Annotated in this window: 225 protein-coding genes, 2 tRNA genes and 1 riboswitch (2 of these 228 running past the window's edge); of the genes, 85 read left to right on the forward strand and 142 right to left on the reverse strand. The window is 67.4% G+C overall.

What is annotated here, in order from left to right:
• The 3 genes in view from cysD to OVA31_RS01610 are tightly spaced (at most 22 nt apart) and all read left to right on the forward strand, a layout consistent with a single transcriptional unit that may run on beyond the window.
• Window positions 1-479, forward strand: partial view of a sulfate adenylyltransferase subunit CysD gene (cysD, locus tag OVA31_RS01600; protein WP_388000593.1) — the end only. It extends 487 nt beyond the left edge of the window; the window shows 479 of its 966 coding nt (coding positions 488-966); its start codon lies beyond the left edge, outside the window; the stop codon is at window positions 477-479.
• Window positions 479-1,783: a sulfate adenylyltransferase subunit 1 gene (locus OVA31_RS01605; protein ID WP_267629398.1), complete on the forward strand. Its 1,305-nt coding sequence runs from the start codon at window positions 479-481 to the stop codon at window positions 1,781-1,783. The genes cysD and OVA31_RS01605 overlap by 1 nt, the downstream gene beginning before the upstream one ends.
• Before the next feature lie 22 nt (window positions 1,784-1,805).
• The gene (locus tag OVA31_RS01610; protein WP_267629399.1) at window positions 1,806-2,594 is read left to right on the forward strand and encodes a sirohydrochlorin chelatase; all 789 of its coding nucleotides are present in this window, start codon (window positions 1,806-1,808) and stop codon (window positions 2,592-2,594) included.
• Here the strand turns inward: OVA31_RS01610 and OVA31_RS01615 are convergent.
• The 5 genes from OVA31_RS01615 to OVA31_RS01635 form a co-directional block, all read right to left on the reverse strand.
• Complete coding sequence (locus OVA31_RS01615) at window positions 2,552-3,547, reverse strand: sulfate/molybdate ABC transporter ATP-binding protein (RefSeq protein WP_164309133.1); 996 nt, start codon at window positions 3,545-3,547, stop codon at window positions 2,552-2,554. The genes OVA31_RS01610 and OVA31_RS01615 overlap by 43 nt on opposite strands.
• Before the next feature lies 1 nt (window position 3,548).
• Window positions 3,549-4,478: a sulfate ABC transporter permease subunit CysW gene (gene cysW, locus OVA31_RS01620; RefSeq protein ID WP_267629400.1), complete on the reverse strand. Its 930-nt coding sequence runs from the start codon at window positions 4,476-4,478 to the stop codon at window positions 3,549-3,551.
• A complete protein-coding gene (cysT, locus tag OVA31_RS01625; protein WP_267629401.1) occupies window positions 4,475-5,326 on the reverse strand; it encodes a sulfate ABC transporter permease subunit CysT in 852 nt (283 codons plus the stop codon). The genes cysW and cysT overlap by 4 nt, the downstream gene beginning before the upstream one ends.
• The gene (locus OVA31_RS01630) at window positions 5,323-6,381 is read right to left on the reverse strand and encodes a sulfate ABC transporter substrate-binding protein (RefSeq protein WP_267631365.1); all 1,059 of its coding nucleotides are present in this window, start codon (window positions 6,379-6,381) and stop codon (window positions 5,323-5,325) included. The genes cysT and OVA31_RS01630 overlap by 4 nt, the downstream gene beginning before the upstream one ends.
• A gap of 292 nt (window positions 6,382-6,673) precedes the next feature.
• Window positions 6,674-6,874, reverse strand: a complete 201-nt coding sequence (locus OVA31_RS01635) for a hypothetical protein (RefSeq protein WP_267629402.1) — start codon at window positions 6,872-6,874, stop codon at window positions 6,674-6,676.
• A 130-nt stretch (window positions 6,875-7,004) separates the two neighbouring features.
• Between OVA31_RS01635 and OVA31_RS01640 the strand changes: the two genes are divergently transcribed.
• On the forward strand, window positions 7,005-9,014 hold the full coding sequence (locus OVA31_RS01640) for a glycoside hydrolase family 15 protein (protein ID WP_267629403.1): 2,010 nt from the start codon (window positions 7,005-7,007) through the stop codon (window positions 9,012-9,014).
• A 38-nt stretch (window positions 9,015-9,052) separates the two neighbouring features.
• On the opposite strand, the gene OVA31_RS01645 is transcribed toward OVA31_RS01640, so the two are convergent.
• From OVA31_RS01645 to lepA, 3 genes are read right to left on the reverse strand one after another with little or no spacing between them, the layout of a single operon-like run.
• A complete protein-coding gene (locus tag OVA31_RS01645) occupies window positions 9,053-10,342 on the reverse strand; it encodes a M20 metallopeptidase family protein (protein ID WP_267629404.1) in 1,290 nt (429 codons plus the stop codon).
• A gap of 44 nt (window positions 10,343-10,386) precedes the next feature.
• Complete coding sequence (locus tag OVA31_RS01650; protein WP_267629405.1) at window positions 10,387-12,432, reverse strand: M3 family metallopeptidase; 2,046 nt, start codon at window positions 12,430-12,432, stop codon at window positions 10,387-10,389.
• A gap of 4 nt (window positions 12,433-12,436) precedes the next feature.
• Window positions 12,437-14,368: a translation elongation factor 4 gene (gene lepA / locus OVA31_RS01655; protein WP_267629406.1), complete on the reverse strand. Its 1,932-nt coding sequence runs from the start codon at window positions 14,366-14,368 to the stop codon at window positions 12,437-12,439.
• Between the two features lie 47 nt (window positions 14,369-14,415).
• On the opposite strand from lepA, the gene OVA31_RS01660 reads away from it, so the two are divergent.
• Together OVA31_RS01660 and OVA31_RS01665 are read left to right on the forward strand one after the other, a co-directional pair.
• The gene (locus OVA31_RS01660) at window positions 14,416-15,081 is read left to right on the forward strand and encodes an alpha/beta fold hydrolase (protein ID WP_267629407.1); all 666 of its coding nucleotides are present in this window, start codon (window positions 14,416-14,418) and stop codon (window positions 15,079-15,081) included.
• Entirely contained in the window at window positions 15,078-15,524 is a 447-nt protein-coding gene (locus OVA31_RS01665) for a type II toxin-antitoxin system PemK/MazF family toxin (RefSeq protein ID WP_267629408.1), read from the forward strand. Before OVA31_RS01660 ends, OVA31_RS01665 begins: the two co-directional genes overlap by 4 nt.
• A gap of 37 nt (window positions 15,525-15,561) precedes the next feature.
• Here the strand turns inward: OVA31_RS01665 and OVA31_RS01670 are convergent, their stop codons facing one another.
• From OVA31_RS01670 to OVA31_RS01685, 4 genes are read right to left on the reverse strand one after another with little or no spacing between them, the layout of a single operon-like run.
• A complete protein-coding gene (locus tag OVA31_RS01670; RefSeq protein WP_267629409.1) occupies window positions 15,562-16,404 on the reverse strand; it encodes a transglutaminase family protein in 843 nt (280 codons plus the stop codon).
• On the reverse strand, window positions 16,401-17,384 hold the full coding sequence (locus OVA31_RS01675) for an alpha-E domain-containing protein (protein ID WP_267629410.1): 984 nt from the start codon (window positions 17,382-17,384) through the stop codon (window positions 16,401-16,403). The genes OVA31_RS01670 and OVA31_RS01675 overlap by 4 nt, the downstream gene beginning before the upstream one ends.
• The gene (locus OVA31_RS01680; protein WP_267629411.1) at window positions 17,381-19,216 is read right to left on the reverse strand and encodes a circularly permuted type 2 ATP-grasp protein; all 1,836 of its coding nucleotides are present in this window, start codon (window positions 19,214-19,216) and stop codon (window positions 17,381-17,383) included. The genes OVA31_RS01675 and OVA31_RS01680 overlap by 4 nt, the downstream gene beginning before the upstream one ends.
• Before the next feature lie 57 nt (window positions 19,217-19,273).
• Window positions 19,274-20,413 (reverse strand): sulfotransferase family protein, encoded by a 1,140-nt coding sequence (locus OVA31_RS01685; protein WP_267629412.1) that lies wholly within the window; start codon window positions 20,411-20,413, stop codon window positions 19,274-19,276.
• Between the two features lie 233 nt (window positions 20,414-20,646).
• On the opposite strand from OVA31_RS01685, the gene rpsT reads away from it, so the two are divergent.
• Entirely contained in the window at window positions 20,647-20,907 is a 261-nt protein-coding gene (gene rpsT, locus OVA31_RS01690) for a 30S ribosomal protein S20 (RefSeq protein ID WP_161058634.1), read from the forward strand.
• 81 nt (window positions 20,908-20,988) lie between these two features.
• Here rpsT and holA read toward each other — a convergent pair whose 3' ends face one another.
• The 12 genes from holA to OVA31_RS01750 form a co-directional block, all read right to left on the reverse strand.
• A complete protein-coding gene (gene holA / locus OVA31_RS01695) occupies window positions 20,989-21,972 on the reverse strand; it encodes a DNA polymerase III subunit delta (protein WP_267629413.1) in 984 nt (327 codons plus the stop codon).
• A complete protein-coding gene (locus tag OVA31_RS01700; protein ID WP_267629414.1) occupies window positions 21,926-23,539 on the reverse strand; it encodes a ComEC/Rec2 family competence protein in 1,614 nt (537 codons plus the stop codon). Before OVA31_RS01700 ends, holA begins: the two co-directional genes overlap by 47 nt.
• On the reverse strand, window positions 23,536-24,654 hold the full coding sequence (locus tag OVA31_RS01705) for a ComEA family DNA-binding protein (RefSeq protein ID WP_324290167.1): 1,119 nt from the start codon (window positions 24,652-24,654) through the stop codon (window positions 23,536-23,538). Before OVA31_RS01705 ends, OVA31_RS01700 begins: the two co-directional genes overlap by 4 nt.
• A gap of 109 nt (window positions 24,655-24,763) precedes the next feature.
• Window positions 24,764-25,612, reverse strand: a complete 849-nt coding sequence (locus tag OVA31_RS01710; protein ID WP_267629415.1) for a DegV family protein — start codon at window positions 25,610-25,612, stop codon at window positions 24,764-24,766.
• Window positions 25,613-25,621: 9 nt separating this feature from the next.
• Window positions 25,622-26,407, reverse strand: coding sequence for a diglucosylglycerate octanoyltransferase (gene octT / locus OVA31_RS01715; protein ID WP_267629416.1), 786 nt, complete (start codon window positions 26,405-26,407; stop codon window positions 25,622-25,624).
• Window positions 26,404-27,117, reverse strand: coding sequence for a histidine phosphatase family protein (locus OVA31_RS01720; protein ID WP_267629417.1), 714 nt, complete (start codon window positions 27,115-27,117; stop codon window positions 26,404-26,406). Before OVA31_RS01720 ends, octT begins: the two co-directional genes overlap by 4 nt.
• Window positions 27,114-27,476: a ribosome silencing factor gene (rsfS, locus tag OVA31_RS01725; RefSeq protein ID WP_164309112.1), complete on the reverse strand. Its 363-nt coding sequence runs from the start codon at window positions 27,474-27,476 to the stop codon at window positions 27,114-27,116. Before rsfS ends, OVA31_RS01720 begins: the two co-directional genes overlap by 4 nt.
• Before the next feature lie 60 nt (window positions 27,477-27,536).
• Window positions 27,537-28,244 (reverse strand): nicotinate-nucleotide adenylyltransferase, encoded by a 708-nt coding sequence (gene nadD / locus OVA31_RS01730; RefSeq protein ID WP_267629418.1) that lies wholly within the window; start codon window positions 28,242-28,244, stop codon window positions 27,537-27,539.
• A 52-nt stretch (window positions 28,245-28,296) separates the two neighbouring features.
• Window positions 28,297-29,748 carry a vWA domain-containing protein gene (locus OVA31_RS01735; protein WP_267629419.1) on the reverse strand — a complete coding sequence of 484 codons (1,452 nt, stop codon included), beginning with the start codon at window positions 29,746-29,748 and terminating at the stop codon, window positions 28,297-28,299.
• Complete coding sequence (locus tag OVA31_RS01740) at window positions 29,748-30,674, reverse strand: AAA family ATPase (protein ID WP_267631367.1); 927 nt, start codon at window positions 30,672-30,674, stop codon at window positions 29,748-29,750. Before OVA31_RS01740 ends, OVA31_RS01735 begins: the two co-directional genes overlap by 1 nt.
• Window positions 30,674-31,951 (reverse strand): glutamate-5-semialdehyde dehydrogenase, encoded by a 1,278-nt coding sequence (locus tag OVA31_RS01745; RefSeq protein ID WP_267629420.1) that lies wholly within the window; start codon window positions 31,949-31,951, stop codon window positions 30,674-30,676. Before OVA31_RS01745 ends, OVA31_RS01740 begins: the two co-directional genes overlap by 1 nt.
• A gap of 331 nt (window positions 31,952-32,282) precedes the next feature.
• Window positions 32,283-32,990, reverse strand: coding sequence for an HNH endonuclease family protein (locus OVA31_RS01750; protein ID WP_267629421.1), 708 nt, complete (start codon window positions 32,988-32,990; stop codon window positions 32,283-32,285).
• A gap of 113 nt (window positions 32,991-33,103) precedes the next feature.
• Between OVA31_RS01750 and OVA31_RS01755 the strand changes: the two genes are divergently transcribed.
• Window positions 33,104-33,502, forward strand: a complete 399-nt coding sequence (locus OVA31_RS01755) for a VOC family protein (protein ID WP_267629422.1) — start codon at window positions 33,104-33,106, stop codon at window positions 33,500-33,502.
• Between the two features lie 34 nt (window positions 33,503-33,536).
• On the opposite strand, the gene recG is transcribed toward OVA31_RS01755, so the two are convergent.
• Together recG and OVA31_RS01765 are read right to left on the reverse strand one after the other, a co-directional pair.
• On the reverse strand, window positions 33,537-35,774 hold the full coding sequence (gene recG, locus OVA31_RS01760; protein WP_267629423.1) for an ATP-dependent DNA helicase RecG: 2,238 nt from the start codon (window positions 35,772-35,774) through the stop codon (window positions 33,537-33,539).
• 8 nt (window positions 35,775-35,782) lie between these two features.
• Window positions 35,783-37,453: a DAK2 domain-containing protein gene (locus tag OVA31_RS01765; protein ID WP_267629424.1), complete on the reverse strand. Its 1,671-nt coding sequence runs from the start codon at window positions 37,451-37,453 to the stop codon at window positions 35,783-35,785.
• Between the two features lie 260 nt (window positions 37,454-37,713).
• Here OVA31_RS01765 and rpmB point away from each other — a divergent pair, with 260 nt between their 5' ends.
• Both rpmB and OVA31_RS01775 read left to right on the forward strand, forming a co-directional pair.
• Window positions 37,714-37,905 carry a 50S ribosomal protein L28 gene (rpmB, locus tag OVA31_RS01770; RefSeq protein ID WP_124706538.1) on the forward strand — a complete coding sequence of 64 codons (192 nt, stop codon included), beginning with the start codon at window positions 37,714-37,716 and terminating at the stop codon, window positions 37,903-37,905.
• 120 nt (window positions 37,906-38,025) lie between these two features.
• Window positions 38,026-38,841 (forward strand): enoyl-CoA hydratase/isomerase family protein, encoded by an 816-nt coding sequence (locus OVA31_RS01775; protein ID WP_267629425.1) that lies wholly within the window; start codon window positions 38,026-38,028, stop codon window positions 38,839-38,841.
• 8 nt (window positions 38,842-38,849) lie between these two features.
• Here OVA31_RS01775 and OVA31_RS01780 read toward each other — a convergent pair whose 3' ends face one another.
• Genes OVA31_RS01780 through thiL form a run of 3 tightly spaced genes read right to left on the reverse strand, consistent with a single transcriptional unit; the run spans window position 38,850 to window position 41,146 of the window.
• Window positions 38,850-39,554, reverse strand: a complete 705-nt coding sequence (locus tag OVA31_RS01780; protein WP_267629426.1) for a uracil-DNA glycosylase — start codon at window positions 39,552-39,554, stop codon at window positions 38,850-38,852.
• Window positions 39,551-40,072 (reverse strand): gamma carbonic anhydrase family protein, encoded by a 522-nt coding sequence (locus OVA31_RS01785; protein WP_267629427.1) that lies wholly within the window; start codon window positions 40,070-40,072, stop codon window positions 39,551-39,553. Before OVA31_RS01785 ends, OVA31_RS01780 begins: the two co-directional genes overlap by 4 nt.
• Before the next feature lie 48 nt (window positions 40,073-40,120).
• Window positions 40,121-41,146, reverse strand: a complete 1,026-nt coding sequence (thiL, locus tag OVA31_RS01790) for a thiamine-phosphate kinase (RefSeq protein WP_267629428.1) — start codon at window positions 41,144-41,146, stop codon at window positions 40,121-40,123.
• A gap of 174 nt (window positions 41,147-41,320) precedes the next feature.
• On the opposite strand from thiL, the gene OVA31_RS01795 reads away from it, so the two are divergent.
• Both OVA31_RS01795 and OVA31_RS01800 read left to right on the forward strand, forming a co-directional pair.
• The gene (locus OVA31_RS01795; RefSeq protein ID WP_164309102.1) at window positions 41,321-41,566 is read left to right on the forward strand and encodes an Lrp/AsnC ligand binding domain-containing protein; all 246 of its coding nucleotides are present in this window, start codon (window positions 41,321-41,323) and stop codon (window positions 41,564-41,566) included.
• 61 nt (window positions 41,567-41,627) lie between these two features.
• On the forward strand, window positions 41,628-42,215 hold the full coding sequence (locus OVA31_RS01800) for a DUF3515 domain-containing protein (RefSeq protein WP_420714187.1): 588 nt from the start codon (window positions 41,628-41,630) through the stop codon (window positions 42,213-42,215).
• A gap of 19 nt (window positions 42,216-42,234) precedes the next feature.
• Here the strand turns inward: OVA31_RS01800 and OVA31_RS01805 are convergent, their stop codons facing one another.
• Window positions 42,235-43,239 carry an NAD(P)H-dependent glycerol-3-phosphate dehydrogenase gene (locus OVA31_RS01805; RefSeq protein ID WP_267629429.1) on the reverse strand — a complete coding sequence of 335 codons (1,005 nt, stop codon included), beginning with the start codon at window positions 43,237-43,239 and terminating at the stop codon, window positions 42,235-42,237.
• Window positions 43,240-43,363: 124 nt separating this feature from the next.
• Here OVA31_RS01805 and cofC point away from each other — a divergent pair, with 124 nt between their 5' ends.
• The 3 genes from cofC (at window position 43,364) to OVA31_RS01820 (ending at window position 47,320) form a co-directional block, all read left to right on the forward strand.
• Entirely contained in the window at window positions 43,364-44,104 is a 741-nt protein-coding gene (cofC, locus tag OVA31_RS01810) for a 2-phospho-L-lactate guanylyltransferase (protein WP_267629430.1), read from the forward strand.
• Window positions 44,105-44,172: 68 nt separating this feature from the next.
• The gene (locus tag OVA31_RS01815) at window positions 44,173-46,359 is read left to right on the forward strand and encodes an RNA degradosome polyphosphate kinase (RefSeq protein ID WP_267629431.1); all 2,187 of its coding nucleotides are present in this window, start codon (window positions 44,173-44,175) and stop codon (window positions 46,357-46,359) included.
• Between the two features lie 37 nt (window positions 46,360-46,396).
• The gene (locus OVA31_RS01820; protein ID WP_267629432.1) at window positions 46,397-47,320 is read left to right on the forward strand and encodes an NUDIX hydrolase; all 924 of its coding nucleotides are present in this window, start codon (window positions 46,397-46,399) and stop codon (window positions 47,318-47,320) included.
• A 69-nt stretch (window positions 47,321-47,389) separates the two neighbouring features.
• Here OVA31_RS01820 and OVA31_RS01825 read toward each other — a convergent pair whose 3' ends face one another.
• The 3 genes from OVA31_RS01825 to leuC form a co-directional block, all read right to left on the reverse strand.
• Window positions 47,390-47,989 carry an HU family DNA-binding protein gene (locus tag OVA31_RS01825; protein ID WP_164309096.1) on the reverse strand — a complete coding sequence of 200 codons (600 nt, stop codon included), beginning with the start codon at window positions 47,987-47,989 and terminating at the stop codon, window positions 47,390-47,392.
• A 164-nt stretch (window positions 47,990-48,153) separates the two neighbouring features.
• The gene (leuD, locus tag OVA31_RS01830; protein WP_267629433.1) at window positions 48,154-48,747 is read right to left on the reverse strand and encodes a 3-isopropylmalate dehydratase small subunit; all 594 of its coding nucleotides are present in this window, start codon (window positions 48,745-48,747) and stop codon (window positions 48,154-48,156) included.
• Between the two features lie 30 nt (window positions 48,748-48,777).
• A complete protein-coding gene (gene leuC / locus OVA31_RS01835) occupies window positions 48,778-50,214 on the reverse strand; it encodes a 3-isopropylmalate dehydratase large subunit (RefSeq protein WP_267629434.1) in 1,437 nt (478 codons plus the stop codon).
• Window positions 50,215-50,306: 92 nt separating this feature from the next.
• On the opposite strand from leuC, the gene OVA31_RS01840 reads away from it, so the two are divergent.
• Together OVA31_RS01840 and OVA31_RS01845 are read left to right on the forward strand one after the other, a co-directional pair.
• On the forward strand, window positions 50,307-51,041 hold the full coding sequence (locus tag OVA31_RS01840; protein ID WP_267629435.1) for an IclR family transcriptional regulator: 735 nt from the start codon (window positions 50,307-50,309) through the stop codon (window positions 51,039-51,041).
• 70 nt (window positions 51,042-51,111) lie between these two features.
• Complete coding sequence (locus OVA31_RS01845) at window positions 51,112-51,609, forward strand: PPOX class F420-dependent oxidoreductase (RefSeq protein ID WP_267629436.1); 498 nt, start codon at window positions 51,112-51,114, stop codon at window positions 51,607-51,609.
• Window positions 51,610-51,709: 100 nt separating this feature from the next.
• Here OVA31_RS01845 and OVA31_RS01850 read toward each other — a convergent pair.
• From OVA31_RS01850 to OVA31_RS01870, 5 genes are all read right to left on the reverse strand, one after another.
• Window positions 51,710-51,782, reverse strand: a tRNA-Glu gene (locus OVA31_RS01850).
• A gap of 83 nt (window positions 51,783-51,865) precedes the next feature.
• Window positions 51,866-51,937 (reverse strand) — tRNA-Gln (locus OVA31_RS01855).
• Window positions 51,938-52,046: 109 nt separating this feature from the next.
• Window positions 52,047-53,522: a glutamate--tRNA ligase gene (gltX, locus tag OVA31_RS01860; RefSeq protein WP_267629437.1), complete on the reverse strand. Its 1,476-nt coding sequence runs from the start codon at window positions 53,520-53,522 to the stop codon at window positions 52,047-52,049.
• Window positions 53,523-53,583: 61 nt separating this feature from the next.
• Entirely contained in the window at window positions 53,584-54,405 is an 822-nt protein-coding gene (locus tag OVA31_RS01865) for an alpha/beta fold hydrolase (RefSeq protein WP_267629438.1), read from the reverse strand.
• On the reverse strand, window positions 54,402-55,175 hold the full coding sequence (locus tag OVA31_RS01870) for a fumarylacetoacetate hydrolase family protein (RefSeq protein WP_164309089.1): 774 nt from the start codon (window positions 55,173-55,175) through the stop codon (window positions 54,402-54,404). The genes OVA31_RS01865 and OVA31_RS01870 overlap by 4 nt, the downstream gene beginning before the upstream one ends.
• Before the next feature lie 215 nt (window positions 55,176-55,390).
• Here OVA31_RS01870 and OVA31_RS01875 point away from each other — a divergent pair, with 215 nt between their 5' ends.
• Window positions 55,391-56,524 carry an MFS transporter gene (locus tag OVA31_RS01875; RefSeq protein WP_324290169.1) on the forward strand — a complete coding sequence of 378 codons (1,134 nt, stop codon included), beginning with the start codon at window positions 55,391-55,393 and terminating at the stop codon, window positions 56,522-56,524.
• Here the strand turns inward: OVA31_RS01875 and OVA31_RS01880 are convergent.
• The 4 genes from OVA31_RS01880 to serA form a co-directional block, all read right to left on the reverse strand.
• A complete protein-coding gene (locus tag OVA31_RS01880; RefSeq protein WP_267629439.1) occupies window positions 56,463-57,506 on the reverse strand; it encodes a hypothetical protein in 1,044 nt (347 codons plus the stop codon). The two genes, OVA31_RS01875 and OVA31_RS01880, sit on opposite strands and share 62 nt — an antisense overlap.
• Window positions 57,503-57,856 (reverse strand): GntR family transcriptional regulator, encoded by a 354-nt coding sequence (locus tag OVA31_RS01885; RefSeq protein ID WP_267629440.1) that lies wholly within the window; start codon window positions 57,854-57,856, stop codon window positions 57,503-57,505. Before OVA31_RS01885 ends, OVA31_RS01880 begins: the two co-directional genes overlap by 4 nt.
• A 104-nt stretch (window positions 57,857-57,960) precedes the next feature.
• Window positions 57,961-58,971 (reverse strand): 3-isopropylmalate dehydrogenase, encoded by a 1,011-nt coding sequence (locus tag OVA31_RS01890; RefSeq protein WP_267629441.1) that lies wholly within the window; start codon window positions 58,969-58,971, stop codon window positions 57,961-57,963.
• On the reverse strand, window positions 58,968-60,563 hold the full coding sequence (gene serA, locus OVA31_RS01895) for a phosphoglycerate dehydrogenase (RefSeq protein WP_267629442.1): 1,596 nt from the start codon (window positions 60,561-60,563) through the stop codon (window positions 58,968-58,970). Before serA ends, OVA31_RS01890 begins: the two co-directional genes overlap by 4 nt.
• A 311-nt stretch (window positions 60,564-60,874) precedes the next feature.
• Here serA and OVA31_RS01900 point away from each other — a divergent pair, with 311 nt between their 5' ends.
• Window positions 60,875-61,540, forward strand: coding sequence for a serine protease (locus tag OVA31_RS01900; protein ID WP_267629443.1), 666 nt, complete (start codon window positions 60,875-60,877; stop codon window positions 61,538-61,540).
• Window positions 61,541-61,623: 83 nt separating this feature from the next.
• Here OVA31_RS01900 and OVA31_RS01905 read toward each other — a convergent pair whose 3' ends face one another.
• The 7 genes from OVA31_RS01905 to OVA31_RS01935 all read right to left on the reverse strand — a co-directional run bounded on the left by OVA31_RS01905 (window position 61,624) and on the right by OVA31_RS01935 (window position 68,118).
• Window positions 61,624-62,019, reverse strand: coding sequence for a hypothetical protein (locus tag OVA31_RS01905; protein WP_267629444.1), 396 nt, complete (start codon window positions 62,017-62,019; stop codon window positions 61,624-61,626).
• A complete protein-coding gene (locus OVA31_RS01910) occupies window positions 62,012-62,692 on the reverse strand; it encodes a hypothetical protein (RefSeq protein ID WP_267629445.1) in 681 nt (226 codons plus the stop codon). The genes OVA31_RS01905 and OVA31_RS01910 overlap by 8 nt, the downstream gene beginning before the upstream one ends.
• A 125-nt stretch (window positions 62,693-62,817) precedes the next feature.
• Window positions 62,818-64,110: a hypothetical protein gene (locus tag OVA31_RS01915; protein ID WP_267629446.1), complete on the reverse strand. Its 1,293-nt coding sequence runs from the start codon at window positions 64,108-64,110 to the stop codon at window positions 62,818-62,820.
• Window positions 64,107-64,409, reverse strand: a complete 303-nt coding sequence (locus tag OVA31_RS01920) for a hypothetical protein (RefSeq protein ID WP_267629447.1) — start codon at window positions 64,407-64,409, stop codon at window positions 64,107-64,109. The genes OVA31_RS01915 and OVA31_RS01920 overlap by 4 nt, the downstream gene beginning before the upstream one ends.
• A 147-nt stretch (window positions 64,410-64,556) precedes the next feature.
• Entirely contained in the window at window positions 64,557-65,570 is a 1,014-nt protein-coding gene (gene ilvC / locus OVA31_RS01925) for a ketol-acid reductoisomerase (protein ID WP_267629448.1), read from the reverse strand.
• Between the two features lie 89 nt (window positions 65,571-65,659).
• Complete coding sequence (gene ilvN / locus OVA31_RS01930) at window positions 65,660-66,163, reverse strand: acetolactate synthase small subunit (protein ID WP_267629449.1); 504 nt, start codon at window positions 66,161-66,163, stop codon at window positions 65,660-65,662.
• Complete coding sequence (locus OVA31_RS01935) at window positions 66,160-68,118, reverse strand: acetolactate synthase large subunit (protein WP_267629450.1); 1,959 nt, start codon at window positions 68,116-68,118, stop codon at window positions 66,160-66,162. Before OVA31_RS01935 ends, ilvN begins: the two co-directional genes overlap by 4 nt.
• Before the next feature lie 273 nt (window positions 68,119-68,391).
• Here OVA31_RS01935 and OVA31_RS01940 point away from each other — a divergent pair, with 273 nt between their 5' ends.
• Window positions 68,392-68,832, forward strand: a complete 441-nt coding sequence (locus OVA31_RS01940) for a PH domain-containing protein (RefSeq protein WP_267629451.1) — start codon at window positions 68,392-68,394, stop codon at window positions 68,830-68,832.
• A gap of 182 nt (window positions 68,833-69,014) precedes the next feature.
• The gene (gene ilvD, locus OVA31_RS01945) at window positions 69,015-70,859 is read left to right on the forward strand and encodes a dihydroxy-acid dehydratase (protein WP_267629452.1); all 1,845 of its coding nucleotides are present in this window, start codon (window positions 69,015-69,017) and stop codon (window positions 70,857-70,859) included.
• 30 nt (window positions 70,860-70,889) lie between these two features.
• Here the strand turns inward: ilvD and OVA31_RS01950 are convergent, their stop codons facing one another.
• Window positions 70,890-72,014: a DoxX family protein gene (locus OVA31_RS01950; protein WP_267629453.1), complete on the reverse strand. Its 1,125-nt coding sequence runs from the start codon at window positions 72,012-72,014 to the stop codon at window positions 70,890-70,892.
• A gap of 193 nt (window positions 72,015-72,207) precedes the next feature.
• Here OVA31_RS01950 and OVA31_RS01955 point away from each other — a divergent pair, with 193 nt between their 5' ends.
• The 3 genes from OVA31_RS01955 to OVA31_RS01965 all read left to right on the forward strand — a co-directional run bounded on the left by OVA31_RS01955 (window position 72,208) and on the right by OVA31_RS01965 (window position 74,594).
• Window positions 72,208-73,275, forward strand: a complete 1,068-nt coding sequence (locus OVA31_RS01955; RefSeq protein WP_267631370.1) for a PQQ-dependent sugar dehydrogenase — start codon at window positions 72,208-72,210, stop codon at window positions 73,273-73,275.
• Window positions 73,276-73,398: 123 nt separating this feature from the next.
• Window positions 73,399-74,136, forward strand: coding sequence for a TNT domain-containing protein (locus OVA31_RS01960; RefSeq protein WP_267629454.1), 738 nt, complete (start codon window positions 73,399-73,401; stop codon window positions 74,134-74,136).
• A complete protein-coding gene (locus tag OVA31_RS01965) occupies window positions 74,136-74,594 on the forward strand; it encodes an Imm63 family immunity protein (RefSeq protein WP_267629455.1) in 459 nt (152 codons plus the stop codon). Before OVA31_RS01960 ends, OVA31_RS01965 begins: the two co-directional genes overlap by 1 nt.
• Window positions 74,595-74,619: 25 nt before the next feature.
• On the opposite strand, the gene gatB is transcribed toward OVA31_RS01965, so the two are convergent.
• Window positions 74,620-76,122 (reverse strand): Asp-tRNA(Asn)/Glu-tRNA(Gln) amidotransferase subunit GatB, encoded by a 1,503-nt coding sequence (gene gatB, locus OVA31_RS01970; protein ID WP_267629456.1) that lies wholly within the window; start codon window positions 76,120-76,122, stop codon window positions 74,620-74,622.
• A 145-nt stretch (window positions 76,123-76,267) separates the two neighbouring features.
• Between gatB and OVA31_RS01975 the strand changes: the two genes are divergently transcribed.
• Entirely contained in the window at window positions 76,268-76,525 is a 258-nt protein-coding gene (locus OVA31_RS01975) for a PspC domain-containing protein (protein ID WP_267629457.1), read from the forward strand.
• Between the two features lie 4 nt (window positions 76,526-76,529).
• Here the strand turns inward: OVA31_RS01975 and OVA31_RS01980 are convergent, their stop codons facing one another.
• From OVA31_RS01980 to OVA31_RS01990, 3 genes are all read right to left on the reverse strand, one after another.
• Window positions 76,530-77,564, reverse strand: a complete 1,035-nt coding sequence (locus OVA31_RS01980) for a 6-phosphofructokinase (protein ID WP_164309069.1) — start codon at window positions 77,562-77,564, stop codon at window positions 76,530-76,532.
• 117 nt (window positions 77,565-77,681) lie between these two features.
• Window positions 77,682-78,344 carry a response regulator gene (locus OVA31_RS01985; protein WP_267629458.1) on the reverse strand — a complete coding sequence of 221 codons (663 nt, stop codon included), beginning with the start codon at window positions 78,342-78,344 and terminating at the stop codon, window positions 77,682-77,684.
• 10 nt (window positions 78,345-78,354) lie between these two features.
• Window positions 78,355-79,620 (reverse strand): sensor histidine kinase, encoded by a 1,266-nt coding sequence (locus OVA31_RS01990; protein WP_267629459.1) that lies wholly within the window; start codon window positions 79,618-79,620, stop codon window positions 78,355-78,357.
• A gap of 223 nt (window positions 79,621-79,843) precedes the next feature.
• Here OVA31_RS01990 and OVA31_RS01995 point away from each other — a divergent pair, with 223 nt between their 5' ends.
• Window positions 79,844-80,467: a hypothetical protein gene (locus OVA31_RS01995; RefSeq protein ID WP_267629460.1), complete on the forward strand. Its 624-nt coding sequence runs from the start codon at window positions 79,844-79,846 to the stop codon at window positions 80,465-80,467.
• Window positions 80,464-81,702: an alpha/beta-hydrolase family protein gene (locus OVA31_RS02000; protein ID WP_267629461.1), complete on the forward strand. Its 1,239-nt coding sequence runs from the start codon at window positions 80,464-80,466 to the stop codon at window positions 81,700-81,702. The genes OVA31_RS01995 and OVA31_RS02000 overlap by 4 nt, the downstream gene beginning before the upstream one ends.
• Before the next feature lie 4 nt (window positions 81,703-81,706).
• Here OVA31_RS02000 and gatA read toward each other — a convergent pair whose 3' ends face one another.
• From gatA to OVA31_RS02015, 3 genes are all read right to left on the reverse strand, one after another.
• Entirely contained in the window at window positions 81,707-83,197 is a 1,491-nt protein-coding gene (gene gatA, locus OVA31_RS02005) for an Asp-tRNA(Asn)/Glu-tRNA(Gln) amidotransferase subunit GatA (RefSeq protein WP_267629462.1), read from the reverse strand.
• On the reverse strand, window positions 83,194-83,508 hold the full coding sequence (gene gatC, locus OVA31_RS02010; protein ID WP_267629463.1) for an Asp-tRNA(Asn)/Glu-tRNA(Gln) amidotransferase subunit GatC: 315 nt from the start codon (window positions 83,506-83,508) through the stop codon (window positions 83,194-83,196). Before gatC ends, gatA begins: the two co-directional genes overlap by 4 nt.
• 78 nt (window positions 83,509-83,586) lie before the next feature.
• Window positions 83,587-84,180: an antibiotic biosynthesis monooxygenase gene (locus OVA31_RS02015; RefSeq protein WP_267629464.1), complete on the reverse strand. Its 594-nt coding sequence runs from the start codon at window positions 84,178-84,180 to the stop codon at window positions 83,587-83,589.
• A gap of 89 nt (window positions 84,181-84,269) precedes the next feature.
• Here OVA31_RS02015 and OVA31_RS02020 point away from each other — a divergent pair, with 89 nt between their 5' ends.
• Window positions 84,270-84,938, forward strand: a complete 669-nt coding sequence (locus OVA31_RS02020; protein WP_267629465.1) for an amino acid-binding protein — start codon at window positions 84,270-84,272, stop codon at window positions 84,936-84,938.
• 35 nt (window positions 84,939-84,973) lie between these two features.
• Here OVA31_RS02020 and ligA read toward each other — a convergent pair whose 3' ends face one another.
• Window positions 84,974-87,049, reverse strand: coding sequence for an NAD-dependent DNA ligase LigA (gene ligA / locus OVA31_RS02025; protein ID WP_267629466.1), 2,076 nt, complete (start codon window positions 87,047-87,049; stop codon window positions 84,974-84,976).
• 62 nt (window positions 87,050-87,111) lie between these two features.
• Between ligA and OVA31_RS02030 the strand changes: the two genes are divergently transcribed.
• Both OVA31_RS02030 and OVA31_RS02035 read left to right on the forward strand, forming a co-directional pair.
• Window positions 87,112-87,501, forward strand: a complete 390-nt coding sequence (locus OVA31_RS02030; RefSeq protein WP_267629467.1) for an MmcQ/YjbR family DNA-binding protein — start codon at window positions 87,112-87,114, stop codon at window positions 87,499-87,501.
• Window positions 87,502-87,632: 131 nt separating this feature from the next.
• Complete coding sequence (locus tag OVA31_RS02035; RefSeq protein ID WP_267629468.1) at window positions 87,633-88,922, forward strand: MFS transporter; 1,290 nt, start codon at window positions 87,633-87,635, stop codon at window positions 88,920-88,922.
• 40 nt (window positions 88,923-88,962) lie between these two features.
• On the opposite strand, the gene OVA31_RS02040 is transcribed toward OVA31_RS02035, so the two are convergent.
• The 10 genes from OVA31_RS02040 to sfnG all read right to left on the reverse strand — a co-directional run bounded on the left by OVA31_RS02040 (window position 88,963) and on the right by sfnG (window position 99,098).
• On the reverse strand, window positions 88,963-89,985 hold the full coding sequence (locus OVA31_RS02040; protein ID WP_267629469.1) for a vitamin-B12 independent methionine synthase: 1,023 nt from the start codon (window positions 89,983-89,985) through the stop codon (window positions 88,963-88,965).
• On the reverse strand, window positions 89,982-91,127 hold the full coding sequence (gene mnmA / locus OVA31_RS02045) for a tRNA 2-thiouridine(34) synthase MnmA (RefSeq protein WP_267629470.1): 1,146 nt from the start codon (window positions 91,125-91,127) through the stop codon (window positions 89,982-89,984). Before mnmA ends, OVA31_RS02040 begins: the two co-directional genes overlap by 4 nt.
• The gene (locus OVA31_RS02050; protein WP_267631371.1) at window positions 91,127-92,329 is read right to left on the reverse strand and encodes a cysteine desulfurase family protein; all 1,203 of its coding nucleotides are present in this window, start codon (window positions 92,327-92,329) and stop codon (window positions 91,127-91,129) included. The genes mnmA and OVA31_RS02050 overlap by 1 nt, the downstream gene beginning before the upstream one ends.
• A 99-nt stretch (window positions 92,330-92,428) precedes the next feature.
• Complete coding sequence (locus OVA31_RS02055; protein ID WP_267629471.1) at window positions 92,429-93,514, reverse strand: NAD(P)-dependent alcohol dehydrogenase; 1,086 nt, start codon at window positions 93,512-93,514, stop codon at window positions 92,429-92,431.
• 3 nt (window positions 93,515-93,517) lie between these two features.
• Complete coding sequence (locus OVA31_RS02060; protein WP_267629472.1) at window positions 93,518-94,003, reverse strand: DUF4334 domain-containing protein; 486 nt, start codon at window positions 94,001-94,003, stop codon at window positions 93,518-93,520.
• Window positions 94,004-94,105: 102 nt separating this feature from the next.
• A complete protein-coding gene (locus tag OVA31_RS02065) occupies window positions 94,106-94,987 on the reverse strand; it encodes a lysophospholipid acyltransferase family protein (RefSeq protein WP_267629473.1) in 882 nt (293 codons plus the stop codon).
• Window positions 94,984-95,805, reverse strand: coding sequence for a GNAT family N-acetyltransferase (locus OVA31_RS02070; RefSeq protein ID WP_267629474.1), 822 nt, complete (start codon window positions 95,803-95,805; stop codon window positions 94,984-94,986). The genes OVA31_RS02065 and OVA31_RS02070 overlap by 4 nt, the downstream gene beginning before the upstream one ends.
• 167 nt (window positions 95,806-95,972) lie before the next feature.
• Entirely contained in the window at window positions 95,973-96,929 is a 957-nt protein-coding gene (locus tag OVA31_RS02075) for an electron transfer flavoprotein subunit alpha/FixB family protein (protein ID WP_267629475.1), read from the reverse strand.
• Window positions 96,930-96,986: 57 nt separating this feature from the next.
• Complete coding sequence (locus OVA31_RS02080) at window positions 96,987-97,772, reverse strand: electron transfer flavoprotein subunit beta/FixA family protein (protein WP_267629476.1); 786 nt, start codon at window positions 97,770-97,772, stop codon at window positions 96,987-96,989.
• A gap of 201 nt (window positions 97,773-97,973) precedes the next feature.
• Window positions 97,974-99,098 (reverse strand): dimethylsulfone monooxygenase SfnG, encoded by a 1,125-nt coding sequence (gene sfnG / locus OVA31_RS02085; RefSeq protein ID WP_267629477.1) that lies wholly within the window; start codon window positions 99,096-99,098, stop codon window positions 97,974-97,976.
• A 259-nt stretch (window positions 99,099-99,357) separates the two neighbouring features.
• On the opposite strand from sfnG, the gene OVA31_RS02090 reads away from it, so the two are divergent.
• Genes OVA31_RS02090 through OVA31_RS02105 form a run of 4 tightly spaced genes read left to right on the forward strand, consistent with a single transcriptional unit; the run spans window position 99,358 to window position 103,729 of the window.
• The gene (locus OVA31_RS02090; protein WP_267629478.1) at window positions 99,358-100,125 is read left to right on the forward strand and encodes a class I SAM-dependent methyltransferase; all 768 of its coding nucleotides are present in this window, start codon (window positions 99,358-99,360) and stop codon (window positions 100,123-100,125) included.
• Window positions 100,126-100,140: 15 nt separating this feature from the next.
• The gene (locus tag OVA31_RS02095) at window positions 100,141-101,715 is read left to right on the forward strand and encodes a glycoside hydrolase family 57 protein (protein ID WP_267629479.1); all 1,575 of its coding nucleotides are present in this window, start codon (window positions 100,141-100,143) and stop codon (window positions 101,713-101,715) included.
• 19 nt (window positions 101,716-101,734) lie between these two features.
• Window positions 101,735-103,009 (forward strand): glycosyltransferase family 4 protein, encoded by a 1,275-nt coding sequence (locus OVA31_RS02100; protein WP_267629480.1) that lies wholly within the window; start codon window positions 101,735-101,737, stop codon window positions 103,007-103,009.
• Window positions 103,010-103,060: 51 nt separating this feature from the next.
• Entirely contained in the window at window positions 103,061-103,729 is a 669-nt protein-coding gene (locus tag OVA31_RS02105; protein WP_267629481.1) for an AIM24 family protein, read from the forward strand.
• Between the two features lie 6 nt (window positions 103,730-103,735).
• Here the strand turns inward: OVA31_RS02105 and OVA31_RS02110 are convergent, their stop codons facing one another.
• Window positions 103,736-104,485, reverse strand: a complete 750-nt coding sequence (locus tag OVA31_RS02110) for an acyltransferase (RefSeq protein ID WP_267629482.1) — start codon at window positions 104,483-104,485, stop codon at window positions 103,736-103,738.
• Window positions 104,486-104,581: 96 nt separating this feature from the next.
• Here OVA31_RS02110 and OVA31_RS02115 point away from each other — a divergent pair, with 96 nt between their 5' ends.
• Complete coding sequence (locus OVA31_RS02115; protein ID WP_267629483.1) at window positions 104,582-105,916, forward strand: PQQ-binding-like beta-propeller repeat protein; 1,335 nt, start codon at window positions 104,582-104,584, stop codon at window positions 105,914-105,916.
• Between the two features lie 42 nt (window positions 105,917-105,958).
• Here OVA31_RS02115 and OVA31_RS02120 read toward each other — a convergent pair whose 3' ends face one another.
• From OVA31_RS02120 to OVA31_RS02130, 3 genes are all read right to left on the reverse strand, one after another.
• Window positions 105,959-107,170 (reverse strand): THUMP-like domain-containing protein, encoded by a 1,212-nt coding sequence (locus OVA31_RS02120; RefSeq protein ID WP_267629484.1) that lies wholly within the window; start codon window positions 107,168-107,170, stop codon window positions 105,959-105,961.
• Window positions 107,171-107,215: 45 nt separating this feature from the next.
• Entirely contained in the window at window positions 107,216-108,187 is a 972-nt protein-coding gene (locus OVA31_RS02125) for a class I SAM-dependent methyltransferase (RefSeq protein WP_267629485.1), read from the reverse strand.
• Window positions 108,188-108,263: 76 nt separating this feature from the next.
• A complete protein-coding gene (locus tag OVA31_RS02130) occupies window positions 108,264-109,052 on the reverse strand; it encodes an enoyl-CoA hydratase/isomerase family protein (RefSeq protein WP_267629486.1) in 789 nt (262 codons plus the stop codon).
• A gap of 69 nt (window positions 109,053-109,121) precedes the next feature.
• On the opposite strand from OVA31_RS02130, the gene ligD reads away from it, so the two are divergent.
• Complete coding sequence (gene ligD / locus OVA31_RS02135; RefSeq protein ID WP_267629487.1) at window positions 109,122-110,105, forward strand: non-homologous end-joining DNA ligase; 984 nt, start codon at window positions 109,122-109,124, stop codon at window positions 110,103-110,105.
• 11 nt (window positions 110,106-110,116) lie between these two features.
• Here ligD and OVA31_RS02140 read toward each other — a convergent pair whose 3' ends face one another.
• A complete protein-coding gene (locus OVA31_RS02140) occupies window positions 110,117-110,944 on the reverse strand; it encodes an NUDIX hydrolase (protein WP_267629488.1) in 828 nt (275 codons plus the stop codon).
• A gap of 49 nt (window positions 110,945-110,993) precedes the next feature.
• The gene (locus tag OVA31_RS02145; protein ID WP_267631372.1) at window positions 110,994-111,824 is read right to left on the reverse strand and encodes an ABC transporter ATP-binding protein; all 831 of its coding nucleotides are present in this window, start codon (window positions 111,822-111,824) and stop codon (window positions 110,994-110,996) included.
• 142 nt (window positions 111,825-111,966) lie between these two features.
• On the opposite strand from OVA31_RS02145, the gene OVA31_RS02150 reads away from it, so the two are divergent.
• Entirely contained in the window at window positions 111,967-112,959 is a 993-nt protein-coding gene (locus tag OVA31_RS02150) for an LLM class flavin-dependent oxidoreductase (RefSeq protein WP_267629489.1), read from the forward strand.
• Window positions 112,960-112,986: 27 nt separating this feature from the next.
• Here the strand turns inward: OVA31_RS02150 and OVA31_RS02155 are convergent, their stop codons facing one another.
• The 5 genes from OVA31_RS02155 to ctaD form a co-directional block, all read right to left on the reverse strand.
• Entirely contained in the window at window positions 112,987-113,451 is a 465-nt protein-coding gene (locus tag OVA31_RS02155; RefSeq protein WP_267629490.1) for a cupin domain-containing protein, read from the reverse strand.
• A complete protein-coding gene (locus tag OVA31_RS02160; protein ID WP_267629491.1) occupies window positions 113,448-114,206 on the reverse strand; it encodes a peptidyl-tRNA hydrolase in 759 nt (252 codons plus the stop codon). Before OVA31_RS02160 ends, OVA31_RS02155 begins: the two co-directional genes overlap by 4 nt.
• 7 nt (window positions 114,207-114,213) lie before the next feature.
• Window positions 114,214-114,594: a VOC family protein gene (locus OVA31_RS02165; protein WP_267629492.1), complete on the reverse strand. Its 381-nt coding sequence runs from the start codon at window positions 114,592-114,594 to the stop codon at window positions 114,214-114,216.
• Window positions 114,595-114,681: 87 nt separating this feature from the next.
• Window positions 114,682-115,911 (reverse strand): phosphoserine phosphatase SerB, encoded by a 1,230-nt coding sequence (gene serB / locus OVA31_RS02170; protein ID WP_267629493.1) that lies wholly within the window; start codon window positions 115,909-115,911, stop codon window positions 114,682-114,684.
• A gap of 22 nt (window positions 115,912-115,933) precedes the next feature.
• Window positions 115,934-117,733, reverse strand: a complete 1,800-nt coding sequence (gene ctaD / locus OVA31_RS02175) for a cytochrome c oxidase subunit I (protein WP_267629494.1) — start codon at window positions 117,731-117,733, stop codon at window positions 115,934-115,936.
• A 360-nt stretch (window positions 117,734-118,093) separates the two neighbouring features.
• On the opposite strand from ctaD, the gene OVA31_RS02180 reads away from it, so the two are divergent.
• The 6 genes from OVA31_RS02180 to OVA31_RS02205 all read left to right on the forward strand — a co-directional run bounded on the left by OVA31_RS02180 (window position 118,094) and on the right by OVA31_RS02205 (window position 124,543).
• Window positions 118,094-119,044: an ABC transporter substrate-binding protein gene (locus tag OVA31_RS02180; protein WP_267631373.1), complete on the forward strand. Its 951-nt coding sequence runs from the start codon at window positions 118,094-118,096 to the stop codon at window positions 119,042-119,044.
• Window positions 119,031-119,789 carry an isocitrate lyase/PEP mutase family protein gene (locus OVA31_RS02185; RefSeq protein WP_267629495.1) on the forward strand — a complete coding sequence of 253 codons (759 nt, stop codon included), beginning with the start codon at window positions 119,031-119,033 and terminating at the stop codon, window positions 119,787-119,789. Before OVA31_RS02180 ends, OVA31_RS02185 begins: the two co-directional genes overlap by 14 nt.
• An 85-nt stretch (window positions 119,790-119,874) precedes the next feature.
• Window positions 119,875-120,366 (forward strand): beta-class carbonic anhydrase, encoded by a 492-nt coding sequence (locus tag OVA31_RS02190; RefSeq protein ID WP_267629496.1) that lies wholly within the window; start codon window positions 119,875-119,877, stop codon window positions 120,364-120,366.
• Window positions 120,367-120,439: 73 nt separating this feature from the next.
• Window positions 120,440-120,832, forward strand: a complete 393-nt coding sequence (locus OVA31_RS02195; protein ID WP_267629497.1) for a pyridoxamine 5'-phosphate oxidase family protein — start codon at window positions 120,440-120,442, stop codon at window positions 120,830-120,832.
• Window positions 120,807-123,749 carry a DEAD/DEAH box helicase gene (locus tag OVA31_RS02200; RefSeq protein WP_267629498.1) on the forward strand — a complete coding sequence of 981 codons (2,943 nt, stop codon included), beginning with the start codon at window positions 120,807-120,809 and terminating at the stop codon, window positions 123,747-123,749. Before OVA31_RS02195 ends, OVA31_RS02200 begins: the two co-directional genes overlap by 26 nt.
• Window positions 123,746-124,543: a hypothetical protein gene (locus OVA31_RS02205; RefSeq protein WP_267629499.1), complete on the forward strand. Its 798-nt coding sequence runs from the start codon at window positions 123,746-123,748 to the stop codon at window positions 124,541-124,543. The genes OVA31_RS02200 and OVA31_RS02205 overlap by 4 nt, the downstream gene beginning before the upstream one ends.
• 49 nt (window positions 124,544-124,592) lie before the next feature.
• Here OVA31_RS02205 and nrdF read toward each other — a convergent pair whose 3' ends face one another.
• From nrdF to OVA31_RS02230, 5 genes are all read right to left on the reverse strand, one after another.
• Complete coding sequence (gene nrdF / locus OVA31_RS02210; protein WP_164309025.1) at window positions 124,593-125,597, reverse strand: class 1b ribonucleoside-diphosphate reductase subunit beta; 1,005 nt, start codon at window positions 125,595-125,597, stop codon at window positions 124,593-124,595.
• 58 nt (window positions 125,598-125,655) lie between these two features.
• Window positions 125,656-127,851: a class 1b ribonucleoside-diphosphate reductase subunit alpha gene (nrdE, locus tag OVA31_RS02215; RefSeq protein WP_267629500.1), complete on the reverse strand. Its 2,196-nt coding sequence runs from the start codon at window positions 127,849-127,851 to the stop codon at window positions 125,656-125,658.
• A gap of 61 nt (window positions 127,852-127,912) precedes the next feature.
• Entirely contained in the window at window positions 127,913-128,413 is a 501-nt protein-coding gene (gene nrdI, locus OVA31_RS02220; protein WP_267629501.1) for a class Ib ribonucleoside-diphosphate reductase assembly flavoprotein NrdI, read from the reverse strand.
• A 108-nt stretch (window positions 128,414-128,521) separates the two neighbouring features.
• The gene (gene nrdH / locus OVA31_RS02225; RefSeq protein ID WP_267629502.1) at window positions 128,522-128,755 is read right to left on the reverse strand and encodes a glutaredoxin-like protein NrdH; all 234 of its coding nucleotides are present in this window, start codon (window positions 128,753-128,755) and stop codon (window positions 128,522-128,524) included.
• 596 nt (window positions 128,756-129,351) lie between these two features.
• Window positions 129,352-129,921, reverse strand: coding sequence for an NAD(P)H-dependent oxidoreductase (locus tag OVA31_RS02230; RefSeq protein ID WP_267629503.1), 570 nt, complete (start codon window positions 129,919-129,921; stop codon window positions 129,352-129,354).
• 91 nt (window positions 129,922-130,012) lie between these two features.
• Between OVA31_RS02230 and OVA31_RS02235 the strand changes: the two genes are divergently transcribed.
• Together OVA31_RS02235 and hpxO are read left to right on the forward strand one after the other, a co-directional pair.
• Complete coding sequence (locus tag OVA31_RS02235) at window positions 130,013-130,642, forward strand: TetR/AcrR family transcriptional regulator (protein WP_267629504.1); 630 nt, start codon at window positions 130,013-130,015, stop codon at window positions 130,640-130,642.
• A 94-nt stretch (window positions 130,643-130,736) separates the two neighbouring features.
• On the forward strand, window positions 130,737-131,897 hold the full coding sequence (hpxO, locus tag OVA31_RS02240) for an FAD-dependent urate hydroxylase HpxO (RefSeq protein ID WP_267629505.1): 1,161 nt from the start codon (window positions 130,737-130,739) through the stop codon (window positions 131,895-131,897).
• A gap of 54 nt (window positions 131,898-131,951) precedes the next feature.
• Here hpxO and eccB read toward each other — a convergent pair whose 3' ends face one another.
• Window positions 131,952-133,445, reverse strand: a complete 1,494-nt coding sequence (eccB, locus tag OVA31_RS02245) for a type VII secretion protein EccB (protein WP_267629506.1) — start codon at window positions 133,443-133,445, stop codon at window positions 131,952-131,954.
• Window positions 133,446-133,582: 137 nt separating this feature from the next.
• Here eccB and eccE point away from each other — a divergent pair, with 137 nt between their 5' ends.
• On the forward strand, window positions 133,583-135,388 hold the full coding sequence (gene eccE / locus OVA31_RS02250) for a type VII secretion protein EccE (protein ID WP_267629507.1): 1,806 nt from the start codon (window positions 133,583-133,585) through the stop codon (window positions 135,386-135,388).
• A 30-nt stretch (window positions 135,389-135,418) separates the two neighbouring features.
• On the opposite strand, the gene manA is transcribed toward eccE, so the two are convergent.
• From manA to OVA31_RS02265, 3 genes are all read right to left on the reverse strand, one after another.
• Entirely contained in the window at window positions 135,419-136,672 is a 1,254-nt protein-coding gene (gene manA, locus OVA31_RS02255) for a mannose-6-phosphate isomerase, class I (RefSeq protein WP_267629508.1), read from the reverse strand.
• 4 nt (window positions 136,673-136,676) lie between these two features.
• The gene (locus OVA31_RS02260; RefSeq protein WP_267629509.1) at window positions 136,677-137,810 is read right to left on the reverse strand and encodes a hypothetical protein; all 1,134 of its coding nucleotides are present in this window, start codon (window positions 137,808-137,810) and stop codon (window positions 136,677-136,679) included.
• A 105-nt stretch (window positions 137,811-137,915) separates the two neighbouring features.
• Window positions 137,916-138,386 carry a DUF3499 domain-containing protein gene (locus OVA31_RS02265; protein WP_267629510.1) on the reverse strand — a complete coding sequence of 157 codons (471 nt, stop codon included), beginning with the start codon at window positions 138,384-138,386 and terminating at the stop codon, window positions 137,916-137,918.
• Between the two features lie 109 nt (window positions 138,387-138,495).
• Here OVA31_RS02265 and OVA31_RS02270 point away from each other — a divergent pair, with 109 nt between their 5' ends.
• Entirely contained in the window at window positions 138,496-139,101 is a 606-nt protein-coding gene (locus OVA31_RS02270; RefSeq protein WP_420714130.1) for a metallopeptidase family protein, read from the forward strand.
• A 36-nt stretch (window positions 139,102-139,137) separates the two neighbouring features.
• On the opposite strand, the gene OVA31_RS02275 is transcribed toward OVA31_RS02270, so the two are convergent.
• On the reverse strand, window positions 139,138-139,395 hold the full coding sequence (locus OVA31_RS02275) for a WhiB family transcriptional regulator (protein ID WP_223309227.1): 258 nt from the start codon (window positions 139,393-139,395) through the stop codon (window positions 139,138-139,140).
• 695 nt (window positions 139,396-140,090) lie between these two features.
• Here OVA31_RS02275 and cofD point away from each other — a divergent pair.
• From cofD to OVA31_RS02290, 3 genes are read left to right on the forward strand one after another with little or no spacing between them, the layout of a single operon-like run.
• The gene (gene cofD / locus OVA31_RS02280; RefSeq protein WP_267629511.1) at window positions 140,091-141,158 is read left to right on the forward strand and encodes a 2-phospho-L-lactate transferase; all 1,068 of its coding nucleotides are present in this window, start codon (window positions 140,091-140,093) and stop codon (window positions 141,156-141,158) included.
• Complete coding sequence (locus tag OVA31_RS02285; RefSeq protein WP_267629512.1) at window positions 141,155-142,513, forward strand: coenzyme F420-0:L-glutamate ligase; 1,359 nt, start codon at window positions 141,155-141,157, stop codon at window positions 142,511-142,513. Before cofD ends, OVA31_RS02285 begins: the two co-directional genes overlap by 4 nt.
• A complete protein-coding gene (locus OVA31_RS02290) occupies window positions 142,510-143,094 on the forward strand; it encodes an NUDIX hydrolase (RefSeq protein WP_267629513.1) in 585 nt (194 codons plus the stop codon). The genes OVA31_RS02285 and OVA31_RS02290 overlap by 4 nt, the downstream gene beginning before the upstream one ends.
• Window positions 143,095-143,295: 201 nt before the next feature.
• Here OVA31_RS02290 and glgC read toward each other — a convergent pair whose 3' ends face one another.
• A complete protein-coding gene (gene glgC, locus OVA31_RS02295) occupies window positions 143,296-144,510 on the reverse strand; it encodes a glucose-1-phosphate adenylyltransferase (RefSeq protein ID WP_267629514.1) in 1,215 nt (404 codons plus the stop codon).
• Between the two features lie 113 nt (window positions 144,511-144,623).
• Here glgC and glgA point away from each other — a divergent pair, with 113 nt between their 5' ends.
• On the forward strand, window positions 144,624-145,790 hold the full coding sequence (gene glgA / locus OVA31_RS02300) for a glycogen synthase (protein ID WP_267629515.1): 1,167 nt from the start codon (window positions 144,624-144,626) through the stop codon (window positions 145,788-145,790).
• A gap of 9 nt (window positions 145,791-145,799) precedes the next feature.
• On the opposite strand, the gene OVA31_RS02305 is transcribed toward glgA, so the two are convergent.
• From OVA31_RS02305 to OVA31_RS02350, 10 genes are all read right to left on the reverse strand, one after another.
• Window positions 145,800-146,690, reverse strand: coding sequence for a putative RNA methyltransferase (locus OVA31_RS02305; protein WP_267629516.1), 891 nt, complete (start codon window positions 146,688-146,690; stop codon window positions 145,800-145,802).
• A 14-nt stretch (window positions 146,691-146,704) separates the two neighbouring features.
• Entirely contained in the window at window positions 146,705-146,872 is a 168-nt protein-coding gene (locus OVA31_RS02310) for a DUF3117 domain-containing protein (RefSeq protein ID WP_004019232.1), read from the reverse strand.
• A 134-nt stretch (window positions 146,873-147,006) separates the two neighbouring features.
• Window positions 147,007-147,354, reverse strand: a complete 348-nt coding sequence (locus OVA31_RS02315; protein WP_267629517.1) for a DivIVA domain-containing protein — start codon at window positions 147,352-147,354, stop codon at window positions 147,007-147,009.
• A gap of 50 nt (window positions 147,355-147,404) precedes the next feature.
• Entirely contained in the window at window positions 147,405-148,448 is a 1,044-nt protein-coding gene (locus OVA31_RS02320) for a glucosyl-3-phosphoglycerate synthase (protein WP_267629518.1), read from the reverse strand.
• Entirely contained in the window at window positions 148,445-149,308 is an 864-nt protein-coding gene (folP, locus tag OVA31_RS02325; RefSeq protein ID WP_267629519.1) for a dihydropteroate synthase, read from the reverse strand. The genes OVA31_RS02320 and folP overlap by 4 nt, the downstream gene beginning before the upstream one ends.
• A gap of 129 nt (window positions 149,309-149,437) precedes the next feature.
• Window positions 149,438-151,216: a long-chain-acyl-CoA synthetase gene (locus OVA31_RS02330; protein ID WP_267629520.1), complete on the reverse strand. Its 1,779-nt coding sequence runs from the start codon at window positions 151,214-151,216 to the stop codon at window positions 149,438-149,440.
• An 85-nt stretch (window positions 151,217-151,301) separates the two neighbouring features.
• Window positions 151,302-151,838, reverse strand: a complete 537-nt coding sequence (locus OVA31_RS02335; RefSeq protein ID WP_267629521.1) for a TIGR00730 family Rossman fold protein — start codon at window positions 151,836-151,838, stop codon at window positions 151,302-151,304.
• Window positions 151,835-152,659, reverse strand: a complete 825-nt coding sequence (locus OVA31_RS02340; protein ID WP_267629522.1) for a TIGR00730 family Rossman fold protein — start codon at window positions 152,657-152,659, stop codon at window positions 151,835-151,837. Before OVA31_RS02340 ends, OVA31_RS02335 begins: the two co-directional genes overlap by 4 nt.
• Window positions 152,660-152,676: 17 nt before the next feature.
• Window positions 152,677-153,780 carry a succinyl-diaminopimelate desuccinylase gene (gene dapE / locus OVA31_RS02345; protein ID WP_267629523.1) on the reverse strand — a complete coding sequence of 368 codons (1,104 nt, stop codon included), beginning with the start codon at window positions 153,778-153,780 and terminating at the stop codon, window positions 152,677-152,679.
• A gap of 58 nt (window positions 153,781-153,838) precedes the next feature.
• Complete coding sequence (locus OVA31_RS02350) at window positions 153,839-154,279, reverse strand: VOC family protein (RefSeq protein ID WP_267629524.1); 441 nt, start codon at window positions 154,277-154,279, stop codon at window positions 153,839-153,841.
• A gap of 111 nt (window positions 154,280-154,390) precedes the next feature.
• On the opposite strand from OVA31_RS02350, the gene OVA31_RS02355 reads away from it, so the two are divergent.
• Both OVA31_RS02355 and OVA31_RS02360 read left to right on the forward strand, forming a co-directional pair.
• Entirely contained in the window at window positions 154,391-154,678 is a 288-nt protein-coding gene (locus OVA31_RS02355; RefSeq protein ID WP_267629525.1) for a zinc-ribbon domain-containing protein, read from the forward strand.
• An 85-nt stretch (window positions 154,679-154,763) separates the two neighbouring features.
• On the forward strand, window positions 154,764-155,171 hold the full coding sequence (locus tag OVA31_RS02360) for a VOC family protein (RefSeq protein WP_267629526.1): 408 nt from the start codon (window positions 154,764-154,766) through the stop codon (window positions 155,169-155,171).
• A 1-nt stretch (window position 155,172) separates the two neighbouring features.
• Here OVA31_RS02360 and OVA31_RS02365 read toward each other — a convergent pair whose 3' ends face one another.
• Window positions 155,173-155,874, reverse strand: a complete 702-nt coding sequence (locus OVA31_RS02365; protein WP_267629527.1) for a helix-turn-helix transcriptional regulator — start codon at window positions 155,872-155,874, stop codon at window positions 155,173-155,175.
• A gap of 38 nt (window positions 155,875-155,912) precedes the next feature.
• Here OVA31_RS02365 and dapD point away from each other — a divergent pair, with 38 nt between their 5' ends.
• Window positions 155,913-156,878, forward strand: coding sequence for a 2,3,4,5-tetrahydropyridine-2,6-dicarboxylate N-succinyltransferase (gene dapD / locus OVA31_RS02370; protein ID WP_267629528.1), 966 nt, complete (start codon window positions 155,913-155,915; stop codon window positions 156,876-156,878).
• 34 nt (window positions 156,879-156,912) lie between these two features.
• Here dapD and dapC read toward each other — a convergent pair whose 3' ends face one another.
• Window positions 156,913-158,034 carry a succinyldiaminopimelate transaminase gene (gene dapC, locus OVA31_RS02375; RefSeq protein WP_267629529.1) on the reverse strand — a complete coding sequence of 374 codons (1,122 nt, stop codon included), beginning with the start codon at window positions 158,032-158,034 and terminating at the stop codon, window positions 156,913-156,915.
• A gap of 9 nt (window positions 158,035-158,043) precedes the next feature.
• On the reverse strand, window positions 158,044-158,370 hold the full coding sequence (fdxA, locus tag OVA31_RS02380; RefSeq protein ID WP_164308994.1) for a ferredoxin: 327 nt from the start codon (window positions 158,368-158,370) through the stop codon (window positions 158,044-158,046).
• Window positions 158,371-158,758: 388 nt separating this feature from the next.
• On the opposite strand from fdxA, the gene OVA31_RS02385 reads away from it, so the two are divergent.
• On the forward strand, window positions 158,759-159,346 hold the full coding sequence (locus tag OVA31_RS02385; protein ID WP_267629530.1) for a cysteine dioxygenase: 588 nt from the start codon (window positions 158,759-158,761) through the stop codon (window positions 159,344-159,346).
• Between the two features lie 5 nt (window positions 159,347-159,351).
• Entirely contained in the window at window positions 159,352-159,729 is a 378-nt protein-coding gene (locus OVA31_RS02390) for a rhodanese-like domain-containing protein (RefSeq protein WP_267629531.1), read from the forward strand.
• A 257-nt stretch (window positions 159,730-159,986) separates the two neighbouring features.
• On the opposite strand, the gene cofG is transcribed toward OVA31_RS02390, so the two are convergent.
• The 7 genes from cofG to typA all read right to left on the reverse strand — a co-directional run bounded on the left by cofG (window position 159,987) and on the right by typA (window position 169,063).
• Window positions 159,987-161,231 carry a 7,8-didemethyl-8-hydroxy-5-deazariboflavin synthase CofG gene (gene cofG, locus OVA31_RS02395; protein ID WP_267629532.1) on the reverse strand — a complete coding sequence of 415 codons (1,245 nt, stop codon included), beginning with the start codon at window positions 161,229-161,231 and terminating at the stop codon, window positions 159,987-159,989.
• On the reverse strand, window positions 161,228-162,733 hold the full coding sequence (locus OVA31_RS02400; protein ID WP_267629533.1) for a flavin-containing monooxygenase: 1,506 nt from the start codon (window positions 162,731-162,733) through the stop codon (window positions 161,228-161,230). The genes cofG and OVA31_RS02400 overlap by 4 nt, the downstream gene beginning before the upstream one ends.
• A complete protein-coding gene (locus OVA31_RS02405; RefSeq protein ID WP_267629534.1) occupies window positions 162,730-163,854 on the reverse strand; it encodes an FO synthase in 1,125 nt (374 codons plus the stop codon). The genes OVA31_RS02400 and OVA31_RS02405 overlap by 4 nt, the downstream gene beginning before the upstream one ends.
• A 76-nt stretch (window positions 163,855-163,930) precedes the next feature.
• Entirely contained in the window at window positions 163,931-164,305 is a 375-nt protein-coding gene (locus tag OVA31_RS02410) for a facilitated glucose transporter (RefSeq protein WP_267629535.1), read from the reverse strand.
• Entirely contained in the window at window positions 164,305-165,192 is an 888-nt protein-coding gene (gene mshB / locus OVA31_RS02415) for an N-acetyl-1-D-myo-inositol-2-amino-2-deoxy-alpha-D-glucopyranoside deacetylase (RefSeq protein ID WP_267629536.1), read from the reverse strand. Before mshB ends, OVA31_RS02410 begins: the two co-directional genes overlap by 1 nt.
• Window positions 165,189-167,066 carry an ABC transporter family substrate-binding protein gene (locus tag OVA31_RS02420; protein WP_420714188.1) on the reverse strand — a complete coding sequence of 626 codons (1,878 nt, stop codon included), beginning with the start codon at window positions 167,064-167,066 and terminating at the stop codon, window positions 165,189-165,191. The genes mshB and OVA31_RS02420 overlap by 4 nt, the downstream gene beginning before the upstream one ends.
• Window positions 167,067-167,152: 86 nt before the next feature.
• A complete protein-coding gene (gene typA, locus OVA31_RS02425) occupies window positions 167,153-169,063 on the reverse strand; it encodes a translational GTPase TypA (RefSeq protein WP_267629537.1) in 1,911 nt (636 codons plus the stop codon).
• Between the two features lie 230 nt (window positions 169,064-169,293).
• On the opposite strand from typA, the gene OVA31_RS02430 reads away from it, so the two are divergent.
• Window positions 169,294-169,470, forward strand: a complete 177-nt coding sequence (locus OVA31_RS02430; protein WP_203588625.1) for a hypothetical protein — start codon at window positions 169,294-169,296, stop codon at window positions 169,468-169,470.
• 18 nt (window positions 169,471-169,488) lie between these two features.
• On the opposite strand, the gene OVA31_RS02435 is transcribed toward OVA31_RS02430, so the two are convergent.
• From OVA31_RS02435 to OVA31_RS02455, 5 genes are read right to left on the reverse strand one after another with little or no spacing between them, the layout of a single operon-like run.
• Entirely contained in the window at window positions 169,489-170,355 is an 867-nt protein-coding gene (locus OVA31_RS02435; protein ID WP_267631376.1) for an EamA family transporter, read from the reverse strand.
• Window positions 170,355-170,777 carry a (deoxy)nucleoside triphosphate pyrophosphohydrolase gene (locus OVA31_RS02440; RefSeq protein WP_267629538.1) on the reverse strand — a complete coding sequence of 141 codons (423 nt, stop codon included), beginning with the start codon at window positions 170,775-170,777 and terminating at the stop codon, window positions 170,355-170,357. The genes OVA31_RS02435 and OVA31_RS02440 overlap by 1 nt, the downstream gene beginning before the upstream one ends.
• Window positions 170,774-171,790: an ABC transporter ATP-binding protein gene (locus tag OVA31_RS02445; protein WP_267629539.1), complete on the reverse strand. Its 1,017-nt coding sequence runs from the start codon at window positions 171,788-171,790 to the stop codon at window positions 170,774-170,776. The genes OVA31_RS02440 and OVA31_RS02445 overlap by 4 nt, the downstream gene beginning before the upstream one ends.
• Window position 171,791: 1 nt before the next feature.
• A complete protein-coding gene (locus OVA31_RS02450; RefSeq protein ID WP_267629540.1) occupies window positions 171,792-173,432 on the reverse strand; it encodes an ABC transporter permease in 1,641 nt (546 codons plus the stop codon).
• Complete coding sequence (locus OVA31_RS02455; RefSeq protein WP_267631377.1) at window positions 173,396-174,364, reverse strand: thiamine ABC transporter substrate-binding protein; 969 nt, start codon at window positions 174,362-174,364, stop codon at window positions 173,396-173,398. Before OVA31_RS02455 ends, OVA31_RS02450 begins: the two co-directional genes overlap by 37 nt.
• Window positions 174,365-174,751: 387 nt before the next feature.
• Between OVA31_RS02455 and OVA31_RS02460 the strand changes: the two genes are divergently transcribed.
• The 4 genes from OVA31_RS02460 to OVA31_RS02475 all read left to right on the forward strand — a co-directional run bounded on the left by OVA31_RS02460 (window position 174,752) and on the right by OVA31_RS02475 (window position 178,663).
• Window positions 174,752-175,576, forward strand: a complete 825-nt coding sequence (locus OVA31_RS02460; protein WP_267629541.1) for a hypothetical protein — start codon at window positions 174,752-174,754, stop codon at window positions 175,574-175,576.
• Window positions 175,577-175,851: 275 nt separating this feature from the next.
• Entirely contained in the window at window positions 175,852-176,709 is an 858-nt protein-coding gene (locus tag OVA31_RS02465; protein ID WP_267629542.1) for a hypothetical protein, read from the forward strand.
• Window positions 176,710-176,750: 41 nt separating this feature from the next.
• On the forward strand, window positions 176,751-177,965 hold the full coding sequence (locus OVA31_RS02470; protein WP_267629543.1) for a lipase family protein: 1,215 nt from the start codon (window positions 176,751-176,753) through the stop codon (window positions 177,963-177,965).
• 38 nt (window positions 177,966-178,003) lie between these two features.
• Window positions 178,004-178,663, forward strand: a complete 660-nt coding sequence (locus tag OVA31_RS02475; protein ID WP_267629544.1) for a lysoplasmalogenase — start codon at window positions 178,004-178,006, stop codon at window positions 178,661-178,663.
• Window positions 178,664-178,679: 16 nt separating this feature from the next.
• On the opposite strand, the gene OVA31_RS02480 is transcribed toward OVA31_RS02475, so the two are convergent.
• Entirely contained in the window at window positions 178,680-180,170 is a 1,491-nt protein-coding gene (locus OVA31_RS02480; protein WP_267629545.1) for a sugar porter family MFS transporter, read from the reverse strand.
• A gap of 148 nt (window positions 180,171-180,318) precedes the next feature.
• A complete protein-coding gene (locus OVA31_RS02485; RefSeq protein WP_267629546.1) occupies window positions 180,319-180,840 on the reverse strand; it encodes a hypothetical protein in 522 nt (173 codons plus the stop codon).
• A 32-nt stretch (window positions 180,841-180,872) separates the two neighbouring features.
• Here OVA31_RS02485 and OVA31_RS02490 point away from each other — a divergent pair, with 32 nt between their 5' ends.
• Both OVA31_RS02490 and OVA31_RS02495 read left to right on the forward strand, forming a co-directional pair.
• Window positions 180,873-181,445, forward strand: a complete 573-nt coding sequence (locus OVA31_RS02490) for an HhH-GPD-type base excision DNA repair protein (RefSeq protein ID WP_164308978.1) — start codon at window positions 180,873-180,875, stop codon at window positions 181,443-181,445.
• 92 nt (window positions 181,446-181,537) lie between these two features.
• A complete protein-coding gene (locus OVA31_RS02495; protein ID WP_267629547.1) occupies window positions 181,538-182,485 on the forward strand; it encodes a hypothetical protein in 948 nt (315 codons plus the stop codon).
• Here OVA31_RS02495 and OVA31_RS02500 read toward each other — a convergent pair.
• From OVA31_RS02500 to OVA31_RS02530, 7 genes are read right to left on the reverse strand one after another with little or no spacing between them, the layout of a single operon-like run.
• Window positions 182,434-183,780: a WS/DGAT domain-containing protein gene (locus OVA31_RS02500; RefSeq protein ID WP_324290228.1), complete on the reverse strand. Its 1,347-nt coding sequence runs from the start codon at window positions 183,778-183,780 to the stop codon at window positions 182,434-182,436. The genes OVA31_RS02495 and OVA31_RS02500 overlap by 52 nt on opposite strands.
• A gap of 44 nt (window positions 183,781-183,824) precedes the next feature.
• Window positions 183,825-184,382, reverse strand: coding sequence for a hypothetical protein (locus OVA31_RS02505; RefSeq protein ID WP_267629549.1), 558 nt, complete (start codon window positions 184,380-184,382; stop codon window positions 183,825-183,827).
• The gene (locus OVA31_RS02510) at window positions 184,379-184,975 is read right to left on the reverse strand and encodes a DUF6286 domain-containing protein (RefSeq protein ID WP_267629550.1); all 597 of its coding nucleotides are present in this window, start codon (window positions 184,973-184,975) and stop codon (window positions 184,379-184,381) included. The genes OVA31_RS02505 and OVA31_RS02510 overlap by 4 nt, the downstream gene beginning before the upstream one ends.
• Entirely contained in the window at window positions 184,972-185,427 is a 456-nt protein-coding gene (locus tag OVA31_RS02515) for an Asp23/Gls24 family envelope stress response protein (protein ID WP_267629551.1), read from the reverse strand. Before OVA31_RS02515 ends, OVA31_RS02510 begins: the two co-directional genes overlap by 4 nt.
• The gene (locus OVA31_RS02520) at window positions 185,420-185,602 is read right to left on the reverse strand and encodes a DUF2273 domain-containing protein (protein ID WP_267629552.1); all 183 of its coding nucleotides are present in this window, start codon (window positions 185,600-185,602) and stop codon (window positions 185,420-185,422) included. The genes OVA31_RS02515 and OVA31_RS02520 overlap by 8 nt, the downstream gene beginning before the upstream one ends.
• Window positions 185,603-185,615: 13 nt before the next feature.
• Window positions 185,616-185,954 (reverse strand): hypothetical protein, encoded by a 339-nt coding sequence (locus OVA31_RS02525; RefSeq protein ID WP_267629553.1) that lies wholly within the window; start codon window positions 185,952-185,954, stop codon window positions 185,616-185,618.
• Entirely contained in the window at window positions 185,954-186,457 is a 504-nt protein-coding gene (locus OVA31_RS02530; protein WP_267629554.1) for an Asp23/Gls24 family envelope stress response protein, read from the reverse strand. Before OVA31_RS02530 ends, OVA31_RS02525 begins: the two co-directional genes overlap by 1 nt.
• Window positions 186,458-186,653: 196 nt before the next feature.
• Here OVA31_RS02530 and OVA31_RS02535 point away from each other — a divergent pair, with 196 nt between their 5' ends.
• Window positions 186,654-187,268: an RNA polymerase sigma factor gene (locus OVA31_RS02535; RefSeq protein WP_267631378.1), complete on the forward strand. Its 615-nt coding sequence runs from the start codon at window positions 186,654-186,656 to the stop codon at window positions 187,266-187,268.
• Complete coding sequence (locus OVA31_RS02540) at window positions 187,265-187,732, forward strand: hypothetical protein (protein WP_267629555.1); 468 nt, start codon at window positions 187,265-187,267, stop codon at window positions 187,730-187,732. The genes OVA31_RS02535 and OVA31_RS02540 overlap by 4 nt, the downstream gene beginning before the upstream one ends.
• Window positions 187,733-187,751: 19 nt before the next feature.
• Here the strand turns inward: OVA31_RS02540 and OVA31_RS02545 are convergent, their stop codons facing one another.
• The 3 genes from OVA31_RS02545 to OVA31_RS02555 all read right to left on the reverse strand — a co-directional run bounded on the left by OVA31_RS02545 (window position 187,752) and on the right by OVA31_RS02555 (window position 190,054).
• Entirely contained in the window at window positions 187,752-188,966 is a 1,215-nt protein-coding gene (locus tag OVA31_RS02545; RefSeq protein WP_267629556.1) for an acyl-CoA dehydrogenase family protein, read from the reverse strand.
• 165 nt (window positions 188,967-189,131) lie between these two features.
• Window positions 189,132-189,425 carry a hypothetical protein gene (locus OVA31_RS02550; protein WP_267629557.1) on the reverse strand — a complete coding sequence of 98 codons (294 nt, stop codon included), beginning with the start codon at window positions 189,423-189,425 and terminating at the stop codon, window positions 189,132-189,134.
• Window positions 189,426-189,535: 110 nt separating this feature from the next.
• On the reverse strand, window positions 189,536-190,054 hold the full coding sequence (locus OVA31_RS02555; RefSeq protein WP_267629558.1) for a hypothetical protein: 519 nt from the start codon (window positions 190,052-190,054) through the stop codon (window positions 189,536-189,538).
• A gap of 206 nt (window positions 190,055-190,260) precedes the next feature.
• Here OVA31_RS02555 and OVA31_RS02560 point away from each other — a divergent pair, with 206 nt between their 5' ends.
• The 5 genes from OVA31_RS02560 (at window position 190,261) to OVA31_RS02580 (ending at window position 196,849) form a co-directional block, all read left to right on the forward strand.
• Complete coding sequence (locus OVA31_RS02560; RefSeq protein WP_267629559.1) at window positions 190,261-192,648, forward strand: acetyl-CoA acetyltransferase; 2,388 nt, start codon at window positions 190,261-190,263, stop codon at window positions 192,646-192,648.
• A 69-nt stretch (window positions 192,649-192,717) separates the two neighbouring features.
• Window positions 192,718-193,926 carry an AI-2E family transporter gene (locus OVA31_RS02565; protein ID WP_267629560.1) on the forward strand — a complete coding sequence of 403 codons (1,209 nt, stop codon included), beginning with the start codon at window positions 192,718-192,720 and terminating at the stop codon, window positions 193,924-193,926.
• 48 nt (window positions 193,927-193,974) lie between these two features.
• On the forward strand, window positions 193,975-194,271 hold the full coding sequence (locus OVA31_RS02570) for a YiaA/YiaB family inner membrane protein (protein ID WP_164308965.1): 297 nt from the start codon (window positions 193,975-193,977) through the stop codon (window positions 194,269-194,271).
• A gap of 170 nt (window positions 194,272-194,441) precedes the next feature.
• Window positions 194,442-195,677 carry an acyl-CoA dehydrogenase family protein gene (locus tag OVA31_RS02575; protein WP_267629561.1) on the forward strand — a complete coding sequence of 412 codons (1,236 nt, stop codon included), beginning with the start codon at window positions 194,442-194,444 and terminating at the stop codon, window positions 195,675-195,677.
• Window positions 195,678-195,700: 23 nt separating this feature from the next.
• Window positions 195,701-196,849, forward strand: coding sequence for an acyl-CoA dehydrogenase family protein (locus OVA31_RS02580; RefSeq protein ID WP_267629562.1), 1,149 nt, complete (start codon window positions 195,701-195,703; stop codon window positions 196,847-196,849).
• A gap of 25 nt (window positions 196,850-196,874) precedes the next feature.
• Here the strand turns inward: OVA31_RS02580 and OVA31_RS02585 are convergent, their stop codons facing one another.
• The gene (locus OVA31_RS02585; RefSeq protein WP_267629563.1) at window positions 196,875-197,642 is read right to left on the reverse strand and encodes an enoyl-CoA hydratase; all 768 of its coding nucleotides are present in this window, start codon (window positions 197,640-197,642) and stop codon (window positions 196,875-196,877) included.
• Window positions 197,643-197,766: 124 nt separating this feature from the next.
• Between OVA31_RS02585 and OVA31_RS02590 the strand changes: the two genes are divergently transcribed.
• Entirely contained in the window at window positions 197,767-198,855 is a 1,089-nt protein-coding gene (locus OVA31_RS02590; RefSeq protein WP_267629564.1) for an NADH:flavin oxidoreductase/NADH oxidase, read from the forward strand.
• 3 nt (window positions 198,856-198,858) lie between these two features.
• On the opposite strand, the gene OVA31_RS02595 is transcribed toward OVA31_RS02590, so the two are convergent.
• From OVA31_RS02595 to OVA31_RS02610, 4 genes are all read right to left on the reverse strand, one after another.
• Complete coding sequence (locus tag OVA31_RS02595) at window positions 198,859-200,586, reverse strand: class I adenylate-forming enzyme family protein (RefSeq protein ID WP_267629565.1); 1,728 nt, start codon at window positions 200,584-200,586, stop codon at window positions 198,859-198,861.
• A gap of 8 nt (window positions 200,587-200,594) precedes the next feature.
• Window positions 200,595-201,815, reverse strand: coding sequence for an amidohydrolase family protein (locus OVA31_RS02600; RefSeq protein ID WP_267629566.1), 1,221 nt, complete (start codon window positions 201,813-201,815; stop codon window positions 200,595-200,597).
• Between the two features lie 151 nt (window positions 201,816-201,966).
• Window positions 201,967-202,743 carry an SDR family NAD(P)-dependent oxidoreductase gene (locus OVA31_RS02605; protein ID WP_267629567.1) on the reverse strand — a complete coding sequence of 259 codons (777 nt, stop codon included), beginning with the start codon at window positions 202,741-202,743 and terminating at the stop codon, window positions 201,967-201,969.
• A 33-nt stretch (window positions 202,744-202,776) separates the two neighbouring features.
• Window positions 202,777-203,433 (reverse strand): TetR/AcrR family transcriptional regulator, encoded by a 657-nt coding sequence (locus tag OVA31_RS02610; RefSeq protein WP_267629568.1) that lies wholly within the window; start codon window positions 203,431-203,433, stop codon window positions 202,777-202,779.
• A gap of 116 nt (window positions 203,434-203,549) precedes the next feature.
• Here OVA31_RS02610 and OVA31_RS02615 point away from each other — a divergent pair, with 116 nt between their 5' ends.
• Window positions 203,550-204,908 carry a cytochrome P450 gene (locus OVA31_RS02615; protein WP_267629569.1) on the forward strand — a complete coding sequence of 453 codons (1,359 nt, stop codon included), beginning with the start codon at window positions 203,550-203,552 and terminating at the stop codon, window positions 204,906-204,908.
• Here the strand turns inward: OVA31_RS02615 and OVA31_RS02620 are convergent.
• Window positions 204,905-207,184, reverse strand: coding sequence for a glycoside hydrolase family 3 C-terminal domain-containing protein (locus tag OVA31_RS02620; protein WP_267629570.1), 2,280 nt, complete (start codon window positions 207,182-207,184; stop codon window positions 204,905-204,907). The two genes, OVA31_RS02615 and OVA31_RS02620, sit on opposite strands and share 4 nt — an antisense overlap.
• A gap of 110 nt (window positions 207,185-207,294) precedes the next feature.
• Here OVA31_RS02620 and OVA31_RS02625 point away from each other — a divergent pair, with 110 nt between their 5' ends.
• The 5 genes from OVA31_RS02625 to OVA31_RS02645 all read left to right on the forward strand — a co-directional run bounded on the left by OVA31_RS02625 (window position 207,295) and on the right by OVA31_RS02645 (window position 212,233).
• A complete protein-coding gene (locus OVA31_RS02625) occupies window positions 207,295-209,610 on the forward strand; it encodes a carbon starvation CstA family protein (protein WP_267629571.1) in 2,316 nt (771 codons plus the stop codon).
• Window positions 209,607-209,801 (forward strand): YbdD/YjiX family protein, encoded by a 195-nt coding sequence (locus tag OVA31_RS02630; RefSeq protein WP_267629572.1) that lies wholly within the window; start codon window positions 209,607-209,609, stop codon window positions 209,799-209,801. The genes OVA31_RS02625 and OVA31_RS02630 overlap by 4 nt, the downstream gene beginning before the upstream one ends.
• Window positions 209,802-209,867: 66 nt before the next feature.
• Window positions 209,868-210,986: a hypothetical protein gene (locus OVA31_RS02635; RefSeq protein ID WP_267629573.1), complete on the forward strand. Its 1,119-nt coding sequence runs from the start codon at window positions 209,868-209,870 to the stop codon at window positions 210,984-210,986.
• A 9-nt stretch (window positions 210,987-210,995) separates the two neighbouring features.
• Entirely contained in the window at window positions 210,996-211,634 is a 639-nt protein-coding gene (locus tag OVA31_RS02640; RefSeq protein WP_267629574.1) for an endonuclease, read from the forward strand.
• 275 nt (window positions 211,635-211,909) lie between these two features.
• On the forward strand, window positions 211,910-212,233 hold the full coding sequence (locus OVA31_RS02645) for a transglycosylase family protein (RefSeq protein ID WP_267629575.1): 324 nt from the start codon (window positions 211,910-211,912) through the stop codon (window positions 212,231-212,233).
• Window positions 212,234-212,307: 74 nt separating this feature from the next.
• On the opposite strand, the gene OVA31_RS02650 is transcribed toward OVA31_RS02645, so the two are convergent.
• Window positions 212,308-213,522: a cation:proton antiporter gene (locus OVA31_RS02650; RefSeq protein WP_267631379.1), complete on the reverse strand. Its 1,215-nt coding sequence runs from the start codon at window positions 213,520-213,522 to the stop codon at window positions 212,308-212,310.
• Between the two features lie 147 nt (window positions 213,523-213,669).
• On the opposite strand from OVA31_RS02650, the gene OVA31_RS02655 reads away from it, so the two are divergent.
• Both OVA31_RS02655 and OVA31_RS02660 read left to right on the forward strand, forming a co-directional pair.
• Window positions 213,670-214,527: a hypothetical protein gene (locus OVA31_RS02655; protein WP_267629576.1), complete on the forward strand. Its 858-nt coding sequence runs from the start codon at window positions 213,670-213,672 to the stop codon at window positions 214,525-214,527.
• A gap of 109 nt (window positions 214,528-214,636) precedes the next feature.
• Window positions 214,637-215,131, forward strand: coding sequence for an acyl-CoA thioesterase (locus OVA31_RS02660; RefSeq protein ID WP_267629577.1), 495 nt, complete (start codon window positions 214,637-214,639; stop codon window positions 215,129-215,131).
• Window positions 215,132-215,135: 4 nt separating this feature from the next.
• Here OVA31_RS02660 and OVA31_RS02665 read toward each other — a convergent pair whose 3' ends face one another.
• The 4 genes from OVA31_RS02665 to OVA31_RS02680 form a co-directional block, all read right to left on the reverse strand.
• Window positions 215,136-215,450: a DMT family transporter gene (locus OVA31_RS02665; RefSeq protein ID WP_267629578.1), complete on the reverse strand. Its 315-nt coding sequence runs from the start codon at window positions 215,448-215,450 to the stop codon at window positions 215,136-215,138.
• Between the two features lie 14 nt (window positions 215,451-215,464).
• Window positions 215,465-215,527, reverse strand: a riboswitch (guanidine-III (ykkC-III) riboswitch).
• Window positions 215,528-215,582: 55 nt separating this feature from the next.
• Window positions 215,583-215,966 (reverse strand): hypothetical protein, encoded by a 384-nt coding sequence (locus OVA31_RS02670; RefSeq protein ID WP_267629579.1) that lies wholly within the window; start codon window positions 215,964-215,966, stop codon window positions 215,583-215,585.
• A 101-nt stretch (window positions 215,967-216,067) separates the two neighbouring features.
• A complete protein-coding gene (locus OVA31_RS02675; RefSeq protein WP_267629580.1) occupies window positions 216,068-216,724 on the reverse strand; it encodes a response regulator in 657 nt (218 codons plus the stop codon).
• Complete coding sequence (locus OVA31_RS02680) at window positions 216,721-217,887, reverse strand: sensor histidine kinase (RefSeq protein WP_267629581.1); 1,167 nt, start codon at window positions 217,885-217,887, stop codon at window positions 216,721-216,723. Before OVA31_RS02680 ends, OVA31_RS02675 begins: the two co-directional genes overlap by 4 nt.
• Window positions 217,888-218,020: 133 nt before the next feature.
• On the opposite strand from OVA31_RS02680, the gene OVA31_RS02685 reads away from it, so the two are divergent.
• Window positions 218,021-218,935, forward strand: a complete 915-nt coding sequence (locus OVA31_RS02685; RefSeq protein ID WP_267629582.1) for an ABC transporter ATP-binding protein — start codon at window positions 218,021-218,023, stop codon at window positions 218,933-218,935.
• Complete coding sequence (locus OVA31_RS02690; RefSeq protein WP_267629583.1) at window positions 218,932-219,744, forward strand: ABC transporter permease subunit; 813 nt, start codon at window positions 218,932-218,934, stop codon at window positions 219,742-219,744. Before OVA31_RS02685 ends, OVA31_RS02690 begins: the two co-directional genes overlap by 4 nt.
• Window positions 219,745-219,821: 77 nt before the next feature.
• On the opposite strand, the gene OVA31_RS02695 is transcribed toward OVA31_RS02690, so the two are convergent.
• Window positions 219,822-220,934: an esterase/lipase family protein gene (locus OVA31_RS02695; protein ID WP_267629584.1), complete on the reverse strand. Its 1,113-nt coding sequence runs from the start codon at window positions 220,932-220,934 to the stop codon at window positions 219,822-219,824.
• Window positions 220,935-221,396: 462 nt separating this feature from the next.
• On the opposite strand from OVA31_RS02695, the gene OVA31_RS02700 reads away from it, so the two are divergent.
• A complete protein-coding gene (locus OVA31_RS02700; RefSeq protein WP_267629585.1) occupies window positions 221,397-221,990 on the forward strand; it encodes a YdcF family protein in 594 nt (197 codons plus the stop codon).
• A 3-nt stretch (window positions 221,991-221,993) separates the two neighbouring features.
• Here the strand turns inward: OVA31_RS02700 and OVA31_RS02705 are convergent, their stop codons facing one another.
• Window positions 221,994-223,058 (reverse strand): PHP domain-containing protein, encoded by a 1,065-nt coding sequence (locus OVA31_RS02705; protein ID WP_267629586.1) that lies wholly within the window; start codon window positions 223,056-223,058, stop codon window positions 221,994-221,996.
• Complete coding sequence (locus tag OVA31_RS02710; protein ID WP_267629587.1) at window positions 223,055-223,240, reverse strand: hypothetical protein; 186 nt, start codon at window positions 223,238-223,240, stop codon at window positions 223,055-223,057. Before OVA31_RS02710 ends, OVA31_RS02705 begins: the two co-directional genes overlap by 4 nt.
• A 35-nt stretch (window positions 223,241-223,275) precedes the next feature.
• Here OVA31_RS02710 and OVA31_RS02715 point away from each other — a divergent pair, with 35 nt between their 5' ends.
• A complete protein-coding gene (locus OVA31_RS02715) occupies window positions 223,276-223,986 on the forward strand; it encodes a guanylate cyclase (protein ID WP_267629588.1) in 711 nt (236 codons plus the stop codon).
• A 47-nt stretch (window positions 223,987-224,033) separates the two neighbouring features.
• Here the strand turns inward: OVA31_RS02715 and OVA31_RS02720 are convergent, their stop codons facing one another.
• Complete coding sequence (locus OVA31_RS02720; RefSeq protein ID WP_267629589.1) at window positions 224,034-225,056, reverse strand: oxygenase MpaB family protein; 1,023 nt, start codon at window positions 225,054-225,056, stop codon at window positions 224,034-224,036.
• A 109-nt stretch (window positions 225,057-225,165) separates the two neighbouring features.
• On the opposite strand from OVA31_RS02720, the gene OVA31_RS02725 reads away from it, so the two are divergent.
• On the forward strand, window positions 225,166-225,762 hold the full coding sequence (locus tag OVA31_RS02725) for a TetR/AcrR family transcriptional regulator (protein ID WP_267629590.1): 597 nt from the start codon (window positions 225,166-225,168) through the stop codon (window positions 225,760-225,762).
• A 138-nt stretch (window positions 225,763-225,900) separates the two neighbouring features.
• A protein-coding gene (locus OVA31_RS02730) for a S1C family serine protease (protein WP_267629591.1) crosses the window boundary here: on the forward strand, window positions 225,901-225,955 show its start. The gene runs 1,340 nt beyond the window's last position; only the first 55 of its 1,395 coding nucleotides appear in the window; it begins with the start codon at window positions 225,901-225,903; its stop codon lies off the right edge, out of view.

Here is a 225,955-nt window from a genome sequence, read left to right on the forward strand (position 1 = left end):
CCAAGGAGCGGATCTTCTCCCTGCGCAACGCCTTCGGTCAATGGGATCCGAAGCGTCAGCGCCCCGAACTGTGGAACCTCTACAACGGTCGCCACGCGCCGGGTGAGCATGTCCGCGTGTTCCCGCTGTCGAACTGGACCGAACTCGACATCTGGCGCTACATCGCCCGCGAGCAGGTGCTGCTTCCGCAGATCTACTACGCGCACGAGCGCGACGTGTTCCTGCGCGACGGTATGTGGATGACCTCCGGTTCGTGGGGCGGTCCGCGCGAGGGCGAAACCGTCGAGCGTCGCTGGGTCCGCTACCGGACCGTCGGTGACGGGTCGTCCACCGGCGCCGTGCTCTCCGACGCCGCCGACAACGACGCGGTGCTGGCCGAGGTGGCTGCCTCCCGACTCACCGAGCGCGGGGCGACCCGCGGCGACGACCGGGTCTCCGAGGCCGCGATGGAAGACCGCAAACGCGAAGGATACTTCTGATGTCACATGCTCCCGACCTTCTCCGCATCGCCACCGCGGGCAGCGTCGACGACGGCAAGTCGACGCTCGTCGGCCGGCTGCTCTACGACACCAAATCGGTCCTCGTCGACCAGATCGACGCCGTCACCAAGGCATCGGTCGACCGCGGCCTCGAGGGTCCCGACCTCTCGCTGCTCGTCGACGGTCTGCGCGCCGAGCGCGAGCAGGGCATCACGATCGATGTCGCCTACCGCTACTTCGCCACGCCGGCACGGTCGTTCGTGCTCGCCGACACCCCTGGCCATGTGCAGTACACCCGGAACACGGTGTCCGGCGCGTCGACCGCCCAGCTGGTGATCCTGCTCGTCGACGCGCGCAGCGGTGTGGTCGCCCAGACCCGCCGTCATACCGCGGTGATGGCACTCCTCGGGGTGCCCCAGCTCGTGTTGGCGGTCAACAAGATCGACCTGGTCGACGACCAGGAGACGGCCTTCGCGGAGATCTCCGCCGAGTTCGGCGAACTCACCCGGTCGCTGGGGTGGTCGCCGGAACAGGTGACCGCCATCCCGGTGTCGGCACTGCACGGCGACAACGTCGCCACGCGCTCCGAGAACACCCCGTACTACGAGGGCCCCGCGCTGATCGAACACCTCGAGACGGTCCCGAACGTCACCGATCCCCGGCCGGTCGGGTTGCGCTTCCCCGTCCAGTACGTGATCCGTCCGCGTACCCCCGAGTATCCCGACTACCGGGGCTACGCCGGGCAGATCGCGGCCGGTCGCGTCTCGGTCGGCGACGAGGTCGTGATCCTGCCCTCCGGTGTCCGCAGTACGATCCGCCAGATCGACACGGCCGACGGCGAACTCACCACCGCGCACACCGGGCGCAGCGTGACGCTGCTGCTCGACGATGACGTCGACGTATCGCGCGGCGACCTGATCGCGGCTGTCACGGACGCACCGGAACCGGCTCAGCAGTTCACCGCCACGGTCTGCTGGTTGGCCGAGAAGCCACTGCGGCCGGGTGCCCGGTTGCTGCTCAAGCACGGCACCAGGACCACCCAGGCGATCGTCGGTGGACTCGAGGTGCTGTTCGACGAGCAGACCCTCGCGCTGATCGATGCACCGGACACGGTGGAGCTGAACCAGATCGGCCGGATCGCGATCCAGACCGCCGAACCGATCGCGCCGGACGACTACCAGGTCAACCGCGAGTCGGGCAGCTTCCTGCTCATCGATCCGCAGGGCGGGAACACCCTCGGCGCCGGTCTCGTCGGCGATGCCCTCGCGAATCTCCATCTGTCGGCGACACCCGAACTCGTCTGAGACCGTTGAGGATTCGGTTACGTTGACCCCTACCCTGCTGCTGGTCGCACACGGCAGTCGTGACGCGCGTTTCCCGGCGACTGCCGGCCGCGTGCGCGACGCCGTCGCGGCCACGCTTCCGGGTGTCGGGGTACGCCTGGCGTACCTCGATCTCAACGCCCCCCTGGTCGGCGATGCCCTCGACGAGATCGCCGGTGATTGTGTGGTGGTGCCGCTGCTCTTCGCGGCCGGTTATCACCAGAAGATCGACCTGCCCGCGATCATCGCCGAGCACGACCGCCCGGGTCGGGTGGTGATCCGATCCGAGGTGATCGGAACGTTCCCGCTGGCGAATGCGCTGGCCGAGCGGCTGTGCGAAGCCGGCTTGGGCGAACCCGCCTGTCGGCGTGCAGGCATCATCCTGAGCGCTGTCGGATCATCGGACCCGGCAGCCGATCGCCACGTCCGACGCCGGGCCATCGAACTGTCGACCTTGCTGAACCGTCCGGTGGAAGTGGTGTTCGCCACCAAGCTCGGACCACGGGAGCACCAGCTGCGCAGCGCGGTTCGCCGACTGCGCGCCGCCGGAGCGGACCGCATCGCGATGAGTCCCTACTTCCTGTCCGCCGGACTGCTCACCGAACGGGTCGAGGCCGCGCTCGATGTCCACGCACCCGGCGCCCTGGTCGCCGGACCGCTTGGCGCCCATCGCGACATCATCGACGCGGTGTGCCACCACTATTGGACTGCGGCCTCCACCCGTACGGCGTTCGCGCAGGATGCTCCCACTCAGGAGTCGGTCAGCGCGGCCACCTTCGTCGCACGCGCGTAGATCGCCTCTCCCGCCTGCAGGTTGAGCGCGTTGGCATCGCCTCGCGTGATCTGCGCCTGGAACTCGTCACCGGTGGTGGCCGCGATCAGCTCGACCCGGGTCTCGAATCCGAGATGGACCACCCGCTGCACCGTCGCCTTGATCACCCCGGTGTCGAGGGACGCATCCGCGGCCGGCAAGGCCATTTCCGGATTGCGGCCGATCCGGATGTCGTGCGGACGCACCAGCTCACCGTTGAGGCGCACGGTGGATCCGAGGAACGACGCCACGAACTCGTTGGCCGGACGGTCGTAGAGGTCATCCGGCGCGCCGACCTGCTCGATCCGCCCCTTGTTGAGCACGGCGATCCGGTCGCTCACGTCGAGCGCTTCCTGCTGATCGTGCGTGACCAGGACGGTGGTGACGTTGACATCTTCATGTAAGCGCCGCAACCACTTTCGCAGATCCTCGCGGACCTTCGCATCCAGGGCACCGAACGGCTCGTCGAGCAGCAGGACCTGCGGGTCCACCGCCAGCGCGCGGGCCAATGCCATGCGCTGACGCTGGCCTCCCGACAGCTGGGACGGGAAGCGCCGCTGGAACACGGTGAGTCCCACGATGTCGAGTAGCTCGTCGACCTTGGCATCGATCTGTGCCTTGGGCCGCTTGCGGATCTTGAGTCCGAACGCGATGTTGTCGCGCACGGTCAGGTGTTTGAAGGCCGCGTAGTGCTGGAACACGAATCCGATGTCACGCTTCTGCGGCGCCGCGCCCGACACGTCGTTACCACTGATGATGACGGTGCCCGAGTCGAGACTGTCCAAACCCGCGATGGCCCGCAGGAGGGTGGATTTGCCTGAGCCCGACGGTCCGAGCAACGAGGTCAACGACCCTTCCGGAATGTCGATCGACACATCGTCGAGCGCCGCGAAATCCCCGTACCGTTTGTTCGCGCCGATAACCGAGATGGACATGTCACACGCCTTCCTTGTGCTGCACGACTTGCTGGGCATCGATGGATGCGGGTCCGTGGGGGACGGTGAGATCGGGTTCGACCTCGGTCTCGGTACTGCCGGTGTAGGTTTCGCTCGCGACGGCGTACCGGCCCTTTGCCCGCCGTTCGATGAGCGTCATCGCCACCAGGACGAGGATCGCCACCAGCATCAGCAGCGTCGCCGCGGCGTACGCACCGAACTCGTTGTAGTCATCGGTGTACCGCGAGTTCACCAGGAGTGTCAGGGTCTGCGAGATGCCCGGGAAATTCGACGACACCATCGTCACCGCGCCGTATTCGCCGAGAGCGCGGGCGATCGTCAGCACGATGCCGTAGGTGAGTCCCCAGCGGATGGCGGGCAACGTGATCCGGCTGAAGGTCTGCCACCCGTTGGCGCCAAGGGTCGCCGCCGCCTGCTCCTGCTCGGTGCCGATCTCACGCAGCACCGGCTCCACCTCGCGCACCACGAACGGCAGGGTGACGAACAAGGTTGCCAGCACCAGCCCGGGGAATCCGAAGATGACGCGGAATCCGGTGCTCTCGATCCCGCCGAACCATCCGCCGTAACCCCACAGCAGGATCAGCGCGACACCCGCCACCACTGGTGAGACCGCGAACGGCAGGTCCACCACGGACTGGAGGAAGCCCTTCCCCGGGAACCGGCCGCGGACGAGGGCCAGGGCGGTCACGATGCCGAAGATCACGTTGAGCGGCACCACGATTACCACGATCAGCAAGCTCAGTTGCAGGGCGGCGATGGCCGCCGGGGTGGTGATCCACTCCCAGAACTGCCCGAGGCCGTGCTCGAACGACCGCCAGAAGATCAGCCCCACCGGCACGACGAGAAGGATGAACAGGTAGAGAAGCGCGATGGCGCGCAACGTATATCGCGTGGTTCTGGAGACCTTCACCGATCCTGCTCCTCTCGCATGGACTGACGGCGGCCGACGATCCGCAGGATGAGCAGGGCGACGAAGGCGATCACCAGGAGCATCACCGACACGGCCGCGGCGTTGACCGGCTCGTCGACCTCGATCTGCTGCTGGATGTACTGCGACGCCACCTGGGTGTCGCCGGGGATGTTGCCGCCGATCAGGACCACCGAGCCGAACTCACCGATCGCACGGGTGAAGGCCAGGCCTGCGCCGGTCAGGATGGCGGGCAACAGCGCGGGCATGATGATCTTGGTCCAGATGATCCAGTTGCCCGCACCCAGAACCGCCGCGGCCTCCTCGACGTCGGTGTCGAGTTCGATGAGCACCGGCTGCACCTGCCGCACCACGAACGGCAGAGTGACGAAGGTCAGCGCGATCACCAGTGCCGGCTTCGTCGCATTGAGCTGGATGTCGATCGGACTGTTCGGACCGTAGAGAGAGAGCAGCACCAGGCTGGCCACGATCGTCGGCAACGCAAAGGGCAGATCGATGATCGCATTGACGAATCCCTTGCCCGGGAAGTCGTCGCGGACCAGCACCCAGGCGATCAACGTGCCGAACACGACATTGATGAGCGCCACGACCACGGAGACCAGGACCGTGATCCACAGCGCGTCGAGTGCGTTCGGGTCGGTGACCGCATCCCAGAAGCCGCCCCAACCGTCGGTGAAGGCCTGCGCCGTGATCGCGGCGAGCGGGAGCAGGACGATCACGCTGAGCCACAGCCAGGCGACACCGACCCCGGCAGGCGATACCCCGCTGAACGTCCGGTTTCGCCCGAGGAACCCTCCCGGTGGGGTGGAGTCCACCGTCTGCGTACTCATTGCCGGCCTCCCGCGTTGTAGATCTCGGTGATGGCGCCCTTCGACCCGAACAGGGCCGAGTCGACGGCCTTCCATCCGGTCAGGTCCTTGCCGTCGTTCTCCGCTGCCGTGCCCTCACCGAGCACCGCGCCGAGCTCCTTGATCGTCCAGAGCTTCGCGATGTCGCCGGGGAACAGGCCGTGGGTCCGTGCGATCACGTCCGGCAGCACCGGACGGAAACCCTCCTGCGCCCACAGTTGTTGGGCCGCGGGGGTGAAGAGGTAGTCGACGAACGACCTGGCGCCTTCCTTGTCCGTCGAGGTGTTCACGACGGCGACCGGGTTCTCGATCTTGAAGGTCTGCGATGGGAGGAGGTAGTCGACCTGCTCGTCGGCAGGCACCGACGAGTTGGCCCGGTTGAGCATGATCGCCTCGTTCTCGTAACTGATCAGGACATCGCCCTGCCCTTGCTCGAACGCGGTTGTCGCCTCACGGCCGGACTTGGGCACCACCTTGATGTGATCCCGGACGAGTTCGCTCACGTAGTCGAGGCCCGCCTGGGAATTGCGGCCACCATCGCTCTTCGCGGCGTACGGCGCGAGGAGGTTCCACTTCGCCGATCCCGAACTGCCCGGATTGGGTGTGACGACCTGCACTCCAGGCTTGAGGAGGTCGTCCCAATCCCGGATGTTCTTCGGGTTGCCCTTGCGCACCACGAGGGCCACCACAGAGCCGAACGGAGTGCTGTTATTGGGTGCCTGCTTCTTCCAGTCCTCGTCGACGACGCCCTCTTTCACCAGACGCGTGATGTCGGGCTCCACCGAGAAGTTGACGACGTCGGCCGGGACCCGCCGGGCAACCTTGCGCGACTGATCACCCGAGGCGCCATAGGACTGGGAGAAACCGATGTCATGACCTTGCTCGGTGTCCCGGAACGCGGGGATGATGGAGTCGAAACCGGGCTTCGGCACGGCGTACGCGACGAGATTCAGGTGCCGACTGCCACTCGAGATGTCGACCCCCCCGGGTTCGTCGGTCGAACCGGCTCCACACGCCGTCACACTGGTGATGGCCATGAGTGCGACAGCCGCCACCACGGCGGTTCGCCACCTCCGCACAACCACGGATCTCGCCACGCAATCCTCCCGGACTCACACGCCTGGACCGGGGTGACCGAGCACCTGCCCGTCCGCCCCCGGCACAACCTCGGACGCGTAAACGCTAGCAATGCCGTTTCGGTGTCCTGCGCATGTCAGATGCATGATTTGGGGTGCGCAGTGCGCTGTGCTAGCGGGTGAGCACCCACGCGAGGACCACCAGCACGATCAGGGCGATCAGGGCGAGGGTCACGCGGGAACGGATCATGGCCTAGAGCCCCTTCCCGTCGTCATCGGCGAAGCGTCTGCGATCGAGGACGTCGGAGACCGTATCGACCAGCAGATTGAGGACGGCGGCGATCAGGACCGCCAACGGGATGACGACGATCAGGGTCACCAGGAGCTGCGGGACGAAGGACAGTCCGGTCAGCCACTCCTCGACGCTGTCCCACCAGGCACTCACCGATGTCATCGTTCACCTCTTCCCGCAGTTCGCCCGAATCGGACACCGATCGAGAGTTTCGCTCAGTCTGAATAAAACACCCGACAGTCCGGTCGCCGGTCGAGTGGCGACAACAGGGGCCGATCGCAATGATATAGCCATGACCGTCCCGGAAGACGCCGCCGTCACCGCACTGCCGACCGCGACCGCGTCGCACGGGCCGGATTCGACCGTCACCGAGCCCGAGGCCAAGGCGTTCTCGCCGGCCACGGCGGTGCACAATGCCTTCCCACCCATCGGTGACTACGCCTTTCTCTCCGACACCGAGACCAACTGCCTGATCGCCCGCAACGGGTCCATCGAGTGGATGTGCGTGCCCCGGCCGGACTCGCCGAGCGTGTTCGGCGCCATCCTCGGTCGCAGCGCCGGTCATTTCCGACTGGCGCCGTACGGCGTGAACGTCCCCGTCGACCGTCGCTACCTCCCCGGCAGTCTGATGGTGGAGACCACCTGGCAGACCGAGACGGGTTGGATCGTGGTGCGCGACGCCCTCGTGATGGGTCCGTGGCACGACAACGAGCGTCGCTCGACCACCCACCGGCGCACACCGACCGACTGGGATGCCGAGCACATCCTGTTGCGCACGGTGCGCTGCGTGTCGGGGACCGTCGAACTGTCGATGAGTTGCGAGCCGGCGTTCGACTATCACCGCGGCAACACCGTGTGGGAGTACACGGGACCGGCCTACGGCGAGGCGATCGCGACGGGCACCAACACCACCTCGCCGAGCCCCACCCTGAAGCTCACGACCGACCTGAGGCTGGGACTCGAGGGCCGGGAGGCACGCGCGCGTACGAGGCTCGTCGAGGGCGACGACCGCTTCGTCGCCCTGTCGTGGTCGCGCCAGCCTGCCCCGCAGAACTTCGAGGAGGCGGCCCAGAAGATGTGGTCGACCTCGGAATGCTGGCGCCAGTGGATCAACGCCGGGACCTTCCCCGACCACCCGTGGCGTACCCATCTGCAACGTTCGGCCCTCACGTTGAAGGGGCTCACCTACTCCCCGACCGGCGCCCTGCTCGCGGCCGCCACCACATCGCTCCCGGAAACCCCTGGCGGCGAACGCAACTGGGACTATCGCTACGCGTGGGTGCGCGACTCGACGTTCGCGCTGTGGGGTCTCTACACACTCGGGCTCGACCGTGAGGCAGACGACTTCTTCTCGTTCATCGCCGACGTGTCCGGCGTGACCAACTCCGAACATCACCCGCTGCAGGTGATGTACGGGGTCGGCGGCGAACGCACCCTCGAGGAAGCAGAACTCCACCACCTGTCCGGCTACGACGGCGCGCGACCGGTCCGCATCGGCAACGGCGCGTACAACCAAGCGCAACATGATATCTGGGGAACAATGCTCGACTCGGTGTATCTCAACACCAAGTCCAACGAGGCGGTTCCCGAGACGTTGTGGCCGGTACTGAAGGCACAGGTCGAGGAGGCGGTGAAGAACTGGCGCAAGCCGGACCGCGGGATCTGGGAGGTGCGTGGTGAGCCCAAGCACTTCACCTCGTCGAAGGTCATGTGCTGGGTGGCACTCGACCGCGGTTCGCGGCTGGCCGCACTGCACGGCGAGAAGTCCTACGCCAGGCAATGGGCCGAGATCGCCGACGAGATCCGCGACGACATCCTCGCCAACGGTGTCAACACCCGTGGCGTCTTCACCCAGCGTTATGGCGACGACGCGCTCGACGCCTCCCTGCTCCTCGTGCCGCTGCTGCGCTTCTTGCCCTCCGACGACCACCGGGTCCGCAACACCGTACTGGCCATTGCCGACGAACTGACCGAGAACGGACTGGTCCTGAGATACCGCGTCGAGGAGACCGACGACGGTCTGTCCGGCGAAGAGGGCACCTTCACCATCTGTTCGTTCTGGTTGGTGTCGGCACTCGTGGAGATCGGCGAACTCCCGCGAGCGAAGGCGCTCTGCGAACGCCTGCTCTCCTACTCCAGCCCGTTGAAGCTCTACGCCGAGGAGATCGACGCGAAGACCGGGCAGCATCTCGGCAACTTCCCGCAGGCATTCACCCATCTCGCGCTCATCAACGCGGTCATGCATGTGATCCGGGCCGAGGAGGCCGCGAGTCACGGGACCTTCCAGCCCGCCCACCACTGACAGCAGCGGCGGCGCAATCGAATCCGAGAGTCAGCGGATCACGCCGGGACTTCGCCCACGAGATGGTCGAAAGCCACCTGGACGTGGATGCGCAAACTGTCCACGAGGCAGTCGTCGTCGGCGTAGAAGGCCGGACTGTGATTCATCGCCATACCTCGCCCGCCCTCGACCGGCGCGAGCGATGCGCCGGCGAACTGCGTGTCCTGGGTACCGAAGTTGAGGTACGCACCACCGAAGGCACGCGTGAACTCCGACATGTCGTCATAGCCGAGCATCCCGGGCATCTCCACCAGACGGTCGGGACCGATGACCCGTTTCACCGTCGGCAGGATCGCGTCGATCCACTCTTCGGTGTTGGCCAACGGCGGCACGTACTGCAGATATTCGACCGTGGCACTCGCCCCGTAGGCCGCGGCGTGATGCTCGGCCATTCGGCGGAGGTTGTCCTGCACGGTGCCCATGGAGGTCTCGTCGAGGCAGCGGATGGTGCCCCATAGCGTGACCCGCTCACCGATGATGTTGAACCGGCCGACGTCCTCGACATGACCGATCGAGACCGTCACCGCGTCGGTGGCCGGTACCTGGCGGTACAACTGGCCGGTACCGGAGATGATGTCGGCGACCGCCGGCATCGGATCGATGCCGTACCAGGGCATCGAGCCATGTACCTGCTTGCCCACCACCTCGATCCTCACCAGGCACGACGCCGCGTACTGGTTGCCGATGCCATAGCCCACAACGCCTTTGGGCAATGGGGCGACATGCATGCCGAACATCATCGTCGGGCGCAGGTCGGCGAACGCACCGGCGTCGATCATGGCCTTGGCACCGCCGGCCTCGTCGATCGGCGGCCCTTCTTCGGCGGGCTGGAACACGAACATCACCGTCCCGGGCAGGTCTTCCCGAACCGACGCGAGCACGTCCGCCGCACCCAGCACGGTCGACGTGTGGCAGTCGTGTCCGCATGCGTGGGCCACCGGGAACGGACCGCCCGGATACTCCGAGTCGACGACCGTGGACGCGAACTCGACACCGGAGGCCTCGGCGACCGGCAGAGCATCCATGTCGGCGCGCAGACCCGCGACGCGATCTCCCGCGCGGCCGCCGCGCAGGACGCCGACCACGCCGTGCCCGGCGATGCCGGTGTGAACCTCGTCGAGGCCTGCCCGGCGCAGCCGCTCCGCCACCAGCGCCGAGGTGTTGACCTCGCGGTTCGACAGTTCGGGATGGGAATGGAGGTGGTGGCGCGTCTGGATCAGTTCGCCCAGCGCATCCCGCGCCCTCTCGTCCAGCAGATTTCTCGTGGCGGCAACATCATCGGCACCCATCGCCCCATTGTCGCCGATCAACTGCCGAGACGTCATCGAACACGCTATCCGGTGGCCGCTCCCAGTCCCCGGCGCACCAGCAGCGGACCGATCTCGGGTCGGCGACCGATCAGTTTCTCGTGTGCGACAAGCGGATCGACGCTGTCGCCTCGGGAGAGGGTGGCCTCGGCGAACTTCTGCCCATTGGTGCGTTGCAGACCGCCTTCGGCGAGAAACCACTGCTCGGTCTCGGCGTCGAGAACCTCGGACCAGATGTAGGAGTAATAGCCGGCCGAGTACCCACCGCCGAAGATGTGGTTGAAGTAGGCGCTGCGATATCGCGGCGGGATGAGATCGCCGACGAACCCGGCCGACCGTAGTGCCGCGCGTTCGAACGCCTCGACGTCGTCGACGGTGTCGTCGACGGTGATGCGGTGCCAGGCGAGGTCGAGGACGGCGGCGGCCAGATATTCGATCGTGGCGTGAGCGGTCTCGGTGTTCGCCGACTCGCGCGCCGCCTCGGCCAGCTCGGCCGGGATCGGTTCCCCGGTCTCGTGATGACGTGCGTAGTGCGACAACACGTCCGGGTGCAGCGCCCACATCTCGTTGACCTGCGACGGAAACTCGACGAAGTCGCGCGGCACCGACGTTCCCGACAGCGACGGATAGTCGACCGCCGACAACAGCCCGTGCAGAGCGTGACCGAATTCGTGGAACAGCGTGGTGAGCTGATCCATCGTGAGCAGGCACGGCTTGCCGTCGTCGGGCTTGGTCAGATTGAGGACGTTCACGACGACCGGCTGGGTGGAAAGCACCGTCGACTGGTCGACGATGTTGTTCATCCACGCCCCGCCCCGCTTCGAGGGTCGCGCGAAATAGTCGCCGAGGAACAACCCGACGCTTCGACCACTCTCGCCGAAGACCTCCCAGATCCGGACGTCGGGGTGGTAGCCGGCCAGGTCACCCCGCTCGGTGAATCGCAGTCCGTACAGCTTGCCCGCGGCATGGAACACGCCCCGCTCCAGGACCTTGTCCAGCTCGCAGTAGTTCGCGAAGTCGTCCAGTGGTACAGCGGAGTTCGATCGTCGATCCCGTTCCAGCCAGAAGGTGAGATCGGCGGGTCCGATGTCGTGGTTTGCCAGCTGCGTCAGCCTCGTCAGCTCCCGGCCACCGGCCCGCATCGCGGATTCGGTCAGCTCACCGAGCAACGCGGTCACCGATGCCGGGTCCGGCGCGGTCTGCTCTGCGATCACGTATTCGGCGTGATCGGTGTACCCGAGCAGCCGAGCGCGCCGGGCACGCAGACCGACGATCTCCAGGATCAGTTCGCGGGTGTCATGGTCGTTGCCGCGGGAACAACGGTTGACCGAGGCATCGAAGACCCGTTGCCGCACCGTGGGATCGGTCAGCGAGGTGAGCACTGACTGACTCGTCGGCAATTCCAGCGTGATCAGGTATCCGGAGTCGTGCCCGGCGTCCGCGGCTGCGCGACGTGCCGCACGGATCTCCCCGTCCGACAACCCGTCGAGATCGGCCTCGTTGTCGACCAACACCGCCGAGGCATTGGTGTCGTCCAGGATCCGCTGCGAGAACGTCGTGGTCAGGAAGGCCAGCCGCGACGAGATCTGTCGCATCTGCTCCTGATCGTCGGGCCCGAGGCCTGCGCCGGCGCGGACCGATTCGCGGAACCGCTTGGCCAACAGTCGTTCCTGCGCCTCGGTCAGTGCCAGGTCGGCCCGGCGCTCATGGAGATCGGCGATCCGCGAGAACAGGCGGCCGTCCATCGCGATGGTGTTGGCGTGGTCGGTGAGCAGTGTGGAGAGCTTCTGGGAGATCTCGTTACGAACCGGATTCGTGTCCGGCCCGACCAGATTGAAGAACACCCCACTCGCCCGCGCGAGGTCGCGACCGGAGAGTTCGAGTGCCTCGACCGTGTTGTGGAAGGTGGCCGGGCGCGGGTCGGTCGCGATCGCCTCCACCTCGGCGATCTGGGTCGCCATCGCCTCGGTGAAGGCGGGCAGGAAATCATCGTCGGTGATCGCCGCGAAGTCGGGCAGTCCATGCGGCAGCGTGCTCTCGGCGAGAACCGGGTTGACCTCAGGACGATTCATCAGACTATTTCCCCTTCGGTTTGTCGCCGCCTGCATCGGTGGACAGGGCTGCGACGAAGGCCTCCTGCGGGACATCGACACGGCCGATCGTCTTCATCCGCTTCTTGCCTTCCTTCTGCTTCTCGAGCAGTTTGCGCTTACGGCTGATGTCACCGCCGTAGCACTTCGCCAGCACATCCTTGCGGATCGCGCGGATGTTCTCGCGCGCAATGATCTTCGATCCGATCGCGGCCTGGATGGGCACCTCGTACTGCTGGCGGGGGATGAGTTCCTTCAGCTTGGTCGCCATCTTGTTGCCGTAGGTGTAGGCGCCGTCCCGGTGCACGATGGCGCTGAAGGCGTCGACGGCCTCGCCCTGCAGCAGGATGTCGACCTTCACCAGGTCGGCCTCCTGCTCCCCCGACTCCTCATAATCGAGGCTCGCGTACCCACGGGTCCGCGACTTGAGGGCATCGAAGAAGTCGAAGATGATCTCCGCCATCGGCAACGTGTAGCGCAACTCGACGCGGCTCTCGGACAGGTAGTCCATCCCGCCGAGTTCACCCCGCCGCGTCTGGCACAGTTCCATGATGGTGCCGACGAACTCGCTGGGCGCGATGATCGTCATCTTCACGATGGGCTCGTAGATGTGCTTGGCCTTGCCCGCAGGCCAGTCCGACGGGTTGGTGACGGTGATCTCCGCACCGTCCTCCATGATCACGCGGTACACGACGTTCGGTGCCGTCGAGATCAGATCGAGGTCGAACTCCCGCTCGAGCCGTTCGCGGGTGATCTCCATGTGCAGCAGGCCGAGGAATCCGCAGCGGAAACCGAAGCCGAGCGCCACCGACGTCTCCGGCTCGAATGTGAGTGCGGCATCGTTGAGCTGCAACTTCTCGAGGGCCTCGCGTAGCACCGGGTAATCCGATCCATCCACCGGGTAGAGCCCCGAATAGACCATCGGCCGCGGCTCCCGGTATCCGGTCAGTGCCTGCTCGGCACCGTTGCGCGCGGTGGTCACCGTGTCGCCGACCTTCGACTGACGCACGTCCTTCACGCCGGTGATCAGGTAGCCGACCTCACCGACGCCGAGGCCCTTCGACGGTTTCGGCTCCGGGGACACGATGCCGACCTCGAGGAGTTCGTGTGTCGCTCCGGTCGACATCATCAGGACCTTCTCGCGCGGGACGACGCGACCGTCGACGACGCGCACGTAGGTGACCACGCCGCGATAGGTGTCATAGACAGAGTCGAAGATCATCGCGCGCGCCGGCGCGTCTGCGTCACCGGTCGGCGCCGGGATCTCGTCGATCACCTTGTCGAGGAGAGCACCGACTCCCTCACCGGTCTTGCCGGAGACGCGCAGCACGTCGTCGGCCTCGCAGCCGATGATGTGGGCGATCTCGGCGGCATAGCGGTCGGGATCGGCGGCCGGGAGATCGATCTTGTTCAGCACCGGGATGATGGTGAGGTCGTTCTCCATCGCGAGGTAGAGGTTCGCGAGGGTCTGGGCCTCGATGCCCTGGGCCGCGTCGACCAGCAGGACCGCCCCTTCGCAGGCCTCCAGGGCGCGTGACACCTCGTAGGTGAAGTCGACGTGCCCAGGAGTGTCGATCAGGTGCAGCACGTAGTCGGTGGACGAGCCGTCGGCATCGGTGACGGTCCACGGAAGACGCACGTTCTGCGCCTTGATGGTGATGCCCCGCTCCCGCTCGATGTCCATCCGGTCGAGATATTGGGCGCGCATCGCTCGTTCCTCGACCACGCCGGTGAGCTGCAGCATCCGGTCGGCCAGGGTGGATTTTCCGTGGTCGATGTGGGCGATGATGCAGAAGTTCCGGATCCGCGCAGGGTCGGTGAAGGTGGTGTCGGCGAAGTTGGGAATCGAACTGCTCCTCGGAACGTGCGTGGCATGGTTCGCGGTCGGTGCGGCCGCATGTCCAGACCAGTTTCTCATGCCTGAGCGTGGTGTCGACGTGGACGCTCGCCGCTACCGTGAGTGACATGGCCTCGAGCACCCCTGAGACGACCTCCCACGACACCGGCGGCGTGGTCGCCGAGGTGTCTCGTCCGCCCGGCCAGAACCGCGGCGTGGCCGTTCTCGCGCACGGCGCAGGCGGCAATCGCCACGCGGTGATCCTGCGTGCCATCGCCGCCGAACTCTGCGCGCACGGGCTCGTCGTCGCCCGCATCGACCTCCCGTACCGGCAGCGGCGACCCAAGGGGCCGCCGAGTCCGTCCACGGCTGCTGCCGATCGCGACGGCATCGTCGCAGCCTGCGCAACCTTTCGCGACGAGTCCACCGGCCCCCTCATCGTCGGCGGTCACTCGTATGGCGGCCGACAGGCATCGATGGCGGTAGCCGAGAATCCCGACCTCGCCGACGGCCTGTTGCTCACCTCCTACCCGCTGCACCCACCGGGCAAGCCCGAGCGCCTCCGGACCGAGCACCTCCCCTCGATCTCCGTGCCCACCGTGATCGTCCACGGGAGTACCGATCCGTTCGCGACCCCGGACGAACTCACCGCGGCCGTCGCACTGATTCCGGCACCGGTGCGCGTCGTCGAGATCGAGAAGGTCGGACACAATCTGAACCCTGACCGGAAGCCGACCGCCGCCCTCACGGCCGAAGCGGTCACGGAGACCTTCTTCACTTCGGAGCCGACGTGACCGCCGACCGCGAGACCGGCGGGGTGCAGAGCCCGCCGCCCGGGCATCCGACACACGAGTTGGCCCGGCAGATCCTCTACTCGCCCGACCTCGACGGCGCGGCCGATCCGGGTGAGATCGTCTGGACGTGGGTCCCCTACGAAGACCGCGCGGACAAGGGCAAGGACCGGCCCGTACTGGTCGTCGGACGCGATATCGATGACGCCGACCGTTCCCACCTGCTCGGCCTCATGCTCTCCAGCAAGGACTGGCACCGCGAGGATCCGGATTGGATCTCGCTCGGGACCGGGGTGTGGGATTCCTGGCACCGCGAGAGCTTCGTCCGCCTCGACCGTGTTCTGATGGTCGCCGAACACGGCATCCGGCGCGAAGGGGCGATCCTCGACCAGAATCGTTTCGAGGTCGTCGCCACGCGGCTACGCACCGATTTCGGCTGGCGCTGAGCCCTCGCGCGCACCCTCCGCAGGCCGCGGCCGGTACTCAGGCGAGTCGCGTGATCTCCACGACGACGTCGAGATCCGTTGCGCCGCCGCCGGTGTAGATGCCCTTCAGCGGTGACACGTCGGAGTAGTCACGACCGACGCCGACCGAGACATGCTGTTCGCTGATGCCGGTGTTGTTGGTCGGGTCGTATCCCCACCAGCCGCCGGTCCACGCCTCGATCCAGGCGTGGCTCTGTCCCTCGACAGTCGCGTCGATCTCGGCGTTCGGCTTCGGGTGCAGATATCCCGACACGTAGCGGGCCGGAATCCCCAGACTGCGCAGCATCAACAAGGTCAGGTGCGCGTAGTCCTGACACACGCCCTTGCGTTCGTTCCAGGCATCGACGGCCGTGGTGTGCACGCCGGTGGTACCCGGGACGTACTCCATCTCCTCGTGCACGTACCGGCACACCGCCTCCACGGCATCTTCGGGATCGAGCCCTTTCGCCAGTCGGGTTGCCGCAGAGGACAGTTGGCGGTTCTTGCACACGTATGTGGTGTACGAGAGCATCTCGTCATAGCGATCGGCGACATACCCGCCGCGGATCTCGTCCCATGTGACCTTCTCCGAGGGACGTTCTCCCGCTTCGGTTTCCACCACCGACATGCCCGACACCTCGAGCTCCTCGTGTGGAGCATGCAGATCGAACGCGGTCACCGCGCTGCCCCAGTAGTCGGTGTATCGATAGGACCGGGTGGCGGGCACCGTCTCCACACGGTTCACGATGACGTTCTGCCGATTGTCGCTGCGCGGGGTGAGGCGCGCCTCGTTGTAGGACGACGTGACCGGGCTCTTGTAGGCGAATCCGGTGGAATGGACGACGCGCAGACGCCAGCTCACAGCTCACTCTCCTCGATGACATGATCTTCGGCATCGCTGACCCGGGCGTCCGCCCACGACACGTAGGGCGACACGTGGAAATACTGTGCGGTGACCGCCTCGTTCACCTCACGACAGGTGTCCTGGAGGTCGATCAGACGATCTTGCAGGTCGTCGAGGAGCTTGCCCGGCTCGAGGAACTCGAGCGAACTGCGCGCGCGCCCGAGCAGCAGGAGGGCCTCCACCTGGGCTCCAACCCGGCTCGGACGTTTCTCCAACTCGACCAGATTGCTCTCGGCCACACGAAGGGCATGGAACACCGACCGCGGGAAGAGCCGGTCGACCAACATGAACTCGACGATGTTCTCCGCGTTGAGCACGCCGCGGTAGGTACGCAGGAACGTGTCGTGGGCGCCTGCCGACACCAGGACGCTCACCCATGCCGGCGAGCTGACCCGGTCTCCCGCACGCGACAACAGCATTCGGATGGTCATGTCGACCCGTTCCACCGACCGCCCGAGGAGCAGATAGCGGTAGCCGTCATCGTGGCTGAGGGTCGCGTCGGCGAGGCCTGCGAACATCGCGGCCCGATTCTTCACGTATGACAGGAACTCGTGCGGCCCGAGGCGTCGGGCACGTCGTTCGGCATCCCCGAGTCCGTTGTAGGTGGTGTTGAGACACTCCCACATCTCGCTCGAGGTCACTTCTCTTGCACCGCGGGCGTTCTCGCGTGCCGAGCGGATCAGGTCGATGATGGACCCGACCGAATCCTTGTCGTACGCGACGCGTTCGGTGAGGGTCCACACGTCGAGCGGATCGTCGGTGTCGGGTGTTTCCAGACCCAGCACCTGGATGACCAGGCGTGCCTGACGATCCACGTCCACCGTCGCGTCCTCGAGGAGCTGGTGGATCGCGACGTCCAGGATGCGGGCCATGTCGTCGGCGCGTTCGACGTACCGGCCGATCCAGTACAGGGATTCGGCGTTGCGGGCCAACATCATTTGCGGCCACCTCGCTCGGTGCCCGTGCCCTGCTGCGGCAACGCGGATTCTTGTCCCTGCTGCTGTTGCTGGGATTGGGTGTGCAATGGGTCCGGCGCACTCTCGGCCGGCCGCGCGGCGGCAACACCGCTGGCGTCGACGACCTTCGCGCCAGAGAGTTCCCGTTCCGCCGACGACCGTGACGACGCGAGCACCCACGTGTCCTTGGAGCCGCCACCCTGGCTGGAGTTGACCACCAGTGAGCCTTCCGGCAGGGCGACGCGGGTGAGTCCGCCGGGCAGCACCCAGACCGATTCACCGTCGTTGACCGCGAACGGCCGCAGGTCGACGTGTCGGGGCCGGACGTCGCCATCGATCTTGGTCGGCACGGTCGAGAGCTGCACCACCGGCTGGGCGATCCAGCCGCGGGGATCGTTGCGGACCTTGCGCGCCAAGGTGTCGAGCTCCGCCTTGGTGGCGTCCGGACCGAACACGATCCCGTAGCCGCCGGAACCCTCGACCGGCTTGATCACCAGTTCGTCGATGCGGTCGAGGACCTCCTCGCGTTCGTCGTCGAGCCAGCACCGCAGAGTGTCGACGTTCATCAGCGACGGCTTCTCGCCGAGGTAGTACTCGATGATCTCCGGTACGTAGGTGTAGATCAGCTTGTCGTCGCCGACCCCGTTGCCGACCGCGCTCGAGATCACCACGTTGCCGGCCCGCGCGGCGTTCAGGAGCCCTGCGACGCCGAGCATGGAATCCGGGCGGAACTGCATCGGGTCGAGGAAGTCGTCGTCGATGCGACGGTAGATGACATCGACCCGCTGCTCGCCCTCGGTGGTCCGCATGTAGACGATGTTGTCGCGGCAGAACAGATCTCGTCCCTCGACGAGTTCCACCCCCATCAGGCGGGCCAACAGCGAATGCTCGAAGTAGGCGGAGTTCGCGACGCCGGGCGTGAGCACCACGATGTTGGGGTCGGCCTCGTTGAAGGCCGCCGAGGCACGGAGCGCTCGCAGGAGGTGACTCGGGTAGTCGGCCACCGCGCGGACGCGGTGTGACGAGAACAGATCCGGGAACACCCGCGCCATGGTTCGTCGGTTCTCCATGACATAGGAGACGCCGGACGGCGAACGGAGATTGTCCTCGAGGACCCGGAAGTCGCCGTTCTCGTCGCGGATCAGGTCGATACCCGCGACGTGGATACGAACTCCGTTGGGTGGCCGGATGTTTGCGGCCTGCCGATGAAAGTGCTCGCACGAGTGGACCAGACGTTTGGGCAGGACGCCGTCCCGAAGGATCTCCTGCTCACCATAGATGTCGTCGAGGAAGAGTTCGAGCGCCTGCACCCGCTGGGTGATCCCCGCCTCCAGCTTGGTCCATTCGGTCGCCGAAATGACCCGTGGCACAACGTCGAGCGGGAACGGTCGTTCTTTTCCCGACAGCGAGAACGTGACGCCCTGGTCGATGAAGGCGCGCCCGAGCGCGTCCACGCGCACGTCGAGATCGGCGCGGTCGTACTCGGCCATCGCCTTGTAGATGCCCCGGAACGGGGCACGAACCTCGCCGTCGGCATCGAACATCTCGTCGAAAGCCTTGCCGTACGGGCCTTTCGAGTAGCCGGCGAAGATCGTGTCATCGATCGCCTTCGGTTCCCGCACAACGGTCTTCGCTCGTTTGGCGGGAGCACTCGAGTCACGCGCCCGCCCCTTGGCTGCCGGGGCCGCCTTGGCGTCACCACGGGCGCCGCCGGACTTGGCACCCTTGGTCGTTCCGGTTGCGTTCGACTTGCCGGAGGCGGCCTTGGTGGCGGCTCGCTTGGTGGACGCTGAGGACGTCGACGCGGGACTCATAACTTGACATGGTGCTACAAAAACGCGGATTCGGCATGACGGTTCGGCATGCCTGACTCACAGCGAGCGGCGAACTCCCAGTGCACGCCGCCGGATCCGACGCACGATGTTCATCGCGCGGGTCTTCCATCTCGGGCCGACCGCAGGCAACGGCGCCACCTTGACCATCTCGGACATCGTGTCGAGGGCGACGTCGAGGACGTCCTGGACCGTCGGCGGCAACGCGTCACCAGCCGCCAGCCGACTCACGGCCAGGTCACCGAGGTCTCCGGATACGCGGTAGCCGGCCGAGCGCACCTCGCCGATCATCTCGTCGGCGGTGTGGGCGATCCAGGTCCGCTGGTCCGACGTCAGGCCACGTGGGGCCCCGTTGGGCGCCTCGAAGAGGATCTCGCCGATCAGTTGCCCTTTGATGACGCGCTCGTAGCGCTGCCATGCCACCTCGGTGGGTTGCAAACGGTGGTTGAGCTGACGCAGGAACTCCGCCTGGGCGGCCGACAACGACGAGTTGAGACTGGGCACCGGGATGGTGAGGGCGGCCGGGTCGACGTCGAGCACCCGCAGGAATCTCTCCCACAGATTGTCGCCGGGCGTGTCGCGGCGCGTGGGCACGGTCACGACGTGCACCCGCTCCGGCCCCACTGCCTGAGCCCAATCGGCGAGGATCCGGATGTAGTCCTGGAACTCCCAGAACGGTTCCTCGACGGCGCCGTCGGTCGGCGCGACGAATCCCGGGAGGGCCGGACCGCAGGTGTGCACGGAGGCCAGGAACTCGTCGAAGGTCGCTTCTCGCTGGTTCTTGATGTTCTCCTGCCACACCGACGGGAGTTGTCGCGCCAGGTCTCGCACCGTGGCGATCACGTGCACCTCGTCGGCGAAGGAGAGGTCGTCCATCAGTGTCGCGATGTGCTCCGGAGTTGCCGTGGCGTAGAGCTCGTGCGAGAGCAGGGAGGTCTGCGGCCACGCCTTGATCTGCGCGAGCAGTGTCGGCCACTTGCGCGCGAAGGCCGGGTCGACCCAGTCGAGGTAGCGCTCGGGCTGGAGATGGACCGCGGCGTGGAAGTGATCGGAGATGACGTCACCCGGATACAGGAGACCCGACGACCGCATGGCCAGGTCACGGTTCCGCCAGAGCCGATCCTGGAGATGTGTGGTCCCCGTTTTGGGCAGGCCGATATGCACGTAGACAACAGACATGATGAGTTGAAGCCTAGTTGGTGGAAACCCTTGCGCATCGTCTGGCGATGGGGTGGCCGGTAGGGCCGGCTGTCACGATTTGGGCGCTGTCGAGCCCGGCTGGTAACGTAGAGCGCTGTCGCAGTGTCGGCAGGATCTTACCGATCCGGACCCGTCCGAACTGCTCAGGCGCGACCCGCTCGCCGCCGAAACAGAACAACGAGTACCAACCCGAACCAAAGAGGTATACACGCGTGGCAAACATCAAGTCGCAGGTCAAGCGCATCCGCACCAACGAAGCGAGCCGTCAGCGCAACCAGGCTGTGCGCTCGTCGCTGCGGACCGCGATCCGTCAGTTCCGCGCGGCTGCCGATGCAGGCGACAAGAACAAGGCCGCCGAGCTCGCCGCCGATGCAGGCAAGAAGCTCGACAAGGCCGCCTCGAAGGGCGTCATCCACGCCAACCAGGCCGCCAACAAGAAGTCGGCGATGGCGCTGGCAGTCAACAAGCTCTGACCTGCCCCCAACAGCTACAGCCAGATCTTCACGGCTCACCCCGGTGACATTCACGCGGTCACCGGGGTGAGTTGCGTCCTGTCAGTCCCGTCGGCTGCGTTCGCGCGCCGGACGTAGATCCGCGACTTTCGCGACGGCGTGCTCGAGGCTGAAGTCCGCGTCCGCGGCCTGTCCCTTGACGTCGCCGTTCAGCTGGGCGACCACGACGATCGCCGACGCGATCGAGATGGAGTCCCACGCCCGGGCCTGCGCCTGCACCTTCTTCACGCGCCGCGGCGGCATACCCAATTCCGATGCGGCCGCGTACTGGTCCATCGACCCCATCGCCCGCACCCGGGCGATCGCGTGCACCGCCTCCGCGAGAGCATCGGCCAGCAGCACCCGAGGCACCCCGTGATGCTCGGCCCACGCCAATGACTCCAGGGCGCCCGCCCGGTCGCCGGTGACCGCCTTGTCGGCGACCTCGAACCCCGTGATCTCCGGACGGCCCTGGTAGTAGAGCCGGACCGCGTCCACGGTGACCTTGCCGCCTGTGTCGGCCACCAGCTGGCTGCACGCGGCGGCGAGTTCCCGCAACTCGGAACCGACCCCCTCGACGACCTGCTCGACGACGTCGTTGCTGACCTTCGCACCGAGTGACCGGAACTCGTTGCGGACGAAATCGATGCGCTCGGACGGCCATTTGGGACCCGCGCAATCGTGCTCGACCGCCCCCGCCTTCTTCAACGCCGGCACCATCGACTTGGCGCGGCCGCCACCGGTGTGGGCGACCATCAAGGTGATGCCCTCGGGCAACTCCGCGGCCGCCTCGCTGATCAGCGCCGCGGGCTCCTTGCCCGCCTCGGCGGCCGACTCGACCACCACGATGCGATCCTCCGCGAACAACGACGGACTGAGCAGTTCGGCCAGCTCGTGCTCGGTCACGTCGCCCGCCCGGACCCGCGTGACCGGGATGTCGGCACCGGTGGCCGCGGACTGCTCGGCGACCACTGCCGTGATCACCCGGCCCGTCAAGAAGTCATCGTCCCCGAGCAGCAGGTGCAGGCGTTGCGTCACGGCGACCATGGTGCCAGACCCGCCCGACATCGCGCCCACGACCGGGCACCCGCGCATCGAGTTCGCGGCGCCGCGCCGCACGGTGAGCCAGGTGGTGGAGCACGAACACGGCCAGACCGCTGCCGCCCGCCACGACGATCCCACCGACAACGCCCGACGGCACCGGGACCGCAGCCCAGGACAATCTGCCGAGTACGCGCGCACACATCAACATCCACCACAGCTCCGGTCCCAGACCTCGGATGACCAATTCGGCACAGCCCGCGCCGAAACCGTCCGGTCCTCCGATGGCGCCGACCACGGCGGCCGCCGTTCCGACAACACCGACAAGACCGACCACCGGGACGACCAGGATGTTGGCCAGCAGCCCGACGATGCTGAATCGTCCGCTCAGCACCGCGATGACCGGTGCGGTGGCCAGTTGAGCGGCCACCGCCATCGCCACGAGCTCCGCCAGCATCGGGGGAACACGCCGATCTCGCAACCAATCTCGTAGTCCGCCGGACCACAGCACCAAACCCGCGGTGGCCAGCACCGACAACGCGAACCCCGGCGCGACGGCCAGTTCCGGCCACCACAGCAGTCCGATGACGGTGGCCGCGCCGAGGGCGGGCATCGCCCGTGCCCGCCGTGACCCGACCAGTGCCAGCAGCCCGACCATGCCCATCATCGCCGCCCGCAATACGCTCGGCGACGGGCGGACGAGGATCACGAAACCCACCAGGACGATGGTCCCGGCCACCGCCGTGACCCACGGCGACGCGCCCAACGACCGGATCCCGAATATGGCTGCCCCGCAGACGATCGCGAAATTACTGCCGGACACGGCAAGCAAGTGGGTCAATCCGGCCGCCCGAAAGTCGTCGCGCACCTCCGCGCCGAGCATGCTCGTGTCCCCGAGGACCAGCCCCGGCAACAGACCCGAGGCATCCGGGCCGAGTGCGCGCGCCGACAGCACCCTCAGCCGTTGACGGATCTCGCCCGCCATACGCTGGTGCGGTGGCGGGCGACCGACCAGTCGCGGCTCTGACACCGCTGACAGCCGTGCTGCCATCAGGTCGTGACCTCGAGGCGGGCTGATGCGCACCAAAGCCGAAACATGCTGTCCTGGCATGACTTCCGCCCAGCCATCGGCCACACCGGTCAGCTCGGCACCGATACGGCGACAGTCGCGACCGGCGACCGCGGCCACGTCGACGCGAATCCGGACCCGCGCTCCCGGATCGAGGGTCACCGGGTCGTCGCGGATGACGACCGTGACCCGGGCCTTCCCGTCGACGTGCGACAACGGATGTGCGGCAAGCGCATCGAGGCGGATCGCCAGGGATCCCGCCGTCACCGCTGCCAGACCGCAGATCACCACCACGAATGACACCGCCGCCCAGCTCACCCACCCCAGTCGGACGGCCACAACGGACGCCATGCATCCGGCACTTCCGGCAATCACGATCGGCCAGAGGGTATCCGGCAGGCCCAGCAGCCCGACCAGGCTGACCACCCACACGACCGATGCGGGGACGACCAGCCGGTAGTCATTGGCGGGAACGAGCCCACCGATCGTCCACCTGCGCGTCACACGATGACCAGGTCGCGCAGCTTCGCGAGCCGGGCCGGTCCGATGCCGTCGACTTCGCCGAGTTGCTCGACCGACCCGAACCGCCCATGGGCCTCGCGCCAGGCGATGATGGCCTTGGCAGTCACCGGGCCCACCCCGGGCAGCTCGTCGAGCTGCGCCTCGGTCGCGGTGTTCAGGTCGACCTTGCCCGCTGCGCCCGCCGTCGGCGACGAGGACGCCGGTCCCCCGTTGGCGGACGACGGTGGCCCGGACGCGCCGGTGGGACCGGATGGCCCGACGACGGCGCTGCGGATCGACATCCGTCCACCGCTGCCGGCGTAGCCGACCAGGATCTGATCACCGTCGCTCAGCCGCTGAGCCAGGTTGAGAGACAGGAGATCTGCGCCTCGACGGGCACCGCCTGCCCGATCGATGGCGTCGGCGACGCGCGGCTGCCCGTGCAGCCGGACCAGTCCGGGCCGATGCACCAGGCCGACGACGCTGACCACGAGCTCCTCGGCGGCGGGCGGCGACGACCCGGCCGACGCAACCGACGCGGCCGGGGCCGCAGCCGAACTCGTCGGCCCGGCCGACATCGGAAAGGCCACGGGTGTCGTCGCGTCACCGGATCCGCCTCGGAGCAACGAGAACCCGGCCACCGAACATGCGACGATGCCGACGAGGATCAGGGCGATCGCGGCCGGCGGGGCGACGGCGAACCGCCGCCTCGGGCCCGGCTCGTCCAGATCGTCCGGATCGAGGTCACCGAACCTGTCTCCGACGATCATCCGGGATCGCGGGCGGTCTTCCGGCGGAACGGGATCCAGCCAGGTGGGCACCGCCGCGACCCCCCACGGGCTGTCCACCGCACCGGTGTCGGCAGCAGGATGGCCGACCGTATCGTCGATGCGAGCAGCGGCGACCGGACCGACGTCGGGAGCAGCGTCGGGACCGGAGCCCCACACCTCGGAGACGTCGGTGTCACGGACGTCGGGGATCTCGGCGTCACGGTCCTGCGGCGCGTTCGGTTCGGCGGCCGGCGGCGACAGCCGGTCCAGCGCGGAGCGGGAGCGCCGCCCGCCCCGGTGCTCGACCGCGGGCGCACCGAAGGAGGGTCGTCGCGCAGAGGTGCTCATGACCGATGAGCCTAAGAACCGGAACCGCCGATGACGGCCGGGAACCGGCCGGCAGACCCGATCTGTGGATGAATCCGGATCTGTGAACGGCCCGCGGCGGCCGGTCTTCTCAGACCTCGATGGGATCGAGGCCGGTGGCGATCGCCACCCCGATGGCCCCGGGACCCACATGGCAGCCCAGGATCGGCCCGAGATCGACGATGAGTTCCGACGTCACGACCCGCAGCCGCTCGGTCAGTTGGCCTGCCAGTTCTCGGGCCAGCTCGGGGGCCGCGCTGTGCTGGACACCGAGGGTGACCGGCCTGCCGTCGGCCGACTCGACGGCCGCATCGACCATCTTGGTGAGCGCCTTGGAAAAGGTGCGGTGGCGCTCCTTGAGCGTGAGGATTCCGTCGACCATGTGCAGGATCGGCTTGATCGACAGCGCCGAACCCAACATCTTGCTGGCCGCACTGATCCGGCCGCTCTGGCGCAGGTTGTCGAGCTGGTGGACGCAGATCATCGAGTCGACGGTGGCCGCCTGTCGGATCGCCGACTCGTACACGCGGTCCCGATCGGCGCCGGACGCCGCGGCCTGGGCGGCACCGATCGCGGTGAAGCCGACGGCCAGGCCGACCGACCTGGCATCGACCACCCGCACCTGTCCGGGAAACTTCTCGGCCGCCAACCGGCCTGCGCCCCACGTGCCCGACAGCCTGCGCGACATGTGGACCGCCACCACGCCGTCACCGTCGCTCGCGGCCAGTGCTTCCTCGTAGGCGATCGCGAGGTCGTGTGGATTGGCACCAGAGGTCGTCACGCCCGGCGTCGAGATGATGTCGTCGGGGATGTCGTCGACGCCTTCGAGGTAGTCGGTGCCGTCGAGTTCGAGGTGGAGCGGTACCTGCCGGATGCCATAGTGATCGGTCACGGCGCGCGGCAACCGCGACGATGAATCGGTGACGACGACGACTGGCACGGGTCTACGTTAGCCGGTCGCCTCTCGACCGGCCGCGCGCCGGTCGAGGACATCGTCGACCACCGGCACCACGACGTCGGCGATGCCACGATGACACTCGTATCCCCAGTGGATTCCATCCGGATTCATCTCGTCGCTCGCGCCGCCATCGACCGGAAAGAACCCGTCCCTGGTGACCGGATAGAAGTCCGCGACCGCCAGATCGTGCGTGGTCGCCCACTCGGCCATCGCGGCCGTGGTGGGGATCCGGCCACTGTGCACGTAGCCGTAGTACGGACTCCGATGCGTGGGTGGCAGGCACACCACGATGGGCAGATCCGGTCGGAGGTGATTCAGCGCGGCACGGATCTTCTCCAGGTATTCGACCGTCACCCTGGGCGGCAGGGCCACCGGCCATCCGACCGTGGACAGCCGCGGTTGCAGCCACTGGTATCCGTCCCGGACGACCTGTCGCAACCGGTTCGGCCTGACGTACCGGATCTGTTCTCGCACCGCGGTCGGCAGCGGCGAGGGAAGACTGTCCATCCCGCCGAAGGCCAGGACCACGACGTCGGCGCCCGGAACCGCGGCCCAGATGTTCGGATCCTGGGTCAGCGCCCACCACACGTCCCGGCTGGTCCAGCCGATCCGTCCGAACAGACGTACCTCGCGGCCGCAGGCCTCGCCGACCAGATTCGGCCAGATCCTCGGGTCGTCGGCGGCGAGCCCGCCGGACGGGCCGTAATAGGCCAACGAGTCGGAGAGGATCAGGACCGTACCGTCCGAACGTCCGGACGACGGCGCCGGGAGGGTCATTGGACGGCCGCGTCGGCGCTCTCGGCCGACGCGTTCCAGACGTCGAGCCGCCATCGTGGCGGACTCCCCGGGACGCCGTGCCCCGACAGTTGCACCCAGCTGGTGTTGGCGAGCCCGCCGAACACCGGCCACGATGTCTCCGGGAGATCGAGGAGCGCCGCGGTCAATGCGGCGATGACACCGCCATGCGCGACGAGCACGACGGGAGCCTCCGGATTGTCGCCGGTCCCCCATTCGTCGAGATCGGCGACGAGTTCCTCCACGAGCGGCACGGCCCTGCGGGCCACGTCGATCCGGCTCTCGCCGTTCGGAGGACGCCAACCGGCGTCGTCGCGCCAGATCCGCCGCGCACCCGGCATGACGTCGTCGACCTCGTGGTGGGTCATCCCCTGCCAGTCGCCGAGATGGGTCTCACGCAGTCGCTGATCGGTGTCGACCGACAGTCCGGTGCTGCGCGCGAGCGCTTCGGCGGTGTCCCGGGCACGCGTGAGATCCGACGACCTGATGAGCATCGGGGCGCGCTTCGCGAGCACCTCCGCCGCGGCAGCTGCCTGCCGGACCCCGAGAGCCGAGAGATCGGTGTCGAGTTGCCCCTGCATCCGACTGGTGGCGTTGTACTCGGTCTGGCCGTGCCGCAACAGGATGAGGCGCCGCACCACCGGTGTCAGTCGCTCGACCGTGGTGTCGTGCGAATCGGGTCCCCCGCTCATCCCAGGCCGTCCACCTCGATGATCGGGCAGTCCTGCCACAGCCGTTCGAGCGCGTAGAACTGTCGCTCGTCGCTGTGCTGGATGTGCACCACGATGTCGGCGTAGTCGATCAGCGCCCACCGCCCCTCCCGGGTGCCCTCACGACGTACCGGCTTGTACCCCGCCTCGCGGAGTTTGTCCTCCACCTCGTCCACGATCGATGTCACCTGCCGCTCGTTGTCGGCAGAGGCGATCACGAAGATGTCGGTGATGACGAGTTGTTCGGAGACGTCGATGACGGTGACGTCATGCGCGAGTTTGTCGGCGGCGGCGAATGCCGCGACCTTGGCCATCTCCAGCGCTTCGGCTGTGGCAGTCACGGGTGTCCTTCCATCGGATGTTTCGGGGCGGTCGCAACCGGATCGGTCGCACCAGATCGATCAGGGAGCGGAAACGCCCGGCGAGGATGCCCTCGGTGAACGGTACAGCTTGCGTTTGGCGATGTACTGGACCACACCGTCGGGAACCAGGTACCACACCGGTCTCCCGCCGGCCGCGCGGGCGCGGCACTCGGTGGACGAGATCGCCAGCGCCGGGATCTCGAGCATCTGCAGGGTGTCCGGGGGCAGCGCCTCGAGGTGCTGCGCCAGGTGCTTGGCATGGAGTTCGTACCCGGGCCTGCTCACACCGATGAAGTTGGCGAGTTCGAAGAGTTCCTCCCAGTCCTGCCAGGACAGGATCGACTCGAGCGCATCGGCTCCGGTGATGAAGTAGAGCTCGGCTTCCGGATGCATGCTGCGCAGATCACGCAGGGTGTCGACGGTATAGGTGTCGCCCTCCCGCTCGATGTCGACACGGCTCACGGTGAACCGCGGATTGGACGCGGTGGCGATCACCGTCATCAGGTAGCGGTCCTCGGCCGGGCTCACCGCGCGTGCCTGCTCGGCTTTCACCACTGCGGCGTCGTCGTCGGCGAGTTTCTGCCACGGCCGGCCGGTCGGCACAAAGATGACCTCGTCGAGGGAGAACCGGTGCCCCACCTCGCTGGCCGCGACGAGGTGGCCGTTGTGGATCGGATCGAATGTGCCACCCATGATGCCGATACGGCGTGCACGCGGCTGCTGTTGCAACGGGCGGTCGGTGGCCATGAGGTGTGAGTTTACGCGGTCGGCGCCACGTGCCCGCCCGGCCCGGGCCGGATCACACCGGGAGCAGATCTGCGATCGCCCGGCCGAGCTGGGTCGCGTTCCGGCATTCGAACATCTCGATGATCTCGGCGTATTCGATCGCCGCGGAGTCGCCGGTGCCCCAATTGCGCTCCGCCTCGGGATTGAGCCAGTACGCGTGCCGGGCACGGTCGGTGAGTTCACGCAGCGCGCCGAGATGAGGGTCGTGATAGTTCGTGCGTCCGTCGCCGAGGATCAGCAACGCCCCGCGATGGGTGAGCGACTCGCCGTACTCCTCGACGAACCCGCGCAGCATGTTGCCGTAGTCGGAATGCCCGTCCCGCGTACTGATCCGCGCGGTGGTGATCATCCGGTGCATGCTCGCACCGAAGTCCTCGTCGTCGGCGCCGCGGTCGAAGAAGTCGGTGACCTCGTCGACGGTGTCCACGAACGCGAATACTCGCACCTTCGAGAATTGTTGGCGCAGTGCGTAAACCAGCCGCAGCGTGAACTGCGAGAAACCGGCGACCGATCCCGAGACATCGCAGATCACGACGAGTTCGGGCCGGCCGGGCCGCGGCTTTCGATGGCTCAGTTCGATCGGCACGCCGCCGGTGGACATCGACGCGCGGAGCGTCTTGCGGACATCGACGGCACCGCGGTGCGAACGGCGACGTCGGATCTCCAGCTTCGCGGCGAGCAATCGCGCGAGCGGCTGGATGGTCCGTCGGATCTCGGCGAGATCCTTCGCGCCCGCGCTGAGGAAGTTGATGTTCTCGGGCAGCGGCGGCACGGCGTAGTCGGCGACCCGGTCGCGTCCGTTGCGACCCGCCATCCGACGCTGCGTCTCCGCCTCGATGGCGGCCCGCAGCTCCCCTGCCCGGGCGCGGGCGGCGCGACGGTGGAGGGGGTCGGTGCCGGGGCGGTCGCCGCCCGCGCCGTCGTCGTCTCCCCCGCCCGCCATGGCCGCCGCGATCCGCGCGATCAGAGTCTGCGGGTTGACCGTCGACAGCGCCTGATACGCCGAGAACGCCTCACCACGCGTCGAGTCGTATCGGCCGAGCTGATCGACGATGAGGGCGATCATCTGGTCGAGCCGACCATCCGCATCGGCCTCGTCGTCGGCGAGCATGTCGGCGACCATCTCGCGCATCGCCTCCACGTCGATCTCCCCGTCCGGTGTCCGCGGCAGATCTGTCGCCGTCGTCCGCGCGCCGGTGCCCAGTGGGAACCAGAGGTCGAAGACCGTGTCGAACACCCTGCGGTGCATCTGGTCACTGATCAACGTGGTGGCCAGTCCCTCACGGAGGCTGCGCCGGTCGAGGAGGTCGAGGACCTCCATCGCCTGCGCGGCGTCGATGAGCGACGACGGCCCGACGACCATTCCGCGGCGCCGCAACTCGTCGACGAACCCGGTGAGGTGGGCGATCATCGGCACCTCGTCGGTGCCAGCGGCACCCGACCCGGCGGACCCGTCGGTCGACATCAGCCCAGCTTGAGTTCTTTGAGGGCCGTCTTGAGGTCCGGTCGGTGCTTGAGCACCACTCCCAGGGTGCGGGCGATGAGGCCGTCATCGAGCTTGCCGCCGGCCCCGGAACCACTCGACTCGCCGGCGCCCAGCGCGAGCAGGGTGTTGGCCCAGTCGATAGTCTCGGCCACCGACGGCTTCTTCCGGATGTCGAGGGTGCGCAACACACCGACGACACGCACCAGTTCGGCGGACAGCGCATCCGACAGTCCCGGCACGCGCGAAGCCAGGATCTCCCGCTCACGGGCGGCGTCCGGGAAGTCGATGTAGAGGTAGAGACAGCGACGTTTGAGCGCCTCCGAGAGGTCCCGGGTCGCGTTCGACGTCAGGATCACCACCGGGCGCCGGGTCGCGGCCACCGTGCCCATCTCCGGGATGGTCACGGCGAAATCGCTGAGCACCTCCAGGAGCAGGCCCTCCATGTCGACATCGGCCTTGTCGACCTCGTCGATGAGCAGCACCGTCGGCTCCGACCGTGAGATCGCCTTCAGCAGCGGCCGGGGCAGCAGGAACTCATCCGAGAAGATGTCGGCTTTCGCCTCGTCCCATTCACGACTACCGGTCGCCTGGATGTGCAGGATCTGCTTGGCGTGGTTCCACTCGTAGAGCGCACGTGCCTCGTCGATGCCCTCGTAGCACTGCAGGCGGATGAACTCCGCGTCGGTCGCCTGCGAGATCGCCCTCGCCAGTTCGGTTTTGCCGACCCCGGCCGGACCTTCGACGAGCAATGGCTTGCCGAGACGATCGGCGAGGTACGTGGACGTCGCGGTGGCGTCGTCGGCGAGGTAACCGGTCGACCGCAGCCGGGAGACCACGTCGGCGACATCACCGAACGAGGGAACCGTGGCCGGACCACCGCCGGCCGCAGTGGCCGCGTCGCCCATCATGCGGGCCGGATGTGGCCGTCGCCCCAGACGATCCACTTGGTCGAGGTCAGCTCGGGCAGACCCATCGGCCCACGCGCATGGAGTTTCTGGGTCGAGATCCCGATCTCCGCGCCGAAGCCGAACTGTTCTCCGTCGGTGAATGCCGTGGAGGCGTTGACCATCACTGCTGCCGCGTCGACGCGGGAGGTGAACTCGCGGGCGGCCGCGAGATCGGTGGTCACGATCGCCTCGGTGTGGCCGGTGCCGTAGGTGTCGATGTGCGCGACTGCGGCGTCGAGTCCGTCGACGATCTTCATCGCCACGTCCATCGACAGGTACTCCTCGGCCCAATCGGTCTCGGTGGCCGGCTCCATCCCCGGCTCGTCGCCGTGGATGACCACTCCCTGCGCCTGGAGGGCCTGCCGGATCTTCGGCAGCGCGTCGCCTGCGACGGCCTTGTCGATCAGCACTGTCTCGGCGGTGTTGCAGACGCTGGGGCGCCGCGTCTTGGAGTTCAAGATGATCCGGGTCGCGACATCGACATCGGCGAGCGCGTGGACGTAGACGTGGCAGTTGCCGGTGCCGGTCTCGATCGTCGGGACCGTGGCGTTGGCGACGACCGCGTTGATGAGTCCGGCGCCACCGCGCGGGATCACCACGTCGACCAGACCCCGTGCGCGGATCAGGGCGGTGACGCTGGAGCGATCCTCACTGGGCAGCAACGCGACCGCATCGGCGCTCACGCCCTTGGCGCGCAGCACTTCCCGCAGAACGCGCACCAGCTCGGCGTTGGAATCGGCGGCCGACGACGAGCCGCGCAACAGTACTGCGTTGCCCGATTTGAACGCGATCCCGAAGGCGTCGACAGTGACGTTCGGACGGGCCTCGTAGACCATCCCGACCACACCGAGCGGCACTCGTACCTGCCGGAGTTCGAGACCGTTCGGAAGCGTCTTGCCGGAGACGACCACGCCGATCGGGTCGGGCAGTACCGCCACCTGTCGGAGACCGTCGGCGATTCCGGTGATCCGATCCGGGGTCAGTCGTAGACGATCGATCAGGTTCGCCTCGGTGCCGTCGTTCTCGGCACGGACGACATCGGCGGCGTTGGCGGCGAGGATGGCCTCGGCGTCGGCTTCGATCGCCTCTGCGGCGGCGAGCAGGATCTCGTTCTTGGCCGCTGTGGTCAGACCTGCCAGCGTCCTCGACGCGATCCTGGCCGCCTTGGCCAGCCCCCTGACGACCTTCTCTATGTCGGCCGTCTCCACGCCCGGTACGGCGGTGGGTGCACTCATGGATTCCTCGACTTCACGTGCGGAATTATGTCGCTCTCCAGACTAACGCGGTCTGCCGAGACGCAAACAGTGCGGTGCATTCACGACCGGAGTCGGACCACCGACCACGTGCCCCTGTTGACCACACCACAGTGCGCCGTAACCCGGCTCCGGATGCGGGAGATGGTCCGTTCCATCTGCATGCCTCTGTTGACCGCGATGGTGGCAGCTCAATCTCTGAGAATCACCGGATATGGCACGAGCGGCCGAGTGCGCAATTCCCAGCTCCCCGACCGGCGAACCACTCAGGGTGAGGAAATCCGAATCGTCCACCACCATGCCACAGCCGTACTCAGCACTGTCGCAGTGCTTTTCGTAGTTCTGTCGCCGATGGAGCATCGAGTAGCAGGTGATATGTGGACATGATAGTCACGAACTGAATGGAGTACTGACACCGGAATCCCCTGTTCGGCGGCATCCATCGCCCCGGCTCCTGATCCGACTTCGTCTGATTCGACACCGCGTCCACGGCCACGAGATTGGCGGGATCGTTGGCCAGGTTCACGCGCGCCGTCGGCGACCACGACCACGCCCCCATGTCCCAGGCGTAGGCCAGCGGCACGATGTGGTCGATCTGGACGGCGCCCGCACGGCGGTCGCGCCGGAACACGATGAACTCGCCCGTATAGGGACTGCGGAACTCGCCCGCGACGACGGCTCGCGGGCAGGACGACACCGCCGCCCGGCGCGTGTCCGTCAGGTCGCGGGCGAGGACGTCGTTACGGGTGTCGCACCCGTTGAATCCTCCCGCGGCCGCTGTGGCATCGGTCCACGCGGACCCGAATGCTTCGCGCTGGTAATCCCCTCGCGAAGGACGTTGCGCGAGTGCCGAAACCGCCGACAGTGCCCGCAGCGCTCGATCGGCGTGCTCGCGCACGGCGGGATCCGACGTCGATCGATCGCTCTGTGCCACTGTCCCGACGGCCACGATCAGCGCGCTCAGAACACATCCGCAGAGGATCAGCCACCAACGCAGCGGCCACTCGCCCAAGAACGTCATGGTCACTTGGACGTCGCCGCGGGCCGCGTCGTTCCATCGCTGCCGGATCGAATCCTCGCAGCGATCGGGATCACGGACGGCAGCTGTCCGGAATCAGTTTTAGCGTGACGGACATGAACCTGGTATCGCTCCGAATCATCACCCGATCCGTCAACCGACTCGTCACCTTCTACGAAACAGTGACCGCATCGCCGGCACGCTGGGCCACACCCGATTTCGCAGAGATCGTCACTCCGGCAGGAACCCTCGCCATCGGCAGTGAGCGTACCGCTGCACTCTTCGCCGCCGGCACTGTCGAGCCCGCGACGAACCGATCCGTGATCATCGAGTTCCGCGTCGACGACGTGGACGCCGAGTATCGGCGTCTGGCCGGTCAGGTCGGCGAGGTGGTTCAGGAACCGACCACGATGGCGTGGGGTAACCGGTCAGCCTTGATACGCGACCCGGACGGCAATCTGGTCAACCTCTTCACCCCGATCACCAGTGCTGCGTTGGCTCGCCAGGACAGGTGATCCGCTACCAGATGCCTCCGTGCGCTGCGAAACGCTACGACTTGTCGAGGTATTTGACCTTGTTCGGCACGAGGATCGCGTCGACGAGATCGGCGAGCGGACGATGATCGGCCAACGGCAGATCCGCTCCCACGATCTGGTCGGCGAGGTCGCGTGCGTCGCCGATGACATCGCCGTCACCGAGCAGCGACAGGAAGCGCAGTGACGAGGTACCGCCCGACTGCAGCGATCCGAGGACGTCCCCTTCGCGTCGTTGTTCGAGATCGACTCGCGCGAGCTCGAATCCGTCGATCGACCCCTCGACCGCGCGCAGCCGCTGCATCGCCTGCGACACCTGCGGGGCCGACGTCATCAACAGGCACAGGCCGGCATGGCCGCCACGACCGACGCGGCCGCGCAACTGGTGCAACTGACTGACCCCGAACCGCTCGGCATCCACGATCACCATCATGGTGGCGTTCGGGACGTCGACGCCGACCTCGATGACGGTTGTCGACACCACCACGTCGACCTCGCCGCGGCCGAACGCATCCATCACCGCGTTCTTCTCGTCCGCGGGCAGACGCCCGTGGAGCATCTCGATCCGATGGGCCCCGAGCGGACCGGCCAGCAACTCGGCATATTGGTCGACCACCGACGTACTCTTCGGCGCCTGCCCGTCGTCGTCGCGTTGTGCCTTCTTGTCGTCGACATCGTCGCCGATGCGGGAGCAGACCACGTAGACCTGCCGGCCCGATGCGATCTCCTCGGCGGCGCGAGCCCATGCGCGGTCGACCCACGCCTCGTTGCCCATCGGGACGACCGACGTGCTGATCGGTTGTCGCCCCCGGGGCAGCTCGGTCAGCGTCGAGGTCTCCAGGTCGCCGAAGACCGTCATCGCCACGGTCCGCGGGATCGGGGTCGCGGTCATCACCAGGAAGTGCGGCATCAATCCGTCTTTCCCCTTGGCACGCAATACATCCCGCTGTTCGACGCCGAACCGGTGCTGCTCGTCGACCACCACCATCCCCAGGTCGAAGAAGGTGACGTTCTCCTCCAGCAGTGCATGGGTTCCGATGACGATCCCCGCGGTACCCGTCACCACGTCGAGAAGGGTCCGTCGCTTACCCGCGGTCTTCATCGACCCGGTCAGCAGTGCGATCGTGGTGGCTCCCTCGGCGGCGGTCAGCTCGCCTGCCTCGGCGAGGTCGCCGAGCATCGTCCGAATGGTCCGATGGTGCTGGGCCGCAAGAACCTCGGTGGGCGCCAGGATCGCGCACTGATGACCGTTGTCGACGACGCGCAGCATGGCCAACAGCGATACGAGCGTCTTGCCGGACCCGACCTCGCCCTGCAGCAGCCGGCTCATCGGCGCTTCTCGTCCGAGTTCCTCGGTGATCTCGGCGACCACTGTGCGCTGTCCGTCGGTCAGGGTGAACGGCAACCGTTCGAGCAGCCGGTCCTCGAGTCCGCCGGGCACGTGCGGACACGGCGACGCACTCTCGCCCCGTCCGGCGATCCGGCGTTGCGCGAGGACGGTCTGGATCGCCAGCGCCTCGTCGAACTTCAGCCGGGCACGGGCCGCGTCGATGTCGTCCTCGGTGTCGGGCAGATGAATCCGGCGCAGGGCGTCGCCGGTACCGATCAGACCACGGTCGGAGCGCTGGTCCGGGCTGAGCGCGTCCTCGGTCTCCTCGCCGACCTCCATCGCCGCCAGGACCCGGCGGATCGCACCCCAGATGTCCCAGGTCTGGATGTCCTTGGTCGCCGGGTAGATCGGCACGATGGGGCGGTCGAAGGCGCCCGGGTCGACGTCGCCGCCGGTGATCTCGGCCTCGACGGCGTACATCTCGGAGAGCATCGCGGAACCCACCACGCGGTCGACCTCGGGATCGCCGTCGGGGAGGATGGCCCATTCCGGATGCGACAGTTGGACCTTGCCCTGGAAGGTCTTCACCTTCCCGGCCATCATCACCCGTGCGCCGGATTTGAGCTGGTGTTGAATGAACTTGGCGTTGAAGAAGTTCGCCTCATAGACGTGGCTGCCGTCGGTGACCGCGACCTTGAGGAACTGACCATGACGCTTGCGCATCTGGATCATCCGCGAGCCGGTGATCCGGCCGACGATGGTCACCCACTCGTCGTTCTCGGGCAGTTCGTCGTTGGACAGCTGGCCGTGGCGGACATAGCGGCGCGGTGCGTACCGCAGCAGCTCCCCCACGGTCGACACCGAAAGGGATGCGAGCTTCGTGGCGGTCTTCGGGTCGAGCGCCACGTCGAGCGCGTCGGACATCTCAACCACTATTCGACTCCGACCTGGATCAACTGGTCCGACTGTCCCGTCTGATAGACGGCGAGTTCCACACCCGGGTAACTGCGCCGCATCTGGACGCCGACCGCATCGAGGGCCGCGACGTCGACGTCGGCCCCGGCCATCACCGTGACCATCTCGCCACCGGTGGTCAGCATCAGGTCGATCAGCGCGGTGGCGGCACCGGTCTGGTCTGGCGCGATGACCAGGACGTCGGAGCCGATCAAGCCCAACACATCGCCGACCTCGCACGTACCGGCCAGCGTCATCATCTTGGCGCGGGCCCGGACCAGCGAACCCCAGCGCGTCGCGGCCGCCGCCTCCGCCATCGCGTAGGTGTCCGCGTCCGGCGATTCGGCGTCGTCGTGCACTGCCAGTGCCGAAAGGCATTGCACCATGGACGATGTCGGCAGATGAACAACCGTCCGCTGCGTCGATCGGGTCGCCGCGGTCACCGTCACCAGATCCTGGGACGCGAGCTTCCCGTTGGCCATCACCACCACATGCGCGCTGTCGGTCGCCCGGATCGCCTCGACCAACGCTTCCGGGGTGAGCCCATCGTCGGCGCGCAACACGGCGGCGCCCGCGTCGCCGAACAGATCGGCGGACCCCTCACCGGTGACCACGGCGACCACCGCACGCTTGTGGCGGGGCGGCGGCTCGGCGGAGTCGGTCTGCGCCCGAATCGCGTCGAGCGCGAAGCAGCTGATCCGGATGTCCGACACGGCACCCCGGGTGACGCCTGCCTCGACGGCCTTGCCGGGATCACATGTGTGGACGTGGACCGAGAAGCGCTCGCCGTCGCCGGCAGAGCTGTCCCCGACGATCACCACGGCATCGCCGAGTTCGTTCAGGGTCTCCCTCAATGACCCGATCTGACCACCGGCCGCACCATCGAGGAAGTACATGACCTCGAAATCCATGTCGCTGCCACCGGAACACGCATCGTTGCCCTGATGACCCGGCTCGCCCCCGCCGGTGAGGATGCCGCGGTAACGGCGGCGACGCTGGGCCACGCCGGTGAGCACCGCGACCATCGCGTCGGCGAGCGCCAGGAATCCGCGCCCGCCGGCGTCGACGACACCCGCGCTCGCCAGCTCCGGCAGTTGTTCCGGCGTTCGCTCCAACGCATCGGCACAGTCGTCGGCCACCGCCCGCGCCAGGTCACCCGCCGACTCCGAGACGTGCGCGGCCGCGGTCTCGGCGCCCACCCGGATCACGGTCAGGACCGTTCCCTCGCGGGGCTCGCTGACCGCTCGCACCGCGGCGAGCGAGCCCAGGCGGAGGCCTGCCGCCCACAGGTGGTTGAACGTCATCTGCGATCCGTCCGGCGACAACTCGGCGGCGTCGGAGAGCCCGACCAGGATCTGGGAGAGGATGATGCCGGAGTTGCCCCGCGCCTGGGCCACCGCGCCGTCGGCCATCGCGTGGGCGACGGCCGCGATCGTCGTGTCCTCCGGTACCCGATCGGCCGCATCTGCCGCGGCCCGCATGGTGAACAGCATGTTGCTACCGGTGTCCGAGTCGGGGATCGGGAAGACGTTCAGGTCGTTGATCTCGCCGCGCAGCGCCTCGAGGCCGTCGACCGCCGCGTGCGCCCAGTCCCGCAAGAGCTGCGGATTCATCGTCCGGGTGCTGACGCCGTCGAACGCCGACTCCATGAAACCCCTTACCGTTGGCCGTGGCGAAGGCCGCCCGTTGGATGTGTTCGAGGCTACTCGCGCGGGCCGACAGCAGCGTAGGGTGACCACGCGCGGGCGGGTACCCACACCGGCCTGCACAGGGTGGATTTGTCCGCGCCTGGCCAGTGCGGCTATTCTTGCAGGGTTGCCTTGCTGCAGTACCCGTCGACGCGGAGTCGCCGACGGTGGGACGAGCGGGTAGAACACGACCACTTTCATCAACACAAGGGAGTTCGACGATGGCTGCCGTCTGCGATATCTGCGGCAAGGGACCGGGCTTCGGCAAGTCGGTTTCGCACTCGCACCGGCGCACGAACCGCCGGTGGAACCCGAACATTCAGTCGGTGCGCGTCGAGGTCGCGCCGGGGAACCGCAAGCGTAAGAACGTGTGCACCTCCTGCCTGAAGGCGGGCAAGACCGCACGCGTCTGATCGTCGGGCGGCGACGCCCACATCGATCGAACCGATCTTCACGCTGAGCCCGACACCGAGCGAGCATTCGCTCGCCCTGGTGTCGGGTCTTTGTGCGTTCGGCGATAGAGTCTGCAGATCATGACCGCAGAGCCTATGACCGAAGCCGCAGAATCCCTCGTCACGCAGGACGGTTCCGTCCTCACGATCGCCGTGTCCACCCCTGCTGCGGGCAATTCGCTCGCCGACGATGCGATGCTCGCCGGAGCCGCGGCCCTGCGCGAAGTGGCGCGCGGCGAACGCGAGGTCGGCGCCGTCCTGCTCGTCGGTACCGGCAACAACTTCTGCGCGGGCGGCAACGTCAAAGCGTTCGCCTCCGCCGACCAGCGGCCGACGTATCTTCGCGAGATCGCCGACAACTTCCACGCCTTCGTCGGCGCACTGTACGAGGCCAATCGCCCGGTCGTCGCCGCGGTCAAGGGATGGGCGGCGGGCGCCGGGATGAGCATCGTCCTGCACGCCGACGTTGCGGTCGGCGGAGCATCGACCCGCATGCGCCCCGCCTACCGCGGCATCGGCCTGTCTCCCGACGGCGGGATGACGTGGACCCTTCCCCGGATCGTCGGTCCCGCTCGTGCGCGTCATCTCATCCTCACCGATCAGGTCATCGACGCCGAGCAGGCGCTCGCGTGGGGCCTGCTGTCCGACGTCGTCGACGATGCCGAGGTCGAGTCGTCCGCCCGGGCGGCAGCGGACAAGATCGCCGCAGGCCCGTGGCAGTCGGACGCCAACACCCGCGAGCTCCTGTGGCGATCGGCGAACACATCCCTCACCGAGCATCTCTCCGCCGAGGCCAGGTCGATCTCCACGCTGTCGGGAACCGTCGAGGGCATCGAGGGCGTCGACGCATTCGTCGCCAAGCGCAAGCCCGATTTCGCCGCCGCCCGCAAGTCCTGACGGGGCGATCAGACCGGCAGGCGCCAGTCGACGGGTTCGGCACCCAACTCCTCGAGCGCCTCGTTGGCGCGACTGAACGGCCGCGACCCGAAGAAGCCCCGGCTCGCCGACAACGGGGACGGGTGCGCCGACTCGATCACCGGGACGTCGGGCAGCCATTGTTTGAGGCTGCCCGCGTCCCGGCCCCACAGGATGGCGACCAGCGGCTCGGCGTCCCGCGCGACGAGGGCCTTGATGGCGCATTCGGTCACCTGCTCCCACCCTTTGCCCCGGTGCGACGCCGGCTCGCCCGGCGACACCGTCAGCACCCGATTCAGCAGCAGCACACCCGATTTCGCCCACGGCGTGAGGTCTCCGTTGGCCGGCATCGGATAACCGAGGTCCTCGTTGTACTCGCGGTAGATGTTGGCCAGGGATCGTGGGATGGGTGAGACGTCCTGGGCCACCGAGAAGCTCAGCCCGACGGCGTGACCCGGCGTCGGGTACGGGTCCTGGCCCACGATCAGCACCCGGACGTCGTCGAACGGCTGAGTGAAGGCCCGCAACACGTTTGCACCCGCGGGGAGATAACCGCGGCCTGCGGCGTTCTCCTCGCGCAGGAACTGCCCCATCGCCGAGATGACCGGCTCCACCGGCGTCAGCGCCGTCGCCCAGCCGGGATCGATCAACTCCGACAACGGTTTCGGCGAGGACCCCGCCCCGGCCGCGGTCACCCGATCCTCCGCAACGCGTCACGGAAGTACTTGCCGTTCTGGAAGTACATCTCCACGTTGAGATCCACGTGCCCCTCCGGGACCTCATATCCCGCACGGACCTTCGCGGGTACCCCGAGTGCCATCGACCTCTCCGGGACCTCGAACTTGAACGGCACCACCGCGCCCGCTCCGACGATGGCGCCGGACCCGATCATCGAGCCGTTCAGGACAACCGAGCCCGACGCGATCAGGCAGTGGTCGCCGATCGTCGCGCCCTCGATGTGCGCGTTGTGGCCCACCACGCACTCCTCGCCGATCACCGTCGCGTCGATCGGGGTGCAATGGATGATGGTGCCGTCCTGGATGTTGGTGCGGCGACCGATCGTGATGGTTCCCGAATCGCCACGCAGGACGGCGCCGGGCCAGACGGAGACGCCGTCGGCGAGGGTCACGTCGCCTATCACCGTGGCATCCGGATGGATGTAGACGTCGTCACCGATGGTGGGTTCGCGGTCGCCGAGTGCGTAGATAGCCATGCACCGAATCTAAACATCCGCCCCGGCAGGGACGTCGTCAGGCGTCCGTCAATCCCCGAACGACTGCCACCCGTGCAGTCCGCTCACCACGCGACCATCCACCCGCACCCCGCTTCCCAGACCGACGTCGCCGATCCGGGTCCAGCCGGGCGGCAGGACACCCGAGGGGAAGGCGGCCAACAGTTCGTGGTCCTCGCCGCCGGTCAGCTTCCACTCTTGTGGGTCCATGCCGAGCGCCGCCGCCGCACCGTGCACTGCTGCGTCCGTGGGGATCCGGTCGGTCTGCACGTCCAGCGCGACGCCGGCCGCCGTCGCCATGGTGATCAGTTCCTCGATCAGACCGTCGGAGATGTCGGTCATCGCATGCGCCCCGGCCCGGGCTGCCGCCGGGCCCTGCGTGAGATCGGGCGACGGCAGCCGGTACGCGGCCAGGAGTGTCGGGAACTCGTCGAGATGACCGGCGTCTCCACGGGAGTCGGCGTCGACCAGCAGAGCCAGACCGGCGGCACTTGCCCCCAGAGCGTGTCCGGTCACCGCGAGCACGTCGCCGGGTCGAGCACCACCCACGACGATCGGGACGGCGCCGTCGAGGGCCCCCACCGCGGTGACGCCGAGGACGACCTGATCGGCCGCCACCAGGTCACCCCCGAGAACCCGTCCCCCGATGCGGTGAGCGGTCTCGACGATCCCGGCGTTGAGGTCGAGAACGGTCCCGACCGTGGTGTCGGGAGGGCAGCCGATGGACACGACGATCCCGGTGGTGCGGCCGCCCATGGCGGCGATGTCGGCGGCACTCTGGATCACCGCACGAGCGCCGACCGTGCGCGCATGCGACCAGTCGAACCGGAAATGTCGTCCCTGTACGGCGGTGTCGGTGCTGATCACGGTCGGGCCGGCGGTGTCGATCACGGCTGCGTCGTCGCCCGAGCCGATGACGATGTCATGGCCTGCGAGCGGCCCGACCGAGTCGTCGGCGAGAGCCGCGCGGGTGAGTTCGGTGATCAGACGCCGTTCGCCGACCTCACCGACGGTGCGGGACCGATCCACCGGGTCCCCGGCCCTTCCGACGGTCACGGCGTCTCCTCGGTCTCTGAGTCGCGCTTGGACGGGGTTGTCAGCGACAATATGGCGACAGTGTATTGGCTCGCCGGTACGTCACTGCGCCGTGCGGTCGTTCGCGACTCACGACGTCGGGGGCCTGCGCGGGTCGAATAGCGGGATCCCGGCCGGGGTCGCGTCGACGAGAGGATGGGCGTGGTTCAGGCATACATACTGATCCAGACCGAGGTCGGACGGGCCGCGCTTGCCGCGGCGACGATTGCGGAGATCTCCGGCGTCGCCTCGTCCGAGGAGGTCAGCGGTCCGTACGACGTCATCGTCCGAGTCGACGCGGCCGACGCCACGCACCTCACCGACGACGTCGTGCCGCAGATCCAGAAGGTCGACGGCATCACCCGCACCCTGACCTGCCCGGTGGTGCAGAGCACGCACTGAGCCCGAGCCGTCCCGTCGCATGCGCCTGCGAACGGGACCGGCGCGAGGGCGCACTAGGGTGTTGGACGTGACCGAGGAGAGCAAGCCCGACGGTGCACCCGACGAGGTGGAGGGCACGGCGGCCGACAACGTCGAAACTCGTTACGGCACCGGTCCGCGCCTGAGCCCGGCGTTGATCGCGACGCTGGTCGCCGTCCCGGTCATGGTCATCATCGGTTTCATCACGTTCGCCGCGCTGCGCCCCGACGACACCACGCCCATCGAGTCCTATGCGACCGGGGAATCGGCCCCGGCCGACTGCGGGAAGCTGATCGCGGCGTTGCCGCAGACGTTCGACGGGTTCGGCGACAAACAGGTCGACGGCACCACCGTGAGATGGCCTGCCGACGGTGACGGGGATGCGGTGACCTTGCGGTGCGGCATATCCCGGCCGTCCGAGCTGTCCCCGACGAGCAACCTGCAGGTGATCAATCCGGTGCAGTGGTTCATCACCGACACCGTCGAGGGCTCGGGTCAGGCCTACGTCTGCGTCGATCATCGTCCCTACGTGGCGATGTGGATACCGGCCAATGCCGGGAACGGACCGATCACAGATGTATCCGCGGTGATCGAACGTACCCTGCCGCGCGGCCCGCTCGACTTCGGCTGATCCGGAACCCGGTCGAAACTCAGTCGTAGATCTCGGGTTTGGTGCTGCGGCCGAGCAGGGAGCTGATCGCGTCGGCGACCGACAGCCCACTGTGACAGACCTGGTGGACCGCATCGGTCAGTGGCATCTCGACGTCGAACTTGTCGGCCAGGGCGCGCACCGAGGTGCACGACTTGACGCCCTCGGCCACCTGGCCGTGGGTCGCCTCCTGCGCTTCGGTGAGTGACAGACCCTCACCGAGCCGGGCGCCGAACGTCCGGTTGCGTGACAACGGGGACGAACACGTGGCGACCAGATCGCCGATCCCCGCCAGGCCGGCGAGCGTCTCGATCTGCGCACCGACGGCGACCCCCAGGCGGATGGTCTCCGCGAGGCCGCGGGTGATGATCGTCGCCAGGGTGTTCTGTCCGAATCCCACTCCGCTGGCCATCCCGCAGGCGAGCGCGATGACGTTCTTCACCGCCCCGCCGATCTCGCAGCCGACCACATCGGTGTTCGTGTAGGGCCGGAAGTATCCGGTGTTGAAAGAATGCTGCAGGTCTCGTGCGCGTCGCTCGTCGGTGCACGCGATCACCGTGGCCGCAGGCTGGCCCTCGGCCACCTCGCGTGCCAGATTGGGCCCCGACAACACCGCCACCTGTCCGGCCGGAACGCCGGAGACCTCGGCGATCACCTCGCTCATCCGGAGCAGGGTGCTCGTCTCGACCCCCTTGGCGAGCGAGACGTAGGTGGTCTCCGGTGTCACATGCGGCAGCCATTCGGTCAGGTTCGCGCGCAGCGACTGGGACGGCACCGCGCACACCACCACATCGGCGCCCGCCAGGGCGTCGGGAATCGAACTCGTCGCGAACAGCTGGTCGGGCAACGTGATGCCCGGGAGATAGTCGACATTCGTGTGATCGCTGTTGATCCGATCGGCCAGTTCCGGGCGCCGGGCCCAGATGGTCGTGTCCGTACCCGCATCGACCAGCACCTTCGCCGTGGCCGTCCCCCACGACCCGGCACCCATCACCACCGCACGCACGACCACTCCTTCGCCGACCACCACTGCCGCCCTCAGCCTAGTGCGTGGGACGCCGGGCCCGACGACGAATCCTTTGTGGGGTGCCCGTGACCACCCCGGTCCACGGGTCGGCATCATGGAGTCCATGGACACGCCATCGCATCCGAATCCGGGCGGTCGCGGCCTGGGTGATGTCGTCGCGGTGATGGCGGTCAAGCGCCTCGAACAGGCCAAGACACGTCTTGCCGCGAGCCGGGAGCCCGGTCACGGTCCCCTGCACCATGCTCTCGTGCTGGCGATGATGGCCGACACCGTCGAGGCCGTCGAGGCCGCGGGAATCGGGCGCGTCATCGTGATCAGCCCCGACGATGCCGTGCTGGCCGCAGCGGGCGCCGCGGGTGCCGTCGGTGTCCGCGAACCGTCCGACTCCGGGTCGAGCGGGGTGACGCGACTGAATCTCGCGTTCGCGCATGCCACGACGGTGGCGCGTGATCGATGGCCGACCGCCGCGCGGGTGATGTTCGTCCAGGCCGATCTGCCCGCAGCCGGTGCCGGGAGCCTCCGGGAGGTGATCGCCGCCGCCGCAGCCCACCCGCACGCCGTGCTCACCGATCGCGACGGCAGTGGCACCACCATCCTCCTGCGCGACACGTCCGTCGCCGGCCCACCCCATTTCGGTCCGGATTCTGCTGCGGCACACCGCAAGTCAGGTGCTGTCGAGATCGACCCACAGCACGAGCGGTGGCCCGACCTGCGCACCGACGTCGACACCGCCGAGGATCTCGAGGTCGCACGATCCCTCGGTCTGGGCCCGCACACCCTGGCGGCGCTCGAGGACCGGGAGTTCTCCGCCGACGACACTGTCCCGATCGGTAACGGCAACTGACCTGTGCAGCGGACAGGCCGCCACCGGGCAGACGTGTCAGGGCACGGCCGATGCGTCATGATTGAACGGTGAGCCCCGCCGACGACATCGCCACCCAACCGATCACGTCCATCCCCGGTGCGCCCCCGGCCGCGACGTTGCTTCCCGACGAGTCCGCGGACCTGCCCGATGACCGCTACCTCAATCGCGAACTGAGCTGGCTCGATTTCAACTCGCGAGTGCTCGCGCTGGCCGAGGACGTATCGATGCCGTTGCTCGAGCGCGCGAAATTCCTCGCGATCTTCTCGTCCAACCTCGACGAGTTCTTCATGGTCCGCGTCGCCGGACTCAAGCGGCGTGACGAGACCGGACTCTCCGTGCGTTCCGCCGACGGTCTGTCGCCACGCGAACAGTTGCTGCGGATCGCCGGGCGCACCCAGACCATCGCCGACCGGCACGCCCGGGTCTTCCTCGACTCGGTTCGCCCGAACCTGGCGGAGAACGACATCCACGTCGTCACCTGGGCGGAACTGAACGACGACGAGAAGGCCCGTCTCGTCGATCATTTCCACGAGGACGTGTTCCCGGTCCTCACCCCGCTGGCGGTCGACCCGGCGCATCCGTTCCCCTACATCAGCGGATTGTCGCTCAATCTGGCGGTCACCGTGAAGGATCGAGCGGAGGGCGGCGAACACTTCGCGCGTGTGAAGGTGCCCGACAACGTGAATCGCTTCGTTCGCGTCGACCGGCTGATGCGGCGGGGCTCCGGCTCATCGAAGGACTCCGACCAGCGGGCCATGTTCCTGCCGTTGGAGACGTTGATCGCGGCCAACCTCGAACACCTCTTCCCCGGCATGGAAATCGTTGAACACCATGTCTTCCGGATCACCCGCAACGCCGACTTCGAGGTCGAAGAGGACCGTGACGAAGACCTGCTGCAGGCGCTCGAACGCGAACTCGCACGCCGGCGCTTCGGTTCACCCGTGCGACTCGAGGTGGCCGACGACATGAGTGAGCACATGCTCGAACTCCTGTTGCGCGAACTCGATGTGAATCCCGCCGATGTCATCCAGGTGCCCGGTCTCCTGGACCTGTCATGCCTGTTCGAGATCCACGGGCTCGATCGTCCGCATCTCAAGGACCGTCCCTTCGTCCCCGCCACCCATCCGGCCTTCGGCGAGCGCGAGACGCCCAAGAGTGTGTTCTCGACGTTGCGCGAGGGCGACGTGCTCGTGCACCACCCGTACGACTCCTTCTCCACCAGCGTTCAACGATTCATCGAACAGGCCGCCGCCGACCCTCAGGTGCTCGCGATCAAGCAGACCCTGTATCGCACATCCGGTGATTCACCGATCGTCAACGCGCTGATCGATGCCGCCGAGGCCGGCAAACAGGTCGTCGCACTGGTGGAGATCAAGGCGCGCTTCGACGAGCAGGCGAACATCAAGTGGGCCAGACAGCTCGAGCAGGCGGGTGTGCACGTGGTCTACGGCCTCGTCGGGTTGAAGACACACTGCAAGACGTGCCTCGTGGTCCGTCGCGAGGGATCGGTGATCCGTCGCTATTGCCACATCGGCACCGGCAACTACAACCCGAAGACCGCGCGACTGTACGAGGACGTGGGTTTGTTCACCGCCGCACCCGACATCGGCGCCGACCTCACCGACCTCTTCAACACCCTGACCGGCTACTCGCGAAAGATGGAGTACCGCAACATCCTGGTCGCCCCGCACGGCATCCGGTCCGGGATCATCGCCCGGATCGACGCCGAGATCGAACGACACCGGCAAGGCGACACCCGCGCGCTGATCCAGCTCAAGGCCAACGCACTCGTCGACGAACAGGTGATCGACGCCCTGTATCGGGCCTCCCAGAGTGGTGTTCCGGTCGAGATCGTGGTGCGCGGCATCTGTGCGCTCCGTCCCGGAATGGCCGGGATCAGCGACAACATAGTGGTGCGCTCGATTCTGGGGCAATTCCTGGAACATTCACGAATACTGTATTTCGGTGCCCAGAACGAATACTGGATCGGCAGTGCCGACATGATGCACCGCAATCTCGATCGTCGTGTCGAGGTCATGGTCCAGGTCCGCGACGAGCGCCTCACCTCCGAACTCGGCGACATGTTCGCCTCCGCACTCGACCCGCGCACGCGGTGCTGGGTGCTCAATTCGGACGGGAGCTGGGTCGCCTCACCGGCCGAAGGAGAAGAGGTGCGCGACCACCAACGTCAGATGATCCGACGCAATCGTCGCCGACCGGACCCGAATCCGTAACCGTTCTCGCAACATCGAACCCCTAGGATTCGTGTCGATGTCGAAGACAACGAAGACGGTCTGGGCTGCCGGCGGCGTCCTGTGGCGCCCGACTCGCGACGGGCAGGTCGAGGTCGCACTGGTCCACCGACCCGACTATGACGACTGGACCCTGCCCAAGGGAAAGATCGACGCGGGCGAGACCTTGATCGCGACCGCTGCGCGCGAGATCCGCGAGGAGACAGGACAGCAGGCCCGGCTGGGGCGGCACCTGCGCGACGTCGGATATGTGCTGCCGAACGGCAACCGCAAGCGCGTGCGGTACTGGGCAGCACGGGCCCTCGGCGGCGAGTTCGAACCCAGCCACGAGGTGGACGAACTCCGCTGGCTCGACATGGCCACCGCCACCGAAAAATTGAGCTATCGACTGGATCGGGCGATTCTCACCGAGTTCGACAGACTCCCCACCGACGTCCACACGCTGCTGCTCGTCCGCCACGCGCGGGCCGGGCGGAGGTCGCGCTACAAGGGCGACGACCGGCTGCGGCCACTGGATCGCACGGGCCGCCACGAGGCCCGCCAACTGGCCGGCTTGCTCGAGACCTTCGGGGCCGAGCGACTACACGCGGCCGATCGGGTCCGATGCGAGCAGACCCTCGCACCGCTGGCGCACGATCTCGGGGTCGTGACGGTCCCCGAACCCGCGCTGTCCGAAGAGGCCTACCTGGCCGACCCGCAGCGGGCACACCAACGCATCCGTGAGATCGCCTGGGACACCTCGGCCATCCACGCGGTCTGCAGTCAGGGCAAGGTCATCCCGCCGATGATGCGATGGTGGTCCGATCAGGATGGCATCACCCTGCCGCCCAAACGCAATCGCAAGGCCAGTGTCTGGGTGCTGTCGATCCACCAGGGGCAACTGCTCGCCGCCGACCACATCGACAGTCCACTGGCGCACACCGACATCGACGTCGAGTCCTGACCCGGACACACATCAGCCCCCGACGGGGGAAGAACGTCGGAGGCTGATGTCGGGATGACTCGGGACGCCTCAGCGTCGTGTGGCCTTCTTGGCCGGAGCCTTCTTGGCTGCGGTCTTCTTGGCCGGAGCCTTCTTCGCCGGAGCCTTCTTGGCCGGAGCCTTCTTGGCCGCGGTCTTCTTGGCGGGCGCCGCCTTCTTCGCCGGAGCCTTCTTGGCCGCGGTCTTCTTGGCGGGCGCCGCCTTCTTCGCCGGCGCCGCCTTCTTGGCCGGGGTGGCCTTCTTGGCCGCGGTCTTCTTGGCCGGGGTGGCCTTCTTCGCCGCGGTCTTCTTCGCCGGGGCCGCCGCGGCACCGCTGCCACGCTTCACCGCCGGACCGGACGAGGCGAGCTTCTGCTTGCCCGCGACGACTGCCTTGAACTGCGCTCCCGGCCGGAACGCGGGAACCGAAGTGGCACGCACCTTCACGGTCTCACCGGTGCGCGGGTTGCGGGCGACGCGTGGGGCGCGCCTCCGCTTCTCGAACACGCCGAAGCCGGTGATGGTGACACTCTCACCCTTGTTCACCGCGCGCACGATCGTGTCGACGACAAGCTCGACAGCGGCAGTCGCAGTCTTGCGATCCGCATCCAGCTTCTTGGTCAGCTCATCGATGAGCTCTGCCTTGTTCATTGAAAACCTCCGCAAGCTGATCTGACCCATCTGTAAAGTCAGCTATCTCCACACGGTAAACGTCCAATTCGAAAACGTCCATCTTCCACGCCAATTAACCAGGCATGTTGCGAAATCGAAAGCAGCAATCGCTTTCCGGGGAGGCGGTTCCCAGGCCGCGAATTTCAGCTGTCGAGGGTGACCGGCTTGAAGCGAGGACGCGAGGTCTCGAACTCAGAAATCGCTTCTACCTGGCGTAATGTCAGGCCGATGTCGTCCAGGCCCTCCATCAGACGCCATCTCGTGTAGTCATCAATTGCCAACGGCACCACAAGGTCTGCCGCGGTGATCGTCCGATCGGCAAGACTGACCGTCAGTTCCAGGCCCGGCTGCTCTTCGAGCCGTTTCCACAGCAGTTCGACGTCCGACTGCTCCACCTGGGCGGCGACCAGGCCCGCCTTGCCGGCGTTGCCGCGGAAGATGTCTGCGAACCGCGACGAGATCACGACCCGAAAGCCGAAGTCCGACAGAGCCCAGACCGCGTGCTCACGAGACGATCCGGTACCGAAATCGGGACCGGCTACCAGAATCGAGCCGCGGCTCCACGGCTCGTTGTTGAGGATGAAGTCCGGGTCGGCGCGCCACCCGGCGAAGAGACCGTCCTCAAAACCTGTGCGGGTCACCCGCTTCAGGTAGACGGCCGGGATGATCTGGTCGGTGTCGACATTGCTGCGGCGCAGCGGCACACCGATCCCGGTGTGAGTGATGATGGGGTCCATGGTCCGATTCCGATCTGAGGAGTGGGGCGGTCAGGCGAGATCCGTGGGAGCGGAGAGCGTGCCTCGAATGGCCGTGGCCGCGGCCACGGCCGGTGAGACCAGGTGAGTTCGACCACCCTTACCCTGCCGCCCTTCGAAGTTGCGATTCGATGTCGATGCGCATCGCTCCCCGGGGGAGAGCTGATCCGGGTTCATTCCCAGGCACATCGAGCAACCGGCCTGCCGCCAATCGGCGCCGGCGGCGGTGAAGATCTCACCGAGACCTTCGTCTTCGGCCTGTGCCCGCACGCGCATCGATCCCGGAACGATGAGCATCCGCATGCCGTCGGCGACCTTGCGACCCTTGAGGACATCGGCCACCGCACGCAGATCCTCGATGCGGCCGTTGGTGCACGACCCGACGAACACGGTGTCGACCTTCACGTCCCGCAAGGGCATTCCCGGCTTCAGGTCCATGTACTCGAGCGCGCGACGTGCCGCGCTCGCAGCGTTCTCATCGGCGATCTCGGCCGGATCCGGCACGCGCGCGGCCAGCGGCAGACCCTGCCCGGGGTTGGTCCCCCACGTGACGAACGGCGTCAATTGCGTGGCATCGATGTGGACTTCGGCGTCGAATTCGGCACCGGCGTCGGTCCGCAGACTGTCCCAGTACGCGACGGCGTAATCCCATTGCGAACCAGTCGGCGCGTTGGGCCTGCCCTTCAAGAACTCGTAGGTCACCTGGTCCGGCGCGATCATGCCGGCACGTGCGCCCGCCTCGATCGACATGTTGCAGATCGTCATTCGTGCTTCCATCGAGAGCTTCTCGATGGCCGATCCCCGGTACTCGAGGACGTAGCCCTGGCCACCACCGGTGCCGATCTCCGCGATGACAGCGAGGATCAGATCCTTGCTCGTCACCCCCGGCGGCAGTTCGCCGTCGACGGTGATCGCCATCGTGCGGAACGGGCGCAACGAAAGTGTCTGAGTGGCCAGCACGTGCTCGACCTCGGAGGTACCGATTCCCATTGCCAGGGCACCGAATGCGCCGTGCGTCGAGGTATGGCTGTCTCCGCACACCACGGTCATCCCGGGCTGCGTCAGTCCGAGCTGCGGACCGACGACGTGCACGATGCCCTGTTCCGCATCGCCCATCGGATGCAGACGGATGCCGAACTCTTCGCAGTTGCGGCGCAACGTCTCCACCTGGGTGCGCGAGACCTCGTCGGCGATCGGCTTGAAGATGTCGACCGTCGGAACGTTGTGGTCTTCGGTGGCGATGGTCAGGTCGGGCCGACGCACCGGTCGGTCCGCGAGACGGAGACCCTCGAATGCCTGCGGACTGGTCACCTCGTGGACGAGGTGGAGGTCGATGTAGATGAGGTCGGGATTGCGATTCCCGGACGCGTCTTCTTCGCCGCGCACGACGACGTGGTCATCCCACACCTTTTCGGCGAGAGTACGCGGTGTGTTTGGGCTGTAACTCATGGCTGTACTCGCATCTGTTCGGATCGTCACGGCACGCCCACCCGTTTCCGCGTCGACGTGCATCTCACTATTTGGAACGCTAGTATCGTCCTATGGGAAAGGATAACGCATCGGTGCCCAGCAGTGGAATCGGTGTCCTCGACAAATCGGTGATCGTTCTGCGGGCCATCGCCGAGGCGCCCCGCAACCTGACCGAATTGTGTGATCGCACCGGTCTTCCGCGGGCGACGGCGCACCGCCTCGCGGTCGGGCTCGAGACACACCGTCTGCTCGCGCGCAATGCCGCCGGACGCTGGTATCCCGGTCCCGCACTGAGCGAACTCGCGGCATCGGCGCACGATCCGGTTCACGAGGCCGCGTTGATGGTACTGCCGCGCCTGCGCGAGATCACCGGCGAATCGGTACAGCTCTACCGCCGTGAGGGTGCCGAACGTGTCTGTATCGCCGCCATGGAACCACTGACCGGTCTCCGCGACACCGTTCCGGTCGGCACCCGGTTCCCGATGAGTGCCGGCTCGGCCGCGAAGGTCCTGCTCGCGTGGGCCGAACCCGGTACCCAGCGGGCGCTGCTGCACGACAGCGTCTTCGGAGAACGCGCATTGCACGAGATCCGGCGCCGGGGGTGGGCGCAGAGCGCCGGGGAACGGGCGGCCGGAGTGGCGAGCGTCTCGGCGCCGGTGCGCGACGCGACCGGCGAGGTGGTCGCCGCGATCTCGGTGTCCGGGCCGATCGACCGGATGGGTCGTCGCCCCGGAGCACGATGGGCCGCCGATCTTCTCGCTGCGGCGGACGCGATCCACAAACGACTGCAGCCCACACGTGGCTGAACAGGGGGCCGTGGCCGTCCGCCCGCCGATCGCCTGCACGCCGTGGCAGCCGGTCGGTTAGCGTCAGACCATGGGAGTCAATCAGCGCAATCAGATCGTCATGTCCGAGACCGAGATCAGTGAATTCGTCACGAACGGGAGAACCGCGACGCTCGCGACCACCGGTTCGGACGGGAGCATTCATCTCGTCGCCATGTGGTACGGCGTGGTCGACGGCGAGATCTGGTTCGAGACCAAGGCCAAGTCCCAGAAGGCGGTCAACCTACGACGCAACAGTCGATGTTCGGTCCTGATCGAGGATGGCGACACCTACGACACATTGCGTGGCGTCTCCTTCGAAGGGACCGCGGAGATCCTCGACGATCCGGATTCCTGCATGAAGGTCGGGATCAGTGTGTGGGAGCGCTACACGGCCCCGTACACCGAGGAGTCACGTCCGTTCGTCGAGCAGATGATGAACAAACGAGTCGCGGTCCGCATCGTGCCGGGACGCATCCGGTCGTGGGACCACCGCAAACTCGGGCTGCCCGAGATGCCCGTCGCCGGGAGCACCGCGCCCGGGGCGTGACGCGCGAATCCGGAGGACCGGAGACTGCCGCCCCGACATTCTGACGCAAAGAGACCCCCTCTCCTGCTTCATTGCAGGTGAGGGGGTCTCTTTGTTCTTGTAGCCCCGACGGGATTCGAACCCGCGCTACCGCCTTGAGAGGGCGGCGTCCTAGGCCGCTAGACGACGGGGCCAGGAACTGAGTGTTCAGTTGTACGTGCTCACTGTGAATCTACGGGATACGGCCTCGATTCGAGGTCGGCCACCCGAGGACTCGCTGGGGTACCAGGACTCGAACCTAGAATGGCGGTACCAGAAACCGCTGTGTTGCCAATTACACCATACCCCAAGGTTTTCCCTTCCCGGCTGGCCGGACTCGCCGCCCGGCCGGTCCGAAAAGGACCGAGGAGAAGAGTACCGAGGGGCACCCTCGGATCACAAATCGCCAGGTCAGGGCACTAGCTCGGCACGGTTTCGCGAGCGGCGGCGAGGCGCGCAAGGCTCTTGTCGCGGCCGAGCAGCTCCATCGATTCGAAGAGCGGCGGGCTCACCTGGGAGCCGGTCACGGCAACACGGACGGGACCGAACGCCTTGCGCGGTTTGAGTCCGAGCGTGTCGACCAGCGCCTTCTTCAGGGCTTCCTCGATCTGCGGCCCCGTCCATGCCGGGAGCCCGTCCAGCGCGGCGACCGCGGCATCGAGGACCTCACCGGCGTCGGCGCCGAGATTCTTGGCCGCCGATTTCTCGTCGATGACGAAGTCGGCGTCGGAGACATACAGGAACGACATCAGCGCCCAGGCGTCCCCGAGGACCTGGATGCGTGTCTGCACCAACTCGGCGAGCGCGGTGAACGACGCGTCATCGATCGGCTCGCCCAGCTTGCCGTGCACGATGAGGTAGTCCTTCAAGCGGGCAGCGAAGTCGCCGAGCTCCAGAGCACGGATGTGTTCGGCATTGATCGCGTCGGCCTTCTTCTGGTCGAACCGGGCGGGGTTCGAATTGACCTGACGCACATCGAAAGCCGCGATCATCTCGTCGAGCGAGAAGACGTCGGTCTCATGGGAATAGCCCCAGCCGAGGAGGGCGAGATAGTTCAGCAGCCCCTCGGGGATGAATCCGCGGTCACGATGGTGGAACAGGTTCGACTCCGGATCACGCTTGGACAGTTTCTTGTTGCCCTCCCCCATCACGAACGGCAGATGCCCGAACTCCGGGACACGGTCGGCGATCCCGATCCGGGTCAACGCCTCGTAGAGCGCGATCTGCCGGGGCGTCGAGGAGAGCAGATCCTCGCCCCGCAACACGTGGGTGATCTTCATCATCGCGTCGTCGACCGGATTGACCAGCGTGTACAGCGGATCGCCGGTCGCCCGGGTGAGAGCGAAGTCGGGGACCGTGCCGGCCTTGATCGTCGTGGTGCCACGGACCAAGTCGTCCCACACCAGGTCGTGATCCGGCATCCGCAGGCGGACAACGGGTTTGCGCCCTTCGTCGGCCAAGGCGGCGCGCTGCTCGTCGGTCAGGTCGCGGTCGAAGTTGTCATAGCCGAGTTTGGGATCGCGGCCCGCCGCACGGTGGCGCGCCTCGACCTCTTCGGGTGTCGAGTAGGCCTCGTAGGCCTCTCCCGCGGCCAGCAGTTGCGCGACCACGTCGAGGTGGGTCGCGCGGCGCTCCGACTGCCGGTACGGGCCATAGGGCCCGCCGACCTCGGGGCCCTCGTCCCACTCGAGCCCGAGCCACCGCAGCGCGTCGAGGATCGCGGCGTAGGACTCCTCACTGTCGCGCGCGGCGTCGGTGTCCTCGATCCGGAACACGAACGTGCCGCCGTCGTGACGGGCCTGGGCGAAGTTGAACAATGCCGTCCGGGCGAGACCGACATGCGGAGTTCCGGTCGGGGACGGGCAGAAACGGACGCGCACATCGGAGCCACTCATGGAGGTCAGCGTATCGAATCGAGCGCCGCCGTCGGTTCCCCGTCCGATCTACGACCGCCGCTCAGGGCTGTGCGGCCAGGAAGTCCACGAGAAGTCGGTTCACCTCGGCAGGCTGTTCGAGGTAGCCGAAGTGTCCCGCCTTGGCCACCTCTTCGTACCGGGCACCGGGGATCGCCTCGGCGACCTCGCGCGCGAGCTTCGGCGGCAGGGTGCGATCGTCGGCGAAACCGATGACCATCGCCGGCCGCGTGATAGCCCGGTAGGCGCCCAGCCGGTCGGCCTCACGGTCGTGCAGGGCGAGCTGTGCACGCACTCCCGGCGTGACCGTCTGCGGCGAGAAGCCGATGACGTCGAGCCAGTCCTTCGCCGTGCGGTCGTCGTCGAGGGTGTGCGGCGACAGATTCAGGTGGGCGGTGATCGCAGCCTCGTAGTCCGGCGGCAGGGTGATCTTGCTGTCGTACAGGGCACGCTCCCCCGCCGAGATGGCCTGCTGCAACGGGGTGTTGCGGCCGTACGTGGCGATCATCACAGCCGCCTTCACGACATCCGGCCGCGCCAGCGCCAGTTCCTGGGTGATCCGGGCCCCCAGCGAAGTCCCGACCACGAACGCCGGCCCACTGGCGAGATGCTCGATGAGCGCCGCGGTGTCGGCAACCATGTCGTCGTGGGAGAAACCGTCCGCGCACTCCGAAGAGGGTGCGATTCCCCGATTGTCGAAGGTCACCACCCGAAAGCCCGCCTTGGTGAGCGCCGGTTGCTGGTGGGCCTGCCACACGCGCCCCGGACTACCGGTACCCATCACGAGCACCACGAGCGGACCTGAACCGAACTCCTCGTAGGCGATCTCTATCCCGTTGACCTGCGCGACCTTCGGGCCCCTCACGGCTTGTCCACCACCGGATTGACGAGTGTCCCGATTCCTTCCACGGTCACCGAGACCCGTTGTCCGGCCGTCATCGGGCCCACGCCCTCGGGCGTTCCGGTCAGGATGACGTCACCGGGCAGCAGCGTCATGACGCGCGAGATCCACTCGACGATCGCACCGACGTCGTGCAGCATCAACGAGGTTCTCGACCGCTGGGTCACCTCGCCGTCGAGCTCGGTGACCAATTCGGCGTCAGCGGGGTCGAACTCGGTCTCGATCCAGGGACCGAGCGGGCAGAACGTGTCGTAGCCCTTGCCGCGGGTCCACTGTCCGTCGGCCTTCTGCTGATCGCGGGCCGTCACGTCGTTGGCGACGGTGTAACCGAGGATGACGTCCTTCGCCTTGGCGGCGCTCACGTCCTTGCACGGCTGGCCGATCACGACCGCGAGTTCACCCTCGAAATCGACGCGCTCCGAACTCGGCGGGCGCACGATGGGCACCTCCGGACCGATGATCGACGTGTTGGGCTTCAGGAAGATCACCGGATCCGCAGGCGCCTCCCCACCCATCTCGGCGACATGAGCGGCGTAGTTCTTCCCGATGCAGATGACCTTCGACGCGAGAATGGGCGCGAGCAATCGCACATCGGCAAGTGCCCACGACCGCCCGGTGAACGTCGGGGTACCGAACGGATGCTCCGCGATCTCGCGTGCCCGCTGCCCACCGTCGACGTCTTCGATGGAGACAAACGCGACCCCGTCTGGGCTGGCAACTCGTCCTAAACGCATGGCACGACATTATCGCACCGGCTTTCCCACAACTCGGGACACCGGTTTGACGTGAACTTCTCGCGTTCTAGAATATGGACGTTGCGTACCACTATATGAGATGAGGTGATCGTGTGGGCGGCGTCGGGACAACCCGGTCGACGGTCGGATCGGCGGCGGTGACGATGTCACCGCGGCGCCGATGGGCGATGTTGTGTTGCGCATTGGTCGCAGCCATGACCACGACCTGCGCGGTCAGCGGTGTGGCCTATCTCATCCCGGCGCTCCACACCGACCACGGGCTGTCCCTCACGCAGGCATCCGTCCTGGCCACCATTCCGACCGTGGGCCTGATGCTGCTGATCATCCCGTGGGGTGCGCTGCTCGATCGGTTCGGCGAACGCCGGGTGCTGATCATCTCCCTGTGCATCACGCTGGCGGGCACGGCTGCCACCGCCGTGATCTCGGCCCTCGACGCGCCCTATTGGGTGCTGGCGACCGGTCTGTTCGTCGGCGGCCTGGGCGCGGGCGCGGCCAACGGCGCGAGTGGCCGGATCGTCGTCGGCTGGTTCCCGGCCCACCAGCGCGGAACCGCGATGGGCGTCCGCCAGATGGCGCAGCCCCTTGGCATCGGCGTCTGTGCGCTCACCATGCCGTTCACCGCCCAGTCCTACGGTGTCACAGCCGCACTCCTGATCCCGGTCGCCGTGACTGCCCTGGGTCTGGTCGCGTGCGTCGTCGGGATCGTCGACCCTCCGTTGGCCGGAACCCAGCCGTCGGGAGCCCCGGCCCGGACCGACAACCCTTACCGCGCGGGCAGTTTCCTGGCTCGCGTACACGGAGTCAGTGTGCTGCTGGTGATCCCGCAGTCGATGATGTGGACCTTCGTGCCCACCTGGCTGATCGTCGCGCACCACTGGTCACCCGGCGCCGCAGGCGCACTGGTGACCGCCACGCAGGTGGTGGGAGCATTGGGACGGATCGCCGCCGGCCGGGTCTCGGACAGGTGGGGCTCGCGGATGCGACCCATCCGCGTGATCGCGGTCGCCGCGGCGCTGTCGATGGCGGTACTGGCGTTGACCGACTGGCTGCACAGTCCGGTCGCACCGGTCGTGATGGCGATCGCGACCATCGCCTCGGTCGCCGACAACGGCTTGGCGTTCACCGCGATCGCCGAGTTCGCGGGTCCTGGCTGGAGCGGCCGCGGTCTGGCGGTGCAGAACACGGCTCAGTATCTCGCGACGGCCGCCACCACACCGGTGCTGGGTGCACTGATAGGTGCCGCCGGGTTCCCCCTCGCGTTCGCCCTCACTGCCCTGACCCCCCTGGTCGCCGTTCCACTGGTCCCTCGCGATCCAGGAGCCGATTGACCACGCCTGCGGCGGTCGACGCGTCATCGACCACCACGATGTCGCGTCGCCCGTCCTGCCGCACCACCAGGAGGGCGGACCCGGATTTCAACACGAATCCCTTGGCTCCCTTGAGATCTCCGTGAACTGCGATGCGGTGGCCGAAGCCCCCGAAGTCCCGCAGAGCCCGCACGCCGACCACCTCGGCGTGGTCGATCTCCGGCATCGCGACGTGCGTGCGCGGCCACCCCAGCCGCCCGCGCACGCTGACCCCGGTCCGATCCACGGTGACCCGAGTGCCCCACATTGCGATGACCGACACCACGACGATCAGCAGGACCGCCGCGCCGACCCACGAGCGCAGCACCAGGGCCAGGCTCGCGAGGATCACCACGGACCCGCCGAGGATCAGTGACGCCCCAGGCGACGATGAGACGACCCGGGTCCAGACGATCCGCTCCTCCGCCCCGATCGCGACGTGTGGGCGGTCCCCGATGTCGCCGACGGGCGGCGTCACGGCCCACGATGGCACGAGCGCGGCGACGCCGATACCACCCACGAGGCCGATCGCCATCGACAACGCGATCTGCCACTGCGGTGTCGGTACCGTATCGGCATTGGCCACACCTCGCTGACAAGCCATGGTCGACACGATCACAGCCACGGTCGAGATGACAACGCCGGCAACGATTCCGACACTTGTCCGGATGATCGTGGCATCGGTGGCCCGGATACTCAGGGCCACGCCGACCAATGCACCGACCATCCCCACCACGATCGGCGCGACGATCACGAACGTCAGACCGGAGAAGCCGTCGGCGCCGTGCGACGACCAGTGCGTGGCAACCGGATCGGGCAGGACCGTCCGCCACGACGCGACCAGGGCGGCGCCGATCGCCGCCGCAAGCGCCGACGGTGCAATCGCCAGCGCGCACACCACCCGGCGATCCCGGGCGGTCATGCCGACCACGCCCTCGCTCCGACCATCCTGCGAATCCCTCACGTCTGCCACCTCTCTCGGATCTCGACCGCCAGCACGTCGGGCCTGATGTCCAACCGCCGCGCCACATCCACGAGCCGATCCATCGCCTCGACGAACTCCGAGCGATCGGGAGCCGCCGCCGTGACGACTGCGCCCCGGCCGCGACGGAGTTCGACGACCCCTTCGTCACGAAGCATCTGATACGCGCGCAGCACGGTGTGCAGATTGATGTCGAGGCTCCGGGACAGTTCACGGGCGGGCGGCAGACGTTCACCGGCTTCCACCTCGCCGCGGACGATGGCCCCACGGACCGACGACGCCACCTGTTCGAAGATCGGGGCGCGTGAGGCCTGGTCGATACGGATCAACACACGAAGATCATATAGTTCTATCTCAACTAGAACAATAAGGAGCCGTCGAACGAACGACCCCCACCCGGACACGTCCGGGCGGGGGTCGTCGCAGGTGTTGGGCCCTAGAGGCGCTCGCGGATCCGGCGGCCGATTTCCGAGGTCTTCAAGTCGCCCGACCCGCGCTCGGCAAGGTCGTCGATGACGGCCTTCTCCACGCGCGCCGCGGCATCCGTCTCGCCGAGGTGGGCGAGCAACAACGCTGCGGACAGGATCGCGGCGGTCGGATCCGCCTTACCCTGTCCCGCGATGTCCGGCGCACTACCGTGCACGGGCTCGAACATCGAGGGATTCGCCCCCGTCGCATCGATGTTGCCCGAAGCCGCCAGGCCGATACCACCGGTGACGGCGGCCGCGATGTCGGTGATGATGTCGCCGAAGAGATTGTCGGTGACGATGACGTCGAACCGGCCCGGATCGGTGACCAGATAGATGGTTGCCGCATCCACGTGGCAGTAGTCGGTGCTGACATCCGGATACTCGGCGCCGATCTCGGCGACCGTCCGACTCCACATCGAGCCCGCGAAGGTCAGCACGTTCGTCTTGTGCACCAGCGTCAGCTTCTTCCGACGCGCCCGTGCACGCTCGAAGGCGTTGCGCACCACGCGCTCCACACCGAACCGGGTGTTCACGCTCACCTCGGTGGCCACCTCGTGCGGGGTCCCGACGCGGATGGCGCCACCGTTTCCGGTGTAAGGACCCTCGGTTCCCTCACGGACGACCACGAAATCGATGTCGGGGTCCCCGGCCAGCGGCGAGGTGACACCCGGTAGACGGCGCGAGGGGCGAAGGTTGACGTGGTGATCGAGCGCGAAGCGCATGTTCAGCAACAATCCCCGCTCGAGCACCCCCGACGGGACCGACGGATCCCCGATCGCGCCCAGCAAGATCGCATCGTGCCTGCGGAGCGATTCCAGGTCGTCCTCGGTGAGCAGTTCACCGTTCCGGTGGTAGCGGCGCGCACCGAGGTCGAACTCGGTGGTCGAGACGTCGGTGACAACGGATTCGAGTACGCCGACGGCCTCCTCGATGACCTCGGGACCGATACCGTCGCCGGCGATGACGGCGAGTTTCATGACAAGTCCACCTGTTCGATGAGAGTTGCGCCCACGGCTTCACCGATGGAGGCGATGAGGTCGTCGTCGAGCGGACCGCTGACACGCAGCATCACCGTCGCCCCGCCGCCTTCGGCATCCTGGGACAGACCTGCGGCCCGGATGTCGATGCCCGCGTTACCGAGCAGCGTGCCGATCTTGCCAAGCGAACCGGGCTCGTCGGCATAACTCACGACGAGATTCAGTCCCTCGGCGCGAAGATCGAAGTTGCGGCCGTTGATGTTGACGATCTTCTCGACGAGGCGGGGCTCGGTCAGGCTGCCGGAGACGTTGTGCACCGACCCGTCGGCGAAAACGGCCTTCACGTCGACCACGCTGCGGTGGTTGGGACTCTCCGAAGCCGTGGTCACCTCGCTGGTCACGCCACGATCGGCGGCGACAGTCGGCGCGTTCACGAAGGTGACCGGCTCGTCGAGCACGGCCGAGAACAGCCCGCGCAGCGCCGACAGCCCGAGAACGTCGACATTGTTGGCCGCCAGTTCACCGCGGACATCGACGACGATCGAGGTCGGCGGCTCCTTGCTGATGGCGCCCACGAGGACGCCTGCCTTACGCGCGACCTCGAGCCATGGCGCGACCTCCTCGTCGACCGTGCCGCCGGTGATGTTGACGGCATCGGGCACGAAGTGTCCGGCGAGAGCCAGACGCACGCTCTTCGCGACGTCGGTGCCTGCGCGGTCTTGTGCCTCACTGGTCGAGGCGCCGAGATGCGGGGTCACCACGACCTGCGGGAGTTCGAAGAGCGGCGAGTCGGTGCACGGCTCGGTCGCATAGACGTCGAGCCCGGCGCCCCGCACATGACCGGACGTGATCGCATCGGCGAGTGCCTGCTCGTCGATCAGCCCGCCGCGGGCCGCGTTCACGATGACAACGCCCTTCTTGGTGCGCGCGAGCTGATCCGTACCGATGAGGCCGAGGGTCTCCGGCGTCTTGGGAAGGTGCACGGTGATGAAATCGGCGCGCTCGAGCAGCTCGTCGAGACTCACCAGCTCGATACCCAACTGGGCTGCTCGCGCCGGTGACACATAGGGATCATAGGCAATGATCGACGTCTCGAAGGCGGCCATCCGGGCGGCGACCAGCTGGCCGATGCGGCCGAGTCCCACCACGCCGACGGTCTTGTCGAAGATCTCCACGCCATTGAACGACGAACGCTTCCAGGCATGCTCACGCAACGTGGCGTCGGCCGCCGGGATCTGGCGCGCCGCGGACATCAGCAGGGCCACCGCGTGCTCGGCGGCCGTGTGGATGTTGGAGGTCGGTGCGTTGACCACCATCACTCCGCGCTGCGTGGCCGCGGGCACATCGACGTTGTCGAGGCCCACGCCGGCACGGGCGATGATCTTCAACCGCGGTGCGACGTCGAGGACCTCTGCGTCGACGGTGGTGGCCGAGCGCACCAGGATGGCGTCGGCGTCGACGGCGGCTTCGAGGAGCTTCGGTCGATCGGGGCCGTCGACCCAGCGCACCTCGACGTCGTCTCCCAGCGCCTCGACGGTCGAAGGTGCCAGTTTGTCGGCGATCAGAACGACCGGACGGCCAGCTGAGGTCACAATATTCTCCATGATCGAGGGGCGAAGTGAACGGTGCGGAGACCACCGCGACCCGCTCCGGTGACCGCGACGACTTCCGCGAACAGCTTAGTGGTCGGCTCGTCACCCATTCGCAGCCGGTCTCGACCGGTCGCACTCGGTACCGCGATTTGCGGGTAGATTGTGATCGGCATTACGGATAGGTTGCAAACCGACCCCGGGACGATTCCGCGGAGCACACTGCGCGGGCACCGACCGGTACGGTGAGCTTGGCCCCGAGCGACGTGTCTCGGGGCCGATGATTTCTTGTGTCTCGAACGAGCGGAGTGTGGATGATGAGGAAGCTGACAGCACTGTTGGCGGTTCTGGCTGCAACGGTGCTGGCCGGCTGGGGGGCTGGCATTGCCCACGCCGCACCGGCAAAGGTCTATCTCGGTGGAGGCTCCGGGATCCTGGTGCTCAAGGGCGGTAGTTCTGCCGCAGCCTGCACCCTGACCACGATCGGCAAGTCGAACACCGGCAAGCTGATCGGTATCACCGCAGGCCACTGCGGTAAGCCGGGGCAGAAGGTGTATTCGGAGACCTTCCAGGACCGGGGACAGGCAGGAACCATCACTTATTCCGCCAGTGATCTCGACATCGCGGTGATCGAGTTCAATTCGGCGAAGGTCGTCCCCCTGCGCACTGTGCGCGGCGTGACCATCCGATCGGTCGACACGCGACCACTCGCTTTCCCGACGATCGCCTGCAAGGAGGGCCGAACCACCGGCAACACCTGCGGCATCAGCTGGTTCTCCGACGGCGACGCACATTTCAGTCAGATGTGCGTGATCGAAGGCGACTCCGGTAGCCCCGTGGTGGTCGGTGACCGCCTCGTCGGGATGGTGAACGCCTACTACTTCGTGGGCTGCATCGGCCCCGAGACCGGCACCAACATCGGCCCGGTGCTCAAGCGGATCGGATCTCTCTCGCAGTACCGCGGATTCCGACCGATCTGATAACTGTCCGACATACGAAGGAGGCCCCGGGACTTCGGTCCCGGGGCCTCCTTCGTGTACAGCGGTCAGCACGTCGCGATGAATCAGTCGGTTTCGTATCGAGTCCCCGGATGCAGCCGCAACCACGCGGAGAGTTCAGCCAGGAACTGTGTCCGAGTCCAATCCTCGACACGGCTGAGCTCATGCGGTGTGAGGCCTTCGATTGTCCGGCCGCCGGCGTCGGCGTCCCACTCGTCGATTGCCAGCGCGCGTCGCCTCTCGTACTCGGCAAGCCGAACGCGCCGGTCGACGCAGAACAGTTCGTAATCGTCCGACCCCCACCGCTCCGGGATGGGCAGCACAGCATTCCTCAACTGCGCATCGCCCAGGTCCGCAAGCGCTTCGCGAATCTGCTCGATGGCGTTGGGGTCCATAGCCATCACCCGCAGAATCTCAACGTACTCAGCAGGGACGCTGCACACTCCCGCTCCGTCAGACATTGCGATGCTCATTCGGCACCAACGATCTGTCACGCAACCGCCTGATCACCGCCGTGCCTCCGAGTTCTGCCCTCAATTCAGGGTGCCGATGGTAGAAATCGATGAGCCAGAAGGTCGCGGGGCCCCCGAGACACGACTCGTCTACCCGGATCTCGTCGTACCGTTCGCCGGGCCGAACCGAGATCCATGCCCCGTTCCGTTTGTCACCCTTCGTCAGAACCGGCGTCACTTCGGTGACGATTCCCCAATCGAGGTCAGTGGCGGTCCGATGTGAGGGCACACTGATCCCGCGCTCCGACACGGACATCCACGCGGAATCACGGTTGGCCACCCGCACCGCGTTGCCGATATAGAGCATTCCCACCACGAACGCCACAGGCGGATAAAGGTTTTCGGCCGACTCGCTTGCGAGCGAAATGTGCACCGCATCACGCCAGGCCCCGACTGCGAAGAGCAATGCACCGGCGCCAAACGTTGCGGTGGAAACAATGTCGAATGCGCGCATCAGAGGATCACGCCGAATGGTCAGCACGCCGTCCCGGAGGAACGGATCACCCCCCGCAGTTGTCATCGTGCGTAACCGCGCAGATCGAAGAATCGAGCAGATTTCCAGGATGAGTCCACACGCAATCAGCTCGGCGCAGAGAAAGCCGAGTCGCTGACCACCCGCCAAGCCCGCGATACCAATGCCGGCGAACGACGTACCAAGGACGGTGTAGACCAGTGCACCCGCCCAATCGCCGCGCGGTCGCGATGACCACTCTTTCGGTACCGGCAGGAGAAGCCGGTGACTCGATGTCACTTGCACACCGCCCGACCGAGGAAACCTCCAGCCATCCCGAAGGCAAGACTGCTTCCAGCGGTGATCCCGAAAGCTTTCAGCGCACCGGCACCCTCCGGTGCAACGAGCGCCATCGCAACGTCACCGGCGAGACTCACACCGCCTGCTGTGGTCGCCACGCACTTGTCGTAACCGTTCTTCGCGTCCGCCACACCGACCGCGGTTCCGAGAATTGTCAACGCCGGTCCAGCCGCCTTGGCTCCGATGACGAGTTTCTCGGCCTGAGGCGCCGTCAGATGCGGCAAGCCTTCGGCCACATGGGGTTCCAGCGCGGCCATCCCACCACCGGCCAAGGCCTGGGCGACGTCCTTGGTACCCGGAACCTGGACCTGCACGCCATCCACGTCGGCAACTGCCTTGCCGTCCTTGGTCTCTCGCACGACAATCGGCGACTTCCCGTCACGCGTCAGCGTGGTAACGATCGACCCATCGGGGTTGTTCACCTTCGTCGAGACGAGGTTTCCCTTCTCGTTGTACAGGTCGAAGGTGTCCCCCACCCCACCACGATGGGCATCTGTGTAGACCTGCCTGCTGCCATCGAGCATCCGCAAAGTCGTCACCGTCTTCCCGTCCTTGGAAGTCGTGCCCTTGTCGACGACTGTTCCCATCATGTGCTCGGCCAGCTTCTTCTGCTGGTTCTCCCGGCCTCTGGTCGGATCCTCGCCGCGCGTTTCGTCAGAATACGGATCGGTCGTGGCGTCTTTCGGCGCATTCCTGTCGCACCACAACTCTGGCAGTCCGGGAGTCACCGACATGGCTTCCGACCGAAGGAAGTTCGCGAGATCGTAGTCGGCATGTCCGAGATTCATCAGATGCGGATTCAACTGATCCTGGAATCCGGTCGCAGCGAGCACCAAGAGCTTCGCCATCGCCGGCGACATGACCTTCTCGCGAACGAGCACCGTCCAGTCGTCCGTCACGTAGAGATCGCCGGATTCGATGATCCGCACCAAATCACTGATTGCTCGATGTTCGGCTGCCAAAGTCGCTCCGAACTTGTGGACGCCGACCTCGACATTCGTCCCCAGATTGCCGAATGTCGAGGTCTGGCCACGAACGCGACCAGCCATGTCGCCGGCAGCGCGGTATGCGAGACCATCCCAGTTCTCGTTGTTGTTGAGACCGGAGATCTCCCATACCACCTCCCAGCCGGCCTGATCGACGGTTTCGGAGGACGACTTGGCCACGTCCACGGCCGGCCGGAGTGCGTCGGGTCGCCACGTCTCGAATACCGGGCGGCTGGGGATCATCGAGCGGATGCAATTCGGTTGAACGCCGCCGCCAACTCATCATCGGTCGCCTCGAACTCGCCGGCAGCGTTGTGAACCGCGCCAGACATCGCCGAGTACGCTTCTGCCGTTCGCTTCAGCGGATCGTGCATCGCATCAGCCAAGGTCGTCAACGCATATGCGGCAGACGATCCTGCCATACACGCAGCGATCTCGAGTAGGTCCGCGGGCAGCGACGAATCGCGGATTACTGCCGCCGTCGCCTCCACCGTCCCCGAGAACTCACGCAAGATCCCCGGATTCACCGTCGTTCCAGACATGTCTCCCCCTGTGCACAGTCCGAATCGACGTCATGGTAGCGGACGATCCATCGCCATCGAGGCATCCATGCTGGAGTCCACAGACGGCTGTGGCCGCTGCCGCCGGGTTCCGGCGACAACGGCCACAGATCGTTCGGTGAGAGGCGCTTACGCGGTCTCGGTGATCGGGCGATCGACCCAGCTCATGAGGTCGCGCAGCTTCTTGCCGGTGACCTCGATCGGGTGCTCGGCGTTCTTCTTGCGCAGGCCCTCGAGCTCGGAGTTGCCGTTCTCCACATTGGCGACGAGACGCTTGGTGAAGGTGCCGTCCTGGATGTCGCGGAGGATGCCGCGCATCCGCTCCTTGGTGTCGGCGTCGATGACGCGCGGTCCCGAGAGGTAGCCGCCGAACTCGGCGGTGTCGGAGACGGAGTAGTTCATCCGGGCGATGCCACCCTCGTACATGAGGTCGACGATGAGCTTGAGCTCGTGCAGCACCTCGAAGTAGGCCATCTCCGGCGCATAGCCGGCCTCGACCATGACCTCGAAACCGGTCTTGACCAATTCCTCGGTACCGCCGCAGAGCACGGCCTGCTCACCGAACAGGTCGGTCTCGGTCTCTTCCTTGAAGGTGGTCTTGATGACCCCGGCGCGGCCACCGCCGATGGCGCTGGCGTAGCTCAATGCGAGGGCCTGGCCCTCGCCCTTCGGATCCTGATCGACGGCGATCAGGCAAGGCACGCCCTTGCCGTCGACGAACTGCCGGCGCACGAGGTGCCCCGGGCCCTTCGGCGCGACCATGCCGACGGTGATGTTGGCGGCCGGCTTGATCAGATCGAAGTGGATGTTGAGGCCGTGTCCGAAGAACAGCGCGTTGCCGTCCTTCAGGTTCGGCTCGATGTCCTCGGTGAAGATCTTGGCCTGCGAGGTGTCCGGAGCCAGCAGCATGATGACGTCGGCCCACTCGGCAGCCTCTTTGGCGGACATGACCTTGAGGCCCTGCTCGGCGGCCTTCTCGCGGGACTTGCTGCCCTCACGCAGACCGACCGCGACATCGACCCCGGAGTCACGCAGCGACAGCGAATGCGCATGCCCCTGGCTGCCGTAGCCGATCACCGCAACCTTGCGGCCCTGGATGATCGACAGATCGGCGTCGTCGTCATAGAACAGTTCGATCGCCACAGTTGGATTCCCTTCGATTTCTGTTTGCCCTCAAGGTCTTGTGTAGTCCTCGGGGCCTGTGTACTTCTCTGTGCGGCTCGCGCCGTGTGTCAGCGGTTGGCCGACATGCTCTTGGGGCCACGCCCCAGGGTGACCGCGCCGGATTGGGCGATCTCGCGGATTCCATACGGATCGAGCATCCGCAGCAACGCCTCGAGTTTCTCGCCGGTACCGGTCGCCTCGATCGTCAAGGATTCGGTGGAGACGTCGATGACCTTCGCGCGGAACAGGTTGACCACCTCGATGACCTCGCTGCGCACCGACGAATCGGACCGGACCTTGATCATCATCAGTTCACGGGACACCGAACTCGACGGGTCCTGCTCCACGATCTTGATCACGTTGATCAGCTTGTTGAGCTGCTTGGTGACCTGCTCGAGCGGGAAATCGTCCACGGTGACCATGATGGTCATCCGCGAAATACCTTTCAGCTCGGTCGGTCCCACCGCCAACGACTCGATGTTGAACCCACGCCGGGAGAACAGACTCGAGACGCGGGCGAGAACACCCGGTCGGTCCTCGACCAGAACACTGAGGGTGTGAGTGGTGCTCACTTGTCTTCCTTCCCTGCAGATGCGGGCTGATTCGCTTGATCCGGACGCGACATCGTCTCGTGGATGTCGACCGGATCCGATGCGGATTCGTCTTCGTCGAACAGCGGCCGGATGTCGCGGGCCGCCATGATCTGGTCATTACCGGTGCCTGCGGCCACCATCGGCCACACCTGGGCATCGGCGCCGACGATGAAGTCGACCACCACCGGCCGATCGTTGATCTCCCGGGCCTTGGCGATGACCTCGTCGACGTCCTCTTCGCGCTCGACCCGGAATGCCGCGCAGCCCAACGCTTCCGCGAGCTTCACGAAGTCAGGGATCATCCGCGAGTGGGTCGAGAGGTCGGTGCTGGAATAGCGCTCCTCGTAGAAGAGGGTCTGCCACTGTCGCACCATGCCGAGGTTGCCGTTGTTGATCAGGGCGACCTTGATCGGGATGCCCTCGATGGCGCAGGTGGCCAACTCCTGGTTGGTCATCTGGAAGCAGCCGTCGCCGTCGATGGCCCACACCTCGGTGTCCGGCGCGGCCATCTTGGCGCCCATGGCCGCCGGCACGGCGTAGCCCATCGTGCCGAGACCGCCTGAGTTCAGCCAGGTTCGGGGCTTCTCGTAGGAGATGAACTGCGCGGCCCACATCTGGTGCTGGCCGACGCCTGCACAGTAGACGGCATCCGGGCCGGCGGCCTTGCCGATGGCCGAGATGACGAACTCGGGCGACATCGATCCGTCGGCCTGACGGTCGTAGCTCAGTGGGTAGGTACGACGCACCCCGTCGAGGTACTTCCACCATTCCGAGATGTCGGGAGCCTCCGCGGTGGTGGCCCGCTCGTTGCGGATGGTCTCGATGAGATCGACGATGACTGCCTTGCAGTCACCGACGATCGGCACGTCGGCGTGCCGGTTCTTGCCGATCTCGGCCGGATCGATGTCCGCATGGACGACCTTGGCGTTCTGGGCGAATGACGACAGCTGGCCGGTGACGCGATCATCGAAACGTGCGCCGAGGGTGACCAGCAGATCACTCCGTTGCAGGGCGGCCACCGCGGCGACCGTGCCGTGCATGCCCGGCATCCCCAGGTGCTGCTGATGACTGTCGGGGAACGCCCCGCGCGCCATCAGTGTGGTCACCACCGGGATGCCGGTCAGTTCGGCGAGTTCCCGCAACTCTTCCGACGCGTTCGCCTTGATGACGCCGCCGCCGACATAAAGGACGGGCGCCTTGGCCGCCTCGATCAGGCGAGCCGCCTCTCGCACCTGCTTGCCGTGCGGCTTGGTGACCGGACGATATCCGGGCAGGTCGATCTGCGGCGGCCACGCGAACGTGGTCTGCGCCTGCAGGATGTCCTTGGGGATGTCGACGAGAACCGCGCCCGGACGGCCACTCTCCGCGATGTGGAACGCCTCGGCGATCACGCGCGGGATGTCGGCCGGGTTGCTCACCAGGAAGTTGTGCTTGGTGACCGGCATCGTGATGCCGGAGATATCGGCCTCCTGGAAGCCGTCGGTGCCGATGAGCGCACGCCCGACCTGTCCGGTGATCGCGACGACCGGCACCGAGTCCATCTGTGCGTCGGCCAGCGGCGTCACCAGATTGGTGGCACCCGGACCCGACGTCGCCATGCAGACACCGGCGCGGCCGGTGATCTGCGCGTAACCGGTCGCGGCGTGTCCCGCACCCTGCTCGTGCCGGACCAGGACGTGACGAACCTTCTGCGAATCCAGCAGCGGGTCGTAGACCGGCAGGACGGCGCCACCGGGAATGCCGAAGACCACCTCGACGCCGAGCTCCTCGAGCGACCGGACCACGGACTGGGCACCGCTGACGCGCTCGGGTGCCACGGTGTGCTGGCCTACCGCCCGCAGGTTTCCTGCCGCGGGTGATTGCTGGCGCGGCGCCGTCTCACGGGAGGCATCGGCTCCGGTCGCGGCGTTGGTTCGTGCTGTTGGTGCGCTCACTGCACGTTCCCCATCTTCTGGTGTTCTGGTTGTTGACAAGAAAAAACCCCCGACAGCTGGGCTGTTCGAGGGTGGCGCGTCGATGCTCGAGGGTCTACGAGGTGACCGGTCAGGCGACGACGCGCCGGCCGATTACTACGAGATTATCGTGCTGCATCACGCCTTCACGGTAGGACCGGCGCATGTCAAGAGTCAAACCACGGGACATCGCGTCTCACATGATGGGAAATCACTGGTGGATCTGCGCTGTCGACGGGATGAGACAATGGAGCCGTGTCTACCCCATCCGCCGCATCCTCCGACTCCACACCCCCCGAGGTGGAACTGCCCCAGACGTTCCGCATCCAGCGGATCGCCTATTTCGCGGTCCCGATGATGTTCATCGTCACCGTCATCCTGGCGGGGGCCTCACTGGTGTGGCTCGGCTGGACCCTGGTCCTGCCGGTACTCCTCGGCTGGTGGATCGTGCGGATTCGCACGGTGGTGACCGAAGACGGACTGAAGGCGGTGCACACCTTCTCCACCCGCGAGATCGCCTGGAACGAACTCGACGGTCTGCAGTTCCCGCGGTGGAGTTCGGTCCGCGCGGTCCTGGTGAACGGCGCTCGGGTGCGATTGCCCGCCATCACCTTCGCCGATCTCCCCCGGTTGTCGGCAGCGAGTCGCGGACGGATCCCCGACCCGTATGCAGCGGCAGCGGCCGACCAGGCCTGACCACCACGAACCCTTCGGTGACCCCCGATTCGGGCGGAGTAGCCTCGAAACCCGGTGATGCGCACGCATTCGGCTGCCGATGACCTCCACCGCGAAGATCGGTCCGTCGTCCGGCGTCGAGATCACCACCCACTCCACGTCTGCCCGAGCCCAGGCAGGACGACGAACATCGAGGATTTTGCATGCCAGCTCTGAGGTCCCGAACCACCACCGTCGGCCGCGAAGCAGCCGGTGCGCGCTCGCTGTGGCGGGCCACCGGAATGACCGATGACGATTTCGGCAAGCCGATCGTGGCGATCGCCAACTCCTACACGCAATTCGTACCCGGCCACGTGCATCTCAAGGATGTGGGCGAGATCGTCGCCGACGCGGTCCGTGCGGCCGGTGGTGTGCCTCGCGAGTTCCACACCATCGCCGTCGACGACGGCATCGCGATGGGACACGGGGGCATGCTCTATTCGCTCCCGAGCCGCGAGATCATCGCCGACTCGGTTGAATACATGGTCAACGCGCACACGGCCGATGCCCTTGTCTGTATCTCCAACTGCGACAAGATCACTCCCGGCATGCTCAACGCCGCGATGCGCCTGAACATCCCCACGGTGTTCGTCTCGGGAGGCCCGATGGAGGCCGGCAAGGCGGTCGTCGTCGACGGTGTCGCGCAGGCGCCCACCGACCTGATCACCGCGATCTCGGCGTCGGCCAACAGCGATGTCGACGAGGAGGGGCTGAGCGAGGTCGAACGATCCGCGTGCCCGACCTGTGGGTCGTGCTCGGGTATGTTCACCGCCAATTCGATGAACTGCCTCACCGAGGCACTCGGACTCGCGCTGCCCGGCAACGGTTCGACGCTGGCCACCCACGAAGCGCGCCACGCACTGTTCGAGCGCGCCGGCAGCGTCGTGGTCGACGCGGCCAACCGCTGGTACCGCGACGACGACGAGTCGGTCCTCCCCCGCAACATCGCGACCCCCACGGCGTTCCGCAATGCCATGGCTCTCGACGTCGCGATGGGTGGGTCGACCAATACAGTGCTGCACATCCTCGCCGCCGCGCAGGAAGGCGAGGTCGCCGACTTCGACCTCTCGGTCATCGACGAGATCAGTCGCAACGTGCCGTGCCTTTCCAAGGTCGCGCCGAACTCGGATTACCACATGGAGGACGTGCACCGGGCCGGTGGCATCCCGGCGATCCTGGGTGAACTGCGCCGGGCCGGACTTCTCGACGACACCGCATCGACGGTGCACAGCCCGACCGTCGCCCAGTTCCTCGACGACTGGGACGTCCGCGGCGGCAAGGCCATCGACGAGGCGCGGGAGCTGTTCCATGCGGCACCGGGCGGCGTCCGGACCACCACGCCGTTCTCCACCGCGAACCGGTGGAGTTCCCTCGACACCGATGCCGAGGGTGGCTGCATCCGCGATCTCGCACACGCATACACCGTCGAGGGTGGCTTGTGCGTGCTACGCGGCAATCTCGCCGACGACGGCGCCATCCTCAAGACCGCGGGTATCGACGAGGATCTCTGGCACTTCGAAGGTCCGGCCCGTGTCGTCGAGAGCCAGGAGGAAGCCGTCCAGGTGATCCTGTCCAAGACGATCCAGGCAGGTGAGGTCCTCGTGGTTCGATACGAAGGGCCGGCCGGCGGGCCAGGCATGCAGGAGATGCTGCACCCCACCGCCTTCATGAAGGGCACCGGCATGGGGAAGAAGTGCGGATTGATCACCGACGGCCGGTTCTCCGGCGGATCGTCGGGACTGTCGATCGGTCACATCTCCCCCGAAGCGGCGGCCGGCGGCGTCATCGGTCTCATCGAGAACGGTGACCCGATCCTGATCGACGTCAAGACCCGTCGCCTCGAAGTCCTCGTCGACGACGAGGTGCTGGCCGAGCGGCGCGCCAAGATGGAGGCGTCGGAGCGGCCGTGGCAGCCCAAGGACCGTCAGCGGACGGTCACCACCGCATTGCGCGCCTACGCCAAGTTGGCCACCTCGGCCGACCGAGGCGCTGTGCGCGTGGTCGACTGAGCGATCGGATTCCGGAAGGCCCGGCCGGCATCAGCCGGTCGGGTTACCCGGTGACTCGAACGGATTGGTGCCGTTGAACACCATCCAGACGGCGACGGCGGCACCGATCCCGACGACGAGCAACGCCAGCGACCCCCAGGCCGGTCGTCGCGCCCAGCCGCGCGGTGCATCGAGCGAGATCCGGCCCGGACCGGTCAGGATGATCGCCACCGCGCAGGCACAGAGGAGCAGTTCGAACTCGATGCCTGCGCCGTTCGGGTCGGCCGCGAAGAACCAGACCCCACCTGCCAGGGTCGCCTTGTAGGCCGCGGCCACCAACATCACACCCAGGACCGCGGACGCGGCGACCGGTGTGAACAATCCCACCACCAGCATGAGACCGCCGAGCGTCTCCGAGACCGCGCCCACGATGGCCAGGGGACGTGCGGCGTCGGGGGTGAAACCGATCGCCGGGTTGGGCGAATTGAGGAGCATGTCCTCGAATCCCGACAGTCGCGGCCCGTTCCACCAGCCGAAGAGCTTCTGCGACCCGTGCGCGAGGGCGATCACTCCGACCGCGGCACGCAATACGAGCAGCCCGATGTCGAGGGTGCCGCGGCGTGCGCGGCGCTGCGCCTCGGACAGATCCTCCTCCGCCGACCGGAGACGTTCATCGGCGACCGCCGGGGCCGCCTCGTAAGAATCCGCGACGCCGGGCACGACAGCATCGGACACACCGCTCTCGGGCACGACGGTCTCCGCAGCGGCGACCCGGGTCGGCGGGACTGCCGTGAAGTCATCGGTGCGGACGTCCTCGACCGGTTGCGGGTTTGTGCGCGGTTGCGGCGCCGCGAACCGCTGGGTCTCCGCATCGGCGGCATCGTCGGGCCGTCGAATCGCCTCGGTCGGCGTCGCGGCAGGTGCGGCGACGGTCCGCGCAGCCGGCCGGGCAGGCATCGCCTGGGTGTCGAGTTCGTCGGGATCGATGTCATCGAGGTCGTCGACTCTCGAGACGCCGGGCCGTTCGGGAAGCGCATGCCGGGCGTAGAACTCGTCCCGGTCATCCGCCGGCACCTGCCGACGACGCATCGAGGCGCCCTCGCCCAGGTCGATCTCGCCCGTCGGTTCGTCGTACGGACTGGAACCGCTGCCTGCAGCCATGTCGCGTTCGGTCACACGCCCGACTCTATGCGCTGTCGGGCGCACCTGGTTCCAGCAGCACGCGGTGAGTCGAAATCGATCACCTACTCTGGGTCGTATGCGCAAGGGGTGGCCGACAGGAATGCGTGGCCGGAAACGGTCCGCATCGGGGGGCCGGACGTATCGGGTCCGGGTCGGCGCCGTCGTCGTGATCGTCTCGGTGCTGACGATGATCAGCGGATGTGCGGACTTCTCCGCGCAGGACCGAGAGAAGGACGCCGGCACATTCAGTGCCAACAACGAGTCGCAGCAGAAGAAGCAGACGCCGCCCCCGACCCCCGCAGAGCCTCCCATCCCTCCCCCGCCGGGACCCTGTGTGGATCCTGACCCCGCCGTGATCGCGACATGCCTGACATCGACCGCGGGGGTGATGCCAGGCGACGACAAAGGCGACGTCACAGTGGTCGCCGAGCGGACGACCGGCAAGATCATCACCACCAAACGCTATGGACCGCAACGTGTCCTGGCGACGGTGCCGGTCGATGCGTCCGGCGACGGCGGACTGATCGACTTCGCGTTCTCACCCACGTACGCGCAGGACCGACTGATCTACGCATTGATCACCACCGCATCCGACAATCGCGTCGTGCGGATCGCGCCCGGCGACGTGCCGAAGCCGATTCTGACGGGTATCCCGAAGGGCGCCAACGGAAACATGGGTGCGATGTATTTCCGCAACCCTGCCGAACTGATCGTGGCGACCGGCAACGCAGGCGATCCCTCCGCCGCGGCGAGCCCGTCGTCGCTGGCCGGGAAGATCTTGTCGGTGACCGCGCTCGGATCGGGGGCCAACCCACGTCCGCGCACGCTGGCCTCCGGTCTCGGTTCCAACGTCTCGCTGTGCCCGAGCACGACGTCCGGGTCGCTGTACTTCGCCGATCAGACCGCCGCCGAGGATCGCGTGCAGGTGCTCGAATCGTCGGGCCCGAAGGTGTTGTGGACCTGGCCGGACCGGCCACAGATCGCCGGGTGCGCCGTGACGTCGGGCGCGATCTTCGTCTCCACCACGCGAACACAGCACATCGAGGCGATCAACGAACCGACCCGGCAGAAGCCTGCCATCACCCCGCCGGTGGTGGTGCTCGAGAAGCGGTACGGGGCATTGGGTCGAATGGTGGCACTGCAGAACGGCATCCTTCAGTTCGCGACGGTCAACGAGCAGTACGGAAAACCGGTGAGCACCGACGATCGAGTGGTGAAGTGGCTCCCGCCGTCATCGACCGAAGATCGCACCTGACCCGAGCTGCCCGGTTCACCTGCGGAAACTGCTGGTGACAAAATCTCGAAAACACACGCACGCGTGGACGAATGCTGGTCAGATCGAGCATCGAGCATTCATCCGTCGCGGAGGGTTCCCGTCATGGTTCGTCGTAGAGTCCTTCTCGTCCTGGCGTTCGCGTTCTCCTTGTTGTTCGGCGCCGGCGCCGTCGCCCAGGCCGCGCCGGGCCCATTCGGGCCCTTGGACCTCGGATCGCTCGGCGGTCCGACGACCCAGGGTTGTTCGGTGGCCTCGTACGACGGAAACAGCCGATACGGGCCGCAGACCTTCTCGACTCAGCCGCCGACCGGTCAGCAGTTGGCCGGCTATCAGCGTTTCGGGTCGTTCACCGGCGAGGACGCCGCCACGAAGTTCGACACGAAATACTATGACGGCGACACGAAGTGGTGGACCTATCCACCGGAGCAGGGCTATGTCCTCGACCGCAACAAGCAGCCGATCAGACACAAGAAGATGCTGCAGGTCGGAACCCGGATGGACCGGTACGGCGGCGAAGGTGGCAACTTCCTGGCGGTCCCGGGCACGAAGTATGCGGCTCGTGCCCTCCCGCCATCGAATCTCTCCGGCCCGCAGGGGCAGGAACAGTACTGCAACTATCACGTGTACGAGGTGATCAAGACGTTCTCGGTGGACACCGGCCGGATCGCTCCCTGGTTCGCGCAGCGCGGCGGCGGCATCCAGTATCAGGTGGTGAGGTCCTACCTCGACGACCCGTCGTATCCGCAGTGCATCAGCTTCATCAACCAGGACGGCACCCTGAGCGTCGGATGGTTGAAATGTGCCGGCTATCTGCGGCAGTCGTTTCCCGCCGTGAGTTGATGGTCGGGACGCCGGCCGATCGGGACGGATCGGATAATCTGCTCGACGGCGAGATGCGTGCGCGGATCGAGGATCTCGCGGTCCGGCTCGGTGCTCGTCCGGAAGACCTGCCGGTGCTCGGCTCGGTACGCGGTGAATCGACGCCCTACTGCGTACGCGGCCCCGACGGCTGGCATCTCACCGCCCGCGAGCGCGACCGCATCCTGTCCGACCGGAGCACGCCGGACCCCGACGAGTTCCTCCGCTGGGTGGCGGAGTCGATCTCCGAGCGTATGTCCTGGCGGCTGCACCCGCCGGGCTCGCCCGACTTCAGCCGCGCCTCGTGGCAGGCGCAGTACGAGATCCTGGCGTCAGTCGATCAGACGTGGGCCGACACCTGGCTCTCGACGATGCGATCCCGATTGATCGACGCAGGCGCGACTGCCGACGTCCTCGCGATGCTACCCACCCGGAGGTGACCCTTCCCGGCATGGCACCGAATCGTCACTGACAGGCGGCGATCACAAGCTCTTTCACCCGCGCCGGATCAGCCTGACCGCGGGTGGCCTTCATGACGTCGCCGACGATCTTGCCGGCCGCCTGAACCTTTCCGCCCCGGATCTTGTCGGCGATGTCGGGGTTCGCGGCCAGCGCCTCGTCGACCGCCTTCTGCAATGCCGAATCGTCGCGCACCACCTCGAGCCCTCGGTCGGCGACGATCTGCTCCGGCTCGCCTTCACCGTCGAGTACCGCCACCACGACCTGCTGGGCGAGCTTGTTGGTGAGCTTGCCCCCGTCGACCAGCCCGATCACGGTCGCGACCTGAGCAGGCGAGATCGACAGCTCCGCGAGCTCGACGGACCGGGTGTTGGCCTGCTGCGCAAGGAAGGAGACCCACCAACCGCGGGCGGCCTCCGGACTTGCACCCGCCTCGACGGTCTCGATGATCAGGTCCACCGCACCGACGTTGACGAGATCGCGCATCACCTCGTCGGAGACGCCCCACTCTTCCTGGATTCGCGCGCGCCGCACCCAGGGCATCTCCGGCAGCGTGGTCCCGAGCTCCTTGATCCACGACGGATCCGGTTGCACCGGCGGCAGATCGGGCTCGGGGAAGTAGCGGTAGTCCTCCGCGGTCTCCTTGCGCCGGCCCGCGGCGGTGGTGCCATCCTCCTCGTGGAAATGCCTTGTCTCCTGGATGATCTCACCACCGGCCTCGAGAATGGCCGCCTGGCGGCGCATCTCGTGACGCACGGCGATCTCGACACTCTTGAGCGAATTGACGTTCTTTGTCTCGGTGCGGGTACCGAACTGCGCGGCATCCTTACGCATCAGTGACACGTTGGCATCGCAGCGCATCGATCCCTGATCCATCCGGACATCGGAGACCCCGAGAGCCTTCAACAGGTCGCGCAGGGCCGTCACGTATGCACGGGCCACCTCCGGCGCGCGCTCCCCCGCACCGACGATGGGCTTGGTCACGATCTCCACCAGCGGGACGCCTGCACGGTTGTAATCCAACAACGAGTGACTGGCTCCCTGGATGCGGCCGGACCCGCCGACGTGCAACGACTTGCCGGTGTCCTCCTCCATGTGCGCACGTTCGATCTCGACGCGCCAGGGCGTTCCGTCCGGGAGCAACACCTCCAGGTACCCCTCGTAGGCGATCGGCTCGTCGTACTGGGAGATCTGGTAGTTCTTCGGCTGGTCGGGATAGAAGTAGTTCTTCCGCGCGAACACACTCGACGGCCGGATCGAGCAGTTGAGCGCGAGGCCGATCCGGATCGCCGACTCGATGGCCTTCAGGTTGGCCACCGGCAGTGCACCTGGCAGGCCGATGCACACCGGGCACACCTGGGTATTCGGGTCGGCACCGAACGTGGTCGGGCAGCCGCAGAACATCTTGGTCACGGTCCCGAGTTCCACGTGTACCTCGAGGCCCATGACCGGATCGAAATCCGCGATGACCTGGTCGTAGTCGAGCAGTTCAGTGGCAGCGGCAGTCATGGGGTCCATCTTATTGCTCCGCCCATCCCGCGACCGCATGGGTCGGCGAACTACACGCGAGAACCGGGGTCGAGGTCAGGGTCATCCCCGATGCCGCCAGGCCTTCACCTGCGTAGCGTCGGGAGTATCAGAAAGGAACCCCCCGATGACCACACCAGAACCAGCCACCACCCGATTGATGCGTTCCCGAGACGACTCCTGGCTCGGCGGAGTATGCGGGGGCATCGCCAAACGCTTCGGCTGGGACGCCACGCTCATCCGCGTCCTCTTCGTCGCCTCGATCCTGCTACCCGGACCGCAGGTGTTGCTGTACCTGGTGCTCTGGGTCGTCATCCCGCGTGAGCCCGTTGCGCAGCCGCCGGTCATGGCCTCGCCGATCACCTATCCGTCGTCGAGTCCGTAGACCATCACCCGAAGATGACGCGGATCTCCTGATACTGGTCGGACGGCACCGACTTCTCGTTGGCGAGGGCATCGGCGAAGTCGACGTGCACGATGTCTGTGCCGCGCAACGCGACCATCTTGCCCCAGCCCTTGTCGGCGCAGAGGTCGGTGACCGCCATACCGAGTCTCGTGGCCAGCACCCGGTCGAACGCGGTGGGAACGCCGCCTCGCTGGATGTGGCCGAGCACCGTCGAGCGGGTCTCGATGCCGGTGCGTTCCTGGATGAGCGGGGCCAGCACCTCGCCGATGCCGCCGAGCCGCGGCCGATTGAAGCCGTCGAGTCCTTTGTCGGAGTAGGCCTGATCCATGTCGGGCAGCTTGAATCCCTCCGCGACCACGACCATCGGTGCACGTCCGCGATTCTTGACACTGGTCGCCCAGGCGCAGATCTGGTTGAGACTCTCCGGCTGCTCCGGGATCAGGATCGCGTGCGCACCACCCGCGATACCCGAGTAGAGGGCGATCCACCCGGCGTGGCGGCCCATGACCTCCAAGACCATGCACCGTTTGTGCGAGTTGCCGGTCGTCCGGAGCCGGTCGATCGCCTCGGTGGCGATCTCCACCGCGGTGTTGAAGCCGAAGGTGTAGTCGGTGGCGTCGAGGTCGTTGTCGATCGTCTTGGGTACGCCGACGATGTTGATGCCGTCCTCGTAGAGTCTCTTCGACGCCGAAGCCGTGCCCTCGCCGCCGATCGCGATGACACCGTCGATTCCGAGGTTCTTCAGCACTTTCTTGATGGCCTCGGGGCCACCGTCGGGCTCCTGATACGGGCCGAAGCGACTGGTGCCCAGGATCGTTCCGCCCTCGTGCGAGAGACCGCGGACGCGGGTGCGGTCCAGCTCGATGATGTCGCCGTAGACGAGGCCATACCAGCCATCTTTGAAGCCGACGAACTCGTGGCCGTAGACGGTCTCACCCTTGAGTACTGCACCGCGGATCACCGCGTTCAGTCCAGGGCAGTCGCCGCCACTGGTGAGAATGCCGAACCTCTTGGCCATACCCTGGGACCTCCATGCCGACCGACGTCATACGTACGCCACTCAATCTAGTGGGCGGGGCGATCATCTGCCGGACGTCGCACATCCCGGACGGCGCGCCGACCGAAGAGGGCGCCGCTACTTGAGCCCGTTCTCGTAGGCGAAGACGACGGCCTGCGCGCGATCGCGCAGGCCCAGCTTGCCGAGCACGCTGCTGACGTGTGTCTTCACGGTCTGCTCGGAGACGAACAGATCACCGGCGATCTCCGCGTTCGACTTGCCGTCCGAGACCAGGTCGAGCACCTCCCGCTCACGGGGCGTGAGATGTTCGACAGCGGCGTTCCGCGGTGCCCGTCCGCGCCGCGAGGTCACCTCGGCGATGAGTCGCCGGGTGATCGAGGGCGCCAACAGGGCCTCGCCCGCGGCGACCACCCGAACTGCTCGGACCAGCTCGTCGGCAGGCGCGTCCTTGAGCATGAATCCCGACGCACCGATGCGCAGGGCCTCGAAGACATAGTCGTCGATGTCGAACGTGGTCAGCATGAGCACCCGGGTGGGGGTTCCGTCGCTGGGACGTGATGCCGAGCGCAGGATCTCCTCGGCGGCCCGCAGCCCGTCCTTGCGCGGCATCCGCACATCCATCAGGACCACATCCGGCCGCACCCGCGCACAGAGCTCGACTGCCTCGACCCCGTCCGCGGCGTCACCGAGAACCGAGATGTCGGATTGCGCGGCGAGCAGGGCCGAGAACCCCTGACGCACCATCGCCTGATCGTCGACGACCACCACGGTGAGAGCCACGAATCAGAGCCTATTCGCCCGCGCGCAACGTCGACGCGGCGACACCGACTGTGTGACCACCCCGTTCGGGGATCAGTGCGTGGACCACGAAGCCCCCGTCGTCGCAGGGCTCGGTGGTCAGTACTCCCCCTACCGCCGAGGCCCGCTCGATCATCCCGGGGATTCCGGTGCCGGGCCCCGCGATCCGGACGGGTTCCGATGTCGGGGCCGAATTGCGGACCTCGATCTCGGCGGTCCCGTCACCCGCAGGCGCGATCCGCACCTCGATCCGGGCGCCCGGCGCATGTCGGGTGGCGTTGGCGAGACTCTCCTGCACGATCCGGTAGATGACCAGGCTCGAGGCATCACCGATGCCGTCGTGGTCGACCGAATCGGAGAGATCGACGACGGCCCCGGCCATCCTCGTCTGCATCACCAGTCCGTCGAGGTCACCGAGGCCGGGGTTGGGAGCCGACAGCACCTCCCCGTCGGTCCGCAGCACACCGAGCAGCTGACGGACCTCGTCGAGTGAGGCACGCGCGGACACTGCGATCGCCTCGAATTCCGCCGCCGCTTCGTCACTCACGTCGTCGAGTCGGTATCGCGCAGTCTGCGCCATCACGACCACGACCGACATCCGGTGCGCCACAACATCATGAAGATCCCGGGCAATCCGGGTCCGCTCCTGCAGGATCGCCTTCTGGGATTCCACCAACTGGGTCTGCTCGGTGCTCTGAGCTAGTTGACGGCGCGAACGCGAGAGGAAACGCACCAGGGCCACCACCACCGCGAGGAAGGTCAGCCCGAACACCCACCCACCGCGCGCACCGGGTGGCGCGGCGATCGCGAACACGATCGCGGTGCAGACCCAGACGACGGGCACCCACCGCAGCGCACAGCGAACATAGGCGAAGAACGTCAACACCAGCAGGGCGATCAGATGGGTCACCTGAATCGACCACGGCCAGCCGTTGACGGTGGGCACCACGATCCCGATCATCTGTGCCGAGACGACCGAGATCGCCCAGCCGATCAGTGGCGCCGACCACGCGAGCGCGACCGGGAAGGCTGCGAACGCCGCGACGACCGGCAGTGCATAGGTCGGCATCGAATGGGTCAGCGGCAGCGTCGGCCACGAAACCGAGTAGAGGACCACGGCCGTCGTCAGGAAGAACCAGTTGGCCCGCGACGCGAAGTAGCGGCGGACTGCCGGGTCCTGGACGGCCGGCAGACCTTGGATCTCGCGCACCGCCGCCGTCCCGGCCGTGCCGATCAACGACCTCGTTCGTCGGAACATTCTCATCACCTCGACTGTCCACGGTATGCGGGCACGACCTCGCACGTCCTCATACTCGAGAGGGATTCCGTTCTCCCCCGTCCGGAGCAGAGACTTCGACCCACTCCCGACCACGCGACGGTGACTTATTCACCGTTAAGGCCGATGTGGCATAGTGCCGTGGATTCGTAACTTCGACGCCATGAGAAATCACAGAAACGACCGGCCCCGAGGGCGCCGGAGCTTGGTCATCCTCATTCTCATCGCCGCAGCCACAACGATTCTCGGTCTCGGCTACGGTGCGTCCGATGCACGGTCATCGTCCGAGGCGGACATACCGGGCGCCGCCCCGACGGCCCTGCCGCCGACGCCAGGTGATCTGGCCACGCCGGCCGGCCGGATGGTGTGGGACCTCACATCCGGTCATCCCGATCGCGTCGCACGCGAGCTACCACCGGAGTTCACTGCAGACCTCGGCTACCGGCCGCGGGTCGTCGCCGGTTATCCGGTCAATCCGAGCGGCGGCTGCTCCTCACCGGTGACATTGCCCCGGCGGTTCGAGGTCTTGTGCCGGTCCCACGACTTCGGTTACGACATACTGCGTTACGCCGCGGAGACCGGGCATCCCCTGGGCGGATGGGCGCGCGTGAACCTGGACCGTCTACTCGTCGACCGGATGCACGCGTCGTGTACTTATCCGCTGTGTGACGCCGCCGCCACCGCGACGGAAGTGGCCCTCCGCCTCAATACCTGGCGGCAATACGACGGCCCCCCCACCGCTGTCGAGTCCGCGACGCAGATCGTGTCGTCCGGCGTCGGACGGGGATGGGCAGACCTCCTCGACCGACGAGCCGATACGCCGCAATGAGCGCCGCCGCACCCCCGTTCGGGCCGGTGCGGTACCCACGACGAGCCACCTTCACCCCACCCCACCCTGCCGTCTCGATCGCAGCGGCCCTGGGTGCGGTGATGGCGCTGTGGCCGTGTGGGCTCCCCCGATCCGGGATCGTCTCGGGCGCCCTCACCGCCCTGTGCGTGGGAATCGCAACGACCGCAGCACTTGTCGCCACCCGGCGCCGCACCGCGAAACCGGCCCAGGCGGTCGCAGCCGTCGCCGGGGCAGCCGGTGCGCTGGCCTCGATGTCGCTGCTCAGTCTGTCGTGGCAGAACTCACTCCGCACGGATCTGGGCGCACCACAGGCCGGTGTGAGCTGGCTCGCCGCCTCGATCGTCCCTGCCGCACTGCTGTTCACGGCGATCGTCTCGTTGCCACGGACCACCGCGATGATCGGTGCGACGGTGGTGGCGGTCGCCGCGGGATACCTTCCGGCAGCTCAGGCCGACGACGCGCCGTCCTCACCCCACACACCGGCCGGCGTGATCTACGGCCTCGACGACGGCACGTCGTTGACGAGTCGCAGCCGGGACCTCGCTACGCGATGGGTGGACGCGGGGGGCCTCGACCTCCGGGCCGTGGTGATCGCCGTGCCGACCGGCTCCGGGTGGATCGACGCCACCGCCGTCGCCGGCTATGAGGACCGATTTGCCGGGCATGTCGCGATTCTCGCCATCCAGTACGCCCAGATGCCGTCGTGGCGGGCGTTTGTCGGCGACCGCTCGGCGGCCGGACGCAGCGCGGTCGCTCTGCTCCACGAGGTGATCGACCGCACCATGGACCGCCCGCCGGATCGACGACCACGCATCCATCTCTACGGACAGAGCCTCGGAGCCATCGGCGCGGAGGAGGCCAGGGTCTGGGCGGGCGACCACCGCCCCGGCGCGGTCGCCGAGACGCTGCTGGCGGGGGTCCCCGGAGACGCCGTCGGCGACGACCCGGGAGCGGGCGCGCGACGGGTCGTCCTGGCCAACGCGTCCGACCCGATCCCGCGGTGGTCCCCATCGCTGATCTGGCGACCGGCGCGGCAACCGCAGGGCACGGTGGTCATCGGACGATCCGTCCGCCACCCACCGTGGTTACCGGTTGTCGGCTTCCTGCAGACGAGTACAGATCTGCTCGGGTCGCTCGACGGCGCTCCGGGCGTCGGTCACCGATACGGCCAGGAGCAGTCGTCGAGCATGTCCTCGACGACCGACGGCGGGTGACGGGTCAGCCGACGGGCCCGCGTGCAGCCTCGTAGGCAGCACCCACCCGGTAGAGGCGATCGTCGGCGAGTGCGGGGGCCATGATCTGCAGGCCGACCGGCATCCCGTCGTCGGCGGACAGTCCGGACGGCACCGACATCGCGCCGATCCCTGCCAGGTTCACCGGCAGCGTGCAGAGATCGAACAGGTACATCGCCAGCGGATCGTCGACCTTCTCGCCCAGGTCGAACGCGGTCGTCGGGGTGGTCGGCGACACCAGGACGTCGACCTTCTCGAACGCGTCGGCGAAGTCCCGGGCGATCAGGGTCCGGACCTTCTGCGCCTGTCCGTAATACGCGTCGTAATAGCCCGACGACAGCGCGTAGGTGCCGATCATGATGCGGCGCTTGACCTCCGGCCCGAAACCCTGGTCGCGGGTCAACGCCATGACCTCTTCCGCGCTGTGCTTGCCGTCGTCGCCGACCCGGAGGCCATACCGCATGGCATCGAAACGCGCGAGGTTCGACGACACCTCCGACGGCAGGATCAGGTAGTACGCGCCCAACGCATAGGTGAAGTGCGGGCACGACACCTCGACGACCTCGGCACCGCGGTCGGTGAGCACCTGGAGGGCCGCGCGGAACGAATCCAGTACGCCCGCTTGATAACCCTCGCCCTGGAGTTCAGTGACCACACCGATCCGGACACCCGAAAGATCTTGCTGCGCACCGAACTCGGCTGCGGCAACCACATCGGGGACAGGCGCGTCGATCGAGGTGGAGTCACGCTTGTCGTGTCCGGCGATCACCGAGTGGAGCAGAGCCGTGTCGAGTACGGTGCGCCCGCACGGCCCGCCCTGGTCGAGCGACGATGCGCACGCCACCAGGCCGTAGCGCGACACCGTGCCGTAGGTCGGCTTCACGCCGACCGTCGCGGTGACGGCGGCCGGCTGGCGGATCGATCCGCCGGTGTCGGTGCCGATGGCCAGCGGAGCCTGATACGACGCGAGCGCTGCCGCGCTGCCGCCGCCAGACCCTCCCGGGATCTTGTCGGTGTTCCACGGGTTGCGGGTCACCTGATACGCGGAGTTCTCGGTCGAGCTGCCCATCGCGAACTCGTCCATGTTGGTCTTGCCGAGGATCGGGATGCCTGCGGCGCGCAGCCGCTCGGTCACGGCCGCGTCATACGGCGGCACCCACCCTTCCAGGATCCTGGAGCCACAGGTGGTCGGCGCGTCGACCGTGGTGAACACGTCTTTCAGTGCGATCGGGACGCCGGCGAGCGGCGACGGCGCCTCACCCGACGCGATCGCGTCGTCCGCGGCCTTGGCCGCCACCAGCGCCTCGGCACCGCTGATGTGCAGGAAGGCACCGAGCTGGTCGTCGATCTCGGCGATCCGGTCCAGGTGGGCCTGGGTGACCTCGACCGACGACACCTCGCGGCTGCCGATCTTCGCGGCGAGATCGGCGGCCGAGAGGCCGGTGATCTCCCCGGCGACCCGTGATGAATCGGTCACTGTTCCTCCCCCAGGATCTGCGGTACCGCGAACCGGTCCTGCTCGACGGCGGGCGCGCCGGACAGTGCCTGCTCAGTGGTCAGGCAGGGCTCCTCGACGTCTGGACGGAGCACATTCGCGAGGGCGGCGGGGTGCGCGGTGCCCGGCACGTCGTCGGCCGCCACCTCCGACACCTTGGCGACATGCGCCAGGATCGAATCGAGCTGCGTCGCGTACTGGTCGAGTTCGTCGTCGGTCAGCGCGAGCCGGGACAGCCGAGCCAGATGCGCGACCTCCTCCCGAGAGATCGCCGACCCTGATCCGCTGGACATGCCAGGTCCTTTCGCCGTGTCGTGCGTGGTCTGCCCATCAGCCTATGGGAGTGCACCGGGGCGGCGTCGTCGCGGTGGTCAGTCCAGCCATCGATGGAGCCGGGCGGTCAGCCATGGCAGCACTACGTAGACCATCAACGGTGTGTTGACGAGCGTGGCGATCAGCGTCGTGACCGCCACCGGTAGTGCGTGCAGGTGACTGATCAGCAACAGGTTGACGGCCAGCGACAGTGGGAAGAAGCCCAGCCAGATGGTGATCGCCTGCTTCCAGCGCGGCGGCGGAGCACCGGCGTCGCCGTGCACGCGTACCGCGTTGGTCAGGTGCTGTTGCGGCTCGAACCAGCCCTCGATGCCCGACAGCCGGTGCGTCGCGTACTCCACGGCGACCCCCTCACCTCGTGACAGCCACGCCTTGCGCACCGGCGAGCGAACCCAGTCGTCCATGGCCTGCTCGTCGGCGAACCGATAGACCACGTAGTACTCGTCGTCGATCCGGGAGTTGCGGAGCCAGCCGCCGCCGAGGAATCCCGGGAACGTGCGGGCCAGGGCTATCCCGGCGTCCGTCCAGGCCACGAAGTCGTGTTCGCGACCGGACTGGATCCGTCGTGCGACCGACGTGGTGACCTGGGTGGAACCGTCGCCTCCTCGGTCGGTCGGGGTATCGGCAGCCATGGGTTCATGGTGACCGTTCCCTGCGCGGTACGCACATCGCCGGCCGCACCGGATGCCTCACCGCACGCGGCTCGATCGGTGGTGCGACAATGGCGGGCGTGTCTTACCTGCTGCGGGTGTACCTCCAGGACCGGCCGGGCAGTCTCGGATTGCTCGCCGTCCAGCTGGGTTCGGTGGGGGCCGACATCCTCTCGCTCGAGGTCGTGGAACGCGGCGACGGCTATGCCGTCGACGACCTCGTGGTCGAGGTGTCCCCGGGTTCTCTGCCCGACGCTCTGATCACGGCGGCCGAGAAGCTCAACGGCGTCCGAGTCGACTCCATCAGGCCGTATTCGGGGGTGCTCGACACACATCGGGAGCTCGAACTGGTCGACCAGGTCGCGACGGTGGGGCGCGATCGTCTGCAGGTTCTCGTCGACAACGCCCCTCGTGTGTTGCGCGTCTCCTGGGCCATGGTCGTGACCGATGCCAGCGGCGGCGTTCTGCAATTGTTCGGCAGTTCGGGTGCTCCGGAGACGCCACTGACGCATGTCGACTGGCTGCCACTGCGCGACGCCGCGCAGCTCGACGGTGAGGGCGACTGGGTACCCGATGCGTGGAAGGACATGGACACCCGGATGGCCGCGGCCCCACTCGGCAACGGGGACAAGGCGATTCTCCTCGGCCGTATCGGTGGCCCCGATTTCCGGCCGTCGGAGGTGGCCCGTCTCGGCTACCTCGCGGGCATCATCAGTACCGTTCTGCGCGCGGAGAGCTGACGTATGACGGCGCCGGCCGTCTCAGCCCGCCCGACTCAACCCTGGCCGGGATCCCCCGTCTCGAGAAGACGTTTGAAGGCGTCCTCGTCAAGGACCGGGACGCCGAGCTGTTCGGCCTTGGCGGCCTTGCTGCCGGGCGAATCACCCACCACGACGAAGTCGGTCTTCTTGGACACCGACCCCGACGCCTTGCCGCCGCGCACCAGAATCGCCTCCTTGGCGCCGTCGCGCGAGAAGTCCTCGAGTGAACCGGTCACCACGACGGTCTTGCCCTCCAGCGTCCGGGCGATCGACTCGTCACGCTCGTCCTCCATGGAAACGCCTGCGGCACGCCATTTCTCGACGACATCACGGTGCCAGGCGACGGCAAACCAGTCCCGGATGCTCTGCGCCAGCGTCGCTCCGAGTCCCTCGACGTCGGCCAGATCGTCGGCACTCGCGTCCTCGATCGCCTGCAGCGATCCGAACTCGGTGGCGAGGGCACGTGCCGCGGTCGGCCCGACGTGCCGGATGGACAATCCCACCAGGACCCGCCAGAGCGGTGCCTTCTTGGCGTTCTCGAGATTCGCGATCAGCCGCTTGCCGTTGGCGGACAGGGCTCCTGCCTTGGTGGTGAAGAGATCGGTCTTCACGAGATCGTCGGCGGTCAGGCCGAACAGGTCGCCCTCGTTGACGATCACTCCGGACGTCAGCAGCGCGGTCGCAGCCTCGTAGCCGAGGGCCTCGATGTCGAACGAGCCGCGCCCGGCCAGGTGGAACAGTCTCTCCCGTAACTGCGCCGGGCAGGATTCCGTGTTGGGACAACGGATGTCGGCGTCGCTGTCCTTCTCCGGCCGGAGTTCGGTCCCGCACTCGGGGCAGTGAGTCGGCATTACGAACTCGCGTTCGCTCCCGTCGCGGACGTCGACGACCGGACCCAGGACCTCGGGGATCACATCACCGGCCTTGCGGATGGTGACGGTGTCACCGATCAGCACGCCCTTGCGCTTGACCTCGGACTCGTTGTGCAGCGTCGCGCGGGCCACCGTCGATCCGGCGACCAGGACCGGCTCCATGAACGCGAACGGCGTCACACGCCCGGTCCGCCCCACCCCGACCTTGATGTCGAGGAGTTTGGTGGTCGCCTCCTCGGGCGGATATTTGTAGGCGATGGCCCATCGAGGGGCGCGCGACGTCGCACCCAGCCTGCGCTGGAGGGTGACATCGTCGACCTTGACGACGATCCCGTCGATCTCGTGTTCGACGTCGTGGCGGTGTTCACCCCAGTAGGCGACCTTGTCGAGGATCTGCGCGGCGCCGTCGAGTTTGGTGGTGTGGGCGGACACCGGCAGACCCCACGCGCCGATCGCCAGATAGGCATCGTGCAGCGACGCCGGTCGCCAGCCCTCGGTGTGCCCGATGCCGTGACAGATCATCCGGAGTCGACGCCGGGCCGTCACCTGCGGATTCTTCTGACGTAGCGATCCCGCAGCAGAATTGCGCGGGTTCGCGAACGGCGGCTTGCCGTCGGCGACCAGGGACGCGTTGAGCGCCGCGAAGTCCTCCCCGCGGAAGAACACCTCTCCGCGCACCTCCAGCACATGCGGGATCGGGAAGTCGTCGGATGCGGCCAGTCGGTTGGGGATGTCCTCGATGGTGCGCGCGTTGAGGGTGACGTCCTCCCCCGTCCGGCCGTCGCCACGGGTGACGGCACGGGTGAGCGTGCCGTCGGTGTAGACGAGGGCCAGCGCGACACCGTCGATCTTGAGTTCGCAGAGGAAGTCGACGCCGCTGCCCGTCTCGGCTTCCACCCGGTCCACCCAGGCTCGCATCTCGTCGGAGTCGAAGACGTTGTCGAGGGACAACATCCGCTCGAGATGGTCGACCGGTGTGAATGCCGTCGAGAACCCGCCGCCGACGAGCTTGGTCGGCGAGTCGGGGGTCGCGAGTTCCGGATGCGCGTCTTCGAGTTCCTGCAGCCGGCGGAGCAGATGGTCGAACTCCCCGTCCGTGACGATCGGTGCGTCCTTGACGTAATACCGGAACTGATGGTCGCGGATCTCGTCGGCGAGCGCGGTCCACTCTTCGCGCAGGTCGCCGCTCTGATCGGTGGTGCCGACTTCTTCTGCCACGACCTGAGCCTATCGGAGGAGACCGACATCTCCGGCCTGCCGACCCGCCCTATCCTGGGTTCATGCCCCACCCGATCATGTTCGACGACGCCGATCCCGTGCTCGCTCGCGTGCGGGAGATCGCGCTGGCGTTACCCGACACCACCGAAGTGGTCGCCCACGGCCGCCCGACATTCCGGTGCGGGAAGATGTTCGGCAACTACGGCGGCGGCGTCAAGGGCAGCAAGGTACGACACGATCAGTCCATCCTGTTCATTCCCGACGAGTCGGAACGTCCGGCCCTACTTGACGACTCGCGGTTCTTTCTGCCCGCCTATCTCGGAGCGTACGGATGGCTGGGCCTGGTGCTCGACGAGTTGTCCGACTGGGTGGAGGTCGGCGAACTCCTCGACGCCAGCTATCGACAGATCGCGCCCCGGCGATCCATCGCCAAGTTGTCGACGCCCGACTGACCCGGCCATCAGGACCGATACCAATCCGACTGCGCCCCTTCAAGGTACGACAAATCCGACAAGTCGGTGACTTGCCCACCGCGCGGTGACCGGGGTCTAGGCTGGGTTCGCAGTCGACCCGGGAGGTTCGGATGTCCACGGCCGCAGCGTCACCGCGCGAACGGCTCACCCCAGACCAGCGCAACTCGTTCGCCGCCGCCTATCTCGGATGGGCGATGGATGCGTTCGACTATTTCCTGGTGGTGTTGATCTACGCCGACATCGCCGAGGATTTCGACGTGCCGCTGGATCAGATGGCCCTGATCACCACGATGACCCTCATCATGCGGCCGGTCGGCGCGTTCATCTTCGGCCTGTGGGCGGACCGCAAGGGCCGCAAGATCCCGCTGATGGCGAACGTCGTGTTCTACAGCTTCGTCGGATTCCTCTGCGCGTTCGCGCCCAACTTCTGGATCCTGATGATCCTGCGCATGCTCTACGGCATCGGCATGGGCGGCGAGTGGGGCCTGGGTGCCGCACTGGCGATGGAGAAGATCCCCGTCTCACGCCGCGGCTTCTTCTCGGGCTTCCTGCAGAGCGGGTACTCGATGGGCTACCTGTGCGCCTCACTCGCGTTCCTGCTGCTCAACACGTGGCTGGGACTCAGCTGGCGCTGGATGTTCGCCCTCTCGATCATCCCGGCGCTGATCAGTCTGCTCATCCGGGCCAAGGTCGAGGAGTCCGAGGCGTGGCGGGCCACCCGGGAGCGGGTGAAGCAGACCCAGACCTCGGTCCGCGACCTCCTGGCCAATCCGGTGATCTGGCGGCGATTCATCTTCTTGGTGCTGCTGATGACGGCGTTCAACTGGATGAGCCACGGGACCCAGGACATCTATCCGACCTTCCTGAAGGCGACCGAGCACGGCGGGGCGGAACTCGCCAAGAGCACGGCGACCTGGATCGCGGTGATCTACAACGTCGGTGCGATCATCGGCGGCCTCATCGCCGGCGCGCTGTCCGAACGGTACGGCCGCAAGGTGCTGATCGTCGCGTGCGCACTTCTCGCACTGCCGATCGTGCCCCTGTTCGCCTACTCCACCACCGCAGGCAGTCTGGCCCTGGGGGCGTTCCTGATGCAGGTGATGGTCCAGGGCGCCTGGGGTGTGATCCCCGCCCATCTGACCGAACTGTCACCCGACGAGATCCGTGGGTTCTACCCCGGTGTGACATATCAGTTGGGCAACTGCCTGGCCGCGTTCAATCTCCCCATCCAGGAGCGCCTCGCCGAGGGACACGGCTATCCGTTTGCGTTGTCGGTGACGATCGTGCCGGTCCTGATCGTCGTGATCGTGCTGACGACGCTCGGCAGGGAACGCAAGGGCGTGGTGTTCGGGACCACGCAGACAAGTGCGCAGTCCACCGTCGACGCCGAGTCCGGCTGACGCTCTCCCCCGGAAGGAGTCGGACTCTCCCGACAGCGAGCTAGAGGGCCGTCGGGTCGGCGGCCAGCAGTTCGCCTGCTGCCGCGCAGAGACCGAGGGCGGCCTTCGCCCACGCCGGGGTGGCACCTGCCAGACCGCACGTCGGACTGACCATGACGTTGTGCGACAGCACTTTCCGATCCAGGCCGATTCTGTCGGTGAGCGCCGCGAGGCGCGTGGCGACGATCTCAGCGCGGAGTTCCCGATCGCCACGGACGGCCGGGACGACACCCGCCACCAGCACATCGCCCCGGTCGATCACCGATCCGATGCCGTCGAGGTCCGTGGTGGTGGGCGAGGTGACGTCGAGCGACCATGCGACGCCCCGGAGTCGTTCGACCAGATCCCAGCGCGGCGCCGCGCAGCTGTGGACGATCGTCGGACGGCCGACCTGTTCGACCACCCCGTGCAGGGACTCGGCGACGTCGGCCACCGGCACCGCGGGAATGGTGTCGAAACGCGTCAGGGGCGTCACCGCACCATCGATGACCTGGCCGATCATCGGCTCGTCGAGTTGCACGACGACCTCGGCACCGAGCCGTCGGGTCACCTCGCCGACGAGTTCGCGGAGTCCCTCCGCCGTGGAGGCCACCACGTCGTGCCACGCGCCGTGGTCGCGCAACACCTTGTGTCCGGCGCGGAGCTCCACCGACGCAGACAAAGTGAACGGGCCACATGCCTGGATCTTGAACGGTCGGCCCGTCCCGCGGAAACCCGCTCTGTCCCAGAGCTCCTCGACGGCATCGAGGTCGGCGCGCAAGAAGTCCCGGGAGCTCCGGGAGATCGCCGACCCGCGAGCGGCGAGCCGATAGCCCCACGTTCCCGCATCCATCGGCAGATCCACCAGGACCGCCGCCATGCGACCGACCATGTCGGCGCCGGCGCCCCGGTCCGGTAGTTCGGCGAGGTGGGCGAGATCCAGTTCGCCGTTGATCACCGCAGCGGTCTCTCGCGGATCGGTCCCCGGCATCGAACCGATGCCGGTGCCGACACCGCCGCCGAGGCCGTGATTCGGTTGGTTCACGCGTTACGACCGGACACGACCGGGTCCGGGCGCACGCCCGACGCCGGATCGGAATCGGTCGCCAGGATGCGCCCCGAGCCCAGCACCAGGTCGCCCTGCTCCGCGTCGGGCAGATAGAGGACCGCGGCCTGCCCCTTGGCGACGCCGGTCAGCGGTGTGCGCAGGGCGATCTCGATCACCGGTCGACCGTCGCGGACGGTCGGGGTCGCGACGACCGGGGCGAGGCCGCCGTGTGCACGGACCTGGACCATCGCCTCGAACGGCCCGTCCGGTGCGGTGCCGGCGGTCCAGACGGGCCGATGTGCGGTGATCGACCAGACGTCGAGACGGGCGGCCGAGCCGACGGTGACCGTCCCCGAGTCCGGGTCGATCTCCGTCACGTAGCGGGGCCTGCCGTCGGAGGCCGGAGCCTCGATCCCCAGGCCCTTGCGCTGACCGATGGTGAAGCCGTGGACGCCGTCGTGGTCGGCGAGCCGGTCGCCGGTGTCGGCATCGACCACCGCCCCCGGCCGGATGCCGATGTTCGCGCCGAGGAACGCGCGGGTGTCACCGGTCGGGATGAAGCAGATGTCGTGCGAGTCGGGCTTCTCGGCGACCGCAAGGCCACGCCGTGCGGCCTCGGCGCGGATCTCCCCCTTGGGGGTGTCGCCCACCGGGAACATCGCCCGGGACAGCTGGTCGGCGGTGAGCACCGCGAGCACGTAGGACTGGTCCTTGTCCTCGTCGACGGCACGGCGCAGCTCACCGCCGTCGAGGCGGGCGTAGTGACCGGTCGCGAGGGCGTCGAACCCGAGCGCCGCAGCCTTCTGGGCGAGCGCGGAGAACTTGATCTTCTCGTTGCAGGTCAGACACGGATTCGGGGTCTCTCCCGCGGCGTAGGCGTCGACGAACTCGTCGATGACGTCGTCCTTGAAGCGATCGGCGAAGTCCCACACATAGAAGGGAATCCCGAGAACGTCCGCGACTCGTCGGGCATCCGACGCGTCCTCTCGCGAGCAACAACCGCGAGAGCCGGTGCGCAGGGCCCCGGGGGCGGTCGAGAGCGCCAGGTGCACCCCGACGACGTCGTGTCCGGCGTCCACCGCACGGGCGGCGGCCACCGACGAGTCGACGCCGCCGCTCATCGCTGCCAATACTCGCATCAGCGTCCCTTTCCTGTCGGTGACGAGACCAGTCCCGCGGCCCGTGCGCGATCGACGACCTGGCCGATCACCTCGGCCACCGCGTCGACATCGGCTGCCGTTGAACTCGGCGCGAGGGAGAAACGCAAGGATCCGCGTGCCGTCGAGACGTCGAGTCCCATGGCCAGCAGGACGTGACTCGCCTGAGCCACCCCGGCGGTGCAGGCGGATCCCGTGGAGCACTCGACGCCGTTGGCGTCGAGCAGCATCAACAGGGAGTCGCCCTCGCATCCGTCGAAGGAGACGTGAACATTTCCGGGCAGTCGCCGCTCGTCGCGGGGCCCGTTGACGGTGGTGTCCGGCACGTCGAGCAGGGCGTCGAACAGCCGGTTGCGGAGTGCGACGACGTGCTCGGTGGCAGCAGGCATGTGCTCGATCGACAGTCGCAGCGCGGTCGCCATACCCACCGCACCGGCCACGTCCTGGGTGCCCGACCGCACGTCGCGCTCATGTCCGCCGCCGTGCAGCAGGGGTACACATTCGACGTCGCGGCGCAGAAGCAGCGCGCCGACTCCCTGCGGCCCACCGAATTTGTGCGCGGCCAGACTCAGCGCCGACAGTCCGCTCGTCCCGAAATCGACCGGGATGTGGCCGACGGCCTGGATGGCGTCCGAGTGCACGGGGATTCCGAACTCGGCACCGACCGCTGCGATCTCGGCGATCGGCTGGATCGTCCCGACCTCGTTGTTGGCCCACATGATCGAGATCAACGCGGTCTCGTCCGCGTGCGCCGCCAATTCGGCGCGCAACCACGACGACGAGACGAAGCCCTGGGCGTCGACCGGTGCGATCACGAGTTCGGCGCCGGCCGCATCGGCGAGCCAGGTCGCCGGATCGAGAACCGCATGATGCTCGACGGCCGACACGACGACCCTGCGCCGCTCGGGATTCTCCCGGCGGCGAGCCGCATAGATGCCCTTGAGCGCGAGGTTGTCGGACTCGGTGCCACCGCCGGTGAAGATCACCTCGGAGGGCCGTGCACCCACCGACGAGGCGATGGATTCCCTCGCCTCTTCGAGTCTGCGTCGAGCCCAGCGACCCGAACCGTGCAACGACGACGCGTTGCCCGGCTGCGCGAAGACAGCCGTCATCGCCTCGACGGCGTCGGGAAGCATCGCTGTCGACGCAGCGTGGTCGAGGTAGACCGGGGCTCGAGAAGGCATGGACATGTCGTTGCAAGGATAAACGCGCGAACACCGCCGACCAATTCCCGCGCATCGGACAACGGGGATCACACTGCGATGACCATCGGTTCCGATCGCTCAGCTGTCGAGCAGCAACACCGGTTTGATCGTGGCGCCGGTGAGCGAATCGGTCGCTGCGCGCTCGATCTCGGCGAACGGGTAGACGGTGATCAGGTCGTCGAGCGGCAGCTGCCCGGCGGCGTACAGGTCCGCGAGCTCGGGGATGATCTCGTCCGGCACCACGTCGCCTTCGATGACGCCCCGGATCGCCACCCCTTTGTACAGCACGGACATCACGTCGAACTCGAGGCTGCGACCGATCCCGACCAGCGCTATGTCGCCGCGCGACTCGGCGGCCGCAACGGCCGCGGCGAACACGTCCTGACGAGCGGTGGTGTCGATGGCGTGGTCCGTGCCTCGCCCGTGCCGGGCGACCACCTCGGCGGCGAGGTCGTCGGTGGTGGCGGGGTCGATGGTCGCGCACGCCCCGAATTTCTCGGCGATGGCCCGACGAGCGGCGATCGGATCCACTGCCACCACCCGCGCTCCGGCACGGGCCGCGGCCAGCACCGAACACAGGCCGACACTGCCCGCGCCGTACACGGTGAGCGTCGCACCGGGCGCCGGCCGGAGGACCCTGGTCACCGTGCCGTAGCCGGTCTGCACCCCGCAGCCGAGCGGGGCCGCGATGACCGGCGGCAGGGTGTCCGGCACCGGAATCGTGTTGTCCTCGTGGGTGATCGCATACGTGGCGAAGCTGGACTGACCGAAGAAGCCGCCGAAGATGGGGGCGCCGTCGCGGGTGAGCGTCGGCGTGCCGTCCGGCCGTCCGGCCGTGTTGAGGCCCGCGGTGCAGTACGCGGGGTGTCCGGCGCAGCATTGCGTGCAGGTGCGGCAACTGCGGTAGGTCAGCGACACCGCCTCGCCGGGACGCACGCGCGTGACCCCTGGTCCGACGGCCTCGACCACCCCGGCACCCTCATGGCCGAACACCTGCGGGCATCGTCGCGTCGACCAGGTCGCGCGCATCCCCAGATCGGTGTGGCAGATGCCGACCGCCCGAATCCGTACAAGCACCTCACCGGTGCGTGGTGCATCGATCTCGAGCGGTGTCACCTCGAACGGGCCGCCGGGCACCGAGACCACGGCGGCGTCGATCCGCACCCGTCAGACCCGTTCGAGCAGGAAGTACAGGTGGCGACCGTCGACGACCGCAGCCTTGCCGTTCATGATGCCCATGACGGTGTTCTCGTCCACTTTCTTGAAATGGTCGATGACGGCCTGCCCGTCGTAGACCATCGACGCCGTGACCTCGCCGCGGAACTCGACCGCCCACAGGCTTGCCTCGCCCTTGCCGAGTTCGGTGTTCGAGAACAGGTCGCCGTTCTCGTCTCGGCACATCAGCGGTTGAACGTCGGAACGCGACGTGAAGGTCTTGCCGAACCAGCCCGCCTTGTCCAGCAGACCGTTGACCGGATGTCCGGTGGTGAACTCGTCGCCCTTCCACGCGCCGAACATCTCCTCCGGACGCAGGGTTTCCAGGGCGGTCCACACCGCGTCGAGTTCGGCGTCGTCGACCAGGCCGGTCACGGACCTGAGTTCGGTGAATCGTGCCCGGGCCTCGGCTCGGGACAGGGCCGGTGCGGAAGTCATGGCTGAAACGCCTCCTGGTGATCATCACGACGCCGGGCGGGCGCCCGGCTCAGAGATACAACATATATGAGATATGTTCCAGGGTCAGGCGGTGGACGGCGGTCAGGACGTGACCAGACGTTCGCAGCGGGTGGCCAGGGTCCGACGATCGGTGTCGGGCAGCTGCGACTCGTGCACACGGATGTCGACCGTCAGGCCGCGCGCCCGCAGGACGCGACGCAGGGTGTCCAACGGCGTGTCGTCGCCGATGAAACCAGGGACGGAGGTCGGCGATCCGTCCATCGCGGTGAACACCAGTCGGATCGGTGTCACCGGGACACCGGCATCGATCGCGGCCTGGAAGAACGCCGGACGGAACCGCCCGGCCTCTCGCCCACACCACGTGGTGCCCTCCGGGAACACCGCGACCGATCGGTCCCGGTGGAGTTCATCGACCGCGCTGCGAATCGTCGTGGGGAGCTCGCGCAGTGAGGCCCGCTCGACCGGGATGATGCCGAGGCGCCGTGCCAGACCCGAGATCACCGGCATCGTCGTCACGTCGGACTTGGCGACGAAATGCGAGGGGCTCACCACTGCGACCGCCAGGATGTCGAGGTAGGAGATGTGATTGGCGACGACCAGGCCCCTGGATGTCCCGGCGAACGGGCGCCGGTCGTCGATGCGGACGCAGACGCCGAGAGCGGCCAGCAGGTGTCTCGCTGCCCGGCTGAGGAACCGCCGGCGCAGCAGCCGCGGGGCGAGCGCCACCATCGGTCCGAACGTGGCGAGGAAACACACGACCGCCATCAACCGGACCATCCGGACGATCACCACCACGCGGTTCACCACGGCCGGTGTCTGCTCGCGACAGTGATCGCCGCACCGGCTCACCGGGTACCACGCGTGGCGTGTGTCCGGTCGGGCCGGCGCGACGACCGGCGCAGGGGTCGGTGCCGTGGCCGATCGCGGCTGCGAAAGCCCCGGCGCGGCCAGCGCGGCCGTCATGCGCGCGCTCCCACCGCGAGCCGGTCGACGCACGACCGCATTCGTTCGAGATACCGGTCGTTCCCGTGTCGCCGGTCGAGCACGGTGACGAAGTCCCCCACGTCGAATGCGGCATCGTGCGCCGGTTCACCGCAGACGCGAGCACCGAGCCGCAGATAGCCACGCATCAGAGCGGGCATCGCCACCACATCCGGCGGTCCGATGTCGTCGAGACGCCGCCCGTCGATGTTCACGGGCAGATGCGGATACACCTGCCAGGCCGCCTGATGTCGATCCCGCAGGACGTCGCGAACACCGCGTAGCGAGCTTGCTCGCGGACCCGGTCCGCTCAGCGGCACCGACACACAACCCATCAGGTAGCGAAGGCCGGTGTCGTCGAGGTGGCGCAGGAGCGCCGCCCACATCAGCGCGGTCGTCGTGCCCTGGCGATGACCCGGGGCCACCACGGCGCGGCCCATCTCCACGGTGTCCGCGGCGATGCAGGCGAGTTCGCGGACGTCGAACTCGGTGCCGGTGTACCACCCGCCGGCGGCCGCGGCGCGTGACGGCGACAGCAGCCGGGCCGACCCGATGAGCCCCTCGTCGGTGTGGCGGACCACCAGATGCTCGCAGAACTCGTCGAATCGGTCGCCGTCGCGGCGGGTGATCGGGTCACCGATGACGTCGGCGAAGCCGGGTTCCGCCCCGAACACCCGGTAGCGCAACTCCTGGATCTCGACGATGTCGGCGGGATCCTCGGTGAGACCCACGACCACCGGGCCGGCCATCAGGAGCGGACGGGCGACGCCGGTACGGGTCGGACTGGGCGCGAGTGTCATGCCCTGATGACATCCACCACGGACGACGGGGCGCCAACGGCGGCGTGTCATGTCGGTGCTGGGCCGGTGAACGTCGGCGACACCGGATGAACACGACCCGAAACGGCGATGGCCCCCCGGCGTGTCGACATGACACGGCCCGGGGGGCCATCGCTGAAGTGATCAGGTCACTTGCGCTTCTTGACCTCTTCGGTCAGCTGCGGGGCGACGTTGAACAGGTCGCCCACGATGCCGTAATCGGCGATCTCGAAGATCGGCGCCTCTTCGTCCTTGTTGACGGCGATGATCGTCTTCGAGGTCTGCATGCCCGCGCGGTGCTGGATCGCACCGGAGATGCCGAGCGCGATGTAGAGCTGCGGCGACACGGTCTTGCCCGTCTGACCGACCTGGAACTGGCCCGGGTAGTAGCCGGAGTCCACCGCGGCGCGCGAGGCACCGACGGCAGCACCGAGCGAGTCGGCGAGATCCTCGACCACGGAGAACTTGTCCGCGCTGCCGACGCCACGTCCACCGGACACGACGATCGACGCCTCGGTCAGTTCCGGCCGATCGCCGCCGACGTTCGGCTCGACCTTGGTGATCTTCACGACGCCCTCGGCCTGGGCCGGGACCTCGACGTCGACGCGCTCGCCTGCGCCGGCCTGCGGGGCCGCCTCGACACCACCCGGACGCACCGAGAAGACCGGGGTGTCGCCCTTGGCCTTGGCGTCGACGGTGAACGCACCGCCGAAGATGGAGTGGATACCCACGCCACCCTCTTGCACGTCGATCACGTCGGCGAGCACGCCCGAGCCCAGGCGCACGCCCAGACGACCGGCGATCTCCTTGCCGTCGGCGGTGGCCGCGACCAGGATGCCCGCCGGGGAGGCCTGCTCGGCGATCGAAGCCAGGACATCGACCTGCGGGGTGACCAGGTAGCCCGCGGCGTCGTCGGACTCGGCGACGTAGACCTTCTCCGCACCGGCCTCCTTGAGGCCGTCGATGACACCGTCGGCCGATCCCGGCTTGCCGACGACAACCGCCGCAGGGGTGCCGAGGGCACGCGCAGCGGTGATCAGCTCGCTGGTGACCTTCTTGAGGGCGCCTTCGGCGTCCTGCTCCACGAGCACTAGTACTTCAGCCATGTTCTTATCTCCCTGAATGTCTCTTTTATCGCCAGTTGCTCTGAGTGACCGTCCGGACTAGATGATCTTCTGCGACACCAGGTATTCGGCGACCTTGGTGCCGCCGTCACCTTCGTCTGCGACGCGCTCACCGGCGGTCTTCGGCGGCTTCGGATTCGATGCGGTCACCTCGGTGCCTGCGTGCTCGAGACCCACGTCGGTGGCCTCGACATCGATCTCCGCGAGGGTGACGACCTGAACTTCCTTCTTCTTGGCGGCCATGATGCCCTTGAAGGACGGGAAGCGCGGCTCGTTGATCTTCTCGTTGACACTCACGATCGCCGGCAACTGCGCTTCGATGTGGAAGATGCCGTCGTCGGTCTCGCGCTCACCGGTGAGGGTCTCGCCCTCCAGGGTCAGCTTGCGCAGATGGGTGAGGTGCGGGAGTTCCAGGTACTCGGCGATCATCGCGGGGATCGCACCGACCCGTCCGTCGGTGGCCTCGTTGCCCGCGATGACCAGCTCGACACCCTCCACCGTGCCGAGGGCGCGCGCCAGCACGTACGCGGTCTGCACCGCATCCGAGCCGTGCAGCTGATCGTCCTTGATGTGGATGGCCTTGTCGGCGCCCATCGACAGCGCCTTGCGGATCGCCTCGGTCGCGCGCTCGGGACCGGCGGTCAGCACGGTCACCTCGCCACCGTCGGCCTCCTTGATCTTCAGGGCCTCTTCGACCGCGCGCTCGTTGATCTCGTCGAGAACGGCGTCAGCGGCTTCGCGATCCAGGGTGTAGTCACCGTCGGTAAGCTTGCGCTCGGACCATGTGTCGGGAACCTGCTTGATCAGAACGACAATGTTTGTCATGGGTCTGCGTCGACCTCCTGCGTCGGTTTCTCCCACCTTACTGCCGAGTAAGTTGGGTTCGGTCTCCCCCACTTTAGCGTTAGCTCGGTGAGCACAAAACATCGACTACCTCACATAACGCACCGCCTGGGGCAACCGACGAATCGTGGCCCACCGCGATACACGCGATGGGCCACGACAGCCGAGGGGTCGCCGGACCGGTCAGACGCCGACCAGCGAGTGCTCTGTCGACCGCTCGTCGGCCTCGATTTCACGGACGAGGGGCAGCACGCGCTTGCCGAAGTATTCGACCTCCTCCTGGAAGTGCAGGAACCCCCCGAGTATGAGGTCGACGCCGCGCTTCCGATAGGCCACGATGCGCTCGGCGATCTGGTCCGGGGTGCCGATCAGTCCGGTGCGGAATCCGTCGTTGTACTGGACGAGGTCCTCGAAGGAGGAGTCCGCCCACATCCCGGTGCCGGTGGAGGTGGAGTTGCCGGCCTGCTGGACGGCGTCCCGGAATCCCTCGACCGCGGGACGATTCGCCTTCTCCACGATCTCCCGCAGGGTGTCCCGGGCCTCCTTCTCGGTGTCCCGGGCGATGATGAAGCCGTTCAGCCCGAACTTCACCTCACGACCGACCTCTCGCGCGGACGCCTGGACGTCGATCAACTGCTCGGTCACCCCGTCGTAGTCCTTGCCGTTGGAGAAGTACCAGTCCGAGTGGCGACCGCCGTTGCGCCGCGCGGCCAGCGAGTTTCCGCCCTGGAAGATCTCCGGGTTCGGGCGCGCGGGGGTGTTCAGCGGCTTGGGCTTGAGCGTGAAGTCATGGATGCGGTAGAAATCGCCCCGGAAATCCACGTCGTCCTCGGTCCAGATCTTGCGCAGGACCTGCAGGAACTCCGCACTTCGCCGATACCGTTCGTCGTGCTCGAGCCATGGTTCGCCGAGGTGGGTGAACTCGTCCTTGAACCAGCCGCTCACCACGTTGACCGCGAAACGACCTCCCGAGAGCTGATCGGCAGTAGCACCGAGCTTCGCGAGCACCGCAGGCTGCCACAGGCCTGGATGGACCGCAGCGATCACCTTCAGGCGCTGGGTCGCCAGGAGCAGCGCAAGACTGAAACTCGTTGATTCATGCTGGAATTCAGCGCCGTAGCTGGCCTCGTAGCGGACTTGGGACAGCGCATACTCGAAGCCGTTCTCCTCGGCCGTCTGCGCCAGCCGCACGTTGTAGTCGTAGTCCCAGCTCGTCCGCTGTTCGATGTCGCTGGTGACGAGTCCGCCGCTCACATTGGGGACCCAGTAGGCGAACTTGATCTCGTCGGAAACCGATTCGGTGGTCATGGCAGTGGTCAATCCTCCTGATTGCGGGCACGACAAGGCCCACACCTGTTGTGTGTCAAGCGAAGTGGAGTTCGCGATGTCGTTCGCGGAGGCATCGGGCCGGCATCCGTCGCCTTGTCTGACCATGTCAGCATCCGGCGGTCGAGCAGGTCAACGATAGGTTCAGGATGAACCAAAGGAGCGCCCGGAGGCCGTTGGCCAGGTCGTCCGGGGAGAACACCCTCCGGTCGCCGTGACAGGGGGCACTAGTCTCGTGGGGATGAGCGAGTCACACGAGACCCTCGCGTTGACGGGCGAGCGAACCGTCCCTGGTATCGCCGAGGAGAACTACTGGTTCCGGCGGCACGAGATCGCCTACGCCCACGTCCTCGATCAGTGTTCTGGTGCGGAGGTGCTCGAGGCCGGCTCGGGCGAGGGATACGGGGCGGCGATGCTGGCCGCCCGGGCACGCTCGGTGACCTGCGTCGACTACGACACCAGCGCCGTCGAACACGCCCGGCGCAGGTACCCGGAGCTGACCGTCCACCACGGCAATCTGATCGACCTGCCACTCCCCGACCACTCCGTCGACATCGTGGTGAACTTCCAGGTCATCGAGCATCTCTGGGACCAGCCGGCATTCATCGCCGAATGCCGGCGCGTCCTGCGCCCGGGCGGACGGCTGTTCATCTCCACGCCGAACCGCATCACCTTCTCCCCAGGTCGCGACACCCCGCTCAACCCGTTCCACACCCGCGAACTCGACGCCGCCGAGATGACCGGCCTGCTCACCGACGGTGGGTTCGACGTGACGACGATGTCCGGGGTGTACCACGGCCCGCGGCTGGTCGCGCTCGACGAGAAGTGGGGTGGTTCGCTGATCGACGCCCAGATCGAGCGTGCGCTGGCAGGCGAACCGTGGCCGGACGACCTGTCGAGTGACGTCGCGGCGGTCGCCACCGACGACTTCACCGTCCTGGATCCGGCTCGGGACGGTGTCGACATCGACGCCAGCCTCGACCTCTTCGCCGTCGCCGTCCGACCCTGATCGGCGGCCGCCCCGATGACCCCCAGATCCGGTTCCGCCGTACCCGGCCGATTCACATTGGTCCTGCACTCCCATCTGCCATGGCTGGCCAACCACGGCCGATGGCCGGTCGGTGAGGAATGGCTGTATCAGTCCTGGGCCGGCTCCTATCTGCCGCTGTTCGCGATGTTGCGCCGGCTTGCCGACGACGGAGCACTGGATCAACTGTCGCTCGGCATCACGCCGGTCCTGGCCGCGCAGCTCGACGATCCGCACTGCGGCGCGTCGATGTACGAGTGGCTCGCCGACTGGCAACTCCGTGCGGTCGAGGCGGCGATCGCGCCGGACCTGTCGCGTCGCGCACTGGGCGGTCGCGAGTACCGCGCCGCGGCGGATGCGATGACCGAGTTCGAGACACAGTGGCGGCACGGCGCGAGCCCGCAGATCCGCGCACTCGCCTCGTCCGGCGTCGTGGAGATCCTGGGTGGCCCGCTGGCCCATCCCTTCGCGCCGCTCCTCGACCGCCGGCTGCGGCAGTTCTCGCTGGCCGAGGGGCTCGACGACGCGCGAGCACGGTGGGCGACTCGTCCGGCGGGCATCTGGGCCCCGGAATGTGCCTTCGACCCAGGCATGGAGACCGAGTACGCCGCGGCGGGCGTCGGCCATTTCATGGTGGACGGTCCGACGCTCAAGGGTGACACCGCACTCGGCAGGCCCGTCGGTGACACCGATGTCGTCGCGTTCGGCCGGGATCTGAGCATCAGCTACCGCGTGTGGTCGCCGAAGTCGGGATATCCGGGGCATGCCGCCTACCGCGACTTCCACACCTACGACCATGCCACCGGCCTGAAACCGGCCCGGGTCACCGGACGCGGCGTCTCGTCGGCCGACAAGAAGCCATACGACCCGGCGCGCGTGGACACCGTGATCGACCGTCACGTCGACGATTTCGTCGACCATGTGCGACGCAGACTCATCGACGAATCCGCACGACAGGGGCGTCCGGCGCTGGTGGTGGCTGCCTTCGACACCGAGTTGTTCGGCCATTGGTGGCACGAGGGTCCGATCTGGCTCGAACGCGTCCTGCGCCGGCTCCCCGAAGCGGGTGTCGAGGTCGGAACGCTCGCCTCCGCCCGACGAGACGGCTTCGTGGGTACACCGGTGGCGCTGGCGGCGTCGTCGTGGGGATCGGGCAAGGATTGGCGGGTGTGGAACGGCCCGCAGGTCGAACACCTCGTCACACTGAACGCCGAGGTCACCGAGACGGCACTCGAGGCGGTCGACAAGATCCTCGCCCCTGGGGTCGGTGGCGCGCCCGGCCACCCGGCCGGGCGCAACCGGGTGGCCGACCAGATCCTGCGCGAGACCCTGCTGACGGTGGCCTCCGACTGGCCGTTCATGGTCTCCAAGGACACCGCGGCCAACTACGCTGTGGACCGGGCACACAAACACGCGCACGCGACCCGCGAGATCTGCGACGCCGCACTCCGGGGACGGCACGACCTGGCGAACCGCCTCGCCGGCGACTGGGCGCGCGCCGACAATCTGTTCGCCGGGCTCGATGCGCGACGATTGCACACCAGGGATGCGGTCGACGAGGTCCGGGGATGACCGCGACGGGGGATGGCAGATGAGGATCTTGATCGTCTCGTGGGAGTACCCACCCGTGGTCGTCGGCGGCCTCGGCCGGCACGTACACCACCTTGCGACCGAACTCGCCGCCCAAGGACACGACATCGTGATGCTCACCCGCCGTCCGACCGGGACCGACGCGGTGAGTCATCCGACCACCGACACCCGTGTCGACGGTGTCCGGATCATCGCGGCGGCCGAGGATCCCCCGGAGTTCGAGTTCGGCCGCGACATGATGGCATGGACGTTGGCGATGGGCCATTCGTTCGTCCGGACCGGCCTGAGAGTTCTTGCCGGCGAACGTAATACACCGGAGCAGCAGCCCTGGGTGCCCGACGTCGTCCATGCCCACGACTGGCTCGTGGCGCATCCGGCGATCACGCTCGCCGAGTTCTTCGACGTTCCGCTGGTCTCGACCATCCACGCCACCGAGGCCGGCCGCCACAGTGGCTGGGTGAGCGGACCCACCAATCGGCAGGTGCACTCCGTGGAGTGGTGGCTGGCGAGCGAATCGGACTCGCTCATCACGTGCTCGGCGTCGATGCGCGACGAGGTCACACGACTCTTCGGACCCGACCTCCCGGACGTCTCGGTGATCCACAACGGGATCGATATCAGGACCTGGCCCTTCGCGCCACGACCGGTGCGTTCCGGCCCACCCGAACTGTTGTTCGCGGGGCGTCTCGAATACGAGAAGGGTGTGCAGGATCTGCTGGCCGCGCTCCCCCGCATCCGACGCACCCATCCCGGCACCACCCTGACCGTCGCCGGGACCGGCACACAACAGGACTGGCTGGTCGAACAGACCCGGCGCCACCGCGTGACCAAAGCCGTCCGGTTCCTCGGCGCCGTGGACCACCAGGGTCTGGTCGGTCTCATGCATCGATGCGCGGCCATCGTGCTGCCCAGTCGCTACGAGCCGTTCGGGATCGTCGCACTCGAGGCGGCCGCGACCGGTGCGCCGCTGGTGGTGTCGACGGCAGGCGGACTCGGCGAGGCGGTGACCGACACGACGACCGGACTCACCTTCGATCCGGGCGACGTCGCGGGCATTGCAACGGCAGTGCGCGCCGCGCTGGGCGACCCGGCGGCCGCCGCCACCCGCGCCGCCCGGGCACGCGATCGGCTCACCGAGGAGTTCTCGTGGAGTGAGGTCGCCGAGCGCACCGCAGGCGTCTATCTGGCCGCCAAACGCCGGGTTCGTCATCCGGTCGGACGACCGAGCATCCCGGAACGCCCCCTGCCGGAACGCGATCCTGGACAATCGGACTGACGTATCGCCCAGCGCGGGCATCAACCAGCGCCACCCAGAGGAGCCACCGACGTGCGCAGTCCGATCTTCGACCAGGTCAATCGAGAGAAGCAGAGCACCGAGCGGTGGACGATGCAGTCCGACAAGATGCTCCGGGTCGGATTCGGGCCGGAAGCGTTGGCCGCCAAGGGCGCGATGGTCGCCTATCAGGGCGAATTCGACTTCGCCCACGAAGGATCGGGCAGCGTGTCGAACTTCCTCAAGAAGGCGGTCACGAGCGAGGGCGGCCAACTCATGCGGGTGCGCGGCCAGGGCGAGGTGTTCTTCGCGCGCCGGAACAGCAACGTCTTCACCATCGACCTCGAAGGTGACTCCATCACCATCAACACCTCGAGCCTGCTGGCCTTCGACGCGTCACTCCAGTGGAAGATCACGTCGCTCGGCAACGCGGGCATGCTCGCCGGCGGGCTCTTCAACCTGACGTTGTCGGGGCAGGGCACCGTCGGCATCAGCAGCGACGGCCCGCCGATGCTCCTCGACTGCTCGGTGCAACCCACATTCGTCGACCCGCAGGCTGCGGTCTGCTGGTCGGCCGGCCTGACACCCGGCATCAAGAACGACTTCAAGCTCGGGTCGCTGATCGGTCGCGGTTCGGGCGAGTCGTTCCAGCTGTCGTTCCACGGTCCGGGGTTCGTCGTGGTGCAGCCCAGTGAGGGAGTCGCCGTCACGCCTGGGCGCTGAGCGGGGTCACCGCTCCCGCTCGGCCGCCGCCTTCTTCCGCTCGATGTCGGCGAGCGCACGTTCGAGCTCGGCTCGCTCCTCGGCGCTCGTGGCCCAATCGTCCTTGCGATTCTTCACCACCCGGGCCGGTGCCCCCACCGCGATCGAGAAGTCCGGGATGACACCTCTGACCACCGCGTGCGAACCGAGCACGCAGCCGCGGCCGACGATCGTGTTGCGCAACACCGACACCTTGGCCGCGACCCAGGTGTCCGGCCCGATCCGCACCGGGCCCTTCACGATGCCCTGGTCTTTGATGGGCAATGTGATGTCGTCCATCTTGTGGTCGAAATCGCAGATGTAGCACCAGTCTGCGATGAGGGTGGAGCCGCCGATCTCGAGATCGAGGTAGGAGTTGACGACGTTGTTGCAACCGAAAACGGTTTTGTCGCCGATCTTCAGACTGCCTTCATGGCAGCGGATCGAGTTACCGTCGCCGATGTGCACCCAGCGCCCGATCTCCATTCTCGACATCTGAGGCGTCGCATGGATCTCGACGTTGCGCCCCAGGAAGACCATGCCGCGCAGCACCACGTGGGGGTTGGCGATCCGAAAGCGCGCCAGGCGGTAGTACCGAACGAGATACCACGGCGAATAGGCCCGGTTGCGTACCACCCACCGCAGCGAATCACGGGTCAGAAACCGTGCCTGTGCTGGGTCTCGGCGCCGCCCCGCCGTCCACCGGGACCGATAGGAGGCATTCCACATCGTGGTCATGACGACAAACCCTAATCGACCCGAATTCCCGGCACGATAGGCTCTCTGCTGGCACGTCGTCCGACGGGGCAGATCGCGATGAGAACAGGAGCTTCGATGGCTGTGACGGCCGGTGGGCGTCGGGTTCCCCGTCGTGTTGGGACAACCTTCGCGGCGCTGCTGGTGACCGTCATCGCCGTCGTGGTGTCGGCCTGCTCGGACGGCGAGGTCGATGTCCGGTCGGTGGCCGGACCCGGGTGGTCGAGCTACGGCGGCAACGCCGCCAACTCGAACTTCTCCTATCCCGCCGTTCCCGACGACCTCGCGCTCAGCTGGACCCGCCCCACCGGCGGGCCGGTGACCGCACCGGTCACGATCTCCACCCAGTCCAACGTCGGCGTCACGTCGAACACGGCGAGCGGGTGCAATCTGCTGATCCTCGATCCGCACAGCGGCCGGAAGAATTTCTGCAAGCGGATGCGCCCGGGCATCGAGGTCAACTCGCTGCTGTCCGACCAGTTCGACCAGCCCTACGTCGGCGAGGAGACCACCTTCCTGGCGTTCAACGCAGGTGGTGCGATCCGGTGGCGGATGCCCGTGTTGGGAGTTCCGTTGTCGGCGAAGTTCGCCGCGCCGGGACAGGTCCTCGTCGCCACCACCCAGGGCCAGCTGCTCCTCATCGACAGCCAGACAAACGAACTCGTCGCACCTGAGGTGCGGCTGCGCGCCGATGCGAACCCCGACGACCCGACCTACGGCTTCGGCGAGTGCGTGACCAACGGCCCGCGCTGTGCAGTCCCCGCGCCGCCTGCGGTCGACGAGGCGCACGAGAGGTTCTTCCTCAACTACTGGCCGCAGGGTGCCATCGCATCGCAGGTGCGCGCGATGTCCTACGCCGAGCAGAACGGCGCACGCGTGATGCGCGAGGCCTGGCATGCCGACGTCCCCGGCGGTGTCGTCGGGTCGCCGACATTGTCCGCCGACGGCGCGTCGGTGTACGCCTTCAGTCGCCTCGGCAAGCTCGTGGCACTCGATGCGGCCACCGGCAAGACGCGGTGGACCTATGACAACGGCGGCTACGGCTTCGGCACCATGTCGGTGTCGCCGGACGGCCTGATCATCCCGACGGGAGTGCTCGGTGCCCCGCTGACCTTGCTGCGTGACCGTGGCGATCATGCCGAACAGGTGTGGCAGCGCAAGGATCTCGCATCGGTGAGCCTGTCCACTCTGACCGATCAGGGCACCGCATGGACCGTCCTCCGGGACAAGGGCAAGGACACCTTGTCGCTGGCCGAGGTGTCGACCGCCGACGGCTCGACGAAACGCACACTGCCACTTCCGGAATCGGGCGGATTCGCGACGGGTGTCGCCGTGTCGGCCAAGGGCCAGATCGCGACCGCGACGAACATCGGCAAGGTCTACTTCTTCGACAGCAAGTCCGAGATCGACTGATCTGCCACCGAATCCGTTCGGGCCGACCCCGGCATCCGTCCCTCAGAACCGGACGCCGGGTTCGCAGAGAAAACCGATCCCCTTGCGGCCGATACGGGTCAGGACGAGCGACAGGGGCCGGGAACCGCCGAGCTTCAACCGTTTGCGAAGCCGATCCGGGTCCACATCGAGTCCGCGGACCAAGATCTCGAGGCTTCCGCAGTCGTGGGCGGCAAGACGCTTGCGCAGTTCCTTCTCGGCGACACCGGTGGCCTCGATGACCCTAAAGCCTCGCTCCCCGGCCGGCACGTCGTCGCCGGTGAGGTAGGCGATCTGCGGGTCGAGCTGCCAGAGCCGGTGTCGGCGAGCGTAATTGCGGACCAGTCCGGCCCGCACGACCGCGCCGTCCGGGTCGACGATCCAACGCCCGACCTCCCCGACCGGCACCTGGTCGGCACCGTCGTCGACGACCTCATAGGTCGCCACCGAGCCGTCCGGACGGGACCGCAGGACGGTGGCGCGCCGATTCGGCTCACCATCACGTTCGGTCCACAGGCAGGCCTCGCGAACCGCCCCGTCGAGCGAGGTGATCTGCACCTGACCGTCGAATCCGAAGCGATCTCGGAGCATCCGGTAGTCCAGCCCCGGAGCGCATTTCACACCGATCGGTCGACCGGCGTAAGTGGTGAGCACATCGAGTAGCGGCGGCGTGAGCTGATCGAGCCGGAACACCCGTCCGGCCCCGGATCTGCGCGCCGGATCGGCGAGCACGACATCCGCGGTGGAGGTCGGGGTCAGGGCGTCGGCCCGGACGATCGTGGTCCGGCGGTCGGACAACGATCCGTTGTGGCGAGCCATGCGCAGACGCACCGGGTCGACGTCGCTGCCGAGTACACCCGAGATCCCTTCGTGCGCCGCGAGCTCCATGATCTCGGCGCCGATCGAACACGTGACGTCGTGCACCACCGCCCCCCCGAAGCGCTCGGCGATCTCGGCCGCACGGTGTCGGGCCACCGCACTGGCGGTCGCCTGTTGCAGCGCGTCGTCGGTGAACAACATGTCGTCGGCCGCGTGAAGTCTCGCGCGTCCTCGACGACGGCACAGCACCGTCTCGATCAGAGCGCCGTCGTATGAGCCGTACCGTCGGCGCAGCTCACCGATGTCGGCGAGCATCGACGCCGCCGAGAGGTCGAGCATCGAGGCGGAGTCGAGCGCCTCGATGCCCAGTGGCGTCTGCAAGAAGGCGACGTCGTCGAGTGTGAATCGGTACCCCATCGCCGATCATCCTTCCCGGCCGACGTCCGTTGCACGGACCCCGCGTTACGGCTTGGTGCCGGTGACGATCGCGTTGTAGAAGAACTTGGGCGGCACCACTTTCCGCAGGACCTTCTCGTCCAGCCAGGACAGCCGCTTCCATCCGTTGAACGCGAACATGGCCCAGCCCCAACCGAGTTTCGACGGCGGGACCGCCGCCTCGAAGGTCCGCACCGGCCACCCGAGCATGGCCGCGGCGAGTTCCTCGGTCGCGGTCTCCACGGTCGTCGCCCCCGCGGCGCGTGCCATGCGTTCGAGCTCGGCGGGATCGAAGGTGTGGATGTCGACGACGGCCTCGAGAGCAGCGGCGCGCGACGACTCGTCGAGCTCCTCCTGCGGACGCCGCCAGGACTGCAGCGGTCCGAGTTTGGTGATGTTGGTGGTCGCCGCCCAGGTCGCCCGGCTCATCCACCGGGCATAGAAATCGCCGATGGTCGTCGGTTCCCCGGCGAACACGAAGCGGCCACCCGGCTTGAGTACCCGCAACACCTCGCGCAACGCCTGCTCGACATCCGGGATGTGATGCAACACAGCGTGTCCGACGACGAGGTCGAAAGTGTTGTCGTCGTACGGGATCTTCTCGGCGTCCGCGACGCGACCGTCGACGTCGAGGCCGAGGTTCTCCGCATTTCGCAACGCGACCTTGACCATGCCTGGCGAGAGGTCGGTGACCGAGCCCTTCTCGGCCACACCGGACTGCATGAGGTTGAGCAGGAAGAACCCGGTGCCGCAGCCGAGTTCCATCGCACGCTCGTACGGCAGCGCGGCGTCCGACGCGACCGCGTCGAAACGTCCACGCGCATAGTCGATGCAGCGCTCGTCGTAGGAGATGGACCACTTGTCGTCGTAGGTCTCCGCCTCCCAGTCGTGGTAGAGCACCTGCGCGAGTTTGGTGTCCTCGAGGGCCGCCTTGACCTGCTCCTCGGTGGCGTGCGGATTCGGCTCCGGATCGGTTCCCGGCGTCACATTCGTGGTCATTCCTCGGCTACTTCCTCGTGGTCGGGGTGAATCGTGGTCGGGGTGAATCGCGGTCGGGGTGAATGGCGGTCGGGGGTCACTTGCCGGTGAACTGGGCCTTGCCCGGCCCGTTCTCGATGAAGGACTTCATCCCGACGGCACGGTCCTCGGTGGCGAACAGTGCCGCGAAGAGCTGTTCCTCGATCTTCAGACCGGTCGCGAGATCGACTCCGAGTCCCTGATCGACCGACTTCTTGCCGGCCGCGAGCGCGATGGACGCCGCATTGCGGAACTGCCCGGCCCACGTCAATGCCGCGTTGTACACCTCGTCGGGAGCCACGACCTCGTCGACCAGGCCGATGGCGAGCGCTTCCTCGGCGCCGACGAAGCGACCGGTGAAGATCATGTCCTTGGCCTTGGCCGGCCCGACCAGTCGGGCGAGCCGCTGGGTTCCGCCGCCACCGGGGATCACACCGAGCAGGATCTCGGGCACACCCAGTTTGGCGTTGTCCCCGGCGATGCGCCGGTCCGCGCCCAGGGCGACCTCCAGACCACCTCCGAGCGCGTACCCGGTGATCGCGGCGACCGTCGGCTTCGGGATGTCGGCGATGGAACCGAGAGCGGACTGCAGGCGACCGGCGACCTTGCTCATCTCCGCATAGGTCATGTCGTTCATCTCTTTGATGTCGGCGCCCGCGGCGAGCACCTTCGGTCCGCCGTAGATGACCACGGCCTTGATGTCGTCACGTACGGTCGCCTCCTCGGCGGCCGCGGCTAGTTCGGTCTGCACCTGCCGATTCAGCGCGTTCATCGGAGGACGATCGAGCCGGATGGTGCCCACGCCGGGATGATCATCAGATGTCTCGAGGGTGACGAACTCAGCCATGGTCGAAGGCTACCGTCTGCATTGCGTGTGCAGCCCCGCCGGGGGAGGTCACGGCTCTAGAGTTGGCTCATGGCGAAGGCCTCGGAAGCCGGTGAACCGGTCGAGCTGGAGGTGGGTGACCGGACGATCCGTCTGTCGAGCCCCGATCGTGTGTACTTCGCCGAACGCGGCGAGACGAAACGCGAGCTGGCCGAGTACTACCTCGCCGTGGGCGACGGGATCGTCCGCGCACTGCGTGATCGACCGTGCATGCTGCACCGGTTCCCGACGGGGGTCAGCGGGAAGAAGGTGCACCAGAAGCGGATCCCGGCCGGCGCACCCGATTGGCTCGAGACCGTCGAGATCTGGTTTCCGCGCTTCGGCCGCACCGCCGACGAACTCTGCGTCACCGAGCTGGGCAGCGTGATCTGGGCCGTCCAGATGTCGACGGTCGAGTTCCATCCGTGGAACTCGCGGCGCCTGGACCCCGAGTGCCCCGACGAATGGCGGATCGACCTCGATCCGATGCCGGACTGCCCGTTCTCCCGGATCCAGCGCGTCGCACACGTCGTCGAGGAAGTCCTCGACGAACTCGGCATCCGCGGTTTCCCCAAGACGTCGGGCGGACGGGGACTGCACATCTACGTGCGGATCGAACCGGAATGGGGCTTCCCGCAGGTGCGCAGCGCCGCGCTCGCCTTTGCACGTGAGGTCGAACGCCGCGCCCCTGCCGACGTCACGACGACCTGGTGGCGCAAGGACCGTGATCCGGCCGCCGTGTTCGTCGACTTCAACCAGAACACCCGCGATCACACCATGGCCTCGGCATACTCGGTGCGCGGCAATCCGCGCGCGACGGTCTCTGCACCCATCGACTGGGCCGAGATCGACGATGTGGCACCCGACGATTTCACCATCGCGACCATGCCTGCCCGGTTCGCCGAGATCGGCGATCTCCACCGTGAGATCGACGACGTCGCCCACCGGCTCGACACCCTGCTGGAATGGGCTGAGCGCGATGCCGTCACCATCGACGACGTCGATGCCGATGGAGTCGTCGACCTGGATTCCTGAGCGACCCGTGGTCAGCGACTGAGGCCGGGCACCTCGCGGTCGGCGACGACGGCGAAGTACCGATCCGATCCGGCGAACTTCAGACCGGCCAGCCCGGCGCCGGGCGTGACGGACGGTTCGATCGGCTCGATCACCCGATCAGCGGCCAGCAGTTCCGCGACCGAGGAGAACTCGGCCAGGTGGTTCAGCTGCGCCCAGGTCGGCGGGAGAAGCGTGTGCTCGTTCGCGATCCACGCGTCGAGGGCGGCACGCGGTGTCGCCCATGCGGTCACCTCGGCCTCGGTGGTCTTGCCGTCGGCCGTCTGTCCATCGGGCAGCGCGGCCAGGAAGAAGCGGGTGTCGTAACGACGCTTCTCGATGATCGGGGTGATCCAGTGGGCCAGCGGGCGCAGGAGATCTGCCCGCAGGCTCAGCCCCTCCGCGCGGAGGAAATCACCCAGCGACAGCGTCTTGTCGACGAGTTGGTCGCGATGGGACTCGTACGACTGCGGGTCGACCGGAGTGCCGTCGGGCCGGCTGGCCAGCAGCACGCCACATTCTTCGAAGGTCTCGCGGACCGCGGCACACACCAGCGCCTGCGCCGTCTTGGGGTCGGTGTGGAACGCGTCGGCCCACCACTGCGCGTCTGGCCCGGTCCAGTCGATGTCGGCGTCCGCGTCGCGCGGATCAACCCCGCCACCGGGAAAGACGGTCACCCCGCCCGCGAATGCCATCTGCTTCACCCGGCGCTGCAGGAAGACCTCGACACCGTCCCCCGAGTCACGAACCAGCACCACCGTCGCCGCCCCACGCAGTGGGGCCGGTTCGGTTGCCGTCGGTTCCGGGGCAGATGGGCTCATGGCAGACACTCCTGTCGAACGATCACCGTATGACGGTAGCGCGCGCCGATCAGCCTGCCGCTCGGCGATGCCCTCCCGGGCGCCGGGTCCGCCGGGCGAAGTAGCGCCCGTCGACCTTGCTGAGGGTGATCTGTGCCCGGAACGCCGTCGACAGGTTCTCGCTGGTGAGGACGTCGTCGAGAAGTCCCTGCCCCACGATCTCCCCTTCGGAGAGCAACATGACGTGGGTGAATCCGTCGGGGATCTCCTCCACGTGGTGGGTGATCAACACGATCGCCGGCGCCTCCGGATCGGAGGCCAGTCGACCGAGGCGGTCCACGAGTTCCTCCCGGCCGCCGAGGTCGAGGCCGGCCGCCGGTTCGTCGAGCAGCAGCAGTTCCGGATCGGTCATCAACGCGCGCGCGATCAGGACTCGTTTGCGTTCGCCCTCCGACAACGTCCCGAACAGGCGATCGGCGAGGTGCTCGGCACCCAGCGACTCCAGCGACTCGATGGCCTGCGCGCGGTCGATGTCGTCGTAGGTCTCGCGCCACCTCCCGATGACCGAGTACCCGGCCGAGATCACCACGTCGCTCACGACCTCATCGGCGGGTACCCGCTCGGCCAGCGCCGCGCTGGACACACCGATGCGTGTGGAGAGCTCCCGGACCTCCACCTTCCCGAGCGGCTCGTTCAACACGAAGGCCGTACCGGCCGTCGGATGGACCTGCGCGGCGGCCATCCGCATGAGCGAGGTCTTGCCCGCGCCGTTCGGCCCGATCACCACCCAGCGTTCATCGAGTTCGACCTGCCAGGAGACGGGCCCGACCAGTGTGTTGCCGCCGCGGACCAGTGTCACGTCGCGGAAATCGACCAACAGGTCCGGATCGGATTCGTACACCTCGTCGTCGTCGGTCGCATCTGTCACTCCCCCATCGTGCCCTACGACGATGGCGGCCGCGTGGAGCCATGCGACACATGGTCGCCGACAAGGGAATCCGACGGGCCGGAATACACCGGGGCGCCGACGCCTTGACCACTACATGAGTGTTGATCTGTCCATCCTCGACCTGGCACAGGTCGGCCCCGGTGAGACCGTGCATGACAGCTTCGTCGCGAGTGTCGACATGGCGCAGCGCGCGGAGCGCTGGGGCTTCCGTCGCATCTGGTACGCCGAGCACCACAACATGTCGTCGATCGCCTCGGCCGCACCAGCCGTCCTCATCTCACATGTGGCCGCCCACACCGAATCGATCCGGCTCGGCGCTGGTGGCGTGATGTTGCCGAATCACTCGCCGCTTGCCATCGCCGAACAGTTCGGCACTCTCGGCGAGCTGTACCCGGGTCGCATCGACCTCGGACTCGGCCGTGCGCCGGGCGGCGATCAGCAGACCTTCGCCGCGTTGCGACGCTCGATGGCATCGGCAGATCGGTTCCCGTCGGATGTGCTGGAACTGCAGGGGTACCTGCGTGGTCAGTCGCGCGTCGAGGGCGTGGCGGCGACGCCGGGCGCAGGCACCGACATCCCGTTGTACATCCTGGGCTCGTCGCTCTTCGGCGCCCAGCTCGCCGCCGCGCTCGGCCTCCCCTATGCGTTCGCATCGCATTTCGCGCCGCAGGCCCTCGAGGAGGCTGTCGCGGTCTACCGACGGGAGTTCCAGCCGTCCGAACAGCTCGAGTCCCCGTACGTGATCGCCGGGGTCTGTGTGATCGCCGACGACGACGAGGCGGTCGCGCAGGAACAGCTGCGGCAGGCAAAACGCCACCGCGTCAACGCGCTCTTCGGCCGCGGCCGGAAGTTCACCGACGAGGAGGCCGACATGATCCTCGACATGCCGCAAGGCCGCCAGATCGATTCGATGATGACCTACGCAGGCGTCGGTACCCCGACGCAGGTGCTCGATTACCTCGACTGGTTCGCAGGCCACGCCGAAGCCGACGAACTCATCGTCGCGTCCATCGCACCTGATCGCGAGATCTGGCGGAACACCTTGGGGCACATCGCCCCGGCGACCGCTCGTACCGCGACGCCCTGACGTCTCGCAGCACCAGACGGGAGTCGGTCAGGTCCCGTCGGGAGCGAGACGGAAATCCGCGAAGTCGAAGCCCGGCAGCACCAGACAGCTGACCAGCGTCGGCTGGTCGCCGGTCGGTCGCGCGCGCTGCCACGTGCCGGGCGGGACGACGGCCTGGGGCCGGTGACCTGCGGCGATGTCGGCGCCGACCACGATGCCCGCAGGCGCATCCGGCGCCGGTCCGTCGCCGCCCAGCTCGAGCAGGACCGGCGAGCCTCGGTGATGCAGCCAGAGTTCTGCACCGCGGACCGTGTGCCACGCAGAATGCTCACCCGGCAGAAGCAGGAAGTAGATCGCGGTACCGGCCGCTCTGTCTCCCGGATAGTCGTGCGGGAGAACGTCGGCCGGGATCGTGACGTCGCTGCGCCACGTCTCCCGATACCAGCCGCCTTCCGGATGCGGCGAGAGTCCGAGCCCTCGCGCCCAATCGGGCAGTTCCGAGGCTGCGCTCATCCGTCGATCACCTCCGCGATCACCGTCACCGATCCGGGTGCGATCTCGGTGAACCCGGCGTCGCGGACCGCGACCGCGCGACCCGTCGAGTCGGCGTCGAGCAGCGCCGCCCACTGCGCACGCGTCGCCTCGCGAACCGCGAGCGGACACTCCGCCCGGCGCCATTCCCGTGCCCGCCCGGCGGTCATCAGCTTGACGGCGAGCATCGCACCGTGACCGACCTGGGCGGCGGCCTTTCCCACCGTCATCTCGAGACCCGGATTGATCCAGAGGCGCACTCCCCCGTCAGTCGCTGCGGACGCGACGTCGCCGGCGATCTCCGTCCCGCCGATCTGCAGGCGGGAGATCCGCTTGTCGACGTCGCCGACCCGACCCGGCACGATCGCCCGCGCCTGCGCACTGCCCTCTGCGACGGTCAGGCCCCAGACATCCTGCGCCGCCGCCCACTGCGCACCGCGTGCACGGCGAGCGATCTTGCGGATGCGGGCATCGCACCAGGCATCCATCGGCGCCGACCACGGACCGTCGCCACCTGAGCGGTCGTCGAGGCAGAGCATCGCCACCGCGCGGGCGGCAGCGGTCAGTAGCTCGGTGCGATCCGGCGGGTCCGCCTTCTCGATCCGCACCACCATCTGCATGGCCAGCACGTCGCCGGGATCGTCCGGGTCCTCTCCCCCTCCGACGTAGTCCACCAGTCGCCGATAGGCGTCGTCGAAAGGGTCCGCGGCATCGATCTCGGTCGCCGTGTCGGTCACCCCCACATCACCCCCAGTTCTCTGCTTTCGTGAGGCAGAACGGATGTCCGGATGGGTCCAGCAACACCCGCCAGGTCTCGCCGGGCTGCTCGGCCGGTACCGTCGCACCGAGCTCGACGCATCGCGCCGACGCCGAATCGAGGTCGTCGACGGCCAGATCGAAGTGGAATTGCTTGGAGCCGTTGGGGTTCGGCCACGCGGGCGGCACATAGTCGGGAATCGCACCGAACCCGAGCGCGGCTCCCGTGCCGGTCAGCATCGCGTAACCGTCGCCCGATGCAGTGATCTGCCAACCGAGCACCGCCGACCAGAACTCGGACGACACCTTCGCGTCGGCACAATCGAGCGTGACCATCGCCAGATCGCCGACCTTGTGTTCGCTCGCCATCAGAATGTCCTCTCGCTGGGTGATTCGACAGTCCGATCATGCTCCTCGCCGCCGACAACGGCTGAAGGAATACGACACGTCGACCGCTCAGCCGAGCGGCACGCGCCGTACGACCCCGTCCGCGGCGTCGGCCGCCTCGATCTCGTCGCGCGTGACGCCCAGGATGAAGAGCACCGCGTCGAGGAAGGGATGGCTCAGTGCGGCATCCGCGACCTCGCGCAGAGCCGGTTTGGCGTTGAAGGCGATGCCCAGGCCGGCCACGCTGAGCATGTCGATGTCGTTGGCGCCGTCCCCGACTGCGATCGTCTGCTCCATCGGAACACCGACCTGGTCGGCGAAAGCGCGGAGCGCCTTGGCCTTTCCCGCACGGTCGATGACCTCCCCGACGACCCGCCCGGTGAGTTTGCCGTTCACGATCTCGAGCGTGTTGGCTCGCACGAAATCCAACTCGAGTTCGTGCGCGAGTCCCTCGATCACCTGGCGGAATCCGCCGGAGACCACGCCGCAGTGGTAGCCGAGACGATGCAGGGTTCGGACCGTGGTCCGTGCGCCGGGGGTCAGTTGCAGGGAGCTCGCCACGTCGTCGATCACGCTCGCATCCAGACCGGCCAGGACGGCGACCCGTTGATGCAGCGACTCGGAGAAGTCGAGCTCACCTCGCATGGCGGCCTCGGTGACCGCCGCCACCTCGGCTTCCTTGCCCGCCTTGGCCGCCAGCATCTCGATCACCTCACCCTGGATGAGAGTCGAGTCGACGTCGAAGACGATGAGACGCTTCGCGCGCCGGGCCAGCCCCCCACGCTCCACCGCGATGTCGACCCCGTGGTCGACGGCGACGGCCGCCAGGCCCTTGCGTAACGCCGAGTCGGCGGCGACGTCGTCGCGGTTGGTGCTCACCATCAGTTCCAGGCCGGTGAGCGGATAGTCCGCGACCCCCCGGATGGAGTCGATGTTGCCGCGCTGACTGGCGAGTTCGGCGGCGATCGCACGGAACGCGCGTGCGGTCACGGGACTACCGAGGACCACCACCGCGTGGCTCGACGGACGTCGGGTTCCGGTGTCCGGACCGACCTCGACGATGACGTCGATGCCCACCGAGTCCATGGCCTGTTCGACCACGTCCTGGAGTTCCTCGGGATCTCCCGACGCGGACACGAGCACACCCAGCGTCAGCCGACGCCTGATCACCACCTGCTCGACGTCGAGGAGGCTGACCTTCTGGCCTGCCAGCGCGCCCATGAGCACCGACGTCACGCCGGGCTTGTCCGGCCCGGTGACGGTGATCAGGACTGTCGTGTCACCCGATTCCTTCGCCACGTGTTCGCGGTTGCCCGTGGCGTCAGCGCGGATCCGCGTCCCCGGACGCCTCGTGATCGCCGGTGGTCAGTGGCGCTCGACGGATGTGCTCGGCCTCTTCGGCAACCTGCCGGTCGTGGCCGTGCTCGTCGTGACCCGGGCCGACATGGGCCTCCGCACGCATCCGGTCGATCATGTGCGGATAGTGCAGTTCGAAGGCCGGACGCTCGGAACGAATCCGGGGCAGTTCGGTGAAGTTGTGCCGCGGCGGCGGGCAACTGGTGGCCCACTCGAGCGAGTTGCCGAAGCCCCACGGATCATCCACTGTGACGACCTCGCCGTAGCGGTAGCTACGGAAGACGTTCCACAGGAACGGCAGGGTCGACAGACCGAGGATGAAGGCTCCCAGCGTCGACACCATGTTCAGCGTGGTGAACCCGTCGGACGGCAGGTAGTCGGCGTAGCGACGCGGCATGCCCTCGTTACCGAGCCAGTGCTGCACCAGGAAGGTGGTGTGGAAGCCGATGAACGTCAGCCAGAAATGGATCTTGCCGAGGCGCTCGTCGAGCATGCGGCCGGTCATCTTGGGGAACCAGAAGTAGATACCGGCGTACGTCGCGAACACGATGGTGCCGAAGAGCACGTAGTGGAAGTGGGCGACGACGAAGTAGCTGTCGGACAGGTGGAAGTCGAGCGGCGGGCTGGCGAGCAGCACACCGGTGAGGCCACCGAAGAGGAACGTGACGATGAAGCCGACGGAGAACAACATCGGCGTCTCGAACGTCATGTTGCCCTTCCACATCGTGCCTATCCAGTTGAAGAACTTCACACCGGTCGGCACCGCGATGAGGAATGTCATGAAGGAGAAGAACGGCAGCAGCACGGCACCGGTGACGTACATGTGGTGCGCCCACACGGCCACCGACAGCGCCGCGATCGACAGCGTCGCATACACCAGTCCCGAGTAACCGAAGATCGGTTTGCGGGCGAACACCGGGAACACCTCGGACACGATGCCGAAGAACGGCAAAGCGATGATGTAGACCTCGGGGTGGCCGAAGAACCAGAACAGGTGCTGCCACAAGATCACACCGCCGTTGGCGGGATCGTAGAGGTGCGCGCCGAACTGCCGATCGACCTCGAGGCCCATCAGAGCAGCGGTCAGCAGCGGGAAGGCGAGCAGGATCAGCACGCTGGTCACCAGGATGTTCCAGGTGAAGATCGGCATCCGGAACATGGTCATACCCGGTGCGCGCAGACACACGACGGTGGTCACCATGTTGACCGCGCCCAGGATGGTGCCCAGACCGGACACGGCCAGACCCATGATCCACATGTCGGCACCGATGCCGGGCGAGTGGATCGCATCGGTCAGCGGCGTGTAGGCCGTCCAGCCGAAGTCGGCGGCACCACCCGGGGTCAGGAAGCCTGCGACCGCGATCGTCGAACCGAACACGAACAGCCAGAAGCCGAAGGCGTTCAGACGCGGGAACGCGACGTCGGGCGAACCGATCTGCAGCGGCAGCACGAAGTTCGCGAAGCCGATCACGATCGGGGTCGCGTACATCAGCAGCATCACCGTGCCGTGCATGGTGAACAGCTGGTTGAACTGCTCGGTCGACAGGAACTGCATGCCCGGATGAGCGAGCTCGCCACGCATCAGCAGCGCCATCAGGCCACCGATGAGGAAGAACGCAAAGCAGGCGGTTATGTACATCATGCCGATCAACTTGTGATCGGTCGTCGTCAGCAGCTTGTAGATGAACGAGCCCTTGGGCTGATAGCGCTCCGGATACGGACGCACTGGTGCCACTTGCGTGGTGGGCTGGTCTACCGCGGTCACAGATCCTCCTCGTTGCGCAACCGATCAGGGCCGGTCAACTCCCGTTTCCCCGCGGTCGCCACATGAACAAAGCGAGCGCTGAGTACTGATCCTAAACCCTCACACGGGCAGTGGCCGAGTGGGTCCTACGATACGTCGTATTCGACTGTCCGGGCCCCTCATCGGCACAGTTCAGGGCCCCCGTCGGCGGCGACGCGCTGGCCACCGGGCGCCCGTCCCCGTCGTCGCCGGTGACGCGTCGCGACCGCGGGAGGACAACCGATCGCCCGGTGCTAGCGTGATCGCGTGCACCGCAGCGGCGAAACCCGGTTGGAACGGTCGGATCGAGGGGCCCGGGGCGTGGTTCGGGCGATCGGGGCCATGTCGTCGATCGCCGTCGTGGCGGCCATCGCCGCCTGCAGCGACAACGCGCCTCTGACGACCCCCGACGGTCAGCCGGTCTCCACGGTCACCACGCGGGTGGCCGAGGTGAACATCGTCAACGCCGACCGGGACCTCGGCAAGACCTGCCTCGCACCGACAGCCCCTGACGCCGGGGTCACCGACGTCACGCGAATCGTGGTCACCGACCCGGCCCTGCTCGACGCGATCTGCGCACTCGGCATCGGCCCCAAGGTCACCGCAGTCGCGGCCGCACCGGGCAGCATCCCCGCCTATCTCGGACCGCAGCTGGCGGCGGTTCCCACGATCGGCTCCACTCCCGACGCCGCCGCGGTGGCCGCGGCGAACCCCGACCTCGTCCTCACGACACCACGGACCGCGGCCGCCGCGAAGAGCTTCGGTGACGCGCGCGTCGAGACGATCGGGCAGGCGACCGGATGGAAAGCACGATTCCAGGCCGTCGCCGACGCGCTCGGCCGATCGTCGACCGGCACACGGCTGCTCGACGAGTTCCACACCGAGACGCAGAAGACCGGACGGCGCATGGATGCTCCGCACAGCCAGATCTCGCTGGTCCGGTTCACCGGGGATTCGGAGATGATCGCCGGGACCGAGACGTTCGCCGGGCAGATCCTGTCGGAGGTCGGCGTGCAGCGACCCGAACCACAGCGCTCACCCCGCTCGTTCACCGTCACCGACAAGAATTTCACCGACGCCGACGGAGACCTCATCTACGTCAGCTTCCAGGGCGAGGACGGCCTCGAGCACGGGAAAGAGGTGCTGCTGAGCGATCGCTGGCTCGACATGGGTGCGCCGACGTGGAAGCGGGTTCTCTCCGTCGACGATCAGATCTGGTACGGAACCTCCGGCCTCGCTGCCGCCTGGCTGGTCCTGAACGACGTGAAGGGGTCCCTCGATGGCAACTCGTGATCTGGCCGCACAGGCCCGGGAACTACTCGATCTGCACCGGCCCGGCGACCCGGGGGTGTTCCCGACGGTGTGGGACGCCTGGTCGGCAGGCCTCGCGGTGAGCGGCGGTTTCGCGGCGCTCACGGTGGGCAGCCACCCGGTCGCCGACTCGATCGGTCGAGCCGACAACGAGGGCATGACCTTCGACGAGTTGCTGACCCGGGTGCGCCAGATCAGCGGCGCCGTCGACGTACCGCTGTCGATCGACATCGAGTCGGGCTACGCCGAGTCACCCGAACGCCTCATCGACGGACTGCTCGAGGCCGGCGCGGTTGGCCTCAACATCGAGGACACCGTGCACTCCGAGGGCGGTCGTCTCCGCGATTCACAGGAACACGCGGATCTGGTCGCCGCCTTGCGCAGCGCCGCCGACGCGGCCGGTGTGCCGGTGGTCATCAACGCACGGACGGATCTGTTCCTGAAGCAGGTCGGCGACGAGGCGGATCGGGTCGACCGCGCGGTCGCGAGATTGACCTTGTGCGCCGACGCCGGGGCGAGTTCGCTCTACCCGGTCGGTTTCCACACCGACGACGTCCAGCGGCGACTCTGCACCGAGCTGCCGCTGCCGGTCAACGCCATCGGCAATCCGGCCGACGGCTCGCGCGCGCACTTCGCCGAGCTCGGCGTCGGACGGATCAGCTTCGGCCCGCTGTGGCAGATGAGCATCGCCCAGCGAGCGACCGATCTGCTCGCCGACTGGCACTGAGCCCGATTCCGATCGGGCCGTCCGAGTAACGGTCAGTCTGCGTCCAACCCTCGTGCCGGGACCCGGGACAGATAAGTCTGGACGCATGAGTGTCACCGACGACTACCTCGCCAACAACGCCGAGTACGCGAAGACCTTCACCGGGCCGCTGCCCTTGCCGCCGAGCAAGCATGTGGCGGTGGTCGCCTGTATGGATGCCCGCCTCGACGTGTACCGCATCCTCGGCCTCGGCGAGGGCGAGGCGCATGTGATCCGCAACGCCGGCGGCGTCGTCACCGACGACGAGATCCGCTCGCTCGCCATCAGCCAGCGGCTGCTCGGCACCACCGAGATCATCCTCATCCACCACACCGACTGCGGAATGCTCACCTTCACAGACGACGATTTCAAGCGCGACATCCAGACCGAGACCGGCCAGAAACCGGAGTGGGCCGCAGAGGCGTTCCCCGATCTCGACGAGGATGTCCGGCAGTCGATCACCCGGATCAAGAACAGCCCGTTCATCACGAAGACGAGCTCGCTGCGCGGATTCGTCTTCGACGTCGCGACCGGCGTATTGAACGAGGTCGCCGCCTGAGCTACCGCACTCCGACGACACGGACACCCGAGACGCATCCCACATTTGTTACAGTTGCAGTTACAGTAGTGGCATGAACTCGAAGGTCCCCTCCGACTACGCGGATCTGCTCGAACGGCCGATCGTCGGCGTTCTCGCCACGGTCAGCCCGGACGGCTCCCCGAACCTGACCCCGAAGCAGTTCACCTGGGACGGCGCGCATCTGCGGGTGAGCCAGACAATCCCCCGCAAGAAGTTCGTGAGTCTGCAGGCGAACCCGAATTACGCGTTCATGATCACCGATCCCGACGCACCCGCCCGCTGCCTGGAGGTCCGGGGCTGGCTGGTCACCGTGGAAGAGGACAAGGGCGCCCGGTTCTATCTCGACCTGGGCCAGAGGTACGGCGAGACCGATGGTGAGCCGCCGTCGGATGCCGACGATAGGGTGGTCATGATCCTCGATGCCACTCGATTCACCACGAAATAGGTCGACCACAGCCTCGACCGCCGACGCCTCCCCGACCCTGCCGCTGCACGCACTCTGGCGGCCGGGCGTTGGTCTGGCGCTGTGGTGGGCGCTGCCCGGGGCCGGTCCCGACGACCTCCCCGAGCCACTCACCCACCATCTGTCCCGTCGACGCGCACGCCGGGAACTGGCCGTCATCGGTGAATCCGGGCTGCGCGAGTTCGTCCCGACGATGACGCTCGGGGCCGGTTCCGGGGTGGCATTTCTCGACCTCACCCGGCCGCACGCGGTCAGCGGGGAGATCCGCTGGTACCGATACCTCCTCGACGGCGTGCGAGCCCACGTCGCCGCGGGCGCGGTGGCGCCCGGGGTCGCCGAGATCGACGGCGAACCGATGCTGCGGTGGCAGGCCGTACCGACCTCGTCCTGGCAGAGCTGGATGTCCGTCGTCTCGGCGACGGCACCTGCGCTGGTGGCGGAGAACGGTGGCACCGATGCGATCACCGACCTGCTCGGCGAACTCGTCGATCACGAATGCCGCGGACGGATCGCCGCCGCGGGGCCGATCGCCGTCGACGGGCAGCCGTCCGAATGGCTGTTGCGCGCCCTGTGCCCCGATCCACCGGACCTCGAAGCGGAGGGCCGCTCACGGCTGCGAAACGCATCCACGGCTTGGATGCACTGGAACAACGCCGCGCCACAGGATGATTCGACCATCGTTCTCCGCCTGCACGAACCGGAGGACGAATCCGAAGATGACCTCGGTGCCCGTCGGCGACCCGACGATGCCCGGTGGCGATTGGAGGTGTGCAGGCGCGCATCGGACGGCCGGATCCTCGCCGTCGTGCCGCACCGGCTCGACGGACACGAGCTCGATCGGGTGACCACCGGACTCGCCGCCGCCGTGCGCGCCTTTCCCGAGTTGTCGCGGGCGGAACCGGATCGGCACACCCTCGACTTTCTGCTGACGACCCCGGTGGTGGAGAAGCTGTTCGCCGGCGGCGCCGCCGTCCTGACCGATGCCGGTTGCCCGGTCCTGCTCCCCCGCACCATCGCCGAGGTACGTCCGGCACTCGGGTTGCGCGCCCGGCCGGTGGCGACCAGCACCGGGCGCGCCGCGCAGATCGGGGTCGCCGAGGTCGGCGAGTTCGAATGGCGCCTCGCGCTCGGCGACGATCCAGCCGCCCTGAGTTTCTCCGATGCCGACCTGGCCGACCTCGCTCGACAGCAGGGTGACCTGGTGCGGATTCACGGGGTCTGGGTGCGCGCGGAGGGTGCCGCGCTCACCCGCGCGGCGGCGTTCGTCATCGCGCAGCGCGCCAACGCGGCGTCGGATCAGCCGGCGGACATGGGTGAACTATTCAATCTCGTCGTCGACACCGTGCCGGTCCCCGTGACATCGATCGAGGGACTCTCCTGGCTCGACGACATAGCGACCGGCGGCGCTCTACGACCGGCGCCGGTCACCGCTCCACCGTCGTTGCGCGCCGAGCTCCGGCCGTATCAGCAGCGCGGGCTGGAATGGCTCTCGTACCTCGCCACCCACCGGATCGGCGGGGTCCTCGCCGACGACATGGGTCTCGGCAAGACCGTGCAGGTGATCGCACTGTTGTGCCACGAGCAGGCGACCGACCCCACCCTCGGACGACCGACGTTGATCATCTGTCCGATGTCGGTGGTGGGTAACTGGGAGCGGGAGATCGCCCGGTTCGCCCCCGATCTACGCGTGGCCGTCCACCACGGGGCCGCCCGGGCCGCCGGGAGCCGATTCGGCGCCGTACACGCCGACGCCGACGTCGTCCTCACCACCTTCGCCATCGCGACGCGCGACCGTGACCTGCTGAAGGCCCACCGGTGGCGGCGGGTGGTCGTCGACGAGGCCCAGCACGTCAAGAACGTCGCCACCAAGGCGGCCAAGGCCATTCGCGCAGTACCGGCTGACCATCGCATCGCACTGACCGGCACCCCGGTCGAGAACCGGCTCGAGGACCTGCGGGCGGTGATCGATCTGGTCAACCCCGGACTCCTCGGCTCCGCGTCCCGATTCCGGGCGAGGTTCGCCGAACCCATCGAACGCGAGCGCGACCCGGCGGCGATCCGCAGATTGGGCGCCCTGACCCGTCCGTTCATCCTCCGGCGGGAGAAGTCGGATCCGACCATCATCTCCGATCTGCCGGAGAAGACCGACATCACCGTCCGGGCCAATCTGACCGTCGAACAGGCCGCGCTCTATCGCGCGGTCATCGACGAGCTCATGGAGGCACTGCGCAGCAAGCAGCAGCGGACCATCCGTCGCCGGAACATCCTGGCCGCACTGACCCGCTTGAAGCAGGTGTGCAATCACCCGGCCCACTATCTGGCCGACGGGTCGGAACTGTTGCGCCGCAACAGACACCGATCGGGCAAGGTGGAGTTGCTGGTGGACATCCTGACCACGGCAGCCGCCGAGGGCGACCGGGCCCTGGTGTTCACCCAGTTCGCCGCCTTCGGCGAGCTGTTGTCGGAGTGGCTGGCACCCTACCTCGGCGAGCCCGTTCCGGTGCTGCACGGAGGCCGGACCCGTGGGGAGCGCGATCAGATGGTCGCGCGTTTCCAGAGCGGTGACGGGCCCCCGGCGATGATCGCCACCCTGAAGGCCGGCGGCACGGGACTCAACCTCACGGCCGCCAATCACGTGGTGCATGTCGACCGGTGGTGGAATCCCGCGGTCGAGGATCAGGCCACCGACCGCGCGTACCGGATCGGTCAGCAGCAGCGTGTCCAGGTGCACCGGTTCCTCTGTGTCGGCACGCTCGAGGAGCGCATCGACGAGATGATCTCCGCGAAACGGGAACTCTCACGGCTGACCGTCAGCTCGGGCGAGAGCTGGCTGTCCGATCTCGGCGACGACGAGCTCTTCGACCTGTTCCGACTCCGAGACGAGGCGGTGAGCGAATGAGTCGCGGCAGCGAACGCAGGGTCGGCGGACGGCTCACGTCGACGCGGGGTTACGGAGTGAGCCGGTGGGGACACGCCTTTGTCGATGTGGTCGAGGGGGTGCACAGCGGCGACGCGGACCGACGGCGGATCACCCAGGCCCGCCGCTACTTTCGGGATCATCATGCCGAACGGATCGCGATCTCGGACGCCGCGGTGACCGCCGCGGTCCGGGGCAGTCAGCTCGACCCTTTCGACGTGACCCTGACCATGCGGCCGGTCGACGTGCCGACCGTCATCGCCCTGCTCCGCTCACGTGACGCCACCGGCGACCTCATGGCCCTGGCCCGGGGCGAACAGCCGACCGCGATGGGCGAACTGCTGCTCCCGACCGAATCGGCGGACATCGCCGCGGACTGTACCTGTCCCGACGAATCCCCCCGGTGCATCCACGTGCTGTGCGTCGCCTACGAGGTCGCGGCGGAGATCGACCGCAGCGCAGTGACATTGCTGACCGTCATGGGTACCGACCTGGCCACCCTACTGTCCTCGGCGACCGAGGTGTCGCGATCGCGCGGCGATGACGGTCCGTCGTCGCGCGAGCACCCATCCGCACCGGTCGTCGACTTCTACGGCACCAACGCGGTGCTGCCTCCGCTGCCGAGCCCGCCCCGACTGAACCCGATCATGGACCTGGACCCGGATGCGTTGCGCAAGGCACTGCGCGCCTCCGGCGTCGCCCCGGCCGACATCGGCGAGATCCTGGATCTGCTCGACGAACTGTACGAACGATTCCGCGAGCCATCCATTTCGTAGCAACAACCCGCGGTGGGCGCGGATTCTTGCTACGGAATCGGCGAGGGGACTAGAAGTCCCAGTCCTCGTCCTCGGTGTTGACGGCCTTGCCGATCACGTACGAGCTACCGGACCCGGAGAAGAAGTCGTGATTCTCGTCGGCGTTCGGCGACAGTGCGGACAGGATGGCGGGGTTCACGTCGGTCTCGTCCCGCGGGAACATCGCCTCGTAGCCGAGGTTCATCAGCGCCTTGTTGGCGTTGTAGCGCAAGAACTTCTTGACGTCCTCGGTGAGCCCCACCTCGTCGTAGAGAGCCTCGGTGTAGTCGGACTCGTTGTCGTAGAGCTCGAACAGCAACTCGAAGGTGTAGTCCTTGAGCTCCTGCCGCCGCTCCGCGGTCTGCACCTCGAGCCCGCGCTGGTACTTGTACCCGATGTAGTAACCGTGCACCGCCTCGTCGCGGATGATCAGGCGGATGAGGTCGGCAGTGTTGGTGAGCTTCGCACGGCTCGACCAGTACATCGGCAGGTAGAAGCCGGAGTAGAAGAGGAACGACTCCAGCAGCGTCGAGGCGACCTTGCGCTTGAGCGGATCTTCGCCACGGTAGTAGTCCATGACGATCTGCGCCTTGCGCTGCAGGTGCTCGCTCTCCTCCGACCAGCGGAACGCCTCGTCGATCTCCTTGGTGGAACACAGTGTGGAGAAGATCGAACTGTAGCTCTTGGCGTGCACCGACTCCATGAAGGCGATGTTGGTGAGCACCGCCTCCTCGTGCGGGGTGGTGGCGTCGGGGATCAACGAGACCGCACCGACCGTGCCCTGGATGGTGTCGAGCAACGTGAGACCGGTGAAGACACGCATGGTCAGCTGCTTCTCGTACTCGGTCAGCGTGTTCCACGACGGGATGTCGTTGGAGACCGGCACCTTCTCGGGTAGCCAGAAGTTGCCGGTGAGGCGATCCCACACCTCGGCGTCCTTCTCGTCGGGCACCCGGTTCCAGTTGATCGCGGAAACCCGGCTCACGAGTTTGATCGGGGCGCCGTCGGCCGGGCTGTGGCTCTCGGTGGACGTCATTGGTATTCCCTGTTCGCTCGCTGATCTGACAGTGATTGTGCAGTAACGAATTCTGCGGTCACAACATGCACGAAACGCAACCCTCCACCTCAGTCCCCTCGAGTGCCAGCTGACGCAGTCGGATGTAGTACAGCGTCTTGATCCCCTTGCGCCAGGCGTAGATCTGCGCCTTGTTGACGTCGCGGGTGCTGGCGGTGTCCTTGAAGAACAGCGTCAGGCTCAGCCCCTGGTCGACGTGCTGCGTCGCGGCCGCGTAGGTGTCGATGATCTTCTCGTAGCCGATCTCGTACGCGTCCTGGTAGTACTCCAGGTTGTCGTTGGTCATGTACGGCGCGGGGTAGTAGACGCGGCCGATCTTGCCCTCTTTGCGGATCTCGACCTTCGCGGCGACCGGGTGGATCGAGCTCGTCGAGTGGTTGATGTAGCTGATCGAACCGGTCGGCGGCACGGCCTGCAGGTTCTGGTTGTAGATGCCGTCGCGCTGCACGGCCTCTTTCAGCTCACGCCAGTCGTCCTGGTTGGGAATGTGAATCCCGGCCTCGCCGAACAGATCCCGGACCTTCTGGGTCTCGGGCTCCCATGCCTTGGTGATGTACTTGTCGAAGAACTCACCGCTGGCATAGGTGGAGCGCTCGAAACCGGCGAACGGCCTGCCGCGTTCCCGTGCGATTCGGTTCGACGCCCGCAGTGCATGGAAGAGCACTGTGTAGAAGTAGATGTTTGTGAAGTCGACACCCTCGTCGCTGCCGTAGAAGATCCGCTCGCGTGCGAGATAGCCATGCAGATTCATCTGGCCCAGGCCGATGGCGTGCGAGTCGTTGTTGCCCTTCTCGATCGACGGCACCGAGGTGATCGCGGTCTGATCACTGACCGCGGTCAGACCGCGGATCGAGGTCTCGATGGTCTGACCGATGTCCGGCGAATCCATCGTCTTGGCGATGTTCAGCGAACCCAGGTTGCACGAGATGTCCTTACCCACACTCGAATAGGACAGATCGTCGTTGAAGGTCGACGCCGTCGAGACCTGCAGGATCTCCGAGCAGAGGTTCGAGTGGGTGATCTTGCCGTCGATCGGGTTGGCCCGGTTAACCGTGTCCTCGAACATGATGTAGGGGTAGCCCGACTCGAACTGGAGCTCGGCGAGGGTCTGGAAGAACTCGCGAGCCCGGATCTTGGTCTTGCGAATCCGCCGGTCCTCGACCATCTCGTGGTACTTGTCGGTGACGTTGATGTCGGCGAACGGCACCCCGTAGACGCGTTCCACGTCGTACGGGCTGAACAGATACATGTCGTCGTTGTCCTTGGCGAGCCGGAACGTGATGTCCGGGATGACCACGCCGAGGGACAGCGTCTTGATGCGGATCTTCTCGTCTGCGTTCTCCCGCTTGGTGTCGAGGAAGCGGTAGATGTCCGGATGGTGTGCGTGCAGGTACACGGCTCCGGCACCTTGACGGGCGCCGAGCTGGTTGGCGTAGGAGAACGAGTCCTCGAGCAGCTTCATGATGGGGATGACGCCGGAACTCTGGTTCTCGATCTTCTTGATCGGTGCACCGTGTTCACGAATGTTGCTGAGCAGCAGGGCGACTCCGCCACCGCGCTTGGAGAGCTGCAGCGCCGAGTTGATCGACCGGCCGATCGACTCCATGTTGTCCTCGATGCGCAGCAGGAAGCACGACACCGGCTCGCCGCGCTGCTTCTTACCGGAGTTGAGGAACGTCGGGGTGGCCGGCTGGAACCGGCCCTCGATGATCTCGTCGACCAGGTTGCGCGCGAGCGCGGTGTCACCATCGGCCAGGGTGAGCGCGACCATGCACACACGGTCCTCGAACCGCTCGAGGTAGCGCTTGCCGTCGAAGGTCTTGAGCGTGTAGCTCGTGTAGTACTTGAACGCGCCCAGGAAGGTCGGGAACCGGAACTTCTTCGAATAGGCATGGCCGAACAGGAGTTTCACGAACTCGCGGTCGTATCGCTCCAGCACCTCGGGCTCGTAGTAGTTCTCCTCGACCAGGTAGTCGAGCTTCTCGTCGAGGTCGTGGAAGAAGACGGTGTTCTGGTTGACGTGCTGCAAGAAGTACTGGTGGGCGGCCTCACGATCCTTGTCGAACTGGATCTTGCCGTCCACGTCATACAGGTTGAGCATCGCGTTGAGCGCGTGATAGTCGAGCTCGCCGGGCTCGTGACCGGCGGGACCCGAGTGTGTACCCGACTGGCTGGCGGATGCGGCGTCGGAGACGGGGGCGGCGGTTGGCGACACGAAAGACTCCTGGCAGATAGGTGTTCGTATGAGAAAAAGCTACTCGGCGGGTCCGACAGTCTCAGGCGCGTGCGGCGCTGAGTTCGGCGTGCCGCGGATCGATGAACGCAGGACTCCGGACGAAATCCGCCAGACCCGCACGCACTCGATCGACGTCGTCGGTGGTGCCCATCAGCTCGAATCGGTACAGATAGGGCACCACGCACTTGCGCGAGATGACGTCGCCAGCATGACAGAACTCCTCACCGAAGTTCGTGTTGCCGGCAGCGATCACACCGCGGATCAAGGTCCGGTTGTGCGTGTTGTTCAGGAACTTGATGACCTGCTTCGGCACGTAACCGGAACGGTCCCCGGTCGCCTTGCCGCCTCCGTATGTGGGAGTGATCAGGACATAGGGCTCATCGACGGTGAAACCGCCCGGCCCGCCCGCAGATGTGCCGGCATCACCGTGGACCGGGATGCGCACGCTGCGCATGCCCAGCTTCTCGACGAATCGGTGGGTGTTCTCCGAGACGGACGAGAAGTAGACGATCAACGGCGACGCACCAGATCGGCTTGCCATCGTCCACCTCCCGTCAGTTTCGTCTCTTCCGATATGTGGCGTGGCTGCCATGCGGTGCTGCCCACGATCCGGCTTCCCCGTCGGATCGAGCGGCGCACTCCGGGCCCGTCAGGCAGCAGCGACGGCCAGCGCCTTGATGCGATCGGGACGGAAACCCGACCAGTGATCGTCACCGACAACCACGACCGGAGCCTGCAGGTATCCCAGCGCCATCACGTAGTCGCGCGCCTCGGCGTCCTGGCTGATGTCGATGACGTCATAGGCCAGGCCCTGCTTGTCGAGTGCCTTGTAGGTCGCGTTGCACTGAACACATGCCGGCTTGGTGTAGACGGTGATGGCCATCGAAGAGTCTCCTTGCTGGATCAGGCTGCTGTATCTGGCTGCGTGCTGGATCGGTGTCGGTGTACGCGGTCCTGGTGATCACCATCCGGTGAACCAGGTCGGTGCCGTCGTGCCACCGGGTCGTCGTGTCGCGGTCTGCTTGCCATGGCCGGCTCGGGTCCGAGAGGACCTCTGCCGTTCGCTCCCCGGGGAGCGAACCCCGCCGCCCCTGTCAGCGCCGGTCATCGTCTTCACGACCTTCAACACTGCCCACGGGCGGACACTTTCCCAACGTGAAGAAAGTGATCCAGATCACCGTCTCCGTGGCGTCTCTCGCGCGGTCACACCGGTCTGCGACGTCTGCCTTGCTGGTGTTCAAAACACTACACCTAGTGTCTGCCATTTGGAGACACCACAACAAGTTGTGAATAACATTCGTGAAAGTCGCAGGTCGCGGCGTATGCGCGATCGTGAAGTCGGGCGTGTCCGGCGTGTCCTCCACACGTTGTCCCACGACTCTCCACAACGTGTCCCCAGGCTGCCAACAGGACGGACACAAAGACGCGCCGTCGCAGGCTCGTGAGAGCCCGCGACGGCGCGTCTGCGGTCGGGAAGGATCAGGCAGCGACGGTCACCTCGGCGACGAGGCGATTGACCGCCACGACGACCTGCTCGACAACCTCGGCGGCGGCGACGCCGTGCTCACCCAGTGCGGAGGTCTGGACTCCGACCTCGACGTCCTCGATCACACGGCCACCGGCGACACCGACAGATTTACGGGTGTCCTCACGCGACCAGGTACCCGCGAACCGGCCGAGCGCGGCACCGATCACACCGATCGGCTTGTCGGACACGGCGCCGGCACCGTAGGGGCGCGACAGCCAGTCGATGGCATTCTTCAGAACGGCAGGAATGGTGCCGTTGTACTCGGGCGTGACGAGCAACACGGCGTCGGCGGCACCGACGGTCTCCCGCAGGGTTGCCACCCCGCCGGGCAGAACGGCCTGCGCCTCGATCGACGGGTCGTGATCCTCGCTGTAGAACGGCAGGTCTCCGAGCCCCTCGACGATCGTGACTCGGACGCCCGCCGGGGCGTTGTCAACAGCGACCTGCGCCAATTGACGATTGATCGACCCCTTGCGCAGGCTTCCCACAAGCGCGACGATCTCCACGTTACGTTCGGACACAATGCTCCCTTTCGATGTTTAGCAAGTCGAAATATCCAACCGGACCACAGTCCGAATAATTCCGCGATCAGTCAAGCGTTACGCTCGTCACGTGTCGAACGGTCCCGACGGCGGTCTCATCCCACTCCGTCTGTCCGACGGGTCCGATCCCGAACGGGCAGACGCGGCCCGTAATCGACGGCTCCTGCTCGACGCCGCCAAGAATCTGATCGACAACCACGGGGCCTCGGCGGTGACCATGGATGCGGTGGCCCGTGAGGCCGGCGTCGGGAAGGGCACCGTCTTCCGGCGTTTCGGCAGCCGGACCGGTCTGATGGTGGCACTGCTCGACCATTCGGAATCCGAGATCCAACGCGCCTACCTGTTCGGACCACAACCCCTCGGACCGGGTGCTCCCCCGCTGGACCGGCTGCTCGCCTACGGCCGTGCTCGGCTCAAGATGACCGTCGACCATCTCGACATCCTCATCGAGGCCGGCGGCTCGGGCGCCGAGTTCCTGAGTCATCCGGTGTGGGCGGCCTCCAACCGCCACGTCCAGATCCTGCTGCAGCAACTCGGTTTCGGCGACCGGGTCGAGGTGGTCGCGATCGCGGTGCACGCTCCCCTGAACGCCGCCGCGGTCAAACACCTCCGAGATGTCGTCGGTCTCGACCTGGAGACGATCACCACCGAGTGGGAACAGCTGGTGACAACTCTCGCCGCAGGCAGGTCCAAGGATTGAGCCGCGCCTGCGGCCTCGACGCGCGGCGAGCCGCCATCGGTCTTAGCCTGAATGGACCGCGGGGACACCAGATACAAGGGAAGGCACAAATCCAGTGAAGGCTGTCATCATCGGCGCCGGTATGGGCGGGCTCAGTGCCGCCATCGCACTCAAGCAGATCGGCGTCGACGTCGGGGTCTACGAACAGGTCACCGAGAACAAGCCTGTCGGGGCAGCCATCTCGGTGTGGTCCAACGGCGTCAAATGCCTGAACCACCTCGGACTGGAGAAGGAGACCGCGGCGCTCGGCGGGATCGTCGACTCGATGTCGTACATCGACGGCTTCACCGGCGACACGATGTGCCGCTTCAGCATGCAGCCGCTCATCGACGAGGTGGGACAGCGGCCGTATCCGGTGGCACGCGCCGAACTCCAGTTGATGCTGATGAACGCATACGGTATCGACGACATCAACTTCGGCAAGAAGATGGTCTCGGTGGCCGACGGACCCGAGGCCGCGACAGTCGAATTCGCCGACGGCACAACTGTTTCCGCAGACCTGGTGATCGGCGCCGACGGCGCGCGATCGCTGGCTCGGGAGTATGTCCTCGGCCATCCGGTCGATCGCCGCTACGCCGGATACGTCAACTTCAACGGCCTCGTCGACGTGGACGAGGCGATCGGGCCCGCCACCGAGTGGACCACCTATGTGGGCGACGGGAAGCGTGTCTCGGTGATGCCGATCGCGGGCAAACGCTTCTACTTCTTCTTCGACGTGACGATGCCCGAGGGACAGCCGTATGAACGCGGAACGGCGCGGGAGGTTCTCGCGGAGAGTTTCGCCGACTGGGCGCCCGGCGTCCAACGCCTGATCGCCGCGCTGGATCCGGCGACCACCAACCGGGTCGAGATACTCGACCTCGACCCATTCCACACCTGGGTCAAGGGCCGCGTCGCCGTACTCGGCGATGCCGCGCACAACACCACTCCAGACATCGGCCAGGGCGGCTGCTCGGCGATGGAAGATGCTGTGGCCCTTCAGTTCGCCTTCAATGAGCATCCCGACGACGTCCACGCCGCACTCGCCGCATACGAATCGGCACGGACCGAACGCGCAGGCGAGCTGGTCCTGCGGGCGCGTAAGCGCTGCGACGTCACCCACGCCAAGGACCCGGAGGCCACCGCAGCCTGGTACGACGAACTCCGCTCGGAGGACGGGACACGGGTCATCCGCGGCATCGTCTCGAACATCGTCGGAGGTCCGCTCACGTCGTGAACGGACCGGCGGGTCGGCAGAGACGACGGCCGGCAGAGCGCGGGGATCGGCGGATCAGTTGTCAGGCTGCGGGATCGCCTGACCGTTCTCGTCGGGCTCCATGCCGTCGTGCGACACCAGGGCTGCCGACCGGGACAGCGATGGCCCCGCGGTGAGCAAGGAGATCACCGACCACGGCGCTCTCGTCGGGCTCTCCCCGAGCCCGAGAACCTGCCCGGTCCCGCCATCGGCAACCCCGTATCTGATTCCGAAATCGCTGATGTAATAGCGTGATTCGGCACGCTGACTGTTCGGCTCAGACCCGGTCGTCTGGATGTACTCACCCGATCCCGGCCGCAGATAGACCTGATCGACACCCGGTCCGGAGCCGTCGGCCGAGCTGACCCGCACCGGCGTGGCGCCCTCGGCGAGCGGCAATTCTCTCCCCACCAGGAACTGCGTGGTCGCCGCTGCGTCTCCCGCACCCCGCGACCAGGACTGGCAGAGCGTCCCGGCGGATGGGACGTCCACCAGACTCGGTGTGTGACCCGGGAAGTCGTCGACCGGCAGTCGCTCACCGGTGGGGCTGGCGGCGACCTGACCGGGCGCGACGGTCTGCACCGGTGCGGCGCCGTCGCGATCGGCGAGCCGCAGGATCTCCGCGGTCGCCTCACTGACCTGCTGGACTCCGTCGCGCAACACGACGTAGTAGCTGGTCTGGTCATCGATGCCCACCGACTTCACCACCGAGCCCACCCGCACGTCGTCGTCGGACAGCGCACCCGGTCTGCCTGCACCGTCGATCTCGGGGACGGTGAGAGGATCGACCTCCGGGAAGGTGTTGAGCAGACCTGCGCTCATCTCACGCGGGGTCGCGCCCTCGAGGTGCAGCGCACGCATCACCGGGACACTCGAGGTGTCCACCTCGGCGCGGACCGCGGCGGGCTTCCGGTCGCGCTCGATGGTGTAGATCAGGAAGTCCTTGCCACCGCTGGTGACCAGTGCTGCCTCGTCGGGGCGCGCGGTGCCGATGGATCGGCCGAGTTCGGGACGGTCGCCGATGACGGTCAGTTCGATCGCCTCACCCGACACGTCGGGCGACACGGTCGCGCTGTCGCAGACCGTCCAGAAGGACTGTCCCCCATGGGCAGAGGACTGCAGGGCCGCAGGAGCACCAGGGATGCCCAGCAGCGGTCCACGCGGATACGAGGCCAGCTTGCCGTCGCTCACCGACTTCGGACTCTCACTACTGCCCGTGATCAGTCGTGCGGAGGCGAGATTGAGCACCGGGTGCATCGTGTCGTCGATGAGGACGTAGTTGCCGCCGCCATCCTTGCTGACGACGATCTTGGCATCGCCCACAGAGCCCTGGGGCTTCACGATTCCCCAGACGCCACACCCGCCGAGAACCAGGAGCCCGAGCACGGTGCCGACGAGGAGAGCCTGGAGCTGCGACCGCATCGGGTCGTGCAACATGCGGACATCGCGACGCACCAGGGCGTGCTCCAGCCGGCGCAACAGGAACCGATAACCGTTCACCTGCGCCTTGGTCGTGAGCTGCCGGGCCATCGTCCCCCCTTCCGGCCGCACCTGGTCGTCCCGTCGCTTCCACTGATCGGGTGGTCACGGACGAATCGACGCGTAGTAGCGTAACCGATACATTTTCCGCGGGTGTCGCGCCGGTCACCCGTAGAACGGGGGGAACCATGGCGATGGCAGGCGCGCCGATGTCGACGACCGGCCGTCCGGAAACAGCACCATCCGGCAGCTCACCACGGATGCCGGCCGATCGGGGTACGCGGCGCACCCGCGGTGCGCGTCGTGGACGTGACCGCACCGGCCGCCGACGCCTCACCCTGCAGACGTTCGTGCTCGTCGAGGTCGTCCTCGCCGTCGGTCTGATCGTCTGGGCGGCCAGCGGCAGTGCTCTGGGATGGATCGCTCTCGTCGTCGCCGCGGTGACATCCCTGGCCCTCATCCCGTTTCGCGGCGGACGCTCGATGGTCGGCGGGTGGGCACAGCGATGGGGTTTCGTCTGGGCCCGATCGCGCCGCAGGTCCACCGATCTCGCGCCCGCACCGTTCGACATCCCGGCGGGACCGCAGCAGGGGGCTCGCACGTCGTTGCGGACCCCCGCAGGCGGTGGCGACACGATCGGCGCGCGCTGGGTCGGCGACACACTGATCACCGTCCTGCGGGTGTCGCCCGGCTCGCCGGCCGCCACGTATCTCACCCCCGGCACCGCCGACGTCACCGACCCGACCGGGCAGGTGGTGCCGCTCGACGCGCTCGCCGAATGCATCAACCCGTTCGACATCCCGCTGGACTCGATCGAGGTGATCAGCCACGGTGTCCGCAGCTGGGGCAGCGGCCCGATCGCGCAGACCTACCACCGGACCCTTGGGCCCCTGGCGGCGACCGCACATCGCTCGGTGCTGGTGGTGTTGCGGCTCAATCCACTCGACTGTGCCGACGCGGTCGCCCGCCGAGGCGGCGGCGCGGTCGGGGCCCTCCGGACCGCCACCATCACCAGCCGACGCGTCGCCAAGCGCCTCACCGAGAGTGGCCTTCGTGTCTCACTGCTCAGCGGCGCCGAGATCACCGCCGTCACCGCCCAGTTGTCGGAAGGCGTGGCACTCGACGATATGGCCGAGCAGTGGGATGCCATCGGATCCGGCCAACTGCGTTTCCGCAGCGCGGCCATCGAGCCACAATCGATCGGTTCGGTCTTGTCGACGGTGTGGGTGAACTCGGCATTGTCGACCACCGCGACCGTGCGATTGCGCCACGACGCCGACGGCGTCCTCGAGGTCACCGGCATGGTGCGGTTCGCCGAACTTCCTTCTGCCAAGCGCAGTGTCGATCCGTGGCCCGCCGGCCTCACGCCGCTCGACGGCCACCAGTTCGACGCGCTGGCCGCGAGCCTGCCCATCTCCGTCCCCGCTCGGCTGGACCGTACCCTCGGCGCCGTCCACGGCGCCGAGGCCCAGTACCTGCTGCGCACCCTGTCGCTCCCTGCCGGCGGGTGCGGTCAACTCGTCGGTGCCGACCACAACGGCCGCGCCGTCGCCGTCCCGCTGCTCGGCCCTGATCTCCGCGCGGTCGCGATATCGGCAGGCCCACAGCTGGTTTCACAGGTCACACTCCGCGCCGTGGCCATCGGCGCCTCGGTCACCGTGCACACCGTCCGACCCGCGCAGTGGCAGCACCTGGTCGCCGCGGTGGGCGACCTGCGACAGCTGGCCCTGAGCTCGGACCGCGTCCAGTCCCCCTCCGGACACCGCGTGCTGATCTTCGACGGATTGACCGGTCCCCCACCCGAGGCCAACACCACCCACATCACCGTGTGCGCCGCCGGAGATCCGCGCGTGACCGAGCTCGCCCCCGACGCCACGGTCATCATCCGCCAGAATCCTCGTGCACCGCAGGATATCTCGGTGTCCACGGCGACGGAAAGGGTGGCCGTGACAATGGTCGCGACACCGGACGAGTGGACCTACATCGGACGCTGAGCCCGGCCCGGACGACGCCCGGCGGCCCTGTCAGCCCCGCGGTCCGGCCGGCACCAGCGCACGGAAGAACACCGCCCGAGACGACCCCGCGTGGACCACCACATCCGGCTCGGCATCGCCGATCCAGATCGCCCGACCCGCAGGGATCGTGGTGGCCTCCCCGCCCATCGGCCGGACGTCGATCGAGCCGTGCAGCACGGCGAGGATCTGCGGACCCGGCATGTCGAAGCACACCGACGACGCGTACCTCAGCCCGGTTCCGTCGAGCTCGACACGGGACAGCCGGAACTCCGGCGCGGGCGTCAGGTAGACCCGCTCGGCGCCCACGGTGCGGATCGGTGCGGTGATCTCGGCGACGTCGGCCGGGGTGAAGTCGAGGACACGGAGCAGCTCGGGCACATCGATGTGCTTCGGTGTGAGTCCCCCGCGCAGCACATTGTCGGAGTTCGCCATGATCTCGATACCGATCCCGCGCAGGTATGCGTGCAGGTTGCCTGCCGGCAGGTACAGACCCTCACCGGGTTCGAGGCGAACACGGTTGAGCAACAACGATGCCAGCACGCCCGGATCGCGCGGATAGTCCTCTCCCAGTTCCAGAACGGTCCGCAGTTCTGCGGCGAACCGGCTGCCGTTGCCCGACCCCAACAGCGACACCGCCCCGGCGAGCACCGCCGGGATCAACGTGGCGATCGATGCGTCCGGCAAGGTCAGCCAGGTGGTGAAGAGGGCACGCAAACCCTCCGAATCGGGTTGTCCGGCAAGCATTCCGAGATAGGGGTCGAGCTCGCTCACCTGGAGTTCACGAAGCAATTCGACGGTGGTTGCGGGATTCCGGAATCCCGCCAGCGCATCGAATTCGGTGGTCGCAACGATCAGTTCGGGTTTGTGCCACGGGTCCCGGTAGTTGCGGTCCGGGGCGTCGATGGGCACTCCTGCGGCGTTCTCGCGGTCGAATCCCTCGCGAGCCTGCGCCAGGCTCGGATGCGCCTGCAACGACAGCGGTTCGTCGGCCGCGAGCACCTTCATGAGGAACGGGAGCCGGCCGTCGAACGTCTCGATGGTGCGCCGCCCCAGCATGTCCACCGGGGCCGCGTCGATGGCACTCAGCAGGTCCGTGTCGTGCTCTCCGTCCGGCCGCAGACAGACCGCTGGGCCGGCCGGATGGGCGCCGAACCACAACTCGGCCTCCGGATGCGGCGACGGCACCGGCCGTCCACGCAGTGAAGCAATCGCGGTGCGCGATCCCCACGCATAGGGACGCACCACCCCCTCGAGAGTTCTCATCGCGTCAGTTCCCGATCAGCCGGAGATACACGGCAGCCATCTCGATGCGCAGGATCAGGACCATCAACGACACGAGGTCGCCTGGCGAATCGGCCGCGAGATCGTCCATGGTGGGCATGGCGGGCGGACCGGCAGGTCCACGCGCACCGGAGTCGGCGTCGGAAGCACCGTCGCCGGTGAGCACGTCGAGATCGCCGAGCCCGTCGAGGCGCCGGCGCACATACCAGTCCCGCGACGGTGTGGTGGCCACGAACACCCGCGGCGGACTCTGCGGGGCCGGACCGTCGATCTCCGGGTCGTAGAAGATGGATTCGGACGGAGTCGAACCGGTCCGCTCCGACCACTCCCGCACCAAGCGCGCCACGTCACCAACCTCCGCTACGGCACTGATGACGCCCGCGAGGGCGAGCAGCGAGCGTGACGCCTGACCGGCCACCACCGCGGTCCCGACCGTGTCGCCCACCCAGACCGACGAACGGGCTTCGAGCCTGGCCGCGAGCAGCTTGGCCCGGTTGTGGAAGCTCTCGTTGCCCGGATGGTTGGCGACCGCCTCGCCGTCGAGCGCGTCGGCGAGATCGCCGACCTGCGGAACCTGTCCGGTGAATCGGACCTGGGTCAACGAGACGAACACCGCGAGAAGAGCCGCGACGAATCCCGGAAACCGGAACCGCGGATCCACCGACACGCGCGGTGATAGGTCGATACCGTTGCCGCCCAGCGCATCTCGCAACGGCCCCTCGATCGGGGCCGCCACCACCACCTCAGCCCGGCGCCGCACCGACCGGGCGGCCGCGTCCGCGAGGACCATGTCGCCGGCGTCGTCGCCCGCCACCACCACCACGTCGAGCGGACCGATCCATCCCGGTAGGGCCGGGGCGGCGACGATCGGGACGTCGATGCGAGAGCTGATCGCGGCGATCACCAGTTGCGTCGCCGGCGATGCCGCCCCGGTGGTACCGCAGACGATCACCACGCTGCGGGGGCGCAGCTGTGTCAGGGGCTCGAGCACACCCTCGCGCTGCGCCTCCGCGACCGATCGCACCTGAGCACCGGCGAGCGCGACAGAGGGAAGAAGACCGTCCAGGTCGGCCGCGATCAGTTCCTCGACATCATCGAGATCGGGGGCACCGGTACGCATGACGTCCAGCCTAGTCACGCACACCGTCGGGCGCGCATGTGCCTGCACCGACGACGGCATCCGAGATCGGACCGCGGTTCCCCGACGACATGCGACGAACGCCGGTCAGTCGGTCGGGTCGGGCAGCACCCGGAGATGACCACGACGGCCCGGCCGTGGTCGCGCCGATTGCGGCGGTCGAGTGGGAGCGTCGTCACCAGGTGGCGACGCGTCCGGGTGACGGCCCCCGGAGCCACGACGGCCTGGCGCGACGTCATCCGATCCGTCGAAGAGGTCGGGCCATTGCGACGGATCGACCCGTCCTGCACCGCCGACCTCGCGCACCGCCTCGGCCAGAGCGGTCAACTCGTAGTCCTCGGCGACGGGGGCCGAGAAGCCGCGTTCGCTCCGGAGCATCTCCCAGCCACGCGGCACGGTGATCCGGCGAGCATGATCGTCACAGAGATCCCACGAGTGCGGCTCCGCCGAGCTGGCCAGTGGACCGATGACCGCCGTGGACTCGGAGTAGACGAACGTCAGGGTAGCCACCGCGGAACGGGCGCAGCCGGGCCTGCAGCACTGTCGGGGAAGCTTCACGGTGACGAGGTTATCCCCGGCGGCGGGTCCACACCGGCGGCGACACGCTAGCTCGCGCGAAACGCACCTCACACGCGACAGAGACGTCACAAATCCTTACACTCTCGTCATGCGCTTCGATCCACCTCGCCCCTCCCGGGGCCGCGCCGACGAACCTCGTGGTCGCGCCCAGGATCCGCGCGGTCGGGGTGCCGATGCGCGGGCGCAGGATGCGCGCGGTCGGGGTGCGGAGTCCCGTCGGGGTGTGCTTCGGAGCCCGACGCGGTCGGTGCGACTGCGCGATCGTCGAGGTCGGGGACTCAGATCACCGTTGCTTCCGCAATCGGTGCCTGCGTTCGCGAGCCGGGCCGACTCCTTCGACGTAATCGCCCTGGAGGCGTTCGCGGAGATCGATGCGAACTGGCACGATCAGCTCGCAGGCCTCGACATCGCAGTGGATGACATCCCACGCATGTTGCCGCACGACCCCGACTCGATCCAGTGGCCGGACGAGGTCACCGCCGACGGCGCGGTGCCGCTGGCGCGGCTCATCCCGGCCGGGCTGGACGTACGCGGCCAACCCACCCGCGCGCAGATCATCTTGTTCCGACGACCGCTCGAGATCCGCGCCAGGCGTGGCGCCGATCTGCTGGAGTTGGTGCACGAGGTGTTGGTCCAGCAGGTTGCCACCCACCTGGGCGTCGACGAAGACACCATCGATCGTGGGCCGGACTAGGACGGGACACGTCCTGGCCCTCCGGTCGCAGCGCCGTCAGATGATGCCGCGCTTGAGCCGCCGGCGCTCGCGCTCGGACAGCCCGCCCCAGATCCCGAAGCGTTCGTCGTTGTGCAGGGCGTATTCCAGGCATTCCGGCTTCACCTCGCACCCCTGGCAGATGCGCTTGGCCTCGCGAGTCGATCCACCCTTCTCCGGGAAGAACGCCTCGGGGTCGGTCTGGGCGCACAACGCCCGCTCCTGCCACTGTTCCTCGACTGCCTCGAAGAGATCGTCGAAGTCGTTGGCCACCAACGAAAGATGACGCCGCTGTGACCAAGGAGAGTTGTCGCTCGGCGCTGCCGTGACACCGCCGACACCCGGCGCCGTCATTGAATCACCCACCAGCCCAAGATGATTGGCTGCAACGTCGGCGCCGGCGAGTTCCTCCGAACTATGCACCGGCTCAACGGGTTTGCGGGGATCGGAATAGTCGCGTGGTTCAAGTGGATTGCCGATCGGGTTCTCAAAAGCCATCGTCGGCGCCTCCTAGCTCGAGAAGTCTGTCAGTTCCAGTCGTCGGTGTCCGCGGCAACCCTGCCGCCCCACCACATCTGCCCACACCATCGATCTTCACCGTGTGTCCGGGTATCGCACCCAATGAGCCATTCGAACAAATGATCGAAAACCTTGCGCTCCATCAATTCTCGATCTCAAACTCATAATGACACTGATGTGATTACACACGGCATGGACCGCTGCGGTCAAGTTAAACCGAAAAGATTCCTTAATACCATCAGTCGTCGGAAACCCTCGGTCTCGACACGGGGTCGGGCGCAGACATCAGCAATCTCACAGATGATCGATCCCCTCCCCCGGAATCGAGACCCATGGTAGCGAACCCACCGCCGCTGAGCGTCATCCTGCAGATGACGGCCCACTGACCACGCGGAACGTCGGCGCCCACCGCGGTCGACACCACCCGCGCCTCGATCACTAGAGTGAACGAGGTGAAAGTGACGGTTCTCGTGGGTGGCGTCGGTGGCGCCCGATTCCTCTCCGGCGTCCGCGAATTGCTCGGCCCCACGCCGTTTCCCGGGCCGGGTGAACCCGACCACGGCGGTACGGCGACGGCACCCGACGGCGGGGGGCACGCGATCACCGCGATCGTCAACGTCGGCGACGACGCGTGGATGCACGGCGTCCGGATCTGCCCCGACCTCGACACCTGCATGTACACCCTCGGCGGCGGCATCGACCGTGATCGCGGATGGGGACGTGTCGACGAGACGTGGCACGCCAAGGAGGAGCTCGCCGCCTATGGCGCCGATCCCGACTGGTTCGGCCTCGGCGATCGCGATCTCGCCACCCACCTCATCCGAACCCAGATGCTCGATGCCGGCTACCGCCTGTCCGACGTGACGGCAGCGCTGTGCCGGCGGTGGCAGCCCGGTGTCCGGCTCATACCCGCGACGGATGATCGTCACGAGACCCACGTGGTGGTGGCCAAGCCCGACGGCGACGACGACGAGCGGGTCGCGATCCACTTCCAGGAATGGTGGGTCAGACACCGTGCACAGATCCCGACCTTCGGTTTCGCGCAGGTCGGTTCCGACGACACCCGCACCGCGCCGGGTGTCACCGAGGCGATCGCCGCCGCCGACATCGTGCTGCTGGCACCCAGCAATCCGGTGGTCAGCATCGGCGCGATCGTCAGTGTGCCCGGGGTGCGCAGCGCGCTGCGCACCACCTCGGCCCCCGTCGTCGGCATCTCCCCCGTGATCGACAACCGGCCGCTGCGCGGGATGGCCGACGAATGCCTGTCGGTGATCGGTGTGGAGACCTCCGCCGAGGCCATCGCGGCACATTACGGCGCGCGCAGTGGCAACGGGATCCTCGACGGATGGTTGGTCGCCGAAGGCGACCGGGCCGCCGTCGACGGCGTCGCGATCGGTTCCGCACCGCTGCTGATGAGCGATCCGGCCACCACCGCCCAGATGGTCCGCGACGCATGCACGCTGGTCGGAGTGGCCACCCCCGATCGCAATATCGGCGCAGCGGAACGGAGTACCTCGTGACCGGCTCTCCGGCGCCCCACGACCACGGGTCCGTCGGAGGCCTCGAGATCCGGGCAGTCACCGGTCTCGGCGAGTTCGGGCCGCAGAGCGACATCGCCACCGAACTCCTCGCCGCCGCACCCTGGCTCGCCGACGACGACATCGTCGTGGTGACCAGCAAGATCTTCTCCAAGGTGGAGAACCGCATGGTGGCCGCGCCGACCGATCCGGAAGAACGAGATGCGCTGCGCCGCAAGCTCGTCGACGACGAGTCCGTGCGGATACTGGCACGCAAGAACCGGACGCTGATCACCGAGAACCGAATCGGCATCGTGCAGGCGGCGGCCGGGGTGGACGGATCGAACATCGCCACCGATCAACTCGCCCTGCTGCCGGTGGACCCCGACGCGAGCGCGGCGGGGCTCCGGGCACGTATACGTGAGGTGGCCGGCATCGACGTCGCGGTGATCGTCACCGACACGATGGGCCGCGCCTGGCGTAACGGCCAGACCGACGTCGCCATCGGCGCGGCGGGCATCCGGGTCTCCCATCCCTACGAGGGGTCGGTCGACGCGTACGGGAATCCCCTGGTCGTCACCGACATCGCCGTCGCAGACGAGATCGCCGCGGCGGCTGATCTGGTGAAGGGCAAACTCGGCGGGGTACCCATCGCCGTGGTGCGCGGCCTCGCGCCGGTCGACGACGGTTCCGGGGCCGTCGATCTCGTCCGTCCGGCGTCGGAGGACCTGTTTCGGATGGGCACCGCGGAGGCGATCGAGCAGGGCCGTCGCGAGGCGGTGCGGACGCGTCGGTCGGTGCGCACGTTCGCGCCCGGCGCCGTCGACCCCGAGGTGATGTCCGCCGCGTTCGCCGAGGCACTCACCGCACCCGCACCGCATCACACCCATCCGGTCCGATTCGTCTGGGTCCGCTCCGGCGAACGCCGAACCCGGCTGCTCGACGCGATGGCCGCCGCCTGGCGGCACGACCTCGAGGGTGACGAGAAGTCGGCGGAGTCGATCCGCAAACGCGTGCGTCGAGGCCAGATCCTTTACGACGCACCCGAGTTGGTGATCCCTTTCCTCGTCCCCGATGGTGCTCACGACTACCCGGACGCCCGGCGTGCGGCCGCCGAACACACGATGTTCACGGTTGCGGCGGGCGGCGCGGTGTCGTCGCTGCTGGTGTCCCTGTCGGTGCGCGGCGTCGGGAGCTGCTGGATCGGGTCGACCATCTTCGCCCCGGACATCGTCCGCGACGTCCTCGACCTCGACGAGAACTGGGAACCGCTGGGCGCGGTCGCCATCGGACGACCCGAGGAGGACGCCGGGCTGCGGCCGGCGGCGGCCACCGATGGACTGGTGATCGAGCGGTGACCATGGCGTCGCTACACGCATCGGCCGTGGCCTCCCTACGTTCGTGGGCGGCACCGGATGCCGAACAGGACGCGTTGCGCCACACGTATCTCGCGTTTCTCGCCGCGGCGCCAGAAGCGTGCCTGCGCCGCTGCGAGCCGGGCCACCTGACCGGATCGGCGATCGTCTTCGACGCGACGCTCACCCACGTCCTGCTGACCTTGCATCCGCGGGTGGGCAAGTGGATTCAGCTCGGTGGCCATTGCGAGGAGTCCGACGAGACGCTGGCCGGGGCGGCCGCGCGCGAGGCACGCGAGGAATCGGGTGTGCCGGACCTGCGACTGACCGCTGCGCCCGTCCACCTGCACACCCATCCGATCACCTGTTCTCTCGGCGTCCCGACCCGCCACCTCGACGTGCGTTACGCTGCCGTCGCGCAGCCGACTGGCGACGGTCGGCCACCGGCGATCGTGCGCAGCGACGAGTCGGTCGATCTCGCCTGGTGGCCGATCGACGAGCTACCAGCGGACACCGACACCGTCGACGTCCCGATTCTCATCGACCGCGGACTCGCGGCCTGGCGGCGAGCCGACCCCACCTGAGCCGCCACCGGCCAGTTCCGTCGATCGTGCACAGATCCTCGCCGATCGGGCACAGTTTCTCGCCGATCGGGCACACATCCATCCAAGCGGGTACAGAGCGGCGTCGCACCTGCGGGTCTGTACCCGATCGAGGCGAAACCGCGCACGATCGGCGGGAAACCGGGCACGATCGAGGACGGGCCGGGCTCACCCGAAGGCGTTCTAGATCCGCATCCCCTTGCCGACGGTCACCACGCCACCGCCGCTGATGGAGAAGCGTTCACGATCCGCGGCGGCATCCACGCCGAGCTGCATTCCTTCGCCGACGTGGACGTTCTTGTCGAGGATGGCGTGACGCACCACGGCACCTTTGCCCACCCGGACGCCGGGCATCAGGACGCTGCCCTCGACGATTGCCCCGTCCTCGATGACGACGTTCGCCGACAACACCGAGTCACTCACCGTGCCGGCCGAGATGATGCTGCCGGCACCGACGACGGAGTCCTGTGCGGTACCGCCCTGCACGAACTTGGCGGGCGGCAGGTTGACCGTCTCGCCGCGGATCGGCCAGCGCCGGTTGTACAGGTTGAAGACCGGGTGCACCGACACCAGGTCCATGTGGGCGTCATAGAACGCATCCAGGGTCCCGACGTCACGCCAGTAACCCTTGTCGCGCTCGGTGGCACCCGGCACCTCGTTGTCCTTGAAGTCGTAGACGAACGCCGTGTTGCGGCGGACGAACCCGGGAATGATGTCGCCACCCATGTCGTGATCGGAATCGGGGTCGGCGGCATCGGAGCGGATGGCGTCGACGAGCGCCTTGGTAGTGAACACGTAGTTGCCCATGGACGCGAACGTGGCGTCGGGATCATCCGGCGTGCCAGGCGGATCGGTCGGCTTCTCGAGGAATCGGGTGATCCGGCCCGACGCGTCCGAGTCGATGCAGCCGAACGCCGTCGCCTCCGCGCGGGGCACCCGGATACCGGCAACGGTCACGTCGGCACCGGCGGCGATGTGCGCCTCGACCATCTGAGAGGGGTCCATGCGGTACACGTTGTCGGCGCCGAACACCACGATGTACTCGGGTTCCTCGTCGGTGATCAGGTTCATCGACTGGAAGATCGCGTCCGCACTGCCGGTGTACCAACGGGGCCCGAGGCGCTGCTGTGCCGGAACGGGGGTGATGTACTCACCGTGGAACCCGGCCGAGAACCACGTCTGCGAGATGTGCCGATCGAGTGAATGCGACTTGTATTGCGTGAGCACGCAGATGCGTTCGTATCCCGCATTCACGAGATTGGACAGCACGAAGTCGATGAGGCGGTAGGAACCGCCGAACGGAACCGCAGGTTTCGCACGATCCATCGTCAGGGGGTAGAGGCGCTTCCCCTCGCCGCCTGCGAGGACCATTCCGAGCACGTGCGGCTGTGTTCTCACACTCCCCAACTTAACCGGCATCCACGGCTCGGGCCAGACGAATGACCTGTCCGCGGCCGCGTGTTTCGCAGCACCGTTGGCGAACAGCCGACGTTGGCGTTAGCGTCAACCGCATGAGGGTGGCGATGATGACCCGGGAGTATCCACCCGAGGTGTACGGCGGCGCCGGCGTACACGTCACGGAACTGGTGCGGCACCTTCGCAGCCTCGCCACCGTAGACGTGCACTGCATGGGCGCCGAACGCGACACCGCCCATGTCTATCAGCCGGATCCGGGGATCGCCGGCGCCAATGCCGCCATCACCACGCTGTCGACCGATCTGCGGATGGTCGTGGGTGCGCAGGGTGCCGATCTGGTCCACTCCCACACCTGGTACACGGGCCTGGCCGGCCATCTCGCCGCGCAGCTCTACGGGGTGCCCCACGTGCTGACAGCGCACTCGCTGGAACCGATGCGGCCGTGGAAGGCCGAGCAACTGGGCGGCGGGTACCGCGTGTCGAGCTGGGTGGAGCGCAACGCGGTCGAGTACGCCGACGCCGTCATCGCGGTGAGTTCCGGTATGCGCACCGACGTCTGCGACACCTACCCACGCCTCGATCCCGAACGGGTTCACGTGGTGCGCAACGGTATCGACACCACCTCGTGGTTTCCCGTGGACGATGCGTTCGGGCCTGAATCGACCCTGGTAAGCCTCGGCGTGGATCCCGACCGCCCGATCGTCGCGTTCGTCGGACGGATCACCCGCCAGAAGGGTGTCGCCCACCTGGTCGCCGCGGCGCACCACTTCGCCCCCGACATCCAGCTGGTGCTGTGTGCCGGCGCCCCCGACACCCCGGAGATCGGCGCCGAGATCGAGGGCGCGGTATCCGAGCTGTCCGCGTCGCGCGATGGTGTGTACTGGGTCCGGGAGATGCTCCCCCAACCCCGAATCCGCGAAATACTCACCGCAGCAACCGTTTTCCTGTGCCCGTCGGTCTACGAGCCGCTGGGGATCGTGAATCTCGAGGCGATGGCATGTGGCACCGCGGTGGTGGCCTCCGCAGTCGGCGGCATTCCGGAGGTCGTCCGCGACAACGTCACCGGCCGGTTGGTGCATTACGACGCGGTCGAACCCCGGGCGTTCGAGGCCGGGCTCGCCGACGCCGTCAACGCCGTCGTCGGCGACCCCACCGAAGCGTCGGCGATGGGCTCGGCCGGACGGGAACGGGCCGAGGCCGAGTTCTCGTGGGATGCGATCGCCGAACAAACGCTCGAGGTGTATCGCTCGATCCTGCGGTGAGACGAGTCCTCAACGCTGCCGCGGGCGGCAGGTCGTGACCGTGACGGAGACCGAGACGTCGAGCGGGCCGCCCGCGTCGGTGATCACCATGTCGGCATCGGACCGGATCTGCTCCGGCGAGCGATGAAAGGCGGTCGGGCCCATGGCGACGACGTCCACGATGGCGTCGGCGTCGAGTGGGCGCCGGTCGCCGACGACGGTGTCCGAGGCGACCTCGAATTCTCCGCCGAGCGCGCTGCGCAGTCGGTCGTCCTTGTCCGCACCGACCGCGAGCATCCCCATCGGAGCGATGATCTCGCCGAGATGATCGGCATTGGGCGTCACCACCACAAGGACCCCCCGCGGGTGCAGCACGCGGACGAACTCGTCGACGTTGCGCGGCGAGAAGATGGAGAGGACCACGCCGATCGACGACGATCGGATCGGCAGGGGCCGCCAGACGTCGGCGACCACCGACGCCGCGCGTGGGTGCGATCGGGCGACCGACCGCGCACAGTACTTCGACAGATCGAGACCGATTCCGTAGAGCCCCGGCACTCGGTCCAGTCCGGCCGCGAGATAGTGCCCGGTCCCCGCGCCCGCGTCGAGCACGAGGCCTGGCCGGTCCGTGTCCCCCGAACTCTCGGCGACGGCTCGCTCGACGACATCTGCAACGGCTTCGGACACCACACCGAAGAACCCGGACTCGTGGACGCGCCGGCGCGCAGCGACCATCTGCGCGGAGTCGGACAGGTGATTCGTCGACCGTCCGTCGATCAGTGAGACATATCCCTGCCGGGCGATGTCGAAACGGTGGGATGCGCCGCAGTGCAGCGACCGGTGGTCGGCGGCGACCGCCAGGTCGGCGGCGCATACCGGGCACCGCAGCGCGGACTCGACGTCGCGCAGCGGCCCCGCCATCACGCCTTCTCGGCTCAGCCGGTGACCCCGCGCAATTCCTCGCCCAATGCCGCCGCCTCGTCCGCGGTCAGTTCGACCACGAGTCGCCCGCCACCTTCGATCGGAATCCGGACAACGATTCCACGTCCTTCCTTGGCCGCTTCGAGGGGGCCGTCCCCAGTACGTGGCTTCATTGCCGCCATTCTCGAACTCCCTTCAGAGCATTCGCCACACGGTGTGGAACGACACCCTCAACATCGGTCGGAAATGCTGCAGGTGCCAGGACAATGATACGTGTACGACCCGGCGTCACTGCTGCGCACGTGGCCAGTCGGTGTCAGCGCTCGGCCGATGACCCGTCCCGTCGGTCGCCATCGGTCGCCGACAGGTCGGCCGCCTCGCGGCCTTGGAGGTCGAGGACGACACCACGCAATTCGTCGAGTTCACGTGCGAGTTTCTCCATGGCCCAGTCGACTTCGGCCGCTGAATAGCCACGGAACTTCTGCGAGAACGTGAGCGCACGGACATTGGCGCCGGTGATGCCTGCCCGCGGGAGCCTGGTCAGCGTGGTACCCCGGTCGAGCGGCGGGAGATCCTCGCCGCGACCGAAGACGAACCACACCACGGCGAAGACCGCGGCCACCACGACGGCCATGATCAGCAGGTACAGCAGGATCGTCTGCATGGCACCAATACTGTCAGACGGTCGTGACGATCTCCCTCAGGAGTGACCCGTCAGGAGGCCATCTCCGCGGTGTCGGTCTCGACTGGCCGGATGGTGTTCATCGGCGGCCGATCCTCCAGGTAGACCTCGGTGGTGTGCGGGGTGAACGATCCGTCCGGCTCGGCGGTGAACTGCGTGAGCCCGATCCCGGAGTCCTCGATGCCGCACCGCCGCATCAAGGTGCCGACGATCTGCCTGCTCATCACGCCCAGTTCGATCAGCGGCCGGTTCCGGTGCGTCCGCACCCCGAGATTGACCTGCCCGATGCCCTCGAGTCCGTACCGGTCGAAGGTGTCGATCAGCAGACCGATCTCGACGCCATAGCCCGGCGCGAACGGCACCGACGAGAGCAGTTCGCGCGTTCCGGCGTACTCGCCGCCCAGGGGCTGCAGGATGCCGGTCAGATCCGGTCGCTGCGACGCCAACAGGGGACGTGCGACGAGCTCGGTGACCCGTCCACCACCGTTGGCATCGTGCTGACCACCGGTGCGCAGCGGGCGACGGTAGTAGCCCTTCACGAGCTGGATACGGGGATCGATCAGGAGCGGCCCGAGCATCTTGGGTACGAACATCGGATCCGGATCGATCAGGTCGGAGTCGACGAACGCGATGATGTCGCCCGTGGCGACCGCGATCGACCGCCACAGCACCTCACCCTTGCCCTTCACCGGTTCGAGTTCCGGCACGGCCTGTTCACGTCCGATCACGGTGGCACCGGCCGCCCGCGCCCGCTCCTCGGTGGCGTCGGTCGACCCGGAGTCGAGCACGATCAGCTCGTCGACCAGCGTGCCGCACAGCGGCCGGATCGACGCGATCACATCGGCGACCGTCTCCTCCTCGTTGAGCGCTGGCAGCACGACCGAGACGGTGCGGCCGTCCTTGGCCGCGACGAGCTCGTCGAGCGTCCATTCCGGCTGTTCCCACGTGTTGGTCGCCGCCCACCGCTGCTTGGTCCCGAGGGTGTCGGCAGGTGTGGGCCAGATGTTGGCCTTGTTGCGGCTGTTGGTGACGGTCGCCTTGCGACGCGTCTGGGTACGTCGTCCCTGTTCGGTCATGCGAGTCCCCTGACTGTTCGGGCGGGCGGTCGTGACCCCGCGATGGCAGCGACCATGTCGACCACGCGACGGGTGGCGGCGACCTCATGCACACGAAAGATCCGGGCGCCTGCGGCGGCACTCAGGGCTGTCGCGGCCAGAGTTCCCTCCAACCGTTCATCGAGATCCACACCCAGAGTCTCCCCCACGAAATCCTTGTTGCTCAGTGCCATAAGCACTGGCCAGCCGGTATTAACAAGATCGTTTACCTGGCGTAACAAGGCGAGCCCGTGGTGGGTGTTCTTGCCAAAATCATGTGTCGGGTCGATCACGATCGAGTCACGGGCAACCCCCGCTTCGACGGCCCGTCGCGCCCCCGCCGTGACGTCGGCGATCACATCGGCGACCACATCCGCATAGGCCACCCGGTGCGGACGGGTCCGAACAGTCGCCCCGCCGGTGTGCGAGCAGACGATCCCGGCACCCCGAGCGGCGGCAACCTTGACAAGATCCGGGTCGGCTCCGGCCCAGGTGTCGTTGATCAGATCGGCGCCTGCCGCGCATGCACGCTCGGCGACCTCACTGCGCCAGGTGTCGACGCTGATGAGGATATCGGGGTGGCGATCCCGGACCCAGGCGATCATCGGGACCACGCGATCGGTCTCGGTGGCAGCGTCCACCTCGACACCCGGTCCGGCCTTCACCCCGCCGATGTCGACGATGTCCGCACCTTCGGCCACCACCTGATCGATGCGGGCCTGAGCGGCAGAGTCCGCGAAGCTCGCACCCATGTCGTAGAACGAGTCCGGCGTCCGGTTGACGATGGCCATCACGAGAGCGCGGTCGGTCGCGACGGGTTTTCCGCACAACGTCGGGAGCATGGCACCAGCGTAACGAGTGGTCTCGATACGGTTCCTCGCTACGCTCGTCACCTACTCGACCAGCGCAAACCACGGTTCCTCGCTACGCTCGTCACCTACTCGACCAGCGCAAACCCCATGAGTTGCCGCTCAGCCCTTGGGCACCTTTGCCGCTGCGACATCGGACGGGTAATCGTCGTAGAAGTCAACGTATCCCTTGTCCCGGCCTGCGAGCACGTAGAGGTCGTCGTCGCCGACCTTCGTGAAGCCCTCTTCGCGCAGTTCCACCTTGCGGTTCTTGAAAGTGGAGGTCTGCTCGAAGTCGTCGACGACCCGGATGAAGAGCGGCACCGCGTATGCAGGCAGATGATCGTAGAGGTGGGCCGCGAGTTTGCCGGGGTCGAGGTCGGAGCCGTCGCGGACCTTGATCGCACCCATGCCGGCACGGCCGTCGGTCTTCTCGATCTCGACGCCGTAGACCACCGACTGGGCGATCGACGAGAAGGAGTCGAGCGCCGCCTCGACCTCGGTGGTCGCGACGTTCTCGCCCTTCCATCGGAACGTGTCACCGAGACGGTCGACGAACGCGATGTGGGCGAAGCCCTGATCGCGCACGAGATCCCCCGAATTGAAGTAGGAGTCGCCCGCCTTGAACGCGTCGCGGATCACCTTCTTCTCGGTGGCCTCAGGGTCGGTGTATCCGTCGAGGGGCACGCGTTCGCTGATCTCGGCCACCAGCAGACCGGTGCCGCCCTTGCCGACTTCGGTGAGGTGACCGTGCGCGTCGCGCTTGGGTTCGCCGTGGTCGTCGTACTCGACGATCTTGTACGGCAGCGGACAGAAACCTGCGGTGCGCTTGACGCTGAAGGCGTTCACGAAGGCGAGATTGAGCTCGCTGGCGCCATAGAACTCGACGATCCGATCGATCCCGAATCGCTCGGCGAACTCGTCCCAGATCTCGGGCCGCATACCGTTGCCGATGATCACCCTGACCGCGTGCTGACGGTCGGTGGGCTTCTCGGGCTGCGCCAGGAGGTAGCGGCACAGCTCGCCGATGTAGCAGAAGGCCGTGGCCCGGTTGAGGATCACGTCATCCCAGAATTTCGATGCCGAGAACGACTTCCCGATCGCGATGCACGCACCCGAGGCCAGCACCGATCCGAGGGACACCGACAGGGCGTTGTTGTGGTAGAGCGGCAGCGGCACGTACATGGTGTCGCTGTGCTTCAGGCGAACCGCGAGACCGCCGATGCCGGACAGGTTCGCCAGCCATCTGTTGTGGCTCATCACGCTAGCCTTGGGCATCCCGGTGGTGCCCGACGTGAAGATGTAGAAGGCCTTGGTCGACGCGGGCAGGGTCGCGGTCACCGCCGGGTTGTCCTCCGACCGGCCCTCTGCCGCGGCGTCGAAGTCGGCGAAATCGAAGACGCGCGGCGGTCGCCCCTCGGCCGGGATCGACTCGAACGCCTCGGCACAGTCGGGGTCGTGCACCAGCACCTTCGCATCGAGCAGGGCGACGCTGTGCGCCATGACCTTTCCGCGCTGGTTGTAGTTCAGCATCCCCGCGACCGCGCCGAGTTTCACCGTCGCGAGCATGAGCATCAAGTCGGTCGGCGAGTTCTTGGCGAGGATGGCCACGACGTCACCCTTGCCCACCCCACTCTCGGCGAGCACGGCCGCGTACCGGTTGACCCGCCGGTTCACCTCGCCGTAGGTCATCGACCGGCCCTGGAAGCGGATGAAGGGACGGTCCGGGTGGGCCTGCGCGTGATTCTGGAATATCGAGCCGATGGTGCGCTTGGCCTCCGGCGGCCGACGGATGAGTCCCGGCACGTGCTTGAGCATGCCGGGGGCCTGCGGTGCCATCTTCACGACGCCGCGGATCAGGTCGGTGAAACCGACTGCGGTGTGCGTATCACTGCTCGACATCAGTTGTGTACTCCGCTTCCTCGTGCACTTGGGGTGTCACCCGGGCCGGGTTCGACAAGGATCGTTGTCGAACATCTCGCCTACCTTACCGAGCAGTAGCAAACCGGATGGCCATCGGCACCGATTCGGCGACGAGTAGCCGGTCGAGGGCGTTGCGGGAGACGAATCCCTGCCCGCGAAGGTCGCGTAGCCACCCCAGCAGCGGCGCGTAGAACTCGAACGGGTCGAGGAGCACCACCGGTTTGTCGTGCATGCCGAGATACCCGGCAGTCCACGTCTCGAACAACTCCTCAAGGGTGCCGATGCCGCCCGGTAGGGTGATGAAGCCGTCCGCGCGATCGTCCATCAGGCGCTTGCGCTCGCGCATCGTCTCGGTCACCACGAGTTCATCGGCGCCGAGATCGGCGACTTCACGTTCCATCAGCGCGCGCGGGATGATCCCGACCGTTGTCCCGCCCGCCGCTCTCGCGGACTCGGCGAGTGCGCCCATCATGGAGATGTTGCCGCCGCCGGACACCACCGTGTGACCGGCCGCGGCCAGGGCGGCGCCGAGATCGGCTGCGAGATCGAGAAACCGCTGCTCGACCGGACCTGATGCGCAGTAGACGCAGATCGCGCTCATCGACCACCACGTCCGGCCGCGGCCGCCCCGATGATGTCGACCGCCTCGGACGGCTCGTCGACGAGATGCAGCAGGTCGAGATCGTCTGGCGAGATCATCCCCTTGGTCAACAGCACCTCACGCATCCAGTCCACCAGGCCGGACCAGTGATCACGGCCGATCAGCACGATCGGGAATCGGACGACCTTCTTCGTCTGCACGAGCGTCAGTGCCTCGAAGAGCTCGTCGAGGGTCCCGAATCCGCCCGGCAGGCAGACGAAGGCCTGCGCGTACTTGACGAACATCGTCTTGCGCACGAAGAAGTAGCGGAAGTTCATACCGACGTCGACCCACTCGTTGAGGTGTTGCTCGAACGGCAATTCGATGTTGAGGCCGATGGATTGGGCCCCGGCGTCCCAGGCACCCCGATTGGCGGCCTCCATCGCCCCCGGGCCGCCGCCGGTGATCACCGCATACCCTGCCTCCCCCAGCGCCCGGCCGAGCCGCACCGCGAGATCGAAGTCGTCGGAGCCGGGGACCAGGCGCGCGGATCCGAACACGGTGACGGCCTCGGCGACCTCACTCAGCGCATCGAAGCCCGCGACGAACTCCGACTGGATGCGCAGCACCCGCCACGAATCCCGCATGGTCCGCTCGGCGCGCAGATCCGCATCACGCGGATCGACCCATTCCAGGAGCCGACGATCGGTGGTCTTGCCCGGTTCGCCCTGTTCACGTCGGACACGCACCGGTCCGACATAGCAGGTCTCGAGATCGTCGGGGGACGGCGCGTCACCGGACCGGTGACGGCCCGTTTCGTCGGAGGGATCAGCGGATGACATGGTCATCACGCTAATGGCTACCCGGACAGGAACGCACGCAGGAGATCGGCGACCTGACCGATCTGACCCACCGGCACCCGCTCGTCGACCCGATGAGCCAGATTCGGGTCGCCCGGCCCGAGATTCACCGCGGGCACGCCGAGCGCCGAGAACCGGGAGACGTCGGTCCACCCGTACTTTGCCCGGAACCTGCCGTCGGCAGCCGCCACCAACGCTGCGGCCGCGGGATTCGACAGCCCCGGCAACGCCCCGGCCGCCGAATCCGTGACCTCGAAACCCAGTTCGCCGTCGGCGAGTTCGGCCGCGAACACCTGCCGGACGTGCTCGGTGGCCTGCTCGGCACTGCGGTCGGGTGCGAAACGGAAGTTGACGTCGACGTACGCGTCGTCCGGCACGACGTTGCCGGCAACGCCACCGCCGATCCCGACGGCGGACAGGCCCTCCCGATACTCGCAGCCGTCGATGTCGACGGTTCTCGGACGGTAGGCGGCCAGGGTGGTGAGCACTCCGCCGAGTTTGTGAATCGCGTTGTCGCCCATCCACGATCGGGCCGAATGCGCGCGCACACCGCGCGCCGAGAACCGCGCCCGCATGGTGCCCTGGCAGCCCGCCTCGATCAGTCCGGCGGTCGGCTCGCCGAGGATCGCGACATCACCGCGGAGCCATTCGGGCAGTTCGCGCTCGATCACACCGAGCCCGTTGTACTTCGCCGCGATCTCCTCGCAGTCGTAGAAGATCAGGGTGAGGTCGTGTGCAGGCTCGGTCGTCGTCGCCGCGAGATGCAGGAAGACCGCGTCTCCGGATTTCATGTCGACCGTGCCGCATCCGTGCAACACGTCACCCTCGGTCTCGTCGTCCGTGCGACGGTGTGGGAGATTGCCCGCCACCGGCACCGTGTCGAGGTGACCGGCCAAGATCACGCGACTCCGCAGTCCGCGATCGGTCCGCGCGAGGACTCGATTGCCGTGCCGGATGATCTCGAAACCGCTTGTCTGGGCGCGGAGGGCGGATTCGACGGCGTCGGCCACGACCGTCTCGTTGCGGGATTCGCTCTCGATGTCGACGAGGGCGGCGGTGAGATCGACGGGGTCGGCATGCAGGTCGAGGTCGGGCGTGGTCACCGGTTCACCGTAACGCGTGGCCACGCCACCGCCGACGGTCGCGGGACCGCCGTCGCGGTCATTTCTGGTAGCGGGGCTCGTACAACTGGACGTTGAACCCGCCCGGAACCTTGAAATACGTCACGAACCCGTAGCCGTGATCCTCGACGTCCTGGGTGAACTCGACGCCGCGGCTCTTCAGTTCCGCGACCGTCTCCTCGATCCGGTCGCAGTAGAACGAGATGTCTGCAGTCCCCGACGGCGGGCTCGTGCCGTCGGTCGGGTGCACTCCCAGGTCCGCCTCCGGGGCATCGAAGATGAGCCAGCCGCCACCGGTATCGGTGGACGGCAACTGCAGTTTGTCCTTGATGAAGTCACGAAGTGCCTGTTCTTCGGTCGAATAGAACAGGGCGTGCATACCGCGGATCATCTGGTCCTCCACATCGGAGTCGTCGTCAGGCGTGCGTGAGCTGAATCTACTCGCCCGCCCGATGCCTCCGGGCACGTCGGCCGGACCCATCGGGTCCGGCCGGGTCCTCGTATCGCCCAGCCGAATGACAAACGTCCGCTCGACACCCTCGGCCCCGACTCCGCGACTTATTCTCGATCCATTCTCCAGGGAAGGACACCCATGATCATCTTCGGCGGACGACAGACCTCGGCCCTGCTCGCGGTGCTGTATTTCCACTGCGCGTTCTGCCGGGCACATGCCGCACAACGCCTGTTCCGCACCAGGACATGGTTCACCCTGTTCTTCCTGCCGATCTTCCCGATGGGCCACGGCGCCTACTCCATCCACTGCGCATACTGCGGCAACGCCTGCGGGGTCTCCCGGGAGAACGCAGACCGCTTCGTCGCCGACGCCCACGCACAGCCCCAGATGGCCGGTCCCGCGCCGTCGGCGCAGATGCCACGCTGAGCGGAAAGACCCTGAACGCACAGACACCGCCGAGCTGTCCGAAACGTTCAAGACCGGGCGGGGTCCGCGCAGTACCGTCGGCGACATGATCTCCGACAAGCCTGCACCTCCGACATTGAACGCCCTGTCGATCGTGACCGCGGACATGTCCGCCGCCCTCGCCTTCTACCGGCTCTGCGGCCTGGACATCCCGGCAGGCGCCGAGCAGGAGCCGCATGCCGAGGCAACGGCCGGTAGCGTTCGCATCCTCTTCGACACCCGTGAGGTGGTCGAATCCTTCACCCCGCAGTGGACTGAGCCATCGGGGGGCCACCGGATGGCACTCGCCTTCGAGTGCGCGTCACCCGATCAGGTCGACTCCCAGTACGCGCGTCTCGTCGAGGCCGGCCACGTGTCTCAGCGTGAGCCGTTCGACGCGTTCTGGGGTCAGCGGTACGCGGTGGTCCTCGATCCCGACGGCAACCCCGTCGATTTCTATTGCCCGCTGGCCTGATTCACGCACGCACGTCGGTGGTGCGCAGAAACGTCGACGGACCCCGTCCGGTCAGTTCGACGAACTCCCGATGCATGTGCGGCTCGTCGGCGTACCCGTGGCGGTACGCCGACGCCGTCAGATCACGCCCGGCGGCCAGGTCGCCGAGTGCGGCGCGCATCCGGAGGATGCGCTGCAACGTCTTGGGTCCGTATCCGTAGAACCTCGACGAGTGCCGGTGAAACGTACGGACGGTCATCCCGAATCGTTCCGCGCACTCACCGACCCGCACGCCGGCGGCGAGATCGGCGGCAGCCGGGGCGAGCCAGGCCGGGGCATCCCACATCCTGGTGCGCGCGATGTCGTCGAGAACCGCCGCGGGATCGTCGGCCTCGGACAGCAGCGAGCACCAGCGGTCCGCCTCGGTATCCGACCAGAGGTCGGCGAGATCGACACGTCGGTCACGCAGTCGCTCGGCCGGATGGCCCAGGACGCCGGGTGCCACACCCGGTGGGAGGCGCAGACCCACCATCGACTCCGCACTGTCGGCGCGGTACCGGTACGGACCGGTGTCCGGTCCGGCCACCAACACTCGCCGTCCGGTCCAGATGAGGTCCATGCAGCCGTCTGGCAGGATCGTCGACTCCCCGGCCGGGTGCCGCGCACGCCACACCGTCCCGGCGGGCGGGCCCGCCCGCCTGCCTGCGGTCATCGAGGCGGTCACGAATCCGAGTATTCCCCATCCCGGTAGGCTGTCGTCCCGTGACGACGAATGGCGCTTACGCAACCGGCATTGCCACCGTGACCAACGGCGGATCCGCTGACCCGGGAGTGGTCCTCGACGTGTGGTTCCCCGAACCGGAACTCGACAGCCCGGCGACGTCGGACACCGTCGTCCTCGACGGCGACGACGTCCCGTCTTCGCTTCGCGATCTGGTCGGCACCGACAACTCCCGCGGCGTCAAGACCATCGCCGTGCGCACCTCGATCACCGACCTCTCGTCGGCACCGGTCGACGCGTATGACGTGTACCTGCGGCTACATCTGCTCTCCCACCGGCTGGTGACGCCGCACGGCACGAACCTCGAGGGTATCTTCGGTCTCCTGAGCAACGTCGTGTGGACCAATTTCGGGCCCTGCCCCATCGAAGGTTTCGAGTCCACGCGCTCTCGCTTGCGCTCGCGCGGCCACGTCACCGTCTACAGCGTCGACAAGTTCCCGCGGATGGTCGACTACGTGCTGCCCGGCGGCGTGCGCATCGGTGACGCCGATCGTGTCCGCCTGGGTGCCCACCTCGCACCCGGCACCACCGTGATGCACGAGGGCTTCGTGAACTACAACGCCGGCACGCTCGGCTCCTCGATGGTCGAGGGCCGGATCTCGGCGGGCGTGGTCGTCGGCGACGGCTCCGACATCGGCGGCGGCGCCTCCACCATGGGCACACTGTCCGGTGGCGGCAAGGAGATCATCGCGCTCGGCAAACGGTGCCTCCTCGGCGCGAACTCCGGTTGCGGCATCCCGCTCGGCGACGACTGCGTCGTCGAGGCCGGTCTCTACGTCACCGCGGGAACCAAGGTCACCGGACCGGACGGTTCATCGGTCAAGGCACGCGAACTCGCCGGGCAGTCGAATCTGCTGTTCCGCCGCAACAGTCTCACCGGCGCGGTCGAGGTGGTGCCGTGGAAGGGCGACGGAATCGCCCTCAACGAGGCCCTGCACAAGAACTGACGTTCGGCACGGCCTGATCCGACCGCTCGTCGGGTCAGGCCGTCAGACGTGCGGCGGCCGCGGCGATCCGTTCGTCGGTGGCGGTCAGTGCCATCCGGACGTGCTGGTTTCCGGCTGGACCGTAGAAGTCGCCGGGCGCCACCAAGATGCCCCGATCGGCGAGCCACTCCAGGGTGACTCTGCTGTCCTCATCGCGGGTCGCCCACAGGTAGAGACCCGCCTCGGAATGGTCGATCCGGAAGCCGGCGGCCCGCACCGCGGCAGCGAGCTTTTCCCGGCGCGACCGGTAGCGCTCCCGCTGCGCCTGCACATGCGTGTCGTCGTCGAGGGCCGCGACCATCGCGCCCTGGATCGGGAACGGCACGATCAGCCCGGCATGTTTACGGACCGCGAGCAACTCGGCGATCAGAGCGCGATCCCCCGCGAGGAATCCGGCGCGGTAGGACGCGAGATTCGAGACCTTGGACAGCGAGTGCACGGCGATCAGGCCCGTGTGGTCGCCGTCGCTGACCCGCGGATCGAGAATCGAGTACGCCTCCGACTCCCATGCGAGCCCGAGATAGCACTCATCGGACACGACGATCGCACCGCGCTCGCGGGCCCAGCCGATCATCTTCCGCAGGTGCTCGACCCCGAGCACCTTGCCGGTCGGGTTCGACGGCGAGTTGAGGAAGACGAGCGCCGGCGACGTCGGCCCCAATTGGATGGTCGAGTCCGCGCGCACCGGTGTCGCCCCCGCCAGGATGGCACCGACTTCGTATGTGGGATAAGCGACTTCCGGGATCACGACCACGTCGCCTGCGCCGATGCCGAGGGTCGACACGATGCCGGCGATCGCTTCCTTGGTCCCGATGACCGGTAGGACGCCGGATTCGTCGAGGCCGGTCACCCCATAGCGGCGGTCCATCGCGGACACCGCCGCCTCGCGCAGTTCGGTGATGCCGACCGTCGTCGGGTAGCCGGGAAACTCCGACGCCGACGCCAGCGCCCAGCGGATGACCGGATCGACGGGGTCGACCGGCGTGCCGACAGACAAGTCGACGATGCCGTCGGGATGCCCGGCAGCACGCGCCCGGGCATCACCGATGGTGTCCCAGGGGAAGTCAGGGAGAAGGCCGCTGACGCGTCGTCGTGTCGTGAATCCGGACGTAGTCACCGCGTCAGGTCATTCCTCTTCGTTCATCGGGGGCAGACCCTTGATGAACGCGGCATCGTGGTCGGTCTTGCCCACCTTGCTCGCGCCACCCGGCGACCCGAGATCGTCGAAGAAGTCGGCATTCGCACTGACGTACGGCTCCCACTCGTCGGGCACATCATCCTCGTAGAAGATCGCCTCGACCGGACACACCGGCTCACAGGCGCCACAGTCAACGCACTCGTCGGGCTGGATGTAGAGCATCCGACCGCCCTCGTAGATGCAGTCCACCGGGCATTCCTCGACGCAGGCCCTGTCCAGGACATCCACGCAAGGCTCCGCGATGATGTAGGTCACCACACTCTCCTTCGCTGCAAACTCGGGTCGACGACGATCGCACGTGCGGCAGACTCATCGTCGAACGGCACGTGGGCTGGACGCACCGCATTGCGGACCGCCTGGCCAGGCCGTCGAGGGCCGGTCGCAAGAGAGTCCACCGTCAATCGTATCCGTCGCGGGCGCGGCCCCTCGACACCCGCCCCATGCTCACGACCTGGGAGTAACCGGGATCACATCCGGCCGAGATGTTGCGATCAACGCGCGTCCAACCCTCGACGTCGTCGCTGCTCCGCGCGACTGTTGTGCACGTGACCGAGTACGAACGCGACGGCGACGTCCCGCACGGGATGTGTCCGGGCTGTCGAAACTGACCGCCCGGCCCTCATCCTTCGACTCGGAGACCACGATGACCACGACGTTACGCCGCCCCGATCCCCGCTTCGAACCCGCGCATGCGCGCTCGGCCAACCTGCCGACACGACTGCGCCCCGCCGATCTGCTGCGCATCACCGATCAGGGTGTCGCCGACGTCCTCGACGGCGCCTACGATCACCTCCTCCCCGACCGCTGGGATCCGGTCGAACGGTGGGCTGCCCGCCTGGAGGCGACCGACGACCTCGACCTCTGGCTCATCAGTTGGACGCCGGACCGTTCGACCGAACTCCACGATCACGCCGGTTCGCTCGGAGCGCTCACGGTGCTCTCGGGTTCATTGCGCGAGTACCGCTGGATCGGGAACGAATTGGCCCTGCGCATCCTCGATTCGGGCGACCAGGCCGCGTTCCCGCTCGGGTGGGTCCACGACGTGCAGCGGCACGACGCACTCGCGATCCGCTCCGACGACGCCGTCGACGACATTCCCCTCGACACGGTCACGCCCACACTGAGCGTGCACGCCTATTCACCGCCCCTGACCGCGATGTCGTTCTACGCTGTGACCGATCACGCCACCTTGCGACGGACGCGAACCGAACTCACCGACCAACCGGAGTGACCGACATGCCGACGATCGACGATCTGCTGCTCGATGCCCGTGAACGGCTCGAACGGCTCGCTCCGACCGAGGTGGCCGACGAGATCGAGCACGGCGGCGTACTCGTCGACATCCGCCCCGCGGCCCAGCGCGCTGTCGAGGGTGAGGCGCCCGGTGCACTCGTCATCGAACGCAACGTGCTCGAGTGGCGATGCGATCCGGCCAGCGACGCGCGGGTGGCCGAAGCGGTCGATCACGATGTGCGATGGATCGTGTTGTGCTCGCAGGGATTCACGTCCAGCCTCGCCGCCGCCGCTCTGCAACAACTCGGCCTGCACCGCGCCACCGACGTCGTCGGCGGGTGGGAGGCACTGCGGGCCGTCGACGTACGCGGGACGGCCTGACCCCTCACCCCATTCCCCGTCCCCACCTTCGCCGATCGTGCGCAGTTTCGCGCCGACTGTGCGCATTGCTGCGCCGACCGGGTACACGACTCCGCCGATCGGGTACAGAATCGCGCCGATCGTGCGCGGCCACGGAACAGACCGTCTCCCGACAACCTCATCGCGCACGATCGATGGGATTGTGCGCACGATCGACGCGAAACTGCGCACGATCGGCGGGACGGGAGGCTGCGGAACCGGTCAGCCCGGTCGGCAGGTCAGGCGACGGCCGGCCAGGGACGACCACGTGGGGTCACCTCGGCGGCGAGACCCGTGGCGGGGTCGGCGACGGCGGCGACGTGCTCGGCGAGTGACGGGTCGATCCAGCCGTCGCCGAGGACATACGGCGGCTGAGCGGTGATGCGTTCGGTGAGGGTGTGACCCGCCGCAGCGGTGATCTGCGCCAGCACTTCGAGATTCGGCCACGGACGCTCGGGATTCACATGATCGGGGGTCAGCGGCGACACCCCACCCCAGTCGTCGATGCCCGAGGCGATCAGGGCAGCGCACTCCTCCGATGACACCAGATTCGGCGGTGCCTGGACGCGCATCTCCGGGCCCAACACGATCCGTGCCACCGCGACCGCCGCGAGGAACTCGGTCATCGCCGCGTCGGGAGTACCCCGCATCGCGGTATCCGGCTTGGCCCGGAAGTTCTGCACGATCACTTCCTGGATGTGACCGTGGGCCCGATGGATGTCGGCCATCGCGAGGATGGATTCGGCACGCTCGGTGAGAGTCTCGCCGATACCGACCAGGATGCCGGTGGTGAACGGGACGCGGACGGCACCGGCGTCGCGCAGCACCTGCAGGCGCACGAGCGGGTCCTTGTCCGGACTCCCGTAGTGCGGCTGACCCTTCTCGGTGAACAGGCGGCGCGACGTGGTCTCGAGCATCATCCCCATCGACGGCGCGACCGGCCGCAGCCGGCGCATCTCCTCGACACTCATGACACCGGGATTGAGGTGCGGCAACAGCCCGGTGTCCTCGAGGACTGCCACCGCCGCGGCACGCACATAATCCAGTGTCGAGCTGTACCCGCGCGCCGCGAGCCATTCGCCCGCCTGCGTCCAACGCTCCTCGGGACGATCACCGAGGGTGAACAACGCCTCCTTGCAACCGAGTTCGGCGCCCTTGCGTGCGATGTCGACGACCTCGTCGAGGTCGAGGTACATCCCGTGTCCCTCGCGGGCCAGTTTTCCCGGCACCGTGACGAACGTGCAGTAATGGCAGCGATCACGACACAGTCGGGTGAGCGGGATGAACACCTTGCGCGAGTAGGTGATCTGACGTTCGCGGCCGATCGCCGCGAGGCCCGTGTCGCGGATGCGGCCCGCGATCTCCTGCAGCTCGAGCAGGTCGTCGCCGGCGCACGCCAGCAACGTGGTCGCCTGTTCGAGGTCGATCGGTTCTCCGGATCGCGCCGCCGCCAGGGCGGTCGACGTGGCTCCCGCGTCGGTCATCGTGACGGACCTCCTCTGTCCTGGGATCGGGTTTCGGTCAGATACGGTTGCGGGTCGAAGGTGCCGTTGCGTTCCCGGAACGACACCGCGGTACCCGGCCACAGCAGTGTGAGCCGCCCGCTTCTCGGGTCGACGTACCAGCTCTCGCAGCCGGTCAACCACACCGTGGCCGCGCTGCGCTCGTCGATTTCCCGGGTGTACTCCGCCTCGGCCTGCGCGGTGACCTCCAGCGAACGACTTCCGTTGTGCGCCAGGAAGTCCAGTGCGCCCACCACGTAGTCGAGCTGGGTCTCGATCATGTAGATGGCGGAGTTGTGCCCGAGTGCCGCGTTGGGGCCGTCGAGGACGAACATGTTCGGGAACCCACTGACCGTGGTGGAGGCGTAGGAGACCATGCCGTCGGACCAGTGGTCGGCGAGTACCCGGCCGCCGCGTCCGCGGATACGCGTCGCGGCAGGCGGTCTGGTCGCCTCGAACCCGGTGGCCATCACGAGAACGTCCAGATCGTAGGTGTTGCCGCTGACGGCACGCGCCTTGCACTCGACCACCGAATCCAGCGCACTCGACTCGAACACCACGTTCGGGCGCTCCAACGCCGGGTAGAAGTCGTCGCTCAGCAGTATTCGCTTGCAACCGATCTCGTACTCGGGCGTGAGGTCGGCCCGCAACGTCGGGCTGCCGATCTGGCGGTTCAGATGTCCGAGCGCGCGGTCCCGGATGTCGTCGATGTCGGGATGGAGGCCGAGGCGCTGGCGGAAACCCTTGTCGGCGTCGTGGAGCAGTCGTTCACGAAGCGCCTGAGCGTTCTCCGGTATCTGCAGCTCGGCTCGTTCGGAGTCCGAGAGTCGACGATCCTCACGCGGGACCACATAGGGAGGCGTCCGCGAGAAGACCACCAGTTCTTCGGCGTTCTCGGCAAGGTGCGGGATCACCTGGACCGCCGACGCGCCCGTGCCGACCACTCCGATCCGCTCTCCTCCGGAGAGCAGGTCCTCACGCCAGGACGCCGTGTGAACGACTGTGCCGGTGAATGATTCGAGACCCTCGACATCGGGTAGGTGCGGCTCGGACAGGCGACCGACGGCCATCACCAGCACCCGGGCACGGATCGGTCCCGACCCGGTACTCAAGGACCAGTATGCGCCGTCGTCGTCCCACCGGGCTTGCCGCAGTTCACAACCCAGACGTATGTGGGGCGCGAGGCCCTCGTCGTCGACAGTGCGCTGGAGGTACCGCTGGATGTCGGCCCCACGCGGGTACAGGGTCGCCCAGTCGGTCGGCGGACGGAACGAGAACGAGTACAGATGTGCCGGGATGTCGCAGGCGATCCCGGGATAGGTGTTGTCGCGCCAGGTGCCACCGACCGCATCGGCGCGCTCGAGAACCACGAAGGATTCCGTTGCGCGTCTTGCCAACTGCGTCGCCATACCGATCCCGGCAAATCCGGCGCCGACGATCGCGACGTCCACCGAGGTGGGCGTGGCGGGGTCGGGGGTGGTCATGGACGCACCTGCGGGATGGACACGAGACGGTCGGCGGGCGGATCGGTATGGGCGGTGGTGCGTTGGCGCGGCGCGCGGCCGACGCGTGCCGCGATGTCGACGAGGTCGTCGACATCGAGGACCCGACCGGCCTCCTGACCTGCCGCCGGCATCAGCTCGCCGTCGAGCAGGAGGCCACCGATGTCGTCGACGCCGCCGCGCAACACCTGCTCCACCACATCGCGGTCCAGTTTCGTCCACGCCACCTGCAGATGGTCGAACCGGCCGAGGGTGAGCAGCCGGGCGACGGCGTGGACGGCGCGGGTCTCACGTTCGGACACGCTGGTGGTCGCGATCCCGGACAAGTGTGGTCCGGCATTCGCGGGCAGCATGGGCATGACGATCAACTCGCTGAAACCGGCAGTACGGCTCTGGATCTCGGTGAGCAGCCGAAGGTGCGCGACCTGGTGCCGCGGCGTCTCGACATGGCCGTAGAGCATGGTGGCCGTGGAGAACAGACCGACCCCGTGCGCGGCCTCGATGACCTCGATCCATTCCTCCACCGCCGGTGCGCCACCACCCGCGAGACGAGACCGGACCTCGTTGTCGAGGATCTGCGCGGCGGTGCCGGGCACCGACCCGAGGCCTGCATCGCGCGCGGCCCGCAGGAAATCGGCGATCGGCACGCCCATCCGATTCGCCGCATCGCGTACCTCGGGCGGGCGGAATGCATGCAGGTGCAGATCCGGCGCCGCACCATGGATGCGTTCGACGAGACGCAGATACTCATCGGGCGGGGCGTCGGCGGGAACCGGCCCCTGCATACAGATCTCCGTGGCCCCGAGCCGCCACGCCTCGTCGACCAACGCCTCGACCGCCGGTACGTCCGCACGTCCGGCAGCGACCACCGCGGTGTCGAGGTTGCGATTGACCACGAAGGTCACCGTGTCGGGATCGGTCACCTCACGACGCGCGGCGTCGGCGAGCGCACACAGTGCCTCGAGTTCCGGCCCCGACGCGCCGAGCAGGGCGACCCACTCGTCGTCGGTCAGCGATGCCGGATCGTCGGCGACGTGACGCAATGCTTCCCGGGCTTCGTCCACCGCGGCGTGCGCGTCCCGAGCCCACTCCCGCAGGACCATTCCCTCACTGTAACCGCACGCGGCGCGGCCCCGACGTCGCGGCGATCCGGGCCGCGGTACGCCCATGGTGACGTGGTCAGACGTCATCGGGTGTCGGCAACCGCCCCGACCACGCGACGACGGCAGGCAGGCCCGCCCCGATGGCGAGCAGCGCCAGGGTGGGCAGCATCAGCACCCCGTCGGGCAGCAGCTCGACGTCGCCTCCCGGACCGGGCAGCGCACCGATCACCAGGGCGAGGAGCCACGCCAGCAACGGAAAGTAGCGCACCGGACCGTCGGTGTAGGTCGAGGCGAGCCAGAGCAGGACGGAGTTCACGATCCCGGCGAGTACCGCGGCCACCGGGATGGCGATGCCACCGAATCGCACATATGCGAACGCCACGGACATCACGCCGACCACGAACCCGTCGATGACGAGGAAGGCCAGCAGGACCCGGTCGGACCATCGCATCAGACGACCCCGGCGAACAGATCGATCTCACGGCCCGGCCCCACACCCTCACCGGGGTGGCCTGCCGTCCGGACGAAGTGCTCACGGTCGAGGATGGGCTGCACGATGTTGTTGGACAGTGCGTACTCGGTGCCGGACCCGGCGACGGTCACCTGCGTGGCATGTGCCGCCAGTGCCGCCGCCTTCAGGTGCAACTGCGGACGGACATCGATCTCGGTGGTGATCGTCTCGTCCGGATAGCTCGGCAGCTCATCGGCCTCTGGCATGCGCCAGGCCTCCGGGACGCGACCGGATGCCGCGGTGAGACCGGCTGCCAGCGCGGACCGCTCGGTCACCGACTCGTACACCTTGAGGTACGCGCCACCGAGACGTTCGGCGGCCTGTGGCACTGCCGCGGCCGTCGTCGCATGGACCAGTTTGTGGTCGGGGTGACCGTAGGTCCCCGCGTCGTCATAGGTCACGATCACCTGCGGCGCGAAATCCACGATCTCGGCGACGAGTGCGGCCACCAGGTCGTCGAACGGCGCACGGACGAGGGCGCGCGGATGGTCGGCCGACGGGGCACCGGCCATCCCCGAATCGCGCCAATGTCCCGCGCCGCCGAGGAACCGCGGGCGCAACGGTGCGCGACCCGCCGGGGTGAGCGCGGCGAGGGCCCGGGTGAGTTCGAGGATGCGGTAACCGCCCAGTTGGTCGGCGCCACCATCGGCGGCCAGCTGCGACCACTCCTCACCGATCACCTCGCCCTCCTCACCGAGGGTGAAGGTCAGGACGCGTACGTCGACGCCCTCGGCGAGATAGCGGGCAATGGTGCCGCCGGTCATGATCGATTCGTCGTCGGGATGCGCGTGCAACAACAGCAGCCGCCGATCCGCGGGTGGCGTCACGACAGCTCCCAGGACACCGCGTCGCCGTAGATCCCCACCTGGATCGGCCCCGACAGCGGCACGTTCTTGACCTGACCGGTCCGGCCGACGAGCGTGCTGTCCTGATAAAGCGGCAGGTAGACCGCCTGCGCGGCCAGCAGCGGCTCGGCCTCGGTCAGTTGCGGGATGGGGTCGGCCGCCGACAACGCGCCACGCGCCAGCGCGATCAGCGCCGGGTCACACACGCCCGAGATGTTGCTGGCATAGCTGTCGCCGGGACCGGCGCTGGTCTCTCCGGGGGCCACACTGGTCGGCGTCGGCGGCGTCGAGAGCGACGGCGCGGTGCCCGGCTTCGGCTGATCGCAATCGACCTGCGACGCCAGGGATGCCGCAGGCGGCACCCCGAGTCCGGTCCAGCCGACGACCAGGTCCACCCGGGCGTTGGTCAATGCGACGCCGTACAGCTCGTTGTTGGGCAGGGCGACGACGGACGCGCGCACACCCTGGCCGCGCAACTGATCGACGATGTTGGCCGCCGCGGACGTGGATCGCGGGTCACCGCTGATCGCACCGACCCGGACGGCGAGGTCCTGACCGTCCTTGCGGTAGGGCGCGACACCCTCCGGCAACGGTTGGGTGTCGGGGTTCGCGCCGGACGCCTGAGACGGACTCGGCGCAGCGGCGCCCGGTGAGGACGTACTCGGTGAGGACGTCCCCGTGGTACTCGGCGTGCCTGCGGTCGGGGTGGCGCTGTCTCCCTCGGCACGTTGGTAGCCGGCGTCGGCCAGCAGACCGGTGATCGCACCCGCCGATGGTCGGGCCCGGTCGACCGGGAAGTAGCCGCGGTCCGTCGGGGCGAAAACGGTGTTGGCGTATGGCGTCACGATGTCCTCGCCCGCGCCGGCGAGAGAGACCAGACCCGGATCGACCATGCCGAGCACCGCCTGGCGCACCTGCAACGAACGCATCGCCGACGTCCGGGCGTTCACGCCGATCGACAGGGCCCGCGACGTCGGGTTGCGCTGCGTCTGCACCCCCGGCACCGCGGCGAGTTCTGCGGTGGTCGCCGGCCCGGTGCTGAGGTTGACGATCGACGAATCACCCGATCGCACGGTCTCGACCATCTGCGACGCCGTGCCGGCCCGCCGCAGCACCACCTGATCCAACGACGGTGGCTTCATCCAGTACCGGTCGTTGCGGACCAGCCGCACCTCGTCGCGGGTCTGGTCGATGGACACAACCGAATACGGACCGGCCGAGACGGGCTTCCCGCTGTCCATCCCGGTCTGGAACCCCGCGGGCGCGCCGCGTAGGACGTGGCTCGGCAGCAGGTCCGTGAAGAGTTCACGCCATGCCGGATACGGCCGCGCGAACGTCACCGCCACCTCCTTGCCGCCTGCCCGCGACTGCACCGAGTCGATCAGGCGATAGCCTGCAGGCGCGACGACGTTGGGTTGCCGCGACATCTGCTGCCAGAGGTACGAGAAATCGTCGCCGGTCACCGGGAGGCCGTCGGACCATTGCGCGTCGGTCTGGATGTGATAGGTGACGGTGAACGGCTCTGTCGAGGTGACGGCGGCCGAGGTGATCAGCGCGTTCTGGCGCTCCCACACGACCCCTGCCGGGGTGTTGACCGGCTGGAACGCACTCGGAAGCGTCATCGCGGCGATCGCCGTGGTGACCGTCCCCTGATCGGCACCGAGGTGCGGGTTGAACCCGCCACCCACGGAGTCGGTCGCGATGTAGACCGTCTTCTCGGTCGGATATTCGGTCGGGGTCGCGGGCGGCGCCGTCTCACGTACCGGTGGCGGCGGATTGGCCGAGCACGCCGCACCCACCACGACGATGGCCGCGAGCAGCGCAGGCAATCGGCCGTGACGACAGGTGGCGCGCACCGACGATCTCAGCTGCCAACGACTCACCAGCACTACCCCCACGTCATGGGTGCCCGGCGCACATCGTCCGGGCACTCGGCCTTGCCTTATCCCGCCGCCTGATCGCGCGACTTCGCCCGTGAGCGTTCGCGGGCGCGAGTGGACGCGTCGAGGTGAACCTTACGCACCCGGGTCACCTCGGGCGTCACCTCCACGCACTCGTCGGCGGCGCAGAACTCCATCGCGCCCTCGAGGTCGAGTTGCATCGGCTTGGCCAGTGTTTCCATCACGTCGGCCGACGACTGACGCATGTTGGTCAGCTTCTTCTCGCGGGTGACGTTGATGTCGAGATCCTCGGCGCGCGGATTGATCCCGACGACCATGCCCTCGTAGGTGTCGGCACCCGGCTCGACGAAGAACGTGCCGCGATCGGCAAGCTGGATCATCGCGAACGGCGTGACGCTGCCGGTGCGGTCGCTGACCAGGGACCCGGTGTGCCGGGCCCGGATCTCGCCCGCCCAGGAGTCGTAACCGTCGAACACGGCGTTGGCGATGCCGGTGCCGCGAGTCTCGGTGAGGAAGTCGGTACGGAAGCCGATCAGGCCGCGCGACGGGACGATGAACTCCATCCGGACCCACCCGGTGCCGTGGTTGTTCATCTGCTCCATGCGGCCCTTGCGGGCGGCGAGCAACTGGGTGACCGCACCGAGGTACTCCTCGGGGACGTCGATGGTCAGATGCTCGAACGGCTCCTGCACCTTGCCGTCGACCTTGCGGGTGACCACCTGCGGCTTGCCGACCGTCAGCTCGAAGCCCTCACGACGCATCTGCTCGACGAGGATGGCCAGCGCCAGCTCGCCGCGGCCCTGCACCTCCCAGGCATCCGGACGGCCGATGTCGAGGACCCGCAACGACACGTTGCCGACCAGCTCGGCGTCCAGACGCGACTTGACCATCCGCGCGGTCAGCTTGTGACCGGACACGCGGCCGGCGAGCGGCGAGGAGTTGGTGCCGATGGTGACCGAGATGGCCGGCTCGTCGACGGTGATCCGCGGCAGCGGCTGCGGGTTCTCCAGGTCGGCGAGCGTGTCGCCGATCATGATCTCCGGCATGCCCGCGACCGCGACGATGTCGCCGGCGTCCGCCGACTCGGCCGGTGCCCGGTCCACACCGATGGTGGCGAGCAGTTCGGTGATCTTGGCCCGCTCGATCACGGGTTCGCCGTCGACCTCCCGGCACCACGAGATCTGCTGCCCCTTGCGCAGCGTCCCGTTGTGGATGCGAACGAGTGCGAGGCGACCCAGGAACGCCGAGGCGTCGAGGTTGGTGACATGGGCCTGCAACGGGGCGTCGGGGTCACCCTTGGGCGGCGGCACGTGCTCGAGGAGCACGTCGAAGAACGGGTCGAGGTTCTCCCCCGACGGCACCTCGCCGTCGGCGGGCTTCTCGGTGCTGGCGATCCCGGCGCGCCCCGAGGCGTACAGGATCGGCAGGTCGAGGACGAGCTCGGCGGCCGCGGCCGCCTCGTCATCGAGATCCGAGGCGAGGTCGAGCAGCAGGTCCTGCGTCTCGTCGACGACCTCCTGGATCCGCGCGTCCGGGCGGTCGGTCTTGTTCACGAGGACGATGACCGGCAGCGAGGCGGCCAGCGCCTTGCGCAGCACGAAGCGCGTCTGCGGCAGCGGCCCCTCGGAGGCGTCGACGAGCAGCACCACGCCGTCGACCATGGACAGGCCGCGCTCGACCTCACCACCGAAGTCGGCGTGGCCGGGGGTGTCGATGACGTTGATGATGACCTCGGTGCCGTCGGGCTGGCGACGGTGGACCGCGGTGTTCTTGGCGAGAATGGTGATGCCCTTCTCGCGTTCGAGGTCACCGGAATCCATCACGCGGTCGACGAGCTCGGCGCGTTCGCCGAAGACGCCGGACTGGCGCAGCATCGCGTCGACCAGGGTGGTCTTGCCGTGGTCGACGTGCGCGACGATCGCGACGTTGCGGAATTTGTGGACAGCGCTCACTGAGCTCTCTTTCACTGCGGTTCGTACTCGAGGTCTGGGCTTGTGGGGTCGATATGTCCCGCTCGCTCACTCCCGGCGCGGCGGGCGGCGGGGAAGCGTGGCGGCATGGCCGGCCGGTACCCGGCGATAGCCAGCGGACAGGTCAACCTGTACAGGGTATCGGTCGACCGCCTGAGACGGTGATCACATCACGCGGACAGCCCGAAGTTAGGGCATGCTAACGTCCCGCTATGGGCAAGGTGAAGCCGGCAGAAGTGTGCGATCTCAAGGCCAAGAAGAAGTGTTGCCGGAAGTCCACGCGGTGTGTCCGCTGCCCGGTGGTGATCCACCGGATGCGCAAGCTCGACAACTCGCAGCTGTCCAAGAAGCAGCTGGGCAAGGCGCTCAAGAAGGCCCGCGCCGCCTGATCGGGCTTGCTCCACGCATCACGCCGCCGGCGGCGACTCCTCGTCGTCGGCCGACCGGACCGCGACCGCCGCGGCCACCGCGACGATGCCGACGGCCTCCACCGGTGTCGGGATCTGTTGCAGCACCACCACCCCGACGATCGAGGCGGCCACCGGCAGCAGGGCCAGCAGAATCGCGAACCGGGCGCGGCCCACCTGCCGCAACACCACCTGGTCGAGCGCATAGGGAACGGCCGTCGACGCGAGCCCGAGACCGAGTCCGAGCAGCAGTAACCGCACGGTCGGCGCGTCGCCGGCGAAAGCCGGGCCGAGCAGCAGGGCGAGGGGCGATGTGACGATCGCGGCGACGACGAAACCGGTCGCCAGATCCTCCATGCCGCGCCCCCGCTGCGCGACCCGCTTGCCCAGCACGATGTAACCCGCCCAGCAGGCCGCGGCCACCAGCGCCAGTAGCACCCCGACCGCGGTGCCCTCCCATCGGACATCCGCGATGAGCAGCACCCCGACCACCGCGAGTCCCAGTGCGAGCACGTCGCGGCGCGTGCGCGAGCCGAGCGCCGCGACCGCGACCGGGCCCAGGAATTCGAGCGCAACCGTGGTGCCCAGCGGCAGTCGGTCGAGCGCCTCGTAGAAGGCGATGTTCATCGCGGCTGTGATGAGCCCGAAGGCGGCCGCCAGGACGCGACGCCGCGGCCGCCACGCAGCCCGCCCGGGGCGCACCCAGGCCACCAGCACGAGCGCCGCGCCGGCGATGCGCAGCCAGGCCACCGCGCCGGGCGACAACGTGTCGAACAGGTCGACGGCGATCGCCGCACCGAGATACATCGAGACCGCGCCGACGATCATCAGCGCCGGGGCGGTCACCCGGGTGCCCGACCCGCGCATCATTCGAGTTCGGCGAGGAGTTCGGGAACCCAGGCGGTGTCGGCGGGCACCAACTGATCGTCGTGGGTCAGCCCGCTCAGTGCGGCCGCATCCACCCAGCGCAGCTCCCGGTGCTCGGCCGGATGTGGGGTTCCGGCGACGATGTGTGCCCACAGCGCCATCAGGGTGAGACCGGCCGGCAGATCCACCGTTTCGCGCAGGGCGTCGCCCACCGAGACCTCGACCCCGAGTTCCTCCATGAGTTCACGGCGCAAGGCGGTCTCGGCGCTCTCCCCCGGCTCCGCCTTGCCGCCGGGCAGTTCCCACCGCCCGGCGACCTCGACCGGGTATCGCCGCTGCGCGAGCAGCACGCGACGACGACCCGCATCCAGGATCGCGCCGGCGACCACCAGCCGGCGCCCGGCGCCCACCGGCTCGCTCACGAGCCGATCACCGCGACCCGCTCGGCGACGATCCGCAGGCCCACCCGATCGCCCACCGCGACCCGCTCGGAGGCCACCGAGTCGACCTCGCCGACGTCGGTGACCACGCGCAGCCGGCGGCCGGTGGGCAGATCGGCGACCGCCGCGACCACACCGACGACATCGTCGTCCGAACCGGCCCGGACCGCCCGCATCGACTCGGCCCGCAGCCCCAGCCGTCGGTGACCGTCTGGAACGGCGAGGCCGACGGGCCCGAGGGGGGTCTGCGCGGACCCGTCGGCGAACTCCGCCTCGATCACCGTCGTCACCCCCAGGAACCGGGCGGTCCACTCGTCGACGGGGCTGCTCCAGAGATGTTCGGGCACATCGGTTTGCACCAGTTCACCTGCGCGCATCACCGAGATCGTGTCGGCCATCAACGCGGCCTCGTTGTGATCGTGGGTCACCACGACGGTTGGCGTTGCCGCATCGCGGACGATCTCGGCGATCTCGATGGCCAGCTGATCCCGGAGCAGCCGATCGAGGGCCGCGAGGGGCTCGTCGAGCAACAGCAGCCGCGGTCGTGGCGCCAGCGCCCGTGCGAGCGCGACGCGCTGGGCCTGACCACCGGACAGCTCATCGACGCCGCGCTCGGCGAAATCGGGCAGCCGCACCAGATCCAGCATCTCCGCCACCCGGGTCCGGATCGCCGCACGCGACCAGCGTCGCATCCGCAACCCGTAGGCGATGTTGGACGCGACGGTCCGACCGGGGAACAGCTGTCCATCCTGGAACACCACCCCGAAGTCGCGGCGATGCGCCGGCAGCTCGGACAGGTCGTCGCCGTCGAACCGAATTCGCCCGTGGCTCAACGGTTCCAGACCCGCGACCGCACGGATCAGGGTCGACTTTCCGCAGCCCGACGGGCCGAGCAGGGCGGTCACCACCGAACCCGACGTGCCCACCGTCCAACTCAGGCCGTCCAAGACCACGGTCGATCCGTACCTGACCCCGACACCCTCGATCTGCAGCATGTCAGAGCAGCGCTCCCGTCCTCGGCCGCAGCGCTTCGACCACGACGACCGCCAAGGTCGTCACCGCGACGAGCAGCATCGAGGCCGCCATCGCCGTCGCCAGGTTGTCGGCGCCGGGCCGGTTCAGGGCCGATCCGATCAGCACCGGCAGCGTGGTCGTGTCCGCGCGGGCCAGGAAGCTCGTGGCCCCGAACTCGCCGAGCGCCATCACGAATGCGAAACCGCCTGCGGCACAGAGCGCACGCCCGATGAGCGGGAGGTCGACGGTGAGGAACACCCGCACCGGCCCGGCACCCAGGGTCGCCGCGGCCTCCCGCAGCCTGCCGGGCACCGACGACAGGGCGGGCAGCGCGATCCGCACCACCACCGGGATGGCTATCAGGGCCTGCACGCACGGGATCACCAGTCCCGACGATGCGACGTCGGCGGGCAGCGCCGCCAGCACGATGAGGTATCCGAAACCCAGGGTCACCGCGCTGACGCCCAGGGGGATTGTCGCGACGACGTTGCCGGTCGCCGCCCACACGCCGTGGGAGCGATGCATCGCGACCGCGGCCAGCAGTCCCACCACCAGCGCGATCGCCATCGCCAATGCGGCTGTGACCAGCGAGTACCGCAAGGTGTCGAGGGGTGTTACGCCGTTGACCGACTCGGTCAGGGATCGGTATCCGTCGAGTGTCCAGGCGCCGTCTGCGCCCGGACGCACCGACCGGAGCGCGAGAACCGCAATCGGCCCGACCAGGACCACCACGGTCCAGGCGACCGCCGCCAGAACCGGCAGCCATCCCCTGCCGTGCGGCCGGAATCGGGTCTCCGTCGGGCGGGCACCCGCACCCGATCCGGCGGGGTCGGTGAACACCCGCGTCAGCAGCAGCGCCGCGACCACCACGACGATCTGCACCATCGACAGTGCCACCGCCTCCGGGATCCGGAAGTAGCCGATCGCCTGGGTGTAGATCTCGGTCTCCAACGTCCGGATCTCACCGTTGCCGAGGACCACGATCACGCCGAAGCTGGTGGAGCAGAACAGGAACACCAGTGCCGCCGCCGCGCCGACGGCCGGCATCAAGCGAGGCGCGACGACGGTCAGGAAGGCACGGACTCGCCCGGCCCCCAGGGTCTGCGCCGCCTCGGCCTGTCGCGTGTCCAGTGATCGCCACGCCGCGCCGACGACCCGCGCGACGACGGCGACGTTGAGGAACGCATGGGCGAGCAGGATCGGCCACAGCCCGGAGCCGACGTGCGCGAACGCGAGTGGCCCGTCGAGCAATGCCCGGAACGCAACCCCGACGACCACCGTGGGAAGCACGAAGGGCACGGTCACGATCACCATCAGCAGCGCCGATCCCGGGATGCGCACCCTGGCCACCAGCCACACCATCGGCGCCGCCACCACAAGTGCCAGCACGGTGGACGCGGCGGCCTGCCAGAGGGTGAACCCCAACAGGTTCAGGGCGTGCGTGCGCCGGAGGAGCTCACCGACCCCCACATCGGATCCGCTGTCGATCGCCCGCCGGACGAGTGCGCCCAGCGGCCAGATGAACAAGATCAGGATGAATGCCGCCGGCACGACCCGCAGGGCGAGTCCACCCACTCGGCCCGCGGTCACCGCCCGACGGCCTCGCGCCACTGCTCGAGCCACTTCTCACGATTCTGCGCGATGTAGGCGGGCGGAAGGCTCACCGTCCACGGCGGCACGGGTGCCCGCTGTTGCCAGCCGTCCGGGAGCGGCGTGCCCTTCTGGACGGGATAGACATACATCGCCGACGGCAGCGCGGCCTGCACATCCGGGCCGAGCATGAAGTCGACCAGTTTGCGCGCCCCCGAGGGGTTCTCGGTGCCCTTGAGGACGCCGATGTACTCGACCTGCCGGAAGCAGCTGTCGAGCAATGCCGAGGTGCCCGGGGTGGCGGCAGGCGACGACGCGTAGGACAACACGATCGGCTTGTCGCCCTTGCCCTCGCCCGCACTGAACTTCTGGTTGTAGGCGATCTCCCAGCCCGACACAATGCTCGCGCCACCCGCGGTCACGGTCTTCCAGTAGTCCTGCCACCCGTTCGCGAAGGCCCCGACGGTGCTGAGGAGAAACGACATCCCTGGTGACGACGTCCCCGGATCGAGCAGCACCGACTCCGACGCGTATTTCGGATCGCGGAGGTCGCGAAGGCTCTTCGGCGGTTCCTCGCCTCGGGACGAGTACCAGGATTCATCGACGTTGAGGCAGACATCGCCGCGGTCGACGGCCGTCAGCTCGTTGTTCGAATCCGGGATGGCGAAGTCGGCTGCGCCGTTGGCGGCCAGCGGCGACGCGTACGGCTCGAGCGCTCCCGCCTGGATGGGCCGGGAGGCAAAGGTGTTGTCGATGCCGAAGACGGCGTCCGCCTTGGGCGACCCCGGTGTCAGCGACACGGTCGACGCCAGCTGACCCGCGTCACCGGATTTGACCACCTTGAGTGTCAGTCCGGTCTCCCGACGGAAGGCGTCGAACACCGAGTCGGGCAGCTCGAACGAGTCGTGCGTCAGTAGGGTGACCTCGGCGCCCTGCTCCGCATCGTCACCGCACGCGGCCAGCATGGTTGCGGCGACCGCTGCCACGACTGCCAGGGTGATGGTTCGCAACGCTCCGACGTGTCGGCGCGCATCGGTCGCGATGTCTCGGGCATCCTTCGCGCGTCGTCTCCCCACATGCTCGATCTAACCAGGTGCATCTCGCCGGCACGACCGGTGGCCGCAGCGTCACATGAGTAACAATTGAATCAATAATCACAGGAGTCACACAGACCGGCGTTAGGCTCCCTGGACAGTGCCCGCCACCGGGGCGTGCATAGAATGACGCGCGACGCCATTCCGGCGTCCGAGTCACTGACAGCGGAGTGTGCGACCTCCACCGGCGCACACCGACGACCGATTGGACCGGAAACAGTGCGTTTGCCTGTACTCCAGAGCCTGCGTTCCCACCGCATGAACCGACCATCGACCAGCACTGTCCGCCGGGTCGCGGTCGCCGCGATGAGCGTCGCCGCCGCGACCTCGCTGGCCATGCCCGCGGTCGCGCAGGCCGCACCGAAGGCGCCGGCCCCGAAGGTCGACCAGCGCACACTCGATTCGATGAGCGCGTTCGCGCCGGCGATCATCGGCGCGGTCACCACCAAGGGCCCGGACGGCAAGATCAACCCGCAACTGATCAGCCAGGCCAAGGCCCTCGCCGCGACGCCCGGCCTGCCGCCCCGCGCCAAGGACATCTGGCAGGACGTGGTCGACTTCCTCGGCGAGCCGGGACGGGCCGCACTGATCCGTCAGCACAAGGCCGCCGAGCGCAAGCCCGGTGATCCGGAGATCCCCAAGGGCCCGGGCGCTCCGAAGATCCAGGAGTTCCTCTACCCGACCATCGGCATCGGCTGCATGCCGAACGCGAGCCTGACGTCGGGCAACTCGTTGGGCCGCGCCCTGATGACCGCCGGACCTCAGCAGGCCCCGGCACCGGGACCGAAGAAGGGACAGGCCGGCTACGTCTACACCAGCCTCGGCACCGGACCCGCGATCAACAGCTCCGCGCGCAAGCTCTGGGTGACCTGGCTGAACATCGACACCGGCCGCTCGGGACAGGTGCAGCTCAAGCGCAACCCGAAGATCAACGCGACCGACGGCCCGGGCACGTTCACGGGCATCGCGCCGACCGGCAAGGGCCGGATCGTGTCGACGATCTACGGCGACGTGACGACCAAGACCAAGGGGAAGGTCATCTCCTGCGGGATCGTCCCCACGATCGGCATCGGCATCGTCTGATCCGTTCCGACTCGACGACACCCCCGGTCCCCACGACCGGGGGTGTCGTCGTTTGGGCCAGGTTCCAGCTGTGATGCGCGCCACAGCCGCGTGACCTGCGCGGATCGTTCGGGCGGCGCCACGGTTGCCTATCGGTCGCGACGATGTCACAAGACGGCCTCACGACTTGAATATTCGACACTCTTCGTGCTCTCTTTTAACTTGAGCAACATTCGTCCCACCCGTAACAGGCAATCGCCGTGCGGGTGTATCGGTCGATGAAGGAGAGAAACATCATGGTCGCCACCTCGAAGCGCACCGCGGGCACTCGTCGCTTGTCGTTCCGTCTGCGCGCAGGCGTCCTCGGTGTGGCCGCAGCGGCCGCCACCGCACTGTGTGCGCCTGGGCTTGCCGCACCCGGGACCGCCACCGCCGAGCCTCTCGTCGGCGACAACACGATGACCCTGCCTGCGATCCCCTTCGACAGCGAGCTCGCCGCAGCCGTCCGGATGCTCCGGGACGCCGGCGTGGACCGCATGGCACTCGAGGCCGCCCAGGCCATCATGACCAGCGTCGGCCAGATGTCGTCGGAACAGGTCGCCGCACGTGCCACGGGCGTGCCCGTCGCGGATCGGGGCGCGGCCACGCCCGTCGCAGCCGATCCCCTGCTGCTCCTGCGCAGCCTTGGTATCCAGCCGTTGAGCCCGTCGGTCGCGCCCTTCTGCACCGATCCGACCGCCGACAACCCGCTCGGCCTCGTCACCGCAGGCGCCGGGGCGGTCGCAGGCCCGTGGCCGTTGGCACAGGAACCCCTCGCGCCCCTCGAGCAACTCCTCGGCATCACGCTGCCGAAGCTCAACCTCGTCGACAACGGTCAGACCGCCTACGCGTTCGTGCCGGCCGCGACCTCCGGCGGAAACGCCGGCGCGATGCAGGTCGCATGGTTCAACACCTCCACCCTGCAGGGCGGATTCGCCGACCTCAAGCCGATCTCGAACGCGCCGATCCTGAAGGCACTGCCGCTGCTGTCCGGTGTCCGTCTCGCACCGGTCAAGACCGGCAAGGGGACGATTCTGTCAGCGGTGTACGGCACCGCCCAGAACGGCAACCGCACCTGCTACTTCCTGCCCGCAGTCGGCGTGATCGACGCCTGAGCCGTCACCCGACCCGAGCCGACGACGAGACCCTGACCACGATGCCCAATCGCATATCCGCACCGACCGGCTCGCACCCCCGCGGGCCCGGACAGCCGATCCCCCGCCGATCGGCGTTCCGATCGGCGCTGCCGAGAATGATCACGTCACTGATGGTCGCCACGGTGATCGGCGGTGTCGCGCAAGCCGTCCCGGCCCATGCCGCACCGGCCGGGTCGGCGCCCGGCACGGTCTTCACCAATCGCGACCTGCCCACCAAGAGCCTGGCCCGCGGGGCCGGTTCCGGCGACTCGTTCACCTACTGGACGACCGGCACCGACCGCACCCCACGGCTGTCCACGAGCATCGTGCAGGTCCCGGGCGGCCGGGCACCCAAGGGCGGATGGCCCATCGTCGTCTGGGCGCATGGCAGTCGCGGCATCGCCGACCAGTGCGCCCCGTCGAACCAGCCCACCAAGGCCGACCGGGACGAGATGGGACGCTGGCTCGACCGCGGCTATGCGGTCGTGGTGCCCGACTACGCAGGCCTCGGCACCCGGGGCACTCCCGAGTACTTCGACACCGACACCACCGCGAGCAACATCGTCGACGCGGTGCGCGCAAGCCGAGACGTCGCCTCGGGGCTGGCCCGGCGTTGGGCGGTGGTCGGTGAGGGGCAGGGCGCCGGGGCCGCGATCGAGCTCGCGCGGCAAGCTACCCGTATCCAGGGACCGACCCTGGACTATCGCGGTTCGGCGGCCTCCTCGATCCCGGTCGAGTTCGACACCCTGATCGGCAGTCTCGGACCGTCGACCACCTCGATGCCGACCGGTGTCGCGGCCGACGTCCTGTTCACCCTCAGTGCGATCCGCAACGCCCAGCCGTCGGTGCGACTCGATCCGTACCTGACCGATGCCGGGGTCGGTTGGCTCGATCGTGCCGCCCGGGTCTGCGCCGACGACCTCACGCGCGAGTTCGCCGGTCAGACGTTGGGTTCGTTGTTCCGCACCCCGCTGTCGGAGAATCGCGAACTGATCGAGGCCGTCTCGCGCACCCACATGATCCCCATCAAGGGCTTCACCCGCCCGGTGATGATGACGCAGAGTCTGTTCGATCAGAATGTCATCGTGCCCCTCTCGCTCCGATATCTGAACGACGCCCGGGCGGCGGATCGCCGGGTCACCGCGCGCACGTATCTCGCGGTCAATCAGCAACAGTCCGATGCCTTGTCCGACAACGACATCCGGTGGTTCGTATCCCGGTTGGCGAATCGGTGAGCCGGGCGCGAGTCCGGTCTCGGCGACTCGCGCAGAGGATGGGGCCGACAGTCCCGTATCTGGCGGCAGGCGCGGCCGCGACCGTTACCGGCGCCCTGCACCGGCGGCGGGCCGCGGAGATCACCAAACCTCTGCCGCTGCTCGTCCTGGCCGTCCACGCGGCGCGCGGAGCACGACGGCGCAGTGGCGTCGACAACGCGCTTCTCGCAGGCGCACTGGCATTCTCGGCCGCAGGCGACCGGGCCATGTTGCTCGAGGAGTTCACCGACGAACCGTCGGACAAGGACCGCCGACTCCAGATCGGCGCGTCACTGTTCGCCGGCGCCCAGTTGTGCCTGACCGGCATCATGTGGCGCAGGGGCGCGCGGCCACGACCGGCCGGACTGCTCCTTCGGACCGCGATCCTGGGCGAATCCGCAACGGTGATGGCGCTGCGCCGACCACAGCTCCTCCCGGTCCTGGGCGGCTACGGCAACACCCTCGCGCTGATGTCGTCGACGGCCGGGGCGGCCGAACGCCCACAACCCAGGCTGCGCACGGGCGGCTGGCTGTTCCTCGCGTCCGACCTCACGATCATCAACCGCCGGCATCTGATCCGCGACGAACGTCTCGCCGCGGTGGCCGAAGCCTGGGTGCTCGCAAGCTATTTCGCAGCACAATGGCTGCTCGTGACGAGCCTGTCCGAATCCGACGGGTGATCGTCGGCCCGGGCGGTCATTGGGACTGGTGCGGGCCCTTCGCCGACCGAACCGCCTCGAACTCCGACAATCTCGTGGCGGCCACGCCGTCCATGTCCTCGAGTTCCAGCCCCTTGGTCTCCTGCACCTTCGACCTGACGTAGAAGAACGACGCGGCGGCACAGAACGCGAAGAAGCCGTAGACCCATCCGAGCCCCAGCACCTTGCTGACCTGCGGGAAAAGCATCGAGATCGTGAAGTTCGCCAGCCAGTTCGCGGCCGTGCAGACACCGAGGGCCACACCGCGGATGCGATTGGGGAACATCTCGCCGAGCATCACCCACATCACCGGACCCCAGGTCGCCGCGAAGAAGACGACGAAGAGGTTGGCACCGATCAGGGCGACCACGCCCCACTCGTCGGACAGCGTGACCTCGGCGACGCCGTCCTTCACCGTGGTCATCGCCTGGGTGAAGGCGATACACGCCATCAGCAATCCGATGAACATGCCGACGGATCCGATGAGCAACAATCTGCGGCGGCCGAGCCGGTCCACGAACAGGATCGCGACAAAGGTCATGCCCACGTTGATCGCCGACGTGATGACCGACGTGGTGAACGCCTGATCGGTGTCGAAACCGACCGACTTCCACAGTGTCGTCGAGTAGTAGAAGATCGCGTTGATGCCCACGAACTGCTGGAAGATCGCGATCCAGATACCCACCCACACCAGTGGGTGCAACCCGAACGATGGACCGCGGATGTCAGCCAGAGACGTGCGGGCCTCGCGTTTCACCGTGATCTTGATTTCCCGGACCCGCTCGAGCGGATTGGGCTCGCCCGTCACCTCCTGCAAGATGCGGGCCGCCTCCTCGTCGCGGTTGCGGCCCACCAGGTACCGCGGCGACTCCGGGATCATCAGCGCGAGCAGACCGTAGATCACCGCGGGCACCACGCCGACGAGGAACATCCAGCGCCATGCCTCGAGACCCCACCACAGCACGTTCAGTGGATCGCCTGCCGCGTCCTGCAGCAACGTGTCCGAGAGGAGGGCGGCGAAGATGCCCAGCGTGATCGCCAACTGCTGCATGGATGCCAGGGCGCCTCGATAGCGGGCCGGCGCGATCTCGGAGATGTAGGCCGGTGCGATCACCGACGCGATACCGATGCCGATGCCACCGAGGACGCGCCACAGCAGGAGATCCCAGACGGTCTGGGTGTACGCGGTCCCGATCGCCGAGATGACGAACAGCGCCGAACCGAGGAGCATCACGCGCTTGCGGCCCCAGACGTCGGCCAGCCGCCCAGCGAACCACGCACCGAGAGCACAACCGAGGAGCGCGATGGCGACCGCGAAGCCGGTGAAGAGGGCGCCGAGACCGAAGGTGTCCTGGATCGAGTCGACGGCGCCATTGACCACCGAACTGTCGAAACCGAACAGGAATCCGCCGACCGCCGCGGCCACCGTGACGCCGATGACCTTCGCCGTGTGCTGCTCGGCGATCTCCTGATGATGCTCTTGCGACATATGCCGTGTCCTCATCGTCGAGTCCCACCGAATGACCGGCGGAGGTATGCGTTTGCCAGGCTACTAGCCGAAACGCCGTGTTCCGCGGGATTTCCGCGCAGTGCGTGGGGTCAAGATTCGGTATCGGAAGCCGGGAACCACGCCGGTGTCAGGCCGACGCGCGGCCTGCGCAGGTCGAGTTTCGCGCGTTCACCATCGGAACGAACGCCATGAGCCCGACCTTCTGATGGATCCGGAACACCACGGGTCCTCGTCCGGGGTGCAGGTCCACCTGCCAGGTCACCACCCGGGCCCGGCTCGGCACCGTCACCGATCCGGTCCGGCCGCTCGCGAGATTGCGCCAGTCGACCCGGGTCTCGACGGTGTAGTCGAGGAGCGGCGACGGCTGCGCCCGATTGGATGCGATCAGCGATATGGCCGGCCCCGGAAGCCCGTCGGCAGGGAATGGGATGCCGTTGAACACGTCGACGCGGACCGGGATCGGCGACCCCGGCAACGGATTGGGACTGTCACAACGCAGTGTGGTGACAAGGTTCGGTTCGGTGTACTCGGGGATCGCCTGCGCGGCTCCGGTCCCCGCGGTCAGCGCGCATGCCGCCAACAGCGCGACGGCCACCGCCCCGACTGCTCGCCGCCCGATCGACCGACGTCCCCTCCCACCGAACCCCATGGGCCGAGTCTAGGGGTTACTAAGATGGGCCCATGGCGAATCTCCAGATTGCCCAGGACCCGGCCGCCGACGCGTTGCTCTCGACCGACGCTTTCGCGTTGCTGACCGGGATGTTGCTCGACCAGCAGTTCCCGATGGAGCGGGCCTTCGCGGGTCCGGCCAAGATCCGAGACCGCTTCGGCACCATGGATCCGGGCGCCATCGCCGCCGCCGAACCCGATTCGTTCGCCGATCTGTGTGCCACACCGCCTGCCATCCACCGCTACGGTCGGTCGATGGCCGGCCGCGTCCAAGGGTTGGCCCGGGTGGTCGTCGACGAGTACGGCGGTGACACCGAACGGATCTGGACCGAGGCGTCGTCGGGTGCCGATCTGTTCGCGCGCGTGCGCGCACTTCCCGGTTTCGGGGACCAGAAGGCCAAGATCTTCACCGCCCTGTTGGCCAAACAACTCGGCGTGAAGCCCGCGGGGTGGACAAAAGTGGTCGGCGACTACGGCAAGGCCGGGTATCGCTCGGTCGCCGACGTCACCGATCCGGAATCCCTGCAGAAGGTCCGCGACTTCAAGAAGGCGGCGAAAGCGGCCAAGGCCGCACAGCAGGCGTGAGGGCACACAAGGGGTGACGCCGGCCGTCCCCCGCTGACGTCGGCGACCCGGCGATGCTGTGCCGCAGGCCATCGGTGTCCTAGGGTCAGCACATGGACTCGAACAGCGTCGACACCCGCAGTGTCGTCGAACTGCCGTTTCGCCTCGGTTTCGCGGTCACCGGTGTGGTGCTGACCGCCGCCGAATCGGCCGTCGCCATCGCACGCATCACCGCGAGCAGTGTTCAGCACGAGGTGAATGTCGCGCTCGGCCTCTCCGGCGACGAACTCGGCAGCGCCCGCACCCCCATCGCCCTCCTGAACCAGCTTGCCGAGTTGCTCGGACCGGACCGGCCCTTCGGGCGGATTCTGGCCGCGGGCGGACCCCTCGAACGTCTCCTCAACCCGGACGGCGTGATCGACCGGCTGACCGCTCCCGACGGACTCCTCGAGAAACTGACGACCAGCGGCGGGCTGCTCGACCAGATGGCCGAGGACGGCGGCATCCTGGTTCGGCTCACCGCGAAGGACGGCCCGCTGGACCGGCTCACCCGGCCGGGTGGCGTGGTCGATCAGTTCACCGAGAGCGAGGGCATCCTCGAGCGCCTCACCTCCGAGGGCGGCATCGTCGACAAGCTCACCTCCCCGGACGGCGTCCTGGAGAAGGTGACCGTGTCGGGAGGTGTCCTGGACCGCATGGCCGAGGACGGCGGACTGCTCGATCAGCTCGTCGGCGAGAACGGCGCGGTTGAGCGCGCCATCGCACCCGACGGGCCGCTGGACCGGATCACCGAACTGACCGAGGTGATCGGACAGCTCGCCCCCAATCTGCTCGCCATGCAGGACACGGTGCACGAGCTCGCCGAGACCGTCGATCTGCTCAATCAGACCGTGGCGCCGCTCGGCGGGCTCGCCGACCGGCTCCCGAAGCGGCTCACCCGGGGTTCCAAGGGTGGTTCCGGACATTCGTCGGGCACGCCGTCGATCACCGACGGTTCCGAACGCAACGGCTATCCGCGGTCGGGCTCCGGCGAACCGGGCGGCGGCCCGGCCGAATCCTGACGGCCGTCGATCGTGGCGACCAGTGCCAACGCGTCGGTGAGCAGATCGACGTAGCGTTCCACGTCGGGCATCACCTCCGGGCTCGTGGTCACCGAGATCGCGATCGCATCCCCGATGCCGTGGACCCCGTGGGTCAGGCCCTGCGCGGGCGACAGGGCGGGGAATCCGGTGGTTAACAGCACCGGCCCACCGCCGAGCGCGAGGTCGGCGACGCCGCGGTACACCGACGACACCACCGTCACGCCGGTCACCCTCTCCGGTGGCGCGTCTGCGTCGAATTGCCTTGTCCCCCAGTGCCCGAGGAAGGCCGGCGTGGCATCGGAGGCCCGCCTCTCGGCCACCCGGGCGGGTTCATCGTCGGTATCGGCGGCGCGAGCGATCTCCCCCGCGATGAGTCGTGCGCGTCCGGAAGGGTCCGCCACCTCGACGTGGAGGTCGATACCCGCATTGCGAAAGTTGTTACGCGCCTTCGCCCGAGCATTACGTCCGATGGTCAGTTCGGCCCCGATCGGCTCGGCACCTGCCCCCAGGTACCTCTCGAGCGCGATCGAGATGGCTGTCAGCGCACCGACCGTCACGGTGTGGCCGGCGGGCAACGTGGTCCGGTCGACCACCACCACCCGCAGTGTCCGCCGAGCGCCGGGAGGTCTGTTGAGCTGTGTCAGCGCATATCCGGGTCTCGCCGACGGCGGGCGGGCGCCGACCGCGCGGAAGGCCTCGACACCCCGCCACAGCATCCGGCCGATCCGGACCGGCGTCGCGAGTGCTCCACGCACGGCCGCCGATGACCCGGCGAGGACGGGCGGGAGCGCGTCGGTCGGAGCCCTGGTGGCCGTGCGCAGGTGGTGCTCGCCGAAGAGATCACGGGCGATCTGCGACGTACGTCGCCCGTCACCGAGCGAGTGGGTGATCTGCAGCACCGCGACCACCCCGGGGCCTCGTGGGGTGTCCGCGATCGGGCCGAGAAGATGCAACCGCCAACAGGTCCGGGTGGCGACGAGCTGGTCGGCCGTCAGCTCCCCGACCCGCTCGAGGCACCGCGACCAGGCGTCGATGCCGGTATGGACGACGACCTGATCTGGCGTTGGGGGCCGATGCACCCAGAGCGGATGGTCGAGCGACAACGGGACGTCGCACACCCGGAGACCCAGATCTGCCACCCGGCCCGCGCGACGGCGCAGTCCCTCGGCGAGATCGGCCATCGGAACCTGCTGATCGGCAAAGCAATACAGCAGGAACTGATCGTTGGGAATCGCGGCCGACAGCCAGTACATCCGGGAGTCGGCGGGCTCCATCCGCGTCACCCGATCACGGTAACAAGTCGTCCCGATGCACCCGATCAGGTCGCCCGTGGCTCCAGATGGACAAGCGCCTGAACGTGGATGTCGGCTCCGTCCAGCGCCTCTCGGATGTCCTCGACGGCCTCGCCGACCGACCCGGCGATCTCGGCATAGCTGTGCGTCGGCGTCGCGGTCACCGTCAAGCGGATGATCTTGCGGCCGCGATCGTCCGTCGCCTTCGCGACCGCACGGTCCACCCTGGGGTCGGATGCCAGCTCATCGGCAACGGCGCCTGCGATCAGTTTCGGCGCCACGGTCAGGCTGCCGCTCTGGTCGGAGCCCTGCAGGACGAGGTCATCGACCTTCCCGGGCCGGATCGTCGCCGCGATGAGTCGCCAGCCCCAGATCACCGCGAGCAGCGCCAACCCGATCAGGACCACCGGCCACCAGCCCGTGTCCGCGAACCGCGCCACCCATCCCTCGTCGATCCGCTCGATCCGGTCCCGCACAGGGGTGACATCCGTGCGCCACAGGATGGCGCCGAGTCCCACCACGAGGAACACCACACCGAACAGTCCCACGGTCAGCCGATGCCACGCGGCGGGTCCGCGGTTCATGCTCGATCACCGCTCCGCCGGCCGACCGGCCGCACCTTCGCACGCAACGGCGCGTCGATGTCCGCCAGCACGTCGCCGACGACCCGATCGATGTCCCCGAGGTCTGCGGCGTCGGTCACGGTGACCCGGACCTTGACGGTTCGACGACCGACCACCGTGGTCGCGTGGTCGACGCCGGTTAGGCCGGATGCAGCGTTACTGCACCGGCGGGCGAGGTCACCACGACGGGTCCACATGACCTCATAACCCTTGAGGCTCAGGTGCGTTCGGCGGCGCGGTTTCACGGCGAGCCAGATCATCGCGACGCCGATCACGATCAGGGTGACGGCCACCGGCCACATCCAGTCCGACCACCCGAGGTCGGCCACCCGGTCCGCCGCGTCACGGGTCCATGCCGAACCCGACAACCAGCCGATCTGGACCAGCAGATCGCGGACGGCCACCGCCGCGACGCCCAGCAGCACCAGACCGATCACGCAGCCGACGATCGTCGCGGCCGGATTGGCGGCCGGCGCAAAGACCTTGGCGTCGTGGGTGTCTGCCGTCTTGGCCGCGGTCGATCGGTCGGAGCCCGTGGTCGTGGAGGCCGTCATGACCGGACCTCCCCGTCGGCGGGGGCCGGTTGCGGTGCCGGGGGCGGCAGCTCGACGAAACCGGGACCCGGGCGGTCGGCGGAGACGGCGGCACCCGACAACACTGCCGCGACCGTCACGTCCACCCGCCCGGGCCGGACGCCGGTCAGTCGGGCCAGTTCGTCGGCCGTGACACCGCGCACCTTCCGACAGACGTCGGTCAACCGGCACGGCCATCGGACGGCGATGGTCAGACGAACCGACGGAGCGGTCACGGACATGTCGACCGACGCCTGTGGGTAGTCGCCGCCTGCAACAGCTCGCCCCGGGGTGGCGCCCGACAGCATCGAACCGAGCGAGGTCTGATGGCGGACCACCCCGTCGACGTCGAGAGCCGCACGGACGGCGATCTTTTCACCGACCCGATCGGCGATGCTGAGCGAGCCGGGGTCGGCGGTGAGCGTCTCAGCCACGATTTCGACTCCGCAGCAGTGCGCCCAGATCCACCGCCCCGTCGCGCTGCAGCCCGATCGCCAGGCCGACCGCGCCGAGGACCAGTGCGAGCACGAAGCCGCCGAATCCGCCCGTCGTCGCTGCTATGGCGAGGAGCAGACCGGCGATCAGACCTATTGTCGCGTTGTTGGCCATGTACTTTCCATCCTCAATCGTCTGTGGGAGGGCCGTCGGTGGGATCCGCACCGAGCCGGTCGGTGTGGACACTGATGTCCTCGACGGTCACGGTGACCGGTAGGCCGGTGAGCTCCTCGATGCGGCGGCGGACCCGATCGGCGACGCCGCGGAGGTCGTGGTCCATGTCGACGACGACATGGACGTGCGCGGAGTCGTCGTCGACGACCACCCCGGTCACGCGACCGCCGGGCAGGTAGGTGGCGATCTCGCCGAACACCCCGCCGTACAGACCGGTGACGCCGGGAACTGCCGTCACCACGTCGGCGATCTCCCGGGCCCTGGTCGAAGCGATGGTCACGTCGTCGGACATCACTGCACGCGCGGTTCCTCGTCGACGGATTCGTCGTCGTCGTCGAAGTGGATGTCGTGGACGGTGACGTTGACCTCGGTCACCTCGAGACCGGTCATCTGCTCGATGGCCGCGATGACGTTGCGGCGGATGGCGGCTGCCAACTGATGGATGGCGACCCCGTAATCGGCGACGATCGACACGTCGACCGCGGCCTGGAGCTCACCGACCTCGACGTTGATGCCCTGAGTGGTGCTGGTGGCGGTTCCGGGGAGTACGTCACGCACTTTCCCCACGACGCGCTCGGTCGCGCCGCCGACGTCGTGCACGCCGTCGATCTCACGAGTCGCGATCCCGGCGATCTTGGCCACCACGATGTCGGAGATGGCAGTCTTGCCCCGTTCGCCGACCAGCGATGAGTCGTTCTTGGCCAGTGCCAGGCTCTTGCCGGACGATCCCGAGGAGACACCCGTCGAGACGGGTTCGGCGGTGGCGGCCTGCGGACGATTGGTCGTATCGGACATACGATCCCCTTCACTCTTCTGAACAGATCCTTGCGACCCGTGTATAGAGTCAGTCGCAGTGGACACCGAAAGCGCACGCATGGATTCGGGTGACGCCGATCACACCTCCGGAGCGACCGCCCCTGGGGCCGGCGGCGGTGACGTCACGGCCCTGGATCGTCGACGCGGCGCCGCGGCCCCCCTGTCGTTGAGCGAGATGTCCGACGACGAGCTGGCGGCCGCGGCGGCCGTCGGCGATCGCGAGGCGTTCGCCGTCCTGGTCGCGCGGGTCTCACCCGGACTCCTGCGGTATCTGCGCCGCATGGTCAGCGATCCCCCGACAGCCGAGGATCTCGCACAGGAGACCCTGCTGCACGCGTGGAAGAGCCTGCCCGACTTCGCTTTCCGGAGCACTTTTCGCACCTGGATGTTCTCCATCGCACATCGCCGGACAGTCGACCACCATCGGCGCCGTCGTGACGTGCCGACCGACGAGGGGCGATTCGCGGAGCTGGCCGATCCCGCTCCCTTACCTGCCGAGCAGGCCGAGCACTCGTCGCTGGTCGATGCCCTCCGGCACGAGTTGACCAACCTCCCCCCGACGTCCCGGGCCGCCTGGTGGCTGCGCGAGGCCGAAGGGCTGTCCCTCGACGAGATCGCACGGGTGTTGCAGATCAGCACCGGCTCGGTCCGTGGCCACCTCCAGCGCAGCCGTCGATACCTGTCGGCGCGCTTGGCCCCCTGGCGCCCCGACCCGCCGCCCGACACCGTCCATCGTGGCCACCTCGGGCCCGAACAGGCCGAACACCATCGGAAAGGAGCGCAACCGTGAACGATCTACACGTCGACGACGAGCACTCCGACGAGACCGACGCCTGGCTGGTGGAGGCGGGTCGTCGGCTCGACGAGCCGACCGGCGACGTCCAACGCCTGATCGATGCGATCTCGGCAAACCTCAGCCGCGTGCGTCGACCCGCGCGGACCCTGACCACCGACACCCCGGGTGTCGCGGTGAGCGACCGGATCATCAAGCAGCTCTTGTCGATCCGCATCCGGTCGACCCTCGGGCGGCTCGTCGTGTTCGTGGCGGTCGACGGCGGGGCCGACCTGATCGACGGCATCCGGATAGGCCTGATCGCCCAGTACCACGACGAATTGCCCGCGCGCTCCGACGATGTGCGGGATGTGGTGGACGACGTCCTCGTCGCCGCGCTCGGCCGGCAAACGACCGCCACCGCACGGCAGAACATCACGGTGCGGTGGCAGGACGTCTACACCCGGGAATGGCTCACCTGAGGATCTGCCGAGTGAACTGCTAGCGGCGGCCCGCACTCCACGCGTACGGCAGATCAGCGCCGTTGAGTACGTGATCGCCGATGGCCTGCAGCTTGTAGATCAGGGGATTGTGCACGGAGATGGTGCGCGCGTTGCGCCAGTGCCGGTCGAGACGCAGCGACTCGGACGTGATCGACGCTCCCCCGACCTCGAACAGCTGCGTCGTCGCATCGAGGACCGTGGAGATCACGGCCTGCTGCGCGCGGGCGACATCGAATTCGACTCGATCCAGGAGTTGCTCGTCCTGCCCGCCTGCGTCGAGGAGTTCGTCGAGTTCCGCGGCGATGTCCAGGACGAGCGTGCGTGCCGTGTAGGCCGCCGACGACAGCCGGCCGATCACCTGCTGCACCAGCGGGTCGTGCCGGGGCAGGTCGGCGAGCGCATGGGTGTAGGTGCGCGTGCGATCACGCACCCAGGCGGAGGTGTCGTCGAGGGCGCGCTGGGCGATCCCGGCCAGCACGGCGAGCTGCACCAACTGGAGATACGAGGTCGCGTAGGTCCGGCCCCCGACTCCGTAACCAGGACCGAGGATCTGGTCGGCCGAAACCGCGACACCGGCGAACTCCGTTGTGCCGCTGGCCGTCAGACGCTGGCCGAAGCCGTCCCAGTCGTCATGCTGGGTGACCCCCGCCGCATCGCCGGCGACGAGCACCGAGACCCGCTCCCCGTCCTGGTCGGCAGCGACCAGGATGTGGTCGGCGTACAGACTGCCGGTGCTGTAGTACTTGGTGCCGTCGAGGCGCCAGGAGTCACCGTCGGCGGTGAGCCTGGTCTGGTAGCGATCGATCGCGCCGACGCCCGGTTCGGTGATGGCATTGCCCACCAGCGTCCCGTCGGCGACCGCCCGCAGCCACCGTTCACGGGTGGCCGTGGCCGAGGACACCAGCTGATCCTCGACGAAGGACCAGTGCACCCGCAGAGCCTGCGGCAGATTTGATTCGGCACCGGCCAGATCGATGAGCAGACGGAACAGCTGGCGCACCGATGCGCCGTAGCCGCCGAACTCGACGGGCACCCGCAGTGCGCCGAACCCGACCTCGTTCAGCCATCCGACCTCGTCATGGGCCAGACGACGATCCACCTCGCGCCGCACCGCGCCCTCGGCGATCCGTGCGAACACGGGAGAGAAGATCTCGTCGAGCTCGGCATCTGTATACGAGCTCCGGTCGGTCGTCGCGGTCACATGCGCGGTCACGGGGGTACCTTTCCTCGGTGCAGGTCGATCGGCGTGCACAGTCTGATCGCCGACCACCGGCACGAGAAGTCTTCCGCGCCGCGTGACCTAAACCTGCCCACCCGGGCCCTGTGGACCGACGCTCCCGGGATCGTCCGTCCACGCGAACATCACGACGCGACTCGGTCACTTCTGACGGGGATACACGCTCCGGTACTTGGCCCGACGGCCCTTTGCCACATCGCGTTGCGCTTCGGGCCGCCCCTCGACCCGGTTGTCGACTCGGTAGATCACATAGGCGGCGCCGAACAGCACGACGGCCACCACAGCCACCACGACCCCTACGGCGTAGCGCTCGCTCGCCAACGCAACCACGGTCACCGCCGCGGCGACCGTTCCGATCAGAGCTGCCACGTAGGCCAGCCACATCGTCGGCACAACCAGACGTTGTCGCCTCAGCCGCTTCTGCGTCTCGCCCATGGGTGGTTCCTCTCGATCAGCTGTCGGACACGACCAATGCCTCCAGCCAACCCCTCAGACGCCAGATGTCAACAACGTCTCGGGGCGCACGCGAGCACGATTCGGCAGATTCAGTCGACAGCCGGGCCTGCGTCCCGGATCTCGTCCACCTTGCTCATGGCTTCGCGCAGTTCGTCGAGCCACGAATCCGTGTGCTGCCCGACGAGTTTCACGCACCACGACAAGGCATCCGCGCGACTCCTGGCCACCCCGGCGGCGACGAGCGTGTCCAGAACCTGGCGTTGCGGTTGACGCAGCCTGGTCATCACCGGCACCGCGAGATGGGTGAACAGTTGCGACGTCTCGCCACACCGAACTCCCCACGCCACCTTGCGGTCGAACCGATGCTCGGCCTCCCGGGCCACCTCGATCCGTTGATCGCGCGTCGATTCGCGGAATCGGGCGATACGCCCGGCTTCCGCCTGCCGCACCGCTGCCGGCTCGGCCCCCTCATCGACGTCGGGCGGGCCGATCGTGCCGATGACAGTGATCTCCTCACGATCCACCCGCACCTCCGGCGCGGTGGTGAAGAGGCCGTCGGGAAGTCGTCCCGTCAGCCAGCCGGCCACAGAGGTCTCCGTCTCGGTCATGTCGACTCCCTCGTCAAGCGCTGTTGCGCGGATGATTACTTGTAATCAACGATAGCTCGTAATCATCGTCGTGTCAGCGCAGTGGAACATGTTCGGGGGTCGGTGCACCCACCGACGACACCGGGTGGATTAATGGATCCCGCACACTGCCATCGATCAATGGTCAGATGGCCCGTCATCCGAACGTTGTCCCGGAAGGTCATCCGATGCCACGATCCGCTCAGCTGTCCGAACTCGACCCGAACACCCCGGTGGTCGTGGGTGTCGGCCAGGCCTCCGAGCGGTTGACCGACACCGGCTACGAAGGATTGAGCGAGGCCGACCTCGCCGCCCGCGCGGTCGAGGCGGCACTGACCGACTCCGGCGTCGCGGCACCATCCATCGCGGCCGAGATCGACACGGTGGTCGGTGTGCGGACCTTCGAGGAGTCGAGTCCGCTCTCCACCTCGCCCCTCGGCCGACCCGACAACATGCCGCGCGCGGTCGCCAAGCGGATCGGGATGGATCCACGGCGCGCGGTCGTCGGGGTGACGGGCGGGCAGAGCCCCCAGAGCCTGCTGACCGAGTTCGCGGTGGAGATCCAGGCCGGACGGTCCACGGCCGCAGTGCTCTTCGGCGCCGAGATCATGTCGACCGTCCGCCATCTCATGTCGACCACCCCCGAAGACCGACGACCCGATCTCTCGGAACAGGTGGGCGGTCAACTCGAGGACCGCGGCTATGCGATCGCGGGCCTCACCTCACACCAGGAGGCCAAGCACGGCCTCATCGCGCCGATGACGCAATATGCCGTCCTCGAGAACGCGCGCCGCCATCGACTCGGTCTCGGCCGCGACGAGTACGCGCGCACCATGGGCGAGTTGTTCGCGCCACTGTCACAGATCGCGGCCGGTAACCCGCATGCTGCCGCGCCGACGGCGCGTGGCGCCGACGAGCTTGTCACCGTGGGCGATGACAACCGCGTGGTGGCAGACCCGTTCACGCGCCTGCTGGTCGCTCGCGACCAGGTCAATCAGGCCGCGGCCGCCGTGATCCTATCGGTCGGTCAGGCCCGAGCGCTCGGTGTCGACCCATCACGATGGGTGTTCCTGCACGGGCACGCCGACGTCCGCGAGCAGACCCTCATGAAGCGCCCGGACCTCAGCACGGGGCCGGCCGCTGCGGCCGCCGTCAGCCACGCCCTCGACGTCGCCGAGATCGGCCTCGACGACGTGTCGTTCGTCGACATCTACAGTTGCTTCCCCATCGCGGTCTCCAACGTGATCGACCCACTCGGGATCACCGCTGACGATGCCCGCGGGCTGACCCTCACCGGCGGCCTCCCCTTCTTCGGCGGCCCGGGCAACAATTACTCGCTGCACGCGATCGCCGAGGCCGTGGAACGGGTCCGGACCGCGCCCGAGTCGTACGCGTTGGTCGTCGCCAACGGTGGCATCCTCAGCAAGACATCGGTCGGCGTCTACAGTGCGCGGCCCGACGCGTGGCATCCGGCGGATTCGGCCGGTGTGCAGGAAGAGGTCGACAGCGCGCCGACCGTCCGGCCTATCGACTACGCCGACGGTCCCGCGACCATCGAGACCTTCACGGTTGTCCCGGGCAAGGACGGTCGCCGGAAGGGCGTCGTGATCGGTCGCGTGACCGACGGCGCACGGTTCGTCGCCAACGTCGACGAAGACGACGACGCGATGTTCGACATGCTCGCCGCCGACGATCCGGTGGGTACGCGCGTCTACGTCCGATCGTCTGCGAGCGGCAACCGGGTCTACACCAGCCGGGCCGCGATGGTCCGCCGCCACCCGCCGACGGCGCCGGCATTCCGTGAGCAGTACGAGCATGTCGAGATCCGACGCGACGGTCACCTCCTCGAGGTCACCATCAATCGGCCCGAGGCCCGCAATGCGCTGAATCCGGCCGCCAACGCCGAACTCGACGCGATCTTCGACGCCTACTTCGCCGATCCCGAACTGTGGGTGGCCATCCTGACCGGCGCAGGCGACAAGGCATTCTCCGCGGGCAACGACCTCGCACAGACGTCCGGCGCGGGACTGGAGGTACCGAAGAACGGATTCGCCGGCCTCACCTCGCGACGTCATCGGCCCAAGCCGGTCATCGCGGCGGTCAACGGCTACGCGCTGGGCGGCGGGTGCGAGATCGCGCTCGCATGTCATGTCGTCGTGGCCGATGAGCACGCCACCTTCGGACTGCCGGAGGTCAAGGTGGGTCTCGCCGCGGTCGCAGGCGGCCTCGTGCGGCTGCCCGCGGCGGTCGGCGGCGCCCTTGCGCGCGACATGATCCTGACCGGACGACGTCTCGACGCGTCCGAGGCCATGTCGGCCGGACTGGTGAGCAGGATCGCGCCTGCCGGTGAGGTGATGTCGCTGGCACGCGCGGTCGCCGACGAAGTGCTGACGAGTTCGCCCACGTCGGTGCGCGAATCGCTGCGGGCGATGGAGTCGGCCGCGGTGATCCCTGACGAGATCGACGCCATCGACGCGACCTCGACCGCCCTCGACAGTCTCCTGGTCAGCCAGGACACCATCGAGGGCATCACGGCCTTCGTGTCAAAACGATCGCCGCGCTGGACGGGTCGCTGAGCGTCCGCGTGCTCCACGCCTCAGCGCTCTCCGAGGGTTAGGATCAGCGCGACCGACGAGAGGCTGACAATGACAGTTGAGCAACCCGAAGCCGATCCGACGCAGGGGTGGTCGATACCCCGCGGCACGATCGTGCTGCTCTCTATCACCGGGCTGATCGTCACCGTCGGAGGGATGAAGGCGGTCTCCGGCCTCGTCGGCCCGGTCTTCCTCGCGCTGATGCTGACCGTCGCCGTCCAGCCGATCCCCGCATGGCTGCGCCGCAAGGGGTGCCCCACGTGGCTCGCCTTTGTGGCGACACTCCTTGCCGTCTACGGAATCTTGTTGGTGCTCTTCGGTTCCCTGGTCTTCTCCATCGCCAGACTCGCGACGATCCTGCCCGAGTACTCCGACAAGTTCCAGCAGTTGCTCGACAACTTCCAGAAGTTCCTCACCGACCACGGGGTCAGCCAGGAACAAGTGCACAACATGATTCAGCACATCGACCCGGGAAAGGCGATCGGCTACGTCGGCGATCTGCTGGAGAGCACGCTCTCGGTCGCGTCGGCGTTGATCCTGGTGATCACCGTGCTGCTGTTCATGGCGGCGGATGCGATCTCGTTCGACAAGCGGATCGCGGTGTTGCGCGGTCAACGTGCCGACATTGCAATGGCTTTCAGCAGCTTCGCGCGGGGAACGCGCAGCTATCTGCTGGTGTCGACGGTGTTCGGCCTGATCGTGGCGGTCCTCGACACCGGCGCGCTGTGGCTGCTCGGGGTACCGCTGCCGATCCTGTGGGGTCTGCTGTCGTTCATCACCAACTACATCCCCAACATCGGGTTCGTCATCGGTGTGATCCCGCCTGCCCTGCTCGCCCTGCTCGACGGTGGCGTAGGGCAGATGCTGCTGGTGATCGTCGTCTACAGCGCGATCAACATCGTGATCCAGTCGGTGATCCAGCCGAAGTTCGTCGGAGACGCGGTCGGTCTGTCGACCACGCTAACCTTCCTGTCGTTGGTGTTCTGGGCGTGGGTGATCGGACCGCTCGGCGCCATTCTCGCGGTCCCGCTGACCCTGATGTCGAAGGCTCTGCTGATCGACATCGACCCATCCACCCGCTGGGTCGATGTCCTGCTCGCGTCGTCGGCGCCCAAGGATCAGCCGACGCCGGCAGACGAATCCCCCGACCCGCCCGAGGAGCCCGGCGGCTCCGCAGGCCCCGAGACCGGTGGCCCCGAGGCAAGCGGTCCCGACGGTCCCGGAAGCACCGATTCCGGCGGGACTACTCAGCCCGCCTGAGTAATCACACGCATCCGCCCGGGCTCGCCTGCTGGGAATCTGATCGTCATGAGCACCTCGAACGAGATCCCCCAGACCGTCACCACCGCCGCGTTTTACGCCCAGGCCGCCATCGCCTTCGGGGTCAGCCTCGCGACCGCGATCGTCGGCATCCTCTACCTCCCCCTCGACCCGTGGCAGCGAGGCTTCCTCGCGATCACGCTTCTGTTCCTCACCTCGAGCACGTTCACGCTGGCGAAGGTCGTCCGCGATCGGCAGGAACAGACGACGGTCCGCGCCCGACTCGACGAGGCACGGATGGACAAGATCATGGCCGACCACGATCCCTTCAACCGCGTCGCCTGAGCATCACCCCGCCCATCGCCCGGATCGCGTGTCCGACCTCCGAGTCGCGATACGTGATCCGGGCATCCGGCTTTCCTGGCACGGGTGCCCTGACGTACATTCGACTGAGAACATATATCTGATAGGCGGCGCCCACGGAGTGGTGCAGCGCAGACAGGGGTGACACTTCGATGGATATGACGTGGTCGGATGCCGACATCGCGTTCCGCGACGAGGTACGTGAGTTCCTCGAAGCCAACCTCACGCCCGAGTTGCGTGCCGCAGGCCGTTTGAGCACCAGCGTGTATGCCGATCACGAGGCATCCATGGCCTGGCAGGCCATCCTGCACGAGCGCGGCTGGGCCGCACCGGCGTGGCCCGTCGAGTACGGCGGTTGCGACTGGACCCTCACCCAGCACTACATCTTCAGCCGGGAGTCCGTCCTCGCCGGTGCACCTGCCCTGTCCCCCATGGGCATTCGCATGGTCTCCCACGCGATCATGGCCTTCGGTACGCAGGAGCAGAAGGATCACTTCCTGCCCGGCATCCTCGACGGCAGCGTCTTCTTCTGTCAGGGCTACTCCGAGCCGGAGGCAGGCTCTGATCTCGCGTCCCTGTCCATGGCCGCGGTCAGCGACGGCGACGACCTGGTGGTCACCGGCAGCAAGATCTGGACCACCCACGCGGCAGAGGCCAACTGGATCTTCTGCCTGGTCCGGACGTCGCGGCAGGAGCGCAAGCAGCAGGGCATCACCTTCGTGCTCATCGACATGCGTTCGCCGGGTATCGAGATCCAGCCGTTGGTGATGGCGTCGGGCGAGCAGATCCAGGCACAGGTGTTCTTCGACGGCGTGCGAGTGCCGAAGGCCAACGTGCTCGGCAGCATCGACGACGGCTGGACCGTCGCCAAGTACCTCCTCATCTTCGAACGCGGCGGTGGCGCGGTCGCACCCGCACTCCAGGTGATGTGCGAGCACATCTCCGAACGTGCCGCCACCGTGACCGGACCATCGGGGGCGCCGCTCATCGATGAGCCGGCGTTCGCTGCCAAACTCGCGGACGCACAGATCCGGGCCAAGGTCCTCGAGGTGCTCGAGTACCGCGCCCTCGCCGCGATGAGCTCGGGCGGCGACGCCGGTTCGGTGGCGTCGATGCTGAAGATCCTGGGAACCGAACTCAGTCAGCACATCACCGAACTCGACCTCGAGGCGGCCGGTCCACACGGCCGGGTCTACCAGCCACACGCGGCCGTACCCGGCGGGCCGATCGCGCAGTACGAGGCACCCGCCGACGGCTACGTCAGCGGCGAGACCTGGCAGGCGGTGGCTCCATTGCACTACCTCAACGACCGCGCGGGATCGATCTACGCGGGCAGCAACGAGATCCAGCGCAACATCCTCGCCAAAGCCGCCCTCGGACTCGGTTAGAAAGCAACGGAGCAACTCACGTCATGGACTTCACACTCACCCCCGAACAGCAACTGCTCCGCGACGGCCTGACCAAATTCCTGGCCGCCCGCTACGACCTCACGACGAGCCGGGAGGTCGCCAAGGTCGGCGCCGGCTGGCAACCCGAGATCTGGCGTTCCTTCGCCGATGAACTCGGCGTGATCGGCGCCTGCCTGCCCGAATCGGTCGGCGGCGACGACGGCGGCCCAGAGGAACTCATGGTGGTCACCGAGTCGCTCGGATATGCACTCGTCATCGAGCCGTTCGTCGATTCGGTCGTCCTCGGCGCCCGGCTGCTCGAACGCACCGGCTCCGACCGCGCATTGGCCGTCGCAGCGAAGATCGCTGCCGGGACGGGAGTCTCGGCACTCGCGACGATCGAAGACGGCTCGGGCGGAATGCTCCATCATGTCGCCACCCACGCCGAACGGTCCGGGGACAGCTGGACCCTCAACGGTGCCAAGGCAGTGGTCACGTCGGCACCGATCGCCGACCACCTGATCATCACGGCGCGGACCTCGGGTGACGTCCGCGACCGCGACGGTCTGTCACTGTTCCTCGTCGACCTCGGCGGCGACGCGGTGCCCGACGGCCTGTCCATGCACACGGTTCGCACGATCGACGATCGGCGAGCCGCCGACATCACTCTCACCGATCTGCGGCTCGACGCCGACGCGCTCATCGGCCCAGAGGGCGCGGCTGTCCCCCTCCTCGAGCGGGCGTGGGACGAGGCGACCGCGGCGGTCGTCTCGGAGGCCGTCGGCGCGATGCGGAAGGTCCTCGACGACACGGTCGAGTACGCGAAGCAGCGGCAGCAGTTCGGGGCCCCGATCGGGAGCTTCCAGGCACTGCAGCACCGGATGGTCGACATGTACATCGAGCTCGAACAGGCAGTGGCCGCACAGTATTACGCGATTCTCACGCTCGATGCGCCACCGGCCGAGCGAGCGGCCGCGGTTTCCGCGGCGAAGGTGACGATCAGCCGGGCGGCCCGCTTCATCGGACAGAACGCCGTCCAGCTGCACGGGGGCATGGGCATGACCGAGGAGCTGGCCATCGGCCACTTCTTCCGCCGGCTCACCGCGATCGAGTACGAGTTCGGTTCGGCCGACGCGCATGTGGCGAGGTTTGCGCGGCTTACGGCGAACTGAGCGGCAGCCGACCCGGGCGTACTCCTCACGAGTCCGTCCATACCGGCGTCCGCTTCTCCAGGAAAGCCGACATGCCTTCCTGAGCGTCGCAGGTCATCGCGTTGGTCGCCATGGTCTCCTGCATCAGCAGGTAGGCCTCGTCCTCTGCGCGGTCCACCTGCTGATAGAACGCCGCCTTGCCGATCGCCAGGGTCGACGCACTCGATCCTGCGATCCGTAACGCCAGATCCCTGACGGCCGTCGGAAGTTCGCTGTCTTCGACCACATCGTTGACCAGGCCCCAGTCGGCCGCGGTGGCCGCGTCGACGGCGTCACCGGTGAGCAGCATCTTCATCGCCCGCTTTCGCCCGATCGCCCTCGTCAGGGCGACCATCGGCGTCGAGCAGAACAAACCGATCCGCACGCCGGGCGTGCTGAACCGGGCCGACTCACCGGCAACGGCGAGGTCGCAGGTGGCGACGAGCTGGCAGCCCGCAGCGAAGGCCATTCCGGCGACCTCGGCGATCACCGGTTGCCGTACCGCGTGGATCGCGGACATCAAGTCCGTGCACACGGCAAAGACAGCCCGCTCGTCCTCGAGAGTGCGGTCGAGGAGTTCACCGAGATCATGGCCCGCGGAGAAGGCCGGACCGAGTGCGCGGACGATGATCACCCGTACGTCCCGGTCCGCGTCGAACTGTCGTAGCGCCTCGGTGACGGACCGCATCGTCTCGGTCGAGAGCGGATTGCGACGGCGCTCGTCGTCGAGAGTGATGACACCGAGCGAAGCGTCGGTGGTGACAGCAATGGACATATCTCCACTCTCCTCGCTCTGCGCGTCGGCGAGACGCGTTTCGGCTCGGTGCCCGTCGGACTCCGAGACAATCCGTGCGCCGAACCGGGAATCTCTCGTGAAGTTCCCGACGTTCTACTCTCACGTGACCACCAGTCCCGCTCTCTTCGACCCGCTGACCATCCGCGATCTCGAGATCCCCAACCGCATCTGGCTCGCCCCGATGTGCCAGTACAGTTGCTTCGCCGGTGACGGCGTGCCCACCGACTGGCACCTCGTGCACCTGGGTGCCCGGGCGACCGGGGGTTTCGGGCTCGTCCTGAGCGAAGCGGCGGCGGTGACGCCGGACGGACGCATCAGCGCTCAGGACGCAGGGATCTGGAACGACGCGCAGGCCGGGGCGTGGCGGCGGATCACCGATTTCGTGCACGCGCAGGGCGCTACGGTCGGCATCCAACTCGCACACGCCGGGCGCAAGGCGTCGGTGTATTCGCCTTTCGCCGAGCACTCCGGCAGCGTGCCCGCGGCCGAGGGTGGCTGGACCACGGTGGGACCGTCGCCGATCGCCTTCGACGGATTCGCCGAGCCGGTCGCGCTGAGCACCGACCAGATCGCCGAGGTGGTCGACGCGTTCGCGAACGCGGCCCGCCGCGCCGATGCCGCCGGTTTCGACGTTGTCGAGATCCATGCGGCGCACGGCTATCTGCTGCACCAGTTCCTGTCGCCGCTGTCCAACGAGCGGAACGACTCGTACGGCGGAAGTTTCGACAATCGCGTCCGGATCGTGCTCGAGGTGGCCGAGGCGGTCCGCCAGGCGTGGCCGGACGGCAAGCCGCTGTTCGTCCGCATCTCCGCCACGGACTGGACCGAGGGCGGATGGACTCCCGCGGACAGTGGCCGGCTCGCCCGGTTGCTCCGTGACCGCGGAGTCGACCTCATCGACGTGTCGACCGGCGGCAACGTGGAGGCCGACATCCCGGTGGGGCCCGGGTACCAGGTGGACTTCGCGCGCTCGGTACACCGTGAGTCCGGGATCGCCACCGCTGCAGTCGGGCTCATCACGCAGCCCGATCAGGCCGAGAAGGTCGCGGGCGACGACGACGTCACGGCGGTGTTGCTGGCACGCGCCGCGCTCCGTGAGCCCGCCTGGCCGTTGCGCGCCGCATACGAACTCGGGGTCTCACATCGGGACGCTCCGTACCCCGCCCAGTACTCCCGAGGCGCCTGGCGATAGCGTTCAGCGCACTCGGATCACGGCGTCGGTATCGGCGAGCACCTGAGTCTTCAAGACCTTCTTCGCGACCTTGCCGGTGGCGGTCCTGGGCATGTCGGATGTGAGATACAGCGCCTCAGGGCATTTGAAGGTGGCCAGGCGCACGTCGGCGAAGGTGCGCAACTCGGCCAGGTCCGGCGTGGTCCCCGGTCTCGGCACGACGACCGCGCACACCCTCTCTCCCATCACCCGGTCCGGCACCCCCACAGCGGCGACGTCGAGGACGTCCGGGTGCTCGTAGAGGACAGCCTCGACCTCGGCGCAGTAGACGTTCTCGCCGCCTCGGATGATGACGTCCTTCACCCGGTCGACGACGTAGACGAACCCGTCGTCGTCGATGTATCCGAGATCGCCACTGCGAAACCACCCGTCCACGAACGACTCTGCGGTCGCCTCGGGGTTGCGCCAGTACCCCTTGGCGACCTGCGGTGAACGGAAACACAGCTGGCCGGTCTCCCCGACCCCGAGCGGCTCGCCTGCCGGTCCCTCCACACGCAGGTCCGCGGTGGGATTGAGACGCCCGACACTGTCGGGGTGGGCCGTGTACTCGTCCCCGACGTTGCTCACCATCGCCGACGTCGTCTCGGTGAGCCCGTAGCCGTTCACGATCTGGACCGATTCGCCGAGCACCTCGCGCACCAGTCGTGGCAGCTCCGGAGGGACGTTCGCGGCTCCACAGGTGAACGACGCGGCCAGCCCGTTGAACTCCTTTGCGCGCGGGTGCTCGAGGAACTCCCGAGCCATCGTCGGCACCCCACCCAGGCCACTGACCTGTTCTTCGTGGGCCCGGCGGATGAAGTCCTCGACATCCCATTTGGGCAGCAGCACAGTCTTGCTGCCGCCCATGGCGCTGCCGACGATCGCCGCGATGCCACCGATGTGGAAGAGCGGCGCGACCATGATCCCGGCCATCTGACCGGACCGTGGCGGCGACTGGCGACCGGAGACGAGGACCTCGCGGAGCGCCATGAACCCCATGTTCATCACATTGGTGATGATGCCGCGATGGGTGATCACCACCCCTTTGGGTCGTCCGGTGGTGCCCGACGTGTACAGGATCGCCGCGACGTCGTCGGTCCCGACAACGGCGAAATCGTCGCTGCCCAACGGGCCTCCGTGGATGAGGTCGTCGAACGCGACCTCACCCCGATGACCCGCACCGTCGGGCCGGACACCGATGATCGGAACCGACAGGTCACCGAGGGCGACGAGACGGTCGACTCGCTCGGCATCTGCGATGATCACGGCCGGGTCCGCCTCGGTGATCGCCGAACCGAGCTCCGGCCCCTTCCACCACGAGTTCATCGGGACCGCAACGGCCCCGAGCACCACCGATGCCCACCAGCTGGTGACGAACTCGGGGAAGTTCCGCATGACGATGGCCACCCGATCTCCCTGGCGCACGCCGAAGTCCCGGGCCAAGCGTGCGGCGAGCGAGCGTGCCTGCGCACGCACATCGCGGACCGTCAGCCGATCGTCTTCATGGACGAGATGTGTCGTGTCGTCGTGTGCCCGCATCGCCTCGAAGATCTCGATGAGGGTCCCGGGGATGTTCGCGTACGCGCGAACGGGGTGGCCGTCGATGATCACCTCGGTGGTCTCGAACGGGGCCCCGGGCCTCATCAAGCCCTCGAGCGCAGGGTCATCGGCGTAGTCGGCGGAGTAGGTACCGGCAGTCGGGCTGAGCGTCACGGTAGGCCTCAGACCGCGATGCCGAGGAAATCGAGGACATTGGTACGCATGATCTGATCGACCTCCTGATCGTCGAATTCGCCGAGTCCGTTCTCGAAATCGGTGGGTTCACTCAGGCCTTCACCGTGCGGCCAATCCGAACCGAACATGACACGCTCGACCCCGATGAGGTCGGCCAGCGCCCCGATGTCTTCTTCGTAGTACGGCGAGACCCACACGTGCCTGCGCAGCGTGTCGAGCGGGTCCTCGACGAACACCCACGGAGTTTGGTTGGCCTGCTTACGAAGTCGCTTGAGCAGCAGCGCGAGCCAGTCGGAGCCGTTCTCGATACTCGCTACACGCAGCGTGGGGTGCCGCTCGAAGACCCCACCGACGACGAGGGAGGCGACCGTGTCGTGGATGGCGCGGTCGGAGACGACGATGGTGGCGAGGACACTCGGATTGCGGAACGGGACGAAACGGTCGGGGCCACCCCATGCCCGCGCGACCGTGCCGTTGTAACCACTGTCACTGAGGTGGAAGGCGACCGCGATGTCGGCCTCGGCGAGTCGGGCCCAGACCTTGTCGAACACCTTGTCGCCCAATGATCTGCCGGTGCCGTGTCCGGCCGGCACCGGCGCCGGCCGGACATAGACCACTTTCACATCGCGTTCGACGAGGCGATCGATCTCCCGCACGGCCTCGTCGGGATCCGCGAACGACAGCATGGGTGCCGCGAAGATGCGCCCCTGATATGCGTACCCCCACTCGTCGTCGAGCCATCGGTTGAAAGCGGTGATACTCGCCATCAAGGCCGGGATGTCGTCCTTGAGCGCCTCCTCGACCCCGCAGGCGAGCGTCGGCAGCAGGATGGCGGCCGACATCTTCTGCCGCGAGATCGTGTCGATCCGGACATCACGGTCCTGGTAGGCGGGGTGGAGCGGTTCCACCTCCATCAGAGTTCGCGGGTCGGTTCCGTCCGGGACCTGACCCCGGAAGATCAGATCCAGACAACCCGGCACGACGACCGGATCGAAGGTCGGGTTGGGCACGAACTCGAAGAGGGTTCCGCCGGCCAGGAGTTCGGTGTGGGTGCCACGACTGATCACCTCGATGCCACGGTGCGTGAACGCGGGGTCCAGATGCCGCGTGAACGCATCGATCGTCTCGTAATAGTGGTTGTCGCAGTCGACCGGTCGGTCGTACGTGACGCCGGCCCCACTGATTCGCGTTCGGGAATCGACCTGCATTCTCCCCGCCTCCTCATAATCTCCGGCCGGCACTGCCGACCACATTACGGGTCAGCTTACTGTTGGTCTAACTGTATTTGTCGCCGTATCGTCGGACCCGACGCGATCACGTTGCCGAGCCGACCTCAGTCGGCTGCCGGCAGCGGGATGCTCAGAGGGCGAAGGAGTACCCGCCGTTGACCGGGATCGTCTGCCCGGTGATCCACGAACCCTGATCGCCGGCGAGGAGAACCGCGAGATGCGCGAGGTCGTCGGGAGTTCCGGGCCGCCGGATCTGATAGTTCTGCAGCACCGCCTTGGCACGTGGCGAATCGGGATCGTCCCAGAGCGCCTCGGTGAGCGGGGTGCGCATCGTGCCGAGCGCGACGCTGTTCACGGTGATCCCGTGGCGTCCACCTTCCATCGCGATCGATCGCATGAACCCCGCCGCGCCGGCCTTCGCCGCCGCGTACACGGCGCTGTTGCGATCACCGGTGCGTGCCGCGTCGGAGACGATGGTGATGATGCGGCCCCACCGCCGGACGATCATGTCCGGCAGCACCGCATGCGTACAGTGCATCACGCCGTAGAGATTGACCTGGATGAACGGCTCCCAGTCGACCGGATCGGTCTCGTCGAAGCGACGACCCACCGTGAACTGGCCCGCACCGGCGTTGCCGGCATTGTTCACCAGGATGTCGATCGTCCCCGACGCGGCGACCGCATCCGCGACGGCATGGTGATCGGTCACGTCGAACGGAACCGCGGTGGCCGCGCCACCCGCGGACCGGATCTCGTCGACCACGGCATCTGCGCGCTCCCGACCGAGGTCGTTCACCAGCACCTCGGCCCCCGCATCGGCGAAGGCCAGGGCCAGCCCTCTGCCCACGCCCTGCCCGGCCCCGGTTATCAGAGCCCGTCGACCGTCCAATTGCAGATCTATTGCCACCGTCGACAACATAGTATGGATTTCGGTGGTCGATCAACCCTCGATGTTCGCACCCACCAACGCGATACACGCGGCGACCGCCGGCTCGACGATGGTGTGCAGCGAGCGATCCTCCTCCAGTGCCGAGGCCGCGAGTTCACGGATGCCACCCCAGATCATCACACCGATCTCGCGGCTCATCGGGGCGATACCCGCGGCGCGCATCTGCGGATTGTCGGTCAACGGCACCAGCACATCGATCAGCGACTCCATCGCCTCGACCTGCACGCGCCGCGCCGACTCGCCGAGTGCCGGCAGCTCACGAATCCAGCTCCACGCGATCTCCGGATGCTCGTCGGTGACGGACACGTACACCTCGACGGCCTGCCGGATCTGCGTTCGCCACTCGGCGGCCGGGTCGACCGCACCGGCGATCGCCCCGACCATGCTGTCGTTGGTCGTCTGCAACAGGTCGACGAAACACGCCTGCTTGTCACTGAATTCCTGATAGAAGGACCGGCGGGACGTGCGGGCCACCCGCACCACATCGGCGACCGTGGTCGCCCGATATCCGTGCTCCATCAGGCACATGGCCATGGCATCGAGCAGGCGTTGCCGCAGCGGTGACACCCGTTCGCCGCCGGCGCCGGTTGAACCCGTCGCGGCGTCGGCCACCGTCGGCGCCGCCTGGGACACAGCTGCATCGGACACCCTCCAACCATACGGCGCCACCCCTTGCGGCAACGCGGAACGCGAGCGTACCGTCGGACCGGTACGCCGCTGTACCAGCCGTCGCCGCCACCGGACCCCCGGGAAGGGAACCGCACATGGTCGCCGCACAACCCGTCGGAGGATCCGTCGCCGACTCGATCACATCGTCCGACCCGTCGCCGGTGCTGCCACCCGGACCGCATCTGCCCGCGTTCGTGCAGGGGCTCGGGTTCGTGGCCCGGCGCCGGCAGACACTCGCCGCGTTCGCCCGTCGGTACGGCCCGGCGTTCACACTCCGAATCCCGTTGTTCGGCAAGGTTGTCGTCATCGCCGATCCGACCATGGCCAAGCAGCTGTTCACCACGCCAACCGACCAGGTCGTCAACGTCCGGCCGAATCTGGGCCGCATCCTCGGCGACGGATCGATGTTCGCACTCGAGGGCACCGACCACCGCCGCCGGCGCAAACTCCTCACGCCCCCACTGCACGGACGGAGGATCAAACAGTACGAAGCCGTGGTCGCCGAGGAGTTCGACGCCGAGGCACGGACCTGGCGAATGGGCAGCGAGTTCGCCACCCTCGAACCGATGATGCGCGTGACGCTCAATGTCATCCTCCGGACGGTCTTCGGCGCAGACGGGCGCGAGCTCGACACCCTGCGCGACATCATCCCGCCGCTGGTGACGGTCGGCTCCCGCCTCGCATCCACCCCCGACCTCCCGTTCTCCCTGGGCCGTCTGGACCCACGGCGCAGCTTCGCGACCCGCAGGCAGATCTACGTCGACACCCTCGCGACGCTCATCACCAAGGCACGCGAGGACCCCCGGCTCGACGAGCGCGACGACATCCTCGCGCTGATGCTGCAGAGCACCTACGACGACGGTTCGTCGATGACCGACGCCGAGATCGGCGACGAGTTGCTGACGCTCCTGGTGGCCGGCCACGAGACCACCGCGACCACGTTGGCCTGGGCAATCGAACGGCTGCAACGCAATCCGGACGTTCTTCGCAGACTGGTCGACGAGGCCGACGAGGGTGGCAGCGAGCTCCGGATGGCCACCATCATGGAGATCCAGCGCAGTCGCCCGGTCATCGACCTGGCCGGCCGCCACGTGGTCACCGATCTCCTCGACCTCGGCCGGTACCGGATCCCACGGGGCTACAACGTCCTGGTCGCCATCTCCCTCCTCCATGATGACAGCCGCCAATTCGCCGACCCGGAACGCTTCGATCCCGGCCGGTTCGTCGGGAGCACTCCGGGACAGGCCTGGCTGCCGTTCGGCGGCGGGACCCGCCGGTGCATCGGCGCCGCGTTCGCCCACATGGAGATGGATGTCGTCCTGCGAAGCCTGCTGCGGGACTTCGTCATCGAGCCGACATCGGCCAACGGCGAGGCGTGGCACAGCCGTGGCGTTGCCTACTCCCCCCGCCGTGGCGGCCGCGTCACCCTTCGGCGCCGCGCGGCCACGGGCTAGGCGAGCAACTCGTCGAGCGCGGCGGCGTCGAGGCCCAGCATCGGCGAGATCCGGCCGATCGGGAACGACGAGACCATCATCAGGATGGCCGGATCGAGTTCGTCGACGCCCATCGATGCCGCGATCCGAGAACGGAATTCGGGGCCCGCGACGGGATGATCGAGCACCTCACCGACCGTCGACGACGGGCCGACCGGTGCGGTTCGATCGTCGCCGGCCACCTCGACGCCGGCCGACACCCGGATGTCGCGGCTCGATGCACCGACCTCCACCCGGTAGGTACCACTCTCCACGACCCAGTCGTCGGCCACCCGATCCCAATATGCCAGTTCGGATCTCGGTATCCGAAGTCCAAGACGCTGCGATCCTCCCGGTTCGAGGTCAGCGATCCCGACCGCCTTCAGCTCCCGGGGTGGACGGGCGACCACCGAGTCGTCCAGGCCGAGATAGACCTGCGCCACTGCCCGTCCCGCACGACCACCCGCATTCGACACCGTCACGTCGAGCTCGAGCGCCGTCTCGGTCGCTCTCACCTCGAGATCGTCGAATTCCATCGTGGTGTAAGACAATCCGTGTCCGAACGGATAGCGCACCGGGAGATCGCGAGCGTCGTACCACCGATACCCGACGAAGATCCCCTCGCCGTAGCGCACATGCAGCTGCTCGCCGGGAAAGTCCAGAAAGGACGGACTGTCGGCCAGGCGTACGGGGATCGTCTCCGGCAGTCGCCCGGACGGATCGACCACACCATAGAGAATGTCGGCGATCGCTCCGCCGCCGGCCTGCCCGAGCAGCCAGCCCTCGAGCACCGCGGGAGCCGCATCGACCTCGGCCAGGTCGACCACGCTTCCGTTGGAGAGCACCACGACCGTCCGAGGATTCTCCTCGACGACCCGCCCGAGCAGCTCGAGCTGCGGCGCAGGCAGACGCCAGTCCGTGCGGTCGAAACCTTCGGATTCGTCGTCGTCGCCGAGCCCGAGGAAGACCACCGCAACCTCGGCACGGCGAGCGGCTTCGACGGCCTCCGCTACCAGGACATCGTCGGATTCCGTTGCGCCGATCACGAATCCCGGAGCGAACGACACCATCCCCGGGTCTGCGAGGTCCCGGTCTGCGAGCAATCGCATCTCATCGAGCGCGACGTCGAGGCGGAAGGGATTGATCTTGGAACTCCCACCGCCCTGATAGCGCGGTGTCCGCGCGAACTCACCGATCACCGCGACCGACGTCGATCGGGCGAGCGGCAGCACCGGGCCGGCGTCGTCGACGACGTCGTTCTTCAGCAGGACCGGACAGCGCCTCGCCACCTCCCGCGCCAGGCTGTGGTGAGCCTCGCGGTCGTAGGTCGTGGCATCGGTGGCGTGCTCCGCGGCGGCCAACGCCAGCTCGACCACCCGGCAGGCCGCCGCATCCAGTACCGCCGCAGCCACCTCTCCCCGATCGACCGCGGCCCGCACCGCGCCCGGCCCGACGTCCCCGCTCGACGGCATCTCCAGATCGAGTCCGGCACTCAGCGCTGCGACCCGATCGTCGACCGCCATCCAGTCGGAGATCACCAACCCCTCGAATCCCCATCGCCCGCGCAGGGTCTCGGTGAGCAGCCAGGTGTTCTCGGTCGCGTACACGCCGTTGATCTTGTTGTACGACGCCATGATCGTCCACGGCGCTTCGGTGCGGACGATGTGCTCGAACGCCCGGAGATAGATCTCGTGCAGCGGCCGGTCGTCCACATCCGCACTGACCCGGAGACGTTCGTGTTCCTGGTTGTTCACCGCGAAGTGTTTGACCGAGGTCCCGACGCCGTGACGTTGCACGCCGCGCACGAGGGCGGCGCCGATGCGGCCGGTCAGATATGGGTCCTCGGACAGGTATTCGAAGTTCCGCCCGCCCAGCAGGGACCGCTTGATGTTGACGCCCGGACCGAGGATCACCCCGACCCGTTCGGCGACGCACTCGATCCCGAGCGCATCTCCGACTCGCTCGATCGCGGCAGCATCGAACGACGAGGCCATCGCCACCGCAGGCGGGAAACACACCGCCGGAACCGAGTCGTTGATGCCGAGGGCGTCGGCATCGCCCGCCTGTTTGCGAATCCCGTGCGGACCGTCGGTGAGCATAAGCGGCTCGACACCGTGGTCGGTGAATCCCACCGTGTGCCAGAACGATGCTCCGGACGTGAGGGCAGCCTTCTGCGTCGTCGACAGGGCGGCGACGATCTCGGCGGCTCGCCGGTGATGGTCACCGGGCCGCGACGGGGAGGGCGTTTGAGTCGGCATGAAGCCAGCCTGCCCGAGGCGATATCTCGATTCAATGTCCCCGCCGAGCGGGTCCCGACACGGGCTGTATAGTGACCCGGGCCACACTCGTGACGAGGAAGGTAGCGCCGATGACGGTCACCGACGAACGCGCGGACGACCCGAACTTCGAGTACGTCAGAACCGATCCCGACCGGCCGCCCGTGGCGATCATCGATCGCTCGCCGATGACGACCGGCAAGAAGATCCTGTTCGCCATCATCGGGTTGATCGGTGCGGTCTCCTGGGCGATCGTCGCCTTCGTCCGTGGCGAGAATGTGAACGCGGTCTGGTTCGTCCTGGCCGCGGTCTGCACGTACGTCATCGCGTACCGCTTCTACGCCCGGATGATCGAGATGAAGGTCGTCAAGCCGCGCGACGATCACGCAACTCCCGCCGAGGTTCTCGACAACGCCCGCGATTACATGCCGACCGACCGGCGAGTGCTGTTCGGGCACCATTTCGCGGCGATCGCCGGCGCGGGGCCCCTCGTCGGTCCGGTGCTGGCCGCTCAGATGGGCTATCTGCCGGGCACGATCTGGATCATCATCGGCGCGGTGTTCGCCGGTTGTGTGCAGGACTATCTGGTCCTGTCCATCTCGACCCGTCGTCGGGGACGGAGCCTGGGCCAGATGGCCCGCGACGAACTCGGCGCCTTCGGCGGGACGGCGGCCATCGTCGCCGTCTTCGTCATCATGATCATCCTGATCGCCGTCCTCGCATTGGTGGTCGTCAACGCCCTGGCCGAGAGTCCGTGGGGCGTGTTCTCGATCGCGATGACCATCCCGATCGCCCTGTTCATGGGCGTCTACCTGCGCTACCTCCGGCCCGGTCGGGTCAGCGAGGTCTCCATCATCGGCGTCGTGCTCCTGCTCGGCGCGATCGTCGCGGGCCGCTACGTCGGCGAATCATCCTGGGGCAACGACTGGTTCAGTCTCTCGCCGGTCGTTCTGAGTTGGGCCATCATCATCTACGGCGTGGCGGCCGCCGTGCTGCCGGTGTGGTTGCTGCTGGCGCCACGCGATTATCTCTCCACCTTCATGAAGGTCGGCACCATCGCGCTGCTCGCGCTGGGCATCCTGCTGGTCCGCCCGGTGATGGAGGCGCCGGCGGTCAGTGACTTCGCCTGGAACGGAAAGGGCCCGGCCTTCGCGGGTGCGCTGTTCCCGTTCCTGTTCATCACGATCGCCTGTGGCGCCCTGTCCGGATTCCACTCGCTGATCGCCTCGGGCACCACACCGAAGATGCTGGCGAAAGAGGGCCAGGCCCGGATCATCGGATACGGCGGCATGCTGACCGAATCCTTCGTCGCGATCATGGCGCTGATCACCGCGTGCATCCTCGACCAGCACCTCTACTTCGCGATGAACGCCCCGAAGGCGGTCACCGGCGGCACCGCCGAAGGGGCCGCGGACTACGTCAACGGTCTCGGCCTGGGTGGCACACCGGCGACCGCCGAACATCTCCAGCAGGCCGCCGATGGCGTGGGCGAATCGTCGATCGTGTCCAAGACCGGCGGCGCGCCGACGCTCGCGATGGGTATGGCCGACACCCTCCAGGACGCGATCGGCGGCGAATCGCTGCGGTCGTTCTGGTACCACTTCGCGATCATGTTCGAGGCCCTCTTCATTCTGACGACCGTCGACGCCGGCACCCGGGTCGCGCGGTTCATGCTGTCCGACGGCATCGGGAACCTACCCGGCGCAAAGCGATTCAAGGATCCGTCGTGGCGCCCCGGTGCCTGGCTGTGCACGCTCATCGTCTGCGCGCTCTGGGGATCGATACTCCTCATGGGAGTCACCGACCCGCTGGGCGGCATCAACACGCTGTTCCCGCTGTTCGGCATCGCCAACCAGTTGCTGGCGGCGGTCGCACTGACGGTCGTCACGGTCGTCCTGTTCAAACGCGGCCAGGTCAAATGGGCGTGGATCCCGGGAGTACCGCTGATCTGGGATCTGATCGTCACCATGTCCGCGTCGTGGCAGAAGATCTTCTCCGACAACCCCTCCATCGGATACTGGTCGCAGCACAGTGCGTTCGTCGATGCGAAGGACCAGGGACTGACGACGTTCAAGACGGCGAAATCCGCGGACGAGATCGACGCGGTCATCCGGAACACCTTCATCCAGGGCACACTGTCGATCATCTTCGCGGTCCTGGTGTTGATCGTCGCCGTCGTCGGCGCCTACATCTGCTTCCGGGCGCTGCGGCTGGGTGGTATGCCGACCACCGAGGAGGAGCCGGTGCCGTCGAAGATCTTCGGTCCACGCGGACTGATCACGACGCCCACCGAGAAACGGGTCCAGCGGGAATGGGACGAGTACCTCGCAGCCCATCCGGCGACCGAGTCATCGTCGAGCGGGTCATCGTCGAGCGGGTCACCGTCGAGCGAGACGGGGTCGCCATGATCGACACCGTTCGTCGCGGATGGCACGCCGTCAGTTGGTACGTCGGCAGCGTGATGGGTGACCGCGACTACGCGCGCTATCTCGAACACGCCGCACGCACTCATCCGGATCGGCCTCCGCTCTCCGAGCGGGAGTACTGGCGGCACCGGTATGCAGAACAGGACCGCAATCCCGGCGCTCGCTGCTGCTGATCGGCAGCTGATACCGGTCAGGCTCCGTTTGGTTGATCCGCTCCCGTGGCGGGTAGTACTGGATTCATGGATCACCCCGAACAGATCGTCGGCGACGCGGGCCGTCGCGACGTGGCCGACTGTGCGGAGACCGACTCGTGGTCGGTGCGAATCGTCGCCGATCCGGGGCCGCCGACGGCCACCGTCGACCGGATCCGCAACCGGCTGGACAAACGCCTGAGTGAGAGCGCGGGAATCGACTCACTGACGGTCGACACCGAAACTCTCGCGCTGAATCCGGACGGTGGCCTCCTCGTCCCCGAGCGGGTGCACAGCCTGGAAGACGAAGCGTCGGTGGTCGTGGTGATCACCGAGTTCCCGCGCGCAGACCGCCGACGAGGAATGATCGCCGAGGTCGACCACCGTCGGTCCACAGTCGTCGTGTCACTACCGGCGCTGGGCCTCGCCGCACATCGCCTGTTGCCCGTCCTGGTTGCCGCGATCACCCGCTTGCGCACGCCGGATGCGTCGAGCACGCCCCGCGGCACCCACTGGCAACCCGGCGATCGCGATGATCTCGAATATCTCGCCGGCGGAAGGTTGTTGAGCCGTACCAGGATGGTGGCCGGGATGGTCCGCGGCAATCGTCCGTGGCGGCTCATTCCGACGCTGACCGGCCTGATGGCCGCGGCCGCCGCCACCGCCAGTTTCGGTGTCTTCTACTCATCCATCTGGGCAATGGCCAACGCACTCAGCCCATGGCGGCTGGCCGGCCTCTCCCTGCTCTCCATCGTCGTGATGACGGTCTGGCTGATCGCCAACAACAGATTGTGGGAACGCCGTGGCTCCTTGCCGTCTGCGCGTGCCCGCCTCTACAACGCGGCGACCGCGACGACGGTGCTGCTCAATGCCGCGGTGCTGTATGTCGGCCTGTTCGTCGCCACGGTGTGCGCGGCACTCGCCGTGATCGACTCCGGCTTTCTGGCACAGGAGTTGGGCCGACCCAGCGCCTCGTTTCGCGATTACGTGTACCTGGCCTGGCTCGCCACCTCGATGGGTACCGTCGCCGGCGCGGTCGGATCCAGCGCCGACAGCTACGAGGACATCCTCTCCGCGACCTACGGATATCGCGAACGCGGCCGGAGGAGGGCCGAGGACGACCGCGAGCGCCGGATCGAGGCCTCGCGCGAGACCGAGCAGGGATGAGGAGGAAACATGACCACGAAGAAGCCGCAGCACATGGCCACGACACTCGTCGAGCGGGCCGGTCGCACCTACGCCGACGAGGCCGGCATCACCCTCAAGGACAAGCCGGCACCACTGTTCCAACTCCTCGTCCTCTCACTTCTGCTCAGCACCCGCATCTCTGCCGACATCGCCGTCGCGGCGGCGCGCGAACTGTTCGCCGCCGGCTACCGCACGCCGGAGAAGATGGCCGGTGCGCAGTGGCAGTCGCTCGTCGACGCCCTGGGACGCGGCCACTATGTGCGCTACGACGAGAGCACGGCCACCCGGCTCGGCGAAGCTGGCCAAAAGGTCCTCGACGACCACCACGGTGATCTGCGTGTGCTGGCGAGAAAAGCGGACGGCGACGTCGGGCGCGCCGGCGCACTGCTGCAGGAGTTCACCGGGATCGGCCCGGTCGGCGCGGACGTGTTCCTGCGCGAGGTTCAGGCGGTCTGGGAGTGGGTCTGTCCCTACTTCGACAAGCGGGCGCTCGCGGCGGCGACGGACGTAGGTCTGCCCGACGATCCCGCCGAATTGGGCAGGCTCGCCGACGGCCGACCGGCAGTCCTCGCGGCCGCCCTCGTTCGGGCTTCCCTCGACGACGATCTCCGCACGGATCTGGGCTGATCCGAAACCCCATTTCGGTCGAAATGCTGTGACGCACCGCACAGTTGGAGTGTGTTCTTCGTCACCGTGGATTTGATTGCGGAAAGTGATCATTGGTCACCAAAACGCCGCGATGCGCAGGCAATTCACAGGAATCCCCGGTGTGTTATCTGAGCGTTACCTCAATGCCGCAGGTCATCGTGTCGGCGTGACCTATCCGTTACCGGTCTTGTACGGTCGCCACCGGTCCGAAGATCAGCTGCCCAGCCCGCTATGGGGCGGCGATAGGAGGAACGATGACCATGAGCATGAAGAAGCTCGCAGTGCGCGCCGGAATCGTCGGTGCGCTGTCCCTGGCCCCACTCGCCGCCTTCGCCGGTAACGCTTCGGCAGCCGGCAACTGGGACGCCGTCGCCCAGTGCGAGAGCGGTGGCAACTGGTCCACCAACACCGGCAACGGCTACTACGGCGGTCTGCAGTTCTCGCAGAGCACCTGGGAGGCCAACGGTGGGTCCGGTAACCCGGCCAGCGCCTCGAAGGCCGAGCAGATCCGCGTGGCCGAGAATGTTCTCGCCTCGCAGGGTCCGGGCGCCTGGCCCGTGTGCGGCTCCAACCTCTGACCTCAGAGCAGAGCTCCACGTCTGACCCGTGAGCCGGGTCGAGGAGTGTCGATGTCGACACCTCTCGGCCCGGCTCACGTCGTCATGTCGCTCCGATGCCGGGCTCCGATGAGCCGTGCCACCATCGGGAAGAGCAGGACCGTCGTCGCGCCTGCCGCGACCAGGGTCGACGCCACCCCGATCGACATCAGGTCCGACGCCGTCGCGACCTGTGTCACCGCGACGATGATCGGCAGTCCCGTCGCGGCGTAGAGCGCCAGTTGTGCACGCTCATGGCCGAATTCCAGATTCGCCCCGTGGTCGATGTATCGCTCGCTCAGCCACACCGGCAGCCCTCGGGCGATCGCGATCGCTGCGACCAGGGCTGCCCACGTACCCGGGTGTCCGAGAACCGCGGTCACGTCGATACCCATCCCCGACGTCACGAAGAAGACGGGGATGAAGACGCCGAACCCGATCACCTCGAGAGACTTGCCCACTTCTTGCTGTTCGGGCCCGATGAGGCGCCGCAAGATCAGGCCCGCCGCGAACGCCCCGAGCACCACGTCGAGATCGAACACGGCCGCCACCGTCATCAGTGACACGAGCAGCAGGATGACGATCCGCACCGGCAACTGGATGGTGCCGCCGCGCATGACGGTCACGGCTCGTCGCACGCCGGGCACACGCGTGATGAGTCGTTGCGGCACAGCGCCGATGATCACCGCGGCCACGCCGAAGAGCACCAGCACCACCAGAGCTCCCACCAGGTCTCGGCTGGTCAGCAGTAGCGACATAGCCAGGATCGGCCCCAACTCCCCCACGGCACCGTGCGCCATCACCGAGCGGCCCAGTGGTGTGTCGAGAACACCGGCCTCACGGATGATCGGCAGCAGGGTGCCGAGCGCGGTCGAGGTGAGGGCGATGGCCACGGCGATGTGGGTGGAGAAACCCTCGCCCGGAACCGTCAGCGTGACGACGACCAGCGCGGACACCAGGCCGATCAGCCAGGTGAACCGGGCAACCCGCCCCGACTTGCCGCTCAGCAATTGCGGATCCAGCTCGTAGCCGGCCAACAGGAAGAGCAGTCCGAGGCCCATCTGGCTCAAGATCGCGACACTGTCGTTGTCGGCCCAGCCCAGCATGTTCGGTCCGACGACCATTCCCGCGATCAGCAGCACCACCGCATCGGGCACATAGCCGCGGGTGACCCGGGAGATCAGTGGGGAGGCCACCGCCGCTGCCGCGATCCAGAAGAGCGATTCGATCGCCGTCGTGTCCATCTCGGACGACGCTTCGGCCAGCAGCATCATGTGGAACATCCTGGCACAGCGAGGTTCCAGGCCCGATCCCGTCATGTGCGAGCGAATCGGGATCTCGACCAATCCGCTGACGAGCACCACGCGAATGCTCGATAGAAGGACCACTTCTCGACGACAAGCCGGAGGTTAGAACGCATGAGCAATCGCACACGAGGCCGTCACCGCGCTCCGAACCAGCACCGCCGCATGGCGACATTCGTCGCCGCAGGATCCGCACCTGTGGTGTTCGCGTTCGCCGCCGCCGGGGCCGCATCGGCGGCGCCGGCAGCGCCGCCGTCGCATGATCGTGCGCCCATGCCATCGATTCCCACCCTGCCTGCGATACCCGCCCTGCCCACGCCGTCACTGCCCGCGCTCGCACCGCATGTCTCGCCGCCGGCGGCGGTCTCGGGGGCCGCCGCACCGCGCGCCGCGATCAGTCCCCCGTCGGGTGACACCCAGGCAGGCGCTCAGCGCACCGGACGAGGCACTCGGGTCCAGCGGACGCAGCCGTTGGGACCACTCGATCTGAGTTCACTCCATGCACCGATGGCGGTGGCACCGGTCAAGCCGATCACGCCGACCCCGGGGACCGTGCGCGCCGGTGACCTCCAGGCACCGGCACCCGACTGGCTCTCGCCGCAACAGACGCGGCAGGTGAACGACGCTGCCGCAGGCGCCGAGGCCCAGGTCGCGGCCGCCGGTGACTCGATGGGCCTCGACCCCGCACGTTCGGACCGAGTCGCGGCAGCGACCGTCGGCGACGCGACCGCGGGCGCGGCGATCGCGACCGTGACGGTCGGCGCACCGCTGGCCGCGGCAGGCGGGGTGGTCGGCGGAGTCGCCGGGCTGGTCGCCGGTGTGCCCTTCCTGCCAGCAGGCCTGGTGGTCGGCCCGGTCGCAGGCGCCGCCATCGGGGCCGCGGTCACCGCGGCGCCGTTCACCGCCATGGGTGCCGGAATCGGCGCGGGCGTCGGGATGGCACGGGGACTCGCCGAGCCCCCGCACCGGTAGGCGCGACCGGCACCACCACACGTTGTGCAACGACACCAACAACCCGACCTGACCGTCGGGTAGGTGACAGGGTTGGAGACCACACCCGCACCGCGATTGGAGTCGCACGATGGAGACCCTCGACGACCCGGAGGCCGTCGGCAGTTCCGACGAGTTGTCCGACCGCATCAGTCTGTCGATGTCACTGTTGATGACACCCGACATGGCGAACTTCGCCGGGAACGTCCACGGCGGCACGCTGCTCAAGCTGCTCGATCAGGTGGCGTATGCGTGTGCGAGCCGCTATTCGCGGAGGTACGCGGTGACACTCTCGGTCGACCGGGTGATCTTCCGGGAACCGATCCGGGTCGGCGAGGTCCTCACCCTCACCGCGTCGGTCAACTACACCGGCCGCACGTCGATGGAGGTCGGCATCCGGGTCGACACCGAGGACGTGCACACGGGACAACGACGCCATACCAACAGCTGCTACTTCACGATGGTCGCGACCGACGACAACGGACGGCCACACGAGGTGCCGCAACTCATTCCGCGAACGGAGGTGCAGAAACGCCGCTTCCGTGACGCGCAGGACCGGCGTGCCGCGTTACGGTCCGCGCAATGATCGGTCAGCCCGCCATCTTGAGGCCGATCACGCCGCCGACGATGGCCACGATGCAGACGACCTTGACCAGGCTGACCGACTCCTCGCCCGTCGCCATCGCATAGACGACGGTGAGCGTTGCGCCGATGCCGACCCAGACGGCGTAGGCGGTTCCGGTGGGCAGACTGCGCATCGCATAGGCGAGACCGGCCATGCTCGCGATCAGTGCGACGGCGAAAACCGCGCTGGGTCCGAGCCGGCTGAAGCCCTCGGACTTGCCCATCGCGGTCGCCCAGACGGCTTCCAGGACACCCGATACGACCAGAACGAGCCAGGACATGACAGTGACCTCCAGAGCCACCGTCTTGTCGTCGGCCGGGTACGGCGGGCTCGTCCGGTTGTCATCGTCGACCGATCCAGGCTAGCAAACCGGCGATCGGGCCTCGGCGATCTCGGGCCTTGCGGACGAGGGTCAGTCCTCGGGGACGTCGTCCTCGTCGAGCGCACTCACCGCGATGCCGTACGGCAGGAACCGCACCTTCCGCTTCGGATCGGTGTTGTGCTTGTTCGCGCGCAGGGCATCGAGTTCGGTGGCATAGACCTGTTCGACGCGAGCTCCGCCTTCGTCGTCGACGACGAACACCGCCCAGACGCCGGTGCCGGTGTCACCGGTTGTCTCCGGCTCGCGGCGGGTGCGGCGCCCGGTGTCCTCGAAGATCGCCGACCACGTGCCGCCCGATCCGCCGGGACTCGCCAGGAACTTGCCGACCATGTCGCGGACCCCGTCGGTGGCCTCGCGTGCGAACCGGTCGAAATCCTCCGGGCTCATCCCGAATGGTCCGTTGTTGTCCGCCATGTGAGCCTCCTGATGCAGCGGGCCGCGGCAGTTTGTGCCGTGTCCATCCAGTCTCCACAGGTTCGGCGATCTCCGCCACCATCCCCGAGGTCGACGGGACCTCAGGCCAGGCCCGCGTCATGCATGATGATCGCGACCTGGACCCGATTCGAGGTCCCGAGCTTGCCGAAGATGTGCGAGATGTGCGCCTTGACGGTTGCCACGCTCATGTAGAGCTCCTCGGCGATCTCCGCGTTCGACGCACCTTTCGCCAGGCACACCGCGACCTCGCGCTCGCGCTCGGTCAGACTGCCGAGGGACGCGTGCCCGGGCGACGAACGGCCGGCGACACCACCGTTGTGCACCACCTGCTTGATCAGGGCGGCGGTCACCGACGGGCTCAGCGCCGGCTCACCACGAAGGACGTTCTTGATCGCGGCGACGATGTCCTGCGGTGCCGTGTCTTTCAGCAGGAATCCGTCGGCGCCGACCGCCAGCGCGCGGACCACGTAGTCGTCGGCATCGAAGGTCGTCAGGACGATGACCGACGGGGGACGCTCGACGGCCTTGAGTGCCGCGGTCGCGGCGATCCCGTCCATCACGGGCATCCGGAGATCCATCAAGACCATGTCGACCGGCTCGGCGCGGTGCCGATCGACGGCGTCCTGGCCGTTGGCTGCCTCGGCCGCGACATCCAACTCGGGATCGCCGCCGAGCAGCAGCCGCAGACCGGAACGGACAAGCGGATCGTCGTCGACGATCATGATGTGCGCGCTCATGCCTGCCACGGTAGCCAGACATGCAGGACGAAACGCCGGTCGTCGGTGCGTACTGCCGAGTGTCGGCCCCCGCTCAACGCGACCCGCTCCGCGACGCCGACGAGACCCAGACCGGAACGCGGTGGCGCAGTCGTGGGCTCGTGCCGTAGTGGGAGCGGGTTGTCGACGAGAAGGTCGACGCCCGAATCGGGATCGCCCTTGATCCGTACCGCGACGGTGGCGGCGGGCGCGTGTTTGCGCGCATTCGTCAATGCCTCCTGGAGGCATCGGTACAGGGTCCGGAATCGCGCAGGTGCGATGGCGGTCAGGTCCGCGGCGCAGAGGTATTCGATCCGCATCCCACCGGCGCGGTTCTCCTCGATCAATGCATCGAGGTCTTCGGGAAGTGCCTGCGGCACTTCGGGATCGGCGTCCCCGGGCCCCTCGCGCAGAACGCCGAGCACCTCGCGTAGCTCCGTCAGGGCGAGGTGGGAGGTCTCCTGGATCGTCTGCGCGGTCTCCCGGACCTGCCGACGATCGAGGTCATCGCGATACGCCAGCGCGCCCGCATGCATGCTGACCGTCGAAATCCGATGAGCGAGAACATCATGCATCTCACGGGCGATCCGGGCCCGCTCGACCGACCGGGCCCGGCGCACCTCGGACTCCTGCTCGGCCTCGGCAAGGGTCGCCCGTAGGCGCCAACTCGCCAGCAACTCCCGGCGTGAGCCGATGTACATCCCCCACGCGATCATCGTCGCGATGGCCGCCAGCATGGTGCCGTAGCGCACCAGCAGAGGCTCTTCGACATCGGGCACATTGAAGAATTCCTCGGCGAGGACCCCACATCCGACCGCGAGGACGGCCTGCGGAATGATCTCCCGCCATTTCCGTCTGGTCGACAACGACACCATCGCCAACGTGCTCGGCCCGAGCGAGCTCGCCGAAAGGATCCCGGCCAGATTGGTGAGGGTCGCGATTGCCACCGGATGCGAACGCCGCCACCACACGAGGACGTAGCTGACGATCCCCACGGCCAGGTCGGCCGCGAACCACCAGCGAACATGCTCCCACTGATAGCCCACCCGCGAACCCCAGGCGATCCCGGTGATCAGGAGCATCAACGCCAGGCGCCATCCGTGACTCCACCAGGTCAACGGTGGCTGATAATCCTCGGGACGCACACCCTCACGGTAGTCGGGGTGTTCCCGGGGGCACCTCATACTCGCGGCCACACCGATATCCGACTTTGGTCGCACCCGGCAATGGCCACGAGCCCGATGCGCGCGATCCCCTGTGTCGCGGACGATGGACACCATGATCACCGTCGAGAACCTCACCAAGAGATACGGCGACCACATCGCCGTCGATGACGTGTCCTTCGCCTGTAAGCCCGGTCAGGTCACCGGATTTCTGGGACCGAACGGCGCAGGCAAATCCACCACCATGCGGATCATCGCCGGCCTGACGCCTGCCACCTCGGGCACCGCGAACGTCGGTGGCACGGCGTTTCGGGACATCCCCAATCCGGCGACCCAGGTCGGGGTGCTCCTCGACGCGTCCGCCCAACACGCCGGACGCACGGGCGCCGAGATCCTACGGTTGAGTGCGATGACGCTCGGCATCCCGAAGTCGCGTGTCGCGGAGATGCTCGAGATGGTGAGTCTGACGCCCGACGAGGCCGACCGCCGTGTCCGCAACTACTCCCTCGGCATGCGTCAGCGCCTCGGAATCGCGAACGCGCTGCTGGGCGAGCCGCACATCCTGATCCTCGACGAACCGGCCAACGGGCTCGATCCCGCGGGTATCCACTGGATGCGAACTCTGTTGCGGGACTATGCGAATCGGGGCGGCACGGTATTGCTGTCGTCGCACCTGCTGCATGAGATCGAGATCATCGCCGACGAGATCCTGGTGATCGGACACGGCCGGATCGTCGCCCAGGGCACCAAAGACGAACTCCTCGCCGGAAACGGTGCCCGGGTCCGCTCACTCGACGACACCGCGCTGGCCGCGGCCCTCTCGCGCGCCGACATCCATGCCCGGCCGGCGGACGGTGGCGGTCTGACCACCGATGCCGCCCCCGAAGACGTGGGCCGGGTCGCCGCCGCATCCGGGATCGTGCTGGTGGAGCTGCGCCCGGGCGACGGTGCGCAACTCGAAGAGATGTTCCTGCAGCTCACGCAACAGACCCAACGCGAACAACCAGTCCTCCAGGGAGCACAGCCATGACCGTCCCCGTGCAGCACGCGCCCGCCGACGACACGATCGCCGTCGACCGGCGAACGTCGTCGATTCCGTTGACGCGCCTGACCGCCGTCGAACTCCGCAAACTCGTCGACACCCGCGCAGGCTTCTGGCTCACCGCGTCGATCGGCCTGATCTCGGTGGTCGTCGTGGTGGCCATGCTCATCGCGAACCGCGACAACCCCGCCGACCTCAATTTCGGTCAGTTCTTCGGGATGATGAACATCCCCACCGGGATCATCCTGCCCATCCTCGCGGTCCTGCTGGTGACCGGCGAGTGGAGCCAACGGACCGCACTCACCACGTTCACGATGGAACCGCGCCGCGAGCGGATCGTCGCGGCCAAACTCCTCGCCGCACTGGCCGCAGGCATCGGCGCCGTGGTTCTCTCGCTCGTCCTCGGCGCCGTCGGAAACGTGATCGCGGGCATCGCCTTCACCGATCCGGCGGGTGCCTGGTCGTTCACCGCGGCCGGACTGGTCAACTCGTTCCTCCTGCAGATGTTCGGCCTGCTCCTCGGCTTCGCCTTCGCCGCACTGATCCTGAACACTCCTGGCGCCATCGTCGCGTACTTCGCACTGCCGACCGCACTGTCCCTCGTCACCGAGCTCGTGCCGTGGTTCAAGGACAATCTCGGCCAGTGGATCGACACCGGATCGACGAATGCGCCCTTCCAATCCGGTGATTGGGCCACCGGGGGCGAATGGGCCCGGCTGATCGTCTCCGCAGTCATCTGGATCGCCATCCCATTGACGCTGGGGGTGATCCGGGTACTGCGCTCCGAGGTCAAGTAGACCCCGGTGCGCGTTGCGACCGGCGGGCCCACTCTCCCCGAGGCCCGCCGGTCGCACTCATCTCCGTATCGGCCGGTTCATCCGAACAACCAGGCATTCGGCGAGCAGACCACGGGAACCGGAACCCCGGGGCCGCCGGGCACGACGGGGATCTTCGCCGAGAATGCGTTGAGCACGATCGACACCGCACGCAACGAATAGCTCAACGCGAGGTGATCGGAGGTGTCGATGCCACAGCCGTCCTGCAGGGTGATGTTGCGGACGTCCGGACCGTTGAGGAAGGTCGACTGATACGGCGTGGTGACCTCGTCGTATTTCGTCCCGATGACCGTGTATTTCACCCCGGGCACCGTGTCACCACCGGCATTGAGTTTCTTCAGGAACTCCGAGTCGTACACCTGCTGGATTCCGGAGACGCCCACTCCCAGCGCGATCGGGCCGAGCACATCGATTCCGGCGTTGTTGATGAGACGCCCGAGCGTGCCGATCCCGAGCAGAGTGGTGCCGTGGTTGGTCGCACCCAATGTCACGAGCCGATCCACCTTGTCGGCACCGCCGTCGAACTTCAGGTATTGCCGCGCGACCAGCCCGCCCTGCGAGTGGCCCACGATGTTCACTTTCGAGGCGCCTGTCGAGGAGCGCACCCGATCGACGAACGACGCCAACTGCTCGGCGGACTGGGCGATGTCGCCGGTGCCGTATGCACCCGGGATCGCGCTGCCGAGCCCGCCGCCACCGGCCGCGCCCAGGATGCCGTAGTTCAGCGCGAACACGCACATGCCTGCGCGCTTCAGGTAGGGCGACAGGTAAGCCCAGTTGTTGTAGGCATTTTCCCAGGTCCCGTGCACCAGGACGACCGGCGTTCGTCCGTCGGAGGCCTTGCAGTTCCAGTCGTTCGCCCCGGGCGGCGCGACGTCGGGACTGCGGAGTCCGTTGCCGAACGCCTTCCAGAAGTCGTCTTCCTTCTTCCCGCTACCGGCCGGGACCTTCGACGTGCTCGAACCGCTCAGGATGACATCGTCGGCCACCTGCTTCTTGAGACCCGACTTGATGGTGCCATCGAGCTCCTGCTGGGTGGCCGCCGATGCCGGCGCCGCGGCGCCCCATCCCAGGGATAGGACCGCGGCCACCGCGATCGCTCCCCCCACCAGCCGCCGGCGCCACCCTCTCGACGCAATCGCTTGACCCATTCGCTCCACACTCCTTCTCGCTGTCGTCGGTGACCGCGCGATGTCCGATGACCCCCCGCCTGCAACATGCGACCGCGATCACACCTCTGCCGGAGCAAACGTAAGCACTCGCTGTCCAAAAATGAAGCAAAACATAAGTTTTGGTATCGCTAACGCCGACTATCATTCGTGAACAGTGCGGCCGACCGATCAATCGCTCGACGATTTCGTATTGGCTTGCGTGACAAACCTTTTCGTCAATAGATCCCTTGCCATTTGACTGGGTCATACGTCCCACTCGGGGTCGGTGCAGGTGCCGGGCATACGAGCATCGCCGGACTGGCGCCCCGCCAGAAGTGGCCCTAGCATCTGGACCCACGCGTCGCACGGGGGTCATCACACCGCCGGCCGGATGGCCGGCGATGCACACGCGTTCACAGGGGAGGAAAATCAATGCCATATCGGCGCAAAGCTTTTCACTGGATGACTGTCGTGATCGCCCTCGGAGTGGTCTGCGGTGGATGGATGCACACCGCTGCCATCGCATCGGCGAACCCGGGCGCCGCACTCGAGAGCACCCGGTCGGTGTCCCCGGACTGCCGCGACGTGGTGTCCGGTCACACCTGCACGGCAGGCGGCCCGGGGGCGGCCGGTCCCCTACTGCTGCGTATCAATCCGTTCGGTACCCGCATCATCGTGCTCGGAGCTGCCCTGAACCACGACGGCTCGATGAAACCCGTTCTTCTCCAACGGCTCCGCGCTGCACTGCCGTTGGCGCGCGAGGTCCCGCAAGCACGGGTGATCACGACCGGGGGCCTGCCCCGACACGGGCGAACCGAGGCTCAGGCGATGAAGGATTGGCTGGTCGTCCACGGCATCGCGCCGGTCCGGATCACCCCCGAGAACCGCTCGCGGACCACGGTCGAGAATGCGCGCAATTGCGCCCGGATCCTGTCGGCGAGCGGTTCCACCGGTGTTGTGCTCGTGACCAGCCCGAATCACATCACACGTGCGATGAAGGACTTCCGTCGGGCGGTCGGTGGCGCCATGCCCATCACGGGCGTCACCTCTCGATGACCGTCAGCGCGACGACCGGGTGCCGCCTGCCGTCCAGGCGAGCAACCGGTCGACGGGCCACGTCGTCACGATCCGATCCGGCTCGATTCCCAGACGCTCCGCTCGTTGGGCGCCGAGCGCCTTGAAGTCCAACTGCCCGGGCGCGTGCGCGTCGGAATCGATCGCGAACAGGCAGCCGAGGTCATACGCCACTTCGATGAGATCATCCGGCGGGTCGACACGTTCGGGGCGGGAGTTGATCTCCACGGCCGTGTCGTGATCGGCACACGCGGCGAAGACCTCTGCGGCATCGAAGGCCGATTGCGGGCGCGCACCCCGACCGCCGGCCACCCGGCGACCCGTGCAGTGGCCGAGCACGTCGACCCGCGAATCGGATGCGGCCGCGACCATCCGCCGGGTCATCGGCGCCGCATCCATCCTGAGTTTCGAATGCACCGAAGCAGTGACCACATCGAGATCGTCGAGCAGTTCGTCGGTCTGGTCGAGTGATCCGTCGTCGAGGATGTCGACCTCGATGCCCGTCAGGATGTGACAGGTCCCGTCCGAGCTCCGGTTCAGGTCGGCGATGTCGTCGATCTGGCGTCGGAGTCGTTCGGGACTGAGCCCGTTGGCCACCGTCAGACGCGGCGAATGGTCGGTGATCGTGAGCCACTCGTGCCCCAGGGCGGTCGCCGCCCGCGCCATCTCGTCCAGGGGCGCGCCGCCGTCGCTCCAGTCGGTGTGGGCGTGGAGGTCGCCGCGGATGGCCAGGTAGAGATCGCCGCCGCCACTCGCGAGTGATTCCGGCGATGTCTCCTGCACGTCCGCCAGGTATCCGGGCAGCTCACCGGCAACCGATTCGGCGATCACCGACGCCGTCGTCTTCCCGATCCCGACGATCGAGGTCAGGGTCCCGGCCGTGGCCCGATCGGTCAGTTCCTCGACACCCACGCGTTCCGCGGCGCGCGCCGCCTTCCGAAACGCCTCCACCCGATACGTACTCTCTCGCCTTCGCTCCAACAGCCAGGCGATCCGCGTCAAGGCGACGACCGGGTCGACCGGGGCCGCGATCGGGACGAACGATCTCATGGCCGATCGCCGGACTCCCCGCCTGCGCGTGCCTGCGCATCGGCATGGCGCTGGTGCAGCCGTTCTCGGACGTCGTCGGCACTGTAGGCGTTGCGCTGACGCTGATCTCGGGCGACCAACACCCCGCCGGCGGCCATCCCGACCGCGCCGGCCAGGCCGACCCACTTCCACGCTCTGTGCATGTGCTCGAGGATAGTGTCTGATCTACGCTGCACTCGTGCGCACAGGACACGATCTCGGCGGCGACCATCCCGTCGTCGGCCTCGACGACGCGCTCGACGCCACCCGCACGGGCGACATCTGGTTGTTCCGTGGAAGTTCCGGGCCGGATCGGGCCATCCGGGCCCTCACGAACGCCCCGGTCAACCACGTCGCGATGACCGTCGCCATCGATGATCTGCCGCCGCTGCTGTGGCACGCCGAACTCGGCGACCGACTGACCGATGTCTGGACCGGCAGCACTCATCGCGGTGTGCAACTCCACGACGGCCGCGAAGCGATCGAGCAGTGGATGAACCGCTACGAGCAGGACTGCTGGCTGCGGCAATTGACCCCGGACGTGACCACCGCGCAGGAGGACGCGCTGCTGAAGGTGATCGCTCGCCTCGACGGCACCCCGTTCCCGGCCACCGCACGCCTCGCCGGCCGGTGGTTCCGGGGTCGGGTTCCCACCAGCGTCGATCTGGTCCGCGGGATCCCGTATCTGGATCGTCTCGCCCGCGACCGCCGGGCGAGACGACGCCCGCGCAACGAGAGCCTGCAGGCCGCCTACTGCGCCGAGGTCGTCGCGATCACCTACGCCGAGATCGGCCTGCTCGATGTCGCCAAGGACTCCAACTGGTTCGACCCGGGACGGTTCTGGAGCGGCGACCAGTTACCTCTCGCTGCCGGATACCGGCTCGGCGACGAGATCGCTGTCCATCGGTGATCCTGCACCCGTGCGGACGATCGTCCGGCGTCCGCGACCACATTCAGTCAGAGGGAGGCCTCCACCTCGGCCCGCCCGAGCGTGGGATCCGGGCCCAGGTCACGGCGGGGTTCGGTGTGCGGCTTGGTCGTTCCGTCGGCGACCCTGGCGCGGGCGGAGGTGAACTCGGGCGCCTCGCCCATGGTGGCGTGCAACCCGTTCAGCGCCGCCCAGACCGCGCTGCGACGTCCGCGGCGTTCGATGGGATTGGGCGGACGGTGCATCACCAGCTGGGCGGCCCACTCCGGCATCGTGTCCCGGATGGCCCAATCGACCGCAGCCTGAACCGGATTCGTGAGATTCGGTCCGGTGGCGATCGCATTGCCATGTGTCAGGGCCAGTTTGGGTAGATACTCGGCGAGGCACGAGAGGGTGTCGGCCTTGGTGGCAGGCAGATCGGTGCCGCCGAGCGCGTGTCCGACACGCACGAATTCCGCGTAGTAGCGATCCAGTTCCGGGCCACGCAGCGGTTTCGGATGATAGATCTCGTGCGCGGTGGCGATCCCCCAGACGACCGTGGCGTAATTCCATCGCAGCCATGCCGGATCGTCCGCGTCGTAGGTGAGGCCGTCGGGACGCTCACCCTTGATGGTGTGGTGCATCGCACGCACGGTGGTGGCGAGGCGTTCGGCGGTCTCCGTGGTCCCGTAGGCGGTACCGATGAAGAAGGCCACCGAATGCCCCAGGCGAACGGCCGCACCGGTGGGGTCGATACGTCCGGTCGGCTCGCCGTCGTCGTCCTTCTGCACCAGACGCGAATGATGCACACCCATCCAGAAGATGCTCGGATCCAGCCGCTCCAGATACGACGCGCACTGCAGACCGAAGATCAGGGCGGGCGTGTGCGCATGGACATACCAGGTCGCGCTTTCCGGCCCGAACCATCCCGGGTCCCCGGCCGGCTCGGAGAACTCCATCCCGCGGAAGTACCTGGTCCGGATGTTCTTCTCGAAACGGTCATTGAGCCACAGGCCCGCCAGTTGATGCGGCAACGGAAACGGGAACGGAAGTGAACTCAGGGACATCGACATCGGACTCGCCCTCGCTGTCGGTTGTGGTTACAGACGTGACCAGAATATCGTCTGGGTACAGATGTGACCAGACTTGATCGATTCTCGTCGGCGGACGTACGCTGGTCCGATGTCCAGCCCCACCCGATGGGCCGGCGTCCCGCTGACCGACCGCCGCACCGAACGGCGCGCGCTGCTGGTCGATGCCGCGTTCACGGTGTTCGGCGCCTCGGGTGCGCCGGGTCTGTCGGTGCGATCGGTCTGCCGGGAGTGCGGCCTCAACACGCGCTACTTCTACGAGAGCTTCGCCGGCACCGATGAGCTGCTCGGCGCCCTCTACGACGGCGTGGCACAGGAACTCGCGACCGTCGTCGAGGACGCCATGGCGGTGGCCGGCCCGTCGATCCGGGCCAGGACCACAGCAGGCATCCGTGCCGTTCTCGGTTTCGGTTCCGGCGATCCCCGCCGCGGCCGCATCCTGTTCACCGAGGGGCGGTCGAATCCGGTGCTCGTCGCCCGACGAGCCGCGACCCAAGATCTGCTCATGGAGCTGGTTCTCACCGAAACTGTTGCTGCTCAACGACTTCCCGACGGTTTGCCCAGTCGGGTCGGCGCCATCATGTACACCGGCGCGATGGCCGAACTGGCCCAGCAGTGGCTCGCAGGCAACCTTGGCGACGACCTCGACGCGGTGGTCGAACAAGCGGCCTACCTGGTGCTGCGCTGACCGGCTTCCAGCAGGGCCCACAGAGGCCTTGACCGCCAGCGATTCTCGGAATCAGCTGAGACGCCTGGGTGAGAACTGACAGGAAACCCGAGGTCCGTTTCTTCACGTTCTCTCATACTGCGACGGCATCGTGGTGTCGTGAACCAATCCCAGCCGAACGAGGGCAACCGGGCTGAACACGACGATGTCGACA

The sequence above is a fragment of the Gordonia sp. SL306 genome (assembly GCF_026625785.1).
In the GTDB taxonomy this organism is placed as follows: Bacteria; Actinomycetota; Actinomycetes; order Mycobacteriales; family Mycobacteriaceae; genus Gordonia.

Excerpts from the sequence above, each read along its gene's own strand:
- cofG (WP_267629532.1), bottom strand. The coding sequence starts at position 161,231 with ATGACCGACGCGGGAGCCACGTCGACCGCCCTGGCGGCGGCGCGATCC.
- gltX (WP_267629437.1), bottom strand. The coding sequence starts at position 53,522 with ATGAGTGGCTCCGATGTGCGCGTCCGTTTCTGCCCGTCCCCGACCGGA.
- OVA31_RS02460 (WP_267629541.1), top strand. The coding sequence starts at position 174,752 with ATGAACCGACCATCGACCAGCACTGTCCGCCGGGTCGCGGTCGCCGCG.
- OVA31_RS02330 (WP_267629520.1), bottom strand. The coding sequence starts at position 151,216 with ATGTCGAGCAGTGATACGCACACCGCAGTCGGTTTCACCGACCTGATC.
- OVA31_RS01705 (WP_324290167.1), bottom strand. The coding sequence starts at position 24,654 with ATGAGCACCTCTGCGCGACGACCCTCCTTCGGTGCGCCCGCGGTCGAG.
- OVA31_RS01650 (WP_267629405.1), bottom strand. The coding sequence starts at position 12,432 with ATGAATCGTCCTGAGGTCAACCCGGTTCTCGCCGAGAGCACGCTGCCG.
- eccE (WP_267629507.1), top strand. The coding sequence starts at position 133,583 with ATGGCGATGGCAGGCGCGCCGATGTCGACGACCGGCCGTCCGGAAACA.
- OVA31_RS02190 (WP_267629496.1), top strand. The coding sequence starts at position 119,875 with ATGAGTGTCACCGACGACTACCTCGCCAACAACGCCGAGTACGCGAAG.
- sfnG (WP_267629477.1), bottom strand. The coding sequence starts at position 99,098 with ATGACCACCGAATCGGTTTCCGACGAGATCAAGTTCGCCTACTGGGTC.
- OVA31_RS02640 (WP_267629574.1), top strand. The coding sequence starts at position 210,996 with ATGACCACGAAGAAGCCGCAGCACATGGCCACGACACTCGTCGAGCGG.
- OVA31_RS02080 (WP_267629476.1), bottom strand. The coding sequence starts at position 97,772 with ATGACAAACATTGTCGTTCTGATCAAGCAGGTTCCCGACACATGGTCC.
- OVA31_RS01740 (WP_267631367.1), bottom strand. The coding sequence starts at position 30,674 with ATGGGCGACGCGGCCACTGCGGCCGGCGGTGGTCCGGCCACGGTTCCC.
- OVA31_RS02700 (WP_267629585.1), top strand. The coding sequence starts at position 221,397 with ATGACTGTCGTGATCGCCCTCGGAGTGGTCTGCGGTGGATGGATGCAC.
- OVA31_RS01840 (WP_267629435.1), top strand. The coding sequence starts at position 50,307 with ATGGGAAAGGATAACGCATCGGTGCCCAGCAGTGGAATCGGTGTCCTC.
- eccB (WP_267629506.1), bottom strand. The coding sequence starts at position 133,445 with ATGGCCCGGCAGCTCACGACCAAGGCGCAGGTGAACGGTTATCGGTTC.
- OVA31_RS02410 (WP_267629535.1), bottom strand. The coding sequence starts at position 164,305 with ATGCGATGGTCCGACCGGGTCCTGCTGGCCTTCCTCGTCATCGACGGG.
- cofC (WP_267629430.1), top strand. The coding sequence starts at position 43,364 with ATGGACACGCCATCGCATCCGAATCCGGGCGGTCGCGGCCTGGGTGAT.
- OVA31_RS01745 (WP_267629420.1), bottom strand. The coding sequence starts at position 31,951 with ATGAGTGCACCCACCGCCGTACCGGGCGTGGAGACGGCCGACATAGAG.
- OVA31_RS02140 (WP_267629488.1), bottom strand. The coding sequence starts at position 110,944 with ATGAGCCCATCTGCCCCGGAACCGACGGCAACCGAACCGGCCCCACTG.
- OVA31_RS02690 (WP_267629583.1), top strand. The coding sequence starts at position 218,932 with ATGACCGTCCCCGTGCAGCACGCGCCCGCCGACGACACGATCGCCGTC.
- OVA31_RS02310 (WP_004019232.1), bottom strand. The coding sequence starts at position 146,872 with ATGGCGGCAATGAAGCCACGTACTGGGGACGGCCCCCTCGAAGCGGCC.
- OVA31_RS01955 (WP_267631370.1), top strand. The coding sequence starts at position 72,208 with ATGATCAGCGGATGTGCGGACTTCTCCGCGCAGGACCGAGAGAAGGAC.
- manA (WP_267629508.1), bottom strand. The coding sequence starts at position 136,672 with ATGAGAACTCTCGAGGGGGTGGTGCGTCCCTATGCGTGGGGATCGCGC.
- OVA31_RS02565 (WP_267629560.1), top strand. The coding sequence starts at position 192,718 with ATGACAGTTGAGCAACCCGAAGCCGATCCGACGCAGGGGTGGTCGATA.
- OVA31_RS01635 (WP_267629402.1), bottom strand. The coding sequence starts at position 6,874 with ATGACATCGGTGAGTGCCTGGTGGGACAGCGTCGAGGAGTGGCTGACC.
- OVA31_RS01980 (WP_164309069.1), bottom strand. The coding sequence starts at position 77,564 with ATGGCCAAGAGGTTCGGCATTCTCACCAGTGGCGGCGACTGCCCTGGA.
- nadD (WP_267629418.1), bottom strand. The coding sequence starts at position 28,244 with ATGGCCACCGACCGCCCGTTGCAACAGCAGCCGCGTGCACGCCGTATC.
- OVA31_RS01765 (WP_267629424.1), bottom strand. The coding sequence starts at position 37,453 with ATGGAGTCGGCGTTCGACGGCGTCAGCACCCGGACGATGAATCCGCAG.
- OVA31_RS02050 (WP_267631371.1), bottom strand. The coding sequence starts at position 92,329 with ATGCCTTCTCGAGCCCCGGTCTACCTCGACCACGCTGCGTCGACAGCG.
- OVA31_RS02550 (WP_267629557.1), bottom strand. The coding sequence starts at position 189,425 with ATGGGCGAGACGCAGAAGCGGCTGAGGCGACAACGTCTGGTTGTGCCG.
- OVA31_RS02655 (WP_267629576.1), top strand. The coding sequence starts at position 213,670 with ATGAGCAATCGCACACGAGGCCGTCACCGCGCTCCGAACCAGCACCGC.
- OVA31_RS02695 (WP_267629584.1), bottom strand. The coding sequence starts at position 220,934 with ATGGGTCAAGCGATTGCGTCGAGAGGGTGGCGCCGGCGGCTGGTGGGG.
- OVA31_RS02100 (WP_267629480.1), top strand. The coding sequence starts at position 101,735 with ATGAGGATCTTGATCGTCTCGTGGGAGTACCCACCCGTGGTCGTCGGC.
- OVA31_RS01890 (WP_267629441.1), bottom strand. The coding sequence starts at position 58,971 with ATGAAACTCGCCGTCATCGCCGGCGACGGTATCGGTCCCGAGGTCATC.
- OVA31_RS02485 (WP_267629546.1), bottom strand. The coding sequence starts at position 180,840 with ATGGGGTTCGGTGGGAGGGGACGTCGGTCGATCGGGCGGCGAGCAGTC.
- OVA31_RS02570 (WP_164308965.1), top strand. The coding sequence starts at position 193,975 with ATGAGCACCTCGAACGAGATCCCCCAGACCGTCACCACCGCCGCGTTT.
- OVA31_RS01820 (WP_267629432.1), top strand. The coding sequence starts at position 46,397 with ATGTCGAAGACAACGAAGACGGTCTGGGCTGCCGGCGGCGTCCTGTGG.
- OVA31_RS01960 (WP_267629454.1), top strand. The coding sequence starts at position 73,399 with ATGGTTCGTCGTAGAGTCCTTCTCGTCCTGGCGTTCGCGTTCTCCTTG.
- OVA31_RS01755 (WP_267629422.1), top strand. The coding sequence starts at position 33,104 with ATGAACCTGGTATCGCTCCGAATCATCACCCGATCCGTCAACCGACTC.
- OVA31_RS02260 (WP_267629509.1), bottom strand. The coding sequence starts at position 137,810 with ATGCGTACCGGTGCCCCCGATCTCGATGATGTCGAGGAACTGATCGCG.
- OVA31_RS02725 (WP_267629590.1), top strand. The coding sequence starts at position 225,166 with ATGTCCAGCCCCACCCGATGGGCCGGCGTCCCGCTGACCGACCGCCGC.
- lepA (WP_267629406.1), bottom strand. The coding sequence starts at position 14,368 with ATGAGAAACTGGTCTGGACATGCGGCCGCACCGACCGCGAACCATGCC.
- leuC (WP_267629434.1), bottom strand. The coding sequence starts at position 50,214 with ATGAGTTACAGCCCAAACACACCGCGTACTCTCGCCGAAAAGGTGTGG.
- OVA31_RS02470 (WP_267629543.1), top strand. The coding sequence starts at position 176,751 with ATGCCCAATCGCATATCCGCACCGACCGGCTCGCACCCCCGCGGGCCC.
- OVA31_RS02500 (WP_324290228.1), bottom strand. The coding sequence starts at position 183,780 with ATGGAGCCCGCCGACTCCCGGATGTACTGGCTGTCGGCCGCGATTCCC.
- OVA31_RS02580 (WP_267629562.1), top strand. The coding sequence starts at position 195,701 with ATGGACTTCACACTCACCCCCGAACAGCAACTGCTCCGCGACGGCCTG.
- OVA31_RS02125 (WP_267629485.1), bottom strand. The coding sequence starts at position 108,187 with ATGACCACGAATGTGACGCCGGGAACCGATCCGGAGCCGAATCCGCAC.
- OVA31_RS01645 (WP_267629404.1), bottom strand. The coding sequence starts at position 10,342 with ATGGGTGCCGATGATGTTGCCGCCACGAGAAATCTGCTGGACGAGAGG.
- OVA31_RS01990 (WP_267629459.1), bottom strand. The coding sequence starts at position 79,620 with ATGTTCCGACGAACGAGGTCGTTGATCGGCACGGCCGGGACGGCGGCG.
- ligD (WP_267629487.1), top strand. The coding sequence starts at position 109,122 with ATGGCGAAGGCCTCGGAAGCCGGTGAACCGGTCGAGCTGGAGGTGGGT.
- folP (WP_267629519.1), bottom strand. The coding sequence starts at position 149,308 with ATGCTCCCGACGTTGTGCGGAAAACCCGTCGCGACCGACCGCGCTCTC.
- OVA31_RS01675 (WP_267629410.1), bottom strand. The coding sequence starts at position 17,384 with ATGATGTTGGCCCGCAACGCCGAATCCCTGTACTGGATCGGCCGGTAC.
- OVA31_RS02535 (WP_267631378.1), top strand. The coding sequence starts at position 186,654 with ATGTCCGACGACGAGCTGGCGGCCGCGGCGGCCGTCGGCGATCGCGAG.
- OVA31_RS02185 (WP_267629495.1), top strand. The coding sequence starts at position 119,031 with ATGGCAACTCGTGATCTGGCCGCACAGGCCCGGGAACTACTCGATCTG.
- OVA31_RS01870 (WP_164309089.1), bottom strand. The coding sequence starts at position 55,175 with ATGCGTTTAGGACGAGTTGCCAGCCCAGACGGGGTCGCGTTTGTCTCC.
- OVA31_RS02670 (WP_267629579.1), bottom strand. The coding sequence starts at position 215,966 with ATGGCGGACAACAACGGACCATTCGGGATGAGCCCGGAGGATTTCGAC.
- OVA31_RS02270 (WP_420714130.1), top strand. The coding sequence starts at position 138,496 with ATGCGCTTCGATCCACCTCGCCCCTCCCGGGGCCGCGCCGACGAACCT.
- OVA31_RS02115 (WP_267629483.1), top strand. The coding sequence starts at position 104,582 with ATGGCTGTGACGGCCGGTGGGCGTCGGGTTCCCCGTCGTGTTGGGACA.
- ilvD (WP_267629452.1), top strand. The coding sequence starts at position 69,015 with ATGCCAGCTCTGAGGTCCCGAACCACCACCGTCGGCCGCGAAGCAGCC.
- OVA31_RS02720 (WP_267629589.1), bottom strand. The coding sequence starts at position 225,056 with ATGTCGATGTCCCTGAGTTCACTTCCGTTCCCGTTTCCGTTGCCGCAT.
- OVA31_RS02430 (WP_203588625.1), top strand. The coding sequence starts at position 169,294 with ATGGGCAAGGTGAAGCCGGCAGAAGTGTGCGATCTCAAGGCCAAGAAG.
- OVA31_RS02195 (WP_267629497.1), top strand. The coding sequence starts at position 120,440 with ATGAACTCGAAGGTCCCCTCCGACTACGCGGATCTGCTCGAACGGCCG.
- OVA31_RS02390 (WP_267629531.1), top strand. The coding sequence starts at position 159,352 with ATGCCGACGATCGACGATCTGCTGCTCGATGCCCGTGAACGGCTCGAA.
- OVA31_RS01720 (WP_267629417.1), bottom strand. The coding sequence starts at position 27,117 with ATGAGCGGGGGACCCGATTCGCACGACACCACGGTCGAGCGACTGACA.
- OVA31_RS01735 (WP_267629419.1), bottom strand. The coding sequence starts at position 29,748 with ATGTCGACCGACGGGTCCGCCGGGTCGGGTGCCGCTGGCACCGACGAG.
- OVA31_RS01660 (WP_267629407.1), top strand. The coding sequence starts at position 14,416 with ATGGCCTCGAGCACCCCTGAGACGACCTCCCACGACACCGGCGGCGTG.
- OVA31_RS02625 (WP_267629571.1), top strand. The coding sequence starts at position 207,295 with ATGACGGTCACCGACGAACGCGCGGACGACCCGAACTTCGAGTACGTC.
- leuD (WP_267629433.1), bottom strand. The coding sequence starts at position 48,747 with ATGGACCCCATCATCACTCACACCGGGATCGGTGTGCCGCTGCGCCGC.
- OVA31_RS01775 (WP_267629425.1), top strand. The coding sequence starts at position 38,026 with ATGACCGCAGAGCCTATGACCGAAGCCGCAGAATCCCTCGTCACGCAG.
- OVA31_RS02205 (WP_267629499.1), top strand. The coding sequence starts at position 123,746 with ATGAGTCGCGGCAGCGAACGCAGGGTCGGCGGACGGCTCACGTCGACG.
- OVA31_RS02530 (WP_267629554.1), bottom strand. The coding sequence starts at position 186,457 with ATGTCCGATACGACCAATCGTCCGCAGGCCGCCACCGCCGAACCCGTC.
- OVA31_RS01900 (WP_267629443.1), top strand. The coding sequence starts at position 60,875 with ATGATGAGGAAGCTGACAGCACTGTTGGCGGTTCTGGCTGCAACGGTG.
- OVA31_RS02405 (WP_267629534.1), bottom strand. The coding sequence starts at position 163,854 with ATGGTCCTGCGGGAGTGGGCTCGGGACGCGCACGCCGCGGTGGACGAA.
- gatB (WP_267629456.1), bottom strand. The coding sequence starts at position 76,122 with ATGACTGCCGCTGCCACTGAACTGCTCGACTACGACCAGGTCATCGCG.
- OVA31_RS02600 (WP_267629566.1), bottom strand. The coding sequence starts at position 201,815 with ATGCAGGTCGATTCCCGAACGCGAATCAGTGGGGCCGGCGTCACGTAC.
- OVA31_RS02710 (WP_267629587.1), bottom strand. The coding sequence starts at position 223,240 with ATGCACAGAGCGTGGAAGTGGGTCGGCCTGGCCGGCGCGGTCGGGATG.
- OVA31_RS02110 (WP_267629482.1), bottom strand. The coding sequence starts at position 104,485 with ATGACCACGATGTGGAATGCCTCCTATCGGTCCCGGTGGACGGCGGGG.
- OVA31_RS02630 (WP_267629572.1), top strand. The coding sequence starts at position 209,607 with ATGATCGACACCGTTCGTCGCGGATGGCACGCCGTCAGTTGGTACGTC.
- OVA31_RS01965 (WP_267629455.1), top strand. The coding sequence starts at position 74,136 with ATGGTCGGGACGCCGGCCGATCGGGACGGATCGGATAATCTGCTCGAC.
- nrdH (WP_267629502.1), bottom strand. The coding sequence starts at position 128,755 with ATGGCCATCACCGTCTACACCAAGCCGGCATGTGTTCAGTGCAACGCG.
- recG (WP_267629423.1), bottom strand. The coding sequence starts at position 35,774 with ATGTCCGACGCGCTCGACGTGGCGCTCGACCCGAAGACCGCCACGAAG.
- OVA31_RS01680 (WP_267629411.1), bottom strand. The coding sequence starts at position 19,216 with ATGAGTCCCGCGTCGACGTCCTCAGCGTCCACCAAGCGAGCCGCCACC.
- OVA31_RS02360 (WP_267629526.1), top strand. The coding sequence starts at position 154,764 with ATGATCTCCGACAAGCCTGCACCTCCGACATTGAACGCCCTGTCGATC.
- OVA31_RS02435 (WP_267631376.1), bottom strand. The coding sequence starts at position 170,355 with ATGCGCGGGTCGGGCACCCGGGTGACCGCCCCGGCGCTGATGATCGTC.
- OVA31_RS02400 (WP_267629533.1), bottom strand. The coding sequence starts at position 162,733 with ATGACCACCCCCGACCCCGCCACGCCCACCTCGGTGGACGTCGCGATC.
- OVA31_RS01845 (WP_267629436.1), top strand. The coding sequence starts at position 51,112 with ATGGGAGTCAATCAGCGCAATCAGATCGTCATGTCCGAGACCGAGATC.
- OVA31_RS02660 (WP_267629577.1), top strand. The coding sequence starts at position 214,637 with ATGGAGACCCTCGACGACCCGGAGGCCGTCGGCAGTTCCGACGAGTTG.
- rpmB (WP_124706538.1), top strand. The coding sequence starts at position 37,714 with ATGGCTGCCGTCTGCGATATCTGCGGCAAGGGACCGGGCTTCGGCAAG.
- OVA31_RS02130 (WP_267629486.1), bottom strand. The coding sequence starts at position 109,052 with ATGGCTGAGTTCGTCACCCTCGAGACATCTGATGATCATCCCGGCGTG.
- OVA31_RS02645 (WP_267629575.1), top strand. The coding sequence starts at position 211,910 with ATGACCATGAGCATGAAGAAGCTCGCAGTGCGCGCCGGAATCGTCGGT.
- OVA31_RS01915 (WP_267629446.1), bottom strand. The coding sequence starts at position 64,110 with ATGATCCCCAGCCGCCCGGTATTCGAGACGTGGCGACCCGACGCACTC.
- OVA31_RS02350 (WP_267629524.1), bottom strand. The coding sequence starts at position 154,279 with ATGGGTCCGGCCGACGTGCCCGGAGGCATCGGGCGGGCGAGTAGATTC.
- OVA31_RS02650 (WP_267631379.1), bottom strand. The coding sequence starts at position 213,522 with ATGCTGCTGGCCGAAGCGTCGTCCGAGATGGACACGACGGCGATCGAA.
- OVA31_RS02120 (WP_267629484.1), bottom strand. The coding sequence starts at position 107,170 with ATGGGGTACCGATTCACACTCGACGACGTCGCCTTCTTGCAGACGCCA.
- OVA31_RS01975 (WP_267629457.1), top strand. The coding sequence starts at position 76,268 with ATGACCACACCAGAACCAGCCACCACCCGATTGATGCGTTCCCGAGAC.
- holA (WP_267629413.1), bottom strand. The coding sequence starts at position 21,972 with ATGGTCGCCGTGACGCAACGCCTGCACCTGCTGCTCGGGGACGATGAC.
- OVA31_RS02490 (WP_164308978.1), top strand. The coding sequence starts at position 180,873 with ATGGCGAATCTCCAGATTGCCCAGGACCCGGCCGCCGACGCGTTGCTC.
- OVA31_RS01615 (WP_164309133.1), bottom strand. The coding sequence starts at position 3,547 with ATGTCCATCTCGGTTATCGGCGCGAACAAACGGTACGGGGATTTCGCG.
- OVA31_RS02315 (WP_267629517.1), bottom strand. The coding sequence starts at position 147,354 with ATGCAGACGATCCTGCTGTACCTGCTGATCATGGCCGTCGTGGTGGCC.
- OVA31_RS02035 (WP_267629468.1), top strand. The coding sequence starts at position 87,633 with ATGTCCACGGCCGCAGCGTCACCGCGCGAACGGCTCACCCCAGACCAG.
- mnmA (WP_267629470.1), bottom strand. The coding sequence starts at position 91,127 with ATGCGAGTATTGGCAGCGATGAGCGGCGGCGTCGACTCGTCGGTGGCC.
- OVA31_RS02615 (WP_267629569.1), top strand. The coding sequence starts at position 203,550 with ATGGTCGCCGCACAACCCGTCGGAGGATCCGTCGCCGACTCGATCACA.
- OVA31_RS02685 (WP_267629582.1), top strand. The coding sequence starts at position 218,021 with ATGATCACCGTCGAGAACCTCACCAAGAGATACGGCGACCACATCGCC.
- OVA31_RS02585 (WP_267629563.1), bottom strand. The coding sequence starts at position 197,642 with ATGTCCATTGCTGTCACCACCGACGCTTCGCTCGGTGTCATCACTCTC.
- OVA31_RS02560 (WP_267629559.1), top strand. The coding sequence starts at position 190,261 with ATGCCACGATCCGCTCAGCTGTCCGAACTCGACCCGAACACCCCGGTG.
- OVA31_RS02015 (WP_267629464.1), bottom strand. The coding sequence starts at position 84,180 with ATGGCTGCCGATACCCCGACCGACCGAGGAGGCGACGGTTCCACCCAG.
- OVA31_RS02520 (WP_267629552.1), bottom strand. The coding sequence starts at position 185,602 with ATGGCCAACAACGCGACAATAGGTCTGATCGCCGGTCTGCTCCTCGCC.
- OVA31_RS02095 (WP_267629479.1), top strand. The coding sequence starts at position 100,141 with ATGACCCCCAGATCCGGTTCCGCCGTACCCGGCCGATTCACATTGGTC.
- OVA31_RS02070 (WP_267629474.1), bottom strand. The coding sequence starts at position 95,805 with ATGACACTCGCGCCCAGTCCGACCCGTACCGGCGTCGCCCGTCCGCTC.
- OVA31_RS02030 (WP_267629467.1), top strand. The coding sequence starts at position 87,112 with ATGCCCCACCCGATCATGTTCGACGACGCCGATCCCGTGCTCGCTCGC.
- OVA31_RS02495 (WP_267629547.1), top strand. The coding sequence starts at position 181,538 with ATGGACTCGAACAGCGTCGACACCCGCAGTGTCGTCGAACTGCCGTTT.
- gatC (WP_267629463.1), bottom strand. The coding sequence starts at position 83,508 with ATGTCCAGCGGATCAGGGTCGGCGATCTCTCGGGAGGAGGTCGCGCAT.
- OVA31_RS02465 (WP_267629542.1), top strand. The coding sequence starts at position 175,852 with ATGGTCGCCACCTCGAAGCGCACCGCGGGCACTCGTCGCTTGTCGTTC.
- cysT (WP_267629401.1), bottom strand. The coding sequence starts at position 5,326 with ATGAGTACGCAGACGGTGGACTCCACCCCACCGGGAGGGTTCCTCGGG.
- OVA31_RS02620 (WP_267629570.1), bottom strand. The coding sequence starts at position 207,184 with ATGCCGACTCAAACGCCCTCCCCGTCGCGGCCCGGTGACCATCACCGG.
- OVA31_RS02075 (WP_267629475.1), bottom strand. The coding sequence starts at position 96,929 with ATGGCTGAAGTACTAGTGCTCGTGGAGCAGGACGCCGAAGGCGCCCTC.
- OVA31_RS02705 (WP_267629586.1), bottom strand. The coding sequence starts at position 223,058 with ATGAGATCGTTCGTCCCGATCGCGGCCCCGGTCGACCCGGTCGTCGCC.
- OVA31_RS01750 (WP_267629421.1), bottom strand. The coding sequence starts at position 32,990 with ATGACGTTCTTGGGCGAGTGGCCGCTGCGTTGGTGGCTGATCCTCTGC.
- OVA31_RS01630 (WP_267631365.1), bottom strand. The coding sequence starts at position 6,381 with ATGGCCATCACCAGTGTGACGGCGTGTGGAGCCGGTTCGACCGACGAA.
- OVA31_RS01920 (WP_267629447.1), bottom strand. The coding sequence starts at position 64,409 with ATGTCTGGAACGACGGTGAATCCGGGGATCTTGCGTGAGTTCTCGGGG.
- OVA31_RS02355 (WP_267629525.1), top strand. The coding sequence starts at position 154,391 with ATGATCATCTTCGGCGGACGACAGACCTCGGCCCTGCTCGCGGTGCTG.
- OVA31_RS02480 (WP_267629545.1), bottom strand. The coding sequence starts at position 180,170 with ATGTCGCAAGAGCATCATCAGGAGATCGCCGAGCAGCACACGGCGAAG.
- OVA31_RS02155 (WP_267629490.1), bottom strand. The coding sequence starts at position 113,451 with ATGAGCGCAGCCTCGGAACTGCCCGATTGGGCGCGAGGGCTCGGACTC.
- OVA31_RS02180 (WP_267631373.1), top strand. The coding sequence starts at position 118,094 with ATGTCGTCGATCGCCGTCGTGGCGGCCATCGCCGCCTGCAGCGACAAC.
- OVA31_RS02575 (WP_267629561.1), top strand. The coding sequence starts at position 194,442 with ATGGATATGACGTGGTCGGATGCCGACATCGCGTTCCGCGACGAGGTA.
- OVA31_RS02505 (WP_267629549.1), bottom strand. The coding sequence starts at position 184,382 with ATGAACCGCGGACCCGCCGCGTGGCATCGGCTGACCGTGGGACTGTTC.
- OVA31_RS01795 (WP_164309102.1), top strand. The coding sequence starts at position 41,321 with ATGGGCGTGGTTCAGGCATACATACTGATCCAGACCGAGGTCGGACGG.
- OVA31_RS02510 (WP_267629550.1), bottom strand. The coding sequence starts at position 184,975 with ATGACGGCCTCCACGACCACGGGCTCCGACCGATCGACCGCGGCCAAG.
- OVA31_RS02065 (WP_267629473.1), bottom strand. The coding sequence starts at position 94,987 with ATGACGGCCGCGCTGGCCGCGCCGGGGCTTTCGCAGCCGCGATCGGCC.
- nrdF (WP_164309025.1), bottom strand. The coding sequence starts at position 125,597 with ATGACGTCCACCGAGAGCCACAGCCCGGCCGACGGCGCCCCGATCAAA.
- nrdI (WP_267629501.1), bottom strand. The coding sequence starts at position 128,413 with ATGGCAAGCCGATCTGGTGCGTCGCCGTTGATCGTCTACTTCTCGTCC.
- OVA31_RS02445 (WP_267629539.1), bottom strand. The coding sequence starts at position 171,790 with ATGCTGCAGATCGAGGGTGTCGGGGTCAGGTACGGATCGACCGTGGTC.
- OVA31_RS01825 (WP_164309096.1), bottom strand. The coding sequence starts at position 47,989 with ATGAACAAGGCAGAGCTCATCGATGAGCTGACCAAGAAGCTGGATGCG.
- OVA31_RS02020 (WP_267629465.1), top strand. The coding sequence starts at position 84,270 with ATGGCGGGCGTGTCTTACCTGCTGCGGGTGTACCTCCAGGACCGGCCG.
- OVA31_RS01640 (WP_267629403.1), top strand. The coding sequence starts at position 7,005 with ATGACCGTCCCGGAAGACGCCGCCGTCACCGCACTGCCGACCGCGACC.
- OVA31_RS02675 (WP_267629580.1), bottom strand. The coding sequence starts at position 216,724 with ATGAGCGCGCACATCATGATCGTCGACGACGATCCGCTTGTCCGTTCC.
- OVA31_RS02635 (WP_267629573.1), top strand. The coding sequence starts at position 209,868 with ATGGATCACCCCGAACAGATCGTCGGCGACGCGGGCCGTCGCGACGTG.
- OVA31_RS02665 (WP_267629578.1), bottom strand. The coding sequence starts at position 215,450 with ATGTCCTGGCTCGTTCTGGTCGTATCGGGTGTCCTGGAAGCCGTCTGG.
- OVA31_RS02165 (WP_267629492.1), bottom strand. The coding sequence starts at position 114,594 with ATGGCGAGCGAACACAAGGTCGGCGATCTGGCGATGGTCACGCTCGAT.
- OVA31_RS02150 (WP_267629489.1), top strand. The coding sequence starts at position 111,967 with ATGAGTGTTGATCTGTCCATCCTCGACCTGGCACAGGTCGGCCCCGGT.
- OVA31_RS01605 (WP_267629398.1), top strand. The coding sequence starts at position 479 with ATGTCACATGCTCCCGACCTTCTCCGCATCGCCACCGCGGGCAGCGTC.
- OVA31_RS02335 (WP_267629521.1), bottom strand. The coding sequence starts at position 151,838 with ATGAGCGCGATCTGCGTCTACTGCGCATCAGGTCCGGTCGAGCAGCGG.
- OVA31_RS02320 (WP_267629518.1), bottom strand. The coding sequence starts at position 148,448 with ATGACCGAACAGGGACGACGTACCCAGACGCGTCGCAAGGCGACCGTC.
- OVA31_RS02305 (WP_267629516.1), bottom strand. The coding sequence starts at position 146,690 with ATGGCGGGGCCGCTGCGCGACGTCGAGTCCGCGCTGCGGTGCCCGGTA.
- OVA31_RS01875 (WP_324290169.1), top strand. The coding sequence starts at position 55,391 with ATGACCACGACCTGCGCGGTCAGCGGTGTGGCCTATCTCATCCCGGCG.
- OVA31_RS02475 (WP_267629544.1), top strand. The coding sequence starts at position 178,004 with ATGGGGCCGACAGTCCCGTATCTGGCGGCAGGCGCGGCCGCGACCGTT.
- OVA31_RS02525 (WP_267629553.1), bottom strand. The coding sequence starts at position 185,954 with ATGTCCGACGACGTGACCATCGCTTCGACCAGGGCCCGGGAGATCGCC.
- OVA31_RS02455 (WP_267631377.1), bottom strand. The coding sequence starts at position 174,364 with ATGCTGGCCGCGTGCGGTGACGATGCGGAGCAGGGCGCCGAGGTCACC.
- OVA31_RS01785 (WP_267629427.1), bottom strand. The coding sequence starts at position 40,072 with ATGGCTATCTACGCACTCGGCGACCGCGAACCCACCATCGGTGACGAC.
- OVA31_RS02340 (WP_267629522.1), bottom strand. The coding sequence starts at position 152,659 with ATGTCATCCGCTGATCCCTCCGACGAAACGGGCCGTCACCGGTCCGGT.
- OVA31_RS02090 (WP_267629478.1), top strand. The coding sequence starts at position 99,358 with ATGAGCGAGTCACACGAGACCCTCGCGTTGACGGGCGAGCGAACCGTC.
- OVA31_RS02000 (WP_267629461.1), top strand. The coding sequence starts at position 80,464 with ATGAGCGCCGCCGCACCCCCGTTCGGGCCGGTGCGGTACCCACGACGA.
- OVA31_RS01905 (WP_267629444.1), bottom strand. The coding sequence starts at position 62,019 with ATGTCTGACGGAGCGGGAGTGTGCAGCGTCCCTGCTGAGTACGTTGAG.
- glgA (WP_267629515.1), top strand. The coding sequence starts at position 144,624 with ATGAGGGTGGCGATGATGACCCGGGAGTATCCACCCGAGGTGTACGGC.
- OVA31_RS02555 (WP_267629558.1), bottom strand. The coding sequence starts at position 190,054 with ATGACCGAGACGGAGACCTCTGTGGCCGGCTGGCTGACGGGACGACTT.
- OVA31_RS02385 (WP_267629530.1), top strand. The coding sequence starts at position 158,759 with ATGACCACGACGTTACGCCGCCCCGATCCCCGCTTCGAACCCGCGCAT.
- OVA31_RS02200 (WP_267629498.1), top strand. The coding sequence starts at position 120,807 with ATGCCACTCGATTCACCACGAAATAGGTCGACCACAGCCTCGACCGCC.
- octT (WP_267629416.1), bottom strand. The coding sequence starts at position 26,407 with ATGACCCTCCCGGCGCCGTCGTCCGGACGTTCGGACGGTACGGTCCTG.
- OVA31_RS01685 (WP_267629412.1), bottom strand. The coding sequence starts at position 20,413 with ATGTCTGTTGTCTACGTGCATATCGGCCTGCCCAAAACGGGGACCACA.
- OVA31_RS02060 (WP_267629472.1), bottom strand. The coding sequence starts at position 94,003 with ATGACTTCCGCACCGGCCCTGTCCCGAGCCGAGGCCCGGGCACGATTC.